Source organism: Pectobacterium zantedeschiae (genome assembly GCF_004137795.1).
Lineage (GTDB): Bacteria > Pseudomonadota > Gammaproteobacteria > Enterobacterales > Enterobacteriaceae > Pectobacterium > Pectobacterium zantedeschiae.
Genome location: NZ_NWTM01000001.1, coordinates 1,149,914 through 1,380,599, shown reverse-complemented (window position 1 = coordinate 1,380,599; position 230,686 = coordinate 1,149,914). Strand labels below are relative to the sequence as shown.

Below are 230,686 nucleotides of genomic sequence, written 5' to 3'. Positions count from 1 at the left end.
ACGTCGCCAAAATAATGCAGGATTGGGATTTATAGCCGCTGCGCCTCGGAAAAGTTATCTGGGGCGTTTTACTTCATTAACCAACGTCCAGTCTGGCTGGATAAAATCATTACTTACCACATGGGGCGAGGGGGTAAGGGGTGAAGCAGGCCCCCGAATGCCGCGGGGACATGCATGCTGGAATGGCCTGAGAGGTAGTCGATGGTCGGATAAGGCGCTGGAGCGCTTTACGGCTGCATTGAATCAGGCGCGGTGCGAGGGCTACAAAGGGCAGCAGATAATGAATCGCGCTCACGCCATTCTATGGCCACAGACCACCAGCGTTATCGATCAGGCTATGCGCAATGATGATGCTGATTTTGTCGAGCAGTGCGTATTACTGGCATTAGATGTTAATGATCCGGTCTATCTGGTGGGTGTTCAGTATTACACCACGCGCAAAAAAATCTCAGATATTACTCGCGAGTTGCAGGCAATCGCGCCGTGGCTAACCGACAGTGAAGCGAGAAGGCGCGTTCGCTGGTGTCTGGATATATTCAGGGCAAAGGTTTTCTTGACGTCCCGAAAGCTATTAACTGAGCAGGTATGAATTATTTTTTGATTATTTGTGCTATTTATCTATTCGTATATTGAAATTGAGCCAAAAAATTGTTTAATGTATTCATGATTGGCAGAGCTACGCCACGATGGCAGCAATGGGAAGCGACAATCTGACAAATTCGAAAACCTCGCACTAGCGGGGTTTTTGCTTTCCGGCGATACGACAGGGGTATTCGCGAGATGCATTGCATCAGTACCCCTGTCATAGCGTCGAATTGCAAAAAAAAGACAAACACCGAAACCCGTCATCAGTGCGGGTTTTTTTGTTATGATTCTCCTTTCACAAGGAGGGCATCATGACTTGGCAGGGCGTACCTTTTCCATTTGGACAATATCAAACCGAGTTGCTTGAACGCGGAGTTTTAACCGTAGATAAGATTCCTACTATAGTGGTTGATTCTGGGTTCGCTTGGGATACTATTATAGCGACCCTACTGGGTTCTCTTATTGCTGGCTGGATTCCTGGTTTTATCGCGTTAAAGAGCATTAGAAGTAATGAGCGGAATACAAGAATAACAATTGCGATTACTCATCATCAAAAAAGAATTGATGAAATAAAGAGCACTGCATCAGAATATATGTCAAATATTTTAGTTTTTGGTGTTTATGTTTCTGCAAGAAATATTGATGAAATTAAAGAAGATAATGAGTATGAAGAAAAAATGCTTGAGTTTTTGCGAAAGGAAAATTTATTAAGGAATAAGTTTTTATTGATTTTTGAAAATAACAGTCAAGAGTCACAGAAGATGGTATTGAAACTGGATAGCCTAATTAGGCTAAATGGTCGCCTAATTCAGGAACGAGAACTAAGTAAATCAATATTTGATGATATAAAATCTGCAACTAGTGACCTATTGGTTTTGGTTAAAGATTATTGTTATTCTGAAGATAGTAGGTTTTACAGCAAGGTCTAAGCATTGGATTAAAGGATTATCCTGTAAGGGCTGCGCTAAGGCGTGGCCTTTTTTATGTGCGCCGTGTAAGAAAGAAGTAAACTAGTTTAATAAGACGTGATAATCCCTTTATGTACATTGAACGTGTCCTAGTGACTCATACTGTACATACATCAAAGAGGGATACATCGCATGAAACTGAACGTCATCAAGTTACTGCCAGCTTTACTTCTGGGCGCATGCTCAACGTACCAACCGCAAGAGACAGCCGAACAACCTCGGGAGCAAGCTGAAATCGCTGCGCCTGCACCGGCACGGCAAGCCGCTGTTGCAGCGGTCGCGGCAGTGTCGAAAGATAACTGTCTCGTGGGATGCCCAACCGGTGGCAGTGCGCAGACATTAATCCGTGACGCATACACGCTGAACAACAACGCCTCTACTCGTTTCGCGAACTGGGTAGCGTATAAAATGACATCATCAAGCCAAGCAAGTGGCCGATCGCGCACATGGCGTCAAGACCCTGATTTGCCTGCTGCTGATACGTTGGCACCAGCAGCATATACTGGCGCGAATGCGGCGTTAGCTGTTGACCGTGGACACCAGGCTCCATTGGCTGGGCTCGGGGGTTCGTCAGACTGGCAATCTTTGAATTATTTATCGAACATCACGCCGCAAAAAGCCGACCTAAATCAGGGCGCCTGGGTGCGGCTGGAAGATAAAGAGCGTGCGTTATCCAATACCACAGCTGTCTATACAGTGACTGGCCCACTGTTTGAGCGCAATATTGCTACATTACCTAATGCTCCATCGGTTCAAATCCCGAGCGGCTACTGGAAGATTCTGTTCACAGGTTCTAGCCCGGCTGATGGCAAATTCGCGGCGTTCATTATGAATCAAGACACCCCGCGTGCGGCTAACTTCTGTAATTTCCAAGTGACAGTAAGTCAGATTGAACAGAAGACCGGTTTAAACATTTGGTCATCGCTTCCTGCGAATGTAGCCAACACAATCAAGTCACAAAAGGGTGCTCTTGTGAGTGACCTCGGCTGCCCCTGATACAACTCCGCAGTAATTAATAAATTACGTAGCCCGCTGTAAGTTCGCGGCGGGCTTTCTTTGCCCTTAAATCACACTGTGCCCCGTAACTCGGAGGTGGAGATATGAAAATGCCAGATAAAAATCCCGACGCGTGGGCGCAACTGATCGCGTGGTTTACACAGAAAGAAGTCGGTTACTCAGTTGCCGCGGCAGTAATGGCGCTTTTGCGTGCCGCGTATGTTGGTCGTGATAGCTGGTCACGACGATTGCTCGATGCTGCTATGTGTTCGCTGGTTGCCTACTACATCAATGACGGGTTGTCAGCATTGGGATGGGATTCGAATTTTGCGTCGATGGGCAGCGTATTCATCGGCTTCCTCGGCATTGACTATATCAGTTCCATTCTTCGCCGCGTTGTTGGAAGTAAGACTGGCGACACTAATTCGCAGGTATAAATATGAATCAGTCACAATTTCAAATGGCGGCTAATATCAGCGCCGAGCTGGCTGCGCGTTGGTATCCGGTTATTAAGGACACATTCGATGTATACGGCATCACTCTGCCGGTGGCACAAGCGATGTTTATTGCTCAAGTGGGCCACGAGTCAGCCGGATTTTCTCATATCGTTGAGTCGTTTAACTACAGCCAGAATGGTTTGAAAGCGACATTCGGCCATCGTCTGAGTGCTGACCAGATTTCGATGCTGGGGCGTCAGCCCGGTGAAAAATCTGTTCCTATGAACCGACAGGCGGCAATAGCTAATCTGGTTTATGGCGGGAGAATGGGAAACAAGGCTGCGGGTGACGGCTGGAACTTCCGTGGGCGCGGGCTGATTCAAGTCACAGGTGCAACGAACTACATGAATTGTGGTGCGGTATTGGGCGTGGATTTGATTGCTAAACCTGAGCTATTAGAGCAGGACATTTATGCTATGCGTTCTGCGGCGTGGTTCTGGAATTCACGTAAATGCGGCGCTGTAGCTGATGACGTCGTTGCAGTAACGCGATTGATAAACGGCGGAAGTAACGGATTGGCCGAGCGGCGTGAACGTTTTGAACGAGCTCGACAGGTTCTGGTATGAGCATTATCCCTAATTGGAAAATAGCAGCTGTTTCGCTGGTGGCTGGAATCATCGCTGGCGGATCATTCTGCTGGTGGATCGTATCAACGAATTATGACGCTGATATAGCGACACTGAAAACTGAACACGCTCTGGTGCTGAAATCCGTATCAGACAAAGCGACAGCGGATAGCGAAGCGGCTCGTAATCGTGAGCACAACTTCCAACAACAAATAGCAGCGTTAGATGCCAAATCCACAAAGGAGCGGAAAGATGCAAAACGTGAAGCGGATCGTCTGCGTAATGATATTGTCAGCGGCAAGCGTCGCGTGCAGTTCGCCAGCGCAGCCCTTGCAACCTGTGAGCAATCAGCGGGCGCAGTACGCAGCGCCAGCAGCATGGGCAATGCAACCGCCCTCCGACTCTCTCCGGTTGCTGGACGAAACATTCTCGATATCAGAGCCGGAATAAAGGACGACCAGTCGAAACTGCTTTACCTTCACGGGTATATTCGAGGGCTGCAACAGCAGGGCATCATCGCCCACTAATCGGCATCAGACCTACTGATTCCGCTCAACGGGGTTATTTCACCCTCCGAGAGCGAATCGAAACCGTCACCAACCAATTAACGGGCTTGCAAGCGTACGTGCGGGAACAATGCCTTGGATAAAATTATTAATAATCATAGTCCTGTAGCAAGTGAGCATTGTTTGACGACCCACCAGTCACGGGCTACAAGCACCCAAGAACTTGACGCTAGGGGAAGCACGCGCTTGTTAATCTGCTGAAACATCTCGTCTTCAGTGTTAGATACTTTCTGCTGGAAGAAAAGCGCATAGTCAATGGCGAGGTCACTTGGGGTAGGGTTATAGTCATCAGGACTCATCTTGGAGGCCATTGAAACATAACGGCTCAGCGCAAGCTTCATAACCTGAGCTGTATTGTCAGCCATCATTGTGTTGGCGATATATGCACATTGGTTGATTGACTGCACTTGCTGATACTCAGCCATACTCATACCTTCAGCATTCACTGTGCCAGAAGAAGCGATGATAAGTGGCACGGCGGTTAAAAAATTAGTTTTCACAAAAGAGATCTCAGCATTAGGAAGGGTTAAGTTAGCATTCGTTTCATGATCGTGGAAGTGTGCATGACGGATGGAGGTTGTGCCTTGATCTGAGTCGTTATGTTTAGGCCACTGCGAGAGTATGGCTTGAATTTTTAGGAATAGACCCCATTAATAAAATAATCTAGCACCGACAAACAATGCATGGGGTTATGTATGGCTCTTAAAGAAACGAAGTTTACTGTTTTAATTACTTTCGACATTACAGTTGATGGGCGTACGGAAGTTTACTCTAAGGTAACAAAGCAACTTGCTGACAATGGATTCACCAAGGAAAGCCCATCGGGAGTCGAGTTACCTGAAAACGTTTATTATGGCGTCATTGCAAGGCCTGTAGAGTTTGATGATGAAGGTCATGTATCGGTTGGTGAATTAAAGTCTGCATCGGACTCTATTAGTGCGCGAGTGATTGAACTTCTGGAACAGATTTTTGATATCAATGATGTCCAGAACAAGATGCTTGTTCATGTTGGACGTAAATCAACTTCCACCACGGTAATTAAATAACACTGTCACACATCCTAGCGTTTTTTATTGCCGCCACAAAGGCCACTTTCGAGTGGCTTTTTTAATGGCTCAAAACAGGAAAACAACCATGGCAAAACCGGACTGGGGAGCCATCGAATCGGCATACCAGGCCGGAGTGATGTCTCTCCGTGAAATAGTGGCATAGTACGACAACGGTATGATCAAGCCATTAGCAGATGGCTGAGGCCAGCAGTAAGGCATCTAATCTGGCGCACGTGATAATGCTTGAAAAGTGCGCAATCGACCCAATTATCATTTTGCTGTCATCTACTGGGGATGGCTTAGAAAAGGAAAATATAATGTTAGAGAACTATTTTGCTGGAGCTAGCAAAACAGAAGAAGAGGCAATCCAGAAAGCACAACGATTACTAGCTGTGCAGGCGGCGCTTGAAGTTGCGAAAGCCTCAGTAGGGAGTTCGGACGTTTGCGCTACTTGCAAAACGGATGTTGAGCTTAAGGCTGTTGCTCAACATATATCCACGCTAGCTGATGCTATTCAAGAAGCATTAAAAGTAAAGTAAATCGGCTTATCGGAACCATATAAGGGCGATTTTATATCGCCAGCACAAAGGCCACCTTCGGGTGGTTTTTTTATTGCCATCACACCATTCATTTCCAAGCGAGTGAATAGCGTAATGGTTTTATAAAATGCTAAAAACATCCACGGTACCGCACAGAAAGCAGAATATCGTATAGGTTTTCGTTGTCGCCGGTATCCGGTACCGTGGGGTTTATAGTTTCCAATGTAGAGGAATATTCTGTTATGTCTGATAAAGACATTACGCGGCCATACCCGCCAAATGATTTCATGACGCCTCACATCCCGTGCCCATATACCAGGTTAATACCTGCGGACGAGATTTATGATTGGGTAGACAAGCAGATCATCAGCGAAAGCGGAAACCTGTATAACCCGGATCATTTTCATCTGCATACAGCTGATATTGCGTTTATGTGGGCGTCATCAGCATTCGAGAAAAAAGGCCGTACTGTTCTTGGTCAATGCGAAGAAGTGATGATGCGTGCGGGTGGATGGCAAAAAGCGAGAATGGAACAGCAGATGCACGAATGGTTCGGGAGAATCCCAACATTCATTATCACGCTGGCCGCTGACTATTGCGCTCAATGTAGCGATCTGGATTTCTGCGCACTCATTGAGCATGAGCTTTACCACATTTGCCACGCGACTGATGAATTTGGCGCTCCGAAATTTAAACGAGATACCGGATTGCCGGTGCTGAAAGTGCGCGGTCACGATGTTGAGGAATTCGTTGGCGTCGTTCGTCGCTACGGTGCAAGCCGTGACGTGCAGGAAATGGTTGATGCGGCAAACAACAGGCCGGAAGTGGCTCACGTCGATGTGGCGAGGGCATGCGGAACGTGCTTATTAAAATTGGCGTAAATTTTGGACAGGGTTGGACGGATGGTGAACTATGGCGGTGTTAAAATCAGAGGTAAAAGCCTTCATCATCCAATCACTTGCATGCTTTGATACCCCCTCTCAGGTAGTTGAGTCCGTCCAAAAAGAATTTGGCATCAAAGTTAGCCGTCAGCAGATTGAATCACACGACCCCACGAAAGTTAGCGGCAAAAAGCTCGCGAAAAAATGGGTTGATATGTTCAATGAATCCCGCAAGCGCTTCCAGAATGAAATCTCAGATATCCCGATCGCCAACAAAGCGTATCGACTCCGCGCGCTCAATCGCATGGCTGTTAAGGCTGAGGAAATGAAAAACTTCGGGATGACCGCTCAATTGCTCGAGCAGGCAGCCAAAGATGTTGGTGACGTTTACACCAATAAGCAGAAGGTGGAGCAAAGCGTGGTTGCCACTCATAACGTTATGCCTGTTCCGAGTTGCGATAGCGTTGAAGGTTGGGAGGCGGCAGCACAGAAACAGCAGAGCGAGGTTCTTGGTGGATGAATTACAAAGCCGTCTGGAAACCTTTGCCGGGATCGCAATCACTCTCCCTTAGCTGTCCTTGTAACGAGATACTCTACGAGGGAACTCGCGGGCCGGGTAAAACCGCCGCCCAGTTGGCGCGCTTTCGTCGCCTGGTTGGTCTGGGCTATGGTTCGTTCTGGCGCGGCGTCATTTTCGATACCGAGTATAAAAACCTCACCGACATTATCACCCAGTCAAAGCGTATGTACCGCCTGTTTAACGACGGCGCACGCTATCTGGCATCGGCCAGTGAATTGCGTTGGGTTTGGCCTACCGGCGAAGAGCTGCTGTTCCGATTCGGGAAGGAAGAGGGTGATTACTGGGACTACCACGGGCAGGAGTTCCCGTTCATCGGGTTCAACGAGCTGACAAAGCAGCAGTCTGCTGAATTCTACGAAATGATGTTTTCGTGTCGTCGTAGCTCGTTCCGGCCCGAGAACTACCCGCTGGCGGACGGCAGTCTGCTGAAGCCGATCCCCCTGGAAACGTTCAGCACGACCAACCCGTTCGGCATCGGCCATACCTGGGTGAAGAAGCGCTTCATCGAGCCTGCGCCGCGCGGCACCATCATTCGCGAAACGCAGAAGGTGTTTAACCCGCAGACTGAGCGCGAAGAGGATGTGACGCTTACACGCGTTGCAATTCACGGCTCGTTCAAAGAAAACCCGTATCTGGATCCGCAGTACATCGCGACGCTGATGGCTATCAAAGACCCGAACCGGCGCAAAGCATGGGTAGAAGGTTCATGGGATGTGACCAGTGGCGGGCGCTTTGACCACCTGTGGAATGCGCTGTTGCACGTTATCAAGCCGTTCCGTATCCCGGATAGCTGGACGGTTGACCGCTCCCACGACTGGGGCGAATCAAAGCCGTTCTCTAACCTCTGGTGGGCGCGCGCCGACGGCACAGCCGCTGAGTTGCCCGACGGCCGCCAGTTCTGCCCGCCAGCCGGGTCGCTGATTCTGATTGGTGAGTGGTACGGCTGCCCGCCGGACGAACTCAACAAAGGCCTCAATATGTCCTCGACGAACGTCGCAAAGGGCGTTGCATGGGTTGATAAACGTCTGTTGGGTGAGGAAGTAGACGAGCCGGAGGAAGTTCAGGGCAAAGGCCAGATGCACATTGTGCCAGGCATATGCCGCGAAGTTATCCCCGGCCCTGCCGACGGCGCAATTTTCAACACTGGCGACAACGAGCTTTCCATTGCACAGAAAATGGAAGCTCAGGGCGTCAAATGGATACCGGCGGACAAGACGCCGGGATCGCGTATCAACGGTGCATCGCTTTTCGCGGACATGCTTGAGGCGGTTGTTGAAGCCAAAAAGATGGAGTCAGGAATACCCGAGAAGCCAGCTTTTTATGTAATGGAGCACTGCCGGGGCTGGATAAGCCGCATCCCTGTTTTAGTCCGTGACGACAAGAAGTCTGACGATGTCGACACCACCCAGGAAGATCACGACTGGGATGCTACTCGTTACCGCGTACTGCACTCACCGGCGAAGGTGGGGGCAATCTTCTTCTAAGGAGCTCATCAGTGAGTGAACAACAAGGCGAGGTTTCATTCCTCGTAAACGCCCTTACTGATGCTATCGGGCGGCAGCGAATGCTGTACGCAGGGCGCAATGGCAACGTGAAGCGCACGAAGTTGTGGGACGAGTTCGGCTACCCGGACACGCTCAGCTTCGATAATTTCTACCGGCAGTACCGGCGCGGTTCGACCGGCTTCTCGGCCGTGCACAAGCTTCTCGATGGCTGCTGGGTCGACCGGCCAACCATCATCGACGGCGACGAAGACAAGGAGTCGACGACCACAACGCAGTGGGAGAAAGCTGTCACGAAGCTGATGAAAAAACACTGGGCGAAAATCAAAGACGCTGATCGACGCAACATGGTCGGCCGCTATTCCGCATTACTGATACAGGTGCGCGATAGCCGGGACTGGAGCCAGCCTATTGATACCGACGTGGTAAAAAAACTCGGCAGCAAAGCACTGGTGAAACTTATCCCGGCGTGGGAGCCACAGATCACACCGGGCAATCTGGATATCGATACCTGGTCTGAAACTTACGGCCAGCCAGTCAGCTATCAGTTCAATGAGCAACCTATCGGCGATGAGGGAACTTACAGCAGTCCGCGTTCAGTCCAGGTTCATCCCGATCGTATTATCCTGCTGTGTGAGGGTTCTGAGGATGACAATATTCTGTCAGGAATCCCGCTCCTTGAGGCCGGTTACAACGACCTGCTGGATATTGAGAAGACGAAAGGCGGCAGTGCGGAAGGGTTCCTGAAGAATGCCAGCCGTCAGCTCGCCACTGAGTTCGGCGAACAGGTCAGCATTGATGCGCTGATCAAACAGGCAAAAGAAGCCGGTTATGACAAGCTCGGCGACGCGATGAACGACAAGGTAACGAAGCTGAATAGCGGTACCGACGCGGCGCTAGTGACGCAGGGTGGTAAAACCTCCGTGCTCTCGGTGGCTGCTGCTGACCCGACGCCAAGTTGGACTGTGTCGGCTAACTCGTTCTCTTCCACAATTCAGTGCCCGTTCAACATTATGTTCGGCAAGCAGACGGGCAACCTCGCGTCTGAGGAAGATAAGGCAGCCTGGGCAAACCGCTGTAACGAGCGCCGCTGGGGCTTTCTTTCTGACGTTATTACCCGTGTGATTGAGCGTTTCTGGACTGTCGGCATTATTGATCCGCCGGCATCCGGTGAGGTGACGCTGACCTGGTCTGATTTATTGGCCCCGAGTGAGAAAGAAAAGCTCGCGAACATGGCAACGATGGCGGACGTGGCGGCGAAGACCCAGCAGGCCTTTGGCACTCCCGCGGTAGATGAGAACGAGGTCCGCGCTGTCGGTGAGCTGGAACCACGAAAAGAGCCCAGAACACCAGACCCCAATGCAAAACCACCTGGTAAGGATCCGCTGACAGATGATGATGACAGTGCAGACCCGAATCGGGACGCCAATCGTTCCACGCAATAAAGCGGACCCTACGCAGTCAGCGCGGCAGGTTGGCAGGATGTTTCGTGACATCGATGAGCGCTATCTGACGATAAAGCGCCGCCTGAAAGCGATGTTTGACCAGCGGCTGACCGGGCAGCAGCGTGAAGCCAACGGCGAGAAGTCCTGGCTGATGTGCAACAACGATGGCGCAGAGCCTTCGCTGTACCAGGTTAATGCCGGTCGCTACATCTACGATATGACGGCGGCGCAGTTGGCCGACCTGCTTCAGATAGTCCAGACCATCCTGGATGATGCACTGCTCGACGGTGGAAGCCAAAATCTCTGGGCGCTGGATTATGTCGCCGCTGAGTATGAGCGAGGTACGCGAAACGCCTTCACCAACTTGTCGGTGCAGTCTCAGGCGTACGCCAGTCAGACAACGCTGCAGCAATTGCTCTCCAGCTCGGCATACCAGAATCAGATAGCCAGCGCATATATCAGTACTTACAGCGACTGGAAGCTCGAGAGTGACCGGGCGCGCGGTGACCTCGCGAACGTCATTGCCGACGCTATTGGCAGAGGCGTTAACCCTCGCGAGACTGCGAAGGTAATCAGCAAGCGCCTTGATGTCTCGATGACACGCGCCAAAACGATGGCCCAGACCGAGCAGGTTGGCGCGCTACGTCAGGCACAGTGGAACGAAACGAACTGGGTTGCTGATAGGTTGGGACTGAATACCGGTCTTCTGTGGCTGTCAGCGCTCAAACCTACGACGCGCCCGTGGCATGCCAGTCGACACGGCAACGTGTACACCACTGAACAGGTAAGGGCGTTTTATGCTGAGAGAGGCAACCAGTACAACTGCTACTGCAGCCAGATTCCGGTGCTGCTTAACGAAGACGACAGCATATTTAATGAAGGGCTGGCGGAAAAGTTGAAGAAAGAGCGTCAGCAGTGGAGTGAATCCTAAAAAAGTTATATGGTGCTATTTTCCATTAGGAGATAGCTCATGCAGCAAGGCGTTGGTTTCTTTGTGAAAATATTCTCTTCAGAAGAATATAGAAATGAATTTATTAAAGGGAATTTGTACATGAATCCCCTAAAGTATTTCATTGACCTTGAAGAAGAACACTCTGGAAATATTGGTGATAAACATGAAGCTCTAAGCGCATGGTTACAGCCTTCAGGGATGAGGATGATCTTCAAATTTGGAGATCAAGAGTTTGAAATACCAAGTTCAGACATTGCAGCCCCAATCGCGATCAAGAGAACCCACTTCGACTCTGTAAATGTTCTCTGTTTAATGGCCCTTCATTCACATGATATTTCTTTGGATGGAAGAATCAGCGCTGAACAAGTTGAGCTTCTAAAAGACTACTTCGCAGTACCAGAAGATGTGGTTAATCTGGGAGAATATGCGGTGGTTATCCCAAATACAGGTTTATTCTTGGAGAAGGTTCAGGCAGCCTCGCAGCATCTTGTCGATAATGGCGAGGCGTCAGAAATGATAGCTAAAACAGTTAAATACTACGACCAAAGCCAGACGCTTTCTTTGACCAACGAAGAAGAGGCTATCTTTCACAAACAAAAGTCCTATGAACACCAAAAAGAGTTCAGGATAAGCCTCGACAGAGGTAAAGGTGAAGTAAGCCCTTATGTTTTGAAGGTTGGAGATCTGACTGGTGTCGCCCACCCAATAATGACAAGGGATATAAATAGCACGTTTCAATTAGTAATTACTCCTGATTCTGAATAACCCGCTCCGGCGGGTTTTTTATTGCCTGAAATTCACCAATGAGGATCCAGCATGAAACGCAATCGCGTTAACGTGCTGACCGTCGTCAACTCCGCTTCAAACATCACTACTGAAACCATCGACGGCAAGCCACATATCGTGGTTCGCGGCATCACGCCCGTTGTTGACGATATTGTGATGAACCGGAAGTTGTACCCGGCAGCCGAAATAGAAAAGGCCTACAACACGCTTGAGCGTAATCCGATGCCTCTGGGTCACCCGAAGGTGGACGGCAAGCATGTATCTGCGCGCGATGTCCGGGCGGTGAACGAGTACCACGTCGGGGCATGGTTGCAAAACGTCAGCCACAAAGACGGGAAGGTGACGGGCGACATGTACGTTAACCGCCAGTACGCCGAATCCAGTGAGAAGGGCAAGCGCCTGATTAACCGCCTGGATGAGATGCTGGCCGGTACCAACTCCGACCCGATCCACATTTCCACCGGCCTGCTGTATTCCGGTATCGCCGCAAATGGCGAGTCGAAGGGCAAGAAGTACAACGAGATCGCCACCAACATGATGTTTGACCATGTTGCTGTGCTGCTTGATGAGCTTGGTGCCGGCACGCCGGAGGAGGGCGTAGGAATCTTCGTTAACTCGGACGGCGAAGAGCAGCAGATCGAATTGGTTCGCCTTGCTGACGGAATCGACTGCACCCGCGATGGCCTGCTCAACAAGACCCGATTCTTCTTCACCAACGCTTCGAACTTTTCCTTCGACGATATCCAGCGCGCCATCAGCGACAAACTTCGCGAAGGGCGCGGCACCGATTCATACCTCTGGCCCGAGTCTGTCTGGCCGGACACCTTCATCTATCGCGATGACGCGAAATATTTCAAACAGAAGTACCTCATCGATGAAGCCGGCAAGGCCGTTTTCGTCGGCGAACCTGTAGAAGTCGTGCGCAAACCCACTGAGTACGAGATTAAAACCAACGGAGAGAATGATCCGATGAAAGAACTGATTATCAATGCGCTGAAAGCCGCTGGTAAGCCGACTGATGGTAAGTCTGATGACGAGCTGATGGACGCCTACAACCAGCTGGCAGCCGATAAGGCAGCAGCGAAAAGCGAAACGCCGGAAGAAAAAGTCGCCCGCGAAAAGAAAGAAGCGGATGAGAAAAAGGCCAAAGAGCAGGCCACCAACAGCGATCAGGCGCCCGCCTGGTTCGCGCCGTTTGCCGACAAACTCAACGCCATCGAAAGCGGTCTTGCGGTGAACGCCGACAAAGAGAAAGGCGAAAAGCGCGCTGCGGTGAAAGCTAAATTCCAGCTCGACGATCTGGCAGTCAACGCTCTCGACGGTGCTGCGCTTGATGGTCTTTACGCGCAGTGCCAAACCTCCACGGGCCTGAGTGGTGCATTCCGCCAGGCGAACAACAACCAATCTTTCAGCGAAATGCCGGAGTAAGAAATGGCTAAAGACGGGAAACACGTGATTCACGCGGGCGGCATCTTTGCCAACCCGCAGCTTCATCGCGAGGGGGCCGCTGCCGCAGCAACCCCGCCAGGTACGATCGGCTTCTTCGATAACACCACCAAGAAGTTTACTGCCTCCGTGGACGGCGACGAAGACGCGATCCTCTATGTCGCCAACTACGACTATCTGCGCTGCAAAACTGTCGACGACATCATTGCGGCCGGTGATTGGGTGGTTGCTATGCATCCGACCCCAGGCGTTTTTTTCAACGTGCCAGCTGTGGCCGGTACCTACACCAAAGGTCAGCCGCTTTCCATCGTCAATGGTCGCGTAAAAGTTGCCGCCGCTGATGAGTCGGTCCGCGCCTTCGTGGAAGAAGACCGTTCATACACCATTGCGACCGCCGGCGATTTGCTGCGCGTAGTCATCAAGTAAGGAGCAACGAATGTTTGCATTCTCCACCCAACAGGCTACGGCCACCCGGAACCTTGAGGCGAACACCGCTCAGTTTCGTGAGTTGCAGTTTGCTCGTAACGCCAGCGCTCAGGCTGTAGCTGATTTCATCGCACGTACCCGCGCGCGCGGTGACGCCGCTAACGCCCCGGCGCTGGATGCAGTGAATGCGGTCGACGATATCCGTCGTCTGTACCGCGCCTACGATCAAACCGTTTTGGCTGAATTCGAGCCGAACACCGAGTTCACTCTACTGAATGACCTGATGCCGCTGTCGCGCTCGGTTCGCCTCGAAGAATCCGTGTACGAGTACGCCCGCAAAGGCGGTCGCGGCTGGGCGCATACGTCTATGTCTGGCCAGATTGGTGCGGCGCTGGACGCGAAATCCTACACCTTCGACGGCACGATGGTCCCGATCCACGATTCCGGCTTCAAGTTCAACTGGCGTGACCCGGTATTCAACAAAGGCTCTGCGCTGGCTTCCCTGGCTGATGCCCAGTCCGGATCTGTCGATGATGTTCGTCGTCAGTACGTGGACTACATCTGGAGCGGTTTCCGCGACAAAGCAGGCAACTTTATCAAGTTCGACGATAAAACCTGGAAAGGCCTGCGTGCTGATGAGCGTGTCGCTCAGATTACGCTGACCTTCAACTTCGCGACCAGTACCGATCCTAAGGCCATTCGTGCACAGGCAATATTGCTGCGCGATGTGCTGAAGCTGCAGAACTATCAGTACGGCGAGCAGACCTGGTACGTCTCCAGCGAAATCATGTCGAACTGGGAACAGTATTTCGACGTGAATTCCCTGCGCACGGTGCTGGAAGAGATTAAAAAGCTCTCTGGCATTAAAGACATCAAAGAAGATGCGGAACTGGCCGGTAACCAGATCACGATTCTGCCGCTGGGGGCTGGCGTTATCGCTCCTATTGTCGGCCAGGCGTTCGGTACCGTTGCTGACCCACGCCAGTTCTACAACAGCGATTACGTGTGGCGCACATGGGGGGCTGCTGGCCTGATGGTCAAGCAGGATATCGCTGGTCACTTCTCTGTAGTTTACGCTTCGAGCTAAGGATAAAACATGGCACTCGTAAAGGTATTGGTAGCAAACCTCTTTGCCGGTGCCAGCTTCCAGAAACTGGAGGTTGGCGTGGTTTATGAAGTTGACGACGTGGTCGCTGAAAAATGGGTTGCGGCTGGCAAGGCAGAGCCGACGAAAGAGAAGGGCGAGAAACTGGTGTTTGAAGTGGCAACGCTGTCAGCCCCTGTCAGTAATGACAATGTGCTGCAGAGCCAACTAAATGACGCGCTGGAGCAACTGAACACTGCTCATTCCGCTCTCGAAGCGAAAGACAAAGCGCACGCTGAGGTGCTGGAGCAGTTGAACATTGCTCACGCTGCTGAGTTGACAGCGGCGAATGCTCGTGCTGAAACCGCAGAAGCGGCTCTGACCGAAGCAACCAAAAAGGCGAAGTAACCATGGCAGCCCAAATCACGCTTGATGACGTTAAGCCGCTGATGACTGACTTGGGCTTCGCGGTCCCGGATGCTGTGCTTCAGTTGCTTATTGACCAGGTTAGCGCCGCGTCTGGGTGTATGGATGGGGCGGGCTATTCCGAAAGCCTGCAAAAGCTACTTCTCATATATGCAGCCGCGCGACTGGCAGCCTTGTCCGGTGCCCGTAAAATAGCTTCTCAATCAGCACCGTCCGGCGCATCTCGCTCGTTCACCTACGACAGTGCCGGAACGGATCACCTCTACTCACAAATCCTGTCCTGGGACAAGAACGGATGCCTGGGCGACTTGCCTCTATCTGGCTCGTCAGTCGGATTCTTTGATGTCGTTGGAGGCTGCTGATGGAGTGGACCTCTGTCGCTGAACGTCAACCCAAGGCCTTCGCCCGCGTCTGGGTGCTGACCGATACCAACCGGCAGACTACCGGATTCGTTGAGCCGAATGTCGAGTGGCACATCAACTGTCAGCGCATTCGCGCGACTGGTGCGGCCGTGCTGAGCTGGAAGGAGTGAGCAATGTCAGAAATTGGCCGCTGGTCATATACGGGCAAGGCGACGTTCTGGAAGCGGCTCGATGGTGGTAATGAATACGGCGACCCGGCGGGCTTCGCCGAACCGTTGGTCATCGACTGCGGATACCAGGGCGGCCTGAGTAAGCGCTTAGGCGATATCGGCTCTGAGCGCGTGGTGAAAAACACGTTCTGGACAGAATTCGCTGATGCTGACACCGGCGATTACATCATGATCGGTGTTTCATCTGATGCAGACCCGCTGGCTGCCGGTGCTGACGAAGTGATGCAATCTGTCTGCTTCGAAGACACCTTTGACCGCCTTGTTGACGACTGGGCCATTATCACGGGAGTTTAGCCATGGCTGGAAAAGTAAGAGGCATCGGCCAGGCCAAGGCCAGAATGAAACATCTCATTGAGGACATATCTGGCCGGAAGGTGGCTCGGGCCATTCAGTCAGCGCTAATTATCGGTAGTTCACAGGCTGCGCTGTACACGCCTATCGACACATCGTTACTGATAAACAGCCAGTACCGAGAGCTAGTCATTAACGGCATGCGTGTTACTGGGCGTGTCGGCTATTCAGCAAATTACGCGCTGTCAGTTCATGACCCTAATGTGAAGCAGAATTTCCGGCGTTCTACAGCTGAGAAAGAGTTTTTACGCAAAGGCTTTGACGATATGCGCAGTCAGATTGATGCTGTGGTGCATAAGGAATTATCGGTATGACCCCATCGATGTATGAACGGGTTAAAAACGTGTTTGTGACTGCCGGTCTTACCGAGGGACGCATTGTCCAGTTGCTATTTTTTGAAGACACGAAGAAGGCGACAGACGCATTTATAGTCTTCCGTCCCAATGGCGGCACTCCAATTCGCAAAGACCTCGGCGCAGAACATTACGTGTTGGTGGATGTTATCGGTCCGAAGGATAAGCGTGCAGCCACTGCACAGGCAGTTCAAAACATTATCGACTACGTGCAGGAAAATCCGATTAGTGACAGTTGCGTAGGGCAAATTGAAAACATGGGCGGTATACCACCTCCGATACCCACCGATGAAGGAAGGATTGTCTTCCGACTCCAATTCGCTTGCCTCTACGGGGAGTAAGCAACATTAACAATCTGCCACCCGGCGGATTTTTTACTTATAACGAGGTAATACTATGGCTAATTGCCAAACCAACAATTCGAAATTGTTTGGTCGTGCGATCGTGTTGGAAGTTGCTGATGGCTGCGCCGATGCGCTTCCGCAGGAATCCGAATGGAAAGCTCTGGCCGCCGGTACTAGCAAGGGTTTCGACTTTTCGCCGAACAGCGTTACTTCGGATGCCGACGACACCAAAGGCTATGTCGAGAGCATCGTTACCAACGCTGACTTCACCATTTCTTTTGAGGGCGAGGTGCGGAAGAACGACAAACTCGACCAGTACGGCGTAGGTCGACTGATCAAATATTTCAACAACGAGATTCAGGCCGCTCGGCAGCCGACATTGTGGGTGCGAATGGAGTTCGGTCCGATCACCTTCGTCGGCTACATGCTGATTAACGCTCTAAGTTCTGATGGTGGAACCAACGACATCATCACATTCTCTACCGAGTTTAAGGTGGCGGCAGCCGACACTATTCAGGTTCTTGATACCGACGCTGATATTCCGGTCACTGGAGTAACCATTACACCAACCAGTGCATCTGTAGCTGCTGGTGCTTCGACAACCTTCGCCGTCAATGTTACGCCGACCGATGCAACTGAGAAAACCTTTGCGGTAGCCTCGTCTGTACCAGCACGCGCCACAGCGACGATCAGCGGTAACACGGTAACGGTCAGCGCCCCATCGGGTGCAACGGCAGGCGGCGCGAATATCACCGTCAAAACTGATGATGGCGAATTCACTGCCGTTTTCGCTGTCACGGTGACTGTGTAGTCATCATTCCCGGGGCTTCCAGTAGAGGCCCATATAATGCTGGCTAAGGATTAAGAACATGACACTCATGAAAGAGATAGGTGAACTCCTAATCACCTACGGCGAACGGGACTACTTTTTCAGACCCTCCTTCGCCAACATGACAAGGATCGGTGAACCGGAGGAAATTGTTTCGGCGTTCTATGACCTGCACCACGACGAGGTTTCAGGCCTAATGCAGAGAGCTATGGCGGCTTACGGATGTATCCCCGAGTGGATCGTTCAGCACATCAAAAGCTCAACATATGGAAGGAAAGCCCTGTCTGCGGCGGTGAGCGTCCTTGATGCCTGCTGCGATGATGAAATCTGTGAACTCACTGGAGATGTTCGACCTGCCAGGACGCGCGGACGTACATTCAAAATCCGGCGCGGAGCAATGGACGAGTTCGATATGGTGGTTCTCGCTCAGTCTCTGATAGTGCATGGCATTATTGGCAAAGCGAAGGTACGTAAGCTCCAGCGTCATGAAGGCGGCGAAGCCACCAAGGAATTTAACGCCTTCGACTACATCAATGCGGCGCGTAATCACTTCGGCATGAGCCGTACGGAAGCCGAATTGCTGACGATGACCGAGTTTCAAATGCTGTTGGCGGCAAAATATCCCGAACAGAAGGGCTTTACGCGGGAAGAGTATGACGCGGTCGCAGATGACTATATGGCGAAGAAGGCGCGGCGGCTGAAGATGGCATAAGGCAGAAAATATAACACGTGGAGCATTGACTTGATAAGTTAACTGTATTAATTTGCACACTCTATAGTGAAAATTAATACAGGTGTGTCATGGAAAAAACAGTTCCAGAACTAAAAGAGTTTACTCCGGGGAATACCCGTCGCTATGAGCAAGCCAATATGATTTGGTACATCTTGTCTGGATATGCTCATGCCAACAAAGAATCAGGTAAGTTGATTACATATGGGGAACTAGCTGAGCTAATGGGGTATGGGCGACGAGCTGGGCGTGGGTTGAAAGAGGCTTTGGCATTGGTTTCTCTTTACAGTCTTTACAATAATCTAGCCCCGATGAGCGTTATCGTTGTGAATCAAGTCACTGAAGAGCCAGGCTTCTTAGAGATGTTACGCGAAGGCCGAACGTTAGCTCAGGAGCAAAATGCGGTATTTGATACCAACTGGTACAAATACCGAGTGCCGAGTCCAGGCACTTTCCGCAAGGTTGCAGAGAACCTTAGTTGGGATGATGTGCGTTGAGATTCAATTTTTCTGTATTTATAGCTGATGCCCACTTCGGTGGGTTTTTTATGACGCGTTCGGCAAGGTCGGCCACTTTTTGAAGGCAAAGAAATACAGGCTGATGTAGTGGATCACTGGTATGGACAGGAAAATAGCCATTGGCCAGCCAAATCCAGCTTTTCGAGCCATTCTGTAACATGGGAAAAATGTGATAACCCATATAACTATGAAGAGTGTTTTGTTTGATTCTCCCACGATATTTCCTTGTGTGGTATTAATTTGGATCAGGTTGGTATGGCCCACTCAGGTGGGTTTTTCTTTTTGACTGTGATTAATTTTTTTGGCCTAGATTTGTACCGTTTGTTTCTTGTCGCTCGCCGATTTTGTATGGCAGAATTTTTGCTAACGCCACAACAAAGAGACGATTATGCGGTTACTCTTAACCAACCAGAACTACATAGCTTGCGTCATTGCAGCAGTCGTTTTCATCGCAACATCCGAACCCAGCCATCTGCGTGATAGCATTAACTACGGATTGCAGGCGGTTCTAGCAGCTAAGGCTGATTAATAATTTCAACCCGCTTAACTGCGGGTTTTTGCATTACCTCTATGCTAACCTGTGAGCATATGTTACCAGTGGGGTAAGCGGGAAATGTCAAATTCGGAAGATGAAAGGGATTTAGGCCGGGAGGTGCACGAACGCCTGTCTAAGGTGTCTCCAGAATTGCTGTCGGAATTCCTTTATAAGCGAGGCGTGCATGTTGTTAAGTGTTTGATGTGTGGTAGTGAGGATATTGGTATCCCTCAAACACAGGAGCTTATTGTTTATCCCGCCGGTAGCGGTACTAAGGTTTATGTCGATTATGTTCGAGTTGAATCTGCTGGGCCGAATTATTCTATTATGAAATACCAATATCGCCTTATTTGCAGAAATTGTGGGTTTATCAGTAATCTGGCTGTATGGCCTGTACTTACATGGATTGAAGAAGAAAAGGAAAGCAGGGATGGCAAGTAGCGCGAGCGATGATAATGTTGTTATCGGTGATTTTCCCAGATATGGCGGCGGCAATGGTGGAGGTGATTCCATGTTAGAGAAGCGAGTAGATAAGCTGGAAAGCACAGTATCGACTATTCGTGAGGATGTCGCGGTCATCAAGTCCAACTATGCGACAAAAGAGGACATCTCGTCTGTCAGGATCGATATTCATCAGACGATTTCCGCGCAAACAAAGTGGATTGCAGCCACCATTATTGGCACTGCTGGCCTAATTATGGCTGTAGCTAAACTGATTTTCTGACGTTTACCAATGGGTAGGAATGTGAAAAAAGTACTATTGGCACTATTTATTGGATTTTCATCAATGGTGGTTACAGGCTGCGCACCTAAATTAGATACTGTTGATTACAATCAAAGATCACTTCAGCTTGCATTAGGCATGTCAAAACCTGACGTAATGCAGATAATGGGTGCGCCGCGCAGGACAGACGTTAACCAAGAAAGAGAGCGTTGGATATATTGGAATAAAATTGCATATGGCTACGCTATCGTCGATAACGAACAGATGGCAACCGATCGGCTAACCGTTACGTTTGTTGGTGGAAAAGTCACCAAGTGGGGACAGCAAACCTTGACGGATGACATAATGGAATCAACCCAAAAAACAGCTAAGGCATATGCAGATGCTGCGAAAAAGTAAGCTATCAAAATATGAGATAGCATGAATTTAACAACCTCGCTCCGGCGGGGTTTTTTATTGCCCGGAGAAAATCATGGCTGAAGAAGTTGTCGGTAGAATTGTATATCAGGTTGAAGCGGAAGTTGGTCGTCTGCTAGATGCTCAGCGTCAGGTTAATGCGCGATTGGATCAGATGGAAGACCGGTTTGACCGTAGCGCAAGAGCTGTTACAAACCTTGAATCAGGCATGAGTAAGTTGGCCTCCGCCATTAAACTGGTTATGGCTGCTACCGCGTTACGCGGATTGGCGGACATGGTTCAGAAATACCAAGAGATGTCAGACCGCGTACAGATGGCGACATCTAGCCAGACGGAATTCGAGCACGTACAGCAGCGACTACTGAAAACCGCCAACGGCACTTACCGATCGTTAGCTGAGGCGCAGGAGTTGTACATTACCACCGCTGCCAGCCTGCGCAGTATGAATTACACCACGGATCAGGCGATCGACATTCAGGACTCGATGTCCTACGCATTCGTGAAGAACGCCACCAGCGTAGACCGGGCTAATGGGGCGATTAGCGCCTTCTCCAAATCCATGAATAAGGGCAAGGTTGAGGCCGATTCATGGGAAACCATAATCGCAGCTATTCCCTCTGTGATTGACGATATTGCCACGGCAAGCGGTAAAACATCAGCGCAAATACGCTCTCTTGGCTCTTCCGGGAAGATCACCGCGCAGCAACTTTCCGAAGGATTACGCCAGTCACTAGAGGCCAACTCGACCGCTGCCGCTGGCATGGCGAATAACCTCACCGACGCCAGCGTGCGCATGAAAACGGCGATCACCGCCATTCTGGTGGAGACCGAGAAGGGGACGGGGGCGTTGCAGTCGTTCACTAACGGCATTATCTCTGCTGCCGATGCGCTGCTTAATTTCGGCAACGATTCACAAAACATGCCGAAGTTTATCGATGCCGTCACCATCTCAGCCACCGCCTTGGCTGCCGTGATGAGTACAAAATTGGTAACTGCGCTTTCTTCGGTGGTCATAGGAAAGGTGAAGCTAACAGCAGCATCTCTTCAGCAATCAGCAGCAGATCGACAACTAGCAAAAGATGAACTGGGTGCAGCTACCGCTATTCAGCGCCGCGCTGTAGTTGAGAAAGAAGCTGCAATCATTGAGCGCCAACGCGCAGTTGAATCGCTTGCTAGCTTAAAGGCAACGAATGCATCAACAGTCGCAACGGTTGCGCATGCTGACGCAGAGCTAGCCAGCATTAAAGTGAATTTGCAGCAAATACAGGCGGAAAAGGCGTTAGAAATCCAGCGTGCAAGATCACAAATTACCGAACAGGGTCGGATCGCAACCGCAACCCGCATGGCTCAACTTCGACAAGCAGAAACGGCACTTACTCAGCAGGTCGCTAGAGCGGAGTCCGTTGCGCAAAATGCTAGGGCTGTAGCATATGAAAGCGCTAGCGCCAGAATAGCGGCAGCAAATGCGAACGTAATTACAACAACGGCGGCGGCAAGGACAGCGAACGGAGCTTTAGCCGCATCCCAAGCAAGGGTTGCGGCAACTAGTATTAGTATGATGGGGGCGCTCAGGGCAGTAAATACCTTCCTGATGCCTCTGGGGGGTACGGCTGGTGTGGTAATGATGGTGGCTGCCGGATGGTACTTATATGCCCAGAGACAAGCTGAGGCCAGAAAAGAGAGTATCGCTTTTGCCGACTCATTGCCTGATGTAATTAGCAAACTAAAGGAAATGAACCTGGTTCAAGCCCAAGGTGTTAGGGCGCATACAGAAGATTCAATAAAAAACCAAGAAAAATCGATAAGTAGCTTAAGGGAAGAAATTGAACTTTTAAATAGACAACTCTGGGAAAGGGTTACGCTGGCAACGCGCAATGGCAATAGTGATATTGATACCACTGGTATAACGAATAAATTAGCGAAGGCCAACGCCAATCTTTACGCCGAAGAGCAGAAATTAGCCAGCACGAAAGATGCGCGGCGGCAGATGGATATTCGCATTAATCAAGGCATTCTCGACCAAATGAAGGCCGCCCGTGATAACGCGCAGGCATTGGCGGAAGCCGAAAGGAAAACAACCATCCTCGGCGGATCTCAGGCGTTTCTTGCTCAGAAGCTGAACACGTCAACCGAAGCGCTGAAAAGCTTTAACGCCGAAAGCCTGAAAATAAATTGGGGCGGGGAGGCTGGTGAAAAGCTGATCAAGCAGGCTGAAAGGCGATTGGCACTCAGTGAAAAAGAGGGTGCAGCAAGGGCCAGACTGCAAGCGCAATATGACGCCGAGGATGCCGGAATAACAGACCCCAAAGCGATTGCTGTTTTGCAGGATAAATACGCCGCGACTGAGAGTAATACCAAGGCATTAAAGGAAAGCAATGCTGAGAGCAAAAAGGCTGAATCACAGGCACAGAGAAATGTGCAAGTATTAAAAGAATATCGCCAAAAGGCGGCATTGTCGGCTGATTCAATAAGCGATCTCTCACGCGAGCAGGCGATATTTGCAGCAAAGCAGAAGTTAACCAACGCCACTCCACAGCAGATCGCGCAGGTTGAGCGGGATGCGGAAGCTGCGTGGGATAAAGCGGCAGCGCTGAAAGCACAGAATGCTATTCCGGTGCTGAAAGAAAACGCCAATTACGCCCAGCAAAAATCCCAACTTGAAATTCTGAAAGATGCGAAGGATTCCAACGGCGTATTGCTGATCAATCAGGAGCAGTACAACCAGCAATCCGAGCAACTGGAAGCGAATCATCAGGCCAACCTCGCCAAGATTCGGGCGGACGCCGCGGTAACCCCAACACAGCAATCAGCGGCATTAGTTGATCCGGTGCAGGCGCTGGCAAACGAAAATACCCGTAAATTGGCGCTCATTCAGCAGTTTGAGACACAGAAGGGAGAAATTACTCAGCGCGGTCTTGAATTGATGAACGCCGCTAACACTCAATACGAGCAACAACGTATCGAAGCTCAGTGGGAACTGTACCGCAACCAGAATATGACTAATGAGCTACTGGCTTCATCAGTCGATGCCTTGCAAGGGGGTGCTACCAACGCCATTACGGGGTTGCTCAATGGCACACAAAACCTAAGTGAGGCATTAGCGAATATCGGCACAACTATTCTTAACAGTGTGGTGGGGGCGCTGGTTGAGATGGGGATGCAGCAGGTAAAAAACGCACTGATGGGTCAAGTAGCTGCTACGGCAGCACTTGCTGCCACAACAGCGCAGGCAACAGCGGCAGCGGCTGCATGGGCTCCAGCGGCGGTAAGCGCCTCCATTGCCACAATGGGTTCAGCGTCTACTGTCGGAACGACTGCATATAGTACCGCCCTCGTTGCATCAAAAGGGATGGCCTTGGCAGGTGCACGCGAGCACGGTGGCCCTGTATCTGCTGGTTCAATGTATCGGGTAGGCGAGGGCGGTAAGCCGGAAATCTACCGAGCCAGCACCGGTAAGCAGTATATGATCCCCGGCGATAACGGCAAGGTGATCAGCAACAAGGACATGATGGGCGGTGGTGGTGTAACGTCGTTAAATCAGGTGATGAATTTGACGGTCAACACCACTAATGGTTTAGATGATGCGACTATTAAGCAGCTAAGGCAGGCATGGAAGACAGACACAATGCTGATAATCAGAGACCAGAGCACCAGACCTAAAGGTATGCTTCAGGGGCGAAAATAATCAGAGTTTCGGTATTACGGTTGATCAATCTACGCACAGGAGAAATCAAAATGGTTATGGAAGTTGAAGTAAGCAGAATCACTGCCTTTGATAACGTGAACGGCCAGGGAGTGTTGGCTACGGTTGAATTCAAGGATTATGAAGCCCGCCACGAAGACATTCTGTAGAGGTAATTCTTCCTCTCGATAAAGACGCTTCACTGGCAGAAACTGAGAATCGCGCCGTCGAAAAAGCCAAGCAGCAATTGCGTGATTTAATTGCCACCTTCTGATTTAACATTAAGAAAGCAAACTCGCCGAGGCGGGTTTTTTTATTGGAGTTTTCCATGCCTGAAACATTCACATGGAGCCCACAAAAAGGCTTCACGGTTAGCCGTGCACCGAATGTGGCTGTCGTGAAACTCGGCGACGGTTACGAACAGCGGCAGGTTAAAGGCATCAACCCGTTGATGGATAGTTATTCGCTGACGTTTATTGGCGTTGATGGTCTGTGCGGCAGGCCGAACTACGCGAAGCAGGCAGAGGCGTTCCTGAAAGCAAGAATGGCGGTCGAGTCGTTTTACTGGACACCATCTGATACTGATGTGCAGACGCTGTTTGTGTGTCGGTCATGGTCGATAAAAAAGACAGGCGGACAGTACGATTTGACAGCTACATTTGAGCAAGTAACTCGTTGAACTTGATTTTTAATTTAAAAATAAGGAACATACAGGAACGTATTTATGTCAATGGAATAGGTTATGGATATTCTTCAGCTTATTGACGTTTTTGTGTCAAAATATAAAGATTTGATTGGCGTTTTTTTCTCGTTAATTTCTATTATTGTTGCCTTGTTAACATTTTTGATAGCATTTCTAGTTTATCGAAACGCTAAGGGTTGGATAGGTGTTCATTTTGATAAAAATAAGGTATCATCTGCGCTATCAATTAGAAGTGAACTATTTAAAATAAAATCACTGCGTAATGAGGTTGAAGGTTTTAAATCTTTGTCACATAAGATAATTCATGTTACTAATGGTCAGCTTGATGCTATTCGTTACCAGACTTCCCATGCAAAACTGAACGAAGATAAAATTGCTATTTTTAATTGTTTTAATCCAACGATAGGGTTGCTAGCTGAATTAATTAGAATTTTGCGTGATGCTTCAGCCTCTGTTAATTATGGAATTCTTGGGGTTAAGGATGGAGTGGTAAATTCTAATGATTATATTAATTTGGTGAGGAATGTTGAACGTGTGAATATTCAATTGAATGAGGTTAATAAAAAACTTTCTGAAGCATTGACTGAATTGATGATAGCTCAATCTAACGTGCTGACCTATGATGGGGCTAGTTCACTTAATGATATTAAACGCCAAAATTCAGATGGTTTAATGAGAATAAATGAGTGCCTTCATAATGTATTAAATATATATTCAGATGGTATGGAGAATGCCATAGAGGAAACTCTAGATATAAAAATCATTAATATTCTATAATATATCCATTTGACAATTCAAAGGCCGCCGCGCGCGGCCTTTTTTATTGGAGAAATCTGTGCGAGACATACCAGCAGAACTCATCATAGAGAGCGTTGATGCCGGAGTCGGCGCAATGCTTGACCTGTTTGAAGTAGACCTTCAGTCGTTTGGGGGAGATGTGATCCGGTTTCACAGTGGCTCAAATGGCTACTACGGAAACGTTATCTGGAAAGGTTCGATTTACTCGGCATACCCAATAGCCGTGGAAGGTTTTGAGGTGAAATCAGAGGGAACATACTCGCGTCCGACGATGAAGGTGGCGAATATCACCGGGCTGATTACTGGCATCAATAGCGATTTTGATGATGCTCTCGGTGCGGTGGTGACTCGGCGGCAAGTGCCTGTTAAATACCTCGATGTCGTTAATTTCCCCGGCGGTAACCCGGATGCAGATCCCACAATGGAAGCTGTTTCTCGATACGTCATTGAAGAGATGACAGAGGAGACATTCGAAACCGTTACGTACAGCCTGGCAACTCCGGTTGACTGCGATAATGCCATTATCCCGGCGAGAACAATCCTGGCTGATGTTTGCCAGTGGATTTATCGGGGGGAGGGTTGTGGATACTCAGGACCTCCAGTAGCTGATGAAAAAGATTTTCCCACGACTGACCCGACAAAGGACAAGTGCTCAAAACACACGTCAGGCTGCCGGAAGCGACACCCGAAGCCGTCAGCAATGCCATATGGCGGTTTTCCTGGCTCTGCGAAGGTTTCATGATGATAGAGGATGAATGCCTGGTTTATGCCGCCACTTCATCATCTGAAGCGTGTGGGTTGATCGTCGATAGCAGTACGCTGTTTCGCTGTCGCAACATTCACCCGAATCCGGTGCTGCACTTTCGAATAAGTGACGATGACTGGTTATCAGCAGAAGCGGCGGGGGAAATCACCGCCGTTTTTCATTCTCACCCAATACCAAAGTTAGTGCTGTCCAGCGCTGACCGTCAGGCGCAGTTGGCTACCGGGATTGAATGGTGGCTAGCCAGTGGTGGTGAACTGCGAAAATTCCGGCCAGTGCCGTATCTGCTGGGGCGCACATTCATCCATGGCTCTATGGACTGTTACACGCTGTTCCGCGACGCCTATCACTTGTGCGGTATCGACCTTCCGGACTTTGAGCGCACTAACGGCTGGTGGTTGCGTGGCGAGAATCTGTATTTGAAAAACATGGCCGATAATGGCTTCAAAGAAGTCAGCATGAGTAAAATTCAGCCCGGCGACGTCATGATCCGCCGCGCGTTTGCTGAAACTGATCCGTGCCATGCCATGATTTACCTCGGCGATAACACAATCCTACATCATGAATTACATGGCCGGCTAAGTCGCCGCGAATTCCTGCGACCCGCTTACCTGCGCCTTACTCACTCAATCTGGAGGCATGAAGAATGCTTATCTTTAGATTTGCGGGGAATCTCAGACGACATTTCCGCCAGATCGCTTTAAACGTAGAAACCCCGGCGCAAGGGCTTCGGCTGCTGCTTGCTCAGGTTCCCGCGTTCAAGCGCGACTTCTACAGATCCCGTATCCGCATGCGCATTGATGGCACTGATGTGTCGAAAGACACGCTTGGCTTCCACATGGACAGACACCTAAAAGACGGCTCAACGGTCCTATTTGTGCCGATTGTCGAAGGAGCTGCGCTATCAGCCGCAGCTGTAATGTGGGTGATGGTGGCGGTTACCGTCGCCTCGGTCGCTTATTCGCTCTACATGACATCGAATATGAAGACCAAAAGCTCAGCCGATGCTGCTCAATCCAACTCAATTACGAACAACTCATTCACCAGTGCAGAGAACCGCGTAGGGCAGGGTCGCCCTGTCCCATTACTGCTGGGTGAAATGGTGGTTGGTTCAAACGTTGGTTCACTCGGCATTGATACCAGCAACAACAAAGACTGGAACATCTCTATTAGCTAAGGCGGAAATATGAGTTCAGGCGGCGGTGGCGGAAGTACCCCAACACTAGTTAATGACAACCTCACATCAAAACAGTTTTACCGCGTTCTCGACATCGTTTCGGACGGGCCAATTTATGGACCTATAGATCAAGAACACCTCTCGTCATTCAGAGTCAATAAAACCCCAGTAACCAGTGCGTCCGGTATTGTAAATATCCCCGGCGTGAGCGTCGCATGGCGTCCCGGTTCTGCTGATCAGTCACCGATTAACGGATTTGATGCGATTGAAGCGACAGTTATCATCAATACAGATGTGACGCAGGCAACGCCACTTGTGCGCACCGTTACAGATAATGATGTTACCCGTGTGCGTTTAAACCTCGGTGTTAATGCTCTCGTACAGCAGGACACTAAGGGGAATCAGCAGAACACCGGTGTGACGATGGTTATCGAAACCCGCACAGGAAACAATGCATACCAGATAGCAAAAACAGTGACTATCACAGGGAAGATTTCAGGTGAGTACCTTGAGGCGCATGTTATTAATGCGCCGGAAATAAAGCCCTTCGATATCCGCGTTCGTCGCATAACTCCAGACAGCACCAGTGACCTGTTGAATAACGGGACTGTGTGGAATAGTTACACGGAAATCACTGATGACAACCTGTCATACCCATTCACAGCAGTATGTGGCGCAGTCATCGACCGTGACCAGTATACCGATACCCCTAATCGCACGTATTACTTGCGCGGAGTAATTGTTGACGTGCCTGATAACTACGACCCACAGACCCGAACCTATTCTGGCATTTGGACTGGCGGATTTAAATCAGCATGGACAAACAACCCCGCCTGGATTTTTCGCGCGCTGGTGAAAAATACACGATACGGATTGGCTCGCAGGGCTGGCTATATCGATGTTGATGATGGCAGCCTCTATGTGCTCTCGCAGTTCTGCGATCAGAAATTAGATGACGGGTACGGTGGTAAGGAGCCTCGATTCACTCTGAACGCCTATATCACCGAGCAGAAGAGTGCGCGCGAGTTGCTCGATGATATCGCAGGCATGTTCCGTGGTATCGCGCTGTGGGATGGAATGCGCTTCTCTATCATGATTGATCGCCCGCAAGACCCGGTCTCTGCTGTGACAAATGCCAATGTTATTGATGGCCTGTTTACATACAGCTCAATGAAGCGTTCAGAACGATTTAATGCCGTGGTTGTATCTTGGACTGACCCGAACAACGGCTGGGAACAAGTGAAAGAGTATTACTCCGATGACGCGATGATCGGTCGATATGAGTATAACGAAACCACGATTGAGGCATTTGGCTGTACATCACGGGGTCAGGCGCTTCGCACCGCCAAATGGTTGGTAGAGAGCGCCAAGCTTGAGGATAAAAAGGTCACATTTAAGATGGCACGGGATGCTATAGCATTTCTGCCTGGCGACATCATTGAAGTGATGGATAACAACCATGGCGCCACCCGTCTCGGCGGCCGGATAATCTCTCACGCTGGTGCTGTTATCACTGTTGATGCAGATGTGTCTGAGCTTGTTGGAACAGGTGACAAGATGTCGATCATGGGGGTCGACGGTAAGTTTGCGAAGCATGAGATTGTCACTGTATCCGGCGCAGTTATCACATTGAGATCAGCGCCTGCATGGGTGAAGGACGGCACAGTGTTCGTCATCTCAACTGGAGAGGTCAGTACTCGCCTGTGGCGTATCATGGCAGTGTCGGAAGATGACAACAGCTCACTCTATAGCATATCCGCGACACTGCACGACCCGAACAAGCAGGCTATCGTAGACGAGGGCGCTGTGTTCGAAACCCCGTCAGACACGCTGAATGGCTATCGGGTTCCTAATATTGAGGACCTGAAAATCATCAACACCAACAGTGGAACTGTGCAGGTCACGGCCACATGGGAGACTGCGACCACCACTAAAAAACTGATGTTTGAGTTATACGTTTATAACGAAAATGGGGCGGTTGTGGCTCAGTTCGAAACTGACCAGTTTCGTTATGAATTTTACGGGATCGATGCTGACAATTACACGCTAGGTGTTAGAGGCCGCAACGATAACGGCATGAAGGGGGCAGAGGCTCAGGTCAGCATGATCATCGGTGCTCCGCAGGCTCCATCATTTGTTCAGTGGGTACCCGGCGTTCTTCAGGCAACAATGATTCCGGTGATGCCTGTTAGCGCAACAACAGATACGACATTTGAATTCTGGTGGTCTGGCGAGCAAAAAATCACTGATGCATCAAAAATAGAAACTGAGGCTCAGTTTCTCGGACGAGGCTCACAGTGGGTCGCCTCTCAACTGAAATTTGGCGCCACATATCATGCATACATCAGGACACGATCGGCATTTGGTGTGTCTGGATTCATAACTGTCAGTGGTCAGCCAGATGATGATATTGAGGAGTTATCAAATCACATTGCAGAAAAAGTGATGGAAACAGATGCATGGAAATCGCTGACTGGCGACATTGAAAACAACACTCAGCAAATAGCTGACGGTATGCGTGACAGCATTGAACAGGCCAAAGCGATTATCCGCAATAGCCTAGCTAACGACTCAGAAACCCGCCGCTGGCGGGCACAGAACGGCGAGCGAGTTGCGGAAATCACTGAAACCCGTGCCATTGTCGCCAGTGAGGTTGAGGCTCGGACGATTGCTATGTTGGAAATGCAATCCCAGATCGGCACAACTAACAGTAATCTTAATGCGCTACAGCAGACAGTTACGACGCTTGAACAGACAACAGCGCAGGATATTACGAATCTGAACAGTAAAATGACAGATGCGGAATCCGGTATTTCTGCTAATTCATCTGCTGTGAGTGGGCTGCAAACGTCAGTGTCGAATATGGACGGAAAATTAACGGCACAGGCAACAGAAATCAATACGCTGACTGCAACTGTCAACGGCGTCTCAACTGAAATCAGCGACGTTAGCAGTATCGTAAATGGCATGGATGCGAAAATGTCAGCGTATCGATCAATTAAAGTTGCTGTCGATTCGAATGGCCATCAATACATTGCAGGTATTGGTCTTGATGTTTCAAATTCTCAGGATGGGATGCAGGCAAATATTATTATGCTAGCTGACCGATTTACGATGATGACTAATGCCGGAGGGGTGCCAACACCGATATTCACCAATCAGGGAACGCAAGTTATTTTGCGTAGTGCGGTGATTGGTGACGCAACAATCACTAGTGCAAAAATTGCCGACTCAGCTATAAATAACGCTAAAATTGGAAACGCTATATATTCATCTGGCTATAAAGAATCAGGCGGTATCGGCGGTTGGTTGATCAGCAAACCAGAAAACAATTTATCGTTCGTTGACTCAGGAAAGAGATTGCGCATACAAATCGGAGTAATTACGGGGGAGGCTCCTGATGTCTGAAATAATTGACATAATGGTGACGCCAGACATGCTCAACAACAAACAAGTTCTTATTAGTGGGTGCGTGTCGGTTAGGTATTTGCAAACCATCACTCTTCCAGTACCTACGAACCAACAAATATCTTACTTTGCATGGGATTATCAGATAACGAATAAAACACCAGGCTCGATTCTCCTGCCTGTCATTGTTACAGCCGGTAATTGGTGGTTTCTGAGTGGTAGCGGTACACTGAACGGATATAGAGTTAACAATGTAGCAAAGGTGGCGGTCAGCGGTGATATTGTGCGAGTTGAGGTTAACTCTCTGTCATGGACGAACACGCAAGAAATCCCTAATTCGGGCGTCATTGATGTTTATGAAATTCTCACTCCTGATACTCAAGAGCGTTCAGATTTTGGATTATTAATAACAGACGGTGTTGATTGGACGCAATTCAATAGCACGTCAGAAATCTGCGCCATGGTACACAAGGAGACAGTGGTAATAAATGGGGCAGGATGGATAGTCCCTGAATCTGTTGGGGATAGGCGACGATGCATAGTGTTTGGCGACTGGAGTTCCGCTGATTCTGCTATACAGTATGACGCATCAAATTACAAAATCAGCAGGGTTGGTGCTGATGTTGAAGTCGATATTTATGTGTTCTCAGTTGGTGCTACTCTTACCGTTCCAACAGTGGGTATTGCAGTATATAACGAGATGGGGGATATAACGTTTTCATCAGAGAACGTTCCTATAATTTACCCCAATACAGGGTTCACCCCAACACGGAACGCGCAACCCTTACCGTACGCAAAAAATCTCGTCCAGATCAGGGATTATGGGTACAAAGTGGATACAACGCTGCAAAATATGCAGATACGGACCACCGCACTCATGAAAATTGGTAACCAAGCACATCTTGTACGGGGCGACCTGCTGGTCAGCAGGGTCACTAGAGTTGGAGTGAGAGATATAGAGTTCGTATCCTCGCACCTGATGGTGTTGGACGGAAAGAATTACGGTAATTAAAGTCTCGCATTAGTTCCTAATAGCATAAAACCGCTTCGGCGGTTTTTTTTTACGTCTGGAGAAAATATGTCTTGGTATAAAACAGGCTCTGTTACTGCAACTAACGGTAGCAAAATCATTACGGGTAACGGAACTCAGTTCTCCAACCCATTAAATGGTGTCTCAACTGGCCGGATGTTATTATTACCCGGTGCTGGCACTGTTCAGATTTATGAAATTGAGTCCGTGCAATCTGACACCCAATTAACTCTGGTATCTGCATTTTCCGGTATAACTGGCGGCGATAAACTATACGCTGTACCCACATCACCAACCGTTTCTATTGAGCAATTCGCACATGAGTTCGCCTCAACGCTTGCCTATTACCAACAGCAATTACAGGGTTGGCAATCGATATTGACGGGTAGCGGAAACATTACGCTCACAACGCCGGATGGTCAGTCTGTAACTATTCGAAGCCAGTCTGAGTGGGATCGGTTGCTCAACACGAAAATGGGCGCTGGTCAATTTGGCTGGGGCGGAAAGGCTGTTGCAATACCTCCAAATACCAACTTATTTGATTATTTTACTGTCAATACGCCATCGGGCTTATATTGGGCTGACTCAACGGCAATTAACAAACCGCCAGGTTTTGCCGATACGGTGCTTTATTGGAGTCCTATTTTTCACCCTGAATTTTATGCCTCGCTGGTAGCCGTCAACTTTACAACAGGTGGGGCAAAAACGGCATCAATAAGCGTTCAGAGGGGCAATTGGGAAACTTCTTGGTCTGTTGATTGGAACAGTAGGAATCTAATTTCGCTCAATGGATTTGTTAAAAATGCGCTAGCCACAGACTACCCAACTGGTGGTGACTACGCCGCCGCTTTACAAAGCGAGCAAGCCGCAGGGTCTTGTACTGTTGGTGGAATATGGAAGGCGTATTTAAGCGTTAGACATAGAGGAGGTAAACCAGATACCGACTCAACACAATGGGGCTGGGGTTTAGTGGATGGCAATATGACACAAGGTAACTTCAATGAGTTTGTCTTGGAGAAGACCGTCAACGGAAACTTTTTGCCAGCTGTACACCTCAAACACACCGGCAATACGATGACCGATTCAAATGGATTTCTGAAAACAGCATCTCCGGTTGTTAAGCTGTTTTCTGATGGTTCGTCTGAATTGAATACGGAGTCTGAGGGGATTGTCACGGAACGCAGTGGTACTGGTCAATACCGTATCTCTGGTTGTCTTGGCCTGAATGCTGATCTTGCTTGGGGTGGGATGGATGGGGGTATTGCTGGGCCACGCTGCCGGAACGGTCTTGAGCGTCTTTGGATTGATTATGACGTTGAACAAGATGGTTCTATTATTATCCGCACGTATCACCGCACGCATCCCAGCGCGATGAATTTTGCACGTAACGAGATTGATAGTTACGTAGAAGGAGATCTGATTGATATCCCGACCGACACATTCCTGAGCGTCCGCGTGCAAATGCCAGATCGCGAAGAAACACCCTACGAGTCGATCATTAAACCTGCCTGATTACGCAAAAAATGACAGACGCCCGGCTATGATGTCGAGAGCGTCTTCAAGCGTCGGAACCGGATCGATATGAATCGCTGGCGCGTCAGTTTCGCCGACGCGTACAGCGACATAGTGACCCGAATCCTCGATAACCGCATAGGCTCCGATTGGGCAATCAGTCAGCATGTCGCTGTCATCAAGTACGCAGATTGTTGTTCCGTTATAGTTAATAGTTTCCATTGTTTACACCCGAAATTTTCCCATCCATGTTCTAAAAAGATAGCATGTGTTTGATTTCAAAGGATAGTAAAGGACGGTTTTTTCGATGTTTTTTTAGCCTAACCTATGGTTAAAATTGTTATTTTTCAATAGATTAATTGTTTTTTGACGAGTAAAGGAATCGTATTCAGTCTTTTTTTAACTATTTATCAATACGATAGTGGTTAAACGCCGTAATCAACAACTGTCTTCTCAATATCTGAAAAACTTTTCCTCTGTTTGATTAGCGCGGGTATTTGGGCTAAAAATCTGTGACTCGTTTGCAGGTTTTTCCATAAAATATCTAAGCAATAAAAATGTGCAAGCTGTTGTCTTGTCTCGATTTGATAATTTTTGAATTTTTCTAAATTTACAACTGATTCAAAAAATATTTGTATTAATTGTGGGGCGAAGTCTCTTTTTACAATATATCCAGATGCGGTTTGTGAATTCACTACTCTGTAGCAATCATTAATTGTTGTCGCTTCGATTGCAATGGCTGTGTTATGAGATAATAAAAATACATCCCATGAATTACTATTTTCTATAATAATATTAATGTTTGATAGGAAGTTTACTTTATCAACTATTTCAAAATCGTCCTCTAAAATTAGCGCGTAGGGTGCCGACGTTGTTGATAAATATTTCGCTAAAATGTTAGCATGACTAATACTTGCCCCCAAAGCACCAAAACGCTCAATGTACGTCGCTTTGAAAAATACATCGTCGTTTGTATTAATAGATGCTTTTTGTAGTTCATCAAGTGATTCTCTTCTCCTGTCATCTCGATGTTCTAGATTTATTATTCCTACAAATAATTCACCATCATTTGACATACTAAAACTCCACTCTCAATAATAACGTAGATCTTAACTTGTGAGTACACTAAGCAATCAGACAAACAGCGATAACTTTTGTGCGATGATGTCGAGCGTGTCTTCTAAGGTTGGAACTGGGCATCATGAGTCGCTGGCGTGTCAGTTTCGTCGATGCGTACCGCGGCATAACACCCGGAATCTTCGATCATCGCTGGGGTAACCAGTTCGCATGTCGCTGTCTCCCTGTACGCAGATTATCGTTCCGTTATAGTTGACCGTTTCCATTTTTACGCCCAAATTTTCCCGATGATGTCCGAAAAATATAGCATGCGTTTGATTTCAGAGGATAGCAAAGGGCGGTGTTTTTGATGGTTTTTTAGCCGAAGAATTGATTTAAATTTTTATATTTCAATTTTTTGGATTTTTATTGGGATTAAATGAATTGCATCCGGTGTTTTTTATCTATATTTTTCTCCACAGATGGCACACTCCACATCCCAGAGATACCTATATTGATAATTGATATCTATGTATATCGAAGTTTCAATGCAAGAGCTAACATCAATTTTTTAATTTTCACAAGAGAGCATGGTTCGTGACATTTTAAATCTAGAACAAGCTATGAACTTGCGCCAAAGCTATTGTGTTTAAGTGATTAATTAAAAGACTTGATGAAAGTATGGCTGATTAATTATTGTCATGCTTGCAGTTACGGGCTGCCAAAGAAGTACGTTGCTATTCAATAAAATAATCGAATAGCAAAACTTTACTTTTAACTCGTTTTTCTAGGTGTCTATATTTTAAGAAAAATAAATCAATTTTGGTTATGGCTAAAGAGAGATGACTTTTTCCCTTGTCAGCATGTGTTCATTTATCTACTGGAGTAAAATTGTTGATTCCCAGATTAATTGTTTACCATTCATCACCATGGTCACTTGGCTTGTCATCAGCTAACGTATTTTTACGACAAATTTTGACGCGTGAGGTTCAGGCAGACGGCTCTTGGATGTGATAGCTTGCAGCTCTTGTCAATCTACAATGCACGATAGTCTGATCGCTATCGAATGTACCGATAGAGATTTCCTCTTGAAGAGATGAATCGCGTCTATTTCTTCTCTATCCGGCTATTAAAAGGTTTTTAAGAATAAATGCTTGCTAAAGATTGTTATACATGCGTTAATAGCTCGTCGGTTTGATTCGCAGACCTAAAAAGCAGTTTAGTAAAGCAGTTCTCATTTCAAAGTGTTATCCATAGATATCCCTTCTTTTGAGCCTCCTTATTGTTGCTGATTAAATTCTGTGCACAGGCCCTATTTGCCGGAAGGCGCTATAAAATTAAGGTAATTTCTATGTCTAATAAAATGACTGGTTTAGTAAAATGGTTTGACGCTGGTAAAGGTTTTGGTTTCATTACTCCTGACAACGGTAGCAAAGATGTATTCGTACATTTCTCTGCTATCCAGAGCAACGATTTCAAAACTCTGGACGAAGGCCAAAAGGTTGAGTTCACCATTGAAAATGGTCAGAAAGGCCCATCAGCTGGCAACGTTGTTGCACTGTAATCAAGTTGCGCTGTAATAAAGCCAAATTGAATTAATGTTTCTCTTGCGATAGCGATGATGGTGTAAACCGGAGCAGTTAAGAGAACACACAAAACCCCTAGCGTAAAGCTGGGGGTTTTTGTTTATGCATCATACGGATTTTCTATACTCGGATGTCACCAGAATCACTGGATTATCATCTCAATTATTCATGATTTCTTAACGCCATGATGCGCTAGTGCCTATGAGCTAGTTAATATCGCTTGGATCTAAGTGGAGGAAAGCGGGAATCGTTTTCGCAAGGAATCCCATCATGGTCGCCATCCATTTTGGTATTAGGGCAGTTTTGAATGAAAAAATATGCCTCTTCTCTAGAGCTCATCTGAGAGCAATATTGCCTACCGTCACAAACAAAACTATTTTCTTCTTCTTCTTCTTCTTCTTCTTCTTCTTGTCGATCTTCTGTCTTTATTTTTTCCGCTCTCCGACTATCACCATCGTTACGGTATTGATGAGGCGATGCTGCCTGAACAGTAGAAAAGAATACTGTAGATAAGAGAATAAAAGAGAGTTTTCGTTTCATTGATATATCCATGAAGGAATTGTATAAGAGAAGCCTATCATTCTTGATAGGGGGATGATTATTAATAATTCTTCATTATCAGTGGAGAGATCGTGATGACGACCATATTGATGCTGTTTGAACATCAAGATTTTTTATTCGATGTTACTCATCACATGGTAATTTTTTTACTGATTTATCCCTTGCTCTAAAGGTTATCGACTAAATTAATAGAACACGAAGTAACGGGAGGAAGCGATGACTGATAAAAATACGGGCACCCAACATAAGGGTGAAGATGACCATCCAGCAAAAGATGCACCGAAGGATCAGGGTGAAATACCGCGCAAACGTGATGATAGCAAGGATGATGTCGAAGATCCGTTTGGTGCCAATAAGGCGTAATATATTGGCGACAGGTCCCTGTCGCCAATGTTTTGTGAAAAAATTAATGTGTTTTGGCTACCGTAGTAACCGATGAACTGGGGGTGAAATAATCATTATCTTCCACAATTGGAATATAAATTCTGACCCACTCACTGCCTTCAACCATCTCCCAGCTATGTCCCTCACCCTGCGTATCATCGGCGATCAAGACCGTTCCCGGTGAAAGTAGGAAGGTGGAACCATCACTCACTCGGAATTTTAGCGTACCCTTCAGCGTGATGACATATTGCTTGCGCGGTGCGGGGTGAACGTTCATCTCCCACGCTTCAGTGGAGTTACTGAGCCAGAACTTCTGTGCCGTGATTTTTTCCAGAGCGGGAACACTGCCTGTGACGAAGGACGAGTGGTTGTCTGGCGTATTGATCAGCTTGATAGCCGGTATGCGGGTTTCCTCAGCGTGAGGTGAGGAAGGCGTCGCTGAATAGACAGTAACGGAAACCAATAATCCAGCGAGCGCCAGAAGAAAACGCGATGTCTTTTTCATTTAAATAAAATCCATATTATTTATGCCTGATAAACAGGCAACCCTATATATGTCAGCCGTCTCTGTGTACGTCTTACAACGTCGGGATGGTACTGCTGAGGGGGATCCTTCACCAGATGGTTAAAGCAATCGCACTGATTGGTATTGCACTTAATTTGTCTATATTTCCATCACAATAGGATGAGGGACAGAAACGTCAGGCGGAACAAAGGCGGGAACATTGTCGAAGGTAATACGACAGAGGAGCCCTGGGGCTCCCTGACGTCTGACGCGATTTATTTGTACAGGATCGCGGTGCCGTGTAATTGATTATTACCGGTAGCGGAAACGATACGATATGACGATGCGCCCGCTTTTTTAGCTTTCTGAGCGACCTGAGCTTCGAAAGCATCTAGCGTTTTTGCACCACTCACGGAGACCGTTGCGATTTCCTGCGCAGCAAAAGCGCCGAAAGACAAAGTAGAAAGAGCAATAACTGCGATAAAATTTTTGATGGTTTTCATGATTTATTCCTTCACGTTTTATTGTGTCAATTAGGCGGTTTGCCTCGATGTGAAAAATGATAGCGCTGCGGCCTTGTAATGAATATCAGATAGATTTGTTATTCTTTTTCAAAAATACTGTTCTTTATTGACTATGCCATTCAGACCTGTTCCGCAGTAGGATGAATCATTGTGAATAATGATTCAGTGGATGAAGGAAAAAGATATGCAGATTTCAGTCAGTCGTTTGGCGACGGCGATGCAAGCCGTATTGCAAAAAGCAGGATGTGAAGAAAGTGAAGCCCGCATCGTCACTGAACATCTCGTGACCGCTAACCTGAAAGGGCATGACAGTCACGGCGTGGGGATGTTGCCGCATTATGTGGAATTTATCGGGAAAGGCATTATGCACCCGAATACTCCGGCGCGTTTACTGCGCGATAGCGGAGCAGTACTGCAATTTACGGGCGATCGTGGTTTTGGTCAGCGCACGGGAAAAGAAGCGATGCAGACGGCCATTGAACGCGTGAAAACGACGGGAGTATGTTTAATGACGCTGTCGTCTACCTGCCATTTGGGGCGCATTGGCACTTATGGGGAAATGGCCGCGGATGCCGGGCTCGTTTCGATACACTTTGTGAACGTTAACGATCTCGATCCGATAGTCGCTCCCTGGTGCGGTAGTGAGGCACGCTTCGGGACTAATCCCATCTGCATTGCGTTCCCGCCGACGGATCGTAATGCAGCCTTTGTTCTGGATTTTGCTACCAGCGTCGTGGCGTTGGGGAAAACTCGCGTTGCGTATTTGGCTGGCAAAACGTTTGATGAAGACGTGATGTTGGATTGCAATGGCGTTTCCACTAATGATCCTAAAGTGATGTGGGAAGGAGAGAAACACGGCGCGTTAAAACCGATAGCTAAGCATAAAGGCGGCGGGTTGATTTTAGCCGCTGAAATGCTGGCAGGATTACTCTCTGGTGGCGGAACTATCCAGCCTGAGAACACGCGTCAGGGCGCGATAGTGAATAATATGACAACGATTATCATCGATCCCGCCAGCATGGTTTCCATGACATGGCTGCAAAAAGAATATGATGCGATGCTGGACTATGTTCGTTCTTCAACGGCTCCCGATCCGGCACAGCCTATTTTAATCGCTGGTGAACCAGAGCGTCTTTCTCAGATAGAACGTAACGCCAGCGGTATTTCTCTGTCCGATCAGGAGTGGCAAAAAATCGTGGAGGCGGGGGTATCACTGGGAATGAATCCGACCGAGTTTGCGTTAATAGCATAATATTACTCAGGAGAAGACAATAACCGGGGGACGATGCTGATGCGGGGATGGTTGATATTTGTGGTGATAATGGGGGCATTAGTTGCTTTGGCTCCCTGGATCCAACGTCAACTCCCCCCCGGTTACGATCCTTTCTCTCCTTTGTCCGTCGATGACCCGCCTACGTTTATTACCCGACTGAAAATGAAGTCTGTCGCCAACGATCCTGAAGCCTGTCTGGCGGTGTTAAAGCAGGCGCAGGAAAATGGTCGGCTACGATTCGCCGAGGCTAATGACATCAGCGGGCAGTGCCCAGTGGCGTTACCTATTCGAGTACAAGGTTTTGGTTCGGTCACGCTGAGTTCCAGTTTCCTTGCTAGTTGCCCGTTGGCGCTGAGTAGCACCATGTTTGTGGCGCAGGTTGCGGCGCCGCAGGCACAATCGCTCGGTTCGTCGCTGGCGCGTATCGATCATATGGGCAGCTACGCCTGTCGCAATGTCTATCATCGGCCAGAAGGGCGTTTGAGTGAGCATGCAACGGCAGATGCGTGGGACATCGCCGCTTTTCGCCTGTCTGACGGGCGGCAGATTAGCGTTTTGAATCAGTGGTCGGAAATGGACGATCGTGGCAGTTATTTACGTACCACGTTCAGTGAAAGCTGTCGCTTTTTCGGTAATTCGCTAGGGCCGGAATATAACGCTGCCCATGCCAATCATTTTCACTTTGGCATGCGAGGTTTTGGCGTATGTCGATGAAAAGATGGCGCTAAGATGAAGCAGAGGGGCTCTGCTGCTCAGAAAAGAGCGTCTTGCCATACATTGAACAGCTTGTGCGTTGGTGATAATCGACGTAATTTGAGCCATGTTCTTGAGTAGGGGTCCAGACGGTGTTCATACCTGTGGCACTGATTTGTCTGGTCCCCTAATCACTGACTTAGGTTGGTTACAGGGGATGATGAGTCTCACAAGCGAGGCCCATCCTTCGGTCTTATTACCCAACGTCAGGTTTTACTACCGGTATCGACATTTCCCTTGAACCCACCAGTATTAGACCAATTCGTTTTATGTTGCTCTTTTCCTCCAACCAGCTCACCTTGCAGTTGTTCAGAGAATTTTTCTTTAATTGTCACATTATTACTTGCCAGAATAGGTTTCTCTTTCATATTCCAGGTGTTTTGTTGATAGGCATCACTTTTTATATAGGGATCATCAGCCGATACGGCATGAATGGCTGTTGCTTCTCCAGACACATTGTTGGCGTAACGCATTGACATCATATCCCACAGAATATGGGGAACGGAGTCTTGGGGGGTTGGAATAAGCGCTTTTGCTCCGGTTTTGGCTAATCCCGTTTCAGCTAGCATGTCAACGCCACTGCTATTAATCCCTTTTTCGATCAGTTCTTTTCTGGGAGCATAATTTTCAGGGCTTGATTCCGTTCCTGATGTATATTTGAACCTTTCCTTAAGATAAGAAAAACTGTCTGCCTCGCCACTATAATTGTGCAATGCATGGCCACCTTGAGTCATTTCTAAAGTGGTGCCAGAATTTTTTTCCGCCATAGATTGTGCTGTGAGCATTGCAGAATGTATAACCTCCCCATTTTTTATTGTACTTCCACTCCAGAAGTAAGCTCCATTATGAGGGGAATTCATGTCTGCTTTTGCAGTAAATTCACCTATCTTTTCTAATTCTTTATTGCGGTTAAGGACAATGCTAATCGCGTCTTTAAGCAGCATTTTTTCTGAGTTATCTGGGGGGCCTTTCTGCTTATTTCTTAGCGTAGACTGCGCTTCATCTGCTTTGTTACCATAATGTTTTGCGATAGTAAGGTCATTATCTTTTTTATGTTCATTATTGGTACTAAATATCTCCTTATTTAGGCCTTTTGATAATGAGGATAATGCCTTGCCCCTGATTTCCTCGGGCGTTGCTTCTTTGATATTTGGATTGCGATTTTTTACAGTATCGCTTTCTTTGTTTTGTTCATTACTTTCAGCTTTTGGTTTTTCTTCGCTTTTCTTCTCTTGCGTAGAGGCAGGTGCTGTCTCTGCCCGATTGTAATTTGTATGTGATATTGACGTATTTAATGATACAGGCATAAATTTTCCCCTTTAAATATGAGTTTCAATGGTAAAAAAGAGTAAAGGTAATGGTGAGTCTTCATCATTTTCCATATTGCTACGGGTATCAATCACCGAATAGAAATGCTTCCAACGTGATTGATGCAAATTGAGTGGCAGGAATTAAAAAAATGTTCCCGATATGAAGAAATATTTTCTGATTGAGAGAAATTCAATTTTCGTACGGAAATGTGCAGTCTAAATGAGAAACACTAGGTATGTTAGTGCTGGTATTGGATGATTGGCCCAACCAGAGTTGTACTGCGAAAACGGGCTCAAATGGACATGTTAAAAATCAGCGTATTCCTGTGCGGGAATCCAGAAACCATCAATATAGTCTTCGATAGGGAAGCAGCCAGCACGACGCAGGCGTTGTTCATCCATCGCTTGCAGACATTGCGCTTCGGTGTTGTAGGCGCCGACGACCACATCGTCACAGCCATGCCCGAGATAACAAACAAATATCACTAACGCAACCATGCTGTTCTCCAGACATTACTGATTTTCTCTCTAGAGATGATAGATGAAAATCCGTGAGGAAAGAGAGAACGCGCGGTTCATCAGGCGGTTTTATCGCCACCTGATGCAGAAATCGCATTTATTCTTTAGAAACAGGCTGTGCTGCGAATGCGCCATCCCGGACTAAATCGCGTGGCAGGCTGTTTTTTATCCGGCTATTGATGCGTTTTGCCAGACCAACGGGGGTGTTCTGATAGGTTAGAATTAACTCGTCCGCAGCAGGAGGTGGTTCCGGGTAACTGTCTTTGCCCTGAAACCACTCGCAGGCGATGCGGTCGTTCAATGCATAGGCGTTATCTGAGTGTGGATCGGCCAGCGCGATAATCGCTTCATGCTGCCAGCGGAAACCTTTGGGGAAGCGTTCGGCGAGTTTAATGCCAATACGTGAGAATTTGATATTACCGAAAGCAGAGGCCAGTGCCACAGGGAAGAGCCAAATCTCACTATCGCGCTGCCACAGTTGGAGTAACGCCTCATCCCAGTGAATACCCTGTTTATTCGCTGCTTGCGTGAGCAACATGCCGTCTTTAGGCGCGACGGGAGAGAACGGGAATTTACCGACTTTATAACCAGGGCGCGGCAGTGGCGGCACGCTGGCCGTTTTACGCAAACGGGCAACAAAGAAGCCTTCGCTGTCATAAATCTGTGGGAAGACGTGCAAGAAGCCTTCTTCCGTTGTCGCGCGTCCAGCGTCGGCGAAGAGATCGTCTAACGATTCAAATTCGCATGCATCAGGGAACTGCGCCTGTAGCCAACGGCAGACCTGCTGGTTTTCCTGCATATTCAGCGTACAGGTGGAATAAATCATGACGCCGCCGGGTTTTAAAGCATGGAACGCGCTCAGAATAAGGTCGCGCTGCGTAGCGGCAATTTCGATAATGCTCTCTTGCGACCAGTGGCTCATCGCCGCAGGATCTTTGCGCACTACGCCTTCGCCTGAGCACGGGGCATCCAGCAAAATCGCATCAAAATATTCCGGCAGTGCGGCACCGAAAACGCGTCCATCGAAGTGCGTAATCGCGGTATTGCTGACGCCACAGCGGCTGATATTGGCATGCAGCACTTTTACTCGGCTGGCTGAATACTCGTTGGCGACGATAGCACCTTCATTATTCAGACGTGCCGCGATCTGCGTCGTTTTGGAACCAGGTGCAGCGGCGACATCCAAAATCGTGTCCAGCGCCGCGTTACGATGGAACAGCGCGCTGACGGGCAACATGGAACTCGCTTCCTGAATGTAGAATAGCCCGCTTAGGTGCTCTAATGTATTGCCTAGCCGCGAGTTTTCCTCTTCCGCATTAAGCAACCAGAAACCTTCCTGACACCAGGGAATTGGCTCAAGCTGCCAGCCATAAGGCTGCACCAACTGTAGAAAAGCATCGACGCTGATTTTTAACGTATTGACGCGGATGCTTCGCCGCAGCGGGCGCCGGCAGGCGGCAATAAAATCTTCCATTGAAAGTGATGAAGGCATGATGTCCCGCATCGTGTCGAGAAATTCAGCAGGCAGGCTGGCTGGGGTAAATTTTGCCACGGTGTAGTTCCGTACAGGTTATTCAGTAAAACGAGGGGAAGAAGCGGCGAAGTGTAGCACGGATCTTTCATGCATCATGCGAAAACGACAAGACGGCGCATGAAAACGACAGGGCGGCAATAGCCGCCCTGTTAGGTGATGAGTGTTAATTATTGGGGAGGATTGGGAATCGCCGTACCCCATTGCCGCCACTCTTTTGGCTCTTCGTTTCTCAGCAGGAAATGTTTTCCTTCCTGTGCTTTAGGCGCGAGTGGCGTGCTGGGTGGAGTGGCAAAAGCGATTCCACCGCGAATGAACTGCTGGAAGGTTCCGCTCTTAATAACACCACCAACCAGACCGAATTCCAGGTTATAACCCGAAGCCTGCCAGAAGACGGAATTATCGCGTACCAGATGCTGATAGCGTTTGCTGATGCGCAGTGACACGGCAATGCGATCCGACAAGGTGCCTAACGACAGCCCAGTAACGGTACCTACTTCAATACCGCGGAACAGAACCGGCGTACCTACCTGCAATGCACCTGCTTCTGGCGCATCAACGCTGATATTCAGGCCGTCCTGATAGCGGGAGTCAGAGATAGTAGCCTGTTGCAGTTCAAAATTGCGCGTTACGCTGCCGTTACCCGGCTCGACGTTGATATAAGGCTGGAATAGCGTCTCCAGATGGTTTACCCCAGCGGCAGAAATTTCTGGAGTAACGACAGAAAAACGTGTCCCGGAACGGGCGAAATTACGTACGTATTCAGGATAGAGCACGGCTTGCACCAGTACTTCGCTGCGTTGTTCGGACAGTTTCAGCGAATCCAATTGACCGATATCGATACCTAAATAGCGGATCGGCATACCCGGTGCGAGTTTGCTGGCATCGTAGGTGCGCAGAATGATACGGCTCCCCACGGCACGCGCCGCCGTTTCGTTGTTGTACAGAACGCGTTTACCGCCTTTAATTTCCGGCGCGCCTTCCAGATTATCAAAACTGATCGCGCCTTTAAGCGCACGATTCAACGGAGAGGCCTGCACGGTCAGGCCTGACGTGTTCAACTGCACTCGGGCACCGCCTTCTGCCCAGAACACGCTGTTTTCTGTTAACAATTTGCGGTGTTCAGGACGGATATACACCTCAACCTCAAAGGTATCTGCTTTGGGGCGAACCCGCATGATTTCACCCACCTGGAATTTACGGTACAGCACGATGGAACCGTCCTGAATATCCGGCAGGCTATCGGTCACCAGAGTAAGCGTGGGGGTAGGGGTGGAACCGCGAATACCCTCTTCCGCTTTTTCGAGATCGCTAAACAGCGGGTAACGTGCTTGAATCTCGCCCTTGCTACCAGGTAAAACCTGAATACCGCCGCTAACCCATTCTTGTGCGCTGGCACCCAGTACTTGAATCCCATCTAGCCCCATCTTCACGTTTACACGGCTGTTAACGATGAATTTACTGTCGCGGTGTAATAGCTGACGATAGCGTGGCTCGATCACCAAAATGAAACTGACACCTTGTTCATCCAGCGAACGCTTCACTACCTGACCGATTTGTACGCCGTGCAGCAGTACGGGTTGACCGCTATCAATACCATAGCTTTGTGCTGCCGTGAGTTGAATGGAAAGCGCACCGGGTTGAGTAAGCTGCTGTTGTCCGCTATCCAATACCTCAAAATGCTGGCGCGGTTCGCCTTCGCCGGGGAGTAATGTCAGCGTTGGCCCGCTTAGAAGGCGTGACACATTCAGGTCGCTGAGCGAAAACTGGGGCTTGCTGAGTTCGATACGCGTGCCTTCCCGCATCAGCGAAACGACGGAAGGATCGATGATTAACTCTCCACTGACCTTACCATCGTCTGAGTTCAACGTGATTTTATTCAGCGTCCCGACTTCTAACCCTTGATACATCAGCGGAGTACGGCCTTCGGATAGACTGTCGCCGGAAGGTAAATCCAGCGTGATTTTCACCCCGCGTTGGCTTTGTGCCAGATCGGGATAGAGGCGATAAGATTGTTCTGCACTCGCGTCCTCGCTCTCTTCCGGTGAATCGAACGCGATTGCACCGTTAACCAGCGCCGCCAGATTCTCCATCTCAATTTTTGCACCACTGACGCTGATGTCCGCATTGAAGCCGGATACATTCCAGAAACGACTATTTTTCTTTACCAGATGAGTGAAACGGCGTTCAACCAGTACGTCAATAGACACTCCGCGACGATCCTGAGATACCGTGTAATCGTAGACTTTTCCTACTGGGATCTTTCGGTAGTAAACCAGCGAACCCGTATTCAGTGAACCGAGGTCGTCAGCATGGAGATGAATCAGCAATTCTCCGGTATTCACGCGATATTTGGGCTGCGTATCCAGCGCGGAGAAGTGCTCTTGCGCCTCGCCGGAACCGGGCATCATACCGATATAGTTACCGCCGACCAACGCATCCAGCCCTGAAACCCCAGCAAGAGAGGCTTTAGGCGTAACCAGCCAGAACTGCGTGCCGCTGCGTAACGCTTCCTTCATATCGCTTTTGATACTGGCTTCGACCTGTATGGTGCGTAGGTCTTCACTGAGCTTAATATTTTGCACCGTGCCGACTTCGACCCCTTGGTAGCGCACAGGCGTACGCCCGGCGACAATACCGTCAGCGGAGACGAAATCAATCGTAACCGTTGCACCACGCTCTTGCTGGTTGGTGTAAATCAGCCAGCCTGCAATCATCAACGCAATCAGCGGCAGCAGCCAAAATGGCGATAGGCGACGCTTATTCTTCACGGTAGCTTCAGTTGGTGTCCCAGACGTATTATCTTGCATTGTTATTCCACATCAGTGTTATCCCACATCAGTCGGCTATCCAGCCATTCAACGGCAAGGATAGTGAGAATCACCGCTGCACCAAAATAAAAGGCCGCTGGCCCCATGGTGAAAGCGAGTAATTGATCGCGGTTAACGAGCGACATCGTCAGCGCAATCACAAATAAATCGAGCATGGACCAGCGACCGATCCAACGGATAATGCGCAGCATTTTCATACGCATCATTATGTTACCTTCTGACCGGATATGGATACTCACCAATAGCCCGAACAGCACAATAACTTTAGTAAACGGCACAAGAATACTCGCAATAAAGACCACCAGCGCGACCGGAACATTGCCTGACGCGAGTGACAGAATGCCGGAAAAAATCGTGTCTTCCGTGCGGGCTCCGTTGACATAAATAATTGATATGGGCAACAGATTCGCCGGGAACAGTAAAATTATAGAAGCGATGAGCGCAGCCCAGGATTTTTGCAGACTTTGTCGCTGACGCAAGCGAAGCGGAATATGGCAGCGGGGGCAGCGTCCTCGGTTGTCAGGCGAACTGGTGAAATGACAGGAAAGGCAGATTCGATAGCGATCTGGTGAAATCAATGGCCTCATGCGCGGATAAAACCGCTGCCAAAGCTGGTCGGTATTTAAGTGAATCAGCGTTAACAGACTTAAGGTCATCAGTGCCAGAAAGGCGACCAGCCCGATACCCGCCTGAACATCCGCGAATTCACGGACTTTGATCGCGGCGACGGCCATGCCGACCAGATAGATATCCAGCATCATCCACTCTTTTAGCCGTTGTAACATGAGTAAGATGGGCCGCAGATTCATACCTATTTTCGGAGCAAAAAACAGGTACAACAGAGAGAAAACCAGCGTGAGTGGTGCGCCAACGGTACAGAAAGCGACCATGCTTGCCGTGAGAGGGTGTCCCTGACGGGTTATTTGCCAAATACCTTCGAACAGGCTGGCATTGATAGTGACACCCAGTAGACGAATGCTGATCAGTGGTTCGGTGAAGGCAAATGGCATGAGTACCAGCATGGCGACAGCCATCGCTGCAAGCCGTGAAATGGTCCAGTCTCTGCCTGAACTGACTTTGGCATCACAACGCGGGCAGTTGGCTGTCTGGGTCCGCTTCAACTGCGGCAGGGCAAAAAAGGCATCACATTCCGGGCATCGATGATAACGGTCTATTGTGGATACGGTGCTCTCTGCACCGCCCGTTAGCGGGGGGCGGGGAGAGGAAAATGGCGCAGGGCTGACTATATTGTGTATTTTCATCTTTCCTGCGATCCGGTAAAAGTGTCGAGTCCCGTTATCCTCGATAGATAACATATTCACAGCGAGTCAGTGTAACTGAATGATAAATTCATAAAAGGATATGATCTCTGACCGATGTTATTTTGCTGGTGGAAATAGCACGATATGCACGATAACGATACAGTAAAGCGGATGATTCTTCGCGCGAAGGCGCTAATCTTATGGCATTCTGTAATAGATGCTTATGCAGTCTGTGTGGGCTCTTTCCGCACTGTTTTGAAAAGACAACGATATACTTTATGAATAAACAAGCATGAATAAACAAGAATTTTATCAGGATCTCATCCGCGACATGTCATCGCTTATCGCGGATGAAAACCGTTTTATTACGATTTTATCAAACAGTAGTGCGTTGCTGTTTGAGCGTTTAGATGGGGTTAACTGGGCAGGGTTTTACCTGTTGGATAACGACACGCTTTTTCTCGGACCGTTTCAGGGCAAGGTCGCCTGTGTACGTATTCCGGTTGGCAAAGGCGTATGCGGTGCGGCAATAGCTGAAAATCGCATTCAGCGCGTGGATGATGTTCATGCGTTCCCTGGTCATATCGCCTGTGATGCCGCGAGTAATGCTGAAATTGTGCTGCCGCTTGTCGTTAACGGGCAATCGATTGGCGTTCTGGATATTGACAGTACTCTTTATCAACGCTTTGACGCAGCTGATGAGGAAGGACTGAAGGCCGTGGTGAGCGTACTTTGTGCTCAACTGGAAGCGAGTGATGTGATGACATTCATCAATTCTCTCACGTTGAGACAAGGTTAACGTGGCAATTGCCGATGGCGTCATTATAATGACGCCTGTTCATGCCTGCGCCGGTTGGCAAACCCGTTGTAATCAGGAAATTTCATGGAAAATCAACCTAAGTTGAACAGTAGTAAAGAAGTCATTGCCTTTTTGGCAGAGCGGTTCCCGCTTTGTTTCACCACTGAAGGTGAAACTCGTCCGTTAAAAATCGGTATTTTTCAAGATCTTGTTGAGCGAGTACCGGAGTCCGATAACGTCAGTAAGACGCAATTGCGCTCTGCGCTGCGCCTTTACACCTCAAGCTGGCGGTATCTGTACGGTGTAAAATTGGGTGCTCAACGCGTGGATCTGGACGGTAACCCGTGCGGCGAGTTGGAACAGCAGCATGTCGATCATGCCCGTAAGCAGTTGGAAGAAGCAAAAGCGCGAGTTCAGGCTCAGCGTGCTGAGCAACAGGCGAAAAAACGTGAAGCAGCCGGAGAAACGGCAGAAGCCGCACGTACTCCTCGTCCTGCTCAGAAACGTGCGCCACGCCGTGATGGTTCAAATAATCCATCTCGAAGCAACGCGTCTCAAAGCCATGCATCGCGCAAACCTCGTCAGCCTTCTTCCGGCCAATCGCAGTCCTCTTCTCAGCAATCAGCCAATGCTCAATCGCGTCAGGACAAGCCTGTTAGCAATGAGCGTCAGCGGGTTGCGGTTACGGATGTTTCCAAACTGCAAATCGGTCAGGAAATCAAAGTCAGAGCTGGCAAAGATGCCATGGATGCTACCGTGCTTGAAATTGCCAAAGGCGAAGTCAGAGTGCAATTGGCTTCTGGGCTGGCAATGATTGTACGCGCAGAACACTTGCAGTTCTGATACGGAGGCCAACCTGGGCATGAACAACTTAGTCAGAATAACCGCCATTGCAGGCTTACTGCTGGCGGGCTCTAGTTTTGCAAATGAAAACATCACGCGTGTTGAACAGATTCCTCAATTGCATCAGGAACCTCAACATGCAACCGTTAGCGACAGGGTGGCCTCACGTTTCCTGCGTTCGCACTACCGCCAGTTTATGCTGGATGCGCAGTTCTCTGAGAAAATTTTTAATCGCTATCTCAACATGCTGGACTACAGCCACAACGTGCTGCTGGCCTCTGATGTAGCGCAATTTTCCGGGCAAAAAGCCCAGTTGGGCGATGCGCTGAAATCCGGTCAACTGGATGTTCCGTACGCATTGTACAATCTGGCGCAGAAGCGTCGGTTTGAGCGTTTCCAATATGCGCTGTCGCTGCTGGATAAACCGGTAGATCTGACGGGCAATGATACGTTTGAGCTCGATCGCACCAAAGCCCCTTGGCCGCAGAACGCGGGTGAACTTAATCGCCTGTGGGATGCCAAGGTAAAATATGACTGGCTCAGCCTCAAGCTGACCGGTAAAAATGATAAAGACATCAAAGAGACGCTGACCAAGCGTTACCAGTTTGCGATTCGCCGTTTGGCGCAGAGCAACAGTGAAGATGTTTTCCAGCTCATCATGAACGCCTTTGCGCGTGAAATTGATCCGCATACCAGCTACCTGTCACCGCGTAACACCGAGCAATTCAATACCGAAATGAGCCTGTCGCTCGAAGGGATTGGTGCGGTGCTGCAAATGGATGATGACTACACCATGATTAACTCCATGGTGCCTGGCGGCCCGGCAGCGAAGAGTAAAAACATTACCGTCGGTGACCGTGTGGTTGGCGTAGGCCAAAACGGCAAACCGATGGTGGATGTTATCGGCTGGCGTCTGGACGATGTGGTCGCGCTGATCAAAGGACCGAAAGGCAGTAAGGTGCGTTTGGAAATTCTGCCCGCAGGTAAAGGGACGAAAACCCGCATTGTTACGCTGACGCGTGAACGTATTCGTCTTGAAGACCGCGCGGTTAAGATGTCCGTCAAGACGGTCGGCAAAGATAAAGTCGGCGTGCTGGATATCCCAGGTTTCTATGTTGGGTTGACGGATGACGTCAAAGTACAACTCCAGAAACTGGAAAAACAGAACGTCAGCAGCATTGTGATTGACCTGCGAACTAACGGCGGTGGTGCGCTGACGGAAGCGGTAGGGCTTTCCGGTCTGTTTATCCCTAGCGGTCCAGTGGTGCAGGTACGCGATAATAATGGCAAAGTGCGCGAAGACAGCGACACAGACGGCATTGTGTATTACAAAGGCCCGCTGGTGGTGCTGGTAGACCGCTTCAGTGCTTCTGCTTCCGAGATCTTCGCGGCGGCGATGCAGGATTATGGTCGTGCACTGATCGTGGGTGAACCGACGTTTGGTAAAGGCACCGTACAGCAGTATCGCTCGTTGAATCGAATTTACGATCAGATGCTGCGTCCTGACTGGCCTGCGCTGGGTTCTGTACAATACACGATTCAGAAGTTCTACCGCATTGACGGCGGCAGTACTCAGATGAAAGGCGTGACGCCTGACGTGATGATGCCAACGGGCACCGAGACGGTAGATACCGGTGAGAAGTTCGAAGATAACGCGTTACCGTGGGACAGCATCAAAGCGGCCAACTACATAAAGAGCGGCGATCTGAAAGCGCTGATTGGCAAACTGAATGAACACCATCAGGAGCGTATCGCTAAAGATCCTGAATTCCAGTTTGTTGCGCAGGATATTGCCCGCTACAACGCGATGAAGGATAAGCGTAACCTCGTGTCACTCAATCTTGCTCAACGTGAGAAAGAGAATGACGATGATGAAGCGATGCGTCTGAATCGAATTAACGATCGACTGGCGAGAGAAGGTAAAAAACCACTCAAATCGCTGGAAGATTTGCCGAAAGATTATCAGGCTCCCGATCCTTATCTGGATGAAACGGTAAAAATCGCTAACGACCTGGCGCAAGAACAGAAAGAGTAATACGCCAACGTTGTTCTGATCGTCTTTTGACTCGCACTCAAGCGCCCTGTTGGTTTCTCTGACAGGGCGCTTTGTTTTAGATAGTGCAGGAGGGTGGCGCTATTCCGCCAAATGGTGAATTAACGAATTTTGGTTGGCGAACAACCAAAACGGGTTTTAAACCGTTCGGAAAAACGAGCCGAGGATTTATACCCACAAGCCTCTGCCAGACGTTGCACACTCCATGACGTCGTCTGCACCAACATCATCGCGTGCTGCATCCGCACCTCCAGCAACAGGGTTTCAAAACGCGTCTGTTCGGCAGACAACCTCCTACGCAGCGTGACTTCGCTCATTGCCAGCAAACGACCCGCAGACTGTGCGGTCCAGTGGCGTTCCGGTTCCTCACTGATAAGTGCACGTAGTTGGGTGGAAACACCAGGCTGTGGTGGTGCACCAAAGCGATATCCTCGTTCTGATAGCGCCAGCAGTATATCCATCAGTCGGAGTTCGAGACGTGATTCATTGAGCTCGCCGCCTGTAATCCCTTCGAGCAGATACAACAATGTGCCGGTGAGATCGTCATCCAGGGGGATAGTGGTGAAGGGATGAGGAGGATGTACATGGGCGCCATCATCAGGATAGCGGAGATAAAATTGCGCCAGCAGCGTAGGTGAAAACGTCAGAAAGATAGACCGGAAAACGGAGTCATGACCGCCGGGCGTTTTCGTCAAATCAGCACTCGCATCAGGTGTAACCAGGCAAAGCTGGGACGGCGTATCGACAACCGTTGTTTTATTCTGTTCAAGAATGGTCAACTGACCAGAGATAACCAGCAGAAGCGTGGCCTCATAAAAATGAAAACGCGTTGTTTGCTGTGGTGTCCGCAGATGAGGTTGCGCTAATGCACACAGGCCATACCGCTGTAGTGGCTGGCCTGATGGCAATCGCCAGTCCACCTTTGCAATGAAAGGCGGAGAGGCGGAGCGTAAAGCCGTTATAGTCATAGTAATTGAGGATTCAGCGTATACAGTCCGGTTAATTTCGCCTCCGCCAATACGGGCGCGTTAGCGAGCGCAGCACGGACATTCGCCCCGTTAAGCTCACCCTCCAGCGTTAAAGACGGTGTCGCGAGAGCATAAAGTGTGAAAATGTAGTGATGGACGATCGCATCATTCCACGGTGGGCAAGGGCCATCATAGCCATAGTAGGTGCCTTTCATCTGTTCGTCGCTGGCGAACCAGGCGGTGTAGTCATTGATGCCGTGTCGGAGTCCCGCTGGTGCATCTGGACCTGCTTTTCCGCGCTGAGTAATGCTATCGGAATGCGAAGCGGCAGCGATTTCACTGATGCTGGCTGGGATATCCAACAATAGCCAATGGTAGAAATCAACACGCGGCAGAGAAGCACTAACCTCGCGATCTTCCTGATTTACATCGTCACCGCGGCTGGGTACATCCGGGTCGTGACAGATTAACACGAAAGACCGTGTTCCTTCGGGTGCGCCGTGCCAGGCAAGGTGGGGATTGTGGTTAGAAGACAGTGCAATGTGGTTGTTTGAATTTGGAACGGCAAAGGCAAACTCGCCTGGGATATTTTCGCCGTCCTGAAAACTGTGGCTGGAGAGTTGTAGCATGGTGGTGCTCCTATCGTGTTCCTTATGAGTGTTGAATCATTATAGAAGAAGCTGTGCGTGATTATTTTCCTAATGCCATCAGGATAATGCTTTTAGCTATCAATTTGATGGTATTAGGCGCTGTCAGTCGTTAAATGATGTTAAAAATGGCTTCCGACAGGGATATGGGAAGGGCTGACAACGTCCATACCGTTGTGTAAACCAAATTCGTATCGTAAGGAAGGGCTCCATGGGGCAGTCAAATCAATACTGTATCGGTATTGCTGTTTCGACTGCCGCTGGATATCGCTGGCACTGGCGAGTTCTCACGACTGACTTTTACTCTTCATGAATGTCAGACAGCCCTGAAAAACATGAAGGAGTCTGGCCTGTCACTGTGCGAAATGCGGCAACGAAGGAAGAGGGGCATGAAAACCCCAGTTTATAGGCCACATGTTTGACTGGCATACCGTTAGAAAGCAGATCCATGGACACAAAAATCCGCGCCCGTTGTTTCCAGGTTCGAAAACTGCACCCGGTATCCTCGGTGAAATAGCGTGAAAAAGTGCGTTCAGACATTGCCACCAGCCCCGCAAATTCACTCAAGGAAACGTTCCATCTATTGTTGACGAGTATGTCTTGAGCCACCTTGTGCAGCTTATCGTCACATGGCATCGCCAGATCTACAGGAAGTGCTTCGGTTTCATTCACGATCCTGAGCAATAATTGGGCGATTAACTTTTGTGTCAAGTGGTTGAAAGATTGCTCAAACAAACTGGATATCAGGTGTTGTGCGAAAGGCGTCATGCCGATGACATGAATGTGATCCAGTGTTTTCATACCACAGGCTTCCGCCACAAACGCAGGCGTGAAGTACAGCGTTCTTAATTCAGTATGAGAAAGCAGGGTGAAGGAATGCCACTGTCCTGCTGGCAGCCAAAGCGATCGTTGAGGGGGGACGACCCACTGACGACTATCTGTTTGAACCAACATCACACCTTTTACAGCATAAAGCAGTTGCCCCCGTTTATGTTTGTGTGCTGGATTCAATGTGCCCCGATCGTACGATCGGGCGAGACATCCCCAGTCGGAATTGTTCATTTCTATTGTCATTTCATCTATATCGATTGGCGTATCAAATTCAGTGGATGTCGTTATGATAGTTTTTTTCCGCAAGAATGTACGAATTGAACGACATTTTTTCTGTGAAATATTCGATGTCAGGAACCGGCCAGCAAGAGGATATGGTGAGAACTGGCATGCAGATAATGTTGTTTTTCACCTGCCAATGAGAAACCAGGATATGTCTTCTACTGAAGTAAGCGAACCAATACCAACACAATCACATGTTGAGAATGATACGGGAAAATTTTTGGTTAACATCGTCGGTGCGGTTGCGTTAACTCACGCGTGCAATGATGTTATTCAGGCGACGCTGCCATCAATTTACCCCATGTTGAAAGAAAATTTCATGCTGTCGTACGCACAAATTGGCATGATTGCGCTGGTTTACCAAATCACAGCCTCCCTTCTTCAACCCTGGGTCGGTTTGTATACCGACAAACGCCCTAAACCCTATCTTTTACCCGCAGGGATGGGCGTTACGTTTCTGGGTATCGGTTTGTTGGCAATGGCTGACAGCTTTACTATGTTGCTCATCTCTGCGGCGTTAGTGGGCGTGGGGTCGTCCACATTTCACCCTGAGGCCTCACGGGTTGCCCGAATGGCTTCCGGTGGGAAGTTTGGCACAGCCCAATCAGTTTTTCAGGTCGGGGGAAATGCTGGCACCGCATTCGGTCCTTTGATCGCCGCACTTTTGATACTTCCCCACGGGCAAATGTCAGTAGCGTGGTTGATGATCATCGCGTTCATTGCCATTGTTATTTTGACCCGCATAAGTCGTTGGACTATCGCTCACGGGCATGCGCGGAGCAAAAAACACGACAGTATCAGTGGTGAAAAATTACCCCGCAAAAAAGTTATTCTTGCCGTTGCCATTGTCAGTGTTTTGATGCTGACGAAATTCACGTACATAGCCTCCATCAGCAATTACTATACATTTTACTTGATCCAACGCTTTGATATTACCTTACGCGACGCACAATTCTGTCTGTTTGCTTTCCTTGCCGCAGTAGCGATTGGAACGTTTGCAGGTGGGCCTGTTGGCGATCGTATTGGTCGCAAGGCGGTGATCTGGATATCATTTTTAGGCGTTATACCTTTCGCTCCGATCCTGCCGCATGCAAATTTTTTCTGGACCGTAACATTAACACTCATCATTGGCTTTGTACTGTCTTCTGCGTTTGCTGCACTCGTGGTATATGCACAAGAAGTTGTGCCAGGACGAACGGGTATGGTTGCCGGAATTATGTTCGGCACCATGTTTGGTGTGGGCGGAATTGCCGCCGCCAGTTTAGGTAAGTTGGCAGATATCTATGGAATTGTGTCGGTCTATGATGCCTGCGGTTATCTTCCGTTGCTTGGGCTCGCCACATTGCTAATGCCGGATACGCGCAAAAAATCAAAATAGCTGTCGCTGAACAATCTGTCCTGATATTGATAGTCATTTATTGTAATCGTGATCCGCTTTTACATGATTGGTGAGTGCATAAGAGTGGGTAGAGCTGTCACCGTTTCATCGCGGCAAGTCTTTGTGTTGTTTCTACCTAAAGCAACACATAGCAACTATTTCAGATGTTTGTTAATGCATTTCACCCAAGATAAAGGGACACAATATGTTTTTCAGCCAGTATGATTCTCCAATGGGGGAAATTACGATAGCCGCCGATGGGAAAAACCTGACCGGACTCTGGTTTGTAGGTCAAAAATATTATGCACAGTCCCTTCAGGTAGAACCGTCGATAAGCCCCGAGCTTCCGCTTTTTTCTGTCACTAAACGGTGGTTAGATGCTTATTTCTCTGGCCATAATCCCTCCCTCGATGCGCTGCCGTTGGCGCCAAACGGCAGTGATTTTAGACTGGCTGTTTGGCAACGATTATGTCAGATCCCGTATGGTGAATATGTCACATACGGAACCGTAGCGAGAGATGTTGCGGCTGTTATGGGTAAAACCAGCATGTCGGCCCAGGCTACCGGTGGAGCGGTTGGTCACAACCCAATATCTATTATCATTCCCTGCCACCGGGTAATCGGTTCCAATAACAGTTTGACCGGGTATGCTGGCGGTATCGCAAAAAAAATCCAGTTACTTGAACTGGAAGGTGTTAACACCGCTAATATGAGTGTTCCTATCAAAGGAACGGCTTTGTAATCATTACCGTATCAACCCGATGGGATAAAGAAACAACATTCCCACCGCGTGATACGGTGTCTTGCTATTAACGACCGGCCTTTAGCTGCTGAAAATAGGTTTCATACAGTGTGCTGGCGCTGCCAACGTCGTTTTGCCATTCGCCTTTAGCGATAGTTTCATCATCTGGGTACAGCGTTTTGTCTCCTGAAACTTCAGGTGGCAGTAATTTTTTCGCCGCCAGATTTGGCGTTGGATAGCCAATAGTTTCTGCAACCTGCGCCGCTACTTCTGGGCGAAGCAGGAAGTCGATCAGCTTCATCGCACCGTCAACGTTTTTGGCGTTGGCCGGAATAGCTAGGCTATCCATCCAGAAGATGCCACCTTCTTTTGGCCAGATGACATCAAGCGGTGTGCCTGCCTGGCGTGCCACATAGGCAGAGCCGTTCCATACCATGCCCAGATTAACCTCACCCTCAATGAATGGGTTACCGGGGTTATCTGAATTAAACGTCAGCACGTTCGGCATCAGGGTTTGTAGCGCTTTGTAGGCCGCCTCAATCTCTTTAGGATCGGTGGTGTTTGCGGAGTAACCCAGCTTACGTAGGGCGATTTGGAACACTTCCCGTGCATCGTCCGTCAACAGCAGGCTATTTTTGTACTTCGTATCCCACAGATCGGCCCAACGGGTGACCCTTGCAGGGTCAATGACTTCATGATTAATGCCAATTGCCGTTGCACCCCAGATATAAGGAATAGAGTAGTCGTTGTTGGGATCGAAAGATTTGTGCAGCAGGTTTGGATCGAGATTATGGAAGTTGCTGAGCTTGCTGGTATCGATCTTTTGCAGCATGCCTTCTTTGCTCATCTTGGAGATGAAATAGGTCGATGGCACGACCAAATCGTAGGCACTGTCTTTATAGGTTTTCAGCTTGGCGTACATGCTCTCGTTGGATTCATAGGTGGAGTAAATCACCTTGATGCCCGTTTCTTTAGTGAACTGTTCCAACAGGCCCGGCGGCACGTATTCGGTCCAGTTATAGAAATAGAGCGTTTTGCCATCGTTGGCATTGGCGGCGCTGATACCAAACGCTATCGCGCAGGCTGCCAGTAGGTGTGGCCACTTTTTCATTATGTTTACCTCCTTATAAGTCCCAAAGAAAATACCTGCTGGTACCTATCCCATTAGGCTATTTTGTTTGCCATTTTGAACCTAGGCAGTGCTCGAAATCCTCACGTACTATGTGTACGCTCCGGTTTTTGCGCGCTGTCCGTGTCCAAGCTGGCTGCACCAATAACGCCTACTGGAATATGCCCCTATATACAGATATGAAATAACGGTATATATCGTGCGAGCTGCAATCTTACTTTCCGGTGCGGTCGCGTAAAATCAGCTGGCTACTGAGTACCAGTATGAGTGATAGAATCAGCAGGATCGTCGCCAACGCGTTGACTTCCGGGGATACGCCAACCTTCACCATTGAGTAAATCTTCAAGGGTAGAATTTCATACGCAGGCCCAGTAACAAACGAAGAAACAACGACGTCATCCATCGACAGCGTAAAGCTGAGCAACCAACTGGCCGCTACTGCTGGCATCGCCAGAGGCAGAATGATCTTGCGCAGAATAATCACTTCACTGGCACCCAAATCGCGCGCGGCTTCCAGCATCCGTACATCAAACCCTTTCAGACGTGAGTAGACGGTCACCACCACGAATGGCAGACAGAAAGTGATATGGGAAAACAGCAGCGACCAGAACCCGAGCGATATGCCCAACAGCATGAAGAGTACCAGCAGCGAAATGGCCATCACGATATCCGGTGACATCATCACCACGAACAGCATGCCACCGACAAAAGGCTTGCCGCGAAAGCGGTAGCGATACAGTGCGACGGCCGTCAGGGAACCAATCAACGTAGCGAAAGTTGCGGAGAAAATGGCCATTGTCAGAGAATGCTGTGCGGCCTGGAGCAAGCTGTCGTTATTCATCAACAGCCGATACCAATCCAGCGTAAATCCCTGCCAGTTGATGCCGAAACGCGCCTGATTAAAAGAATTCACAATCAGAATAATGATCGGAATGTACAGGTAAGCGTAAATGATGGACATAAATCCACCGCGAATTAAGCGTCCTGTCATTCCAGCTCTCCCTTTTTATTCAGTAGTCGAGCTGTGCGATAGTAGATAAACAGCAGCACGCCCATGACTAGTGTCAGGCAGATGCTGGTCGCGGCACCAAACGGCCAATCGCGGATATTGAGGAACTGGCTTTTAATGACGTTGCCGATCAGCAGGTTCTTGGCTCCGCCCATCAGGTCGGCCACGAAGAATAGTCCCATGGCCGGTAGCAGTACCAGCAAGCACCCCGCTATAATTCCCGGCATGGTCAGTGGGATCACCACGCGAATAAAGGTTTGCCATTTATTTGCGCCCAGATCGCGGGCGGCTTCAAGATAGGATTTATCGAGTTTTTCAATGCTGGAGTAGAGCGGTAGCACCATGAAAGGCAGCAGGATGTAAATCAGGCCGAGAATCACTGCTTCGGAAGTGTACATAATCCGTAGCGGCGTATCGATAATGCCCGTCCAGAGCAAAAATTCATTCAGATGTCCGCGCGTGCTGAGGAAAATTTTCAGCCCATAAATGCGGATCAGCGAGTTGGTCCAAAACGGCACAATCAGCAGAAACAGCATCAGAGGCTGAATTTTTTTCGGTAAGTGCGCCAGAATAAAGGCAAACGGATAGCCTAGCAGCAGACAGCAGAGCGTAGCGATAACGGCCATGTTCAGCGAATGCAGTAGGACTGAAGCATAAAGCGGATCGACCAGTCGTGTATAGTTTTCGAGCGTAAAGACCAGACTGACGAAATGGGTGTCATCGCGTGTCAGAAAACTGGTTCCGATGATCATCAGGTTGGGCAGGAAAACAAATAGCACCAACCAGGCAACGATGAGTGTGATAATGGTATTTTGAAAGCGTTTACGCGACGTCTTCATCGTGCAGAACTACCTCCCAACTTTCCACCCAGGTAACGTCCACTTTCTGGTTGAGTGAATGATCGAAGTCGGGATCGTCTTCGTTAAAGAACTCACTGACCATGACCATTTTGCCGTTTTCCAACTCAATGTTGGATTCTAGCGTCATGCCTTTATAGTTGCGTTCGCGGACATAGCCAACCATGCCTTCTGCTTGCATGCCGTCGCCAAGCTCTTCGACGCGTAGATCTTCTGGTCGCAGTAGCACGTTGAGATGTTGGCCTACACTGACCGGAATGCTGACGGTGATAACGCATTCGTGGCCTTCAACCTGAGCACGCACGCGCTGTTCGTCCAATTGTTCCAGTACGATGGCATCAAAAATATTGATTTCACCGATAAAACTGGCGACGAATAGATTTTTTGGCTCTTCGTAGATTTCACGCGGTGTGCCGTCTTGCTCGATACGACCATCACGCATCACCACGATGCGGTCGGACATGGTCAGCGCTTCTTCCTGATCGTGCGTGACGAAAATAAAGGTGATACCCAGCTTACGTTGCAGCGCCTTAAGCTCGTTCTGCATCTGCTTGCGTAATTTATAATCGAGTGCGGACAGAGATTCATCCAGCAGCAGAACCTTCGGTTGGTTGACGACGGCACGCGCGATAGCGACGCGCTGTTGCTGTCCGCCGGATAATTGGTGCGGACGACGCTGTGCCAATTCATCCAACTGTACCATCTTCAATGCTTCAATCACGCGTGGCGTAATTTCTGCGGCAGGTGTTTTCTGCATACGCAGGCCAAATGCTACGTTCTCAAATACGCTGAGATGAGGAAACAATGCGTAGCTTTGGAATACGGTATTCACATGCCGTTGTTCGGCGGGCTGGTGGGTAATATCTTGCTTTTGCAGCATGATGTTGCCGCTATCGACCGTTTCCAGACCAGCAATCAGACGCAGTACGGTGGTTTTCCCGCAGCCGGATGGCCCGAGGATCGTCAGGAACTCACCGTTATTAATGGTGAGATTAAAATGCGAAATGATGTCTTTGCCATCAAAGCCTTTGTGGACGTTGAGCAGTTCAACGACCGGCGCAGTCAGGGAGTTTTCTTTCATTAAGGTATAGCTCTATTTCCTGATTTGGCAGATCAACGGTATCTCCGTTGCGATCGTGCCAAGGGTTATCACCTTTCAGCTAGCGTGCGCGGTTAAGGGCTGCATTTTACGGGAAACCCGAGTCTCACGCCAACTTGTGTGGCTCGGCTTCCTGCCAATGAATACGTAAATGGCGGAGATTCAGCCAATGAATTAACGCGTATGTTTCTTGATTGTTACCTGATTTAGGAACGCTTCGTGACGCTACCACCACTTTTTGCTCTGAATTCTGGTCCTATGGTTTGTTAAATCAGAAAAAAACTGACCTGACGCAATATCTGCTGTGGTAGCCCTATCCATAATGCTTTTCAGGGTTCAGGGGGCATAAGATGGATAAATTACTCGACAGATTTTTAAACTACGTTTCGTTTGATACACAGTCTAAATCCGGTGTCCGGCAAGTGCCGAGTACCGATGGTCAGCTGAAGCTGGCGCGTGCGTTGCAGCAGGAACTACTTGAACTAGGATTTGAACAGATTGTACTCAGCAAGCAGGGTTGTCTGATGGCGACGCTTCCAGCAAACGTTGCCTGGCCGGTGCCCGCCATCGGCTTTATTTCACATATGGATACGTCGCCGGACTTTAGCGGAAAAAATGTTAATCCGCAGATTCTGGAAAATTATCGCGGCGGCGATATTGCCTTAGGCGTGGGGGATGAGGTGCTGTCACCCGTGATGTTCCCGGTACTACACCAGTTACTGGGGCACACGCTGATTACGACAGACGGCAAAACGCTGCTGGGGGCTGATGATAAAGCGGGGATCGCGGAAATTATTACCGCGATGGTACGCCTGAAAAAAAGCCAGCTACCGCACGGCGATATTCGGATTGCCTTTACGCCCGATGAAGAAATTGGCAAGGGCGCGCAGTTTTTTGATGTCAAAGCATTTAACGCGCAGTGGGCCTATACCGTAGACGGCGGTGGTGTCGGTGAATTGGAATATGAGAACTTTAATGCTGCGTCGGTTCAGGTGAAAATCGTGGGCAACAATGTGCATCCTGGTAGCGCCAAAGGCGTGATGGTGAACGCGCTGACGCTGGCCTCTCGTTATCATCAACATGTGCCGGGGAGTGAATCACCGGAACAGACGGAAGGCTATCAGGGTTTTTACCATCTTCACAGCATGAAAGGATCTGTGGAGCGGGCGGATCTGCACTATATCGTCCGCGACTTTGACCGTAACGGCTTTGAACAGCGTAAACAGACAATGCTGGATATTGCAGAAAAGGTCGGCGCGGGGCTGCACCCGGATTGCTATATTGAAGTCACGATTACCGATACCTACTACAACATGCGTGAGCAGGTTGAGCGGCATCCGCACATTATCGCGCTGGCACAGCAGGCGATGCGAGATTGTGATATTGAGCCGAACATGAAGCCGATTCGCGGTGGTACTGACGGCGCACACCTGTCATTTCAGGGACTGCCGTGCCCGAATCTATTTACCGGTGGCTACAACTATCATGGTAAACATGAATTTGTCACGCTGGAAGGAATGGAAAAGGCGGTGTCTGTGATTATGCGCATTGCAGAGCTGACGGCGCTGCGTGCGAAACCGTAAGCATTAGCATTTTGCAGAGACGAATAAGGCGGGAAATTCCCGCCTTATTTTTGTGCGAACTATGATCTCGATTTGGCTTTAATCTGCGAAATACCAGTAACCGCTGTTAATCAGGACTGTGAGCTGTGCGAGGAAAGAAGGATCTTCCAGTGCGTCACCCAGCCGCTCTGCATCAATGGCTGGGTGTTCCGCCAGCGCAAATAGCGCCGCTTTGTGCGTGCTGTTCACTTTCTCCCCGTTGACGAAGCAGCTATCCCCAACGCAGATGACACGCAGGCCACCTAAGCGGCGTAGTGGTTCCCCCTGTTGCAGATATTCGTACACTTCGCCAGCCTGGTAAGGTGGTTCCGGTGGAGAAAGGTCAAGCTCATGGCGAGACTGGGAAATAAATTCACCAAACCAGTTCTGGAAATGTTCCGGCTGCTTCACCAGCTCCAGCATCATTTTTTGCAGCGCATCCAGCTCTTGCGGCAGCACGCTGGCGATATGCTCACGGGATGGGATATTGGGATCGCTGTAGCGATAACTGCCCAGCTCGCGTGAAAGTACATAATCGGCAAAACCGCTTACCAGTTCACGTGCGTTTGGCGCACGGAAACCGACCGAGTAGTTCAGCGAATTCTCCAGCGAATAGCCTTCGTGCGGGAAGCCCGGTGGAATATATACGATATCACCCGGTTCCAGCTCTTCATCGATAATGGCTTCAAACGGTTCGACCTGAAGTAGATCCGGGTGCGGGCAGTGCTGCTTCATCGGTATTTTTTCGCCGATACGCCAACGGCGGCGTCCCGTTCCCTGAATGATGAAAACATCATACTGATCCAGATGCGGCCCTACACCACCACCGGGAACGGAAAACGAAATCATCAAATCATCAGTACGCCAGTCTGGCAGTTGTCGAAACGGCTGCATCAAGGCAGAAGACGGTTCATGCCAGTGATCGACAGCCTGCACTAGCAGCGACCAGTTGCTTTCTCCCAGATGATCGTAGCTCTCGAAAGGACCGTGGCTCACTTGCCAACGTCCACCCTGATGGCTGACTAGTCGGCTATCAACCTCATTTTCCAATGCCAGACCCGCAAGTTCGTCGGGTGAAATTGGGTCGATAAAATTAGTGAAGCCGCCTTTAATCAGAAGCGGACGCTTTTGCCAGTAGTTTGCTAAAAAATCCTGCCAGTCGAGATTAAGCTGATAGTCCATACCGTTTTCCAGAAATTCGTTTTTTGAGGAAATGACTGTTCTTGAAGACATGATTTTTCTTGAAGTAATCCGTATTTAAAACAATCCGCATTTTGGCCCTAAGTATAGCGGAAGCATCGCTCGCTGTACTGTCTTTCAGCCTTCGTTCTGGCTCAGATTCTGGCGGGAGAAAATAGCTTCGACTCGGGCACCACCCAGTGCGCTATCGCTGATGAGGATCTCACCCTGATACTGCTCGATAATTTCGACGGCAACGGCGAGGCCGATACCTTGTCCGGGGCGCATGCGGTCGGCACGCTGCCCACGCAGGAAGATCATTTCACGCTTGCTTTCGTGGATGCCGGGGCCGTCGTCATCGATAATCAGATGCAGTTTGTGATCGGAATATTGCACGCTGATTTCGACAAATTCCAGGCAGTACTTACAGGCGTTATCTAGGATATTGCCCATGACTTCCATGAAATCATTCTTCTCGCCCACGAAGGTCAGCTCGGGCGGAATATCGAGCGTCAATACCACGCCTTTGCGCTGATAGACTTTATTTAATGCAGAGCACAGGCCATCCAATAGTGCTGGCACCGAGTGTACCTCACGTATCAGCAGATTATGTTCAGAGCGTACGCTGGCGCGATGTAGGTAGTAACCAATCTGCTGCGAGATACGGCTGATCTGCGACAGCATGATCGGCTCAGCCTGATCGATGGTGATTTCTTTGCCGGTACGCAACGCGCGTAACGTAGTCTGCAAGACCGCCAGCGGCGTTTTCAGGCTGTGGGTGAGGTCAGTGAGCGTAGTACGGTACTTATGGTAGCGCTGTCGTTCGTTATTCAGCAGGATATTCAGGTTTTTCACCAAACTGAATAACTCACGCGGTGGATTTTCGTCCAACTGTTCGCGCGTGCCTTTTTCCAGTTCAGCGATCTGTTTTACCAGATGCTGAATAGGGCGCAGGCTCCAGTGAGCGCCCAGCCAAAGCAGGGGAAGCACCAGCAGAAGGTTGGCGATCAAAACATAGTTGAACCATTCCCACACGACGTCTTCCTGTTGCAATTCCTGTGGGATACGGTCAACGACAACAATGGTAATGGAGGGGAGGTGGTCGGTCTTCGGATAAACGTTCACGGCAATGGAGTGCGTTAGCGCATTGCTATGCGCCCCGTTCAGCGCACGCAGGCTGCTCAACAGCAAGGTGTTACCGGTTAGTACCGGACTGCTGGATACCGCACTGCTGGTATCGGTGTCGGTATCCAATTCATGGTAGGCCGTCTTGTTCAGCCATTCTGGTTTTATCAGCGCTTCCAGTTCGGGAACATGCTTTTCGCGCCAGAGTACGTTGCCATTCTCATCATATATCAACACCAGCGTGGGGAAATTGATATCAACATCGGGGGGCATGACGATATTCAGATGATTATCACGCCACTGTGCAAGACTGTAGTAGAGGTTACTTTCGCCACGCAGCAGGCGGAATGAGGTTTTATCAAAGTTAACGCTGTAACCGATAATCGCGACGACGCCATAGGCCAACGACAGTGCCAGTACGATAGCCGCTGTCGCCAGTAAAAAGCGAATGCGCAGTGAGAAGGGGTGCTTCTTATCACTCATGCAGGGCCTGAAGGTGTATCAATATCAAAGCGATATCCTTGTCCACGTACGGTAGTAATTACATCTGGCGCATCGGCCTGCTGAATCTTCTTGCGCAACCGCCCCATCAGCACATCGATAGTATGACTCTCCCGTAGCTCTGCATCGGGATACAGCTGTAACATCAGCGACTCTTTGCTGACGACTTTACCTTTATTACGAACCAACGTCTCGATAATGGTGTATTCAAACGCGGTCAGCTTGAGCGGAACGCTGTGGATCATCAGCTCACGGCGCGATAAATCGATCTCGAAGGGCGATAGGCTGATGATTTGCGATGCCAAACCACTGTTGCGCCGCATCAGTGCCTGCAAGCGTGCCACAACTTCTTCCATATGGAACGGTTTGGTTACGTAATCGTCCGCACCGGCTTCCAGTACCGCCACTTTGTCCTGCCAGCCTTCACGGGCGGTCAGCACCAGGATAGGGAGTTTGACCTGATGTGCGCGCCAGCGACGAATCATGCTCATCCCGTCTTCATCGGGTAGCCCGAGATCGACAATGGCGATATCCGGCATATTCTCATGCAGAAAATAATCCGCTTCTTTAGCGTCAGACGCCGAGTCAACCTGATGCCCCATTTCGTTCATCTGAACGGTTAAATGGTGGCGTAGTAATACATTATCTTCAACGACCAGAATCCGCATCGTTATATCCTCTGTCGAATAGATAGCATCATATTTATCAAAATAGCTTTTATGTAGCCTATCTTTCACGTATGCCTCTCCTGCATATCAACATTATACGCAGAGAAAGTAATTTATTTTATTTGCTAAATTATCCACAGGAAGGGTAAACCGGGTATAAACAGGCTGGAAATGGTCATACTCGTTATACTTCGAGTTGCATGTGTATTGGCTACGATACTCGGCAGATTGGCGTACACCTTGCCCGACGGGCCAACGCTTTGCGTTGTTCAGAACGCTAACGTTTTGTCCTGAAACTCGAATTATCTAGAGAGAGAGTATGGTGAGCGAGAAAACTGGCGGGCAGGGTGCCCACCAGAGAGAGTACGACAGCGGTTTGATAACGCTTATTTCAGGTCATCAACCATGGCGATCGCGCGGCCGATATAGTTAGCTGGCGTCATCGCTTTCAGACGTGTTTTTTCCGCTTCAGGTAATTCCAGACTATCGATGAATGCCTGAATACCCGCCGCGTCAACGCGTTTGCCGCGCGTCAGCTCTTTCAGTTTCTCGTACGGTTTTTCAATCCCGTAGCGGCGCATCACGGTCTGGATCGGCTCAGCCAACACTTCCCAGTTATGATCCAGTTCGTCAGCCAGACGATCGCGGTTCACTTCCAGTTTGCTGATACCTTTCATTGTGGCCTGATAGGCAATCAGTGCGTAGCCTACGCCCACGCCCAGATTACGCAGCACAGTGGAGTCGGTGAGGTCACGTTGCCAGCGAGAAACCGGCAGTTTGCTGGCCAGATGCGCCAGCACGGCGTTCGCCAGCCCCAGATTGCCTTCCGAGTTTTCGAAGTCGATCGGGTTAACTTTATGTGGCATGGTGGATGAACCGATTTCGCCCGCAATGGTTTTTTGTTTGAAGTGATTCAGTGCGATATAGCCCCAGATATCACGGTCAAAGTCGATCAAAATGGTGTTGAAACGCGCGATGCAGTCGAACAGTTCGGCGATGTAATCGTGCGGTTCGATCTGTGTCGTGTATGGGTTCCAGTTGATGCCCAGTGAGGTGACAAAACTTTCGCTGAATTGGTGCCAGTCTACTTCAGGGTAGGCGGCCAGATGGGCGTTATAGTTGCCGACGGCACCATTAATTTTACCCAGAATCTCAACCTGTTGCAGTTGACGATATTGGCGTTCCATACGGTAAGCCACGTTAGCGAATTCTTTACCGATGGTAGATGGCGTCGCTGGTTGACCGTGTGTACGAGAAAGCAGCGGGATATCGCGGTATTCCTGTGCCAGCGTTTTCAGTGCATCAATAATTTGACGCCAGTGTGGCAGGATAACGTCGCGGCGAGCAGTATCCAGCATCAACGCATGAGACAGGTTGTTAATGTCTTCTGAAGTACAGGCAAAGTGGATGAATTCGTTGACGGCATGCAGTGCCGGAACAGCGGCGACTTTCTCTTTCAGAAAGTACTCAACAGCTTTCACATCGTGGTTGGTCGTACGCTCAATCGTTTTAATGCGTGCCGCATCTTCTTCACTGAATTCGGCAACAATTTTATCAAGGAAAGCGTTTGCGTCAGCGTCAAATGCAGGAACTTCCTGGATCTCTGCACAGGCTGCCAGTTTTTGCAGCCAACGTACTTCAACCTGCACACGGAATTTCAGCAAACCAAATTCGCTGAAAATGGTGCGCAACGTGCTGACTTTATCGCCGTAGCGTCCATCAATAGGGGAAACGGCGGTCAGTGAGGATAATTCCATTGCAAGCAACTCCTGAGATTGGTTTCAATAACAATTGGTTTCAGTAACAATTGGTTTTAAGAACACTAGTTTCGACAATAACGAGTTTCAATAACTGACCGATTTCAATACAGCCAGTTTTAATACAAAACCGATTATCGCAACGCTGGCGTGGATCACACCAGCGTCAGCCATAACGGCAAGAATATCATCAAACAGATGGGCAACGCGCCAATATCTGTTTCGCTTCTTTGACCAGTTTGCTGCGTGAGAACATCAGCTGCAAGCGCCCACCACCGATCTGTTGCCAGAGCACCGTAGAACGGATACCGGCCAGCAGTGCGGCGCGTACTTTAGCCTGCACCTGACTATTCTTTAGCACTTCCGGTGAGCCGGTAACCTGAATACGTGGCCCCAACGTACTGATGACATCCACATAAATCGCGGCCAGCGCGCTAACAATCGTTTCGGAAAGCAGCTCAAAATGCTCCAGTTGGCGTTCCAATTGCCCGATGCGTTTGCCCAATTCGTCAAGCGCAGCAGACTTTGCATTCAGCTTGCGTTCTAACGCGATCAGACTGAAGGCGTAGCGTGATAATTCTGCACCAGCGCCTTTACTGCTGCTGGTATTCAGAATACCCAGCAGTGTTTCCAGACCCACTTTCAGATTTTGCTCGTCATTGCCGTAAACGGCCAGTGTGGATACCGGATTGAGGTTCAACACGCTGTTCAGCGAAGTATGCAGCACATCATTATTGCAGTTTCCCGTGTGGGCCAACTGCTGGACTAAATGCGCCGATTGGCAAATGCCTGCTAGCGCCAGCGTGATTTCATAATAATTTTTAGCCACGGTTACTCCTGTAAGCGTTCTTCGATGATGCCGCCACCAAGGCAAACGTCGTCCAGATAAAAGACAGCGGATTGGCCCGGAGTTACGGCGGCGACAGATTCATCAAAACGCACGGTAATGCGATCGTCACCAAGTGGGGTGACGGTGCAGGGGATATCCGCCTGGCGGTAGCGGGTTTTCACCGTACAGCGTAATTCCGCAGTAAGCGGCTGGCGATCGACCCAGTGTAATTGCTGTGCGATTAAGCCGTACGACATCAGGCGAGGGTGTTCGTGACCCTGTGCGACATACAGAATATTGTTGGCGACATCTTTATCTACTACGTACCAAGGATCTTCGCCGCCGTCTTTGACGCCGCCAATACCCAGTCCTTTGCGTTGCCCCAGCGTGTGGTACATCAGCCCCTGATGTTGTCCCATCGGTTTATTGTCGTCGACGGACAGAATCGGGCCGGGTTGTGCGGGTAGATAGCGCGCCAGAAAATCGGTAAATTTACGCTCGCCAATGAAACAAATACCCGTAGAATCCTTCTTTTTCGCCGTGGCAAGTTCAAGCTCTTCGGCGATTTTACGCACCTGCGGTTTTTCCAGTTCACCGACGGGGAACAGGCTCTGTGCGATCTGTTCATGGCTCAGCGTATAAAGAAAATAGCTCTGGTCTTTGTTGCCGTCCATGCCGCGCAGTAAACGGCTTTTGCCGTCAACGTCGTGACGGCGGACATAGTGGCCTGTCGCGATATAATCCGCCCCGAGGTCCTCAGCGGCGAACTCCAGAAAGGCTTTGAATTTGATTTCTTTATTACACAGGATATCGGGATTGGGGGTTCGACCCGCTTTATATTCTTCAAGGAAGAGTTCAAAAACGTTGTCCCAATATTCAGCGGCAAAGTTGACGGTATGTAACTCGATACCCAACTTGTCGCAAACGGCCTGCGCATCGGCAAGGTCAGTGGCTGCTGAGCAATATTCTGTGTCGTCGTCCTCTTCCCAGTTCTTCATGAACAGGCCTTCAACATGATAGCCCTGTTGCTGTAACAGGTAAGCGGAAACGGAGGAATCAACACCGCCGGACATACCGACAATCACTTTTTTCTGGCTGTTATCTGACATGGGAGTCTCACGAACTGAAATTTACTGACGCATTGATGCGAAAAACAAGCGGCATATTTTAGCATGTTGAGCTGAGGGCTGCATCGCTATTCCTGCCGTGTGGTGATTAGCCTTCCATGGCAAGAACAGTTAAATGTCTAAAAAGGCCAGTTGAACGCGCCCAATAGGGCTAATGGATAGCGTTCTGACTGCTGATAGCAGCGAATACTTTCGGCCACCAGCGGTGAACGAAGCTGACGAGAATGCAGAATCTCCTCAGCGGTCACCCAGCGGCAGCATTCGATGTCGCTGTCGTGCGGCTGGGTATCGACTCGTTGAGGTAGATCGAGCGCGAAGCAAAAACGTAAAAATGGTGTGTTATCTGGGGCAATCCATTGATGCAGACGCAAGAAACTCTGCGGTGCGGCCTGAATGCCGGTTTCTTCCCATAACTCACGGCTCGCCGCTTGAATCAGCGTCTCGTCGGCTTCCAAATGACCTGCGGGTTGGTTCCATAATAATTTGCCGTTAATTAACTCTTCAACGACCAGAAAATGGTTATCCGCCTGTACCACACAGGCAACCGTCACATGGGGTTTAAACATCCGCTATCTCCTTCCATTCTCCGGGTAACAGGTTTTCTACGGTTTGATTGGCCATGCCGTATCGAATCAGACGCAGGGTAGGATACCCGATATTTGCCGTCATACGGCGGACTTGCCGATTACGGCCTTCATGTAGCGTAATTTTCAGCCAGCAATCAGGGATGCTTTTACGTTCACGTATTGGCGGATTGCGCAGCCACAGCCAGTCAGGTTCAGGCACGATCTCCGCGCCTGCGGGCAGCGTTTTGCCGTCATTCAATTCTAGGCCGGAACGAAAACGCGCCAATGCGGCCTCAGCAGGAATGCCTTCAACCTGAACGTAGTAAATTTTGGCTGTTTTTTTCGTTGGCTGAGTTAGTTGCGCCTGAAGCTTGCCGTCATTGGTGAGAATCATCAGGCCTTCGCTGTCGCGATCCAGACGCCCGGCGGCATAAATACCGCTAATCGGAATGTAATCTTTTAGCGTGTGGCGTCCAGCTTCGTCAGTGAATTGTGGCAGGACATCGAAGGGTTTATTGAACAGAACGATTCGGCGCGGCGTGTTGTCAGGCTGACGTTTTCTTGCCGGCTGTGAGCTGAATCGTTTAACTTTGTGATTTTTAACAGGGAATTTATTCATCATCTTTATAGTCGCGGATAACAAAAGCATTATACTCGAAATGGTTTGCGATTGGCGCGGGCTAAATATTCAAGTAGTATTGACACGCATCTTACAAGTCATTAACAAAATTGCGCTCGAAGGAGAGGTTAATGGAAAGCAAAGTAGTTGTACCGACAGAAGGTCAGAAAATCACGGTTGATGCTCAAGGCAAGCTGGTTGTTCCGAACAATCCGGTTATCCCGTTTATCGAAGGTGACGGCATTGGTATCGATGTAACGCCTGCTATGATCAACGTAGTGGACGCCGCCGTGAAAAAAGCCTATCAGGGCAAGCGCGCGATTTCCTGGATGGAGATCTACACGGGTGAGAAATCCACGCAAGTTTACGGTAAAGATGTCTGGCTGCCGGACGAGACGTTGGATCTGATTCGTGAATACCGTGTGGCGATTAAAGGCCCACTGACAACGCCAGTCGGCGGTGGTATTCGTTCTCTGAACGTTGCACTGCGCCAACAGCTGGATCTGTATGTTTGCCTGCGTCCGGTACGCTACTATGAAGGTACACCTAGCCCGGTTAAACAGCCTGAGCTGACTGATATGGTAATCTTCCGCGAAAACGCCGAAGACATCTATGCCGGTATTGAGTGGAAAGCGGGTTCTGCCGAAGCAGACAAAGTGATCAAATTCCTGCGTGAAGAAATGGGTGTTAGCAAAATCCGTTTCCCTGAGCAGTGTGGTATCGGCGTGAAGCCGTGTTCAGAAGAAGGTACCAAACGTCTGGTTCGCGCTGCGATCGAATACGCGATTACCAACGACCGTGATTCCCTCACGCTGGTACACAAAGGCAACATCATGAAATTCACCGAAGGCGCGTTTAAAGACTGGGGCTACCAGTTGGCGCGTGAAGAATTCGGCGGTGAGCTGATCGATGGCGGTCCGTGGGTGAAAATCAAGAACCCGAACACAGGTAAAGAGATCGTTGTAAAAGACGTCATCGCTGATGCATTCCTGCAACAAATCCTGTTGCGTCCTGCTGAATATGACGTCATCGCCTGTATGAACCTGAACGGTGACTACATTTCTGATGCGCTGGCAGCACAGGTTGGCGGTATCGGTATTGCTCCGGGCGCAAATATCGGTGACGAATGTGCACTGTTTGAAGCCACGCACGGCACTGCACCTAAATATGCTGGTCAGGATAAAGTGAACCCAGGTTCCGTTATTCTGTCTGCTGAAATGATGCTGCGTCACCTGCACTGGTTCGAAGCAGCTGACCTGATTGTTAAAGGCGTTGAAGGCGCGATCAAGAACAAGACCGTGACTTACGATTTCGAACGTTTGATGGAAGGCGCTACGCTGCGGAAATGTAGCGAGTTTGCGCAAGACATCATCGATAACATGTAATCTGCTGTTATCACATTGATCGGCGGGGGCGCTTTGCTCTCGCTGATTTTTAACATCTAAAAAGCCATTCAGTAAAATCCCTCAGTAAAATAGAGTGAAAAACAACCACTTTGGTTTGGCAGAGCGCCACGACACTAGTGGAAATCAACGATAACTATCAGTTTGCCTGCCAGCAAGTTGGGCAATTGCTGCTGTCGTATTTGGTGGAAGATCTGACGCGCCGGCGGAATTATTCCGTTGTGGTGAACCGTGACGATCTGCGGCGTCATAAGTCCTTTACCATCAATGACGAATCCGAAGGCGATGGTGGCATGACTAACGATATTTCCCATCTACGTGCTCACATTGCGCTTGCGCCGATCCAACAAACCCCAGCTTATAAATCACAACTGGCCGAGCGCATGTCGCAGGTTATCACCGGTTTGCCACCGCAGGTGCAAGCTACAGTATTGGATATGTGGGTAGAACTGCTGGGTGTGCCGAAGAAGGCGGAGTTTATCGAGCGGATCCGCAGTGCGCTGGGTACGCCGAAAGCGCCGGATGAAATGACACCTGAAGAGCAGCAGGTGGCTTAGCGTGAGCAAACCTTAGCAAACAGCCAGCGCTTTGATGATGCTAAAACGCAGGCAGAAACGGGTCGTATTCTTCAGGATATGGAGAACATGACGCGGGAGATTGAGGCGTTGAACGCGCAGATGACACAGAGTATTCAGGGGGGAATTGATAAAATAGATTTTTAAAATCAGTTTATTAACTGTGTTTATGAAATTAGGCGAATGCTTTAGCTAGATCAGAGAAGCCTCTATAATTGCCGGGCTGTATAAAAATACAGTATTGGCATTTTGTGATGGAGAATTTCAATGATTAAGTACCGTTTATATGCTTCAAACGATGGAGACACAATGACCGTTGATGGCGGCGGCGGTTGGGTATCAAATGATGACCGCAAGGGGGGGAGTGACAGGAACAATGATAAGTCTGATCCACAGGTTGATTATGGTAAAAACCCTGAAAAACAAACGGTGATAAATCCTTATCTGTTCCTTGCTATACCACCTGCTGTTTACCTTATTGATGATGTATGGGGTTTTACGTTTAATACGGCAGCTATTGAAGTTGGATTAAAGAAAGTTGCTGATTTTGCGCTTAAAGCGGCTCCTGTTGCAGGAAGACTGGTTGGTATTCTCGGTGCTATCATGCCATCAGATATTGCTCCTGATAGCATTGATCCTGTGTTTAACGGGATGCAGCAGACAAAGATGGCTCAGCTAGCAGCGCAGTTAGCCGCTCAGAAAGGCGTACCAAATACGGGTTACAGTGTTACAGCAATGCCTGCAGATTTAGTAAGCAGCCTGCCTGTTGGCGAAATTCGCTCGTTGCCAACCGCTCCAGCCAGTTTGCTGGCTCAGAGTGTCGTTAATACTGAGCTTTCACGTCGCCAACTTACCCTCACTCAGCCAGCGGTTAATTCACCTGTCGCGAATATTCCTGTGGTTAAAGCTGAGAAAACGGCTGTACCTGGTGTGTACTCGGTGAAGATCATTGCTGATAAACCCGCGCTTCAAATCAAACTGGATAAAACTCAGCCTGCTTTGGCAAAGAATCCACCGAAAGTAAAAGACGATATCCAGGTATCTTCTTTCCTTTCCACGCCAGTGGCTGATACGCACCATGCATTTATTGATTTTGGCAGCGATCATGAACCTGTGTACGTGTCTCTTTCAAAAATTGTTACCGCCGAGGAAGAGAAAAAGCAGGTTGAAGAGGCTAAACGCCGTGAACAGGAGTGGTTGTTGCGACATCCTGTTGCAGCGGCAGAGCGTAAAGTTCAGGATGCGATAAATGCAGAAGCGGAGGCTGAGCGAGGAGTTAAGCACGCTGAGTTAGCACTTAATAATCTTAAAACTTCACCTAATGGGTTGACGTTAGCTGATCCAGTGAAATACCCGGCTAAAGTCGAATGGCCCGAAATATATAATGTCCCTGAATATGGGGATTATGCGCAGATAAAGTTTAACTTCTCTGTTCTGGTCGATTCAGTTGCAAAACTTAACGCTCTTCTTGCACTGGGGGCAGATGCTTTGCTTACTGACGAAATCAGTTGGCATGATGTCATTACAAAATATTCTGTGAACAATCTTTCACAAGATATGCTGAATGATCCCAGCGAAACGATGTTTGTCTTAGGTGACGTATACAAAGAGCAGGCTCTGGAATATTACGGTTATCTCCGCAGTGAATTGCTAAAAAGCAAAGAGCTCATCAGTAACGCTGAAAAATCCCTGATTATTGCGATTGAAAGTAGGAAAAAAGCTGAGCAGGATAAAAAAACGGCAGATCAAAAGCTGAAGGATGAGCAAGAAAAAAATAAAGGAAAAACTCCTGATATAAAATTTGATGATAAAATCAGAGATCAACTTGGAACTCGCGGGTGGACGGAAAAAGATGTTCGAGATGCCGTTTCAAAAGGAGCAAAAGGTAGTGCTGAAGACAAACGTAGTCCCAAAAAAACACCTCCTGATTTTTTAGGTAGAAATGATCCTGCCTCTGTCTATGGCGAATCAGGGAAATATGTTGTGGTTAATGATAGGACTGGTGAAGTTGTTCAGGTTAGCGATAAAAACGATCCCGAATGGGTGGATGATTCTCGTATTATTTGGGGAAAATAAGAATGACACAAAATAATAGAGGCTTCTTTAGCGAAGGTAAATTCTTCTTTGAATTGTCTGGTAACGCTGTCATGAAGTTGTCACCAAAAGCAGCCATTGAAGTATGCCAGGAAGCGGCGAAACGTAATCTACCAATCGGAATGATAGAAGGTGGTCACTGGTTGAATCCAGGCTTCAGACCTGATGTGAATACTCGGTGGGATGGCCTAGATAAGCTAACGGATGAAGGTGAAATTAAAAAGAACAATGATAGGGCCATCGAAAATATCAATGACGACGTTTCTCAAGGATATAACGCCTTTATCATCACAATCGTGGGGTTTTCTAAGTAGTCAGAATTTTAATAAATTCAGTCTCTTGAACTTGTACTAATGATTAATACGCGCTAAATTCGCGCAAGATACCGGAGTATGCCTTAAAAAGCTGCTCCGGTTTTTTATACCACAAATTTGGTATAGGCCCTCTTCGGAAGGTTTTTTTATTTGTGCCGATAAGCGTTTTTGTTAGAGCGCTTATTCGTATGGGCAACGATACGCCTTTTCCCTTTCGGATCTATCAGACAAATAGACATGCAGGAGTAATAACGTGAGTGTTGATATTGATAATTGACAGGTGAAGAAACTGTGTAGGGTCTGGGAGCTCTGCTGAACAATCTGAGGAATGTGGATGTTTCCGATGCGACGGTGGGCGCGGTAATCAATGCCGGATAGATGATGTAAGCAATAACCCAAGACCAGATTCAGTGCTTGCAGAACGGAGGTAGTCCATAGATATAGTACGAAATCTCAGATATCCCTGCTTCGCAGCAGACATCTTTGACGGTCCGTCCAGCTTCGACAGACTTCAAAACGGCAATGATCTGGTGTTCAGTGAATCGGGTTTTACGCATACCGAGCTCCTCAATGGGACACAATCGGTATGCCGGAAAATCTCTAAAAGTGAATGGTTCGGTTTAGCGGGATGCTTACAGTTGACCTAGCCATTATTCACGGGTGACCAATGCTCTGTGAGCCGGGGATGAGTCGGAAGTATATATGTTCGGGAATCGGACTGTCCCAGCCGCCGATGTACATTGCAAAGCCGATCATGCCGAAAAGGATACCGAGCACCAACACTGTCATTGCAATACCAGACAGCGCAGTTTGTCGCCATAGCGGTTTGGCTGCCTTGTTGTCTTTTAGCTGTGATCCTGAAGGCGTCACTAGTGAGAAATGAAGTGTTGATGCCACTGGGCAGGATTCGACACAAGTCATGCAGGCTGTGCATTCGGCTGTTCTCACCTGAATCAGCTTATCCACCGGGATATTAGACGGACAGGCCTTCGAACACTTGCCACAGTCGATACAACTGGTGGTATTTCGGCGGATCTTGAAAGGGGAGAGCAGCGAAAATACTCCCAGGAGCGCACCGTAAGGGCATAGATAGCGGCACCAGAAATGGCGGACAAACAGGCTGGCAAACGTAAACAGAAAAACAAAGGCTAGTGTGATGTTTCCTATATTACGGAAAAAGCCGAGCATTTTAACATCGGCGATTAACCCATAGGGTGACATCAGGAACATATAAATGCTCTGTGCTGGCATTGATAAGGCGATATAGAGGAAAAAACTTAATAACAGATATTTCAGACAGCGCAGCGTAATATCAAGCCACTTAGGAAGAATGAAGTGGCGCCCGAATATTTTTCCCCCCAATATACCTATCCACTCAGAAATTGTACCGATAGGGCACAGCCAGGAGCAGAACGATTTCTTCAGTAACAGGCTGGTGAGAATAAATGCGAGAAGTAATAGCATTGACGCAAGATGGATAGGAGGAAAATTGCTGGTTTCCCACATGAACTTAACGTTCATCAATCCGGCAATAGGTAGCCAACCCTCAATACCGCCAGGCCTCGACATATAGAGGCTCGTACCACCGGTTTCAAAATAGCGTACCCAAAAATAGAAGGTGACGCCGATATAGACGTTGATCGTCAGTAGCAGAATCTGTGTTGCTCTGCGCCAGGTCAGAGCGTTACGCCAGTCGTTCCAGGGAAGTTTACCGCCAGTGGTTCCGTATCGGCGTTGCCACCGTTTTCTCACTTTCTCACTCATTGAACTCATTGCTCCCATTTATTTTTTCATTTGGTGCTTTCAACGCATCGACGGGATTGTGGGGCAACGTTATCATGCCTTTAACGGTTAAAAATTGATTTGTGCATTGAAAATGCATGTTTGTGGGTTTCTTAGCGGATTGGTTTGTATTAGAAGGTGGGGGATAGTGCACTCTTCATTATATGGCTCGATAATATTTTTCTTCTAAAAGTAAATCGACAGAAATATAAAAATAATGGGTACGCAATCGTACCCATTCTATTAATTACCTGGAAATATTATATTTAATATATCAGGCATACGTTAAACATCGTATGCTGGCAGGCATTAGTGTATAAAAACTCTTTGTAGAATTATTCGTAACTGGGGTTATTTAGGTCGTTTTTTATTAAAGTTAGAAATTGTTATCTTTATTAATATTTTTTTATTATTACTTTTTAATTATGCTTGGTTCTTTTGTTTTGCTTGTACCTCATCTTTTCTCATGGTTCTGACAATTTTATAAATCCATTGTAGTGAGACATTATATTTTTTAGCCAGGGCACTATGATTACGGCCATCGAATTCTTCATAGATTTGCAGATCGCGCTGGGAAGCTCGCCAGGATATTCCCATTGGGAAATACACGTTTTGTCCGCCCCATACGGTCATCATGTGTTTGGCAACGGCATTGCCGACCAGCTCGGCTGTTTGTGGGTCCAACTCTGTGACATTTTTGACCGTATCGGCAACGTGTTGAGAAAGTTCGACCAGAAGCTCAGGACCTTTACTGCGAAATTGTGGCTCAGTCATAAATTACCTTATCCTTAAAGAAAATAATTACAGCTATGTGAGGATTCGAGCATTGCTATCTCAAGGGATAACAACCGCGTTATGTGTTCATTTAAAACTATAGTTGTTTTAATGTCAACATCTTTAGTTTTAATTTGGGTTGTTTTTGGTTGTTATGCCTGAGGGCAGCTGCAAAGCGGCATGTAGGGGAAGTCACAGAGAAGCAAAAAAAATCCCGCCGTAAGGCGGGAAAGAAACACATAGACAGGAGGAATAACACAACATCAACAAGGGTTGATGAAACAATAGCACGGTGATTGTATAAAACTGTTACGCGTGGGTAAGGTTATCTGAGCGAGGGTAAACGTTTTTGAAGTATGAAACAAAGCCAGTGCTCGAATTGGCTCACTGGCTTTTGAGAGGAAAACCGATAGCACCTAAGCGAAAACTCACCTATAACGAGCTATAGGAGTACCGAATACCAGAACACTCGGCCGATGATCTCGACCTCCGATTCGTAGGCTTCTTCGTCAGCATCGCGGTTAAAGCTATGGATGACGAGGAGACCGCCAGGTTTGCGGTAAAGTTGTTTGATTCGCTTGAGCTTATCGTTGCCGCTGCCCTCCTGAGCAATGGCGTAGAGCTTTCCATCAATGATGCGTTTGTTGTTGGTATCAACTGCGACGGTGGTGCCATCCGGGATGATGGGTTCCATACTGTCACCCGCTGCCGGGAAACAAAGAACGCCTGAACCGTCAGTATTTGCACCGACCTTACGCAGCGTGGCTTTGGAGAAACGGAGCTTAAAGTCGTTGTAATCCTCACTTTGAATGCGTCCGTCGCCGCAGGCAAACTCAATATCCTTTAAAAAAGGCACTTCCACCTCGTCCTCTGATAATTCTGTCGTGCTGTCCCAAGCTGATACGGTGCCCCATTTTGATGCTGGCGGAATACTTGATTCCTGGAGTGATCGAACCACACTGTCGCTATGCATTGGGCCTTCGCCATTTGCCAACCATTCAGGGCGAATGTGGAGGGCATTGGAAAGCTCAACAATTTTGGTTGTCTGCGACGCTTTCCCCCCCTCAATCTTCTGTATGGCGGCCTGAGATACACCAATCATGTCGCCAAGTGCTTTTTGGCTAAGCCCTTGTGCAGTCCTGGCGGTCTTTAATCGTTCTGCAAGTGTCGTTTTCATTCGTTCAATTTACAACCTAGGTTGTAATTTATCAAGTGGATATTAATCTTGTTTAAAAAAACCAAAGCTATGTATTGTCGGTGTGCAAAGAACATCATAAATACAACCATTAAAACAATTTAAGTTGTTATTCCGCGCGAGGGAACCCGCGTGGATGTATGAGATAACGTCAAAATAAACACTATCGCCTGACTATCAAAAATCCTAATAAATGTCAGGCTGTCATAGTATCGTCTTATTCCATCACCTGATTTGACTTAAACATGTGTGTCACTTGATCTAAATCACAATCCGACAGTATGCATTTTGCTCTTATGGAAATCCCGTTGTGGGAAATATAACCAATAAATTCGTTTCATTAAGTATACGCATGACTGCGTGTCGCGGAGGATGTATGTCTGTAATTCGCACGTGTTTAAGTCTGTTTGGTGGTGATACGGTAATTGTCCGGTGTGCTAATACATTTGAAGTGCAAATGAGCAATGGTGAACAGGAAACCATGACTGAAGAGAATAGTGCTACTCAGGACTCTATTTGCCGTTATGCGGAAGGTGAAGTGTATTTAACCGTACCTTATACAGGAATTTGGGATGTCGTGATCCGAGCGAAAAATGACACGCCTGAACACTCAATAACCTATTTTCCTGCCTGATGATTCTTTGGTTGGTTATATTCTGTTAATAACTTGATAATACATTGTCGTTATCCGGTAGTGAGTCTTTGAATATACCAACCTTCTCCTTTCTTTTTTGTCTTCATCGCTCAACGTTGTGAGTGCATCGGTATCTTTCTATTTCGCTTTTCATCTATCATCTTAATTGATACTTCTACTTGTTATTATTAATGATTCGAAGGGGTGATAGAGTCTGGATCTTTTGCCATACTCAACACTTAGCCATCATGCGTCGTGACTCCTGGCAAGAGAAGGGGCTTTGGTTTGCTAACGCTGGCCCGCTGTTCTTATCGTGCTCATTGCTGCTACATTTTGGATTTATAGCTAAATTTTTGTCTAATCTGAACATTAATACGATGGGAGGGGGGAACCCATGAGCCGTGCCCCAATAAGCAAAGATGAAGACAAACGTCTTGCTGCTCTTCGTGAGTATGGCATTAAGAACGTATTATTTGACCCGAGTCTGAGTAACCTGATTAGCCTGGCCGCTAACATTTTTAGTGCGCCTATTGTTTTGGTGTCATTGGTAGAGGCTGAGCGCCAACTGTTTGCCGCCAGCGTAGGGGTTCCTTTTTGTGAAACATCTCGCGATGTCTCTTTTTGTGCCCACACGATCCTAAAGAAAAAGATCATGGTGGTGCCCGATGCGCTCAAGGATGCGCGTTTCAAAAATAACCCACTGGTTGTGGGCATTCCTTACATTCGTTTTTATGCAGGTATTCCATTAATTACGCCATCTGGACATGCCATTGGTACGCTGTGCATTATCGATTTGAAACCCAGAGCGACATTCACCAAGCGTGATGAGCATAATATGCAGGATCTGGCTTCATTGGTCATGGACAAGCTGGAAATGCGCCGTCTGGAACTGGCGCGTAAAGCCAGTCAGATACGTTTTGAAAATATAGCCAATACCTCGCCAGATACGATTTTGTGCGTTAACGAGAAGGGAATGATTACCTTCTGGAATACCGCTGCGGAGAATATGCTGGGGTACAGTGACGAGGACATTATTGGCCGCAATATTAATACCATCGTGCCTGATGCCTTTATTGTGCAGCTCAACCATTTAGTCACTGACCGGGATTCGCTAATGAAAGGGGTGACGCTGGAACTGAATGTGCAAGCCAAAAGCGGCAGCCTGGTACCGGTTGAATTGTCGGTTTCTATGTGGGAAGACAACGACAATATTAGCTATGGTGCGATATTGCGTGACATTACAGAACGCCGACGTAATGAAGAACGGCTGTTTTTGTTAGCGCATATGGATCCACTCACGGGATTGGCAAACCGGACGTTATTAACATCCAATCTCGAAACCGCGCTAAAGAATGAACCTGCGGTTTGTATCATGATGGTCGATCTAGACGGGTTTAAAGATGTCAATGACAGCCTGGGGCATTCCAGCGGCGATGATATTTTGGTGCATGTTGCTAAAAAAATAAAAGCGACGGTCCGCTCTGGTGATGTCGTGGCGCGAATGGGGGGAGATGAATTTGCACTGCTGTTTCCCGGCCTGAATGATAAACGGGTCGCGGGTAAAATTGCCGAGCAAATTATTCATGAAATTTCGCAGGCAATGATTATTGACGATCACCAAATCAATATCAGTGCCAGTATTGGAGCGGTGTTGTATCCCGACTATGGGCTGACCGTACAAGACCTCTTGACCAGCGCCGATTTAGCGCTGTACCAAGCGAAGTCAGAAGGTCGAAATTGTTACCGTTTTTTCACGCGTGAACTGCTTGAGGTCTTTCAGGCCAAGCATGCTTTTCAGCTCGAGTTTGTGCGTGCCTACGAACAGCATGAATTTGAAATGTTCTATCAACCGCAGGTAAAACTGGCGACCAATGAGATTGTTGGTGCAGAGGCTTTGCTGCGCTGGCGTCACCCAGAAAGAGGATTGCTTGGTCCAGCCGCATTCCTCACTGCACTGGAAAATGGCCCATGGGCGGAGCGAGTCGGTGATTGGATCGTAGAAACGGCATGTAGGCAGGCCGCGGAATGGTGTCAGTCTGGCAACAGATATTTTCGTATCAGCATTAACCTTTTCAGTGCGCAGTTTCGTACCGGTATGCTGGCGCAGAAAATTATGGATACTCTCGCTCGAACAGGGTTGGAACCAAGTTCCCTCGAATTGGAGATCACGGAAAACATTATCCTCCGTTACGATGAGAATATGTTGCAGCCATTAAAGACGTTGCGGGAAGCGGGTATCGGCATTGCATTTGACGACTATGGGACGGGCTATGCATCGCTCAGCATGCTTAAGAACTACCCGGTAACTCGATTAAAGATCGATCAAACCTTTGTCAGGACCATGTGTGAATCTCCGCCAGATGCGGCGATTGTCAGGGCGATTTTATATCTTGGAAAAAGTTTCGGCTTGGGTGTGATTGCAGAAGGTGTAGAAACATTAGAGCAGAGTGAGAGGCTGCGGGGGAAAGGGTGTGAGGAAGCACAGGGATATTTGTTTGGGCATCCTATGCCTGCGGAGGAGTTCACCCAGTTGCTAAAATTGAATAAACCGATAGACGTATAAATGGTTGCGCTATGCCAGTTTTCTCTGAAAGCCAGCGTCTGCTGGCTTTTATGCTTTGGGCTTCCCATTTGCTGAACAGACTAAAAAGTGGAATCAGGATCACATTTTTTCTATAGTGCAGGCTTGTAACCCAGTACCGGATGTCCTGTGCACGAAATATTTGAGATGCTCCTTGCGGTCTTTGACCGCGCCGCCTTGATGCTGATTTGCCTGTTCTTCCTGACAAGGACGCGCCAGTTCCGGCAATTGCTGCAAAAAGAGCAACATTCGCCGAGAGAGCGGGTGACGGTGACGGCCATCTTTTCACTGTTTGCTCTGTTCGGTACGTATTCCGGTATTAATGTTGAGGGCTCACTCGTCAACGTGCGTGTGATTGCCGTGATGTCCGGCGGTATTCTCTTTGGCCCTTGGGTTGGTATCGCGACGGGTATCATTGCGGGAGTGCACCGTTATTTAATTGATATTGATGGCATCACCTCTGTACCTTGTCTGATTACCAGCATCATTGCTGGTATCACTTCGGGCTATATCAATAAGAAAGTCAAAAAAGAGCAGCAGTGGAGCATCGGGATTCTTGGCGGGATGCTGTGTGAATCATTAACTATGCTGCTGGTTGTGGCATGGGCGACGCCCATCGAGTTAGGGCTGGATATTGTTTCAAAAATTGCAGTGCCGATGATTCTTGGTTCCATTTGTATTGGCCTGATCGTATTGCTGGTGCAGAGTGTGGCGAATGAAAAAGAGGTGATTGCCGCCAGACAAGCCAAACTGGCGCTGGATATCGCACATAAAACACTGCCCTATTTTCGCAATATCAACAGTGATTCACTCACGGCCATTTGTAGAATCATTCGTACTGAAATTAATGCGGACGCCGTGGCAATAACAAACACGCAGCACATTCAGGCTTACGTGGGGATTGGGGAAGAGAAATATAATATTGGCCACGATATTATCAGCCCTATGACGCAGCAGGCGATGCATGACGGGAAAATCATCATTAAAAATAATGATGAACAGCATCTGACACCGGAAATCCATTCAATGATCGTCATCCCGCTGTGGGAGCACGGGCAGGTGACCGGCACGCTGAAGATCTATTATCGTCATGCACATAAAATTACCTATTCATTACGCGTGATGGCTGTCGGTCTATCACAAATTATGTCAACGCAAATTGAAGTGTCCCGCACAGAACAACTGCGTGATATGGCAAATAAAGCGGAACTGAGAGCGCTGCAAAGTAAAATCAATCCGCACTTTCTTTTTAATGCACTCAATGCGATCTCCTCATCTATTCGTATTAATCCCGATACAGCGCGCCAGCTGGTGATCAATCTGTCCCGCTATTTGCGCTATAACCTCGAACTCAACGATGATGCGCTGATCGATATAAAAAAAGAGCTGTACCAAATTCAGGATTATATCGCGATTGAGCAGGCGCGGTTTGGCGCTAAGTTGACAGTGATTTACGATATTGACGACGATTTGGCGTACAAAATTCCTAGCTTATTAATTCAGCCGCTGGTGGAAAATGCGATAGTGCACGGCATCCAGCCTTTCAGAGGCAAAGGAACCGTGGTGCTGTCTGTGAAAGAGCAGGGTGATAAGCTGCTGGTGGCAGTAAAAGATACGGGGCACGGCATTAGTCAGGAAACGATGGATCGCGTCGCACGGAATGAATTACCGGGGAATAAAATTGGTCTGCTGAATGTCCATCATCGTGTCCGTTTGCTCTATGGTGATGGTTTGCATATTCGTCGTTTGGAGCCGGGAACCGAGATTTATTTCTACATTCCACGAGAAGATAAAACCCCGTCAGCGTTGCCGGATAGCATTCAAGTGCCGTTATCAAGAGATACTGCTGAGCAAACAGGAGGCAACCCATGAAAGCTATTATTGTTGAAGATGAATTCCTTGCGCAGCAGGAACTGAGTTACCTCATCAAACAGCACAGTGATATTACGATTGAAGCGACATTTGATGACGGGCTGGATGTCCTGAAATATCTGCAACATAACGAAGTTGATGCGATCTTTTTGGATATTAATATTCCGTCGTTAGACGGTGTCTGGCTGGCACAAAATATCAGCAAATTCGCGCATAAGCCTTACATCATTTTTATTACGGCGTACAAAGAACATGCGGTCGAGGCGTTTGAAGTCGAAGCCTTTGATTACATTCTTAAGCCGTACCATGAATCTCGCATTGTCACGATGCTGCGCAAACTGGAAGCAACCTGGCAGCAGCGGCAAGTTGCACCTGCTGCTGAAACAGGCACGCATGCGGGGGCGCCAAGAGGGGCACAGCAAACGATTAACCTGATGAAAGATGAGCGGATTATCGTCACGGATATTAATAATATCTATTATGCGGCTGCGCAGGAAAAGGTCACGCTGGTTTATACCCGACGTGAGGAATTCATCATGCCGATGAATATTACAGAGTTTTGCAGTCGTTTGCCTGAAGACTATTTCTTCCGTTGCCACCGCTCTTACTGCGTCAATCTGACAAAAATCCGTGAAATTGTGCCGTGGTTTAACAACACCTATATCCTGCGACTAAACGATCTGGATTTTGAAGTCCCGGTAAGCCGGAGCAAGATAAAGGCATTCAGGTCATTGATGCGTCTTTAAAGGCATTTCATTCCGCGTTTCAGGCATCTCATTCCCCATTCGATCAACCACTGTCAGCCCGCTTGTATACTGGCCTCAGCCCATAAGCTGACAGTGTTTTGATGGATTTTTTCTTCTCCACATCAGCTTATATTTTTTAGCGTGCCGAGTGAATCGGACCAATTTTTGATGTAGGGGAAAACCCATGAATACCAAATCTGTTAATCGGGGGTTGATTGTCCTCGGTACCATTATCACCCAAATGGGACTTGGCACGATTTATACCTGGAGTTTGTTCAACCAGCCGCTGGTGGACAAATTTGGCTGGACGCTGAGCTCCGTTGCGACGACGTTTTCAATTACCAGTTTCTGTCTGGCATTTGCAACGCTATTTGCCGGTAAGTTTCAGGAACGTATTGGTCTGCGCCGCTTGACCATGATCGCTGGCATCGCGCTGGGTGCTGGTCTGATGGCGAGTGCGGTAAGCCCGTCACTGACGCTGATTTATCTGTTGATGGGGGTGGTTGTCGGTTTTGCTGACGGCACGGCTTACATCACCACGCTGTCCAATTTGATCAAATGGTTCCCTAACCGTAAAGGGTTGATAGCGGGTATTTCGGTTGGTGCATTTGGTACCGGAAGCCTGCTGTTCAAATACGTCAACAGCTTTTTGATTGCAGAAGTCGGTGTGTCAGAAGCCTTTTTCTACTGGGGCGTTATCGTCATGGCGATGATTCTGGTCGGGAGTTCACTGCTAAAAGAACCTGCTGCTGTGCCAACAACACAACAGACTGTAGCTCAGGGACAGACGCGTGATTTTTCGCTAGCCGAGATGTTGGCGACCAAAGAGTCGTATTTGCTGTTTATTATCTTCTTCACTGCATGCATGAGCGGTCTGTATCTGATCGGTATTGTAAAAGATATCGGTGTGCAAATGGCGGGAATGGATATGGCGACGGCGGCAAATGCCGTGTCTGCGATTGCTATTTTTAATACCGTTGGGCGTATTGTTCTTGGCGCACTTTCCGATAACGTTGGACGCATGCGAGTCATCACCTTTACGCTGTTTGTGACGATTGTGGCGGTGTCCGTGATGACGTTCCTGCCGCTGAATCCGATCCTGTTCTTTGCCTGTGTCAGTGCTATTGCCTTCTGCTTTGGTGGTAATATCACGGTGTTCCCTGCAATTGTTGGTGACTTCTTCGGCCTGAAAAATCACAGCAAAAACTACGGCGTGATTTATCAGGGATTCGGCATTGGCGCGCTATCTGGCTCGTTTATCGCTGCACAACTCGGGGGATTCCAGGCGACATTTATGGCAATCATCATTATGTCTGTCATCTCGCTGCTGATTACCCTGTGGGTCAAACCACCTAAGCATCAGCCTGTTGCTGACTCAATGCGTGCGGATATGGCACACGCACAGAGCTAATAGCACGCCACGCTAACAGAACATCGCGCTGGTCTCCATGCCGTCCAGCGCGAGATTTTTCCTCTTCTCTGCCCCAAAACTCCTTCTCCTCATCTGCTGAAATATCGCGATACAGTTCATCACTTTCCTAGTCATCTACGTGTCACAGGTGAACCCTAGCGTCGTTATCGGCACGTCTTTTTCCTAAAACGTGTCTCCCTTAAAAATGATGCCCTTTGAAAATGAATAGTAACCGGAGAAAACACCATGATGATTCGGTTTAGGTTCACATCTGTTTTTTTGATGCTGTTGAGTATGGTTTTGTTTGTCCCGCGGTTTGCCAGAGCAGCCGTTGAACTGACGTTTTGGCATGGCATGGACAGCAACCTGAATACGGAATTGATACGGTTGGTCAATCGGTTTAACGAATCTCAGACGACGTATCATGTTGAACCGATCTATAAGGGCAGCTATGAACAGACGCTGGCCGCCGGTATTGCCGCTTATCGCACGGGTAACGCGCCGGATATTTTGCAGGTTTATGACGTCGGTACACCGAATATGATGCACAGCGGTGCGATTATCCCGGTGTTCGATTTGTTCAAACAGGTTGGTATCGATAACGATGAAAAATCCTTTCTGCCTGCTGTGGCGCTGTTTTATAGCGATAGCCAGACTGGGCATCTGATTTCCCAGCCGTTTAATAGTTCAACGCCTGTCCTCTACTACAACAAAGATGCATTTATCAAAGCGGGACTCGATCCCGATAAACCACCACGGACCTGGAATGAGCTGGCGTACGATGCAGCGCGGTTGCGCCAGAGTGGGATGACATGTGGATATACGAACGCCGGGCAGCAGGGGTGGATATTATTAGAAGCCTTTAGCGTGTGGAACGGGCTACCGATTGCAACGAAAAATAATGGCTTTGATGGTGTCGATGCTCACTTGCTGGTGAACGGTCCGTTGCAGGTTGCGCACATCACTCAGCTTGCAGAGATGATGAAGAAGAAAGAGTTCAGCTATTTCGGTCGCAATGATGAGGGTACTACGCGTTTTTATAACGGCGATTGCGGCATATTGACCACCTCATCGGGCGGGTTACGCAAGATTCAGAACTATGCCAAGTTTCACTACGGCGTAGGGATGCTGCCCTACAGCGAAGAGGTTAAAGGTGCGCCGCAGAATACGTTCATTGGAGGTGCGAGCCTCTGGGTCATGAAAGGGAAAACAGCAGCGCATTATCAAGGTATCGCTGAATTCCTGCATTTCCTGACGCTGCCAGAAAATGCCGCCGAATGGCATCAGATGACAGGCTATCTGCCAGTGACACAGCCCGCTTACGAACTGACGCGCGAGCAGGGATTTTATGCCAGATACCCCGGTAGCGATGTTGCCATGAAACAGCTCACCAATAAGCCACCATTGCCTTATACGCGTGGGTTCCGATTGGGCAATATGCCGCAAATTCGCACCATCATGGATGAAGAGTTGGAGAAAGTCTGGGCAGAACAGGAAACGCCACAGCAGGCGTTGGATAATGTGGTTTCTCGCGGTGATCTTCTGTTGCAGCATTTTGCGCAGTCGGTTTCCCGTCATTCGTGATATTCCCCGTTTATTTGGAGTTTTTGACTGATGACAAAGCAAAGTAAGGGCATAACTCAGGAATTGATTGCGGCGCAAAACACGACGGTTCTGACGGTAGCGCATCGCGGCATTTGGGCATCGGCACCGGAAAATTCGCTGGCGGCGCTGCGTGAAGCTATTCGCCAGGGTGTGGATATCGTGGAAATCGATGCGCAATTAACGGCAGATAGCCACGTTGTCGTGATTCATGACGATACGCTCGATCGCACGAGTGATATGAGCGGTAGCGTTGGCAAGATGACGCTGGCGGAGATTCGGCAGGCGCGTCTACGCGGAAGTGACGGTGGTTCAGCATGGCCGTTGAGTCACGAAAAGGTTCCGCTGTTGTATGAAGTTCTCGAAGAGGCGCGAGGGAGAATTGTGATTAATGTGGATGTGAAACATGAGCATGAGTTTGGTGTTATCGCCCGCGATATTCGGGATAAAGGCCTCAGCGCAGGCGTGATCATGAAAAGCCCGGTTAATCTTGATACTGCCTGTTTTCCTATTACATCACCGGCTCAGGATACTCAGATACCGTACATGCCGTTAATCCACCTCCAACGGGGGAAAACCATCGATATTCTGCGACAGGTTGATGACTTTGGGGTTGCCATTGTGGAAGCCAACTTTGACCATATCGACACAGTGCTTGAGACCTACGCAGAGTTTCAACGGCTTGGCGTACGAATTTGGGTGAATACGCTAGATTGTTCGCACTCGCTCAACTACAGCGATACGCGGGCTTTAGCCGATCCTGACGCGGTATGGGGAGCATTAATTCGCGCTGGCGTGGGCGCGATTCAGGTGGACCACGCGGCAGCGTTGATTGATTTTCGGTCAACGATGTCGCGCTGATGTATCGGGATTGACAGCAGGCAGGACGCCGCTTTCCTTTTGAAAAGTGTAAAGTTATGTGGATTTAGTAACTGAAAAGTTAAGAATGCTTGAAAATGCCACGGCAACCCATACGATGTAGGTGTTGCAAACTTTATCTTTCTGCGAGAGGAAATCAGACTTTTATGATGCGTATTGCGCTTTTCCTGATCACCAACCTGGCGGTGATGTTGGTTTTCGGGCTGGTACTCAGCCTGACGGGAATTCAGTCCAGCAGTGTCCAGGGCTTAATGATTATGGCTGGGCTGTTTGGCTTTGGCGGTGCGTTTGTTTCACTGCTGATGTCTAAATGGATGGCGTTACGGTCCGTTGGCGGTGAAGTTATTGAACAACCACGCAACGAAACCGAACGTTGGTTAGTGGAAACCGTTCGTTCACAGTCACAGCAGGCTGGGATCGCGATGCCACAAGTGGCAATCTACCATGCACCGGATATCAATGCGTTCGCAACAGGAGCGCGTCGCGATGCGTCGTTGGTGGCCGTGAGCACCGGCTTGCTGCAAAACATGAGCCGTGATGAGGCTGAAGCGGTTATCGCGCATGAAATCAGCCACGTCGCGAATGGCGACATGGTGACGATGACGTTGGTTCAGGGGATAGTGAATACCTTCGTTATCTTTGTCTCTCGCCTGATCGCTCAGGTCGTTTCCGGTTTCCTGTCCGGCAACCGTGATGAAGGCGAAAGCAGCAACGGCAATCCGTTAGTTTACTTCGCCGTCGCGACGGTGCTGGAACTGGTGTTTGGTATTCTTGCCAGTATCATCACCATGTGGTTCTCACGCTACCGTGAATTCCATGCGGATGCCGGTTCAGCCAAGCTGGTGGGGCGTGAGAAAATGATCGCTGCACTACAGCGCTTGAAGACCAGCTATGAGCCACAGGAAGAGAGCAGCATGATGGCTTTCTGCATTAACGGCAAATCGAAGTCCTTCAGCGAGCTGTTCATGTCACACCCACCGTTGGATAAGCGAATCGAAGCGCTGCGTTCCGGCGAATACCTGAAGTAATTTACGGTAGTCTCTTCCCAAAGGCCCATTCGGGCCTTTGTTATTTCTGCGTTATTCATTCATCGAACCTGTGCTTTCTTCGTCCGACTGTTTTCATTAGATCTGAAACAGGTGGTGAAAACATGAAGAATGTTTTATAAAATAAAACCACGATCACGGAAAAATGAAACATTGTTTCTATAATGCCGATATAACAGGCGTCTCGCGTGAGATTGGTGGCCTGATTTTTGAACAACCGGTGTCGGGGTGACCGATTCGTCGGGCGATCAGAAATGTCAGGTTATCGAAGAGTATGCGCGTGTGGCGTCAAATTCTTCATGATAAGTTCTAAGGATTTACGGATGGCCAAAGGTAACAAGATCCCCCTAACGTTTCATACCTACCAGGACTCAGCAACCGGCACCGAAGTTGTGCGTTTAACCCCGCCCGATGTTATCTGCCACCGCAACTATTTCTACCAGAAGTGCTTCTTCAATGATGGTAGCAAGCTGCTGTTTGGCGCTGCATTCGATGGCCCATGGAACTACTATCTGCTGGATTTAAAAGAGCAGAATGCCACGCAGTTGACGGAAGGCAAAGGCGACAACACCTTTGGTGGTTTCCTGTCCCCGAACGACGATGCGCTGTATTACGTTAAAAATACCCGTAATCTGATGCGTGTTGATTTGGCTACGTTGGAAGAGAAAACAATTTATCAGGTACCTGACGACTGGGTCGGCTACGGTACTTGGGTTGCCAATTCTGATTGCACCAAAATGGTTGGTATTGAGATCAAGAAAGAAGACTGGAAACCACTGACCGATTGGAAAAAATTCCAGGAGTTCTACTTCACTAATCCTTGTTGTCGTCTGATTCGCGTCGATTTGGTAACGGGCGAAGCAGAGACTATTCTTCAGGAAAACCAGTGGCTGGGTCACCCAATCTATCGTCCTGGTGATGACAACACCGTTGCTTTCTGCCACGAAGGTCCACACGATCTGGTTGATGCCCGTATGTGGTTCATCAACGAAGATGGTACCAACATGCGCAAAGTGAAAGAGCATGCTGAAGGCGAAAGCTGCACTCATGAATTCTGGGTGCCAGATGGTTCTGCGATGATTTACGTCTCTTACCTAAAAGACGATACCAACCGCTATATCCGCAGCATTGATCCCGTTACGCTGGAAGACCGCCAACTGCGCGTCATGCCGCCGTGTTCTCATCTGATGAGTAACTATGACGGTACTCTGTTGGTCGGTGATGGTTCCGATGCACCGGTCGACGTGCAGGATGATGGCGGCTACAAAATTGAGAACGATCCGTTCCTGTATGTTTTCAACCTGAAAACAGGCAAAGAACATCGTATTGCACAGCACAATACATCCTGGGACGTGTTGGAAGGGGACCGTCAGGTCACTCACCCGCACCCATCTTTCACGCCGGATAATAAACAAGTCCTGTTTACTTCTGACGTAGATGGAAAACCTGCGCTGTATCTGGCGAAGGTTCCTGATTCAGTCTGGAACTAATAATACTAATAAATCCGCGTCACATTTTATGGCGCGGATTATTTTAAAATATTTACTTACATATTATTTTATTAAGACTCTGACGCGGTTATTTCTCAAACTTAACTTGATTATCGTTGTTGCTCCATTGCCATAAACAAAGCGTTCCCTTTATACTAAAACCATTGTTCTATTTTTTTTAAAACAAAAAAACCTGAGTAGGGTAACCACAAAAATGGCTATTGCAGATTTAGATAAACAACCCGATTCCGTGTCGTCCGTTTTAAAGGTCTTTGGTATTTTACAGGCATTAGGTGAAGAGAGAGAAATTGGTATTACCGAACTTTCTCAGCGAGTCATGATGTCTAAGAGTACCGTTTACCGTTTCTTGCAGACGATGAAATCCCTGGGCTATGTTGCACAGGAAGGTGAATCAGAGAAATATTCGCTGACGCTCAAGTTATTTGAACTTGGTGCAAAAGCATTGCAGAACGTAGATTTAATCCGTAGTGCGGATATACAGATGCGCGAGTTGTCTGCGCTGACGCGAGAAACGATCCACCTTGGCGCGTTAGATGAAGACGGCATCGTTTATATCCACAAGATTGATTCTATGTATAACCTGCGCATGTATTCGCGCATCGGTCGCCGTAATCCATTGCACAGTACCGCAATTGGTAAAGTGCTGTTGGCGTGGCGCGATCGCGGTGAAGTAGAAGAGGTTCTGTCAACTGTCGAATTCACGCGTAGCACGCCACATACTCTGTGTACTGCTGAAGATCTTCTCAATCAATTGGATGTCGTGCGTGAGCAAGGCTATGGGGAAGATAAAGAGGAACAGGAAGAAGGGCTGCGTTGTATCGCCGTGCCAGTATTTGACCGTTTTGGCGTGGTGATTGCTGGCCTCAGTATTTCTTTCCCAACGATTCGTTTTTCAGAAGAAAACAAACACGAATATGTAGCCATGCTGCACACTGCGGCCAGAAATATCTCTGAGCAAATGGGTTACCACGATTACCCTTTCTGATATTCCCTAGCGATTCTCGAGCCTGTCTTTATCGACAGGCTTTTTTATGGTGTGCCATCCTTGGCCGCTACCCTGCGGGCCGTCGCAAGCAACGTTGAAAAACGTTCCCCACGTTTTTTTTATTTTTATACCAATACGATAGCGATGTGTATTAACACGATGTGGTTAACGGATAGGGTTGGGTATCGAACTTGGCTATGCCACGGTGTTAAGATAGCCCACAGGTACCTGTCATAAGTGGTTATAGGTGGAGTCGTTGTGAACATATTAGAAGTGGTTTTTGTCTTGTTGGTTGTGCTACTGGCTGCACTGGTCTGGTTTTTTGTCAATCGGGCGAGTGTCAGAGCGAATGAGCAAGTGAAATTGCTGCAAGAGATCGTAGAGCAGCAACGTCAGCAGTTAACATTATTGAAAAAATTGTTGCCCCAGAATGTAGAGAAAAGTGAGCCTGAAACGCTCGCCGCCGAGCTTGATAGTGATGATGTGGAGCTAACGTTTAAAAGTGTCATCCCTGAACGTTAATGGCTCAGCCACGGTGTAGCGCCTTTGCTTATTGACGTCATCTTTCATACTGATGGCGTAAACAGGCATTGAGATAAAAATGAAGAAGGCTTTACAGGAAGCACAAAAATAATATGGCAAATGCTCAAAACAACATAGCAAGCGATCAACAGGAATTGGTTTTAAAACGAGGATTAAAAAACCGACATATTCAGCTGATTGCGTTAGGTGGTGCGATTGGTACTGGATTGTTTTTAGGGATATCGCAAACTATCCAAATGGCAGGGCCGTCCGTTTTATTGGGTTACGCTATCGCCGGAATGATTGCGTTTCTGATTATGCGCCAGTTGGGTGAGATGGTGGTGGAAGAGCCCGTTGCGGGGTCGTTCAGCCATTTTGCCTTTAAGTATTGGGGTGACTTTGCCGGTTTTCTGGCCGGTTGGAACTACTGGGCGATGTTTATCCTGGTTGGGATGGCTGAGCTGACGGCGGTAGGCATTTACATCCAATACTGGTGGCCTGAGACACCAACCTGGCTGTCTGCGGCGATATTCTTCGTGCTGATTAACCTTATCAATTTGGTTAATGTTCGGATGTTTGGGGAAACGGAATTCTGGTTCGCTATTATCAAAGTACTCGCGATTGTCGGAATGATTGTTTTCGGCGGTTGGCTGCTGTTGAGTGGTAACGGCGGTGAAACGGCAACGGTACGTAATTTATGGATCCATGGCGGATTCATGCCAAATGGCGCAAGCGGCTTGATCATGGCGATGGCTGTGATCATGTTTTCGTTCGGTGGTTTGGAGTTAGTTGGAATTACGGCCGCAGAGGCTGCCGATCCGAAGCGTTCTATTCCTCAGGCAACTAATCAGGTGGTATACCGTATCCTGATTTTTTATATTGGCGCGCTATCTATTTTGTTGTCGCTTTATCCATGGGGGAATGTGGTCGGCGGCGGCAGTCCGTTTGTCCTGATTTTCCATGCGCTTAACAGCAACATTGTGGCAAACGTCCTCAACGTCGTAGTGCTGACGGCGGCGCTGTCGGTGTATAACAGTGGCGTGTACTGCAATAGTCGGATGCTGTACGGTTTGGCAAAGCAGGGAAATGCGCCGAAGTCTCTCGCCAAGGTCAATGCTCGCGGTGTGCCCGTCCGTTCTATCGCGCTATCGGCGTTGGCGACCTCACTGGGTGTGGCAATTAACTATCTAATGCCAGGTAAAGCCTTTGAATTGTTGATGGCGCTGGTGGTTTCAACGCTGGTGATTAACTGGATCATGATCTGCTTTGCGCACCTCCGTTTTCGTCAGGCAATGATAGAGAGGGGGATTGTGCCCGCGTTTAAAGCCTTCTGGTATCCGTGGGGAAACTATCTGTGTCTGGCGTTTCTGGCGGGAATTCTGGTGATTATGCTGTTGTCGCCGGGGATTCGCATTTCAGTCATCTTAATTCCGTTCTGGATTGCCGTTATTTGGCTGGGCTTCCTCTTCTCCCGCAAAAATAGCGCCGGGCTGAAGTCGACTCAAACGCTGTAAACGCTTTTGTAGCCTACTCATCACGATGTAAAGATGAGCAGGCTACCCATCCGGCTTTAACACACAACTTATAAGGTGTATTATTGCCTCGACGTTATCTATGTCACGCTAATGCGCACCTTCAGTCGTGTGCATCATGTGTATATATTTCACAGAGTACAGAGAAATAGCATAGTTAACACTTTTGATTTTCAATTGATATGCGATTTTTTGCATGTGAGCTTTCGTGTGGCTCACCACTGTAAATAAGGGAATTATAATGCCAGTTATCACCCTTCCTGATGGAAGTCAGCGTCATTACGACCACGCCGTTTCTCCCCTGGATGTTGCACTTGATATCGGTCCCGGTCTGGCTAAAGCCTGTATCGCGGGACGCGTCAATGGCGAGTTGGTTGACGCCAGCGATAAGATTGACACCGATGCGCAACTAGCCATCATCACAGCTAAAGATGATGCAGGTCTGGAAATTATTCGCCACTCCTGTGCGCACTTGCTGGGCCATGCGATCAAGCAACTGTGGCCCGATACCAAAATGGCGATTGGTCCGGTTATCGACAACGGTTTTTACTATGACGTTGATATTGATCGTACCCTGACTCAGGAAGACATTGAACTGCTCGAAAAGCGTATGCACGAGCTTGCTGACACCGACTATGACGTAATCAAGAAAAAAGTCAGCTGGCAGGAAGCGCGCGATGCGTTCGCTGCACGCGGTGAGACCTACAAAATGGCGATTCTGGATGAGAACATCAGCCACGACGATCGTCCGGGTCTGTATCACCATGAAGAATACATCGATATGTGCCGTGGTCCGCACGTACCGAATATGCGTTTCTGCCATCATTTCAAATTGCAGAAAACCTCCGGTGCCTACTGGCGCGGTGATAGCAAAAACAAAATGCTGCAACGTATCTACGGAACAGCATGGGCGGATAAAAAGCAGTTGGCTTCTTACCTGCAACGTCTTGAAGAGGCGGCTAAGCGCGATCACCGCAAGATCGGTAAACAGCTTGACCTGTACCACATGCAGGAAGAAGCGCCAGGTATGGTGTTCTGGCACAACGACGGTTGGACGATCTTCCGCGAGTTGGAAGCGTTTGTGCGTATGAAGCTGAAGTCTTACCAGTATCAGGAAGTGAAAGGTCCATTCATGATGGATCGCGTGATGTGGGAAAAAACCGGCCATTGGGATAACTACAAAGAAGCGATGTTCACGACTTCATCAGAGAACCGTGAATACTGCATTAAGCCGATGAACTGCCCAGGTCACGTACAGATTTTCAATCAGGGATTGAAATCTTATCGCGATCTGCCACTGCGTATGGCTGAGTTCGGTAGCTGTCACCGTAATGAACCGTCAGGCTCTCTGCACGGTTTAATGCGTGTGCGCGGTTTCACTCAGGACGATGCTCACATCTTCTGTACGGAAGAGCAGGTTCGTGATGAAGTGAACAGCTGCATCAAGATGGTGTATGACATGTACAGCACCTTCGGTTTTGAAAAAATCGTGGTGAAACTGTCTACGCGTCCTGAAAAACGCATTGGTAGCGATGAGATGTGGGATCGCGCTGAAGCCGATTTGGCAGCAGCGTTGACTGAAAATAACATTGAGTTCGACTATCAGCCAGGTGAAGGGGCGTTCTACGGCCCAAAAATTGAATTTACCTTGCATGACTGTTTGGATCGCGCGTGGCAGTGTGGTACGGTGCAGCTCGACTTTTCATTACCGGGTCGTCTGAATGCATCTTACGTTGGTGAAAGTAACGAGCGCCAGGTACCAGTTATGATTCACCGTGCTATTTTGGGATCAATGGAGCGTTTCATCGGTATTCTGACCGAAGAATTCGCTGGCTTCTTCCCAACCTGGTTAGCCCCGGTTCAAGTGGTGATTATTAATATCACCGATAGCCAGTCTGATTATGTCAACGAATTGACCCGAAAACTGCAAGAAGCGGGCATTCGTGTAAAAGCAGACTTGAGAAATGAGAAAATAGGCTTTAAAATCCGCGAACACACTTTACGGCGGGTTCCCTATATGCTGGTTTGTGGCGACAAAGAGGTCGAGGCAGGAAAAGTTGCTGTCCGCACTCGTCGTGGTAAAGACCTTGGGAGTCTGGATGTCAGTGAAGTCATCAGTAAGCTGCAGCAAGAGATTCGCAGCCGTAGTCTTCATCAATTGGAGGTATAGGTATTAAAGGCGGAAAACGAGTTCAACCGGCGCGTCCTAATCGCATCAACAGAGAGATTCGCGCACATGAGGTACGCCTGACAGGCGTCGAAGGCGAACAGCTGGGCATCGTAAGTCTAAATGAAGCATTAGAAAAAGCCGAAGAAGCAGGTGTTGATTTAGTTGAAATCAGTCCGAACGCCGAGCCGCCGGTTTGCCGAATTATGGATTACGGCAAGTTCCTTTATGAGAAGAGTAAGGCTACAAAGGAACAGAAGAAAAAACAAAAAGTTATTCAGGTCAAGGAAATCAAATTCCGACCTGGTACCGATGATGGCGACTATCAGGTCAAACTACGCAACCTGGTTCGCTTTCTGGAAGATGGTGACAAAGCTAAAATCACACTGCGTTTCCGCGGTCGTGAAATGGCGCACCAACAGATTGGTATCGAAGTGCTTAACCGCGTTCGTGACGATCTGAGTGAACTGGCAGTCGTCGAATCCTTCCCATCGAAGATCGAAGGCCGTCAGATGATCATGGTGCTAGCACCGAAGAAGAAACAGTAAGGCATTCAAGTAGCAAGACCGTGCGATCTCAGTGTTGTACGGTTTTGTTCGCCTTATCTGATTCGTTTTATTAACAATGCGAAGTGGAAATAACAATGCCAAAGATTAAAACAGTACGTGGCGCCGCTAAACGCTTTAAAAAAACCGCAAGCGGTGGTTTTAAGCGTAAGCATGCTAACCTGCGTCATATTCTGACCAAAAAAGCGACTAAACGTAAACGTCATCTGCGTCCGAAAGGTATGGTCTCCAAAGGGGATCTGGGCCTTGTCATCGCATGTCTGCCGTACGCATAAGTAACCTTTTTTTAATTCAGAATAAGACTTTAGGAGAGAGCATATGGCTCGCGTAAAACGTGGTGTAGTTGCCCGTGCACGTCACAAGAAAATATTGAAACAAGCGAAAGGTTACTACGGTGCCCGTTCGCGCGTTTATCGTGTTGCCTTCCAGGCAGTAATCAAAGCTGGTCAGTACGCTTACCGCGACCGTCGTCAACGTAAACGTCAATTCCGCCAGCTGTGGATTGCACGTATCAATGCAGCAGCCCGTCAAAACGGCCTGTCTTACAGCAAATTCATCAACGGCCTGAAAAAAGCCTCTGTTGAAATTGACCGTAAGATTTTGGCTGATATCGCAGTATTCGACAAATTAGCGTTCAGCGCTCTGGTCGAAAAAGCGAAAGCGGCACTGGCGTAAGTCAGTTGAGAGAGGGAGCTTTGGCTCCCTCTTTTCGTCAAGCATCACAGTTTTTGTTGTTTATAAGATTTTTTATTATTCACTTCATTAAGGTAACGCAAGTATGAACGCTGCTATTTTCCGTTTCTTTTTTTACTTTAGCGCCTGAACTCAGGGGGCTTTGCGCGTAAGAAAAGAAACGAAAAGTAGCGCTTAAGCCTCCCTCAGGGAGGCTTTTTTGTTTATAATTATCGGTTTTTACTATCGTTTTAGTAAAACGACATTCTTCAATCATGACCGTTGGCCGCATAGGCAGAAAAAGAGGAACACAATGCCACATCTCGCAGAGCTGGTTGCCAAAGCCAGAACAGCTATAGAAGAGGCTCAGGATGTTGCCGCACTAGAAAATGTGCGTGTCGAATACCTGGGTAAAAAAGGTCACTTAACCCTTCAGATGACCTCGCTGCGCGAGTTGCCGGCTGAAGAACGCCCTGCCGCTGGCGCTGTTATTAATCAGGCTAAGCAAGACGTTCAGGACGCGCTGAATGCCCGTAAGCAAACCCTGGAATCCGCAGAGTTAAATGCGCGTCTAGCGCAGGAAACCATTGATGTTTCTCTGCCAGGGCGCACCATTGAAAATGGTGGCTTGCATCCGGTGACTCGCACCATCGATCGTATCGAGACCTTTTTCGGCGAGTTGGGCTTTTCCGTAGTAACCGGACCAGAAATAGAAGATGACTATCACAATTTTGATGCGCTGAATATTCCAGGGCACCACCCTGCGCGTGCTGACCATGACACATTCTGGTTCGATGCTAAACGTCTGCTGCGTACGCAGACTTCTGGCGTTCAGATCCGCACCATGGAAAAGCAGCAACCGCCTATTCGTATCATCGCTCCGGGCCGTGTTTATCGTAATGATTACGATCAGACTCACACGCCGATGTTTCATCAGATGGAAGGGTTGATCGTCGATAAAGGCATCAGCTTCACCAATCTGAAAGGTACGCTGCATGATTTCCTGCGTAATTTCTTTGAGGAAGATTTACAGGTTCGCTTCCGTCCGTCTTATTTCCCGTTTACCGAACCGTCCGCAGAAGTGGATGTCATGGGTAAAAACGGTAAATGGCTGGAAGTGTTGGGCTGCGGCATGGTGCATCCAAACGTCCTGCGTAATGTCGGTATCGATCCTGAAGTGTATTCGGGTTTCGCGTTCGGGATGGGCATGGAGCGCCTGACGATGTTGCGCTATGGCGTGACCGATCTGCGTGCATTTTTCGAAAACGATCTGCGTTTCCTCAAACAGTTTAAGTAAGGCGGGTATACATCATGAAATTCAGTGAACTCTGGTTACGCGAGTGGGTAAACCCGGCAGTTGACAGCGAAACGCTATCCGAACAAATCACGATGGCCGGTCTGGAAGTGGATGACGTTGAGCCTGTGGCTGGTGCATTCCACGGTGTGGTTGTCGGTGAAGTGGTTGAATGTGGGCAACACCCGAATGCAGATAAACTGCGTGTGACGAAAGTTAATGTAGGCGGTGAACGCCTGCTGGACATCGTTTGCGGTGCTCCGAACTGCCGTCAAGGCCTGAAAGTAGCCGTAGCGACAGTCGGTGCCGTGTTACCGGGTGATTTTAAAATCAAAGCCGCCAAACTGCGCGGTGAACCGTCTGAAGGCATGCTGTGCTCATTTTCCGAATTGGGCATTTCCGACGATCACGATGGCATCATTGAACTGCCAGCAGATGCACCGATTGGTACGGATATTCGTGACTACCTGAAGCTTGATGACAACGCGATTGAAATCAGCGTGACGCCAAACCGTGCGGATTGCCTGGGTATCATCGGGGTGGCGCGTGATGTCGCTGTATTGAATCAACAGGCGCTGAATGAACCGACTATTGAGCCGGTTGCCGCGACGATTCAGGATACCTTCCCGATTCAGGTCGAGGCACCGCAGGCATGCCCACGTTATTTAGGCCGAGTGGTGAAAGGCATCAACGTTAAGGCGGCAACGCCGCTGTGGATGCGTGAAAAACTGCGTCGTTGCGGTATTCGTTCTATCGATCCGGTCGTTGACGTGACTAACTACGTTTTACTGGAGCTCGGTCAGCCGATGCATGCGTTCGATCTTGACCGTCTCAACGGCGGCATTATCGTGCGTATGGCAGAAGAGGGAGAAACGCTGACGCTGCTGGATGGCAACGAAGCGAAACTGAACGCGGATACGCTGGTTATCGCTGACCAAAAGAATGCGTTGGCTATGGGGGGCATCTTTGGCGGCGAGCATTCTGGCGTCAATGAAGAAACGCAAAACGTTCTGTTGGAATGTGCCTACTTTAACCCGCTGTCGATTACTGGTCGTGCGCGCCGTCACGGTTTGCACACCGATGCTTCACATCGCTACGAGCGTGGCGTCGATCCGGCGTTACAACACAAAGCCATTGAACGTGCGACTCGTCTACTGATCGAGATCTGTGGTGGTGACGCTGGTCCGGTGGTTGATGTGACCAGCGAGGCAAATTTGCCAACGCGAGCAACGATTACATTACTCCGTGAGAAGTTGGATCGTCTGATTGGCCATGTGATTGCCGATGAGCAGGTTAGCGATATTCTGCAACGTCTGGGCTGCAACGTAGCGAAAATCGATGCTGGTTGGCAGGCTACTGCACCGAGCTGGCGTTTCGACATGGAAATTGAAGAGGATTTAGTTGAAGAAGTCGCACGTATTTACGGCTACAACAACATTCCGAATATTCCTACTCAGGCTCCGTTGATCATGACCTCGCATCGCGAAGCGTCACTGTCATTGAAGCGCGTGAAGACATTATTAGTCGACCACGGCTATCAGGAAGCAATTACTTACAGTTTTGTTGACCCGAAAATTCAGGGCCTAATCCACCCTGATGAAGCGTCACTGAGCCTGCCGAGCCCGATTTCCGCAGAGATGTCGGTGATGCGTTTATCGCTGTGGAGCGGCTTGCTGAGCGCGGCAGTGTATAACCAGAATCGTCAACAAAGCCGCCTGCGTCTGTTTGAAAGTGGTCTGCGTTTTGTACCGGATACGAGCGCTGATCTGGGCATTCGTCAGGATTTGATGCTAGCGGGTGTGATTACTGGCACGCGTTATGAAGAGCATTGGGATCTGGCGCGTCAGGCTGTTGACTTCTATGATTTAAAAGGCGATTTGGAAGCGGTACTGGCATTGACGGGTAAGTTGCCAGAGATCGAATTCAAGGCCGAAAATAATCCGGCATTGCATCCAGGGCAAAGTGCTGCTATTTATCTGTGCGGAGAACGCATTGGATTTATTGGCGTTATTCACCCAGAACTGGAACGCAAGTTGGATCTTAACGGGCGAACCGTGGTGTTCGAATTGTTGTGGGATAAGGTCGCAGACCGCGTATTGCCTGATGCGAACGAGATTTCCCGCTTCCCTGCGAACCGTCGCGATATTGCCGTTGTGGTAGCTGAAAATGTCCCTGCGGGCGATATTTTGGCTGAGTGTAAGAAAGTTGGCGCAAATCAGTTAGTTGGCGTAAACTTATTCGACGTGTACCGAGGGAAGGGCGTAGCGGAAGGTTATAAGAGTCTGGCTATCAGTCTGACCTTGCAAGATACCACGCGTACACTGGCAGAAGAGGAAATTGCCGCTACCGTTGCAGAATGCGTAGCAGCATTAAAACAGCGATTCCAAGCATCCTTGAGGGATTGAACCTATGGCGCTTACTAAAGCTGAAATGTCAGAATACCTGTTTGAGAAGCTCGGGCTGAGCAAACGGGATGCCAAAGAGCTAGTCGAGCTGTTTTTTGAAGAAGTTCGTCGCGCTTTGGAAAATGGCGAACAGGTCAAGTTGTCAGGTTTTGGCAATTTTGATTTGCGAGACAAGAACCAACGTCCGGGGCGTAACCCAAAAACTGGCGAAGATATTCCGATTACGGCGCGCCGTGTGGTCACGTTCCGTCCGGGGCAAAAGCTAAAAAGCAGGGTAGAGAACGCCTCTCCCAAAGAGTAACTGTGTCACCCAAAAAGGCCGCGCAAGCGGCCTTTTCCTATCTTATTTGCCTTCATTTTATCTATTTCAACGTAATCTACTTTAACGTCAGGTCGGCGTCTGTTGGCGCAGTCTGCTGCGAAGCTAAGCGAGTTTCCCGTCCGGTTGATGCTTTTGGTGATGTTTCTTTGTTTGGATAATCCGGCACGGGTCGATGATCGTCAATTAAGTGGCGTATCGCCAGAATGGGGTGACGCAGCAGCATCCGTGGCCCCGACCAGCGCATAATCGTTTTGATCGCTTCGCGTCTTGCTGGCTGATAGCAGTGGATAGGGCAATGTTTGCACGCGGGTTTATCTTCACCAAACTGACAGCGTTCCAGACGCTTGATAGCGTAGCTGAACAAGTCTTTATACTGCGCGTTAGCGTCGGTTTCTGGATGGTGATTCTCATACAACTCGATCATCAATCCAACGGTACGGATCTCCCGCTGTCGGTATTTTCCCAGGGGGGTTCTCGCCATGTGCGTCCTGTCCTGATGAAATCATAATAGATGCATTTTAAATGCAATTTATTGCAAGGGGAACCTCTGAAGTCACATCTGTGTGCAAAAGGGGGAAGGAAAAGGCGAGGAGAATCCTCGCCGAAGAAAGAAGGCAATCAGGCCTGACCGAACTGCGCCTGATGTAATCTGGCATAAATGCCACTTTGTTCCAGCAGCGTCTGATGGCTGCCTTGCTCAATAATGCTGCCGTTATCCACCACCACAATGCGCCCTGCGTTCTGTATGGTTGCTAATCTGTGGGCGATGACCAACGTAGTGCGACCAGTGGAAAGCTCGCTGAGCGACTGCTGTATTGCCTGTTCCGTTGCGGTATCCAGTGCGGACGTCGCCTCATCCAGAATCAGGATAGGTGGGTTTTTCAGGAAAATTCGTGCAATAGACAAACGCTGTTTTTGTCCACCTGACAGCTTAACGCCGCGCTCTCCGACCACAGTATCCAGCCCTTCAGGCAGATTCTCGATCAACTCATCTAATCGGGCTCGTCGTGCGGCTTCCATGATTTCGCCGTCGCTGGCGCCAAGTTTGCCGTAAGCGATGTTTTCTCGAATAGTACCGCCAAACAGGAAGACATCCTGTTGTACGATGCCGATTTGGTTGCGCAACGATGCCTGCGTCATTTGGCGGATATCCATGCCGTCAATGGTGATGGTACCATGGGTTAAATCGTAGAAGCGGGGCAGCAGGGAACAAAGCGTGGTTTTTCCTGCGCCGGACGGGCCAACAAATGCCACGGTTTCCCCTGCGCGAATCGACAGGTCGATATTACGCAAGATCGGGCGATCGGCAGAATAGCCAAAGCTCACCTGATTAAACTGGATGTCGCCTTTTAGCGGACCAGCATCGCGCGCATCGGGGGCATCGGCAATCTCGGGAACGGTATCAATCAATTGAGTAAAGCGTTTGAATCCCGCAATGCCCTTGGGATAGCTCTCCAGTACCGAGGTAATTTTGGCAACTGGACGGAAGAAAACTTCGATCAGTAGCAGAAAGCCGATAAAACCGCCGTAGGAGAGCTCGCCCTGAATGACATACCAGATTCCCGCTAGCATCACGATAAGTTGAATCAAGCGCGTGCTGAGGTAACTGAGCGTCATGCTGGCGGTCATGATGCGATAGGCCTGCAATTTGGTACGGCGGTAGTTCTCGTTATCGTGAGAAAATAAATTCTTCTCATGAGTTTCATTGGCAAAAGCTTTGACGACACGGATACCGCCCACGCTTTCTTCGATCCGGGCGTTGAAGTTGCCCACCTGACCGAATAGCTGACGCCAAGTCTCCGTCATGCGTGCGCCATAACGGCTGACGAGATATCCCATGAAAGGCACGATAATAATCGTCAGCAGCGCCAGGTTCAGGTGAACTGTCGCCATCAGAATGAACGCGCCAATAAACGTCATGATGGCGAGAAAGAGGTCTTCCGGGCCATGATGGGCGATTTCACCGACTTCTTCCAGGTCTTTGGTAACATGGGTGATGATATGCCCGGTCTTCATATTGTCGTAGTAACGGAACGGCAAATTTTGCAGGTGCTCAAATGCCTGTCGACGCATGTCGGTTTCAATCCCCACGCCCAGCGCATGCCCCCAATAGTTGACGATAGCCATCAGCGCAGTATTCAGCAGATACACCGCCAATAGCGCTACCGACGCCAACAGGATCAAAGACCAGTCCTGAGCGGGCAATAGTTTGTCGATGAACGCTTTAATCGCCATCGGAAACCCTAGTTCAAGCAGTCCAGCGATAATGGCACAGCCAAAATCGAGGACGAATAACCCTTTGTAAGGGGAATAGTACGAAAAGAAACGCCTTAACATGTCTGACTTTTTTAGGTAACGAAATGTGAAGTGACTATAACAGGTTAGCGAGAAGAATGTGACCGCGAGCAAATTAAGGTTTTTATTGGCCGGGAACTCCGGCCAAAAACAGTTTTTCGAAAACGGGTCAGCTCGTGGGCGAGCGTGTTGCATACCAGCAGAGCAGAGAACCTGTCGTGACCATTGCGACGCCTTGCCAGAACGAAATGGCAGGCGTGATGTTGAGCCAGATCGCAGCCAGTAGAGTGGAAAGCACGGGCGTAAAATAAGAGGCGGTTGCCAACAGCGTCAAATTGCCCTGCTGAATACCCGCATTCCATGCGGAATAGGCTAGCGCGGTTGAGGCCCCCATAAAGAGCAGTTCCAGCGAACTCGGTAACGTTAATGAAAGGGCATCTTCGGCACTGAAAGCGTACTGAATCCATAGCACAAGTGAAGCGATAAAAAAGAACAGCGATACGCCACTTTTTCCCTGTCCATAACGCTTGGTGATATTGCAGTATAGTGCCCAGGTCAGTGCCGCAGAAAATGCCAGGCTGTAGGCCAGCGGGTTAGCAAGAATGTTGTTCCACAGTAGCTCTGGCGTCCAGTCACTTTCTCCTTTCATAATCCATACAATGCCGCCCAGAGCGAGTGCGAGGCCGGGCCAGAGCAGAAAACGACTTTTCTGCTGATTGATAAAAAGAGAAAAGAGTATGGTCAAACTGGGCCACAAATAGTTAATCATACCGATTTCCATCGCCTGCATGCGGCTATCGGCTAATCCGATGGACAGAGACAGAAATATTTCATAGCAGACAAATAGTGCGCCGCCCGCGAACAAATAGATTCTGGGTAACGTTTTAATCCGTGGGAAACCATAAAAGGCCAGTAGACACAGCGTGCTGGTGGAGTAAATCATCGCTGCACCACCAATCGGGCCGAGCACTTCGGTCAGGCTGCGAATAAGCCCAACCGATGTGCTCCATAGAATGATAGCCAGTAGACCCGTGAGCGTGGCGCGCTGTGGCGTCATGTTTATACCCGTCATACTTCGCGCTGCCTGTGCGTTGTGCTTCCTGCCACTCGAATTATTGAGGGAATCGATGAGAGTGTTCAGAAGGAATCAATAGCAAGCCGGACGCTGTTGTATGCGTCCGGTGATGTTCATCGCGATAGTTTACTTCCAGAAGTCATCAAAAACGGTGATAGGTGGGCGACGTTTGTGCTCGGTTTTGCGATACCAATTTTCGATAGTGGTCGCATCATTAGCATCGATTTGCTTGCCTTCCAGATAGTCGTCTATCTTCTCATAGGTAACGCCCAGCGCGACTTCATCAGGGAGAGAAGGGCGATCTTCTTCCAGATCGGCGGTTGGGGCTTTCGTATAAAGATGAGAAGGGCAACCAAGTTCGCGCAGCAGCGCTTTACCCTGGCGCTTGTTCAGTCGGAAAATCGGGTTGATATCGGTACCACCGTCGCCGTACTTGGTGAAAAATCCCGTTACCGCTTCTGCCGCATGGTCGGTACCAACGACGAGGCCAGCATTCATGCCCGCGATGCTGTACTGTGCTTTCATTCGTTCTCTGGCTTTCTCATTGCCTTTTACAAAATCGGAAAGCTCCACGCCAATAGCCCGTAAGGTGGCTTCGCTGGCCTCGATCGCGGGCTTAATGTTTACGGTTAATACGCGGTCAGGTTGGATAAAGGCGATGGCATCCTGGCAGTCAGCTTCATCAGCCTGCACGCCGTAAGGCAGTCGAACAGCGATGAATTGATAGCGAGAGTTTCCTGTTTCATTGCGTAATTCTGTGATAGCCGTCTGGCACAGTTTACCTGTCAACGTAGAATCCTGACCGCCGCTGATGCCCAAAACTAACGACGTAACGAATGGGTGAGCATTCAGATAATTCTTTAAAAAATCAACGCTAACACGGATTTCCTGTGCTGGTTCGATGCTACTTTTCACGCCCAACGCAGTGATAATGTCGTTTTGTAATGACATGCCATCTCCCTCCTGAACTTATTGATACTGCAAAAGAATTATTACGATTGCCTGAGTGTAAAACGAATCGACGTGAAGAAAAAGAGCAAGCTGTCAGGTAGTTGTTTTCCCTATAGATAGCTCGTTTTAGACTATCTGCCAATATGTTACATCTTCACGTTATGATTTGAAAAAGTGGTCGCCGCCGACTAGCCTTAGTGTGACCCATAATAATGAGGTGATGAGATGAAGAATAATAGATTATTAGTGTGTATTGCGGCAGCGGGTGCTGTCATGCTTGCGGGATGTACGGCTTATAACAAGGCAGAAAGCTATGTCAATGAGCCTGTGGTGAAAGATGTGAAAGTGGGAATGACGAAGCAGCAGGTTCACCAGATTGCAGGAACGGGCGGCACCGAGAAACGTTTGGTGAATGCCAAGGGCACCTGTAGTGATTATCTGCTGAAAAACCGCGATGGCACTGCGCAGAACTATTTCGTGAGTTATAACGACACGGGCCATGTTCTTAATAAAGGTTTCCAGAGCTGTCAGGCTTACGATACTAACCCGCAGCGCTAAGTCACCTGATATCTCGATATTTTTATCAGAAAAGAGTCATAAAAAAACGTAGGGAACGTTTTTCAACGTTGTGCAGCAACGGCCCGAAGGGTGACGGGCAAGGATGTCCGTCATAAAAAAACGCCGACAGCTTCAGCCGTCGGCGTTTTCTTTTGCATGGCAAACGTGGCTTAGCGGTGTGTCAACTCAGCATCATCCTGCGCGTTGAAAACCGTTTTGTCCGTCTGCTTCATCAACTGGCTGGTGACCGTCCCCGCCGTCATCGATCCGCTAACGTTAAGCGCAGTACGACCCATATCGATAAGTGGTTCAATGGAGATCAGCAATGCGACGAGGGTTACCGGCAGCCCCATTGCAGGCAGGACGATTAATGCTGCAAAGGTGGCTCCACCGCCCACACCGGCTACACCGGCAGAACTGATGGTAACGATACCTACCAGCGTCGCGATCCAGACGGGATCCAATGGGTTGATTCCCACCGTTGGTGCGACCATCACGGCCAGCATCGCTGGATAGAGCCCCGCACAGCCGTTCTGACCAATGGTGGTCCCGAAAGATGCGGCAAAGCTGGCGATCGATTGCGGTACGCCAATGCGGCGCGTTTGCGCTTCAATGCTGAGAGGGATGGTTGCGGCACTGGAGCGGCTGGTAAACGCGAACGTCAGCACTGGCCAGACTTTGCGATAAAAACGCGCCGGATTTATACCCGTGAAAGACAGGATTAGCGCATGGACGCCGAACATAATTGCCAGTCCCAGATAGGACGCGACAACGAAGCTGCCTAGTTTGAGGATGTCTTGCAGGTTAGAGCTAGCAACCATTTTGGTCATTAGCGCCATGACGCCGTAAGGGGTTAGTTTCATCACCAGACGAACAAGTTTCATCACCCAGGATTGCAGCGTGTCAATCGCGGTTAATACACGTTCACCTTTCACCGCGTCATCTTTCAGCAGTTGCAGTGCAGCAACACCAAGGAAGGCGGCGAAGACGACGATGCTGATGATAGAAGTTGGGTTAGCACCGGTCAGCTCAGCAAACGGATTTTTAGGGATGAATGACAGGATAAGCTGAGGGACGTTAAGGTCAGCAACTTTACCTGCATAGTTGCTTTCAATCGCTGTTAATCTCGCGGTTTCTTGCGCACCTTGCACCAGTCCGGTTGCCGTCAGGCCAAACAGATTGGTGACAAAAACGCCGACTAATGCAGAAATCAACGTGGTGATCAGCAGGGTGGACAGCGTCAAGACGCTGATTTTCCCTAATGACGAGGCATTATGCAGTTTGGCAACGGAATTGAGAATGGAGATAAAGACCAATGGCATCACGATCATTTGTAACAGCTGCACATAGCCATTACCTACGATGTTAAACCATGAGATGGACTGCTTAACAACGGGGTTGTCACCGCCATAAATCAGATGCAGCGCCAGACCAAATAACACGCCTACGACCAAACCCAGTAACACTTTCTTTGCCAGACTCCAGGATGGGTTGCGGCTGGCATAACCTAATCCGAGTAGTAAGACGACAAATAGCAGAATATTTATGAGTAGCGGAAAATTCATCCGGCTTTGCTCCCTATCAGTGAATCGCTTTGCGCCACACTATCCACGGATATGCAATAACGCACAGTGCCGTAAGCGACAGCCCGATCTTTCGCGATAAAAAATAACAAAGACGCACAGGATAACAGTTCTTTTGCCATCATGTTACAGAGATATGTCTATACCCGTCATACTTCAAGCCGCATGTGCGTTGGCTACGTTCACTCACCCGAATCACTTACCTGAGTAAGCTCATCGGGATTCCTTCTCTTGCCGCCTTCCTGCAACTCGAATTATTTAGGGTATTACGCCAGGTAACGCGCTTATTTCACGTATTGGAAGAGGTATGTTTGTGCTGATTGCAAGAAGCGAAATGACTGTTCATAGGTGCAGCAATCCAAGTTCTTTTGCGGTTGATACAGTGAAAAGCCGATACAGGCAATGCACAGGAAGCGTTCTAATTGATTACCTTTTTGGCTGTTTAAAATTGGCAAACGGAAACGCCAGCGGCAGGGCCAGAGCAGGGGGACGCCCGAGGGAGTCAACATATCAGCGAGTATGTGGCTTAGATAACCGACGATCATAGCATGATAGGCATCTGTCGGAATCGGCCAATCTGGTGGCAGACGTGTCTGAATAAAGAAAATCCCCGCTGCAATAGCGAGGAGGCTGTGGGTAAATCCTCGGTGCCCAAAGAGGCGAGCAATTGGCGCGGAAACCCATTTCAGGCGTTGTCCGAGAACAGACTTGGGGTGATCGATATCGGGCAACAGCGCGGTAAGGAGAGCACCGGGAATGATGTGCCACCAGTCTCCGGCAGCCAGCGCTGGCGATAGCTCAACCTTTTTAGCCAGAATTGCGCAGGCAACAGAAAACAGCAGGTGTCCTTCCGCAGTCATGAAGCTTCTCAAATAAAACTGTTATTTTATACAGTATAAGAGATTATCCCTGTCTGCGGAAGCGGTGACGGCGTAACGATTTATTTCGGAACGGTATCCGCTATGCCTTTTATGGCGCGGCTTTCGGCGATTCGCTGCTTGCTGGCAACGCGCGGAGCCAGTTGTCCAACAGTTGAGGCCAGGCTGCTGCGGGAAGCCCTTTGGTGCCGCGTATACCGAACCCGTGTTTGCCCTTCTCAAAGAGATGCATTTCGACCGGTATATGATGCTCTCTCAGTGCATTGAACATCGCCAGACTGTTTTCCACTGAAACCGATGGATCGTCCACGGCATGTACTAAAAACGTAGGTGGCGTCTGTGCGGTAACCTGGTTCTCCATGGAATAACGCAGGATCTGTTCTTGTGTTGGATGCTCGCCGATGAGTTGTTTGCGCGAACCGGTATGTCCAAAATCTGCTCGCATTGAAATAACGGGGTACATCAGCACCATGAAGTCAGGGCGTGCGCTTACGCTATCAACGGCATCCATCGCGGGGTAAACGGATTGTGCGAAGCGGGTTCCAAGGCTGGCGGCAACATGACCACCGGCAGAGAACCCCATAATGCCGATGCGCTGCGGGTTAATGTGCCATTTCTCTGCGTTGGCTCTCAGGGTTCTGATTGCACGTTGGGCATCGGCTAATGGGGCGTCAGCGCCTTCTTTATGGCCTTCACCAGGCATGCGATAGGTCATCACGAAAAGCGTGTAGCCTTGCTGATTAAAGAAAGGAGCTAGGTCGCTGCCTTCTTTATCCAGCACGACGCGCTGATAAGAACCGCCTGGCGTAATGAGTAATGCCATACCATTGGGTTTCTCTGCCTGATAAACGGTAATTTCTGGGCTGCGAATACCCGTCGCAGCTCGATCGGGAAGAGAAGGGTCTTTACTCCGTTCGACCACTTGTGGCTGTGCTGTTGAAGAAGAGGCTCCGGGAGCTTCACCGTGTGGCCAGACAGGAAAAACAGGTTGGGCGTAACTTAATCCATTTACAGACATCATAATGGCCCCGACAAGCAGAGAACGAACAATCATGATAGATCACCTGACAAAGGGAATGAGGGGGGAAATCGTTGGGCGATGATAAAAAATAGGGTAGCCATCACATCGGAGAAAAAATGACCACCCTGAACCGCAAATTTTAATAAAGAAATAACATTCATACACGAAGAGGGTAAATCAGACACAGCAATTACAACAGCTAAAACGTATATAACTAAATCATGTACAACAAAGAAACGTAACTAACCTGCTTAATCTACGACGGATATCATAACTAAGGGATGTTAATGGTAAAAATGAAACTGAGTAAATCAATTAACAATAACATCCCTTTTGCCAACTAATAACGCTTATTTAAATAATAAAGTCATTATTAGAAGCTGTATTGCACACCAACACGGTAACGGGTTTGACGCTCATCGGTGCTTTTATCACCGACAACGTTACCAACTGCCATATAAGGCTTCCAGTTTTTATCTAACTTATAAGCCAGTTTGACATCGTGTTCGATTTTCCAATTTTCTTTATCTGCTTGCCAGCCAACGGAACCTGCTTTGTTGGTTTTTTTGTAGTCCAGTTCGTAATCAATTTGGTAATCTTTCAGGAATTTATAGCTAACAACGGCGGTGAGGTTATAACCCGTTTCTTGAGTATAGTTGCTGGCACCTGTTTTATTCGTATTCCCGCTTTTTCTTAAATAGTAAGGACGATAGCGAAGAGAGGTTGACAGATCGTCAGTAATATTTACTTTACCACGTAGGTAAGGACGGTAGTTGTTGGAGTCAGAGCTTGAATCTAAAGAGAATCCTGGCTCCAGAGAAAAGGTTTTATTGAAGTTGTAAACATAGCTTGCTACTACTTCAGTACCGTTGCTGACGGTTTCATTAAAGGGTTTATTTGGTGTGGTATCTGAACCGGATTGTTTCCATTTAGCTTCAGCAGATAACCCAAAACCATTAGCGAAACGATGAGACATTGAAAGACGATCTTTATGGTCGTTTTTGACAGTATCTTGCATTTCATGACGGTAGTCGATAGTTACAGCCATTGCATTTACACTGATTAATGAGGTAACAGCCAGAGCTAGTAATTTAAATTTCATTGTTATATTCCCTATTGGTTAGGAAGTCGCTTAATAAAGAACACGCATTATGTTTTTTGGGACAAGTTCTATTCTATTTATTATTAAGTTACGTTCTGTGATCGAGATCGTCTTGGGTAACAAAAAGTAAAATAGGGTTTCAAATTGTGAGGGAGATCGAATTGAATATAACGGATGTTTTAATTTAAATGAAAAATCCCTGCCGGCAGTGCGGCAGGGATGAATTACAAGGTAAATCGAGTACTACATTATTTCATTGCACGTTTCAGAATACGTTCTGATTGGCGTTGGAAGTATTTCGCTGCGTCTTCAACAGACTTCTGACCGTAATCGATAGACTGGATGGTATCACCAAACAGAGAAACGATTTGTGGATCGTCGAAATAAGGAGAAACGGCAACGTCATGTGGCAGAGCCAGAGCCAGTTTCAACCCGGCAACGGCTGGTGCATCATCTTTGATAACGCCATCAGCAGTCAACTGAGCTACAGCAGCTTTACTCAACGGCACGCCACGTTCCAGACCCAGAGCCTGTGCACCTTCTTTGCTGTTCAGCAGGAAGTTGATCAACTGAGCAGACTCTTTAGGGTACTTGGTGGATTTACCAATGGACAGCATCTGTGCAGGTTTGAAGAACAAGCCGGCATCTTTCGCACCTGGCAGCATTGGGTAGTTACCTAACGCCAGTTTTGCTGGTGGTTGCAGGTTGTCAGAGTACTTAGTAATGGTGGAGTTCCACATGTAAGTACCTGACCACTCGCCATTGATCCATGGTTTCATTTCATACATGTTGCTCTTACCGAAAGAAGCATAGTATTTCGCATCAGGCATGACATGGCTGTCGATCAGTTTCTTATACATGCCAAAGAATTCAACCCATTGCGCATCGGTATAGGCGAATTTCTGACTTTTTACATCAATAGCTGGAATGTTGTACTTCTGAACCATATAAGAGTTCAGCAGTGCCAGAGAATCCTGGTGTTCCAACACGATAGGGTAGTATTGGTCGCCCAGTTTTTCTTTGAACACTTTACCGGCGTTCAGCAACTCGTCCCACGTTTTCGGATATTCCAGACCCGCTTTTGCCCAACTTTCGGTGTTGAAGTAGAACACGCGAGCGGTCACAGAAATCGGAATACCGTTCAGTTTGCCGTTGACGGTGGTGTTTTGCAGTTCTTTTGATTCGAACTGAGTCAGATCCAGAGAATCTTTAACTTTGTTCAGATCGTAAAAACCGTCACCGTTTTTGGAGAAAATAGGCAGCCAGTTCCAGTTGGTCTGCATCACATCTGGCTCAGTGTTACCGGCAATCTGAGTAGTCAGACGAGACAGGTGACCATCCCATCCGGTGTATTCCGCTTTCACGGTGATGTTTGGATGCTGCTTATGGAATTCTTCAATGGCTTTGAGCGTCTGCTGGTGACGGCTGTTGCCGCCCCACCAGGACATTCTCAATTCCACATTGTCAGCGGCTAAAGAAGGCATTGCCACTAACGCCAGAGATGAAGCTATTAACGTGTGTAGGATCGCTTTTTTCATCGGTTACTACTCCTGTTAAAGAGAGATATTTTTTTCTGTTTTTGCATCAAAAATATGGCATTTGTCCATGTCGAACTGGAAATATACCGGACGATGCAGTCCCTTCTCGATAATCAGCCGACCTTCGTCATAAGGAATGCGGCTGGTTAATTCAAAGCCATCGACTTTAATGTACATAAAGAATTCGTGACCCATGTTTTCTACGCGAACCAGCTCACCCTGTGAGTGGCTGCCTTCAAATGGCGTATCTGACACGGAAACATAGTCTGGGCGAACACCGAAGAATACGTCTTGTCCGATATAGCTGCGCACTTTGTCTTGTTTTTCAGCATTTAACACCAGCGCGTTATTACCCACAACAACGCCAATCTGACCGTCTTTCTCAACCAGTTTGCACGGCTTAATGTTCATTTCTGGTGAGCCAATGAAGCCAGCAACGAACATGTTGACAGGGAAGTGGTACAGGTTATCCGGCGTATCGACCTGCATGATGTGACCGAGTTTCATCACGCAGATACGGTCACCCATGGTCATTGCTTCAGTCTGATCGTGGGTAACATATACGCTTGTCGCCGCTTTACCGCTTTTCTTCAGCTGCTTATGCAGGTCGGAAATACGGATACGCATGGAAGCACGCAGTTTGGCATCCAGGTTTGACAACGGTTCGTCAAACAGGAACACATCTGGTTTTTTAACGATGGCGCGGCCTACGGCTACACGCTGTGCCTGACCACCAGACAGCTGGCGCGGCAGACGATCCATCAGTTCTTCCAGTTCCAGAATTTTGGCCGCTTCTGCTACCTGCGCTTCAATTTGCTCTTTAGGCAGTTTGCTCAGTTTCAGACCAAACGCCAGGTTCTCTTTTACCGTCATGTGAGGGTAGAGGGCGTAGTTCTGGAACACCATGGCAATCCCGCGATCTTTCGGCGCCAGATTGTTAACAACGCGCTCACCGATACGTACTTCACCGCCGCTGATGGTTTCCAGACCCGCCAGCATACGCAGCGTGGTTGATTTCGCACAACCAGACGGACCGACGATAACCATGAATTCACCGTCTTTAATCGTCAGGTCGATGCCGTGAACGGCTTTGAAACCGTTGGAGTATACTTTTTCCAGTTTATTGAAAATAACTTCAGCCATGATAAATCCTCTATTAACCTTTAATTCCGCTGCTGGTCACGCCTTGTACGAAGTAACGCTGTGCCAGGAAGAAAACAATAATGGATGGCAGAATGGAGATGCTGGACATGGCCAGGATTTCATTCCACGGAGCGCCTTCAGTAACGTCGATAGACATTTTCAGCGCCAGCGCAATCGGATATTTATCCACGCTATAGACATAAATCAGCGGACCGATGAAGTCGTTCATTGACCACATGAACTGGAACAGCGCAACAGAGATGATGGCTGGTTTCAAAATCGGTACGACCACATACCACAGAACCTGGAAGGAGTTACAGCCATCGATCTGAGCTGCTTCTTCCATATCACGCGGTACACCACGCAGGAACTGGATCAGCATGAACACAAAGAATCCTTGTGTTGCAAACGCCAGCGGTAAGTACAGTGGCAGATAGCTGTTCAACATGCCCATTTCGCGGAACATGAGGTACTGCGGAATCAACAGTACGGTGCTTGGCAATAGCATGGTGGTGATCAGCGTCGCGAACCAGAAGCCTTTCCACGGAATGTCAAAGCGAGCGAAGCCATAAGCCACAATCACCGAGGAAATAACGGTCAGAGCCACTTTCGGAATCACGTACTGGAAAGTGTTAATCATGTAGTGACCGAAATTGTATTCCGTACCGGTTTTCCAACCGTTAACGAAACCGTCCCATGTGGCGTGTTCTGGCCACAGGCCCAGTGTCGTGAAGATCTCATGGTTCGGTTTGAACGAGGCTGAGAACATCCATGCCAGTGGGTAAAGCATCAGTAAACCAACGAACAGCAGTATCACGTAACGGATAACGGCACTGAGTTTTTCTTTACGCAGCGTGCGGCGTACTTCTGCAGCAGCAATTTCTTGCGCTGTAGTCAGGTTTGAATGCATGTCAGCCATTTTTTCCTCCTTTATCAGCGGAGTAGAACACCCAGTATTTCGACGACTTAAAGGAGATAGACGCAAATACTGCAACAACCAGGAACAGAACCCATGCCAACGCAGCACCATAGCCCATATCGAAATACTTGAACGCCGTATCATAGATATAGAGCGAGAAGAGGTAGGTGTAGTGCGTTGGACCGCCGCCAGTAATGACGTAAGGTGCCGTAAACTCCTGGAATGCCTGAGTGGTCTGCATGATGAAGTTAAAGAAAATAACCGGTGTAATCAGCGGTACCGTTACCTTCAGGAACATTTGCCATTTGGAGGCACCGTCGATCATTGCCGCTTCATACTGTGATTGCGGAACGTTCTGCAATGCAGCCAAGAAGATAACCATCGCGGAACCGAACTGCCATACGCGCAGCAGGGTTACCGACATCAGTGCCAGTGACGGTTCGCCCAGCCAGTTGATGGCGTCAAAGCCAAACACGCCAAGGAAGCTGTTTAACAAACCATCGATAGCGAACAGTGCACGCCACAGAACGGCAATCGCCACACTGCTGCCCAGAATAGAAGGCACATAATAAGCAGTACGGAAGAAACCGATACCACGTAATTTGAAATTAAGTACAAACGCAATTAACAGCGCGAAGATTAATTTCAATGGAATGGTCAGAAATACATAGGCAAAGGTGACGCCCATTGATTTCCAAAAAAGGTCATCCTCCAGGAACATGCGGTGATAGTTTTCTAGTCCCGTAAATTCAGGCGGATTTATCAAATCATACTCAGTAAAACTGAGTATAAATGACGAAACAAAGGGGAAAGCGGTAAAAACTATCAGCCCTATAATATAGGGGGAGATATAGGCTAACCCCAGCATTCTGTTTTCATTCATAATGCTTACCTATTGATTAATTGTGAATCATTAAAAAAATATAAAATTAAGCTGTTAATAACTCTGGATAAATTAATTCCACGTCATAAACAATTCTATTTTCCCCGTTAACGTGAAAATCACCGTGAACATATCCACCTTGTGTCAGATACGGCGGGATATCGTTTAATTTGTTGCGACAGGCGGCAACGAAAGTCAGTAAAGCCAGTGGATAGGTATCATCCAGACGAACATAACGATGCTGTGCTGAGCGAACAAACAGGCCACGATGGAAATGTTGTTCAAACAGAACGCCAGCAAGCTGTGCGGCGTAATGTGCCCAGGATTCTGATTGTTTGTGATCGGCCAATTCGATAACGGTCAACAAAAGTACCGGACTAGCGATGTGCTGAATGTCTTCTTTATTCAACCGTGTCAGCATGGTATTAACCAGTGCATACAGGTCTTCATCGCCGCTCAGACGATAAGCACGAACCAGTGGTAATAAATAATCACCTTCTAATACGAACGGTTTTAATTCCGTACCTGCTTTGCCGTAATAGCCATCACGTTTAAAACGGTAGCCTGTCATGTCCTGGCCGTTGTTCCACATTGGGCGCAACGTATTGCTAGTGACATCGTAGGCGTATTGATAATAATTTTTTAATCCAGAGATTACCCAATTCAGCATTTCTGCATCCGGCTGTGTGCGCAGGATATCCAGCATCGCCAATGGGTTATCAATCAGTAGAGGGCGCATATCGCGGAACAGCACATTGGCTTCACGCGCGATTTCACCGAACTCCGGGCCAAACTGGCGTTGAGCGCGATCGCCAAACCAGGATTGTGTCTGGTTATCATCTTCCGGCACAGGTTGGCGCTGCTGTGGTGAACTGAACTGATATACAGGCATACCGGTTTCTGGGTTGCGCGCCAGAACGTATTGGCGATAAAGGTGCTTACCCCAGGCTGCCGCATGGCTATCACCCGTGTATTCTGCATATTTGAAGGCTGCGTAAATCAGATCCGTACCAGCATTAACAAACGTCAGGCCTTTTGTTAATGGCAGAACTGGCCACTGCGCCGGATTAACGACATCATGACGGTTATGTAAGAAAACATTCGGATCGCGTTTTTTGCTGTAATCGCCATGACGCCCCAGGTCCAGTGAATCCCAGTCTTCAACGTGTGCGTTCCAGAATCCCTGAAAGAAGTTCAGCGTCTTTTCCGCATTAACACGATGCAACAGCGCGTAATAGGGGAGATGATGTTTTAATTCATGCACCTGAGCTTTGGATTCAGGCCCTTCGCCTGTCAGCGTATCCAGATTAATAAAACGGTGGCCACCCCAGTAGAATAGGCCGCTATTATCATCAACGAAATGATCCAGGAAATATTCGCTTTGTGTGATGGCGTGCTGTTGGTAACTCTCATTACCTGTAACGACGCTCATGGCGCACAGCGTTCTTAACCAATTCTGCTGGCTGGCAAAATTAGAAATAGGTGCACTGTGCCCATCGGGGAATTGCCACACCGCAGGCGTATAATTTTCCACATCAAAGCCATCTGCCAGTAATGGCGTCGGTTTGCTTTGGCTGCGGCCTTTTTCCTGAACGCAGGCTATGTGGCTATCAAGTGCTGCAACCCATTCGTCGAGCTGCGATTTCCTGCTGGTGTATAAGTTTTCAAAAATACTCATGGAGTACCTTCTTATGGAACCGCGTGAACAGTTCCTTATAAATAGAAACACTGTTTTGATTGATTATATTGCGCTATTAACCTTGTCGTCATGCACGCAATATCGAAAGTGTGATCAAAGTCGGAACGTTGTTTTGATTTTTTTTAAGAAAGGATTTGGGCAGGAAAGAGAATTATAAAAAACTAAATAACAAGTTGAAAAATAAATAAAAAGCACAACCGAAATTGTGCTTTTTATCGTGGGTTAGCGAAATTCTGCTAAGAAAAATTGCGCTTAGCGAGCCAACCAGCCACCATCAACGGCAATTGTGTAGCCATTGATGTAGTCAGATGCGCTGGATGCCAGGAAGACGGATGGACCCATCAGATCCTGTGGTAAACCCCAACGACCAGCCGGGATACGATCAAGAATCTCTTTGCTGCGGTCTTCGTCGGCGCGCAGTTGCTGGGTATTGTTGGTTGCCATGTATCCTGGAGCAATCGCGTTCACGTTGATACCGTGTTTTGCCCACTCGTTAGCCAGCAGACGGGTTACGCCCATAACGGCGCTTTTCGATGCGGTATAAGAAGGTACGCGGATACCGCCTTGGAAGGACAGCATAGAAGCGATGTTGATGATCTTGCCGCCTTTACCTTGCTTGATGAACTGGCGCGCAACGGTCTGAGACATAAAGAAAACGCTCTTAATGTTCAGGTTCATAACGTCATCCCAGTTTTTCTCGCTGAAATCGATAGCATCTTCACGACGGATGATACCGGCGTTGTTGACCAGAATGTCAACGTGGCCAAATTCAGCAACGGCTTTCTCTACCAGCTCTGCATGACCAGAGACGTTGCTCATGTCAGCGGTCAGGCTGAGGAAACGGCGTCCCAGTGCAGTGACTTTTTCGATGGTGTCTTTCGGTTCAACGATGTTGACGCCGACGATATCACAGCCGGCTTGCGCCAGACCGATAGCCATACCCTGACCCAAACCCGTATCACAACCTGTGATAAGAGCAACTTTACCTTGCAAATCAAAAGAATTTAAAATCATAGCTGTAATCTCTCTGTAAGCGACAATACTTAGTCGTTAGCTGTTACTGTAGGGAACACCGGTAATTCCGGTTGAAAGCGATTAACGTAACTCGCTAACCTTGACGTGATCCATGTCACCGAAAACCTGATTCTCGCCAACCATGCCCCAGATAAAGGTGTAGCGTCTGGTGCCAACACCGGAATGAATCGACCAGCTCGGTGAAATCACCGCCTGCTCATTTTTTATAACTATGTGACGGGTTTCCTGCGGTTGACCCATCATGTGGAAAACGGCCGTTTCCTCATCCATATCAAAATAGAAATAGACTTCCATCCGGCGCTCATGCGTATGACATGGCATGGTGTTCCACAGGCTGCCTTCAGCCAGCTTGGTTAATCCCATCGTGAGCTGGCAGGTCGGCAATACATCAGGAACAATGTATTTATTAATTGTGCGACGATTACAACTGGCATCTTCTCCCACTGTTTGTGGCGAAGCGTCAGCTTGGGTAATCTTGCGGGTAGGGTACGTTGTATGTGCAGGTGCGCTGTTATAGTAGAACTTGGCTGGGTTAGCTGTATCGGCGCTGGTAAACTGTACGTCTTTCACGCCCATACCAACATAGATTGCTTCTTCATTACCCACGTCATAGCGTTCACCATCGATAGTCACAATACCCGCGCCCCCAATGTTGATGGCTCCGAGTTCGCGACGCTCTAGGAAATAGCTGACGCCAAGTTGTTTACCCACTTCACCGCCAATCGTTACGGCGTTGTGTACAGGCATAATGCCACCGACGATGATTCGGTCAATGTGGCTATAGGTCATAGTGTAGGCATCGGCAGAAAAAATCTGCTCGATCAGGAATTCACGACGCAAGCCTGCGGTATCCAGCTGCTTCGCGTGATCACTGTGAATGCTTTGACGAACTTGCATTTCTTAGCCTCTCTTTCAGAGAAAAACAAAAATCAGGAGCTATTCCTAAAACAGGAATCATTCCTGGTGAAAGCGCCGGGCGAAACAGGTGATGTTGCGTGGCAGTGACAATGTCACCTATTCCTCAACTTGCCCGGTTCTTTCTTGTTATGCGGGATGATAGTTTGGATGGGATGTGAATTCAATAAAAATGAAATAATGTTTTATTTATTTCTTGAGGGCCGTCATGGTTTTGCTTATTTTATGTTTCTTCTGGTACTGATGTGGCTAAAATGTCGCAATCCATAGTCATACACTCGTTGTCGTGCACGGTTTGTTGACGCAATAGAAGGTATGGGCAATAAGAGCGTTATAGGAGAGATGATGATGAGAAGATACTTTATTGATGATGAAACGCCATGGGAAGAGCTGGGCGGTGGAATTAAACGTAAAATCATGACCTGGAGCGATGAGCTGATGATGGTTTACGTGCACTTTGATAAAGGTGCGATTGGTACGCCACACTTCCATGAGATTCACGATCAGATTGCTTATGTTGCTGCTGGCAGCTTTGAAGTCGTAATTGAAGGTGAGAAACGTATCCTGAAAACGGGCGATGCTTATCTGGCGGTGAAACACGAGATGCATGGTGTGGTTTCGCTGGAAGACGGTAGCGTACTGATCGATGCTTTCTCGCCTAAGCGCGCTGACTTCCTGTAATTCCTCAAAGCGTGGCCGATTACTATAGCGGCCACGCTTTCGTCATATCACGCGACGTCTGTTTTTGTATTCTTCTGCTTCTTCATTCTTACACCAAATGCTCTGCAGCGAGTTGAGTTAGTGAGTCCAACTTATAGTCGGCCAACGCCCAGCGTGCATCAGTGCGAAACTCAGCCTGTGGAATAACGATGGATCGCATGCGTGCTGCCTTGGTTGCGATCATGCCATTCACCGAATCTTCCAGCGTAACGCACTGTGCAGGAGAAACACCAAGTCCGTTTGCTGCATTCAAGTACACTTCGGGATGAGGTTTACTGTACGGCAGCGTTTCGGCTGACATCAGTACATCAAAATAGTGTTCCAGATTAAACATACGCAGCACTTGCTGCTGCATATGGAGCGGTGAGGCGGAGGCTAGCCCAATCTTGAGATTCTGTTCACGACACAGTTGCAGTGCATGCTCGACGCCAGGCAGAAGAGGGCGCTGTTCGGCAACGAGTTCGATGGCACGGTCGATAATACGGTGGACAACCTCATCACGTTCTGGAGTAGCCCAAGGAGAATGTTGATACCAGAGATCGACAACCATATCGATGCGTAAACCCAGGGTATCTTTCATTGCGTGTCGTAGCGAAATGTCAACGCCCAGTGAGGCGATAACCTCCAGCTCGGCCTTATCCCACAACGGTTCTGAGTCAATCAGCAGGCCATCCATATCGAAAATCGCCGCGCGTATAGAAGAATCAAAGGACATACCACTGGCTCCGTCAGCAAAGAAAAAGAAAATTTAATGTAAACTATACCCTAAATAAGTCGAGTTGCAGCCAACACCCGTAGGTGAAGTATGACGGTATAACGTTGCTATTATGGCTTATCAGGCAGTGTGGGTGATAAAGTGTTGACTGCGCGTAAACTTACAGTAGGCTACCCGTCGTACTAAAACGATACATTACCAATGTTGCGTCGCTAAGAAGGGGTTCTCATGACGTATCAACAGGCTGGCCGTATTGCCGTAGTTAAACGCATTGCTGGATGGATTCTTTTTATTCCTGCGCTGCTTTCAACTTTCGTCTCGCTGGCTAACTATCTCTACGCCTATACTCAGAAAAAGCAGGGCATTGATGCCGTTCTTCTGGATTTTTTGCATCTGATGGTCGATATGGTGCGCTTTAATACGTCTTTCCTGAACATTTTTTGGTACAACTCGCCAGTACCGAATTTTACGCATTTTTTCAGTGCGGCGACGCTGATGTTTTGGCTGATCTACATCCTGATTTTTATTGGTCTGGCGTTGCAGGTTTCGGGGGCTCGGATGTCTCGTCAGGCGAAATCCATTCGGGAAGGTATTGAAGATCAACTGATTTTGGAAAAGATGAAAGGTGACGCAGGGAACACCCGTGAGACACTGGAGTCACGAGTTGTTGTTCCTGGACACACGATTTTTGTGCAATTTTTTCCGCTTTACATCCTGCCTGTGATTATCGCAGGTGCTGGCTACATGGTATTACGCCTATTGGGGTTACCAGTCTGAGTGATCGTCTGGCGCAACCTCTGCGCCAGACGCAGAAACACCTTTCTTACCGCAGGTTAAACGTCTTCCCTTAGAGTAAACTTCCTTATTGAGAGAAAACGTCTCTCCTTACATCAAAAGCTGCCGCTCGATGAGTTGTTGCGCCTCAACAATATGTTTGCCGCCGAAAAGATTAGCGCGGTTAAGCAGATAGTAAATCTGATAAATGGGTTGGCGATCGATAAAGCCTTTATCCAGCGGCCATACGCTTTGGTAGCCATCATAAATCTGCGCGGGTAGGGACGGATAGCGCGGCAGCATAGCCAAATCACACTCTCTATCCCCCCAATAGCAGGCCGGATCGAACAGATAACTCCCATCCTGATTATTCGCACAATTATCTGGCCACAGGTCACCGTGCAAGAGTGATGGCTGCGGCTGATGCCCGGCGAGACGCTCATCGACGCGGGCGATGAGCGTTTCAATGTGGCCAAAATGCATTCCTTTTTCTGCTGCTAGCTGTAATTGCCAGCCGATTCGCTGTTCGGCAAAAAAGGTCGCCCAGCGTCGCTGCCAGCTATTTGGCTGCGGCGTTGTCGAGAGGTCGTTATCGAAATCCAGCCCAAATTGTGGCTGATCGCTCCACTGGTGCAGACGTGCTAATTGCTCGCCCAGACACCATGCACTGTGGGCATCCAACGGTTTAACGGGGAGATATTGCAGAAGCAGGAAGCTGTAATCGCGTGAACTACCGACACCATAAACCTTAGGTACGCGAACCGTATTACTGCGGCTCAGTAAGTGAAGCTGATCGGCTTCAGCAGTGAATTTAGCCAGCATTTCACGACTATCGCATTTTACGAAGACGTCATGCTCGCCGTAGCGGACGTACCAGGCTGGGTGTATTTCACCGCCGGACAGTTCGCGGTGTTCCTGAATATCCGCAGTACCGTGATGCTCTTCCAAAAGTCGGCTGATAGCTTGCCACATAAGGTCATCCTCCCGTTGATATTGCCCGATACGATGCTGTTCACTGGGGTGATTCGTTTACGGTAACCCATTGAGCATAATAAAAATGGAATCTATACCTCAAATAATTCGAGTTGCAGGAAGGCGGCAAGCGAAGGAACCCCGATGAGCTTACCTATGTAAGTGATTCGGGTGAGTGAACGGAACGCAGCCAACGCACATGCAGCTTGAAGTATTACAGGTATACAGCACAGTGATAACCGATAGGTTGAGATAGCGAGAAACAAGTATAGCCGCAATTAAAACGAACGGAGTTAGGATGATGCTCAATCCGTTAGATAAGGCAATGAAATAGCGCATTAATGACGTAACCGACGGCTGTTTTCCGGTTACGTCATGCTAAAAGGCCGAGGCGGGGGGATTACAGCGCGTCGGTGATTATTTGAGAGGCTGCCTGACGACGCTGTTTAAGCTGGTGGTAAATCAACGCCAGCGTGAAGAACAGCGCCTGAACGATGACAATACATGGGCCGGTTGCGCCATCGATATAGAAACTGATCATGGTGCCTGCAATACAGGAAGTGACGGAAACCAGTGTGGCGACAAGGACCATGCGCTCGAAACGTTTGCAGACCATGAAGGCAATAATACCCGGCGCAATCAACATCGCGATCACTAAAATAACGCCGACGGCCTGTAAAGAGGCGACGATGGTCATTGCCAGTAGGCTTAGCAATCCGTAGTGCAGCAACTTAACGGGCAGGCCAATGACGCGAGCATGATTGGGATCGAAGCAGTACAGCATGAAGTCTCGACGCTTTAACAAGATAATGGCAAGCGTCACGCCAGCAATCAGCAATATTTGCGTCAGCTCTTGCTGAGTGATGCCCAGCACGTTACCAAACAGAATATGGTTTAGATGCTGATCGGTGTCGATGCGTGCAAACATGACGAGACCCAGCGCAAACATGCCGGAAAAGATGATCCCCATTACGGTATCTTCTTTGACTCTGCTGTGCTCTTTCACGTACCCCGTCGCTACCGCGCAAAAAATACCGGAAACGAAAGCCCCGATTACCAATGGGATCCCCAGTAAGAACGCGACAACGATACCGGGCAATACGGCATGAGAAATGGCATCGCCCATCAGCGACCAGCCTTTCAGCACTAGATAGCATGAGAGCACCGCACAAACCGTACCTGTTACTACGGCGGCCAGTAGCGCACGCTGCATGAATGGATAAGACAGAGGATCAATTAGCCAGCTAATGAGCGTCATAATGCATCTCCTGATTGATCGCGTAACCGCAGGCGGCGCGATGCTAGTAATCCATGTTTGGGCGCAAAGACAAATGCCAACAGGAAGACGATGGTTTGCAATGTGACAATCACACCGCCAGTTGCACCATCAAGGAAGAAGCTCAAATAGGCCCCGACCGCGCTAGTCATTGCGCCGAGTGCAATAGAAATAACAATCAAACGACCAAAGCGATCGGTAAGTAGGTATGCCGTGGCACCCGGCGTAATCACCATCGCTATTACCAAAATTGCTCCGACGGTTTGCAGCGCCGCGACAGTACAGGCACTCAACAACGTAAAGAACAGAATTTTCAGCTTCAGCGGGGAAAGGCCAATCGAACGAGCGTGGTTCTCATCAAAGAACACGGCCAGCAGATCCTTCCACAGCAGACAGAGAATCACGAATGTCACGCCGATAATGATTTCAACCTGAAGGACATCTTCGTCGGCGATACCTAAAATATTGCCAAAAATGATGGACTGCACGTTAACCGAGGTCGGATTGAGCGAAATAATCAGTAGACCGACAGCGAAAAACGTTGAGAAAATAAAGCCGATAATCGCATCTTCGCGTAATCGAGTAATGTGACGAATTAAGGTCATTGCCAAAGCAGCGAGCATACCGGTAAAGAACGCACCAGCCGCGTAGGGCAGGCCCAATGCATAGGCCCCTGCAACGCCGGGTACGACCGAGTGGGAGAGTGCATCTCCCATCAGCGACCACCCCTTCAACATCAGGTAGGCAGAAAGAAAGGCGCACACGCCGCCAACTATCGCACTGACCCAGATTGCTTTGACCATGTAGTTATAGCTGAACGGCTGCAACAGGATATCGATCATCAGGGCTGTTTCTCCTCCGGTATCACGCGTGACGCTGGAGGATCGCTCTTGGTCGAACCATAGAACACGGCTGGACGTTCATCATCTGTCAACACCGTCACCGAGCGAACATCGTCATCATCGTGAAGATGAGAGCCCCCGAGATTGATGTGTCGCAGAACGCCACCGAACGTCTTCTCCAAATTGCTTTGGGTAAAGGTGCTGTGCGTCGGTCCCGCGGCTAAAACAGTGCGATTGACCAAAATTACGTTGTCACAAAATTCAGGCACGCTTCCGAGGTTATGCGTTGCGACCAGAATCAAATGCCCTTCATCGCGCAAGGTGCGAAGCAAATCGATAATGGCATTCTCTGTTTTGACGTCTACGCCAGTAAAAGGCTCATCCAGCAGTAAAACGCTGCCCTGTTGAGCCAGCGCTCGTGCCAGAAAAACGCGCTTTTTCTGACCGCCGGACAGTTCACCGATCTGACGATGTTGTAGCGTCGAAAGGCCAACACGCTCCAGCGATTCCGCCACAATCGCGCGATCTTGTTTACTGGGGATGCGTAGGAAGTTCATCCTCCCGTAGCGTCCCATCATGACGACGTCGGAAACCAGAACGGGGAAATTCCAGTCTACGTCTTCTGTTTGGGGGACATAGGCAACCAGATTCTGTTTCAGAGCCTGATAGATCGGTTGCTGATTGAGCAGTACCTGCCCTAAAGTTGGTTTAACCAACCCCATGATGCTTTTGAACAACGTTGATTTTCCGCTGCCGTTTACGCCAACCAAGGCGCAAATCGTACCGCCAGTCAGAGAAAATGAGGCGTGACGAATGGCCTGATGCCCGTTGCTGTAAGTAACCGAAACATCATTGACTTCTAATGACTGTACTGCTCGATCACTGCTCATTGATTAAATCCTTTAGCGATGGTTTCCACCGTCACTTGTAACAGATCAATATAGGTCGGCACGGGGCCTTTTTCTGTAGAAAGCGAATCAACATACAGCACGCCACCATATTTCGCCCCCGTCTCTTTACTGACCTGTTTTGCTGGTTTATCGGAAATAGTGCTCTCACTGAATACCACAGGGATTGCCTTTTCACGTACGGTATCGATCACCCGGCGAACCTGTTGCGGCGAACCTTGCTCATCGGCATTAATTGGCCAGAGGTAAACTTCGTTGAATTGATAATCTTTCGCCAGATAGCTAAATGCGCCTTCACTGGTGACTAACCAACGCTGCTGTTCTGGGATGCGGGCGAGACGTTGACGCAGTGGTGCGTCGAGAGCCTTAATTTTTTCCGCATAGGCTTTCGCATTACGGTTGTACGTCTCTGCATTGGTGGGATCGGCTTGAACCAGACCTTTACGAATATTTTCGATATAAATTAATGCATTGGAGGGGGACATCCATGCATGCGGGTTCGGGTTGCCATTATAGGCACCTTCACGGATAGGAAGCGGTGTGATGCCTTCCGTTACCACGACAGCGGGTACATTTTTCACGTTCTCGAAAAAGCGCGTAAACCAGCGTTCGAGATTCATACCGTTCCACAGCACCAGCTGTGCAGACTGCGTCTTCACAATATCACGCGGTGTCGGTTGATAGTCATGAATCTCTGCGCCCGGTTTAGTGATGGACTCGACCGTTGCTGCATCGCCTGCAATATTCTGTGCGATATCTTGAATAATGGTAAAGGTAGTGATGACTTTAAGCTTTTCAGCCGCGTGAGCGGGTGTACTGGCTAAAAGCAGTAAGGCGCACGGCAGCGCAAGACGACGGAACAGGGTAGGCAAACGGGCGTGAAAACCAATCATGCGGATATCCTTACAAACCGTGAAAGTGTTACTTGAGAATAATTATCAATATCATTTAAGTCAAGAGGCAGAGAAGGGCGAGGGGTTAATATTGGAGGGTGTCTCATGACACAAGGAATCACTGTTCGCAGGCCCGTAGCACGCGCTTGCGCAGGTAAGGAACGCATCATGCTCCCTTTGGTAACAGAAATGTTGCTTTAATTTAATGAATCGTACTTAAGGTTACAACGAAAGTCTAACGGTAACGGTGTTGAACTGTCGCGCAACTATACATAGCTATACACATGGTGAAATTTACGCCAAAAAACGGGAAAAATCTGATGTAACCTTAAAAAAATTGTGACGGCTGCCGATAAACCATAAAGAATGTGAGAGATGTCTCTATTTTATACAAAAGGATTGTGAGTGATATGAGCACAAAATCAGAACGACGTTGGAAGTTGGCAAGTTTGGTCTTATTGACTTTTTTGGTGGCACTGTTAGTTCTACTGGTTCAAACAAGTTAATTCCCAGTGTAATGAAAGGTTAGGTCATAAATAATTTCTATTATGTAATGTATTAATGCAAAAGATATAGATAGCATAAAAATGACAATCTATTTTAAACATTGATATAAGCGTGACCGATTTCGGGCACGCTTTTCGTTAATGGTCAATATCTCTTCATATATGAGCATCAATTATAGCTTTTTGTTATGATTGCATCGGTATTTTTGCTTGAATTGCGACAATTATCGCGTATTTTTTTACACAATAGGATCCGCCATCCGTTTATTGCCCAGTGTCGGAAGGCGCTTGTGAATATAGGTGTAGGCTGCATTATCGTGTATTAATGAATCAGTGACGATGTGAATTTGTGCGGCACGTCCACGACTGATAAAAAAGGCCTTGCCATCGTATTCAGAGTGTGTAATAACGCTTCTGGGTAAAACGAGGTACAGTTCTGTATATGAATGGCATTTTCAGTAAAGAAGACTTAAGTACAACCTTTAGCGTTGCATGTTGCTTCTCTGCCGATCTTTATCTTAGTGCCTCAAGCAGTAACGACTTTGGTTTGTCTGTATAACGCCTTTTTGGCGGTTTAAACAATTAAAGGAAATATTTGAAATGGCAAAGATTAAAGGTCAGGTTAAGTGGTTCAACGAGTCTAAAGGCTTTGGTTTCATCACTCCTGCTGACGGCAGCAAAGATGTATTCGTACACTTCTCTGCAATTCAAGGCAATGGCTTCAAAACTCTGGCTGAAGGCCAGAACGTAGAATTCGAAATTCAGGATGGCCAGAAAGGTCCTTCTGCAGTAAACGTCACTGCGCTGTAATTTTACAGCTCTGTTGCAAAACCCGCCATGGTGCGGGTTTTTTGTTGTCTGCGTTTTATCTGCACCCGTGATGCTTTTATCTACACTCGTAATGCAATGAAGACGTTTTTAATGAGGAAAATGTGCCGATGAGTTATCAGTGTCCGCTATGCCAGTTACCTCTGGAGCGACACCCGCGGCAATGGACGTGTGGTAAACATAGTTTTGACTGTGCGAAGGAAGGGTATGTCAACCTGTTGCCGGTACAGTTTAAGCGTTCGAAACAACCCGGCGATAGTGCGGAAATGATGCAAGCACGGCGAAGCTTTTTGGAGGCCGGGCATTATCAACCGCTACGCGATGTTATCGCACAACATATTGATAATATTGTAGCGGATAACGCCACTGCGTTGCTGGATATTGGCTGTGGGGAAGGGTATTACACCGCAGAGTTTGCACATCGCCTTACATCGCGCAGGGCGATGACGATATACGGATTGGATGTTTCCAAAGCCGCTATTCAACGTGCGGCGAAGCGGTATGACAACGTTGAATTCTGTGTTGCTTCCAGTCAGCGATTGCCTTTTCAGGACCAATCCCTTGATGCTGTCGTGAAAATTTATGCGCCATGTAATGACGCGGAGTTGCAGCGTACTATTAAGATTGGCGGCTGGGTGGTGACGGTATCTCCGGGTCCACGACATCTTTATCAGTTGAAGTCGGAAGTCTACGATGAGGTGTCATTGCACCCAAGCAAAGATGAAGTGCTCACGGGTTTCCAGGTTATGGACCTACACACGCTCGCGTATACCATGCAGTTATCCGGGAGTGAGGCTGCTGCGCTCTTGCAAATGACGCCTTTCGCCTGGCGGGCAACACCTGACGTCAGCGAACGATTGCAGGCAACTACGCAGTTTAGTTGTGAAACGGATTTTATTATCCGTCTGCATCAGCGTGTGGATAGCGACGCTGGTAGGTGATAGGGAATAATAAAAACGGGCAGCGTGATAACAGGCTGCCCGTTGATGTAGATGTGTTTTATACCCTAAATAATTCGAGTTGCGTGCGTTTTGAACAACGATGACATTGTAACGCTGCTTGCTGCGGCCCTTCAGGGCTAGGCCTACGTTAAGGGTAACCAACGCACAAACAACGTGAAGTATGACGGTATATCAGGCGGCGTAGCCGAGATGTTCGTACAGGATATTACAGCCGATACCAATCAGAACCACCCCACCTATAATCTCTGCTTTTTTACCGAGAATCGGGCCGATATAGCGGCCGATCATCATCCCAAGCGTAACCATAATCATGGTGGCGCAGCCAATAACCATCGCAGTGTGGAGAATATTGACCTGAAGGAAAGCCAAACCAACGCCAATCGCCATAGCATCCAGGCTGGTGGCAATAGCCGTGCAGACTAACAGTGCCAGACTATGATTTTTGACGGGTTCGCAGCGGCAGTCTGAGGAACCTTTAAGTCCTTCAACGACCATACGTCCGCCCAGGAGCAATAAGAGCGTAAACGCAACCCAGTGATCCCATTTGATAATATATTGGCTGGCAAAGAAACCAAATGCCCAGCCGATGAGAGGAGTAATCGCTTCAATAACACCGAAAATGAGGCCTGTACGAATGGCATCACGGAAACGAGGGTTATGCAGGACGGCACCTTTACCGATTGACGCGGCGAAGGCATCCATAGACATACCAAATGCTAGGATGAGTGTTGCTGACATGTTCATTATAAAATAGCCTCGGCTGGACGATTAACCATATACACGCAGATCATCTCCAACCCTACGACGATGCTACGTGTCTATGGTCTCGCCTGCCAATCACGCTTGGCCGCCCGCACCACGTTTATACCCCGATAATATGGATATAGAACGAGTATGTTGATACGAGCATTTCTGACAAGTTACATGAATAATTACTAATCAGAAATCGGCTACTCCCCAATGACGGCGCAACCTTACCATATTATTTATGCTGCAAACAACACTAAAAGTTTTAGGTGTTAATAATGCAATTGATAATTATTTTCATTTGGTTGGTGGTGGCGAGGGATCGTATAAAATAACGTCAATGTTATTGGGGTTAAAATACCATCAAAACATGGTTTCTATATTCGAGGGTATTTTGAATAATTTGAATGTAAAAATTACCTCATTGATTCTCAATCATAAATTTATATATTTTTTCTAAATCATCGAGTTGAGTTACCTGTATCAATAAACGACGATTCTCAAGGTCAATAACTAATATTCCATCCTCGGATAAATTCATATTCTTAATTCTGGTATAAGGAATGAATATATTTGCATAAAAGAAACCGGTTGATTTAAAAACCAGTTTAGGTCGACGAATATAGGCCAGGTAGCACGCCATGAAGGCCAGAGAAATCAATAAATAGGTTGTGATGATGGCACCATTATTCATCACATTCTGATAAATAAGAATACCGACTAAACCGATGAAAATCAGCGTGTCAAGCCGGTTCATCCGCTTTAGAGGAACGAGCAGTTGTGTTTTCCCTTTAAGTTTATCCATGATGAACTCGTCATAGATGGCATACGCCAGTGCTAAAGCAATCAGTACCACCAGTGCGATATCCGTCATCGTCATCCGTATTACCTTTGTCCGTTGCGTGTCAGTGAATAAAAAAGCCGGACGATTTACGCCCGGCTATTGGGTATTACACGCCCAGCAGGCCGATCCAGTATCCGAAGATACCAATGGCAAAGAAGCCCATAATCAGCCACAGCGCGTTCACCTTGCGCCGTAACAGCCACATACAACCGAACGTCAGTAGGAGAGGAACGAGCCCCGGCATAAGCTGATCAAGGATAGATTGAACGGTGGTTACCGTAGTTTCCCCGTTCTGGTTCGTCACTGTCGATACCACCATCGGAATGTTGACGTGAGTCCATTTATTAACCAATGCCCCCATGACAAACAAGCCGAGGATTGACGCCGCTTCGGTCATTTTTTGCAGGAAACCACCGCCCATATCACTGACAATGTCGATCCCTTTACGGTAACCGTAGGCGACGCCATAGTAACGCACCAGTAGGCGAACCAGGTTAAACAGGACAAAGAAAAGGACTGGCCCCAGTAGGCTACCGCTCATGGCAATCCCCGCACCCAGTGCGGCAAATACCGGACGGGCGGTGCCCCAGAATATCGGGTCGCCGACGCCAGCCAATGGCCCCATCAGCCCGACCTTCAGACCGTTTATTGCTGCGTCATCAATGGGCGCGCCATTAGCACGTTGCTCTTCCATTGCCATGGTTACGCCGAGTACCGGAGCGGCAACAAAAGGTTGAGTATTGAAGAACTCCAGGTGGCGCTTGATCGCTTGTTTACGCTCTTCCGAATTTTCAGGATAAAGGCGACGAATCACTGGCACCATAGAAAAACAGAAGCCGAGTGCCTGCATACGTTCGAAGTTCCAGGAGCCTTGAAATAAGTTGGAACGGATAAACACCGCGCGGATGTCGCTGTCAGTGAGTTTTTTGACATTCGTATTTTCGACCATTTTTCTCACTCCTGTTAATCCAGTTCGTTATCAAGACCGTTATTGCCGGATGCAACCGACTGGCCTTGAACCTTGTTATATTTCGGGCTGAGTTGGATATACAGCACCGCCATCACAATACCGATTACGCCCAGAGCCACCAGGTTGAACTCAGTAAACGCGGCGGTAACGAAGCCAAGGTAGAAGAAAGGCATCAGATAGCCTGCACGCATCATGTTGATGACCATCGCGTAACCCACGACGACGATCATCCCACCGGCGATATTCAGACCGTTGGTGACCACATCCGGGATGGAGTTCAGCAGAGCGTGAACGGCGTCAGTGCCGACAGAGACCGCGACAATAACCGCAGGAATCGCGATACGCATCGCCTGAAGCAGCAGGGCGGAGACGTGAATCCAACTGATGGCCGTCAGGTTACCTCGCTCTGCCGCGCTGTCCGCTGCATGCTGGAAGGCGACCGTGATGGTACGAACAATAATGGTTAATACTTGTCCGGCCGCCGCGAGCGGGATCGCCAGAGCAATCCCTGCACCGATCCCCTGACCACCTGCAATAACCAGAATGGTTGAGATAATGGAAGCTAGCGCTGCATCCGGTGCGACTGCCGCACCGATGTTCATCCAGCCTAATGCGATCATTTCCAGCGTACCGCCAATAATGATCCCGGTTTTTAAATCACCTAATACTGCGCCAATCAACGTACAAGCGACGAGTGGACGGTGGAACTGGAATTCATCGAGAATTGAACCCATCCCCGAAACACATGCGACGAGAAATATCAGCACAATTTGAAGTGTGGTAATCTCCATCGTACTTCTCCTATAAAATGTGTCTGAGTAAAAATAAATCGCCATCCCCATTGATTTTCTATATCGACATAAAGTTTTTCAATATCGACATAAATGCATATTTTGAAAATCGTCAGGTCTATAAAACTATTATTGATGGTGATGTTAGCGTTAATAATCTTCGCATCGCGACAGGTATTAACGCGGCATTTTGTTAATCAAATCCATCATTTTAATCCGGGAATCGGTTGATACTTTCCGAACTTCCAACTCAATACCGCGTTTATCTAATTCACGAAACGCCGCAATATCTTTCTCATCGATAGAGACAGCATTATTCACCTGAGTTTTCCCCTGTTTGAATGCCATACCACCAATATTGACCGACGTAATTTTTACGCCATTTTCGATCAGCGTTAATACGTCCGTTGGATTGGTAAACAGTAACATCACGCGATCGGCGGCATATTTCGGGTTGTCATAAACACGAACCGCTTTTGCCACATCCACCACGTGCGCGGTAACGCCCGGCGGTGCAACCTGAGTCAACAACGTTTTGCGCACGTGATCGGCAGCGACTTCATCGCTGACAACAATAATGCGCGAAACATTGGTTTCTTTCGTCCAACGGGTAGCAACCTGGCCATGAATCAGCCGGTCATCTATACGTGCCAACCCAATTTTCATGTGTTCACCGGGGCCAGCCGGTATGGGGACGGAGTTGGCTTTTGGGGACGGCGGAGGAGAAGGCGGTACTGCTTTGGGTTTTTCCTGATGCTTCAGTGCTTTTACACCATCTCTGCCAGCTTCCAGAGCGATAGAAACCAGAGCGGAGAAGGAGGGGTCATCATCCCGAGCCATAAAGGTTTCTGCCAGCATGGGGATATTCACGCCAGCAATAACATCATGGTTTTCTTTGTCGGTGACGAGGCGGCTGGCGGCATTAAATGGGCTGCCGCCCCAGGTATCAACGAGAAACAGCACGCCTTGCGATGTGTCTAACTGCGCGAGTTTTTCCTGATATTTTTCTATCAGTGTTTCGGCGTTTTCTCCAGGAACGAAATCTATCCAGGCAACATTACTTTGTTCGCCAAGGATCATTTCTGCTGTCTTCAACAGCGGTCCCGCAGTGGCGCCGTGAGTGCATAACATTATGGCAATACTCACTTGCTACCTCCTCACGTTCACGATCAAAAAGAGTCAATGTGTCAGGAAACAGGGTTAACGCTGAGCTACTGAATGTTAACCGTCGCGGTATTAGTATGGCTGCAAGAAAAAATTTTACCGTGGATTCATGACATTCACTGTGTTCCTCCAGGTTGTCAGGCGAGAAATCGTGACTGACAGATTTATTTTACTTATCGAAAAAATAAATAGTGTGATGATGCTCTAATGCTGACCAGTTAAACAGGTGGCGAAAAGGGCGAGAAATAGGAAAATTTGAACGCGTTATCAATGCGAAGCAGGTCTAAGAAATTCTTTGTGAAAAATGGTAACAACCTGTTAGAGTAAACATCCCTTAAATTGCTTAGGAGCACCGGGCATCAGCCCTTCCCATGGACTGTCACCGACAAAACGTTCTTTGTTTCCCCGCTAATGCTGGCGGTTTTCTGTACTCTGCTGGTCACTCAGACCACATTAAGAATCTCTCTGATTCACACCAACTCTTTTTATTACCATTCAATGCTGTTCATGCATTGATGTCATCTGCTCGTTCATTTTCTGGAGTCTGACATGGAATTTTTGCTAGATCCTTCAATCTGGGCAGGCCTATTGACGCTGGTGGTACTTGAAATTGTTCTGGGTATCGACAATTTGGTGTTTATCGCCATTTTGGCGGATAAATTACCCCCCAAGCAGCGAGATAAAGCCCGCATTATCGGTTTAAGCCTGGCGTTATTCATGCGTCTGGGCCTGTTGTCTTTGATTTCTTGGATGGTCACACTGACGCGTCCACTGTTTAGCGTTGGCGATTTTAGCTTCTCGGGTCGAGACCTGATTCTGCTATTTGGCGGTATGTTCCTCTTGTTCAAAGCCACGATGGAGTTGCATGAACGGCTAGAGAATAAAACGCACGACGGTAATGGCAATCGCGCTCATGCCAGCTTCTGGGCTGTGGTTGCGCAGATTGTCGTGCTGGATGCCGTGTTCTCTCTGGATGCCGTGATTACTGCGGTGGGGATGGTCGATCACCTGGGTGTCATGATGACGGCGGTGATTATTGCGATGGGCGTCATGCTGATTGCCTCTAAGCCGCTGACCAACTTCGTCAACGAGCACCCAACGGTGGTAGTACTGTGCCTCAGCTTCTTGCTGATGATTGGTCTGAGCCTGATGGCGGAAGGTTTCGGCTTCCACATTCCGAAGGGCTACCTCTATGCAGCGATTGGCTTCTCCATTCTGATCGAACTGTTTAACCAAATTGCCCGTCATAACTTTATGAAGCATCAGTCGCACCGTCCTTTGCGTGAACGCACCGCAGAGGCCATTCTGCGTCTGATGGGCTCACGGAAAAACACGGACGATGTGGATACGGATGAACCGCAGAAGAAACTGACGACAGAGGAATTTGCTGAGGAAGAGCGCAATATGATCAGCGGTGTGCTGACATTAGCCTCGCGTTCGCTGCGTAGCGTGATGACGCCGCGTACTGAAATCTCCTGGGTGGATAGCGCCAGCTCTGTCGAACAGATCCGTATGCAATTGCTGGATACGCCTCATAGCCTGTTCCCAATATGTCGTGGCTCTCTGGATGAGATTATCGGAGTGGTCCGCGCCAAGGATCTGCTGGTGGCGTTGGAAACACCGACCGATGTGGAAAGCTTTGCCGCAGCTAACCCGCCAATCGTGGTGCCGGAAACGCTGGATGTGATAAACCTGCTGCCCGTTCTGCGTCGTGCAAAAGGTAGTCTGGTTATCATCGCCAACGAATTTGGTGTGGTGCAAGGGTTGGTTACGCCGCTGGACGTGTTGGAAGCGATTGCAGGTGAGTTCCCGGATGAAGACGAAACGTTGGATATCATCCCCGACGGCGAAGGCTGGCTGGTGAAAGGTGGAACGGATCTGCATGCTCTGCAACAGGTAGTAGATAGCAGCGATCTGGTTGATCCAAAGGAAGATTATGCTTCACTGGCTGGGATGCTGTTAGCGCATAGCGATGAGTTCCCGAAAGTCGGTGCCATTATCGAGTTGTACAACCTGCGCTTCCATATCATTGAGGTTTCCGAATACCGTATTGAACTGGTGCGTGTAGAACGTATCATCGATCGGGAAGAGGATGAAGACGCGTAATTAGCGTTTCGTTAGCCGATTGCAAAAAAGCCCCGCCAATTTGGCGGGGCTTTTTTATGATGGAACTGAAGTCGGGTGAAAACGGATTAATCACCCTGTACTTTTAATCACACTGAACTTTAATCGCCAGTCCGCCTCGTGAGGTTTCGCGGTATTTGGCGTTCATGTCTTTCCCCGTCTCGTACATGGTCTCAATCACCTTATCCAGTGATACACGGGCTTCACTGGTGCGGCGCGTGGCCATGCGAGCGGCGTTAATCGCCTTAACAGAAGCAATCGCGTTGCGCTCGATGCATGGAACCTGTACCTGACCGGCAACCGGGTCGCAGGTTAAACCCAGATTGTGTTCCATACCGATCTCGGCAGCGACGCAAACCTGCTCCGGGCTTGCGCCCATCAGTTCTGCCAGTCCCGCAGCAGCCATGGAACAGGCTACGCCCACTTCACCCTGACAGCCCACTTCAGCACCGGAGATCGAGGCGTTCATTTTGTACAGAATGCCGACTGCGCCCGCAGCAAGGAAATAACGAACATAAATAGTCGGGCTAACGGGCTCGATGAAGTGGTCGTAATAGGCGAGGACGGCTGGGACGATACCGCACGCGCCGTTTGTTGGTGCGGTAACCACGCGGCCCCCTGCGGCATTTTCTTCATTTACCGCTAGCGCGAACATATTCACCCAGTCCACCACGTTCATCGGGTCATTGGAGTGCTTATCGGAAGACACCAGCATACGACGCAGCGCGGAAGCGCGACGTGGTACGCGCAGCGGGCCGGGTAAAACGCCTTCGGTATTCATGCCGCGATCGATACAGGCACGCATCGTCTGCCAAATGTCGGCAAAGTAGGCATCAATCTCCTGACGGCTGTGCAACGCCAGTTCGTTACGCATCACCATTCCAGAAAGCGACAGGCCACTCTGTTTACAGTGATCCAGCATTTCTTTAGCGGAATTGAACGTATAAGGAACAGAGACGTCGGTAGCGGCATCTTTGCCAAAATTCTCTGCATCAACGATGAAGCCACCGCCGATGGAGTAGTAGGTTTTGCTATAAATCTCTTTATTACTGGCAAAGGCGGTGATGGTCATGCCGTTTTCGTGCAACGGCAGATTTTCACTGCGGAAAACCATACCGCCTTCGCGTGGGAAATCGACCTCGTGCTGTCCATTAGCCAACAGCAGGCGTTCGCGTTGCTCAACATCGCGGATAAAGCCGGGAATCGAATCGATATCAACGGTATCCGGCATGTTGCCTGCAAGACCCATGATGATGGCGATATCCGTATGGTGGCCTTTACCTGTTAGCGACAGCGAGCCATACACATCGACAGCAATACGCGTGGTTGCAGCCAGTAAATTCTGGTTGATTAATTCATCGACAAATTGCTTACCGGCTTTCATCGGTCCAACCGTATGAGAGCTAGAGGGGCCAATACCGATCTTAAACATGTCGAAAACGCTTATCACGCGAAACTCCTTAAAGACTCAGGATCGTACCCGCTACTTTCTGGCTATCAGCTTCCAGCGCCTTCATCATCAGATAGTGATACTCGTTGCATTTCAATATGAGTCTCGTCCTAAAGGGCAAACGCTTTACGTTGTTCAAAACGCTAACATGTTGTCCTGAAACTCGAATTATTTAGAGTGTATGTTGCAAACTATCTGGCGATTCCGGTTTTGGCGATACATGACCTGAATTGTAGTGGATATATACCCAAAGATTAGAATAAAACTCGTCAAATCGCGCTATTGTAGTGTGGAATATGTTGTTAGGCTTTCTTTTTCGCATGAAATAAACTTATGCCAATGCACAATTTAACTTATCTCAAATACGACCTAAATCATTGTAAATTATCTACATGAGTGATTTTTGCTCGACAAGACCGCTTTGAAAGTGAGGATAATTGGCGGGGTAAAAGAAGTGCCGAACCGAAAGCCGCAGAGTGCGCATTGTACTTAGGGTTTGTCGGAAGTCTGTAAAGCGAGCTGGTGGATGATTGCTGCGGTCAATCCCCAGACAAACTGCTGCTGATACCAGGAGAGATAGACCCGGTGGCGTTGCTGTTTACGCTCAATGTCCAGCGGGTAATAGCGGGTCAACGCAAAAGCCTCGTTTAGCGGCATTTCAAACAATTCGGCGACTTCATCTTCATTAGGGTGAAATCGAGTCTGTGCAGCAATCAGCCCGACGACGGGCGTGACCTGAAAGCCGCTAACGCTGTCCAACGGCGGTAGAACGCCTAACACCTGAACATTCTCCGGTGGGATAGCCACTTCCTCCTGTGCTTCACGCAGCGCCGTTTCGATGATTGAACGATCCGTTTTGTCTGCTGCCCCGCCAGGGAACGCGACTTGTCCTGCATGTTTACGGAGATCGGCAGAACGTCGGGTCAATAATAATGTGGGCGTAGGGTGACAAATAATTGGTACCAGAACCGCTGCCTGACGCTGCTGATGCACCGGCCGTAGTGATGGCGGAAGCTGTAGCTGAAAGCGCGTAATAAAGTCATTCAGTGCAAAAGCCGTTGATGGCAAGACGATCTCACTCATTTGCTTAGTCCCTGAATTGTCTGGGAGCCGTCCAGTAGGGGAAGAATGCGGCCTACTTTATCAAACGTTTCCTGATATTCAGCCTGTTCCTGACTATCGGCGACGATGCCACCGCCTGCCCAACAATAGATTCTGCCGCGTTCGGTTAATAACGTCCTGATTGTGATGTTGGTGTCCATGGTTCCACAGAGGCTAATGTAACCGACGCTGCCACAGTAAGCATTGCGACGCTGAGGCTCTAGTTCTTCAATAATCTGCATAGCGCGGATTTTTGGCGCGCCGGTAATCGATCCACCGGGAAAACAGGCGCGTAGCAGCGTAGTGGCAGGGCAATTTTCTGGTAATTGTGCTTCAATCGTGCTGACCAGGTGGTGTACCGCAGGAAAAGGCTCGACGATGAATAATTCCGGTACGCGAACGCTGCCCGGAACGGCCACTCGGCCAATATCGTTGCGTAGAAGATCGACAATCATCAGATTCTCAGAGCGATCTTTCTCGGAGTTAGCGAGCCGCACCGCCTGCTGTTTATCGTCATCTGGGTCTGCGAGGCGCGGTAATGTGCCCTTAATTGGCCGTGTTTGAATGTGATTGTTTTCCAGCCAGAGAAAGCGTTCCGGCGATACGCTGATTACCGTATTTTCCGGCAGGCGCAGGAAGGCTGAAAAGGGGGCTTTATTTCCTGCGGACAACCGTAAAAATGCTTGCCATTCATCACCAGCGTAAGTTGCAGAGAAACGCTGCGCCAGATTGACCTGATAGCAATCGCCTGCCAGAAGGTAGTCCTGTATTTTGCGGAATTTCTCGCCGTATGCGTCACGTGACATATTCGGCTGCCAGTCGCTGGTGAGGCTGAAATCGGCTTTCGTCGTGTTAACAGGCAGGGTGGCTAACCAGTCGAGCCGCGCTTGAAGGGAATGATGTACGATCAGCGTTAACGTCTGCCTATGATGGTCGGCGACCAGCGCCCAGTCGTATAAACCAATCGCCATATCCGGCAGGTTGATATCCTGCTCGGCCTGTGTAGGTAGCGTTTCAATCTGACGCCCTAAATCGTAGCCGAACAGACCAAGTGCTCCTCCCTGAAAAGGAAAATCAGGATGGGTTTCGGTGGGCAGCGCCAATGCATCCAACTGCTGTTGAAGAAGATCGAACGGATCACCGTCTGTGAAATTCGTTACGCCGTCACGTGTGATTTCTATCTTACCTTCACGCGTACACAGCGTGACTCGTGGATCGGCGACCATGACATCGAAACGATTGTGAGGATGATTGGCAAACCCAGAATGCAGCAGCATAGTCCATGGCTGTTGGGAAAAAGGCGCAAAGCGATCGAGCAACACGTTCGGGTAGTAAGGCAGCGTGTGATAGAGAACGGCAGGGCCCGTCCCAGTGGTCGAATCGCTCATGGAATCTCTTGTATGAGTGACGTGAGTCGTATTGGCGGCAGTCATGTTTTTCGTGTTGTGTTTACTATTATGGTGTCTATTTTACTGACCACAGCGTACCACAAAGCAGAAATGCTGGTGTATGCCAAAGCGGGCATGCGATGATACGTGCGAATTTATCAACCAGGAAATAATCATGATTGCAGGTATGCCCGCGCTGACGCATAAGCAGCAGCAAGATGCCGTAGAGCGTATTCAGGAACTGATGTCTGAGGGCATGAGCAGCGGCCAGGCGATCGCGCTCGTCGCGGCTGAAATCCGTGAAAATCATAACGGTGATAACGTCGCGATGATGTTTGACGAAGACGATGATGACACGGTTAATGAGAGCGATGATGAACAGCATTTTGACGATGGTGAAGAAGAGGAAGAACAGTAAGCGCACTTCCCCCTATACCTGTCATCCTTCACGTTGCGTGTGTGTTGGCTGCGCTTAAATACTCGGCCCGTTGTGGGCCTCGCTCTGAAGGGCCGCTGCAAGCAGCGTTCAAATCTGCTTCCGGCAGATTTGTCACCCGAATCACTTACCGGAGTAAGCTCATCGGGATGAAATGAGAGGCATCCTGTCTCTCACCGGAGGACAGCCGTTCGCTGATCAAATTCGTTCCCGACGAATTTGTCCCTCACTTACCACATTATTCAGCCTTATGGCTTATACCGCCGCGATTGCTTTTATTTCGACTTTAAATTTCGGATGCATCAACTTCGCCTGCACGGTGCAGCGTACTGGCGCGCTGCCCGCCACGACCCAGGCATCCCACGCGGCGTTCATCGCGGCAAAATCACCGGCATCGGCGAGAAAAATCGTAACGTCCAGCAGCTTGCTCTTATCCGTTCCCGCCTGTTTCAGGATCGCATCTATCGCGCCCAGCGCGTTTTCCGTTTGTGCCTGCGCCCCGTCGTCCAAATTTTCTGGCACGCTGGTGTAATAGAGTGTGTTGTTGTGGATGACCGCGTCTGACCAGCGTGCTTCAGGATTAATTCGTATGATCGCCATGATGAAGTTTCTCCTACGTAATAAAAGCGAATCGCCAAGCCTAACACAGTCGATGTCGGCACGCGTTCCTGATTTAGGGTGGTAGCGGCGAGTGACTCTTGGCATAATCAGCGCGGTATTTTTGCCGTGACCTGAAACGGTTAGGGGCTTATAGGCCTTACTAGATAGGGTATTCCTTTGAAAAGAGAGCGGGCGTGACGAAAGATCCGGTAATCGATGATTTTGCTAATGATGGCGCGCTGGCAAAAGCGATCACGGGCTTCAAGCCTCGTGAACCACAGCGGCAGATGGCGCAGGCAGTCATGCAGGCCATTGACGACAAAACGGCGCTGGTGGTGGAAGCAGGAACCGGAACGGGTAAAACCTATGCTTACCTTGCGCCAGCCTTGCGTTCAGATAAAAAAGTCATCATTTCGACCGGATCGAAAGCGCTACAGGATCAGCTCTATAGTCGTGATTTGCCGACCATTGCGCAGGCGCTGAAGTACAAAGGCAAATTAGCGCTGTTGAAAGGCCGCTCGAATTATCTCTGTCTGGAACGGCTTGAACAGCAATCGCTTGGGGGCGGTGATTTGCCCGGTGAAACGCTGAGCGAACTGGTCAGGCTGCGCGGCTGGTCGTCAGAAACAACGGAAGGTGATGTCACAACCTGCTCAGGCGTGGCGGAAGATAGCGCGATCTGGCCATTAGTGACCAGCACCAACGATAACTGTCTGGGCAGCGACTGTCCGCATTATAAAGAATGTTTCGTGGTGAAGGCGCGGCGCAAAGCGATGGATGCCGATATTGTGGTGGTTAACCATCATCTTTATCTGGCGGACATGGTGGTGAAGGAAACGGGATTCGCGGAGCTGATCCCGGAAAGTGATGTCGTGATTTTCGATGAAGCCCATCAGATACCCGATATTGCCAGCCAATATTTTGGCCAACAGCTTTCCAGCCGCCAATTGCTGGATCTGGCAAAAGACATCATCATTGCCTACCGCACTGAGGTGCGTGATGCTTCTCAACTACAGAAAAGCGCCGATCGCCTGACGCAGAGTACGCAGGATTTCCGGTTGGCGCTGGGCGATCCGGGGTTTCGCGGCAATCTACGGGATGTGCTTGAACAACCATCGCTTCAGCGTGCGCTGTTGTTGTTGGATGACGCACTGGAGCTGTGTTACGACGTCGCGAAACTGTCGCTCGGCCGTTCTGCGCTGCTGGATGTGGCCTTTGAACGCGCCACGCTTTACCGCAACCGACTGAAACGACTGAAAGACGTCCAGTTGCCGGGTTACAGCTACTGGTATGAATGCAATTCGCGTCATTTTGTGTTGGCGCTGACGCCATTGTCGGTCGCCGATCGCTTTCGCGAACTGCTCAAGGAGAAGCCCGCAGCCTGGGTGTTTACCTCTGCGACGCTGTCTGTTAACGATCAACTCTTCCACTTCACTGATAGGCTGGGGTTGGATAACGCCAAGACGCTCCTGTTACCCAGCCCGTTTGATTATGCGAATCAGGCGTTGCTCTGCGTCCCTCGTAACCTGCCTGAAACGAATCGCCCCGGTGCGGCGAAAAGGTTAGCAGCGATGTTGCGGCCGTTGATTGAAGCGAATCAGGGACGTTGTTTTATGTTGTGTACCTCGCATCAGATGATGCGCGACTTAGCCGCAGAGTTCCGCGCTACGCTGACGCTACCGGTACTGTTGCAGGGGGAAACCGGCAAAGCACAACTGCTGTCGCAGTTTGTGTCGGCGGGGAATGCTTTATTGGTAGCGACCAGCAGCTTCTGGGAAGGCGTGGATGTGCGCGGAGATACGCTCTCCTGCGTCATTATCGATAAATTGCCGTTTACCTCACCGGACGATCCGCTGCTGAAAGCACGCATAGAGGATTGCCGTCTGCGCGGCGGTGAACCGTTCGACGATGTGCAGGTTCCCGATGCGGTGATTACTCTGAAACAAGGCGTGGGTCGTCTCATCCGTGATGTTGAGGATCGCGGTGTGATTGTGATTTGCGATAATCGATTAGTGATGCGGCCGTACGGTGCCGTGTTCCTTAACAGCTTGCCGCCAACGCCGCGCACTCGCGATATTCGGCAGGCAATTAATTTCCTGACGCGTAACACATAATCCTCTGTTATTGATTGCCGCATGGCTTGACCGATGGTGGGAAGGGCTGCGGCGCGACAGGCGCTTATGCTATGATGTGGGTTGTTAAGATTTATTTATCCTGCCTGAGGTTGGCATGTCTACGCGAATTCTAGCGCTTGATACCGCAACGGAAGCCTGTTCCGTCGCACTCTGGAATGAAGGTGAAATTCATTCTCTGTTCGAAATTTGTCCCCGTGAGCACACGCAACGTATCCTGCCGATGGTTCAGCAGGTGCTGGCCGACAGCGGCCTGACGCTCAAAGATCTTGATGCGTTGGCCTTTGGTCAGGGGCCGGGAAGTTTTACCGGTGTGCGGATTGGTATTGGTATTGCACAAGGGTTGGCGCTGGGGGCGGATTTACCGTTGCTTGGCGTATCGTCACTGGCGACGATGGCGCAGGGCGCTTTCCGCCTGACGCAGGCAACGCAAGTATTGGCTGCTATTGATGCGCGAATGGGGGAAGTGTACTGGGGCTGTTATCAGCGTGATGCTGGCGGTGGCTGGCTGGGCGAATCTGAGGAAGCGGTATTGAAGCCTGAGCAGGTGCAGGCCTTAACTGCCGAGCTGTCAGGTGAATGGGCCACGGTAGGAACTGGATGGGAAACCTATCCTGAGCTGGTAAACCATGCTTCGCTGGTGTTAGCGAAGGGGGACGTTCTACTGCCGCAGGCAGAGGACATGTTGCCGCTGGCCTGTCAGCTATGGCAATCAGGAAGAGCAGTCAGTGTCGAGAATGCGCAACCGCGTTACCTGCGCAATGAAGTAACCTGGAAAAAATTGCCCGGTCGCGAGTAGCCAGAACACATATTTTTCATACGTATAACGGGAATAAACAGCAACTTATTCGATGCTGAGCAGTCTAACGATCAGATATCTGAAGAGGGGTTGTGCCATGCGTGTACAGATAAAAAGTATACAAATGAAATGTCTGCATCTGAGTCAGAAAAGAGCACGCTTTTGTATGCTAGCTGCGGTAGCGCTGTTGCTTTCAGGCTGTGTCACGGTGCCGGATGCCATCAAAGGTACGTCGCCAACGCCGCAGGACGATCTCGTTCGTGTGATGAATGCGCCGCAAATTTATGTCGGTCAGGAATCACGCTTTGGTGGACGAGTGGTCAGCATCCGCAATGAAGCGAATAAAACGCGTCTGGAGATCGCCAGCATGCCGCTAGATAGCGGCGCGAAACCTCTGTTGGATATGCCGTCAGAAGGGCGTTTCATTGCCTATGTGAATCGCTTCCTGGAGCCTGTCGATTTTAAAGACCAATTGGTCACCGTTGTGGGGCCGATTGTTGGCACCGAACAGGGCGCTATCGGTGATAAACCTTATCGCTATGTCGTTGTTAATGCGCAAGGCTACAAACGCTGGAATGTCGTGCAGCGTCTGATGGTGCCGCCAGGCGGTTATGGTCCATGGGGATGGCGCGCGGGTTACGGCTACGGCTGGGGCCCCGGATGGGGATTTGACGGCGGGTGGCCTGGTCCGGCGCGGATTGAGAATGTCGTGACAGAATAAGAATAGGGCTATTTTACTTGTCATTTTTCCGCGCTGTCCGTGTCCAAAGTGACTGCGCCAATAACGTCCTATCGGATAAGCTCTAAAATTATTTCGTTCGACGTAAAGAGATCAGGCGACGCAGGTTGCCTGATTTTTTTTGAATAAAGAATAAATTAGTGATCGTTCTCGCAACCTTAACATTGTTTGTTAGCTAACTGGTAGGCTGAGTTAAAATAATGTTAATAACAATATGCCTCTGAGGGCGACGACGATGCCACTAAAAAAATATCTCGGGAGTGACGTCTTGGAAAAAATTTGGTTATCACGCTACCCAGCGGACGTACCGGCGGAAATCGATCCGGATCGCTATTCGTCGTTGATTGAAATGTTTGAAAATAACGTCAGGCGTTATGCCGATCGACCTGCATTTATCAACATGGGTGAGGTGATGACGTTTCGCAAGTTGGAAGAGCGGAGCCGGGCATTTGCGGCTTATCTGCAAAACCAGCTTAAATTGCAGAAAGGCGATCGCGTAGCATTGATGATGCCTAATTTGCTGCAATACCCCGTTGCACTGTTTGGTGTGTTGCGTGCAGGTATGGTGGTTGTCAACGTTAACCCGCTGTATACACCGCGTGAACTGGAGCATCAGCTAAAAGACAGCGGAGCCAGCACGATTGTTATTGTGTCTAACTTTGCGCATACGCTGGAAAAAGTCGTCCATAACACCGCAGTGAAGCACGTCATCCTGACCCGCATGGGTGACCAACTATCTACGGCAAAAGGCACGTTGGTTAATTTCGTCGTGAAATACATTAAGCGGCTGGTGCCTAAATACCATCTTCCTGATGCGATATCCTTCCGTCGCGTGTTACAGGAAGGGCGGCGCCAACAGTACGTTCGACCTGAGATCATCAATAGCGATCTCGCGTTTCTACAATATACCGGCGGCACGACGGGCGTGGCGAAAGGCGCTATGCTCACGCACCGCAATATGCAGGCGAATGTAGCACAGTGTCTTGCTGCTTATGGCCCGGTATTGAGAGAAGGAAATGAATGGGTGGTCACGGCGTTGCCGCTTTACCATATTTTTGCTTTAACGGCTAACTGTCTGCTGTTTTTTGAGTTGGGTGGGCAGAATCTGTTGATCACCAATCCCCGAGATATTCCAGCAGTGGTAAAAGAACTGAAAGCGTATCCTTTTACAGCGATTACGGGCGTCAATACGCTGTTTAATGCACTGTTAAATAATAAAGAATTCCATGAGCTTGATTTCTCAACGTTGCGTCTAGCGGTTGGCGGCGGCGCATCGGTGCAACGGGCGGTAGCGGAACGCTGGGAGAAACTAACGGGTAAACATCTGCTTGAAGGGTATGGGTTAACAGAAAGCTCCCCTCTGGTAGCAGTAAATCCTTACGATCTAAAACAATACAGCGGCAGTATTGGGCTACCTGTGGCATCAACGGATGTCAGAATCATTGACGATAACGGTAACGACGCAGGCCCGGGTGAATCAGGTGAGCTGTGGGTGCGTGGGCCACAGGTGATGTTAGGGTACTGGCAGCAGCCAGCCGCAACGGATGAGGTGTTAAAAGACGGCTGGCTGGCAACAGGTGACATCGTCACTTCTGACGACGAAGGGTTCCTGCGAGTCATCGATCGTAAGAAAGATATGATTCTGGTTTCCGGTTTTAATGTCTATCCGACAGAAATTGAAGATGTTATCAGCCGTCATCCTAAAGTATCCGAGTCGGCGGTGATTGGGGTGGAGAATGAGGTATCCGGTGAGGCAGTGAAAGCCTTTGTAGTCAGACGTGATAACTCGTTAACGAAAGAGGAACTCATCACCCACTGCCGTCGTAACCTAACCGGCTATAAAGTGCCGAAAGAGATCGAATTCTGCGATGATTTACCGAAATCTAACGTTGGGAAAATCCTGCGCCGCGAATTGCGCGATGATAAGAAGGCGAAGAAAGACGCTGCCGCCTGACGATTTTACGCGAAAAACGACTGCCAGAGAGAGGCAGGACGCGATATGATGTTTTCACGCCGGTTTATCCGGCGTTCTTTTTTATAGCGATACGGATTTGCCCCAGAACCGTAAAGTAAAAACAACCAAGAGAATGACGTTTTGAATTATCAGTTGATCACTTCCGACATCGGGTTACAACAGGTTTGCTCTCAGGCGCGACGCTTTCCGCAGGTGGCATTGGACACAGAGTTCGTCAGAACCCGCACGTACTACCCACAATTAGGGTTGATTCAATTGTATGACGGCGAACAGCTTTCACTTATTGACCCGTTAACGATTACAGACTGGGCACCCTTTCAGGCGTTATTACGTGACGAGCAGGTCACTAAATTCCTGCATGCAGGCAGCGAAGATCTAGAAGTGTTTCTCAATACGTTTGGGACATTGCCGACGCCTTTCATTGACACACAGATTCTGGCTGCATTTTTAGGCAAACCGCTTTCTTATGGATTCGCTGCGCTGGTGGCCGACTACATGAACGTGTCGCTGGATAAAAGCGAATCGAGAACAGATTGGCTCGCCCGGCCGCTGAGCGAAAAGCAGTGTGACTACGCCGCCGCCGATGTGTTCTACCTGCTGCCGATGGCGATTCAACTGGTGGCTGATACGGAAGAGGCTGGGTGGATGAATGCCGCGCTGGACGAGTGCCTTCTGCTTTGTCAGCGTAAACAGGATATCTTGGCACCAGCGCTGGCCTATCGTGAATTTGGTAACGCCTGGCAACTGCGTGGACGGAATCTGGCGTGCCTTCAGCGTCTGGCTGAGTGGCGCTTGCGCAAAGCGCGTGAGCGGGACAGCGCGGTGAATTTTGTCGTACGTGAAGAGAATCTCTTACAGGTGGCGCGTTGTCTGCCTACTTCTCTGGGTGAGCTGAGCTCACTGGGGCTGAGTGGGCCTGAGATTCGCTACCACGGGAAAACATTGTTGGATTGTGTTGCGCAGACTGAAGGTATCTCTGACGCGGATTGTCCTCCGCCAGTGATAAATTTGATCGACTATCCCGGCTATAAAAAAGCATTTAAAGATATCAAGGCGTTGGTGCAGCGCGCGAGCGAACAGAGTGGATTATCCGCAGAGTTATTGGCGTCACGTCGCCAAATTAATCGTCTGCTAAACTGGCACTGGAAATTAACTGGGCAGGAGACGAGTATGTCGGAAATGTTGTCCGGCTGGCGCGGCCAGTTATATGGCGATGAACTGCGTGAAATTTTGCAGAGCTATTAATCACTGACAAACGATTATTCTCAATACGCCTTATTTGTTGCGATGATTCAAACATGAAAAGTAGCAAATAGGGTGAGGCGAGAGCGGTAAAAAACAGAATGAGAAATAAAGGACTGTGTAAATATACAGCTTATTCTGAGTGATTCGAGTTTTAGAAAAACGACAAAAGAAAGAATTTCGACGAACTTACTTAAGTCAGTCATTTGGATGACAGATGAGTATATATCCCCTGCCTAAAAGCAGGGGATACTACAGCAGAAAAATCATTTAGGCGTTTCTTCCGCTTCCGGTAATGTAACGTTCAACTCAAGCACGGAAATATCATCTCCTTTTTGCTCAAGTTGAACAGTCACCATCTCAGGATCAATCTGTACATATCGACAGATAACCTCAAGAATGTCTCGCTTTAATTGCGGCAGATAATGGGGTTCACTATCACCCCGGCGTCGCTCCGCGACAATAATTTGCAGCCGTTCCTTGGCAATATTGGCTGTCGTTTTTTTGCGGGACAGAAAGAAGTCCAGTAAAGCCATAATTTATCCCCCAAAAAGTCGTTTAAGGAAACCCTTCTTCTCTTCTTCAATAAAACGGAAAGGACGATCTTCGCCAAGCAAACGCTCAACGGTATCCGCGTAGGCTTTGCCTGCATCGGCTTCAGCATCCAGAATAACGGGTTCGCCCTGGTTAGAGGCGCGGAGTACGGATTGATCTTCAGGAATCACGCCAACCAGTGGAATACGTAGGATTTCAAGAACGTCTTCCATACTCAGCATGTCGCCACGGCTCACCCGACCTGGGTTGTAACGCGTCAGCAGCAAATGTTCTTTGATTGGATCTTCAGAACGTTCCGCACGACGTGATTTCGAAGACAGAATGCCCAGAATACGGTCAGAGTCACGAACGGAAGAAACTTCCGGGTTGGTAGTGATAATCGCTTCGTCGGCGAAATAGAGCGCCATTAGCGCACCCGTTTCAATCCCTGCTGGCGAATCACATACGATAAAATCGAACTCCATATCGCCCAGATCGTTGAGTATTTTTTCAACGCCTTCATGCGTTAACGCATCTTTATCACGTGTTTGTGATGCTGGCAGAATGTAGAGATTGTCCGTTCTCTTATCTTTGATCAACGCCTGATTCAGCGTGGCATCACCCTGAATAACGTTCACGAAGTCATATACTACGCGACGCTCACATCCCATGATCAGGTCGAGGTTACGCAGACCAATGTCAAAATCGATGACAACGGTCTTTTTTCCTTTCTGGGCTAAACCGGTAGCAATGGCCGCGCTTGATGTGGTCTTGCCAACGCCCCCTTTACCCGATGTAACAACAATGATGCGTGCCATAAATGTTTCCTTGGGAGATTCTAGTCTAGAGGTTTTATCGTTAACACATTGTCCAGCTGGTTCAGGTTGATCCGTGCTGGCTGCCCAAAATACGCTTCCGGTATCTGGTCGCTAAGCCAGTAACGACCCGCGATAGAGACCAGTTCTGCGGCCAGATGCGTACAGAATATCTGGCTCTGAACATCACCAGAAACGCCTGCGAGGGCTCGGCCACGCATCATGCCGTAAATATGAATATTGCCGTCGGCAATCACCTCTGCCCCTGCGCTGACGCTGCTTGTGACGATTAAGTCACAGTTCCGGGCGTAAATCTGTTGGCCGGAGCGAACAGGGGTGTTGATGACTTTCGTTTTCACTGCCGCAGGAACGGCGGCGACGGGTTCGACTACCCGGCGTTGTGCTTTACCTTCGCTCAGAAGGGGAAGCCCCGCCTGTGCAATGATTTTCTTTAACGCATCGTCGTTGCATCCACTGACGCCAACGACATGCAGGCCAGTTGACGAAATAGCCTGCTGCAATTTTATCCAGTCGGTTTCCGCTGTTAATGCAGCAACATTAATGACAACGGGGGCATTTTTCAGGAAAGCAGGCGCTTGCTCTATTTTTTCCTGTAGTGCCTGGTAAATTACCTCGGGTTGGGAATCATGCAAATGAACAACCGATAAGGTAAAGCTGCTGCCTTTTAGCTCTATTGGCGTTTGTGACATCTATCCTGACTCAGTTTCAGCATCTTTTAATCCCTAGAGTAACATTTAAGGCATGATATTCCAGAGCGCTGTAAGCATGTTATAGTTACAATTATATACAGGCAAGATGGCATTCCCATCAAATAGAGTAAAAAAAATGTTTTGTGTGATCTATCGAAGTGCGAAACGCGATCAGACCTATCTTTATGTTGAAAAAAAAGACGATTTCTCACGTGTCCCGGAAGAATTAATGAAAAGTTTCGGTGCGCCGCAGTTAGCCATGGTTTTACCGCTGGATGGGCGTAAAAAACTGGCGAATGCCGATATAGAAAAAGTGAAACTTGCGCTACAGGAACAAGGTTTTTATCTGCAAGTACCTCCTCCGGTTGAGAGCTTATTAAACACGCCTGTGTAAGTGTAAAAAAATAATACCAAGGCATACTTTCAGATAAAGCCGCAAACATAATTTGGTGTGGAATATCTCGGCCGTTTGCATGATATTCCGCGCGATAAATATTCACCTTTCGAGTTTTACTCTGTCATAATTTAATAGTTTCCATTTTTGATAGGTTATGACGCCTTCTTCAGACCACGCAATCGCTGGCCTCGCTCTCCTGAAATCTGTTGGGGTAACCCCCGTTGCGATGATATAACGATGGTTTTGCACCATCGTGTTTTTAATATGGCTGTTTTCTTTTTGGGCATGTTTTACGCCACGAAGGCAGCGATAATCCAACAGACAGGGCAGGAGAATACCCATGTATCAACACAGAGACTGGCAGGGCGCGTTGCTTGATTTCCCCGTAAATAAAGTCGTTTGCGTCGGAAGCAACTACTCAGAACACATCAAAGAGATGGGAAATGCGACCCCGAGCGAGCCAGTGTTATTCATTAAACCTGAAACCGCACTGTGTGATTTACGTCAGCCAGTCGCGATTCCTAAAAATCTGGGATCGGTTCACCACGAAGTCGAACTGGCGGTGCTGATCGGGACCCCGTTAAAGCAGGCGAATGAAGAACGCGTCGCCAGAGCCATTGCGGGTTATGGCGTGGCGTTGGATTTGACGCTGCGTGATTTACAGTCCGAATTTAAGAAAGTAGGCCAGCCGTGGGAAAAAGCTAAAGCCTTTGATGGTTCCTGCCCGATCTCCGGTTTTATTCCGGTTGCTGAGTTTGGCGATCCACAGCAAACCGATCTGGGTGTAAAAGTGAATGATGAAGTGCGCCAGCAGGGCAACACGCGTGATATGATTACGCCGATTCTGCCGCTGATTGCCTATATGAGCCGTTTCTTTACGCTACGCGCGGGCGATATTATTTTGACGGGTACGCCAAAAGGGGTCGGACCGATTCTGTCAGGCGATATGCTGACGATTACGGTAAATGACCGGACGCTGAGCACACGTATTATCTAACGCTCTGGCTGCCCGTGTTGAACGACGGGCAGCAACACTTCCCCGCAGTGCCTGCCAGAATCACGCATCTTTTTTACAACGCTATAGATTTACAACAGGAAGAAACATGACTGAACGCCCTTTTTGGCAGCAAAAAACGTTGTCTGAGATGTCTGACGATGAATGGGAGTCGCTGTGCGATGGCTGCGGTCAGTGCTGTTTGCATAAACTGATTGATGAGGATACGGAGGAGATCTACTTTACCAACGTCGCCTGTAATCAACTTAATATTAAAAGCTGCCAGTGCCGTAACTATGAGAAACGTTTCGAGTATGAGCCGGACTGCATCAAGCTGACGCGAGAAAATCTGCTGACGTTTAACTGGCTACCGGCGACTTGTGCCTATCGTCTGGTCCATGAGCGTGAGGATTTACCGCAGTGGCATCCGCTGGTCTGTGGTACCAAGACGGCAATGCATCGTGAGCGTATCTCTGTCCGTCATATTGCCGTGCGCGAAAGTGAGGTGGTGGATTGGCAGGATCATATACTGAATAAACCTGAGTGGGCGCGGTGAGGTGTTGAATTAAAAGAACTTTTGTATCACTTGAATGATGCTTGGGGCATGGATGGGGTATCGTCAGTAACAGTGGTGTTCAAAATGCTCAACTGATCACCGTTGTTGTCACTCATCCATTTTTCGTAAACGTTGTATATCATCCATTCCCATCTACGCCACCTCCTGCGTGGTTAATGCCGCCAGCGTCCGACTTACTGACTCCGCTATCCGAGATTATTTTACTCTCAGAGAGAGACGTGAAACCATCATAAAGCAAGTACTGGGCTACAAGCGTATGTCCGTAAGCAGTGCTTGAATTGCCAAGGGGAAACTATGAGCGTAGCCAAACCGTAGGACGGCAGTACTATTAAAGGCTATCTTAATGGCTGTGATGACAGCATGTGCGGTCTTTTTTATTGCTGCTGGATTATCCCTAGAGCGACTACTCACGTTTGGAGAAATATACATGTCAGCAACATCAGAAGATCGGCTGTTTGGGTTAACTACTTCCGTAGCAGTAAAACCAGCCGTTGCCATTTCAGCAGACTATCACATCACCACATATGGGGAGCAGACAATTGAGTCATCTACCATGACGGGTGATCGCACTATAACAACACAAGCAGGCATGCGAATATTATTAATCAATCAAGACAATCCTATCGATAATGGTATCTGGTTGGCCGGCCCCGCAGCATGGACAAGAGCGCCGGACTTTGGCTGCGCGCGTGATGTTGTGAATGGGACGTTGGTTTTTAATATTTATGGTGACTGCTGGCAAGTCGAGGCAGAAGACCCGATTCAGATCGGCTATAACGCCATCGCATTCAGATCAACGTATCCTTTCTCTGGAGATTTGAATGCGCTGCGTATATCAGGGACATCAATCCCGGGGATGCCTAACCTTTCACTGATGGAAGGGAAGCTTGTTGCTAATGCTAGTGGCCGCCCGGTGAGTGTACTTCCTGAATTTGGCTCTGCCGCTGATGTCATGATTGCGTTTGCTAATCCGATAGGGGCGCAATTAAGTGTCACATCTTCTGGTGACACGGTTCAGGATGAGATCGATACATTAAATAAAATCGTCACTCTGCGTAGTTGTGGCGGCATAGTTGATGGTGTGAGCGATGACAAACTTGCGTTTATTGCGGCCATTGAAAGGTTAAAAGCTATTGGCGGTGGGCAACTGATTATCGGTGGTGTCACCTATCTGAGCGCTGGGTCTTATGACTTGTCAGGCTGCGATAATATTGATATTACTGGTGGGGAAATTTTAGGACCAGAAACACCAGCAAACGGAACTCCATCACTTATTTTTAATGTATTCGGTGAGGAGTCGGATGTTATCAGTACATTCTCTAAAACATACCCCAACCCCTCTGTGAGTGAGTTTACCGAACCTAATGCATTCAACTCAGGTGATATCATTGTCATCTCTAATTATCCCACTGACGTCAGTGACGCATACACACAAGAAACGCCAACATCGCCTCGCGTATACAGCAACGTAAGTGAGTCAAATCTTCGCCAGTATCGCCGGATGGAAATTCTTCAAGTAAGAAAGGCCGATAGCGCTTCATTTAATACGGTACAGAAAACGGTGTACGGCTATGGTTACATCCAAGAGCTGAAGGCAGTTAAAATAAATCCTGTAAAAAATTTCAAAATAAGCTGCTCATTGACGAATGTTTCCGTTTACTTTAAACACTGCGAGGCCCCATCCATTTCAGGAAACGCGCAGTGTGTAAATGCTGCATTTGATACCTGCATTTACTGGAAGTCAGATATTATATCTCGCTCTATAAACTCAGATTGTAGAATTGACACCTTTAATGGTTCTAGAGCAGGGATAGTTTCTGGCATATACACTGGAATGAATGGGCCTGCTGATAACTCTCTGATTAAGATACTTGGTAGTAATGATGTGTCTATATCCAACCCGGCCTGCGTGGGGTCTGACTCTGATACTTCATATACTCATGGGATAATGATTGATACCGAGTTTCCAGAGAACCCTAACGGATACCCTTCACTTCCTTCGGTTAACTGTAGCGGATCATTCATATCTAGCGGGCTAAAGGGAGATTCTCTCTTCCTTACATGTGACCCCTTTGCATCAAAAGTTGTTGGATGCAACATCATGATGTCTGACAAAGACGGTTCACTTCACGTCAAGGGTGCTGATAATTGTCGAGTAAGTGGAATTGGTAAGTCTGTGGCTTTTGAGGCCGGTAGTAACGTTGATATTTCTGGTATGCACAGAGATTACGGTAGTTCTGGAAATTATATGCAACCAATGACCAATCCGAGAAATACATCACAAGTCGTCTCGAGTGACAAAATAATCGGGTTAGATATGGGATTTGAACCCACCATAACGGGTACTACAACAACGGGTTCTATCCATTATGTTAATCGGACCGGTGTTTATAAAATATTAAACAACCGAGTTAACTTCCGCCTGGCATTAGCTTGGAGTGATGCGAGTGGATTTGATGGTGCAATCAGGATTTCACTACCTCCATTTAGCACATCATCTGGAGTTAGAGGAGGGTTTAACATAGGTGAATGGATAGGGTTTGATGTGACCAATGGCATAACCGCTTATGCAGAGCCAGGAACGCAATCCATAGTTATCTCTTCCAACGGTTCAACGCAACTTGGAACGCCAGAAGCTGGCAGGATCGATATTACTGGTGAGTATGAAATTTTCACATCTTGACTTGTGGCAGAAATTCACCGCGTTTAGTCATTTTGTGTCTTACTGCGTCGTATTGATAATTTTTATTTGGTACGGGTTGTTGCCTGGCTGAAACAAGAAGCCCCTCAGTCTGAATCTCTCAGAAGAGGGGCTTTTTATCGGGGGGAGAGTCAGAGCTCATTAGTCATCCCACTTGGGGCTCAGATACGCCGCCAGAAAGCTAAGAAAAAGTATGCCGCCCAATACGGCGATGAAAATATTGATATTACCTAACATCGTTGTTTCTCCTGAATAAATCAATTGCGATAGAAATACCTCATCGGGTGAAAAGTCATTGTTGACCTGCGTATGTACTATAGGCATAAGGGACGTTCTAATGAAGAAAAAACGCTCAGAAAGGGGGTGATGGTTTACATATGGTTGAGGGAGGAAACGCCGTATCACATGCCCCGAACTGAAAAGTTCATCTGCTTTTTGCCCACTACGTCACATTTTCCTTGTGCGAATCATGCTGCCGTTTCCGGCATAAATCGTGACGTGTTGTATAATTTTAGAGCAGTGTAACCAGCAGGAGGGCGAGCATGTGATTAACTTTGAGAAAATCATTCTTGAGTACAGCGAGCAGTACACCGACTTTGCTGCCTCCACGATTGCTTTTATGGAAAGTCAGGAAAAAAAGATCGACGCTGATGAAATATCACGAAGAATCCCGCAGGAAAAGAGGCCTTTTTTTAATGAACGATTAGGCCATTATCGCGATATCTACCGACCACAGCAGTGAGGGTTGGACAGCGTGGAAACAGTTACCAGAAGCCCGACATATCGTCGGGCTTTTCGGTCTATTCCCGTCATACTTCAAGTTGCATGTGCGTTGGCTGCGTTCAAATACTCGGCCCATCGTGGGTCTCGCCCTGAAGGGCCAACGCTTTGCGTTGTTCAAAACGTTAACGTTTTGTCCTGAAACTCGAATTATTTAGGGTATATAATTAACGTTAACGGCTGAAGAGGTCGCGACGTTTGGGACGAAAAGGCTGAGCGATCAATACCAGCGCGGCAATCAACAGATAAGCGACGAAGATGCCAAGCAGCCATTGTGGCATTTCCAGAGAGAGAAATTCCCACTGACGCACTGAGCAATCCCCTGTCGCATTGAAAATGGCCGGGAGCCATTTGTCTAAAGGCAACCATGATGGGAAGCTGACAAAGAAATCACAGGTGGTAAACGGCGACGGATTTAACAAAATATCCGTGTGTTTCCAGGCCAGCTGAACGCCTTCGTAAGAACTGTATATCCATAACGCGATGGCCGGGTAGCGCAACGCTGTTGTTGGTGCGATGGCACCAACAATACCTGCTGCGAAAACGCCCCACAGCGCGCAACGCTGATAAATACACAGCACGCACGGTTTTAATAACATAACATGCTGAAAATAGAGTGCAGTCAATTCCAATGCTAAAGCAGTAAACGCCAGCAGCAGCCACGCACCACGTCCGCGTGAGCAACGATTAAGAAATCGCAACATAAAAATATTCCATGCTAAACATGATTAAAGCAGCAGTGTAAACCGTTCTGGCTTCACTGCCATCATTTCACTGTGCAAAACGTAACGATATGTTTATTTGATGCTTTTCTATCATTTTATGGCGGCGAAAATAGTATTGATAACATCATCAAGACGGAAATTGTCGCCACCGTGATTACTATACACGATCGTGATTATGAGTGGCTGCCTGATATGGTCAAATTTGGCAAAGAAATCCAGTGATTATTCAGCAAAAAGTCAGTAAACGGCACTAGCGTAAACTCAACGCAAAGCAACCCGACCAGCGTCATCACGATGGTATAAGGCAGCGCCATGATCACCATGCGCCCGTAAGACAGTCGGATAAGCGGAGCCAGCGCGGATGTCAGCAGAAATAGAAACGCAGCTTGCCCATTCGGTGTGGCGACAGAAGGCAGGTTGGTGCCGGTATTGATCGCCACGGCGAGTAGCTCAAACTGGGGTAACGAGATTTTGCCGCTCTCAAACGCATTGCGCGCCTCATTGATATAAACCGATCCCACAAAGACGTTATCCGATATCGACGATAGCAGGCCATTGAACAGATAAAACTGCGTCAACTGGGCGCTATCAGAAGATTGCAGGACGTAGTGAATAATTGGTGAGAACAGTTGCTGATCGATAATGACGGCGACGATGGCAAAGAAAACCGTCAGCAACGCGGTAAACGGCATGGCATCCTGAAAGGCTTTACCGATAGCGTGTTCTTCGGTCACGCCGCAGAACGTGGTGGCCAGAATAATCACGGAAAGGCCAATCAGCCCGACCTCGGCCAGATGAAACGCCAGTGCGATGATGAGCCAAACGCCAATTACCGCCTGCACGAACAAACGTACTTTATCCTGCGGTGTACGCTTTTCTGTCATGCCCTTATCGTAATCCTCGAGCACGCGGCGCACGTTGTCCGGCAGATTTACCCCATAGCCGAAGAGCTTGAAGCGTTCGACCAGCACGCAGGTCAAGATGCCGCATATAAAGACGGGCACGGTCACTGGTGACATGCGCAGGAAAAAACTGACGAAATCCCAGCCTGCGCTTTTCGCAATAATCAGGTTCTGCGGTTCGCCGACCATCGTCATCACTCCGCCCAGCGCCGTACCGACGCCTGCGTGCATCATCAAACTACGTAGAAATGCACGGAATTGGTCCAGCGTACGATGATGTTCCTCGTTGCTTAATGCACTGTCATCACTGATATCGGCTTCATCTTCACCCTGTTGAGAGGCGAAACGGTGATAAATACCATAAAACCCGATAGCAACACTGATAATGACGGCAATCACCGTCAACGCATCTAAAAAGGCGGAGAGGAACGCCGCAGCCATACAGAAAGCGAGAGAGAGCAGGGTTTTGGAATGGATGCGCAGCAGCAGTTTGGTAAACACAAATAGCAGCAGTTGCTTCATGAAATAGATGCCTGCCACCATAAACACTAACAGCATGAGAACTTCAATGTTCCCAGTGACTTCATGCCATACCTGCTGCGGACTGGTCATACCGATGAGTATCGCCTGTAGTGCCAGCAGACCACCAGGCTGTAGCGGATAACATTTCAGCGCCATGCCGAGCGTAAAAATAAACTCCACGACCAATAACCAACCGGCCCAAAACGGGCTAACAAAATAAAACAGCAATGGATTAATCAGTAAGAAACCAAAAATAGTCAGTTTGTACCAGTCTGGCGCGTATCCCAGGAAGTTTTTTAGCAGCGCACGGTGGAAGGGCATGGCGATCATAATGGGAGTGGAATCCTTATTCGTTATAATAGCTTGATGGTTTTTATCATATAGTAAAAACTTTACAAACGGTCACAAGTCTACCGCTCTACGCTGTGAAAGGGCGGTTTGCAGTCACAATTTTTCATTGAAATGGTCCGGTGCCTGAGTACGGCGCTATATCATGATTCTTTCGTCTGGTATTATGATTCGGCTTTTTTCGGCAATCACCGCTACGGATTATCAAACACATGGTTATAAAGGCGCAAAGTCCGGCTGGATTCGCGGAAGAATACATTATCGAAAGTATATGGAATAACCGTTTTCCTCCTGGCACTATTTTGCCCGCGGAAAGAGAGCTTTCCGAACTGATCGGCGTGACCCGTACTACCCTGCGTGAAGTGCTGCAGCGCTTAGCCCGTGATGGCTGGCTGACGATACAGCACGGGAAACCGACAAAGATTAACAATTTTTGGGAAACCTCCGGTCTCAATATTCTGGAAACGTTGGCTCGACTCGATCACGATAGCGTGCCGCAACTGATCGACAACTTGCTTGCTGTGCGAACTAACATTGCCGCAATCTTTATTCGGACGGCATTACGCCAGCACCCGGAAAAGGTGCGTGATGTGTTGACTCAGGCAAACGCGGTGGACGACAGTGCAGAAGCTTTTGCGCAACTTGACTACAATGTGTTCCGTGGTTTGGCTTTTGCCTCCGGCAACCCGATCTATGGTCTGATTCTGAATGGCCTGAAAGGGTTGTATATTCGCGTAGGGCGATACTATTTTTCCAACCCGGAAGCCCGCAAACTGGCCGTGAATTTTTATGGTCGGTTGGAAACATTACGTAGCGAAGAGCTATACGATCAAGTCATGGATGTCGTCAGACATTATGGCAAAGAAAGTGGGGCGATCTGGCACAGTATGCAGAGCGCCATCCCGCGAGATATCGCGGAAGTGCGCCGCTAAGTCGTTATTCGCTTCATGGTGAAAACATGAAAAGGGGATTCAGGTATTCTGAATCCCCTTTGTCTTTTATCGGCGAGACTGTTCACCTGTGTAACTGCATTCTGCTATGTAGATGCAGCCCCGTTACGCGGTGGGCAGCGCTCAATGAGTTCAATGCTCCCATCTGAGTTAGCCTGCTCCAGATAAACGTCAAACCCCCACAGGCGATGCACGTGTTTCAACACTTCCTGACTACTTTTATCCAATGGTGCGCGGTTATGTGGAACATAGCGTAGCGTCAGCGCTCGATTGCCGCGCAAATCCACGTTCCAGACCTGAATATTCGGCTCCAGATGACTCAGGTTGTACTGTGCGGATAGCTCCTGACGAATCAAACGATAGCCTTCCTCGTCATGAATCGCGGCAATTTCCAGATAGTTGTTTCGGTCATCGTCCAGCACGGTAAAGAGCCGGAAGTCACGCATCAATTTAGGCGACAAGAACTGGCTGATGAAGCTCTCGTCTTTAAAATTCTGCATCGCGAAATGCAGTGTATCGAGCCAGTCTTTACCTGCAATGTCGGGGAACCAGTAGCGATCTTCATCCGTCGGCGACTGACAAATACGTTTAATGTCCTGAAACATCGCGAAACCCAGCGCATACGGGTTGATGCCGCTGTAATACGGGCTGTTATACGGCGGCTGATAGATCACATTGGTATGGCTGTGCAGGAACTCCAGCATGAAGCGCTCAGATACACGGCCTTCATCATAGAGATGGTTCAGGATGGTGTAGTGCCAGAAGGTGGCCCAACCTTCATTCATCACCTGAGTTTGCTTCTGCGGATAAAAATACTGGCTGACTTTCCGCACAATGCGTAAAACCTCTCGCTGCCAAGGTTCCAGCAGCGGTGCATTTTTCTCCATAAAGTAGAGTAGGTTTTCCTGCGGCTCTTGCGGAAAGCGTCTCGCTTGTTCCGGTGCGGCACCTTGTTCGCGGCGCGGTAAGGTTTTCCAGAGATCGTTTACCTGACTTTGTAGATAAGCCTCACGACTTTTCTGGCGAGATTTTTCCTCTTCGAGCGAGATTTTCTGCGGACGCTTGTAGCGGTCAACGCCATAGTTCATCAGTGCGTGGCAGGAATCTAGCAGTCGTTCTACTTCGTCCACGCCATAACGCTCTTCACATTGCGCGATATATTGTCGCGCAAAGAGAAGGTAATCGACGATGGAGCTGGCATCAGTCCAACTGCGGAACAGATAGTTGCCTTTGAAGAAGGAATTGTGTCCGTAGCAGGCGTGAGCCATGACGAGTGCCTGCATCGGCAGCGTGTTCTCTTCCATCAGGTACGCGATACAGGGATCGGAGTTAATAACGATTTCGTATGCTAACCCCTGCTGCCCATGTTTGTAACGTTGCTCGGTTTCAATAAATTTCTTCCCGAACGACCAGTGGGAATAGTTGATCGGCATACCTATGCTGGAATAGGCGTCCATCATTTGTTCTGAGGTGATTACTTCAATCTGGTGAGGATAGGTTGCCAGACGATATAACTTGGCTACCCGATCAATCTCATCGAGATAAACCTGCAATAACTCAAATGTCCAGTCCGGTCCATCACTCAGGCGAAGTGTTTTTTTTACCTGATTATCCGTTGATATAGCCATCAGCGCGCCCCCTAACATAACAAGCCTGTACGTGAGATCCCGTTTACTGCCTTCCCGCTGGCTCCTGTCAAAAAATCATCGTGGTTCATTTAGTTATAGCTGAGCTTTGGACACGCGGCAATTGACGAATTGACCGTATTCGATGGATAAGACGTGCTGATGGGATAAAAAAGAAGTGTCTATCAATAGGGAAGTGCGCTCCCCTGAGAGAGCGCAACATACCCTCTGAACTAGGGGCGTTGATACCGTTTTAACAGCGCCTGAATATCGTTGAGACGAGAGACGGCAACCGTGGATAGCTTCTCTTTCGAAACGTTGCGATCGAGCGAGATACAATCCTTCCACAGAGAGCGTCCTGCAATCACGCCAGAGGCACCATTTTTCAACGCGCTCTCTACCTGAGGGAGAAAGGTGGTGTGATCGACGCCCGCAGACAAAACGGCCCAGGGTATTTCACCGCAGAGTGTGGTCACACGCGCACAGGCTTCATCCGATCCTGGATAAGGTATCTTCAAGACTTTTGCGCCTTGATCGATACAGGCCTGACAGCCCGCTGGAATGAGTTCGGGCAAGAGGCGGGTATAGGCTTCGCGAGATTCATTTTCCAGAGAATAGGTCAGAAATTCGACGACGAGCAGTAAATCCTCCTGCGCAAAGTCCTGAATCACGGTACGCAGTGTTGCAAGGTTACGCGTATTGGCCTCTGGGATATCCGGGCGAAGGTAGATCATGATTTTCCCACCAGTAGCACCCCATTCGCGTACTTTACGTGCTGTTACACCTTCAACCATTGTGGAGATCCGGTAGCCTTCCGGGCTCGTTTCCCAGCCTGAAGCATCAAGGCCGATAAGCAGGCCGGTATCGCGAGGCAAGATATTTTCGTCTATCAGACCCGGTATGGCGCAGATCGGATCGACCAATACACAGCCCGCCTCAGCCGCCAGATAGCGAGTGATGTCATATTTTGTTTTTCCTAATGTTTCATTGGTAATCGCAGCCTGCGCATCAGATGTCGGTGCTAATAACGTTCGCATACCACCACGTTGATCGCAGGCAATAACCATCATGGCGCCCGTCGCGTTACAAATTAATTGATATCCCCGGTGCTCAGCTGTTGTCATGGTGTTCATGATAATTACCTCATAAAAATTAATGTAAATAAGCGATTAATCCAGGTGTGTTTTGATCCATTGAATTAATTCCTGATGATTAATTTCCTTATCCTGATCAACCGTGTAACACTCTCCAATACGCATTGGCTGTGCCTGATGTGCGAGTGAAATTAATTCCGGTAGATACTCATCACCGGGATGACCCTTTATTCTTTCATTCATTCTGGCTTGATAGCGTTCTGCCACTCGCTCAGAGGAGATGGCATTCCATATTTCAATCGGTTTCTTGATATCACATGATGTCAGATATTCCTGTAATACTGTTTTTTCGCGAAAGCCAAACCAGGCATCAAGAATAAGAATGCTATTATTAGGTGCCTGTCTAACGATGTTAAACATAGCCTGATACGCGGCGTACCCCAGTTTTCTATTTAACGCTCTATCGATGATGTCGCAGAACTGCACCATGAACGGTTCTTTTATTTCATCCAAACTTAACTGTGTGAGATTCAACTCGTCAGCGATAATACGCGCTACCGTGCTTTTCCCTGATGCGGGAATACCATTTACCAAAATAATTTTTTTCATAATACCCCGACAATATCATCTGACGTGGTGGCACATCGAATACGAGAGAGTATGTCGTCCTGTTCTAATAGATTGACGATTGAGGCGATGCCTTCTGTAATATGTGCATCACTGTTAACACCACCGAACATAATGATAATATCCACGGGTTCACTTCCCTGAATAGAGAGCGGCGTGTGTAACGTCAGTAAACTGAAACAATTCTCAATAACGCCGCACTCAGGGCGTGCATGTGGAATAGCGATACCTTCATCAAAGACATAATAAGGGCCGTACTCCTTCGTGCTTCCTATCACCGCAATCGGATAGTCCTCCGTAATACACCCCGCGCTGATTAATGGTTGCGCGGCACAATAAATAGCCTCTTCCCATGTCTTGCATATCACGCCGAGCTGAATGCAATTGTGCTGTAAAAGGAAATTTTTTATGCTCATAAAACCTCATATATTTTTCCGAATGGTGTTTCTGAGTTCATCGATCTGAATGAAAATTGTATCAACACGATCCCGATAATCAGGATGGGAAGAAAATAATTGAATGGCCTGATTGTATTTAATCATTAACGTTTTTTGCGTTTCACTGTGGGTTGGATCTTGTGCTAAACGAGATTCAAGTTCCGCTAATTCTTCCTCAATTTCCCTAACGCGATTGTCATCCGTATTATCACTGCGGCCGGAAGAGGGACCCGGAAATAAAAAACGTTTGATTAGAGAAAACATAGTGGCTCCTTAGCAATTTACCCCATGACATTAATGACGACAGGCCATACGATAGGTTTATGCGCTATTGCGATAGTTTACGATTCGCAATAAAAGCAATGAATGCAACGAACGCGACAAATGCGGCGACAAATAACCAGTCTTGCTGGAAGGCATGTCCTAATATCAGGCCTGTACCGATGACATCAGAATCACTGAAGGTGACACCGGTAAATCCGAAGACTTCCAGTAATGGCACCAGAATGGCGGGCAATAAGGTAATGAAAAGACCATGGACCACACCGCCGATGACAGCGCCACGCCGTCCTCCCATTGCATTACCGAAAATACCCGCTGTTCCGCCTGCAAAGAAGTTGGTCAGTAAACCTGGCAAAATCATCGCCAATCCAAACATTGGGAAAATCAGCATTCCCAGAATGGAGCCGACTGTGGTGGCGAGGAAACCCACAATCACGGCGTTGGGCGCATAAGGGAAGAGCACCGGGCAATCCAACGCAGGTTTAGCGTTAGGCACCAGACGCATGGCGATACCTCTAAATGCGGGAACCAACTCATTAAGCAGCAGACGCACCCCGCTGTAGAGAACGAAAACGCCCGCCACAAACTGCATAGATTGCATGAAGGAATACATTAGATAGTTAACGCCGTTGGCATATTGCGCGATATATGCCGGTCCCGCAGCCACGGCGGGGATGAGGTACATCGGCACCATAACGACGGCCATCGAGAGGTAGGTATCCTGCAAGAATTTGAAGTTATCGGGCAGCGTTAAATCTTCTGTGGATTTAGAGTTTTTACCGACTAGCCGTGCGACGGCGGCCTGCACGAGATACCCGATGGTACAAAAATGCCCCAGCGCAACATCATCGGAATTTGTGATTTTGCGGACAATCGGCTGCGCTAGCGCAGGCATCAGCACGGCCATAATGCCGCCAAAGATACCCCCGGTTAGGATCAACGTCGCACCGGTCAAGCCCGATTTATAACCGATCACGGTACCGATTGTTGCCATCCACAGCAGAGCCTGCCCGGTCAGGAAGATATATTTAAAGGGGGTAATTCGCGCAATCAGGATGTTGACGGCAAAGATCACCATGAGCGTCAACGCGACTTCAGATCCGAGTTCACGATTCGCCAGTCCGGCAATAGCGGCGACATCGGTGATGTAGCCTTTCATGCCAAAACCTTGGGTAAAGATACTGTTCAAATACGTCAGGGTATCGACGATGATGTTAATCCCCGCCATCATGATGAGGAAACCAAGCAGTGTCTTGAACGTCCCCTCTGCAATTTTTCCTACCGATTTCTTCTGCAAAATCAATCCGATCATGGCGATCAGCGCGATTAATATGGATGCCTGGCCTAATAAATCTTTCACAATGAAATTGATAACGGTGTTCATTTTTCACCTCATGCTATTTATGAGCCTGGATATAGGCTAAAATTTTTTCTTCTATTTCATCTTTGTCGGTAAGTTTATTAAGAATGATGACCCTTTTTTTCTCATCTTCACTGGCATCACTATTCAGGATGTCAGCAAATATTTTCTGGGTTAGGATGACGTCATAATTAAATGCAGAGGCTTCTGAAATCGTGGTGTGATTGATTTCTGCATCGATGCCCAATTTTTTTAGTACGGATTTGGCGCTCATTTCGATAGCGAAACTGGAACCTAATCCACAGCCGCAAACGCAAAGTACTTTCAACATGATAATGGCCTCATATAAGATGATGAGTTTTCGCGAGCTTATAAAAATGACTTTCGACATCAACCAAACGTCGTTCAGAATCCTCCAGGTCGATAGGAATAGCTTTGTTGTTATTATTGATAATGATAATTTTATTAGTCAGGCCAGTGTTAATACACCGAACCACTTCTTCAGCTAACATGGTGCCCTGAATAATTTCTTCCCCGGTGGGCGCGCCATTTCGTAATCCGTATCCTAAAATAGTTTTTCGGATACGGATTCCAATCTTATGTTCGAGTTTTTTGATAATAGTATCGATAGCGCCCTGAAAGCCTGGAGTATATTCATGGGTGTAGCCTTCAGAGCATAAAATGATCACGCTATTTTGTTTCGCGATTTTCTCAAAAATACGTTGTGATAATATATTAATATCCCACGGGGATTCAGGAATGAGCGCGATATCTGCATTGCTTTTTAATGCGGCCTGTAATGTTAATTCACCGCAATAACCACCGAGTAATTCAACCATAAATACCCGACCTTGCAGTCCACGACCCGTGTTACGCAATTTTTCCACCTCACTCATTACCTGCTCACAGGCGGTAGAAAAACCAATCGTATAGCTATTCCCTGAAATATCATTATCAATCGTCATTCCTACGCCATAGCAATGAATACCGTAGTGACTTAGTTTTTTTAGAAATTGGAATGAACCATCGCCTCCCGCCATAATGAGCGCATCGAGTTTTTGTTTTTGGAGATTTTTAACGATTTGCTCGTAGTCTGTTTTTCTACACTTTCCAGTTTTTCTCCCGGATGCAATCAAAGGCATGGATGAAAGTGAATAATCCACCAGATCGCGACGGGTGAGAACCTTACAGCAGTTATCGATAAGGCCATTAATTCCACCATCGTAAATGACAATGTCAGAGTCAGTCATTCTATTCACCTGAAAGATGAAGTTATTTATTCCGCTAACGTCGCCGCCGCTAATGACTAATCCAATTTTCATCGTCGTCCTCTAAAAATATGAATAACCATCGTGTGAACACAATGTTATTAAACTGATAAGGCGTTTTTTTGATGAATGTCGCAAATTTGTATTTAACTATGAGCAGGAGTGCCTTGACAGTGATGTTATTGATTTTAACGCTGTGATAGTTATCACAACTTTAAAATAGGGTTCTTAACTAACTTATTAATTATTTTGATATTTAACATTTCCCTATTTTTTATTTTCACTGACCTTTTCTGCTAAAAAACGAATACGTATTTTGTGAATGGTTTCACAGTTATTTCGTTACGATCTCAATGATGAATCGACGAGACGAAAAGAGAACAATAGATAAATGTTATCGTTGATACGAGTGACAATTTCCGCCCAAATGCTAGAGTAGTCTTCAGTTTTAGCTTTTAACTAGTGTTTTATTCCATCAAATAAGTATTTTTCCAGCAGATTAGACGGTCTTTAACGGAGAGAAAGGGAGAGCGGGAGCATGCGGGTTGTCATTCTGGGAAGTGGTGTAGTTGGCGTAAGTACCGCCTGGTATCTTGCGCAAGCAGGGCATGATGTCACCGTTATCGACAGGCAACCGGAGCCTGCGTTAGAAACCAGCGCAGGGAATGCCGGGCAGATTTCCCCCGGCTATGCCGCGCCTTGGGCCGCACCGGGAATACCGTTGAAAGCGATAAAATGGATGTTTCAGCGCCATGCGCCACTGGCCATTCGGCCAGACTTCACGGCGGCACAGCTGTGCTGGATGTGGCAAATGTTACTCAACTGCGATGCGCGCCACTATAAAACCAATAAAGCACGGATGGTGCGTCTGGCTGAATACAGCCGTGACTGCCTGCAACAGCTGCGTCGAGATACGGGTATCCAGTATGAAGGTCGACAAGGCGGAACGTTGCAACTGTTCCGCACCGAACAGCAATATGAAAATGCGACACGAGATATCGCCGTGCTGGAAGAAGCTGGCGTACCGTATCAATTGCTAACTCGTCATGAGCTTGCCTCCGTTGAACCCGCGTTGGCGAATGTAGTCGAGAAGCTGACTGGCGGGCTGCGTTTACCGCACGATGAAACGGGTGATTGCCAGTTGTTCACTCGCCAACTGGCTACGATGGCCGCCGAAGCTGGCGTCACCTTTAAACTGGGGCGTAACGTCCGCCAACTGCGGGTGGAAGGGCTGAATGTCACGGGCGTGCAGTGTGACGACGACATGATCGTGGCAGATGCCTATGTGATGGCCTGCGGTTCCTATTCAACAGGGCTACTGCGCCAGTGGTTCGATATTCCTGTTTATCCGCTGAAAGGCTATTCCCTGACGATTCCACTGTCCGATGACGCCTCCGCACCGGCTTCTACTGTGTTGGATGAAACGTATAAAGTGGCAATTACACGTTTTGACAATCGTATTCGCGTTGGTGGAATGGCTGAGGTCGTCGGCTTTAACACTGACTTGAACCCCAAGCGCCGGGAAACGTTGGAGATGGTGGTACGCGATCTGTATCCCCATTGTGGGCCGATTGAGCAAGCGACATTCTGGACGGGATTGCGCCCGATGACGCCGGACGGTACGCCGCTGGTAGGGCGTTCACCGCTGAAAAACCTATACCTGAATACCGGACACGGCACATTAGGCTGGACGATGGCCTGCGGGTCGGGGAAATTGCTGGCAGATATTCTGTCGGATAAATCACCGGAGATTGAGGCCGATGATTTATCCGTGTCTCGCTATACTCGTTAGCGTATCTGGATAGTGTATTTTAAATTAAGCGCGGGGCAGCGATGTAACGCTGCCTTTGTGTTGCCGCGTGAGCAGGCGGGCGCGTATCGCCAGCAGCGTGGCGCAGAGCATAACCAGCGCCAGTGATATTTTTGACGGCAGAGGAATTGCCATCGCCATCAGTCCTAGCGCTGCACCACCTGCCATCTGCACAAATCCTACCATCGCCGATGCAATACCCGCTTCATTGGAATAAGGTTCCAGCGCATAGCTGGTGGACGGCCCGATCAAAAATGCCAGACCTGCACAGGCCAGTGCAACGGGCAACATATAGGTTGGCCAGATATCTTGCATTGTTTCGGGTAAGAGAGCGACAGCGCCAAGCAGCGAAAGAAAACCTGCGCCCATCAGCAGGCTACCGATAGCCAGACAACGCGGCCGACCGACTTTGCGGATAATACGATTCGCGAAGAAGCTGACCAGCATGATCCAAAAACCGTTTGCGCCGAAGGCAATCGAAAACTCAAGCGGCGTGAGTTGTGCCTGATTCATTAACACCACTGGGGAAAAGGTGACGTAGGTTAACGCCATCCCCATTGCGCCCGCATTGACTGCCGCGAATCCCAAAAAGTGGCGATCGGATAGCAGACGAGCATATTGGCGCAGCGGCAAGCCGCGTACGGGCAACGTTGAATCTGGACGCGTTTCGGGCAGGAAGCGAATGACGAGTGTCAGCACCAAAATGCTGTAACCCGCGAGGAACCAGAAGGGGGCTCGCCAGCCGAAAGCTTCGGCCAAAAGCCCGCCTAATAGCGGTGCCAGTGCGGGCACAATGTTCAGCGTGCCGTTAAGAAAGCCATAGGTTCTGGCGGCATCATCGCCGTTTAGTTTGTCACGCACGCTGCTGAAAATGGCAACAGCGGTACAACAGACGGCCATGCCTTGAAAAAGGCGTGAGAGAATGAATAGTGCAGCGCTGGTCGCCAGTGCCGCCATGATCGCACCGATGATGTAGATAACTACGCCTGCTAGCGCCATTGGACGCCGACCATACTTATCAACTAGCGGTCCAGCCAGAAGCTGACCTAATCCCATGACGAGAATAAAGAGGGCGACAGTGGACTGAATCAGCGATTCCGGGCTGTTCAGCGCCACGGCGATGGCGGGGATAAGCGGCAAATAGATGTCAATACCCAGAGGGCCGAGTAGAACCAGAGTCAATAAAATCAGAACAAATCGTTGCATAACAAAACAGAAATCTATGTTTTATGGGGTCGATAGGGTAATGCGCTCACTGGAGGAAAGGAAGCGTTATCTTTGTGACGGTGTCACGCTAAGATCCTTGAAAAGGAAATCGGCCAGTGAACTGGCCGATTGAGATGTGCTTAATGCCCTACGGTTTGTTTACGGAAGAGCTCACGGAAGACAGGGTAGATATCATCCTGATCGCGGATATGCTGCATGGCGAAATTGTCGAACGTATCGCGCAGCGTTTCATATTCGCGCCAGAGCGTCTGGTGTGAACGCCGGGTGATTTCAATGTAGCTGTAGTAACGCACCATCGGCAGGAGCTGATTTGCCAGAATTTGGTGACACAGTGGTGAATCATCGGCCCAGTTATCGCCATCCGATGCTTGCGCCGCGTAGATATTCCACTGTGACGGATCGTAACGCTCGCGTACAACTTCCTCCATCAGCTTTAACGCACTGGAGACAATGGTGCCGCCGGTTTCCTGAGAATAGAAAAACTCCTGCTCATCGACCTCTTTAGCCTGCGTGTGGTGGCGAATATAGACAACGTCGACGTTTTTGTAATTTCTGCTGAGGAACAGATACAGCAGAATATAAAAGCGTTTCGCCATGTCTTTCGTCGCCTGATCCATTGAGCCGGACACGTCCATCAAACAGAACATCACGGCCTGGCTTGACGGTTCCGCCCGGCGCTCGTAGTTCTTGTAGCGCAGGTCAAACGTATCAATAAAAGGCACACGTGCGATTTTCTGGCGCAGTTCGGCGATCTCCTGACGTAGCCGTTCCTCTTCCAGCAATTGCGCCGGTTCGGTATGCGCCAACTCTTCCAGCGACTCTTCCAACTCATGCAGCGTGCGACGTTTCCCCGCTGTCATCGCCATACGGCGCGCCAGCGAGTTTTGCAGCGAACGCACCACGCTGATATTGGCAGGAACACCGTTAGCGGTGTAACCAGCACGGTGCGTTTTGTACTCGGTCATCTGCCGATGCTGGGTCTTCTTCAGATTCGGCAGCGCCAGATCTTCAAACAGCAGGTCCAGATATTCGTCTTTGGAGATCTGAAAGACAAACTCATCCTCGCCTTCGCCGTCTTTGCTGGCGTCCCCCTGACCGGAACCACCGCCGCCACCTCCTTGTGGCCGCTCGATTTTGTCGTTCTGTACGAAGTGATCGTTGCCGGGGTGGACGCGGTGGCGGCGTCCCCCACGACCCTGATGGAACATCGGTTCGTTAATGTCTGCATTGGGGATCGATACCGACTCCCCGCTTTCGATGTCGGTCACCGAACGCTTATTAATGGCCTCGGAAATCGACTGTTTTATTTGCGACTTATAGCGGCGCAAAAAGCGTTGGCGATTCACCGTGCTTTTGTTTTTGCCGTTCAGTCGTCGGTCAATAAAATAGGCCATGTTTCCCCCAAACGCTGTTGCCAGCATCGTGCATCATTATGATGACTTCCTCACCCGCAGATACCATTCGCACAGCAAACGAACCTGTTTCCGGGTGTAGCCTTTCTCCATCATACGATCGACGAAGTCATCATGTTTTTTCTGTTCATCCGTTGAGGTTTTGGTGTTAAACGAAATCACAGGCAGCAGCTCTTCCGTGTTGGAGAACATCTTCTTCTCGATAACCGTGCGCAGTTTCTCGTAACTGGTCCAGTTGGGGTTCCGGCCACTATTGCTGGCGCGGGCGCGCAGGACAAAGTTGACGATTTCGTTACGGAAGTCTTTAGGGTTACTGATACCCGCAGGCTTCTCGATTTTTTCTAGCTCAGCGTTCAATGATTCACGGTCAAATAGCTGGCCCGTATCTGGGTCACGGTACTCCTGATCCTGAATCCAGAAATCCGCATAGGTAACATAACGGTCAAAAATATTCTGCCCGTATTCGGAATAGGATTCGAGATAGGCGGTCTGGATCTCTTTACCGATAAATTCAGCATACTTCGGCGTCAGATAACCTTTCAGGTGTTCCAGATATTTTTCGGCAAGTTCCTGTGGGAACTGCTCGCGTTCGATCTGCTGTTCCAGCACGTAGAACAGATGTACCGGGTTGGCGGCGACTTCGCTGTGATCAAAGTTAAAGACGCGTGACAGAATCTTGAACGCGAAGCGGGTCGACAGGCCGTTCATCCCTTCATCCACGCCCGCGTAGTCGCGATACTCCTGATAAGATTTCGCCTTCGGATCGGTATCTTTCAGGCTTTCACCGTCGTAAACCCGCATTTTGGAGTAGATGCTGGAATTTTCGGGATCTTTCAGGCGCGAAAGAATGGAGAAGCGTGCCAGTGTTTCCAGCGTACCAGGGGCGCAAGGTGCATGCGTCAATTCGCTGTGATCCAGCAGTTTGTCGTAGATTTTGACCTCTTCGGACACACGCAGGCAGTACGGCACCTTCACGATATACACGCGGTCAAGGAATGCTTCATTGTTCTTGTTGTTGCGGAACTGCACCCACTCGGATTCGTTGGAGTGCGCCAGAATAATCCCGTTGAACGGCAGGGCTGCAATGCCTTCTGTCCCGTTATAGTTGCCTTCCTGTGTGGCGGTCAGCAGCGGATGGAGCACCTTGATGGGGGCTTTGAACATCTCGACGAACTCCATGATGCCCTGGTTCGCGCGGCATAATGCACCGGAGTAGCCGTAGGCATCGGGATCGTTCTGGGCAAAATGTTCCAGCTTACGGATATCGACTTTACCGACTAGCGCTGAAATATCCTGATTGTTCTCATCGCCGGGCTCGGTTTTCGCGATCCCGATTTGCGCCAGAATTGATGGCCACACTTTGACGACTCTAAATTTAGAAATATCGCCGCCGAATTCCTGAAGGCGCTTGGCCGCCCACGGCGACATGATGGTGCCGAGGTAGCGCCGCGGAATCGCATACTCTTTTTCGAGTATTGCGGCATCTTCCTGCGGGTTGAACAGGCAGAGCGGATGGTCATTTACCGGGCTGCGCTCACCGTTGGCGCTGAGGATGTAAATGGGTACGCGCTGCATCAGCGCTTTCAGGCGTTCGGCCAAAGAAGATTTCCCGCCGCCGACAGGCCCCAACAGATACAGAATCTGTTTCTTCTCTTCCAATCCCTGCGCGGCATGTTTCAGATAAGAGACGATCTGTTCGATAGCCTCTTCCATACCGTAAAACTCTTCAAAAGCAGGGTAGCGGGCAATCACCCGGTTCGAGAATAGGCGTGACATTCGTGATTCTTGGGCGGTATCCACCATTACAGGCTCACCGATAGCCGTTAACAATCGTTCAGCTGCGTTCGCATAAGCATTGCGATCCTGCTGACAGATGGCAAGGAATTCCTGCAGAGTGAACTCTTCATCCTTGGCAGCGTCGTAGCGCTGGCGGTAGTGATCAAATATGTTCATAGCGATGCCCGTCCTTCGTCGATTAGCACAGATTAAGAGAGCGTGTGAAATATATGCCTATTAATGTATTGCCCTCCGAAAGAAGAAGTCTTTTGAGTCCAGCAACCCTTATGCCAACTTGTAGCGTCAGGGCTCGTGATTTTATTCATACCAGCTGGTCAGGAAGACGTCACCTTCTGTATTAAAGCGTAGTTTGCATCCGTAAAATTTCCTCTAGTCCACGGACGTATTTTTAAGATATTTCAAGGACTCACTTTCAGGAAAATCCGTGTAACATTGTCGTTAATAGGCTCTCAGCCTTAAGAACACTGCCTATTACCGACGTTCGCGCACGTAAAATCTATCGAATATATAGGTTATTCGTTAATGTTATTTTTATATAACCTGAACGCGAACGTGTGTAATTGGCTATCATGTTTCATGATATTTATCTGTAATAGGAAATAGAAAACTGTGAAAAAACCTCAACTATGTGTGCTGGCCGCGCTGATTTCTGGTGCTGTGGTCCTGCCTTCAGCCTATGCCGCGGATGTCTCCCTAGGCCTTGGTGCTGCAGGCTCAACGTCCGTGTACCGTGGTGTTGATAATGACGTTTATCCGCTTCCTGTACTGAATTATGAAAGTGAAAGTTTTTATTTCCGCGGGTTGGGTGGTGGATACTACCTGTGGAATGACGGCACAAATCGTTTCTCTTTAACGGCTTACTATCTGCCTTTAGGTTTTAAACCGGGAGATAGCGACGATTTGCGTATGAAACAGTTGGATAAACGCCGCGGCACGCTAATGGCCGGTGCGGCTTATCGTCATACTGCCGACTGGGGGGAAATTCGTACCGTGCTGGCAGGCGATACGCTGGATTATAGCAACGGCTTTGCGTGGGACACCGCTTATCTTTACCGTTTCTCCATGGGCGATCTGAGTATCACTCCAGGTATCGGTGCAACCTGGTTCAGTGAAAACATGAACCAGTATTACTATGGCGTGAGCGCGCAAGAATCTTCGCGTTCTGGCTTTAATCAGTACAGCCCAGGTGATGGTTGGGCTCCATACCTTGAACTGAGCGCGGGCTATCAGATTAATGACAGCTGGAGCGCCTGGGCCGTTGGTCGTTACACGCGTTTGTCTGACGAAATGAAAGATAGCCCTATCGTTGATAGTAACCACAGCATCTTAATGAGCGCAGGCGTCAGCTATCGCTTCTGATGCTTTTCGTAAGCATGGTGCATCTGCCGTACAATAATGGGGTGATATCACCCCATTTGCATATTTATGGTGCACCAAACGCCATGTTACGTTGACGGCAAACAAGGGAGAATTCATGACAAGAATGATTTGTTTTCCAGATGATACCCGCGTGCCGGCAATCGGTCAGGGAACGTGGTACATGGGCGAAGATGCCCGAATGAAAGTCCAGGAAGTGACTGCTCTGCAAGCGGGTATCGACCTTGGGTTAACGTTGATTGATACCGCTGAAATGTATGCAGAAGGCAGGGCGGAGGACGTCGTCGGGGAAGCGATACGTGGTCGCCGTGATAGCGTTTATCTGGTATCAAAAGTCTACCCGCATAATGCGGGAGGTGAAAAAGCGATACAGGCGTGTGAACGCAGCTTGAGGCGACTAAAAACCGAGCGTATTGATTTGTATTTGCTGCACTGGCGCGGTGGTATCCCGTTAGTTGATACCATTGCGGCGATGGAACGGTTGCAGAAGGCTGGTAAAATTGGTCAGTGGGGCGTATCCAATCTCGATCTTGAGGATATGCAGGATCTGTGGTCGTTGAGCGGCGGGCAGCGCTGCATGACCAATCAGGTGCTCTACCATGTGGCATCTCGAGGCATTGAATTTGATTTGTTGCCGTGGTGCCAGCAACAGCAACTTCCCGTGATGGCGTATTGCCCACTGGCACAGGCAGGGCGCTTGCGTGATGGATTATTCTCACATCCAGTGGTGAATCGCATTGCACGCGAGCGCAATATTACGGCAGCCCAGCTTTTATTGGCATGGGCAATTCGTCAGCCGGGTGTGATCGCGATTCCGAAAGCAAGTTCTGTAAAGCATGTTCAGGAAAATGCGAAAGCGTTGGACGTGCGGTTGTCTGCGGTGGATATCGCGCAGTTAGATCAGGTATTCCCGCCACCGACGCGCAAACAGCATCTGGATGTGGTGTAGTGAAGTGCACGGATTTGCAGAAGAGGGTGTATGGCGAACGATGTTCGCCATACATGGTATAGCTGTGGTTATTTCTTGAGGCGGATAACCGTTGTCAGACGAGCCGGCGCTTTAGCGGACGCTACAAACGGTTGATTAATTCGCGCTGTTTCCACGCACACGAATGTTTTATATCCCTCATCTGGCATATCGCCGATCGTACGAGAAAGCTCTGCACCGGGGTTCCATGATACGACATCACTATGGTGCGTATGGTGAACTTCAATAGTACGTTTCAGGGCTGCGTCATGTACCACGCTGGTATCCTGCGGCTGGGTATAGATACGATCTGTACGATCGGTAAAGACCAGATCGCCTTGCTGCGTTGCCAGTTTGCCCTGATCCACCTTATCAATAAATGACTCACCCAGACCGGCAATGCGAATATCGCTGATGTCGCCGATATTGAAATAGGTGTGTAGTGCACTGGTAATGCTGTAATCGCCATGCGCTTCCAACTCAATACCGCATTCCTTGCCCAACTTGAAGCGGGCGATGAGTGTGAACTCATGCGGCCAACTTTTACGCGTTTCTTCATTATCGCGCAGTGTGAACGTGAGCTGTACGCCGTGCTCATCTTCGCTGTGGGCGGTAAATTCCCACGGCAGCAGGCGGGCAAAACCATGGTTAGGTTCAGCGAAGGGGCCAAACCAAGGGAAACAGATAGGTACACCGCCGCGAATAGCAACGTGATGAGCAAAAGGTGTATTGTCGCTTAGCCAGAGAACGGGCTCTTCGTTTGTCGGCTGCCAACTGAGCAGGTGTGCCCCTTGTAATGCTACGGCTGCACGAACTTCAGGATGATCAACAACGATGATGGGTAATTGATCCAACTGACGCTGGCTGAGAGTTGCGCTAATTTGTTTAGTGACGGGGAGTGAGAAAATTGTGTTATGCATGATAGTGCCTTTTTTGATTGTTTTTCGTTGTAAAAGAAATCTGCAATAAACAATAAAAAAGGGCGACATTACGTCGCCCTTTTTTCACAGAATCATCGCTGACGCTTATTTAGAAATGTGAGCGATCAGATCCAGAACCTTGTTTGAGTAACCTGTTTCGTTGTCGTACCAGGAAACCAGTTTCACAAAGTTGTCGTTCAGTGCGATACCCGCTTTGGCATCGAACACAGAAGTCAGTTTTTCACCGTTGAAATCGGTAGAAACAACGTCATCTTCGGTGTAGCCCAGAACGCCTTTCAGTTCGCCTTCAGCAGCGGCTTTAATTGCTGCACAAACTTCTTTGTAAGAAGCTGGTTTTTCCAGACGAGCAGTCAGGTCAACAACAGAAACGTTAGGGGTAGGAACGCGGAACGCCATACCAGTCAGTTTGCCGTTCAGCTCAGGGATAACTTTACCTACTGCTTTAGCAGCACCGGTAGAAGATGGGATGATGTTCTGTGCTGCACCGCGGCCGCCGCGCCAGTCTTTGTGAGACGGGCCATCAACGGTTTTTTGCGTTGCGGTCGTTGCGTGAACGGTGGTCATCAGTGCTTCAACGATACCGAAGTTGTCGTTGATAACTTTTGCCAGCGGAGCCAGACAGTTAGTGGTGCAAGATGCGTTAGAAACGATGTCCTGGCCAGCGTAAGTTTTGTGGTTTACGCCCATAACGAACATTGGGGTGTCATCTTTAGATGGACCAGTCAGAACGACTTTCTTCGCGCCAGCAGCGATGTGCTTACGTGCAGTGTCGTCAGTCAGGAACAGGCCAGTTGCTTCAGCAACGATATCAACGTTGACTTCGTTCCACTTCAGGTTTGCAGGATCGCGCTCTGCGGTAACACGAATGGTTTTGCCGTTAACAACCAGGTGGCCATCTTTAACTTCAACGGTGCCGTTGAAACGACCATGAGTTGAGTCGTACTTCAGCATATACGCCATGTACTCAGCGTCTAACAAGTCGTTGATTGCAACGATTTCGATGTCAGAACGCTCTTGTGCAGCGCGGAAAACAATACGGCCGATACGGCCAAAACCGTTGATACCTACTTTGATAGTCATATATTCCACCAGCTATTGGTTTGTGAATAAAAGGTTGGTTGTAAAATTACAAAAACCTTGCTGAGCGTCAAGCGGAATCGTGTCAATAGTTGCTGTAAGTCAAACCTATGACCAAACTTTGTGCGAAAACCGCTCGACCCTGTAACTAAGTAACATCTAAGACTGATATGAGGGCGGAATGCATCATATAAAGCCTGTGTTATCTCAATATGTGATGCGTGTCACAATTAAATATTCATGCTAATAACATTCCTAATATTAGGTCAGAACAGTCTGTCAGGTTGTTAATTTTTTGTTATAATCAATGATTAATTGAATTAATAACACCCGCTGTGAGACTTCCATGACTAACGACTCTGCTTCGCGTACCCCGGCCGACAATACTGAATTGACAGAGATGCAGCGCTATGTCACCCAGCAACGCGGTACGGAGCCTGCGTTTTCAGGCAAACTGCTGCATAACAAGCGCACTGGCGCTTATCACTGCCTGTGCTGTCAGGCTCCGCTGTTTTATTCTGACAGCAAATATGATTCCGGCTGTGGCTGGCCGAGCTTCGATCAGCCTGTTTCCTCAGAGGCGATTCGCTATTTGGAAGATGATTCACACAATATGCGCCGTATTGAGATCCGCTGCGGGCAGTGCGATGCGCATCTGGGACACGTTTTCCCTGATGGCCCGAAAACCACTGGCGAACGCTATTGCGTGAATTCAGCTTCGCTGAGCTTTATCGACGATGTTGATGGCGAACGCGTTGACGGGTAATCTGTCTGCGGTAGATATGCCAGTGACAGGCTGATGATATCTAGCTTTAAACGATTCAGCTAATGTGCGCGCTGTCAGCAACAGAAATCCAGTAATAATAAATCTGACCTTTCTCGGAGCAGAAACCGGATATGGAACTCAATGATCTGATTGACGTCATGACGCCAGAAATCTACCAGCGGCTAGTCACTGCGGTAGAGTTGGGAAAATGGCCAGACGGTGTCGCATTGACGACAGAACAGAAAGAAAACTGTCTGCAAATGGTGATGATGTGGCAGGCTCGCCATAACGAACAGGCTGAGCACATGACGATTGGCACCAATGGCGAAATCGTGATGAAGAGCAAGCAGGAGCTGAAGCGCCAGTTTAACGGTTCTGATGCGATTATTACTCTTAAACCCTAGTTGTCCTCTCGTTACATTCAAACCTGATGTGCAATCTGTGAGCTGGCAGCCTTAATCGGCTGCCGCTATTTTCGGCTATGAGTGAGGTTAGCGGATAGACGACAGCGTGGTAAGAAATTGCGCCATATCCGTAAGCGTTGCTCCACGCTGTGCCATCTCCCGTAATGCGGATTCGCCGTCATCGGGCGAAAGATTCAGGCCGCGGCAGCCGTCCACCAATACTTCGGTGTGATAACCCAGAGCAATAGCATCCCACACGCTGAACTTGACGCAATAATCTGTCGCCAGTCCCAGAATAGTCAAATGGGTGATGTGATTGGCGTGTAGCCAGTCATCCAATTCGGTTTTAACCCGATGCCCATTATCGAAAAAAGCGCTATAGCTATCGATCTCCGGCTGAGTCCCTTTTTGTACGATCCACTGAATAGCTGACTGATTAAGCGCCGGATGAAAATCAGCGCCTGTCGTTCCCTGCACGCAGTGAATCGGCCACCAGATCTGCGGCCATCCGTTTAGTTCGCCGATTTCTCCGACCTTGGTATTCGCATTTATAGCAAAGCAGCCGTGATTTTCGGGATGCCAATCCTGACTGGCGATCACGGTAACACCCGCGTCCATGCAGGCTTCAATAGCACGGTTGGCAACCGCAATGACGCGGTCACCTTCGTTAACGGCCAAGGCACCGCCGGGACAAAAATCATTTTGCAGATCAACTAATAGCAAGGCTTTTTTCATTATCTACCCCGTGATTGACTCAATCTTTATCGCTCAATTCCCCATGCAGGTTCTGCTGCATCAAATGGCGAATTTCATCGGCGCTTAAGTCTTGCTGGCTCAATAAGTAATGCAGTTTGGTCAATGCTGCCTCAACGGTCATGTCAAAACCGCTAATAACCCCTGCATGCGCCAGCGCATTGCCTGTCGCATAGCCGCCCATATTCACACGCCCTGAAATACACTGGGTCAGGTTGACGACCACAATGCCGCGCGCGGAGGCTTCACGTAGTTCGTGCAGCAGACCTGGGCTTTGCGGCGCGTTACCAACGCCGTAGGAACGCAAGATAAGCGCCTTCACTGGCTGCCGGAGGAAATTGCTGATGACATCGGCAGAAATGCCGGGATAAATCGTTATCACCCCAATAGGCTGCGGCGTAATGTGATGGACTTTCAGTAGCGGACAGTTGCTGCATTCTACGGTAGGTGCCAGCCGACGAATATGAATACCTGCTTCTAGCAGCGGCGGATAGTTGGGGGACGCAAAAGCATCAAAACCATCTGCATGAGCTTTGGTGGTGCGGTTGCCGCGTAACAGTTTGTTATTAAAGAAGAGGGCGACTTCGTTAATCGGATGATTAGCGGCGACGTATAGCGCGTTCAGCAGATTTGTTTGGCCGTCCGAACGTAATTCCGCTAGCGGAATTTGTGACCCAGTCACGATAACGGGCTTGGCAAGATTTTCCAGCATAAACGAGAGCGCAGATGCGGTGAATGCCATTGTGTCAGTGCCATGCAGAATCACGAAGCCGTCGTAATCATCGTAGTGAGTTTGAATATCGTCTGCGATGGATTGCCAATCCGCTGGCGTCATGTCAGACGAATCGATCAGCGGGTCATATTCATGAATCGTGAACGAAGGCATCTCTTCACGGTGGAACTCGGGCATTTTTGCCAATTGCTGCTGTAAATGGCCGGATACCGGTACATAGCCATTGGCAGAACGCTGCATGCCGATAGTGCCACCCGTATAGGCGACGTAAATGGATTTCTTTTGCATGGTGGTGTGAGTCAGGATTAAACCGAGAATTATAGAGGGAAAAACAGCCCGATAATATCATCATAAGCAATGGCTATTACCGGGCTATCCTCGACATACTTCAAGTTGCTTGTGCGTTGGCAATACTCGGCCCACTCTGAGCCTCGCCCTGAAGGTCCGCCGCCAGCGGCGGTCAAATTGGTTAAACCAATTTGTCCTTACTCACCCAGTTTCTTACTTGTGTAAACTCCTGGGGAGCCGCTCGGTTGCCGCGTTACAAGGCCCATAAACGGGCCTTTCCCTAAAGGTCAATGCTTTGGCGTTGTTCAAAACGCTAGCGTTTTGTCACGCAACTCGAATTATTTAGGGTACATATGAACAGCCTATACGAATCTTACCGGACGTCTCCGCAGTTGAGACAAAATGCGTATCGGTTCTGCGGGTCGTTCAGGTTATTCATGATGGACGGCTGTGAGCGCACAACTTCTGCCAACTGTGCGACCGGTGCTGGCAGCATGGACTGAACGGCAACGGGCAGCAGGGCGTAAACAGAAGCGTTCACCTGATTCAGCATCGTATCGAGCAGGCCAGGCTGTTCGGCATACCAGTTCAATTGATATTGCCCCAGTTTAGCCAGTTCAGCGGCTTTCTTCACAGCATCATCAAAATCACCAATCTGATCGACCAGACCATTTTCTTTCGCATCACTACCGACCCAGACGTGCCCTTGCGCGATCTGATCGATTTGTTCCGGAGTTTTCTTACGTGCCTGTGCCACGATATCGATGAAGTTCTTATAACCGCGTTCGATACTCAACTGCATCATCTGTGAGAATTCAGGTGGCAGTGATTTCGTGATCGACAGATCGGCCAGCGGAGAGGTGGCTACGCCATCCGTATGGACGCCAAGGCTTTCCAGCGAATCTTCGAACGTGGTAATCACGCCGAAAATACCGATAGAGCCTGTTAACGTACTGGCGCTGGAGATGATCGCGTTCGCTGGCGTTGAGATCCAATAGCCACCCGATGCCGCCATACCGCCCATGGAGACCACGATCGGTTTACCTGCCAGACGGAGCGCCATCAGTTCTGAGCGAATCAGTTCCGATGCCGTAACGCTACCGCCTGGACTATTAACGCGCAGCACCAGCGCTTTGACTTTAGGATCGAGGCGTGCGGCACGAATTTGTGCCGCCGTGGTATCACCACCGACCATTCCCGGCGTTTCAGGCCCGTCAATGATGGCGCCATTGGCAAAGACAACCGCGATCTGGTTGTTATTTTGCACCGGTGGTTTGACGACATAGTCGTAGATGCTAATGAAATTAAAGTTGTTCTTCTGGCTATTCCAGCCGAACGTTTTCACCAGCGATTGTTCGGTCACAGAACGTGATGCCACTTCATCGACCAGCTTATTATCCAACGCATAGCGTGCGGTATCACCCTGAACAGCTTGTAAGCCCGTAATAATACTGGCTGCGCCAGGGAAAAGTTGCTGAGGTGTAATCTGACGATTGGCGGAAACCGTATTTAAATATTGCTGCCACAGGGCGTTGATCCAGCGGCCATCGGCATCACGCGCAGCAGGTGACATATCGTCACGCAGATACGGCTCAACGGCTGATTTATAGGTTCCCACACGGAAGATATTGGTGGTCACTTTCAGCTTGTCGAGCATGGATTTGAAGTAGAGGTTGTTGGTCGCGAAACCGTGCAGATCAACACTGCCTTGTGGCGTCAATGACACCGTATTGGCGAAACTTGCCAAATAGTATTGAGACTGGTTGTAGCTGTCACCAACGGCATAAATGGGTTTACCACTATCGCGAAATTCGCGCAGCGCCTTGCCAATATATTGTAGAGACGGCTGATCGGCACCGGTAAAATCGCTGAGATCCAGTACCATTCCGGTAATATTGTCGTCGCCTTTTGCCTGACGAATGGTATCGACGATATCAAACAGTGAATTTTCCTGACGGCGGTTATTCGATGCGCCGAAGAATTCTCGCCCTAATTGACGAAGCTTATTGTTGACGGTCGGTTGATCAACCACCACACCCGTCAGATCGACCAGCAGTGCCCCTTTCGTGGCCTCTTCTGGCGTTGTTTTTACCTGTGAGTAGATCCCAATGCCAGCTAAAATCAGTGCAATAAGGAAAATATTGAGAATAAATTCTCTGACAAAATTAAGCAGACGCCATGTCCACTTAAAAAATCCGCTAAAAATTCGCCACAATGTGCGCATGATATCTCCATGAACGGGTAAACAGCGTGTGCCCTACGTCCTTCAACCCGCCCTCTGGCAAGTGGTGAAGCACAAGGAGTGATAGTATCCTAATGAGCGGATAGTAAAAAGTCAGCATTAAATCACCGTGGTAGCGTGCGCTGTCGGGGTTATCTTGTAACAAAACTTCTACTTGTGCTAACGTGGCGCGCAACGTTGCCGTACCACGGTTTCTTCCAGAGAAATCGGTGGTATCGCAGAAATTATATTGCCAGACAGGAGATGTGCGATGGATGCTCTTGAATTGCTATTGAATCGTCGTTCGGCCTCGCGCCTGACCGCGCCAGCACCGACAGGTGACGCATTGAATAACATTATCCACGCCGGTATGCGTGCGCCGGATCATGGTGCGATGCAACCGTGGCGCTTTTTTATGATCGAAAATGAGGGTCTGGATCGTTTTAGTTCATTGCTTACCCGTGCTGCACAGCAAGAAGGGCTGGACGACTCTGGCATCGATAAAGCACGCCAGGCTCCTTACCGTGCGCCGCTGATTATCACCGTTGTTGCGCATTGTGAAGACAGCCCGAAAGTCCCGCTCTGGGAGCAAATTGTCTCCGCAGGCTGTGCGGTTCAGGCGATGCAGATGGCGGCATTGGCGCAGGGCTTTAATGGCATTTGGCGCAGTGGTGCCTGGACGCATAACGCCCTGGTTCGTGAAGCGTTCAACTGTCGTGAACAGGATGAAATTGTCGGTTTCCTCTATCTTGGGACACCGCAACTGAAAGCATCAACCACGGTTACGCCGCTTGATACTGACGCGTTTGTTCACTACTTCTGATCGTCATCTTTTGAATAATATCGATTTTCTACCCGTTTTACAGTGTGCTTTCCCGCGAGTTATGCGGGAAATGCCCAGTCTGCTTGATGGTGAATAATGCGACTTTTTATTGCCGAAAAGCCCAGTCTTGCACGGGCGATTGCAGACGTATTACCCAAACCACATCGACGCGGTGATGGCTTTATTGCCTGCGGTCAACATGATGTCGTGACGTGGTGCGTTGGGCACTTATTGGAGCAGGCACAGCCGGATGTTTATGATGCGCGCTACGCCCGCTGGTCTCTCGCCGACCTACCTATCATTCCTCAAAAATGGTTGTTACAACCGCGCCCCTCTGTCAGCAAGCAGTTGAATGCGATAAAAAAACTCCTGAATGATGCCAGCGAAGTCATTCATGCGGGAGACCCCGATCGTGAAGGACAGCTGCTGGTCGATGAAGTACTGGAATATCTTTCCCTGTCGGAAGAGAAACGCCAGCAGGTACGTCGTTGCTTGATCAACGATCTCAATCCGCAGGCGGTAGAGCGTGCTGTTTCTCGTCTGCGAGAGAACAGAGAGTTCATTCCTTTATGTGTTTCGGCTTTGGCACGTTCTCGTGCCGATTGGCTCTATGGCATTAACATGACCCGTGCCTATACGATATTAGGGCGTAATGCCGGTTATGACGGCGTGCTGTCGGTTGGCCGTGTGCAAACGCCAGTGCTGGGGCTAGTGGTGCGACGAGATGAAGAGATAGAAAATTTCGTTTCCAAAGATTACTTTGAAGTTAAAGCTCATATCGTGACGCCAGCCGATGAACGCTTCGTCGCTATTTGGCAGCCCAGCGAGTCATGCGAACCTTATCAGGATGAAGAAGGGCGCTTACTGCACCGTTCTCTAGCAGATCATGTCGTCAAACGGATCGAAGGTCAGCCTGCGTTCGTCACCAGCTATAATGATAAGCGGGAATCTGAAACCGCGCCGCTGCCTTATTCGCTCTCGACGCTACAGATTGAAGCCGCGAAGCGTTTCGGGCTTAGCGCGCAGCAGGTACTGGACGTGTGTCAGAAACTGTATGAAACCCACAAACTGATTACGTACCCGCGTTCTGACAGCCGCTATCTGCCAGAAGAACATTTTGCCGGACGTCATGCCGTCTTGAATGCGATCTCAGTACACCAGCCAGACCTCTTGCCACAGCCGGTTATGGATATCGATCGGCGCAACCGTTGTTGGGACGATGGCAAGGTTGATGCTCACCACGCGATTATTCCCACTGCGCGTAGTGCCAGTGCCTCGCTGACGGAGAATGAACGCAAGGTATATGGTTTAGTCGCGCGACAGTACATCATGCAGTTCTGCCCGGACGCCGTGTTTCGCAAATGTGTTATTGAATTGGATATTGCGGGCGGTAAATTTATTGCCAAAGCGCGATTCTTGGCCGAGGCGGGTTGGCGAACGTTGCTTGGCGGCAAAGAACGGGACGAAGAAGACGAAGGTATGCCATTGCCCGTGGTAGCAAAGGGTGATGAGTTACTGTGTGAACGTGGTGAGGTTGTTGAGCGTCAAACTCAGCCGCCCCGGCCTTTTACCGATGCGACGCTGTTATCGGCGATGACGGGTATTGCACGTTTTGTGCAGGATAAAGAGTTAAAGAAAATCCTGCGAGCGACCGATGGTTTAGGCACTGAAGCGACGCGTGCGGGTATCATCGAGTTATTGTTTAAGCGGACATTTCTGTTTAAGAAAGCACGCTATATTCACGCGAGCGAAGCAGGGAGAGCATTAATTCACTCACTGCCTGCTAGCGCGGCGCACCCTGATATGACCGCACATTGGGAAGCCACGTTGACGCAGATTAGCGAGAAAAAATGTCGCTATCAGGATTTTATGCAACCGCTGACGAACTCCTTACAAGAACTGATTCAGCAAGCGAAACAAAACGGTGCGGTAAGGGCATTCAAAGGACTTTCTGCACCGCCGTCGGGTGCCGCAAAGCGGCGGAAGCCGCAGGCTAAAAAAGCGAAGGAGCAGGATCAATGAAATCGTTAGTGTCTTTGTGTTTCGCCAGTGTGATGCTGGTGCTACCCGCGCTGGCGCAGGCTAATCGCGGCGGAACCGATATTGTTGTTCCCGTTCCACCGGAAGTCTGGGGAGCAGGGACGACGGTTCGTGAGCAAAACAATAATTGCCTGCGCTGCTGTGTGTATGAAAACCGTAATTATTCTGAAGGCGCGGTGGTAAAGGTTGAAGGGGTGATTCTGCAATGTGTGCGAGATAAGCAAACGCTGGGAACAAACAACCTGATATGGCAATTGATTAAGCAGTAATTGTGAATTAAGAAAACATGACTGTTAATTTTAATCACCGCTGTGTTTTGCCGCACAGCGGTGATGTTATTTTTACAGCACACTCTTTTTAAAGTGTAAATTCCGCCCAGATTGGCGCATGGTCAGACGGTTTCTCCATTCCTCGGATATCGTAATCAATACCCGTGGCGACACAGCGTTCGGCCAGGAAGGTACTGGCGAGAATGAGATCAATACGCAGACCGCGGTTATCATCAAATCCAGAAGAGCGATAGTCAAACCACGAGAAACGATCATTGTTCTCTGGGTTGGCTGCCCGGAAGGTGTCGATGAGCCCCCAACCTTGCAAACGCGCCATCCATTCACGCTCTTCGGGTAAGAAAGAGCATTTACCGGTGCGTAGCCAGCGCTTGCGGTTCTCTTCACCGATCCCGATATCCAGATCGGTAGGGCTGATATTGACATCGCCCATCACAATCAGCGGCTGTGTCGCGCTGTGGTGTTGTTCCAGATAAGTTTGCAAATCTTGATAGAAGCGTGTCTTCGCGGGGAATTTCACTGGATGGTCGCGGCTTTCTCCCTGCGGAAAATACCCGTTTACTACCGTAAGCGTACCGTGCTCGGTGGCGAAGTCGGCCATGATAATCCGACGTTGCGCGTCCTCTTCATCCGTTGGGAAACCGCGACGGACAGCAATAGGCTGCTCTTTACACAGTAGCGCAACGCCGTAGTGGCCCTTCTGTCCGTGATAATAAACGTGGTAGCCATACTGGCTAACATCCTCTAACGGAAACATGTCATCGTGGACTTTCGTTTCCTGCAATCCGATCACATCCGGCTGGTGTTGTTCGATAATGGCGGCCAACTGATGAGGGCGCGCCCGCAGGCCATTGATATTAAAAGATACAACTTTCATGTTCGCTGCCATTCGCTAAAAAATGTGACCAGATGGTAGCAGAAAATGGCATGTGGCGTCACGGCGACGCGGTGCTTTCTGACTGGGAAGATGGACGACTTTAGGAACGGTGCGTGCAGATGAAAACTGCTGAGAATAAGATTCACTTATATTCAGTTGAATACGAGGCTTATCGACCGTTATACTCCGCACCTCGCAGGAGAGAGGGCGTATTATAACGCTCCGCCGAAGGCGCAAACTCCCATAATCGCTCAGGCTACCCTAACTGCGAATTCCATTGAAGCCAACTGGAGAGAGGTTGCTATGCAACCCACCGAAGGGGCAAGCAGCTCTGCTGCGTAAACTCTCAGGTAAAGCGGACAGAGGGAGTGGCACATTTCACAGGATAACTTGTGTGCTGACTTACATCTATCTGATCGCGATTACGGCAGAAGGGATGTCCGGGGCGCTGGCCGCCGGACGTCGCAATATGGATATTTTTGGCGTAGGCATGATTGCCTTCATTACCGCGCTTGGCGGTGGCACCGTTCGCGATATTCTCCTCGGTAATTACCCCATCGGCTGGACGCAGCATCCCGGCTATATCTACCTCACCATTGGTGCGGGTCTTTTCACGATTATCATTGCGCGCTTTATGCACCATTTACATCGCCTCTTCCTGGTGCTGGATGCGATGGGGCTCATTGCTTTTACCATTATTGGCTGTAATGTGGCGCTGAAGCTGAATTATTCGACGACTGTAGTGGTCATGGCGGGTATTGTGACCGGGATTTTCGGCGGCATATTGCGTGATATTTTCTGTAACCGTACGCCAATGGTGTTGAAGAAAGAGCTGTATGCCAGTGTCTCACTTTTAGTCGCACTTTTATATCTGGGTCTGAAGTCGCTTAATATCAATCATGATATTAACCTGCTGGCGTCATTCTCTATCGGTCTGGCTGTGCGATTGGCAGCAATCCGCTGGTCATGGCAGCTACCCGTCTTCTCTTATGTCCCAGGCCGCTGGAAAGGGAAGGCGTAAGATTATTTCCCCCATTGCATACTATTGTGCTGATTATTGGTGCAAGTGGCGGTGGGGGAAGGATAATTCGGCGCTTCGCACCTCACCCTGCGGGTCAACGCTGCGCGTTGCTCAAAACCGTATCGGTTTTGTCGAACCTTGGTCAAAGGTTCTCACCTTCCCCTTATGGGAATCTAATGCTTTAGTGTTGGAATATAATTCAGAAGTGCTGCTTTGAAATGGTGGTGGGGGAAGGATAATTCGGCGCTTCGCACCTCACCCTGCGGGTCAACGCTGCGCGTTGCTCAAAACCGTATCGGTTTTGTCGAACCTTAGTCGAAGGTTCTCACCTTCCCCTGCTGGGAATCTGATGCTTTAGTGTTGGAATGTAATTCAGAGGTGCTGCTTTGAAATGGTGGTGGGGGAAGGATTCGAACCTTCGAAGTCTGTGACGGCAGATTTACAGTCTGCTCCCTTTGGCCGCTCGGGAACCCCACCACTGGCCTTGCTGCAAGACGCTTTCGCTTCAAGCGGGGCGCATCATATCAAATGCCACGCCCCTGTAAAGCGGTATATATCAAAAATAAATGCGTCTGTCGTTTTTTTATTCCGTTCGGCGCATCCTTATACAAAAAGGTGTCCGATCAACCAATTACAGAATAATGGTGCGGTTACCGTAGACAAAAACACGCTGCGCCAGCACGCGGTAAAGCGCACGACTCAGAACATTCTTCTCAACGTCGCGGCCCGCACGCATCATGTCATCACCCGTGTACGTATGGTCGACGTGAATGACGTCCTGCATGATGATCGGGCCTTCATCCAGATTATCGTTGACGTAGTGAGCTGTCGCGCCAATGATTTTCACGCCGCGTTCGTATGCCTGATGATACGGTCGGGCACCGATAAAGGCGGGTAAGAACGAATGGTGGATGTTGATCACCTGGTTTGGATAGTGCTGAACAAACGCCGGTGTCAGTACTCGCATGTATTTTGCCAGCACGACGTAATCGGGTTTGTATTGATCGATCTGCGCGATCATCTGTTGGTCGTGTTCTTCGCGAGTCAGTCCTTCGTGGCTGACCAAATGGAAAGGAATATCAAACCGCTCGACCAACGTCTGTAACGTATCGTGGTTGCCGATGACGGCAGAGATTTCAACATCCAGACCGCCATACGCGCTTTTCATCAACAAATCGCCCAGGCAGTGAGCTTCTTTTGTCACCAAAACGACGATACGACGACGGCCTGCCGCGGTTAATTCGCGAGAAGATCCTTCGGGAAGTGCACCATCTAAATCGGCTAATAGCGTGGTGTCGTTGAAAATCCCTTCCAACTCGGTCCGCATGAAAAAGCGTCCAGTGCGATGATCGACAAACTCATTGTTCTGCACGATGTTCAGTTCGTGCTTATAACAAATATTCGTAATTTTCGCGATGAGCCCTTTTGCGTCGGGACAAATGGTTCGTAATACTTTTCTTTGTATATTTTGGGATTGCATGAGCGTGTGGATCCTGTCCAAAAACTAAAATAACGATCTTATGGTAACGCAGCAATAAGGCCGCGTGGGCGACTGCCTGTGTTCTATTGTCCGCAACACTTTTTGTATTTTTTACCGGAACCACACGGGCAAGGTTCATTTCTGCCTGTCTGCAAATGAACGCCGTCTATATAGTACCAGCGATTATGCTGGCGAAGGAAGCGTGAGCGTTCTCGCATTACTTCTGTGCGCTGCTTGTCGGTTTCCGATATATAACGCGCGGCAAATTCCACATAGCCTTCATCGGGCGTTTTTCCTGGAGACGTTGCCAGTATAGTGAGACCAAGCCACTGTGAATTCTCGCAGCTTTCAGTGAGTGACTCTCGCCATTTCTCGGGGTGGAGATCGGGATGCCAGGTAGCGATAAGGTAATCGACATCGTGCTTGACGTAGGCGGTATAGCGCGATCTCATTAAGATTGCGGGCTCGGCCGCTGTGGCGGCATGCGTGAGGTAGGGCTGGCAGCATGCGTTATACTGCAATCCACTGCAACAGGGGCAAGATTCTGACACAACGTCTCCTGAAGAAAATTTAAGATAAAAACTGATAGATAATAAACAGATCCCTATGCAGGATGCCGATATGTTACCTAAGAAACTCTACGTGTAGCAATGTGCGCTAAAATGAAGACGGGTGGATCAATCATGCAACGGAAAAAGATTGGAGTAGCCTTGGGGTCCGGGGCCGCGAAAGGATGGGCGCATATTGGTGTATTTAATGCGTTAACAGAAATGGGGATAGCCGTTGATATCGTCGCGGGCTGTTCTATCGGAGCCTTGGTTGGTGCGGCGTATGCCACAAACAATTTATCCTCAATGGATCGCTGGGTAAGAAGCTTCGGCTACTGGGATGTTATTCGCCTGATGGATCTCTCCTGGCAGCGCGGTAGTTTGTTACGTGGCGATCGCGTCTTTAACAGTGTGAAGCATTTGTTACATACAACACAGATCGAAGACTGTGATATCAAATATGGCGTGGTGACGACGAACCTTAGTACAGGGCGCGAGCTCTGGCTGACAGAAGGCGATTTACACCAGGCTATGCGGGCTTCTTGCAGCATGCCAGGCCTGCTATCCCCCGTTAGATTTAATGATTACTGGCTGGTGGATGGTGCGGTGGTTAACCCTGTTCCCGTTTCTCTGGCGCGAGCAATGGGTGCTGACATCGTGATTGCGGTTGATCTCCAGCACGACGCGAGCCTTAATCATCAGGACTTGCTGTCGATTAAGCCTACGGCATCGGACATTGATACGGGGAATATTCCACAAGATTGGCGTAGCCGGATTCGGGAACGTTTGCTGCGAGGTCGCCGTCAGCAAACAGAAAGTTCGCCAACGGCGATGGAGATAATGAGCACATCGATACAGATTCTGGAGAATCGGTTGAAGATGACGCGGATGGCGGGTGATCCTCCTGACGTGCTGTTGCAACCGCATTGTCCCCAAATTGCTACGTTAGATTTTCATCGTGCTCAGGAGGCGATAGATGCGGGCTATAAGGCGGTGGACAAGATGCGTGATGAACTGTTGCCACTAGCGAAAGAAGCATAGTGAAGAGCGTACACATGTAGTTTAGAACACATGTAGTTAAGAAAAATGTAGGTAAGAATACAGGGTGTGCCGTCTATCTGGCGCATTGACGTTAAAGCAGATGTGATTATTCGGTGTTTGAAGTAAGGGGTACTGATGGAACAACCACTAGCGGGTAAGCATATTTTAGTCATTGATGACGAGGCCGTTTTTCGATCTGTGCTCGCTGGTTATCTGACTTCTCTTGGCGCTTTAGTTCAGGAGGCGGTTAATGGATTAGATGCACTGAGTATTCTTGAGCATTACCAACCCGATTTAATGATTTGCGATCTAAAGATGCCAACAATGGGAGGCATTGAATTTCTTGAACATCTGCGCTTGAAGGATAACGACACACCAATACTGGTCATTTCTGCAACCAGCCAGATGGCAGACATCGCCAAAGTCTTGCGTCTTGGTGTTCAGGATGTGTTGCTAAAACCGATTCGTGATTACACGCGTTTGCGTGAGGCCGTGATGTCCTGCCTCTATCCTGACATGTTCACCTCACAGCTGAACGAGATGGATCAACTGATGCAGGATATGGACTCACTTAATCAATCGCCAGAAGCCGTCGCTAAACTGCTTGCTCAGTTACAGCCGCCCGTTCAGCAAACGCTAGCTAACTGTCGTGTTAACTACCGTCAGTTGACGACAGCGGAACAACTGGGGCTCGTGTTGGATATTGCCGCGCTTTCGGAGACAGAACTTGCATTCTATTGCCTTGATGTCACTCAGGGTGTCAATAATAATGGGACGCTTGCCGCCTTACTGCTTCGAACGTTGTTCAATGGACTGCTTCAGGAACATTTGGCCGATCAGCAACATCGTTTACCGTATTTGCCGACTTTATTAAAGCAGGTAAACCAGTTGCTACGACAGGCGAGCCTGAACGGTCGTTTTCCTTTGCTTGTTGGGTATTACCACCGGCAGTTAAAACAGTTGATACTGATCTCTGCTGGCCTAAATGCGACGCTGAATGTTAATGAACAGCAGATAGCACTGAATAGCGGTGTTCCGTTAGGAACGCTTGAAGGTGCTTACCTCAACCAGCTAAATTATCAGTGCGAAGCATGGCAGTGTCAGATATGGGGTGGTGGCGGTCGTTTACGACTCATGTTGTCTACAGAATAGTCTGATAGAACAAATCGGGGGCGGGGTTCGGGTAATATCTCTCTTTCGGCACTATTTTTATTTCCCACGATGTAGGGAGTTATCTTATTTTTATTGGACGCTAACGTTGGGACAAGCGCGCCCTTGTTAAAGTAGTTATACTCTTTCGGTTATCTTGATTAGATAAATAAAGTTCATTATTTGAACGGTATATAAGAGGCTGTTTATGTCTATTGTGAATAAAAAAGTAAAAAAAGCGGTCATACCGGTTGCGGGATTAGGTACGCGTATGTTGCCTGCCACCAAAGCCATTCCTAAAGAAATGCTGCCCTTGGTAGATAAACCGCTGATCCAATATGTCGTTAATGAGTGTATCGCCGCAGGGATTAATGAAATCATTCTGGTTACGCACTCTTCTAAGAATTCCATCGAAAACCATTTCGATACCAGTTTTGAACTGGAAGCCATACTGGAAAAGCGTGTTAAACGCCAGTTGTTGGAAGAAGTGCAATCCATCTGCCCTAAACACGTCACCATTATGCAAGTTCGTCAGGGATTAGCGAAAGGGCTGGGTCATGCCGTATTATGCGCGCATCCATTAGTCGGGGATGAACCCGTCGCGGTTATTTTGCCGGATGTGATTATTGATGAATATGAATCCGATCTGAAGAAAGATAACCTGAGCGAAATGCTGCAACGTTTTTCTACTACAGGCCACAGCCAGATTATGGTTGAACCGGTTGAAAATGTAAGTAGCTACGGCGTAGTTGATTGCAAAGGCGTGGAATTAAAAGCAGGGGATAGCGCACCTATGGTTGGTGTGGTTGAGAAACCTAAAGCTTCCGAAGCTCCATCTAATTTAGCTGTCGTTGGCCGTTATGTTCTCTCTGCTGATATTTGGTCTCTGTTGGAGAAAACACCACCAGGTGCGGGTAATGAAATTCAGTTAACTGATGCTATCGCGATGCTGATGGAAAAAGAAACGGTAGAAGCGTATCACCTGAAAGGTGTGAGCCATGACTGTGGTAACAAATTAGGTTATATGCAGGCATTCGTGGAATATGGCTTGCGTCATGACGGTTTAGGCGAAGAGTTCGCGCAATGGTTGGAAGAAACGATTGACGCAGAAGAAAAATAACAAAATGTAATAATTGCTCTCTGTTTACAAAAACAGAGAGCATCGTAAAACAGCGACGTATCTGTTTTTTCTTTGCGAAATGCGTATAAAGAAAAACCCCCGATAGCTATCGGGGGTTTTTTAGTCTTCAGGACTTATAAACAATTACAGCAGGAAATCGTCTAAAGATTTACCTTGCTCTTCGATTGCTTTCTTGATTACTGCCGGAGTACGACCCTGGCCAGTCCAGGTTTTAGCTTCGCCGTTTTCGTCAGTGTATTGATATTTTGCCGGGCGGGCTGCGCGTTTGCTTTTGCCTGCAACTTTCACTGAACCTAAAGATTGCAATAATTCGTTAGGGTCAATACCATCGGCAATCAGCATATCGCGATATTGTTGCAATTTACGCGCACGTTCTTCAACTTCAGCCTGAACCTGGCTATCTTCTTCGCGGCGTTCATTAACCACGACTTCCAGTTTTTCCAGCATTTCTTCTAAAGTATCCAGGGTGCATTCTCTTGCCTGGGCACGCAGAGTACGGATGTTGTTAAGAATCTTTAGTGCTTCGCTCATTGTGATAATCTCAAATTAATATTATTGGTGGCGTGTAGTGTGATAATAGAGTGCTATTTTCCTTTCTGCAATAGTCAAATTTGTAAGTTTGTTAAAAAACATCATTTTTAAAACAGATCTCACATCGTATGTTACATAAATATAAATACTTTCTTGTTATCAAAAAAATACATTTGGTATGCCGTTTTTTTACCTCAAACGGATAGTGAGTGGCTTATTGATGCCGCGCCGTTGTTATAAGGAATGTTTATATCTTTTATCATAATGAGCGACTAGTGGGGGCAGTGTGGGCAAGATGTGGTTGAGGAATAGCCCATTGCGCAGCGTGAAGACGAGTTGTTACAATAAGTTTTTACGACACGAAGATCATATAGCCTGTGTGTGGAGTAGCTGAGTGGCCCAACTTTATTTTTATTATTCTGCAATGAATGCAGGAAAATCGACGGCGCTATTGCAGTCGTCATATAACTACCAGGAACGTGGGATGCGCACGCTGGTGTTCACTGCAGAAATAGATAATCGGCATGGTGTGGGGATAGTAAGTTCAAGAATAGGCCTCTCTTCTCCGGCATTATTGTTTAATCCGCAGACATCTTTATTTGAACTGCTGGAGAAAGAGCACCGTGCTCAGCCCGTAGATTGTGTATTAATTGACGAATGTCAATTTTTAACCCGCGAGCAGGTGAACGAGCTTTCTGATGTCGTGGACCAATTAGATATACCGGTATTGTGTTACGGGTTGCGTACTGATTTCCGTGGCGATTTGTTTTCCGGGAGTCACTATTTATTAGCGTGGGCAGATAAGTTAATTGAGTTAAAAACGGTCTGTCATTGCGGTCGTAAAGCCAACTGCGTATTGCGGTTAGATGAGAAGGGTAATGCCGTCCATGAAGGGGAACAGGTCGTTATTGGTGGCAATGAGAGTTATGTTTCCGTGTGTCGTAAGCATTATAAAATTGCGCTGGGATTAACCCGTAAGGAAAGTGTGTAAGACGGTTAAATATCCGGCTAGCGGGATGATTAATAAACGGTACATTGATTTGTGCGCGTGTAATAAAAATGCCCAATCTTGAAAGGATTGGGCATTGTCGTGAACTAACCTATAAGGCAAGTAACGGTTGACGTGTTAATGTGCGGCTTTCTTGCCGGTTTTGGCGGCTTTTGCTACAGGTTCAACGGCTTCCGTTTTTACTTCTTCAGAGAACTTACGACCATAGTAAGTATCCAGCAGAATCTGTTTTAGCTCGGAAATCAGCGGATAGCGTGGGTTAGCGCCAGTACACTGATCGTCGAATGCATCTTCTGACAGTTTATCGACCTTGGCCAGGAAATCGGCTTCTTGGACGCCTGCTTCACGAATGGACGTTGGGATCCCTAGTTCGGTCTTCATTTCTTCCAACCAGTTCAGTAACTTCTCTATTTTCTGTGCCGTACGGTCACTAGGCGCAGTTAGACGCAGGTGATCGGCTATCTCTGCGTAACGACGGCGTGCCTGCGGACGGTCATACTGGCTGAACGTCGTCTGCTTGGTCGGGTTATCGTTCGCGTTATAGCGAATTACGTTAGAGATCAGCAGGGCGTTAGCCAGACCGTGCGGAATATGGAACTCAGAGCCCAGTTTATGCGCCATTGAGTGACACACGCCGAGGAAGGCGTTGGCAAACGCGATACCTGCAATTGTCGCAGCGTTATGCACGCGTTCGCGGGCAACCGGGTTTTTCGCACCGTCACGATAGCTGTCTGGCAGGTTCTCCTTCAGAAGTTTCAGCGCTTGTAACGCTTGTCCGTCTGAATATTCGTTTGCCAGCACGGAAACATAGGCTTCCAAGGAATGTGTTACGGCATCGAGCCCACCAAATGCACACAGCGATTTTGGCATATTCATCACCAGATTGGCGTCAACAATCGCCATATCTGGGGTCAGCGCATAGTCCGCCAACGGATACTTCTGTCCGGTTGCGTCGTCGGTCACCACGGCAAATGGCGTGACTTCAGAACCGGTACCGGATGTGGTGGTAATCGCCACCATCTTGGCTTTGACGCCCATTTTCGGGAACTTGTAGATACGTTTACGGATATCCATAAAGCGCAGCGCCAGCTCTTCGAAATGCGTTGTAGGGTGCTCATACATTACCCACATGATTTTTGCCGCATCCATTGGAGAACCGCCACCCAGTGCAATAATCACATCAGGTTTGAAGGAGTGCATTTGCTCCGCGCCTTTACGCACGATGCTCAGTGTTGGGTCAGCTTCAACTTCAAAGAAAACTTCGGTTTCCAGTCCGTGTTGTTTCAGTACGGAAGTCACTTGGTCAACATAACCGTTATTGAACAGGAAGCGGTCAGTGACGATAAATGCACGTTTTGCACCATCAGATGCGACCTCTTCCAGTGCGATAGGCAGTGAGCCACGACGGAAATAAATGGATTTGGGAAGTTTATGCCACAACATATTCTCTGCTCGCTTGGCTACCGTTTTCTTATTGATCAAGTGTTTCGGACCGACGTTTTCGGAGATGGAGTTTCCGCCCCAGGAGCCACAACCCAGTGTCAGAGATGGAGCGAGTTTGAAGTTGTAGAGATCGCCGATCCCCCCCTGAGAAGCGGGTGTGTTAATCAGGATACGCGCGGTTTTCATCATATTACCGAAATGATTCACGCGCTCTGGCTGATTGTCCTGATCGGTATAGAGACAGGATGTGTGACCGATGCCACCCATTGCGACCAGTTTTTCCGCTTTAATGACCGCGTCGTTGAAGTCTTTCGCACGGTACATCGCCAGCGTTGGAGACAGTTTTTCATGCGCAAAAGGTTCGGACTCATCGACCTCGGTGACTTCACCGATCAGCACTTTGGTGTTGGCAGGAACGGTGATGCCAGCCATTTCAGCGATCTTCGGTGCTGGCTGGCCCACAATGTCGGCATTCAGTGAACCGTTTTTCAGCAATATACCCTGGACGGCATGAAGCTCTTTACCTTTCAGCATGTAGCCGCCGTGGGTTGCAAAACGCTCACGCACGGCATCATAGACGCTGTCTACCACGATAACTGACTGTTCTGACGCACAAATTACGCCGTTATCGAAGGTCTTCGACATCAGAATAGAGGCAACGGCACGTTTGATATCTGCGGTTTCGTCAACGACAACAGGCGTGTTACCTGCACCTACGCCGATTGCTGGTTTACCGGAGCTGTATGCCGCTTTCACCATACCCGGGCCACCGGTAGCCAGAATCAGGTTGATATCTGGATGGTGCATAAGCTGGTTGGACAGCTCAACGGAAGGCTGATCGATCCAGCCGATGATATCTTTCGGGGCACCTGCGGCGATTGCCGCTTGCAGAACAATATCTGCGGCTTTGTTGGTTGCATTTTTTGCACGCGGATGCGGAGAGAAGATAATCCCGTTACGCGTCTTCAGACTGATCAGCGCTTTAAAAATCGCAGTAGAAGTGGGGTTGGTGGTGGGAACAATACCGCAAATCAGGCCAATAGGCTCTGCAATGGTAATAGTACCAAAAGTGTCATCAGTTGAGAGGACGCCACAGGTTTTTTCATCCTGGTAGGCGTTATAAATGTATTCGGATGCGAAGTGATTTTTGATGACTTTATCTTCCACGATCCCCATGCCGGATTCGGTCACCGCCATTTTTGCCAGCGGGATACGGGCATCTGATGCAGCGAGCGCGGCTGCACGGAAGATCTTGTCCACTTGTTCCTGACTGTAAGTGGCAAATTCCTGCTGTGCCTTTCTCACTCTTTCGACCAGTGCGTTAAGTTCAGCAACGTTGGTTACGGCCATAATGCTCTCCTGATAAATGTTAAACTCTTTCAGTCAATTGTTCGCCGAATAGAACAGTATAGATAAACGAACGGGGGGCGTTTCCGTTACCAGGCTATTCTTTTTTGCCTATCTCGCATTAATTGACTCAAAGAGCTTGTCATCCGCCGTTGTGGCGCGATTGTTACTTTTAAAAATACTGTAACCGCCGATATCATAAATTTTTGAAATATTGTTTTGAAAACAAGGCAAAATTAAGATGATTTACGCGTTCGCTACGGTATGGAATGAGCATACCTATTTGTGGGTGTCTTTTTTGTGATCAATATCGACTTTCCTTTAAGCTGACACCATTCAGCATGATGGTGTTGATAACCAATATCATTAACTCGGTGGGCTCAGGAGCTTTTCTACCTAAAATTGATCGGTAGGAGATAATCGGTGGCAGTGGTGCAGACAATTGCCGGGGGCAATTCCGGGAGTTACCTGTTCGTATAAAACGTGTTCGTATAAATATTGCTTATATCTTAATCGGGTTAGTTATTTTACACGCCAGCAATAGTTTGGAAATAGTGTGCTGTTGCCGTGCAAGGTGAGTAATCAAATTGTTAAAATAATCACATTTCAGTCAGGTAATGACGCGGATAGGTAAGCATACGTCATCATTTTTGTGCTGTGAAAATGATGAAACCCATTACGATGTTTTTTTGCTCAAAATCTATAAATTGCTGAATATTTAAAAAATACTTGCAAATAAAAAGAAAAAACATTGTATATCATGGGGTTAATTGCGGTGTCACTCTATTGCAATAAAACATTTATCGGGCAGTAGTAAAGAAAATTAAGCAACATCAATGTAAAAATATTGGCGAATGTGTCCGCTTTTGATAGCTTCGAGTTTCGACCTATTATCCGTTATTAACCCATAAATTAATTTTATGATTTATTTGGATAATAGGCGTTCTTTTCTGCTCTATGTGACAGCAATCTTTATGCATAGAGTCCGGTATGGCGTTGTATCAAGACAGGGGCGTTTATAAAGTGAAAATTCGCAAAACAAAACGATGCTTTGTTACCAGTATGATTGCCGCCGCAGTGATGGCGTCATGTGTGAATGTTCAGGCTGCTAATGTACCTGCCGGCGTTGAGCTGGCGAAAGAACAGGTTCTGGTGAGAAACAATGGCGCTGAGGTATCATCACTGGATCCGCATAAAATAGAGGGTGTACCGGAATCCAACGTTGCGCGCGATTTATATGAAGGGTTGGTGATTTCCGATCCTGATGGACACCCGATCCCCGGCGTGGCTGAGCGTTGGGAAAGCAGTGATTTTAAAGTCTGGACGTTCCATTTACGTAAAGATGCCAAGTGGTCAAATGGCGAACCGGTTACCGCTCAGGATTTTGTTTATAGCTGGCAACGTCTGGCCGATCCGAAAACCGTTTCGCCTTATGCTAGCTATTTACAATATGGTCATCTGCTGAATATCGATGACATTATTGCCAGCAAGAAATCACCTGATGCACTGGGTGTAAAAGCACTCGACGACCATACGCTGGAAGTGACATTAAGTGAGCCGATCCCTTACTTTTATAAATTACTGAATCACTCATCCATGTCTCCGGTAAATAAAACGGCAGTGGAGAAATTTGGTGATAAATGGACCCAGCCGGAAAACTGGGTGGGGAATGGCGCCTACCGTCTTAAGTCCTGGGTCGTGAATGAACGGCTTGTGCTAGAGCGCAATACCCAATATTGGGATAACGCCAAGACCGTGATTAATCAGGTCACCTATCTGCCGATTGCTTCCGAAGTGACGGATGTTAACCGCTATCGTGCAGGTGAAATTGATGTCACCAATAATAAATTACCTATTGAGCTATTTCAGAAGCTAAAAAAAGAAATCCCACAAGAAGTTAACATCAATCCCTACCTCTGCACCTATTATTACGAAATCAATAATCAGAAACCGCCATTTAACGATGTGCGAGTGCGCACCGCTCTGCGTATGGGGCTTGATCAAGACATATTGACCAATAAAGTTAAAAATCAGGGCGATATTCCTGCGTATGGCTATATTCCTCCCTTCACGGATGGCCTGAAAGCGCATACGCCAGAGTGGTTTACCTGGCCACAGGCTAAACGTAATGAAGAAGCGAAAAAACTACTGGCGGAAGCGGGTTATACCGCAGATAAGCCGCTAACGTTTAATTTGCTTTATAACTCGTCTGATTTGCATAAAAAGATGGCGATCGCGGCTGCATCGATCTGGAAACAGAATCTGGGCGTTGACGCGAAGTTGGAAAACCAAGAGTGGAAAACCTATCTCAGTACACGCCATCAAGGCAATTATGATGTCGCGCGTGCAGGATGGTGTGCGGACTATAACGAACCAACATCGTTCCTGAATAGCATGCTGTCAGACAGCAGCAATAACACCGCGCATTACAAGAGCGCCGCGTTCGACAAGCTGATGGAGCAGGCTGTTCAGGCAAAAACGGACGATGAACGAGCACAAGTTTATCAGCAGGCAGAATCGCAGTTGGATAAAGATGCGGCCATCGTACCGGTCTATTACTACGCGAACGCCAGACTGATAAAACCGTATGTCGGTGGCATTACCGGCAAGGACCCGTTGGATAATCTACGGGTGAAAGATCTCTATATCATTAAGCATTAATCCGCTGCTGTTTACGGTTTGATGCAAATGAAATGAGCGAGTAGCGATTAATTTGGTGTTTAATCTCTGGTTACCCATTCCTGCCATGTGGGAATGGGTCGGGAGTCGAATCGATTAACCGTTTTCTCACAGGGCGTTAATTCAGGAATCGTGCTGGGATAACTAACACGACAACATTACAGGAGAAAATAATGACACACATCACAACTAAAAAAAGAATAGCTGCCGCTATTATCGCGGCATTAAGTAGCACGATGGCTGTTTCTGCCTTCGCCGCGACCGTTCCCGCCGGCGTTCAGTTAGCAGAAAAACAGGAATTGGTGCGTAACAACGGCGCTGAGGTTTCATCCCTTGACCCGCATAAAATCGAAGGCGTGCCAGAATCCAACGTGTCGCGCGACCTGCTGGAAGGGCTGGTCATTTCTGACGTTAACGGCAAAACCAGCCCAGGCGTAGCGGAAAGCTGGGATAACAAAGATTTTAAAGTGTGGACATTCCACCTGCGTAAAGATGCCAAATGGTCCAATGGTGAGCCAGTTACCGCACAGGATTTCGTCTACAGCTGGCAGCGTTTGGCCGATCCAAAAACGGCATCGCCTTACGCTAGCTATCTGCAATATGGTCATTTGCTGAATATCGATGACATCATCGCTGGTAAAAAATCCCCTGATACGCTGGGCGTGAAAGCGATCGACGATCATACGTTTGAAGTCACGCTTTCCGAAGCCGTACCATACTTCTATAAACTGCCTGTTTACGTCGCAATGTCGCCAATCAATAAAGCCGTTGTCGAAAAATTCGGTGAAAAATGGACGCAGCCGCAAAACTGGGTTGGTAATGGTGCCTACAAGCTGAAAAGCTGGGTAGTGAACGAAAAAATGGTACTTGAGCGTAACCCGCAATATTGGGACAACGCCCATACTGTGATTAATCAGGTGACATATTTGCCGATTGCGTCTGAAGTGACGGACGTCAACCGCTACCGCAGCGGTGAAATCGACATGACGTACAACAACCTGCCAATCGAACTCTTCCAAAAGCTGAAGAAAGAAATCCCGGATGAAGTGAAGGTTAACCCGTACCTGTGTACTTACTACTACGAAGTTAACAACCAGAAGCCGCCATTTAACGATGTACGCGTACGTACCGCGCTGCGTCTGGGCCTGAGCCAGGATATTCTGACTAACAAAGTGAAGAATCAGGGCGATATTCCTGCTTATGGTTTTGTACCACCGTATATCGATGGTCTGAAAGCGTCAGTACCGGAGTGGTTCACCTGGTCACAGGCGAAACGTAATGAAGAAGCGAAAAAACTGTTGGCAGAAGCGGGTTATACCGCAGAGAAACCGTTGACGCTGAGCCTACTGTACAACACCTCCGATCTGCATAAGAAGATGGCGATCGCGGCTGCCTCTATCTGGAAACAGAATATCGGTGTGGACGTTAAGCTGGAAAACCAGGAATGGAAAACCTTCCTCAGCACTCGTCATCAGGGGACTTATGATGTTGCACGTGCCGGATGGTGTGCGGACTATAACGAACCTTCAACCTTCCTGAACAGCATGCTGTCGGACAGCAGCAGTAACACCTCGCACTATAAGAGCAAAGAGTTTGATGCACTGGTGGCGAAATCCTTGCAGGTGAAAACTGATGAGGAGCGCGCTGCGGTTTACCAGCAGGCGGAATCGCAACTGGATAAAGACGCCGTCACCATACCGGTCTATTACTATGCGAATACCCGACTGGTGAAACCTTATGTTGGTGGATTAACGGGCAACGATCCCCAGGATAATGTTTACGTGAAAGATCTTTATATCATCAAGCACTAATAATAATGGCTGGCAGCACGCCGTTGTGATGCCAGCCTTTTATAGGTACGAGCAATGTTAAAATTTATTCTTCGCCGCTGTTTAGAGGCGATTCCAACACTATTTATCCTGATCACCATCTCGTTCTTTATGATGCGATTGGCGCCCGGCAGTCCTTTTACCGGCGAGCGTAATTTACCGCCAGAAGTGATGGCGAATATTGAAGCCAAATATCATTTGAACGACCCAATAATGACGCAGTACGGTAACTACTTGCTGCAATTGGTACAGGGTGATTTCGGTCCTTCTTTTAAATACAAAGACTATTCCGTGAACGATCTGGTCGCGACGTCTTTCCCGGTTTCAGCGAAATTAGGGTTCGCTGCATTTATTCTGGCCATTGTTTTTGGTGTCAGTGCGGGAGTGATCGCGGCGCTGAATCAAAATACGAAATGGGATTATACCGTGATGGGCTTTGCCATGACGGGGGTGGTTATTCCCAGTTTTGTCGTCGCACCCTTATTGGTGCTGATTTTCGCCATTACGCTGCGTTGGCTGCCCGGTGGTGGCTGGAACGGTGGGGCACCCAAATACATGATTTTACCGATGGTGGCGCTGTCTTTGTCTTATATCGCCAGCATCGCGCGTATTACGCGAGGATCTATGATCGAGGTTTTGCACTCTAACTTTATCCGCACCGCGCGCGCCAAAGGGTTGCCGATGCGTCGCATCGTTCTGCGCCATGCGTTAAAGCCCGCGTTGTTGCCTGTGCTCTCTTACATGGGGCCTGCGTTTGTAGGGATTATTACTGGCTCAATGGTCATTGAAACCATTTTTGGTTTACCCGGTATTGGACAACTGTTCGTGAACGGTGCACTGAACCGCGACTATTCACTGGTACTGAGCTTGACGATTCTGGTCGGCGGCTTAACTATTTTATTTAATGCGATCATTGACGTGCTCTACGCTGTTATCGATCCGAAAATTCGCTATTAATTGGGGGCGTTATGTTTTGGAATCGAAAAAACGTTGAAGCGTTAGAGAACTTCACCGAGCAAGCTGAAATTGAAGGACGCAGCCTGTGGCAGGATGCGCGTCTGCGCTTTATCCATAACCGCGCTGCGTTGGCCAGTCTGTTCGTTTTGGCTGTGATTACCGTATTTGTGATTTTTGCCCCCATGCTGTCGGCATTTGACTATGCCGATACCGACTGGGGAATGATGTCAGCCGCGCCGGATATGACATCTGGGCACTATTTTGGCACGGACTCATCCGGCCGTGATCTGCTGGTTCGCGTTGCCATCGGTGGGCGCGTCTCGCTGATGGTTGGTGTGGCGGCGGCGCTGGTGGCCGTGATCGTCGGAACGCTGTATGGCGCGATGTCCGGTTATCTGGGCGGGAAAGTGGACTCGGTAATGATGCGTCTGCTGGAGATCCTCAACTCGTTCCCATTCATGTTCTTCGTCATTCTGCTGGTGACGTTCTTTGGGCAGAACATGCTGCTGATCTTCGTGGCCATCGGCATGGTGTCCTGGCTGGATATGGCGCGTATCGTGCGCGGCCAGACCTTGAGCCTGAAACGTAAAGAGTTCATTGAAGCGGCGATGGTTTCCGGTGTTTCCACGCGCGGTATTGTGCTGCGTCACGTTGTGCCTAACGTATTGGGCGTAGTGGTGGTTTATGCCTCATTGCTGGTGCCAAGCATGATTCTGTTTGAGTCCTTCCTGAGCTTCCTGGGGCTGGGGACGCAGGAACCGTTAAGTAGCTGGGGCGCTTTGCTGAATGATGGTGCTAACTCAATGGAAGTGTCGCCATGGTTACTGTTTTATCCGGCGGCGTTTCTGGTTGTCACGCTGTTTTGTTTTAACTTTATCGGCGATGGCCTGCGTGATGCCCTCGACCCGAAAGATCGCTGAGGAGCATTCACATGAGCAAGATTGATTTAACTGGCGCGCACGATGCGCTGCTACATGTTCAGGATCTCCGGGTAACGTTCAAGACGCAGGATGGTGATGTGACGGCGGTTAACGACCTGAACTTCACGCTCAATGCGGGTGAAACGCTGGGAATTGTCGGTGAATCTGGATCGGGTAAATCACAGACCGCTTTTGCGTTGATGGGGCTGTTGGCTCGTAATGGCCGTATTGGTGGTTCGGCGCGTTTTCGTGGTAGAGAAATCCTCAATTTACCTGAAAACCAACTGAATAAGCTGCGTGCTGAAGAAATCAGTATGATCTTCCAGGATCCGATGACTTCGCTGAACCCTTACATGCGCGTCGGTGAACAGCTGATGGAAGTGCTGATGCTGCACAAACGCCTGAGCAAAAGCGAAGCGTTTGAAGAATCGGTCAAAATGCTGGACGCGGTCAAAATGCCCGAAGCGCGTAAGCGCATGAAGATGTATCCGCACGAGTTTTCGGGCGGGATGCGTCAGCGCGTGATGATCGCAATGGCGCTGCTGTGTCGGCCGAAACTGCTGATTGCCGATGAACCGACAACGGCACTGGATGTAACGGTTCAGGCGCAGATTATGACGTTGCTGAACGAGCTGAAACGCGAGTTTAATACTGCCATTATTATGATCACTCATGATCTAGGCGTAGTTGCCGGTATTTGTGACAAAGTTCTGGTCATGTACGCCGGGCGGACCATGGAATATGGCGTCGCCCGCGATGTCTTTTATCATCCGAGTCACCCATATTCCGTTGGCCTGCTTAATGCTGTGCCGCGTCTGGATGCAGAGGATGACGTGTTGGCAACCATTCCAGGTAATCCACCGAACTTATTACGCTTGCCAAAAGGGTGCCCGTTCCAACCGCGCTGCCCGTATTCAATGGATGTCTGCCACAGCGCACCTGCGCTGGAGTCTTTTGGTGATGGCCGCTTGCGCGCCTGCTTTAGAGCGATTGAGGAGGTGGTATGAACAACGCGGACGAGAAAAAGGTGTTGTTAGAAGTGGACGATCTGAAAGTTCACTTTGATGTCAGAGATGATAAACAGTGGTTCTGGCAGCCGCCGAAAAAACTGAAAGCGGTCGATGGTGTGACGCTGCGTTTGTACGAAGGTGAAACGCTGGGCGTAGTGGGGGAATCCGGCTGCGGCAAGTCTACGCTGGCACGTGCCATTATTGGGCTGGTAAAAGCGACTGACGGACGCGTCACCTGGTTGGGGAAAGACCTGCTGGGCATGAGCGCCGATGAATGGCGCGCAGCGCGTAGCGATATTCAGATGATATTTCAGGATCCGCTGGCGTCGTTGAACCCGCGTATGACGATTGGCGAGATTATTGCCGAGCCGTTGAAAGTTTATCATCCCGAGTTGGATCGACAAACGGTGAAAGATCGTGTGAAAGCGATGATGCTGAAGGTGGGTCTGCTGCCTAACCTGATTAACCGTTACCCGCATGAATTCTCTGGTGGGCAGTGTCAGCGTATCGGGATCGCACGTGCGCTGATTCTGGAACCGAAGCTGATTATTTGTGATGAACCAGTTTCCGCGCTGGACGTATCGATTCAGGCACAGGTTGTTAACCTGCTGCGTCAACTACAGCGTGAAATGCGTCTGTCGTTGATTTTCATCGCTCATGACTTATCGGTCGTGAAACACATTTCTGACCGCGTGTTGGTGATGTATCTGGGTCATGCCGTAGAACTGGGAACATACGATCAGGTCTATCAAAACCCACAGCATCCGTATACCCGCGCGCTGATGTCTGCGGTGCCAATTCCCGATCCCGATCAGGAACGCAACAAGAAGATACAATTGCTGGAAGGGGATTTGCCGTCACCGATCAATCCGCCATCGGGCTGTGTATTCTGTACTCGCTGCCCGGTTGTCGGCCCTGAGTGCACGAAAACTCGCCCCTTGTTGGAAGGGAGCTTTACGCACGCCGTTTCGTGCCTGAAAGTTGATCCGCAGGCGTTGTTACCCGTGGCAGAAGTAGAACCACAGTAACCTGCTTTATCGGTAACTGATGTAAAAAAGGCGTCTCCTGCGGGAGACGCCTTGCGTTTAGGCGAGATAACTTATTCTTTCCACAGAATGTGGCAAAGTTTGTGGTCTTTTTCCCGGCAAATCAGCACGCGGGCGAAAATATCGGTAATTTCTTCACCATCATTCTCAGCCAGCCCAATCACGACTTCGGCGAAGAAGTCTGGATTCAGGTCGAAATCAACATGCTCAGCCCAGTCTTCCGCGGGGTCAAATAACTCAGCACCGCCGCGCTCTTCGAATTGCAGATTGAACAGCAGAATATCTGCCGGGTCGAGGTTGTCAGCAGCAAGTTCCAAAAAAATATCGTAGGCCTGTTCCAATGCTTCGTCTTCGGTCAGGCGATTATTCAAATCCATAAAGCGATTCCTGTTAAGTCCCAATGGTCTTATTAGAACACGGGAAAACGCGTATTTATAGCAGAGGGCTGAAAAAGTAGAACAGCCGCTCGACGATGCGTTGCCAATAAGGACGGTTTTGCCACTGCGCCGCGTTTAACAGGCGTGAACGGGCGATATAATCTTCCTGCACGCAGGCCAAATCGCTACCGAATCCGGCATCGTCAATCACCAGCGTGATTTCAAAATTCAGCCACAGGCTGCGCATATCAAGATTCACCGTACCGACCAGGCTAAGTTGTCCATCAACTAGCACGCTTTTAGTGTGCAGTAGCCCGTCCTTGAATTGGTAAATCTTTACGCCTGCGGCCAGCAGTTCCGTGAAGAACGCACGGCTGGCCCAGCCGACCAGTACCGAGTCATTCTTGTGCGGAACAATAATGCTGACATCAACACCGCGTTGGGCGGCGGTACAGATGGCGTGCAGAAGGTCATCGCTGGGCACGAAGTAGGGCGTCGTCATGATCAACTGCTTACGAGCCGAATAGACGGAGGTCAGCAGCGCCTGATGAATCATTTCTTCCGGGTAGCCGGGGCCGGAGGCAATAACCTGAATGGTGTGGCCGCTCTCCTGTTCGAATGGCATGACATTCACATCAGGTGGCGGCGGGAGCAGGCGCTTGCCCGTTTCCATTTCCCAGTCGCAGCAGTAAATGATGCCTAGCGTGGTCGCTACCGGGCCTTCAATGCGCGCCATCAGATCAATCCATTGCCCAACTCCTGCATCTTGCTTGAAGAAGCGTGGATCGACCATATTCATGCTGCCGGTATAAGCAATACGGCTGTCGATCAGGATAATTTTACGATGCTGTCGCAAATCCATGCGACGCAGGAATGCACGGAATAGATTCACTTTCAGGGCTTCGACCACTTCTATCCCGGCGGTACGCATGAGCTCGGGATGGTGTTGGCGGAAAAACTGAACGCTGCCAGCCGAGTCCAACAGGATACGGCAATGTACACCACGTCGTGCAGCCGAAATAAGAGAAGAGGTGACTTGCTCGACCAGACCACCGGGTTGCCAGATATAGAACACCATTTCGATGTTGTTACGCGCGAGTTCAATATCACGTAATAACGCTTTAATGGTGTCATCAAATGTGGTCATCAATTGCAACTGATTGCCTTTGACGCCACCAACTCCTTGTCGGCGTTCACAGAGCTGGAATAACGCACTGGCGACTTCACTGTTTTCCGTCGCGAAAATACGGCGATATTCCTTTAATTCACGCAGCCATTTTGCCGTTGATGGCCACATTTTGCTGGCGCGTTCAGCCCGACGTTTGCCGAGATGGAGTTCGCCAAATGAAAGATAAGCGACAATACCGACAAGTGGCAGGATATAAATCACCAGTAGCCAGGCCATCGCAGAAGGTACTGCCCGACGTTTCATCAGAATACGCAAGGTCACACCTGCGATCAGCAACCAGTAGCTAAAAACCAGTAACCAACTTATTACGGTATAAAATGTCGACATAAAAGCAGCATAGTTCCCTTCTGCAAAGAATTAACAAAGTGTACGCATAGATTTATAAAAGAGGAAATGCCTTTCCTCTGAATATCCCCGTCATACTTCAAGCTGCATACGCGTTGACTGTGTTACTCGGTACACTTGCATGTGCCTCACCCTGGCGGGCCAACGCTTTGCGTTGTTCAAAACGTTGACGTTTGTCCCGCAACTCGAATTATTTCGGTTATAAAAGCTATGAATAAGAAGATAATGGCGGAGAGGATGATTCACCGATTGTCGTCACGTATGAGGGGTATATAATGCTCCGCGCGAGTGGATAAACAAGAGTCGCATAATGAAACGCAGTCGGAATGAAGTGGGCCGCTGGCGGATGTTACGTCAGGTCCAACGTAGAAGAAGTCGCTGGTTGGAGGCGCAATCTCGTACTTATCGCCATATTCGCTCTGCCCGTTATTTGCAACAAAAGCACCAACGGCGAGCATTGCTGTATGCGGTAACCTACGACTGGTAAGCCAGTGAGAAAATAGCGACCTGAGGTATGGTCGCTATTTTTTATCGCATAGCGAGTCTCATTTCCTTATCTGCTTATCCCATCACGGGAATGCGCTGTGTCATGTCTTTCTGAGTCCCTATCGGATTCACATCAGCCTCTGTCGAGGGCAGGATAAACAGCGACACCGAGGTATTTAAGCGTTCCGTTTGCTCCAGCAGTGAGGAGAAGGTGTGCGCGGAAGCTTCAACCTGTCCTGCATTTTCTCTCACTGTGTCGTTCAGCGTACTCAGTCGGGCAGTTACTTCATGAATGCTTTCGTTCTGCTGGTGCGATATCTCCGAGATCTCGCTCAGGAACGTGCCAGTGCCTTTCGCCGTTTGAATGATATTCTGTAGGCTGTCATTCAGTTTGTTCACCAGCCGTGTTCCTGCGGTTACGCTGTTGTCCGAATCACGAATCAGCACATTAATATTTTGTGCTGAATGGCTGCTTTGCGAAGCCAGTGTGCCGACTTCGCGTGCGACAACGGCAAAGCCTCGTCCCATCGTTCCTGCTCGTGCTGCTTCAATCGCCGCGTTCAATGACAAGATGTGTGTCTGGAACGCGACGTTCTCAATCATGCCAATGGCTTCTGTCATTTCGCGTGTTCTGCCTGCAATATCTGACATTGCTGCTTTGACGTCATTCATCATTGTTTCACCCTGCGCGGCGATTTTGCTGGTGTCCTCCGCGTGCAAATTAGCCTGTTGGGTATGTTGCGTGTTTTGCTCCAGGTGTTGGCTAAGTTGAATCACGTGTTCAGTCGTGACTTTGAGTTCATGGGATTGGCGATTCGCCTGTTCGGAAAGTCGATGGTTATCTTCAGCCACGCGATCGACCTGCGTAACCATATGATCAACGCCCTGACGAACCTGATTAACCAATGTCACTAAACCTTCCTGCATTTGGAAGACGCTGGTGTTGAGCTGTTCAACTTCGCGTGTACCACGTGTTTCTGTGTTGACTGAATGAGAAAGATCGCCCGCCGCGATCAGCTTTAAATGGGCAATGATGTGCGTCAACGGGCGAATAATGACCCGACTAACGCCAACCCAAACGGCAATGGCAATCGTCAGTAAGAGCCCTAACACCGTGATGAAAATGGTTTTCGCCCGATCGAGTGAGGATAAAAATTGTTGTCCATGCTGCTTTTGCAGCGCATCGGTATCTTGCAGATAGTGTGAATACTTCTGGGTAAAATCGCTTTGATAAGCCTGAACCGGAACAGCAAAGAAAATATCAATCTGATTGGTAGTTTTTATTCCCATGGCTAGCTCGACAAGCCCTGAATAAAGCTGGTTGTAGCTCTTTTTCAGATCGACAAATGCCGCGGTATCAGCTTCTGCCGTCGTGGTCGTTTCCAGTAATTGATAATGTTCTCTTGCCTGTTTTAGAGACACTTCCGCCTCATCCATCAGACTGTGCCAGCTGCCTTCAGACCCGGTTTCTTTGTCTACCAACAGATAAATGCCTGCGCGATTAAGTTTGTCGCTGGCATTCATGACTTCCATCCGCGCTTTATCCATTAACGCTTGTTGCTGACGAAGGCTCTCGTTAGCAGAAATATCCTGCCGAACCTGAGTCATGGTTTGAGAAATGACGCCGATGGAAACCAATTGTAATAAAGAAAATAGCCCAATGATCAATAACAATCCGGAGAGAATACTGAGGCGATGACGGCGGCGGATGGTAGCAACTCCGTTTCGTAAAATCGCAGGCATTAACATGATTGTTGACCCTCTATAGATGAATAGCGGTCAAACTATCACTGTTAAATGACTAAAATATTTCAGCTTTTGGCGGGGAGGTAAGAGGCCATGATTTTGCCCTCTAATCATGACCTGAATCAATATACTCGTCATACTTCAAGTTACATGTGCGTTGGCTTTGCTACTCGGCCCACTCACGTGGACCTCGCCCCGTTGGGGCCAGCGCAAGCGCGGTTCAAAAGCGCCTTGCCGTTCTTGTCCTGAAACTCGAATTATTTAGAGTGTGACCCTTAAAATACTTTTTTATAGGGGTTCACGCTGACATGTTGATAGACACCAGCTGCGATGTAGGGGTCGGCGTCAGCCCATGCCTTTGCTTCATCCAGCGATGCGAACTCAGCGATAATAACTGAGCCGCTAAAGCCAGCCTGACCGGGATCTTCGCTATCAATAGCCGGTAATGGGCCTGCGGTAATCAGCCGCCCTTGATCGCGCAATACCTGTAAACGGGCAAGATGGCCTGGTCTTACCGACAGGCGTTTTGCTAATGAATCAGCATTATCTTCAGCATAAATGACATAGAGCATAGCGACCTCACTGGTAGGAAGGTACCCTCTCTCGTTTGGGATGCCGGGTAGGGATCCCCCGGTGGACAAACGTTATTGGGTAAGAGAAACGTGTTTCCACCATCATACGTGATGTTGTTCGAGGACAATAGGTTGATTTGCCAGACTAATCCCCCCACGATTTCTGTTTTTTTTACAATTCCACGCGTTGTTATTGAATATGATTGCTATTTGCATTTAAACTTGGGCGGCATAAGAGGATAAAGACAGACTATGCCGCAAAAAAAGTTTTTTTTGACCCGCCGTTATTCATGGCCATTCATACTTTCAGTTGGTTTTCACGGTTCACTGATTGCAGGTTTGCTGTACGCATCGTTTAATAATTCAATCGAATTACCGCAGGAATCTAAGCCCATCAGCGTTGTGATGGTTAACCCTGCGGCCTATGAAGCGGCACCTGCTGCCAAATCTGCCCCGGAACCGGAGCCGGTTAAGCAGCCAGAACCTGAACCAGAGCCAATTCCTGAACCGGAACCATTGCCGCAGCCGGTTCCTATGCCATTACCAGAGCCGAAGCCAAAGCCGCCGAAACCTAAACCCGAACCTAAGCCCGTGAAGAAGGTTGAGCAGCCTAAGCCGGTTAAACGTGAGCCGACCGTTGAAAAACAGCCTCCGTCACCGTTTACCAGCGAAGAGCCGACGCGCAATGTGAATAATGCGCCGGTGAAGCAGGCTCCTGCGCCCGCAGCAAGTTCGCAGTCGAGTGGGCCGCGCCCGTTGAGTCGCGCACAGCCTCAGTATCCGGCGCGTGCATTCTCTCTGCGTGTTGAGGGGAGAGTGAAAATGCAGTTTGATGTGGATGAATCTGGACGCGTTGACAACGTTCGAGTGCTTTCTGCCGAACCGCGCAATATGTTCGAGCGTGACATCAAACAGGCGATGCGTAAATGGCGTTACGAAGCGAGCAAGCCGGGCAAAGATCTCGTTGTGACCATCGTCTTTAAAATTGACGGCGGGGCAGCAGTCGAATAATTCACTTCAGTAAAAAAGAAACGGGGTGTCATCTTTGTTTGATGACACCCCGTTTTCGTTAGTTCTATATCTGTTAATTATTCAGGATAGATGATGTCGCCTCTACGCAAAAATAGTGACAGATATTGTTACTCGCTTGGCGTGAAATTGCTTTTACCTGCTGGCAGCTCGCGCGGATGGCCTTCTTCATCGACTGCGACGTAGGTGAATAACGCTTCGGTGGCCCGATAGCGCTGTCCAATCGGCTCAGACGAGACTTTCTTGACCCATACTTCAACGTTGACGTTGATAGAACTACGGCCAGTGCGTAAGCAACGTGCATAGCAACAAACCACATCGCCGACGGCGACAGGTTTTAAGAACGACATTCCATCAACCCGTACGGTAACGACTCGTCCCTCTGCGATTTCTTTTGCCAAAATCGCACCACCAATATCCATTTGCGACATCAACCAGCCGCCAAAAATATCGCCGTTTGCATTCGTATCAGCTGGCATTGCCAGTGTGCGGAGAACCAGTTCGCCCTGTGGTAACACGTTTTGTGTGCTCATTTTGCAATCAGTCAAGTTGGTTAAATTGAATATACCCAGCAGTAGAAACGATCTTGCTGCCGGGCATAGTGTATTTATCAAACAATTTGTATTGCTTCAGCGATTACTGTTGCTCGCTTTTTTCTTCTTCTGATTTCTCTTGGTCGTTAGGTAAATGGCGATAAATATAAACGCCGCAAATCAGCGTAAACAACAGCGTCACACCAGTCAGGCCAAAGACTTTGAAATTAACCCAAACGCTTTGCGGTAGCCAAAAAGCAATATAGATGTTAACTAATCCACACACCAGAAAGAATATGGCCCAGGCGAAATTCAGTTTCCCCCAGACCGGTTGCGGTAAGGTTAACTCTTTCCCCAGCATCTTCTGAATCAGTGTCTGTTTCATGACAAACTGGCTAACCAGCAGGGCAACGGCAAACAAAGCGTAAATGATGGTGACTTTCCACTTGATGAACAGATCATTATGGAATACCAGCGTTAGCGAACCGAAAACGACGACCATCGCAAAGGTGACCAGCGTCATTTTCTCTATTTTGCGATACATCATCCAGGTGACAGCGAGTGACAGCGCCGTTGCCGCAATCAGCGCACCTGATGCGATATAGATGTCATAAAGTTTATAGGCCGCAAAAAAAACGACCAACGGTATAAAATCAAGAAGTTGCTTCATTATGTCAATCCATCACTTAACAGTGTCGTAATCATAACCCGCGAGAGTTATCCGATAGCTCATGCCATTATCCTTTATTGTGGAACTCCATTCCCGAGATATTGCAATAATTTGCAGAAAATTACGATTGGGTAGATAGCGAACGGGGAACTGGCGGAACCTATGCCACCAGAACGGTGACATAGGCAAGGAGCGGCATTTAAGCGCGCAGCAGCATATAAAGGCGGAACAGGTAAATGAGCAGAATTGCGGAGATCAGGTTGCTCAAACCGTTCAGAACCACGGCTAACACGGTGGGTGAGGAGATCGGCAACTTTGAGACGATCAGCAAAATAGCGATTTTAGCCAGCAGCCACATCACGATGGCAGGCGCGGTTGCACGCAGGTTACCGTAGGCGAGTTTCGTGCTTGTTTTAATGGCGCTGAAAATCCCGCTTTTTTCAGTGACCACAATCACGGGTGACAGACTCAATGCAATTGCTAGCAGCACGCCAGGAATGATCAACAGCATCATGCCAAGTTGGATGAGCAGGGTGCACAGCAGAATCAGGAAAAGCAACCGCAATAGAAAAGGCGCGGATGCGCCAATGGCGCGCAGGGCGCTGGTGCGATGTCCATCAGAAACCAACTGGATCAACATCAGAATCCCGCCCGTCAGTAGAACGTTTCCCACTAGCGCAGCAAAGGTGCCTGCCGCCGACATTTTTAGCAACACGGTTTGTTGTTCCGGTGTCATCTGCTGAATCAAGTCCATTAAGCCAGATTCGACAGAAGATGACAGATCGCTACTGGAACTGCTCAGAATCTGTAACTCGTCTCCAGAAGGCGATAGTGCATGATTCAGTATGACAGTAATGAATGCCGTCAACAGTGACATCATTAAAATGCTGATGAACTGGTTGCGGGTAAAATTCATTGTGTCACGGTACAACGTGTTAGCCGTGATAGGCATGCAGGCTCCTTGAAAAAGATAAATCGACAGAAAGAACTTAACTCACGATTGTAACCTGTTAATCCACGCTGTGGCACCCCGTCGACGATGCAATGCTGCTTTTCCCTTCATACAGGATCAATGTGGCATGACTACCACTAGTGATTCACTTTGCCACAGGTGATGCATTTTATGGCTTTATGTCGTTTTTGATCTGGATCAATTCTATTAAATTTAATTGGTTACTGATAAATGATTCGGTTCAATTTGAGCGTAAAATCTTTAAAAGATGTGATCTGGCTTAAAACAAGAATACCTACTTAGGGGTATATTTCGCTCGAAATTTAAACCCTGTAAATGGAGTGGGTAATGAAAAAGGCATCTTTCTTATTATTGGCGGCAGCGTTAATGCCTGCATTCGCGCAGGCTCATCAAGCAGGTGATTTCATCGTTAGGGCGGGATCGGCAACAGTGCGTCCTGCAGAAAGCTCGGATAACGTACTGGGGCTGGGGGAGTTTCAGGTTAGCAACAATACTCAACTGGGCCTGACTTTCAGCTATATGGTGACGGACAATATTGGTGTTGAATTACTCGCCGCAACGCCGTTCAAACACAAAGTTGGTACACCAGGTACTGGCACTATTGCGGAAGTTAAACACCTGCCACCATCACTGGTTGCACAGTACTATTTTGGTGATGCTCAGGATAAATTACGTCCCTATTTGGGCGTTGGTTTGAACTACACCCTGTTCTTCGATGAGAAATTTAATGAAACGGGAACAAATGCTGGGTTGAGCGACCTCAGCCTTAAAAATTCCTGGGGTCTTGCTGCGCAGGCTGGGTTGGATTACAACCTGGATAAAAATTGGCTGCTCAATATGTCTGTCTGGTGGATGGATATAGATACCGATGTGAAATTTAAAGCCGGTAACGATCAGCAAAGTATTCATACTAAACTTGATCCGTGGGCCTTTATGTTTGGTGTGGGCTATCGCTTCTGATTTGATTGTTAAATATGAAGAATAAAAAACGGCGAAGTTATTCACTTCGCCGTTTTTATAGACAGGAAATAACAAACCAATAAAGAAACGCTATTTACTATTGAATCTATTTTCTAAATGGTGTTAGCCATTAGAAATTGTATTGTACACCAACGCGGTAGCGAGTTTGACGTTCGTCAGTTGTTGTACTGCCTTTGACGTTACCGACCTGAGCGTAAGGTGTCCAGTTTTTGTCCACTTTGTAAGCCAGTTTAATGTCATGGCTAATTTCATAATTTTCGTTGTCAGCCAAATACCAAGTCGCGCCTGCTTTGTTGTTTTTGTTGTATTCGAGTTCGTATTCAATAGTGAAGTTGGCTGGCAGTTTATAACCCAGCGTACTGGTAATGGTATAGCCCGTGATATCGGTAGGGTTTGTCACGCTTGACTTGCCAATGTCACCACTGACGCGAAGGTAGGATGCACGATAGCGCAGGCCATAGTACAGCGAATCAGTAATATTCGCGGTTCCTTTAATGTAAGGACGATAGTTATTGCTAGTGGAATTGGAAACCATATTCAGGCCGCCTTCCAGACCAAAAGTTTTATCAAACTTATACAGGTAGCTAGCAGTAACTTCTGTACCATTGCTCACTGTTTCGTTATACGGTTTATTTGGCGTCTTATCAGCGCTAGATTGCGCCCATTTGGCTTCCATGGACAGGCCAAAACCGTTGTCAAAACGGTGGGACATCAGCAGGCGATCTTTATGATCGTTTTTTGCCGTATCCTGCATTTCATGACGATAGTCAATCGTAACAGCCATGGAGCTTAAGCTGATTAAGGAAGTTACCATCATCGTCAATATTTTAGCTTTCATTTTATTATCCCAAGTCAAAGAGAATTATTATTTAAAAACGCGCTGCCACTTTTGTTCAGCGACTCCATTCTATTTATTCTATCTTACAGTAATGTGAACAAGATCTTCAAAAAGAGAAAATTTTAAATGATCTCAATTATGTGATTTTCTTCGTGTTTTATTCGCGGGATTTATGCGGTTTAAAAATTAATGATTATTTGATTTATTTCTGTAAGACGGGATTAAATAATTATTTCAATTTGAAAATATTTCTTACAATTATAATGAGTTAGACATGAAATAATAATTGAAGATATTTTATTTTGATTAATTTTGAAATGATTTGAAACATTATTCGGCGCGCGACATCGCTTGTATTAAGCATAAATCGCGCGCCTGAAAAGTGTTATGAACGCGTAGCCGCTTTCATTTCACTCACAAAGGCGTGTAACTCTGACAGCATTACATCGGGCTGGTTCAGGTTTTTTTCGATAATCCGTACGATCGCAGAGCCAGAAATGGCCCCCGCGGCACCTGATGCTAATGTTTCTCGCACTTGGGAAGGGTCAGAAATGCCAAATCCCTGTAGCGGTGGTGCGGCATGATACTCATTCAGTTTGGCAACCAGATGATTCAGCGGCAACTGAGCACGCTTTTCTGCCCCGGTCACACCTGCGCGCGAAACCAGATAGGTATAGCCACGACCATAAGAGGCGATCTCGCGCAGCAACTCATCGTCAGCATTGGGTGGGCAGATAAAGATAGGTGCAATACCGTGTCGTAGCGCTGCTGTACGGAAAGCGGCTGACTCTACCACCGGAACATCCGCCACTAAAACCGAATCGACGCCAACCTCGGCACAACGCTGATAAAATTCATCAATACCGTTGCTGAAGACCAGATTGGCATACATCAGCAGGCCAATCGGGATTTCTGGGTATTTCTGACGTATGGTCGCCAACATTTCGAAGCATTGTCCCGGCGTAACGCCTGCGGCAAAGGCACGTAAGTTGGCGTCCTGAATCGTTGGGCCATCGGCTAGCGGATCAGAGAAGGGCACACCTAGCTCGAGTGCGTCGGCACCTGCGGCGATCAGCGTATCGATAATCTTCAGTGACTGCTCAGGGGATGGATCGCCCAGCGTGACAAAGGGGACGAACGCGCCTTCTTTATTTTCTGACAGGCGTGTAAACAGCTGTTGATAGCGTTCCATTAGATTTCTCCCCGATCTTTCAAAATATCATGCACGGTAAAGATGTCTTTATCACCACGACCGGACAGGTTGACCACCAGCAGTTGCTCTTTCTCCGGCTCCGCTTTGATCATCTTCAAGGCGTGTGCCAACGCGTGGGATGATTCCAGCGCAGGTATAATGCCTTCACCACGGCAGAGTGCTTTGAAAGCATCCAGCGCTTCATCATCGGTAATCGAGACATAGTCGGCACGACCGATGCTGTTCAGGTAGGCGTGCTGCGGGCCGACGGATGGGAAATCCAGTCCGGCGGAAATAGAGTAGGACTCTTCAATTTGTCCGTCTGACGTTTGCATCATCGGCGACTTCATGCCGAAATAGATACCGACGCGGCCATGTTTTAACGGCGCACCGTGCTGCCCGGATTCAATGCCTAAGCCGCCAGGTTCAATGCCGATCAGACGGACGTCAGTATCGTCGATGAAATCAGCGAACATCCCAATGGCATTAGATCCACCGCCGACACAGGCCAGCACCGCATCTGGCAAGCGACCTTCTTTTTCCAGAATCTGCGCTTTCGTCTCTTCGCCAATCATGCGTTGGAATTCGCGTACGATAGTCGGGTAAGGGTGCGGGCCTGCCGCCGTTCCCAGTAGGTAGTGTGCCGTTTCATAGCTGCCAGACCAGTCACGCAGCGCTTCGTTACAAGCATCTTTCAGCGTGGAGGAACCGCTATGAACTGGAATCACTTCGGCGCCCATAAGACGCATGCGGAATACGTTTGGCGACTGACGCTCAACGTCTTTTGCTCCCATATAAACGCGGCATTTCAGACCGAGCAGTGCACAAGCCAGCGCCGTCGCGACGCCATGTTGGCCCGCACCGGTTTCAGCAATGATTTCGCTTTTACCCATGCGCTTAGCTAGCAATGCCTGTCCAAGCACCTGATTGGTTTTGTGCGCACCGCCGTGCAGCAGATCTTCGCGTTTCAGGTACAGCTTGGTTTTCGTCCCTGCCGTCAGGTTTTGGCACAGGGTTAATGCTGTTGGGCGACCCGCATAATTTTTTAGCAGATCGGTAAATTCGGCCTGAAACTCAGGATCTTTTTGTGCGCTGACGAAAGCCTCTTCCAACTGACGTAACGCTGGGATGAGGATCTGCGGAACAAATTGTCCGCCGAATTCACCGAAGTAAGGGTTGAGTAATGTCATGATTTTCCCGTCTGTTTTAGTGTTGCGGCTGATGTAACGTTGCAAAAACCGCAGCAATTTTATGTGAATCTTTTTTTCCCGGTTCGCTTTCTACCCCGGAATTGAAATCAAGCCCTGCGCAACCTTGCTGTGCCGCCAGGGCGCAGTTATCGCTATTCAGGCCACCGGCTAACAACACGTTATCCAGTGGCTGATGGGTCAGCAACGACCAGTTGAACGTTTTACCGCTGCCGCCCTGAGCGTTGTCAAATACGTAGCGATCGACATTAGTGAGATTACGTTCAGGCAGTACATCTGCGATGCTCAGCGCTTTCCAAATCTGGCACGCCGCCGGTAATTGCAGGCGTAACTGGTTGATTGTCTGCTGATCTTCATCGCCGTGTAGCTGAACGGCCGCTAACCCTAACTGCGTTGTGATAGCAACGATGTGTTCGACGGGCGCATTGCGGAAAACACCGACATAGCGCAGTGGAGCACCTGTGATAACGTTGGCGGCTTGTTTGGCATCAACATAGCGTGGAGAACTGGCGACGAAGATTAATCCGCCATAGAGTGCTCCGGCTTGATAGGCCGCCAGCGCATCTGTCGCGCGCGTCAGGCCGCAGACTTTGTTCTCACCAAGAATGACGCGGCGTACCGCCCCGTTCAGGTCCGGCTCGGACATTAGCGAGCTACCGATCAAGAACCCATGAGCAAATGCGCTGAGTTCACGAATCTGTGCATGGCGGTTGATGCCGGATTCACTGATCACGGTTACGCCAGCAGGCAGACGCGGTGCAAGCGTTCTGGTACGGTTGAGATCAATGGAGAGATCGCGCAGGTCGCGGTTGTTGATCCCGACGACGCGAGCTTCGAGCTGAATGGCACGCTGTAGCTCTTCTTCATTACTGACTTCCGTCAACACACCCAGTTTCAGACTGTGCGCCACCTCGGCCAGTTGCTGATACTGCTCATCGTCCAGCACGGACAGCATCAGCAGAATGGCATCGGCCTGATAGTAACGTGCCAGATAGATCTGGTAGGGCGAAATAATAAAGTCTTTGCACAACACCGGCTGATGTACTGCTGCACTGACCTGTGGCAGAAAGGCAAAGTCGCCCTGAAAATATTTCTCGTCGGTCAACACAGAAATAGCAGACGCATAATCCTTATAGACCTGAGCAATGGCTACCGGGTCAAAATCGTCGCGAATTAATCCCTTCGATGGCGACGCCTTTTTGCATTCCAGAATAAAAGCGGGTTTATCCTGCTTCAGCGCCTGATAAAAGTCACGCTGACTGGGGACGATCTCATGTTGAAAAGAGGCCAGCGGCTGTGCTTTCTCGCGTTCCGCAACCCAGAGCGCTTTATCACGCACAATTTTATGTAATACGGTTTCCTGCATGGTTCCATTATCCTCTGGCGGACAGGGCGATAACGCGCTGATAAGCCTGACCGCTATGAATGACTTCAAGTGCCTGTTGCGCATTCTGGCGCAGATCTTCTTGTCCGAACAATCTCAGAAGCAACGCAACATTGGCGGCAACCGCAGCGGCGTGCGCGCGTTCACCTTTACCTTGTAGCAGCGACGCGAGAATGTCACGATTTTCTTCCGGCGTACCGCCTTGTAATGCCGACAGCGGATATGCCTCCAGACCGAAATCGCGATGTGTCAGTTCGTAGGTTTCGATCTTGCCGTTATTTAATTCTGCAACCTGTGTTGGTGCATGAATGGCGACTTCATCCATCCCGCCGCCGTGTACGACAGCCGCACGCTGGTAGCCCAGCACTTTCAACGTTTCGGCGATAGGACGGACTAGCTCGGGGCTATACACGCCAATCAGCGCCAGCGGTGGACGTGCCGGGTTAACCAACGGTCCCAGCACGTTGAAGACGGTGCGCGTTTTAAGCTGCTGACGCACCGGCATGGCATGGCGGAAACCTAAATGATATTGCGGAGCAAAGAGGAAACATACACCCAAATCGTCCAGCGCCTGACGTGAATCCTGCGCGCTCATATCCAGTTTAATGCCGAAAGCAGAAAGCAGGTCGGACGAACCGGAACGGCTGGAGACGCTACGGTTGCCGTGCTTGGCGATTTTCAGACCACAACTGGCGGCAACGAATGCACTGGCGGTTGATATGTTGATGCTGTTCGTGCCGTCACCGCCTGTGCCGACGATATCGGCAAATAAATAGTCAGGGCGTGGAAACGGCTGCGCATCGGCCAGTAATGCCGTGGCGGCACCCGCAATTTCATCGGGATGCTCGCCGCGTACTTTCATGCTAATCAACGCCGCTGCCAGTTGGCTGGCTTCCAGTTCACCGCGGATAATTGCGCCAAACAGCGCCTGGCTTTCCTGACGGCTGATACTTTCCGCGCGATATAATTTTTCCAGTATATTTTGCATGACAAATACATCCTGAGCAGTAGACGGTTCCCGGGTCTTAGAAGATTGTTGCGTAGAAGACAGTTGCATCATCGTATCCCTCGTTAAGCCAGCGCCCAATCCAGCGTTTGTTCCAGTAGTCGAGCGCCATGTGTGGTCAGGATCGACTCAGGATGGAATTGAAAACCGCAGACGCGATCCGCATCGTTACGCACGGCCATCACCATCGTGTTGAAGTGTGCGTTAATGGTCAGCGTAGAAGGAATGTTGCTGCCAACCAATGAGTGGTAACGGGCAACCGGTAATGGGTGCGGCAAGCCGCTAAACATGCCGCTTGCATCATGGTCAATGGCTGAGGCTTTACCATGCAGGATTTCACCCGCTTGACCGACATGCCCACCGTAGGCTTCCACGATGGCCTGATGGCCGAGACAAATACCAATAATCGGCAACTGACCGCGCAGGCGTTGTAGCAGTTCCGGCATACAGCCTGCTTCTGCTGGTGTTCCAGGGCCAGGAGAGAGCATTAGAATCGGTTTTTCCATCTGCTGTAACCGCGCGATGATGACATTGGCAGGCAAATGGTTACGGTAAATCACGACCTGATGGCCGCTGGCACGCAGTTGATCCACTAGGTTGTAGGTGAATGAGTCGATATTATCGAGCAGCAGGATGTCGGCCATCAGAAGATCTCCTTTGCATGATGTGCACTGGCAATGGCTCGCAGCACTGCGCGGGCTTTATTGCGTGTTTCGTCGGCTTCGGCCTGAGGATTAGAATCCAGAACAACCCCTGCACCTGCCTGAACGGTGGCAATACCGTCCTCGACATAGGCGGAGCGAATGACGATGCAGGTATCCAGATCGCCGTGGGCGGTGAAATAACCCACTGCGCCGCCGTAGCTGCCGCGCCGGGTTTTCTCACTTTCTGCAATCAACTGCATTGCCCGGACTTTCGGTGCGCCGCTCAGCGTGCCCATATTCATGCAGGCTCGGTAGGCGTGCAGGACATCCAGATCTTCACGCAAGGTGCCAACGACGCGGGAAACCAGATGCATGACAAAGGAATAGCGATCAACTTTGGTCAGATCAGCAACGTAACGGCTGCCTGGCTGACAGATGCGCGCCAGATCGTTACGGGCTAAATCCACCAACATCAGATGCTCAGCCAGCTCTTTATGGTCGGTACGCATTTCCAGCTCAATACGGCTATCAAGATCGCGATCCAGTGAGCCATCAGCCTTGCGTCCGCGTGGACGGGTGCCGGCAATGGGATAGATTTCGATTTGGCGGCTGTCGGCATCGTATTTCAGCGAACTTTCCGGTGAGGCCCCGAACAGCGTGAAATCCTGATCCTGCATGTAAAACATGTAAGGGCTTGGATTGTTATCTTTCAACGTTTGGTAGGCCGCAAGCGGAGAAGGGCATGGCAGAGAGAAACGACGCGACGGCACGACCTGAAAAATTTCACCGATGCGGATGGCTTCCTGCATTTGACTGACAACTTCACCGAAGGCCTCATCGCTCTGGTTACAGTTCAGCGTCATATCTTCGATGGACTGACGCGGCAGCGCGGGAGCTGGTTGGGTGAGCTGAGATTGTAATTGCTCCAGACGCTGTTGCAGACGCTGCTTTTCGCTGTTCTTTGGCGTAAACAGGCTGGCTTGCAGGGCGGTCACACGTTTTTGGTGGTCAAGCACCAGCAGGGTTTCGGCCAGATAGAAGCAAAAATCCGGGCAACGCTGCTGCTGGCTCAGCTCGGGCAATTCTTCAAATCCAGCGACCAGATCGTAAGCAAACAGGCCACCGAGGAACATGGCTTCACGCTCGTCTGTCGGGCAGATAACCAGCGTCAGAATTTGGCGTAAAGCATCAAACACGGACAGTGAACGCAGGCGAGCATCTTCATCCTGCATGGCATCTGCCAGTGGAAAGGTGAGTTCACGACCGTTCGGACGCGGTTGATTGATAATCTCCGCAGGTAGGGCGGCATCCAGGAGCGGCAGCAGGCTGGCACCGTTTGCCGTTAATGCCTGAATAGAAACCTGTTGGCCGAGTGCGGTGATGCGCAGTGCGCTATCAATGATTAACAGGCTTTTCAGGTTTTCCTTGCTGTCGATTTCAGCTGACTCTAGCAGCAACGTGGCAGGTCTTGCACCGCAGAGCTGATGGAAGATGGCGCTAGGGTCGTTACGGTAAACGGCCTCAATACGCAGCAGTTCCAGTGTTGGTCGTGTTGTTTGCATTCTTGCTACCCGTTTAATGTTGTGCCCATCAAATAAAAAACCCGCTTAGTTAAGCGGGTCTGGGAATATCTGCATGTGTGATAACAGCGATGCGTGATTAGTCCACCCGCGATAGGGAAGAGCGCCACCAACCATGCTTCATCATTTTCTGCGTTGCCATTATCATCATCTCGCTGTTTGTGTACTGAGCAATGTCTGCGTGCTGAGCTTGTGTACTAGTTAACTGGTTCGGTGATGAAATGTCAACACCTTCAATAGGATTATTTTATTACTCTGGCAAACGGCAGGCATTACCATTTGCGTCCTATTAATGGCATCATGCGGCCTTCGCATGATTCTTGTTAATGGATAGGCTTGTGCCAGAAGATTCCCAACCGATATCGTCATTCCCACTTTATGATTTACATAGCCATACCACGGCGTCTGATGGCCTTTTAACGCCGACAGCGCTGGTTAGTCGGGCGGTAGATATGCGGGTGAGCGTGCTGGCCATTACCGATCACGACACAACCGCTGGGCTTGAAGAAGCACAGAGTGCGATAGCACAACAGAAGCTGCCGTTGAGGTTGATTCCCGGTGTAGAGATCTCCACGCTGTGGGAAAACCATGAGATCCATATTGTCGGATTGGGGATGGATATTACACACCCTGCGTTAAGTGGGTTGCTACAACAACAGGCTAATAACCGGCAGAGTCGGGCGGAACAGATCGCCGCTCGGTTGGAAAAATCCCGCATTCCCGATGCATTGGCTGGGGCACAGCGTTTGGCGACCGGAGGGCAGATTACACGAGCACATTTTGCGCGTTATCTGATCGAACTGGGCATCGCAGCGAATATGAATCAGGTATTTAAAAAATATCTGGCGAAAGGCAAAACCGGCTACGTGCCACCGCAGTGGTGCTCCATCCCGCAAGCGATCGCGGCGATTCATCAATCTGGCGGAGTGTCGGTACTGGCTCATCCAGGTCGCTACGATTTGACAGCCAAATGGTTAAAGCGTCTGTTAGCCATGTTCGCAGAAAGTGGTGGGATCGCAATGGAAGTCGCACAATGCCAACAGGCACCGGATGAGCGAACGCAGCTCGCTCGCTATGCGCGTGATTTCAACCTGATGGCGTCGCAAGGGTCGGATTTTCACCTGCCTTGCGCTTGGATTGAACTAGGCCGCAAGCTGTGGCTGCCTGCCGATGTCGAACCCGTTTGGCATCATCCCGTGTTGGTAAATTAGCGCAGGACGCAGATTCGGCGTAGATCTGTTCTCTGAATAACCGTGTGCGTTATTCTGCCATATATCTGAAAATAACGTTGCTGTCGGACATTCTTTCAACCGCATTGTTATGCATGTTAATGCCCTGAGGCTGGCTGATAAACGCCCATCCGCCTTGTCTATTATCAAAATGCATGATGTTAGCCGCGACAGGCATTAATAACGCGTTATTGTGCTGAAAGTATTCACTTTCAGTAAAGGCGTCGACTTTACTGCCTGCGATTTCGTCAATAAGATCCGTCTGTACCTGGCTGGTTGGATGCTGATTATGAAAAATTCGATAATAATTATCTCGAGTGGGATGTTCTCTCACTTCTAACGCGCATCCATTCATGCCGGGCGTAAAGGCAAAAATCGCATTATCGTCACGCGGCGCGTGATGTGGAATTTTCGGAACATCTGTATATCCAGGCGTGACATTACCGCTCTTGAAAGGGATCCAGTGTGCATAAATGACATTTTCTGCCTCTGTCGTAGTGGAAACATTGACGGGTTTGAGATGAAATTTATTATTTCCATTTTCGGATGGAATGAGGGCGAAATACCCTTTTTTAAGAACATCATTGAGCATGTGGGTGGTACTCGTTCGATCATTACTCTTCATTACACCTGATATATCCACGATATTTTGCGCCAAAAACCTCTCCGGATTTGACTTGAAGTCTTTCATCGCCTGAAGCGAACCCCTTGATAAATCAGAGGTGCGTATAATATTAGCAATATCTGAAGGTGCACTTGTTTGTGCTGGGGAGGAGGTACGGATAAACATGGTATGTCCTTTTTAACGCCAGTTAATGGTTTTATGCGTTACCAATATCTATGGGTAGCAAAACCGGGAGGGTGAGTTCCGATTGCATAAAATAAAATTATTTTGCAGTAAACACGTTCTACAATAGTCAGTTAGAAGATGGGACATTCGGACTTTGTCACAGACGTGAGTGTATTGCACAATGCGCTACTGTTGAGGTTCGGGAGTATCGTAACGATGTTGTATGATGCGTGGCTTGGGTGCACAACGCCGCGAAATGTCAGACGCACGAGGTAGGGCCATGAGTCAGTTTTTCTATATTCATCCGCAGAATCCGCAACCACGATTAATCAGTCAATCGGTGGAGTTTTTGCATAAAGGCGGGGTGATTGTTTATCCAACGGATTCCGGTTATGCGCTGGGTTGCATGTTGGGCGAAAAGAACGCGTTGGAACGCATCTGTCGGATTCGCGATTTGGGTAGCGATCATAACTTCACGCTGATGTGTCGCGATCTGTCCGAACTATCGACGTACGCCCATGTTGATAACTCTGCTTTCCGGTTGATTAAAAATAATACGCCAGGTAATTACACCTTTATTCTGAAAGCGACGAAAGAGGTTCCTCGCCGCCTAATGAATGAAAAACGCAAAACTATCGGCCTGCGTGTGCCGTCTAATCCAATTGCACTGGATCTGCTGGCTGCGCTAAATGAACCGCTGATGTCGACAACGCTGATGCTGCCGGGAAATGATTTTGCTGAATCCGATCCAGAAGAAATTCAGGAAAGATTGGGAAAATTGGTGGATTTGATTATTCACGGTGGTTCGCTTGGTCAGCAGCCTACGACAGTTATCGACTTGACCGAATCTGTGCCGCGCGTCGCCCGCGAAGGCACTGGCGATGTCACGCCGTTCTTATAAGCGCGGCGGCTGTAACAATGGGAATACAAATGGCGCGAAGATCGGTATAATCGCGCCAGCATTGAATATGACGAACGATTTTTACGTAACCTGCTGAATTTTATCGGCAGTTATGACTCCCCCCGACGCCTGGGAAGGCGACACTAGAGGTTGCTCAATGAGCGAAAAGTTACAAAAAGTTCTGGCGCGCGCCGGACATGGCTCACGCCGCGAAATTGAAGGTATCATTCAGGCTGGACGCGTCAGCGTTGACGGTAAGGTTGCCACTCTGGGCGATCGCGTTGAAGTGACGAAAGCCACCAAAATCCGTATTGATGGCCATGTGGTTACCGTTAAGGAAACCGAAGAAACCGTGTGCCGCGTGCTGGTGTATTACAAACCAGAAGGCGAACTCTGTACCCGCAACGATCCTGATGGGCGTCCAACGGTATTTGACCGTCTGCCGAGAATTCAGGGCTCTCGTTGGGTTGCTGTAGGGCGTCTGGATGTGAACACCTCCGGCCTGCTGCTGTTCACGACAGACGGTGAGCTGGCCAATCGCCTGATGCATCCGAGTCGTGAAGTTGAGCGTGAATATGCCGTGCGGGTCTTCGGTGAAGTTGACGACGAAAAGATCAAACAGCTGAGTAAAGGCGTACAGCTCGAAGATGGTCCGGCCTCGTTCCGTACTATCCGCTATCAGGGTGGTGAAGGTCTTAACCAGTGGTATAGCGTGACGCTGACAGAAGGGCGTAACCGTGAAGTTCGCCGTCTGTGGGAAGCCGTCGGTGTACAGGTTAGCCGCCTGATTCGCGTGCGCTATGGCGACATTACGTTACCGAAAGGTATTCCTCGCGGTGGTTGGGCAGAAATGCCGCTGGAACAGCTGAACTATCTGCGTGAATTAGTGCAGCTTCCGGCAGAAACCGTATCGAAACTGCCAGTTGAGCGTGAACGCCGTCGGGTGAAAGCGAACCAGATCCGCCGTGCGGTAAAACGTCACAGCCAGATCAACAGCGCCCCGGCACGCCGCACGTCTCCAAAGCCGAAACGCAACGGCTAATATTTATCTCCAAACGCTTTACGGGCAGCTTTTGCTGCCCGTTTTCATTTAGCCTCATTACAGCTAAAGATTACCAGTCAATACCTTGCTGTGCCTGAATACCGTTATCAAATGCATGCTTTACCGGACGCATTTCCGTCACGGTATCGGCCATGTCCAGCAAATCCCGGTGGCAACCACGGCCGGTGATGATCACCGTTTGTCCTGCAGGACGCTGCTTCAATGCAGTGACAACGTCACTTAAATCCAGATAGTCGTAACTAATCATATATGTCAGTTCATCTAATACGACGAGGTCAAGTTGTGGATCGGCCAGCATCCGTTTTCCCGCTTGCCAGACATTCTGCGCTGCTTCGGTATCCGTCTGACGATTCTGCGTCTCCCAGGTAAAACCGGTTGCCATCACCTGAAATTCTACGCCATGCTGTTGCAACAGGTTCTTTTCTCCGTTTGGCCATTCACCTTTAATAAACTGGATCACGCCAGCCTGTAAACCGTGGCCGATCGCCCGCGTGACGGTGCCAAACGCGGCTGTCGTTTTTCCTTTCCCATTCCCAGTGAATACAATCAGGATACCGCGCGTTTCATTCGCGGCGGCAATGCGGGCATCGACTTTTTCTTTCAGACGCTGTTGGCGCTGCTGGTGGCGTTCATCGCTCATACTTAGTGCCCTTGTCTATTATTCTGCTGGACCCGCTTTTCTACCCGGCTGTGCATCAAAACTCATCCCCGTTTTACGGCGGCTATCATCGCCCATCAGATAGAGATACAGCGGCATGATATCTGCCGGCGTTTTCAGCTTCATCGGATCTTCGTTGGGGAACGCTGAGGCGCGCATTCCCGTACGCGTTCCACCGGGATTAATGCAGTTTACCCGCAGATTGTGTGAACGATATTCATCAGCCAGCACTTGCATCAGGCCTTCTGTCGCGAACTTGGATACAGAATAGGCTCCCCAGTTAGCACGACCTTCGCGGCCGACGCTGGAACTGGTGAAAACCAGAGAAGGGCAAGGCGATTTCAATAACAGTGGCAGCAGAGCCTGCGTCAGCATAAAGGTTGCATTGACGTTGACTTGCATAACCTGATGCCAAATCTCAGGCGTTTGCTGTACGACAGGGACAATTTCCCCGAGTAATCCGGCATTGTGCAGGACGCCATCCAGATGCGGTACAACCTGCGCCAGCTCGTCAGCCAACTGAAAACACTGTGCGGAGGATATGGCCAACATATCGCAGACAACAACGTGTGCCGCCGTACCGTGTTCCTGTTCGATCTGTTTTTTAACCGCCTGTAGTTTGCTTTCCGTTCGTCCTAATAAGATAACGTGTGCGCCGTAGCGAGCGTAGATCAGAGCGGCTTCACGACCAATGCCATCTCCAGCGCCGGTGACAAGAATAATGCGGTTTTGCAGTAAATCGATTTTAGGCTGGTAATGCACAATGAATTCCTCTTGCTGTGGCGCAGAACGTCCACACTTCAGATAATAGATCTGCCATTGCGTATCGGCACGACGAGGTTGCAGGGTTGTGTCGATCGAAGCGTCAGATGAGGCGCATCCGGGCAGGCGAATGGGGGTGTTATGCCTCAAATGCCACACGTTTTCAATGAGACTGCCTCTATTTATCCCTGTGCTGTTGTAAAAAGCAGCATTAGGCATAAAAACCACAGGAATAACATCGCCATATTGCGTGCCATCAGTTAGGTTATAGGAAGGCAATGGTGTGCGACGTCAACGCCATGGTTGGTCAGTAAGCCAACATTAATTAATACTCAGTCAATGAGGACGGTGTTTGTGGAATTACTTTCTCTGTACGGTTTATTCCTGGCTAAGGTGCTCACCATCGTGGTGGCTATCGGTGCGTTAGTCGTTCTGGCATTCGGGATGACGCAACGCAAGCGCCAACATAAAGGTGAGCTGCAGGTCACGAATCTGGGCGAGCAATATCAGGAAATGCAGCGTGAAATGCAGACTGCCTGTATGAGCGACACCGAACTTAAGCTGTTATCTAAACAAGAAAAGAAAAAAGAAAAAGAAACCGCGAAGCAAGATAAACAGCGAGCCAAACGTGGTGAAGAGAAAAATGTAAAACCGTGCCTGTACGTCCTTGATTTCAATGGCAGCATGGATGCAGGAGAAGTGAGTTCGCTGCGTGAAGAGATCTCTGCTGTGCTTGCCGTAGCGAAACCAAAAGATGAAGTATTGCTGCGTCTCGAAAGCCCCGGCGGCGTGGTACACGGCTATGGTCTGGCTGCTTCGCAATTACAACGTCTGCGCCAAGGTGGCGTACGCTTGACGGTCTCCGTAGATAAAGTTGCAGCCAGCGGCGGATATATGATGGCCTGCGTAGCCGACCGTATCGTAGCGGCGCCTTTTGCTATTGTGGGTTCTATTGGCGTCGTGGCACAAATCCCCAATTTCCATCGTTTGCTGAAAAACAAAGACATTGATGTTGAACTGCATACCGCGGGTGAATTTAAACGCACGTTGACGCTGTTTGGTGAGAATACCGAACAAGGTCGTGAGAAGTTCCGCGAAGATTTGAATGTCACGCATACGCTGTTTAAGGACTTTGTACAGCAGATGCGTCCATCGCTGGATATTGACTCGGTTGCGACAGGAGAGCACTGGTTTGGTACTCAGGCGAAAGAGTTGGGATTGATAGATGCTATCGGCACCAGTGACGATCTGTTAATTGCCGAAATGGCTAGCCATGAGGTATTAAGCGTTCGCTATACGCGGCGTAAACGTCTGCTGGATCGTCTGACCGGCAGCGCGGGAGATACCGCAGAACGCCTGATGCTGCGTTGGTGGCAGCGTGGTTCAAAACCCCTGCTGTAATCGATATTATTCAGTTATACCAAGTCAAATGCCCGCAAACTGCGGGCATTTGCGTCTAATCGACCAAATAATATTTTTCGGATAAAACATGCGCAAGATGTTTGAACATGTTAAATACAGCGGTGCTTTTTAAGGTCGGGATTCCGTTTTCATCGAGAAAAAACTCACCGCGAAAAACCAGCACGTCGTTTTTTTGTTCTACGCTATCAGCGACCATACCGTGCAAATAATCATCGTGATGTTTAATGATGTCATTGGCTTCAGCTAATAAACTCTGACGATCAATAGGGCGTTTTTCTTCATTAACCTGATGTTCAGGTGACATGATTGCTACTCCTGTACTCACCCTTGAAAAAGGGGGTAGTTGCACTATATCAACAATGCTATTTCGAAAACCAATGCGGCTATTTCAAAAATCAACACCGTTATTTCAAAAACTGCATCAAGAGAAAGGGTACTGCGATACGGTTTCAGCGTAAAGGGCAGATTATGATGCAAATGGGCTACATTTTAGGGGCTTACCTGCCGATATTCAATTTGGCAGGAAGCGGATAAAACAGGTTTTCCATGCTAATTAGGTTGCGTGGCAGTATTTATCAGGTAGAGTGTGGGATTTTGCGCAGTCAGTAGAATCCGCTCTGGATGCCCCGAAAAATATCTGATTTTCAGAAGAATTCAGCAGGTAATAGTACATATGGGTAAAGCTCTCGTTATCGTCGAGTCCCCGGCAAAAGCCAAAACGATCAATAAGTATTTAGGCAATGACTACGTGGTGAAATCCAGCGTCGGTCATGTGCGCGATTTGCCGACGAGTGGCTCAGTCAGTAAAAAGAGCGCGGACTCAACGACTAAAGATAAAACGAAAAAGAAAGTCAAAAAGGATGAAAAATCCGCGCTGGTTAATCGTATGGGCGTCGATCCTTACCATGGTTGGAAAGCCAACTACGAAATACTGCCGGGTAAGGAGAAGGTTGTCTCCGAATTAAAAACGCTGGCGGAAAATGCCGACCACATCTATCTCGCAACCGACCTTGACCGCGAAGGGGAAGCCATTGCCTGGCACCTGCGGGAAATCATTGGCGGTGACGATCAGCGTTTCAGCCGCGTAGTGTTTAACGAAATCACGAAGAATGCCATCAAACAGGCGTTTGAAAAACCCGACACCTTGAATATTGACCGCGTTAATGCACAGCAGGCGCGTCGGTTTATGGATCGCGTGGTGGGTTACATGGTTTCCCCGCTGCTGTGGAAAAAAATTGCCCGTGGCCTGTCCGCTGGGCGCGTGCAGTCGGTAGCGGTACGCCTGATTGTCGATCGTGAGCGTGAAATCAAAGCGTTCGTACCAGAAGAATATTGGGAATTGCACGCCGATTTGCTGGCGGGCAGCGATATTCAACTGCAAATGCAGGTAACGCACCACAACGGCAAACCGTTTAAGCCGGTTAATAAAGAGCAAACGCATGCGGCAGTCAGTCTGCTGGAAAACGCACGCTATGTGGTTGCTGACCGTGAAGATAAGCCTACCAGCAGCAAACCGGGTGCGCCGTTCATTACATCCACGCTGCAACAGGCTGCCAGCACGCGTCTTGGCTTTGGTGTGAAAAAGACCATGATGATGGCGCAGCGTCTGTACGAAGCTGGCTACATTACCTATATGCGTACTGACTCAACAAACCTCAGTCAGGATGCTCTGACGATGGTGCGTGGCTATATCGGCGAAGAGTTCGGTAAGCGCTATCTGCCAGAGGCGGCGACCGTCTACAGCAGCAAAGAAAATTCGCAGGAAGCGCATGAAGCTATTCGTCCTTCCGATGTGGGTGTACTGGCTGACAGCCTGAAAGATATGGAAGCCGATGCACAGAAGTTGTATCAGCTGATTTGGCGTCAGTTCGTTGCCTGTCAAATGACGCCTGCGCAATACGATTCCACCACCTTGATTGTGGAAGCCGCAGATTATCAACTGCGTGCGAAAGGCCGTACGCTGCGTTTTGATGGCTGGACGAAGGTCATGCCAGCGCTACGTAAAAATGATGAAGATCGCACGTTGCCAACCGTGGACGTGGGTGAGGCGCTGTCGCTACAGAAACTGCTGCCGGGGCAACACTTCACTAAACCACCAGCACGTTATAGCGATGCTTCTCTGGTTAAAGAGTTGGAAAAACGCGGTATTGGTCGTCCATCTACCTATGCCTCTATTATTTCGACCATCCAGGATCGTGGTTATGTGCGTGTGGAAAATCGCCGTTTCTACGCCGAAAAAATGGGTGAAATCGTTACCGACCGACTGGAAGAAAACTTCCGCGAATTGATGAATTACGATTTCACCGCGCGGATGGAAAGCCGACTCGACCAGGTCGCCAATAATCAGGCGGAATGGAAAGCTGTGCTGGATGAGTTCTTCAACGAATTTAGCCAGCAGTTGGAAAAGGCAGAGCAGGATCCTGAAGAAGGCGGTATGCGCCCCAATGCGATGGTGCTGACCAGCATTGACTGTCCAACCTGTTCTCGTCAAATGGGTATTCGTACCGCCAGTACCGGTGTGTTCCTGGGCTGTTCCGGCTATGCACTGTCGCCGAAAGAGCGCTGTAAAACCACGATTAATCTGATCCCAGAAGCCGAAGTGTTGAACGTGTTAGAAGGTGATGAAGCCGAAACTAACGCGTTGCGTGCTCGCCGTCGCTGTGAAAAATGCGGTACGGCGATGGACAGCTATCTGATTGATAATCAGCGTAAGCTGCACGTTTGCGGTAATAATCCAGCCTGTGACGGATATGAAATCGAAGCTGGCGAGTTCCGCATCAAGGGCTATGATGGTCCGATTGTAGAGTGCGAAAAATGTGGTTCCGAAATGCACCTTAAAATGGGGCGCTTCGGTAAATACATGGCCTGCACCAGCGAGACTTGTACTAACACGCGTAAGATTCTGCGTAATGGTGATGTTGCGCCACCGAAAGAAGATCCGGTGCCGTTGCCTGAGTTGCCTTGCGAGAAGTCTGATGCCTATTTCGTATTGCGTGACGGTGCTGCAGGGGTATTCCTTGCGGCGAATACGTTCCCGAAATCTCGCGAAACGAGAGCGCCGTTGGTAGAGGAACTGGTGCGATTCAAAGATCGTTTACCAGAAAAACTGCGCTATCTGGCTGATGCACCGGTGGTCGATAAAGACGGTAATAAAACGCAGGTGCGTTTCAGCCGCAAGACCAAACAGCAATATGTCTCGTCAGAGAAGGACGGCAAGGCAACGGGCTGGTCCGCATTTTATATTGACGGAAAATGGGTTGAAGGGAAGAAGTGATACCTTTTAGCCATTCTCTGCTCAACTGTGGTTGTATGTAGAAAATAGTCAAATCAAGCCAGCCGTCAGGCTGGCTTTTTTGATCGCAGAAAATTTCCTGATAAAACAGATGTATGAAAGTTGTCTTGCGATAGCATGAGGATTGTTGATCCGGGATAGAGAATCATGCGGTTTACCTCGGTGATAATCGCACGCACTGCGTTCTTTAATCACCGCCTCATGTAAAAATGGTTATATAAAAATAATTTTTATGATTAAATGACATTAATTGATGGAAATATGCGCCGGACGGTGAAGGTGCAATCAAGAACAGATCAATAAAATGGAACGTCGTCAGAACGTCGTGAGATGCCATGTGCACACTTCAATTGGGAATGGGATAAATTATGAAACT

221 protein-coding genes, 1 tRNA gene, 2 other RNA genes, 7 pseudogenes, 2 riboswitches and 2 other annotated features (2 of these 235 cut by a window edge) are annotated in these 230,686 nt (G+C 48.8%); of the genes and pseudogenes, 123 read left to right on the top strand and 108 right to left on the bottom strand.

What is annotated here, in order from left to right; all coding sequences use genetic code 11:
- From CLR69_RS06300 to CLR69_RS06270, 7 genes and pseudogenes are all read left to right on the top strand, one after another.
- Positions 1-589: the 3' portion of a hypothetical protein gene (locus tag CLR69_RS06300; RefSeq protein WP_129711380.1), read on the top strand. The gene continues 14 nt to the left of window position 1, outside the view; 589 of the gene's 603 nt are visible here — the last part of the coding sequence; the start codon falls outside the window, past its left edge; its stop codon occupies positions 587-589.
- A 307-nt stretch (positions 590-896) separates the two neighbouring features.
- A complete protein-coding gene (locus tag CLR69_RS06295; RefSeq protein ID WP_129711379.1) occupies positions 897-1,514 on the top strand; it encodes a hypothetical protein in 618 nt (205 codons plus the stop codon).
- A gap of 171 nt (positions 1,515-1,685) precedes the next feature.
- Positions 1,686-2,549 carry a DNA/RNA non-specific endonuclease gene (locus CLR69_RS06290; RefSeq protein ID WP_129711378.1) on the top strand — a complete coding sequence of 288 codons (864 nt, stop codon included), beginning with the start codon at positions 1,686-1,688 and terminating at the stop codon, positions 2,547-2,549.
- 104 nt (positions 2,550-2,653) lie between these two features.
- A complete protein-coding gene (locus CLR69_RS06285) occupies positions 2,654-2,986 on the top strand; it encodes a phage holin, lambda family (RefSeq protein WP_129711377.1) in 333 nt (110 codons plus the stop codon).
- Between the two features lie 2 nt (positions 2,987-2,988).
- Positions 2,989-3,612, top strand: a complete 624-nt coding sequence (locus tag CLR69_RS06280) for a glycoside hydrolase family 19 protein (RefSeq protein WP_131534986.1) — start codon at positions 2,989-2,991, stop codon at positions 3,610-3,612.
- Positions 3,609-4,139, top strand: coding sequence for a lysis protein (locus CLR69_RS06275; RefSeq protein WP_129711376.1), 531 nt, complete (start codon positions 3,609-3,611; stop codon positions 4,137-4,139). The genes CLR69_RS06280 and CLR69_RS06275 overlap by 4 nt, the downstream gene beginning before the upstream one ends.
- Before the next feature lie 8 nt (positions 4,140-4,147).
- A pseudogene (locus CLR69_RS06270) lies at positions 4,148-4,261 on the top strand (lysis system i-spanin subunit Rz); the annotation flags it as partial.
- Positions 4,262-4,273: 12 nt separating this feature from the next.
- On the opposite strand, the gene CLR69_RS06265 reads toward CLR69_RS06270, so the two are convergent.
- Entirely contained in the window at positions 4,274-4,678 is a 405-nt protein-coding gene (locus CLR69_RS06265) for a hypothetical protein (protein WP_129711375.1), read from the bottom strand.
- A 195-nt stretch (positions 4,679-4,873) separates the two neighbouring features.
- Between CLR69_RS06265 and CLR69_RS06260 the strand changes: the two genes are divergently transcribed.
- From CLR69_RS06260 to CLR69_RS06095, 32 genes are all read left to right on the top strand, one after another.
- Complete coding sequence (locus CLR69_RS06260; RefSeq protein ID WP_129711374.1) at positions 4,874-5,224, top strand: hypothetical protein; 351 nt, start codon at positions 4,874-4,876, stop codon at positions 5,222-5,224.
- A 320-nt stretch (positions 5,225-5,544) separates the two neighbouring features.
- Positions 5,545-5,766: a hypothetical protein gene (locus CLR69_RS06255; RefSeq protein ID WP_129711373.1), complete on the top strand. Its 222-nt coding sequence runs from the start codon at positions 5,545-5,547 to the stop codon at positions 5,764-5,766.
- A gap of 242 nt (positions 5,767-6,008) precedes the next feature.
- Complete coding sequence (locus CLR69_RS06250) at positions 6,009-6,647, top strand: putative metallopeptidase (RefSeq protein ID WP_129711372.1); 639 nt, start codon at positions 6,009-6,011, stop codon at positions 6,645-6,647.
- Positions 6,648-6,678: 31 nt separating this feature from the next.
- Positions 6,679-7,167, top strand: coding sequence for a DUF2280 domain-containing protein (locus CLR69_RS06245; protein WP_129711371.1), 489 nt, complete (start codon positions 6,679-6,681; stop codon positions 7,165-7,167).
- Complete coding sequence (locus CLR69_RS06240; RefSeq protein ID WP_129711370.1) at positions 7,164-8,711, top strand: terminase; 1,548 nt, start codon at positions 7,164-7,166, stop codon at positions 8,709-8,711. The genes CLR69_RS06245 and CLR69_RS06240 overlap by 4 nt, the downstream gene beginning before the upstream one ends.
- An 11-nt stretch (positions 8,712-8,722) precedes the next feature.
- Positions 8,723-10,174 carry a DUF1073 domain-containing protein gene (locus CLR69_RS06235; protein ID WP_129711369.1) on the top strand — a complete coding sequence of 484 codons (1,452 nt, stop codon included), beginning with the start codon at positions 8,723-8,725 and terminating at the stop codon, positions 10,172-10,174.
- Positions 10,128-11,105, top strand: coding sequence for a phage minor head protein (locus CLR69_RS06230; RefSeq protein ID WP_165345956.1), 978 nt, complete (start codon positions 10,128-10,130; stop codon positions 11,103-11,105). The genes CLR69_RS06235 and CLR69_RS06230 overlap by 47 nt, the downstream gene beginning before the upstream one ends.
- 39 nt (positions 11,106-11,144) lie before the next feature.
- Positions 11,145-11,891, top strand: coding sequence for a hypothetical protein (locus CLR69_RS06225; RefSeq protein ID WP_129711368.1), 747 nt, complete (start codon positions 11,145-11,147; stop codon positions 11,889-11,891).
- Positions 11,892-11,942: 51 nt separating this feature from the next.
- Positions 11,943-13,340, top strand: a complete 1,398-nt coding sequence (locus tag CLR69_RS06220; protein ID WP_129711367.1) for a DUF2213 domain-containing protein — start codon at positions 11,943-11,945, stop codon at positions 13,338-13,340.
- 3 nt (positions 13,341-13,343) lie between these two features.
- Complete coding sequence (locus tag CLR69_RS06215; RefSeq protein ID WP_129711366.1) at positions 13,344-13,784, top strand: hypothetical protein; 441 nt, start codon at positions 13,344-13,346, stop codon at positions 13,782-13,784.
- Between the two features lie 10 nt (positions 13,785-13,794).
- A complete protein-coding gene (locus CLR69_RS06210) occupies positions 13,795-14,871 on the top strand; it encodes a major capsid protein (RefSeq protein WP_129711365.1) in 1,077 nt (358 codons plus the stop codon).
- A gap of 9 nt (positions 14,872-14,880) precedes the next feature.
- Positions 14,881-15,276 (top strand): hypothetical protein, encoded by a 396-nt coding sequence (locus CLR69_RS06205; protein WP_129711364.1) that lies wholly within the window; start codon positions 14,881-14,883, stop codon positions 15,274-15,276.
- 2 nt (positions 15,277-15,278) lie between these two features.
- The gene (locus CLR69_RS06200; RefSeq protein WP_129711363.1) at positions 15,279-15,656 is read left to right on the top strand and encodes a DUF7370 family protein; all 378 of its coding nucleotides are present in this window, start codon (positions 15,279-15,281) and stop codon (positions 15,654-15,656) included.
- Positions 15,656-15,826 carry a 50S ribosomal protein L13 gene (locus CLR69_RS06195; protein ID WP_129711362.1) on the top strand — a complete coding sequence of 57 codons (171 nt, stop codon included), beginning with the start codon at positions 15,656-15,658 and terminating at the stop codon, positions 15,824-15,826. The genes CLR69_RS06200 and CLR69_RS06195 overlap by 1 nt, the downstream gene beginning before the upstream one ends.
- Before the next feature lie 3 nt (positions 15,827-15,829).
- Positions 15,830-16,180: a hypothetical protein gene (locus CLR69_RS06190; RefSeq protein ID WP_129711361.1), complete on the top strand. Its 351-nt coding sequence runs from the start codon at positions 15,830-15,832 to the stop codon at positions 16,178-16,180.
- Positions 16,181-16,182: 2 nt separating this feature from the next.
- Positions 16,183-16,551, top strand: a complete 369-nt coding sequence (locus CLR69_RS06185; protein ID WP_129711360.1) for an HK97 gp10 family phage protein — start codon at positions 16,183-16,185, stop codon at positions 16,549-16,551.
- Positions 16,548-16,931 (top strand): phage tail termination protein, encoded by a 384-nt coding sequence (locus CLR69_RS06180; RefSeq protein WP_129711359.1) that lies wholly within the window; start codon positions 16,548-16,550, stop codon positions 16,929-16,931. The genes CLR69_RS06185 and CLR69_RS06180 overlap by 4 nt, the downstream gene beginning before the upstream one ends.
- Positions 16,932-16,986: 55 nt before the next feature.
- A complete protein-coding gene (locus tag CLR69_RS06175) occupies positions 16,987-17,745 on the top strand; it encodes an Ig-like domain-containing protein (protein ID WP_129711358.1) in 759 nt (252 codons plus the stop codon).
- A 58-nt stretch (positions 17,746-17,803) separates the two neighbouring features.
- The gene (locus CLR69_RS06170) at positions 17,804-18,475 is read left to right on the top strand and encodes a DUF6246 family protein (RefSeq protein WP_129711357.1); all 672 of its coding nucleotides are present in this window, start codon (positions 17,804-17,806) and stop codon (positions 18,473-18,475) included.
- A gap of 89 nt (positions 18,476-18,564) precedes the next feature.
- Positions 18,565-18,990 carry a hypothetical protein gene (locus CLR69_RS06165; protein WP_129711356.1) on the top strand — a complete coding sequence of 142 codons (426 nt, stop codon included), beginning with the start codon at positions 18,565-18,567 and terminating at the stop codon, positions 18,988-18,990.
- Between the two features lie 634 nt (positions 18,991-19,624).
- A complete protein-coding gene (locus CLR69_RS06155; RefSeq protein ID WP_129711354.1) occupies positions 19,625-19,987 on the top strand; it encodes a hypothetical protein in 363 nt (120 codons plus the stop codon).
- Complete coding sequence (locus tag CLR69_RS06150; RefSeq protein ID WP_242451565.1) at positions 19,977-20,270, top strand: hemolysin XhlA; 294 nt, start codon at positions 19,977-19,979, stop codon at positions 20,268-20,270. Before CLR69_RS06155 ends, CLR69_RS06150 begins: the two co-directional genes overlap by 11 nt.
- A gap of 21 nt (positions 20,271-20,291) precedes the next feature.
- Positions 20,292-20,669, top strand: a complete 378-nt coding sequence (gene bamE, locus CLR69_RS06145; protein WP_242451564.1) for an outer membrane protein assembly factor BamE domain-containing protein — start codon at positions 20,292-20,294, stop codon at positions 20,667-20,669.
- Positions 20,670-20,742: 73 nt separating this feature from the next.
- Positions 20,743-24,372, top strand: a complete 3,630-nt coding sequence (locus CLR69_RS06140; RefSeq protein ID WP_129711353.1) for a tape measure protein — start codon at positions 20,743-20,745, stop codon at positions 24,370-24,372.
- A gap of 325 nt (positions 24,373-24,697) precedes the next feature.
- Positions 24,698-25,048 carry a phage tail protein gene (locus CLR69_RS06130; protein ID WP_129711352.1) on the top strand — a complete coding sequence of 117 codons (351 nt, stop codon included), beginning with the start codon at positions 24,698-24,700 and terminating at the stop codon, positions 25,046-25,048.
- Positions 25,049-25,111: 63 nt separating this feature from the next.
- Positions 25,112-25,849: a hypothetical protein gene (locus CLR69_RS06125; protein ID WP_129711351.1), complete on the top strand. Its 738-nt coding sequence runs from the start codon at positions 25,112-25,114 to the stop codon at positions 25,847-25,849.
- Between the two features lie 58 nt (positions 25,850-25,907).
- Positions 25,908-26,612, top strand: coding sequence for a phage minor tail protein L (locus CLR69_RS06120; RefSeq protein WP_129711350.1), 705 nt, complete (start codon positions 25,908-25,910; stop codon positions 26,610-26,612).
- Positions 26,609-27,337, top strand: a complete 729-nt coding sequence (locus tag CLR69_RS06115) for a C40 family peptidase (RefSeq protein ID WP_165345946.1) — start codon at positions 26,609-26,611, stop codon at positions 27,335-27,337. Before CLR69_RS06120 ends, CLR69_RS06115 begins: the two co-directional genes overlap by 4 nt.
- Positions 27,280-27,810: a tail assembly protein gene (locus CLR69_RS06110; protein ID WP_129711348.1), complete on the top strand. Its 531-nt coding sequence runs from the start codon at positions 27,280-27,282 to the stop codon at positions 27,808-27,810. Before CLR69_RS06115 ends, CLR69_RS06110 begins: the two co-directional genes overlap by 58 nt.
- A gap of 9 nt (positions 27,811-27,819) precedes the next feature.
- The gene (locus CLR69_RS06105; RefSeq protein ID WP_129711347.1) at positions 27,820-31,218 is read left to right on the top strand and encodes a TipJ family phage tail tip protein; all 3,399 of its coding nucleotides are present in this window, start codon (positions 27,820-27,822) and stop codon (positions 31,216-31,218) included.
- Positions 31,211-32,230 carry a DUF6453 family protein gene (locus CLR69_RS06100; RefSeq protein WP_129711346.1) on the top strand — a complete coding sequence of 340 codons (1,020 nt, stop codon included), beginning with the start codon at positions 31,211-31,213 and terminating at the stop codon, positions 32,228-32,230. The genes CLR69_RS06105 and CLR69_RS06100 overlap by 8 nt, the downstream gene beginning before the upstream one ends.
- Positions 32,231-32,296: 66 nt before the next feature.
- A complete protein-coding gene (locus CLR69_RS06095; RefSeq protein ID WP_129711345.1) occupies positions 32,297-33,760 on the top strand; it encodes a phage tail fiber protein in 1,464 nt (487 codons plus the stop codon).
- Here CLR69_RS06095 and CLR69_RS06090 read toward each other — a convergent pair whose 3' ends face one another.
- Complete coding sequence (locus CLR69_RS06090; RefSeq protein WP_129711344.1) at positions 33,761-33,982, bottom strand: hypothetical protein; 222 nt, start codon at positions 33,980-33,982, stop codon at positions 33,761-33,763.
- Between the two features lie 203 nt (positions 33,983-34,185).
- Entirely contained in the window at positions 34,186-34,836 is a 651-nt protein-coding gene (locus CLR69_RS06085; RefSeq protein WP_129711343.1) for a glycosyltransferase family 25 protein, read from the bottom strand.
- A 1,331-nt stretch (positions 34,837-36,167) separates the two neighbouring features.
- On the opposite strand from CLR69_RS06085, the gene cspE (CLR69_RS06075) reads away from it, so the two are divergent.
- Complete coding sequence (gene cspE, locus CLR69_RS06075; protein ID WP_005967874.1) at positions 36,168-36,380, top strand: transcription antiterminator/RNA stability regulator CspE; 213 nt, start codon at positions 36,168-36,170, stop codon at positions 36,378-36,380.
- A gap of 232 nt (positions 36,381-36,612) precedes the next feature.
- On the opposite strand, the gene CLR69_RS06070 is transcribed toward cspE (CLR69_RS06075), so the two are convergent.
- Complete coding sequence (locus tag CLR69_RS06070; protein WP_129711342.1) at positions 36,613-36,942, bottom strand: excalibur calcium-binding domain-containing protein; 330 nt, start codon at positions 36,940-36,942, stop codon at positions 36,613-36,615.
- 237 nt (positions 36,943-37,179) lie between these two features.
- Here CLR69_RS06070 and CLR69_RS22845 point away from each other — a divergent pair, with 237 nt between their 5' ends.
- Positions 37,180-37,326, top strand: coding sequence for a hypothetical protein (locus CLR69_RS22845; protein ID WP_165345945.1), 147 nt, complete (start codon positions 37,180-37,182; stop codon positions 37,324-37,326).
- A 43-nt stretch (positions 37,327-37,369) separates the two neighbouring features.
- On the opposite strand, the gene CLR69_RS06065 is transcribed toward CLR69_RS22845, so the two are convergent.
- The gene (locus CLR69_RS06065) at positions 37,370-37,852 is read right to left on the bottom strand and encodes a cupin domain-containing protein (RefSeq protein ID WP_131534985.1); all 483 of its coding nucleotides are present in this window, start codon (positions 37,850-37,852) and stop codon (positions 37,370-37,372) included.
- A gap of 275 nt (positions 37,853-38,127) precedes the next feature.
- The gene (locus CLR69_RS06060; RefSeq protein WP_129704650.1) at positions 38,128-38,355 is read right to left on the bottom strand and encodes a YdgH/BhsA/McbA-like domain containing protein; all 228 of its coding nucleotides are present in this window, start codon (positions 38,353-38,355) and stop codon (positions 38,128-38,130) included.
- A gap of 205 nt (positions 38,356-38,560) precedes the next feature.
- Here CLR69_RS06060 and CLR69_RS06055 point away from each other — a divergent pair, with 205 nt between their 5' ends.
- Together CLR69_RS06055 and CLR69_RS06050 are read left to right on the top strand one after the other, a co-directional pair.
- Positions 38,561-39,628: a malate/lactate/ureidoglycolate dehydrogenase gene (locus tag CLR69_RS06055; RefSeq protein ID WP_129711340.1), complete on the top strand. Its 1,068-nt coding sequence runs from the start codon at positions 38,561-38,563 to the stop codon at positions 39,626-39,628.
- A 39-nt stretch (positions 39,629-39,667) separates the two neighbouring features.
- Positions 39,668-40,363 carry an extensin-like domain-containing protein gene (locus CLR69_RS06050; protein ID WP_129704962.1) on the top strand — a complete coding sequence of 232 codons (696 nt, stop codon included), beginning with the start codon at positions 39,668-39,670 and terminating at the stop codon, positions 40,361-40,363.
- A gap of 245 nt (positions 40,364-40,608) precedes the next feature.
- Here CLR69_RS06050 and CLR69_RS06045 read toward each other — a convergent pair whose 3' ends face one another.
- The 5 genes from CLR69_RS06045 to yebS form a co-directional block, all read right to left on the bottom strand.
- A complete protein-coding gene (locus tag CLR69_RS06045) occupies positions 40,609-41,709 on the bottom strand; it encodes a hypothetical protein (RefSeq protein WP_129704654.1) in 1,101 nt (366 codons plus the stop codon).
- Between the two features lie 309 nt (positions 41,710-42,018).
- Positions 42,019-42,210: a YdfD/YebW family protein gene (locus CLR69_RS06040; RefSeq protein ID WP_129704656.1), complete on the bottom strand. Its 192-nt coding sequence runs from the start codon at positions 42,208-42,210 to the stop codon at positions 42,019-42,021.
- A gap of 118 nt (positions 42,211-42,328) precedes the next feature.
- Positions 42,329-43,783 carry a 16S rRNA (cytosine(1407)-C(5))-methyltransferase RsmF gene (rsmF, locus tag CLR69_RS06035; protein ID WP_129711339.1) on the bottom strand — a complete coding sequence of 485 codons (1,455 nt, stop codon included), beginning with the start codon at positions 43,781-43,783 and terminating at the stop codon, positions 42,329-42,331.
- 149 nt (positions 43,784-43,932) lie between these two features.
- On the bottom strand, positions 43,933-46,572 hold the full coding sequence (locus CLR69_RS06030) for a PqiB family protein (protein ID WP_129711338.1): 2,640 nt from the start codon (positions 46,570-46,572) through the stop codon (positions 43,933-43,935).
- A 2-nt stretch (positions 46,573-46,574) separates the two neighbouring features.
- Complete coding sequence (gene yebS, locus CLR69_RS06025) at positions 46,575-47,855, bottom strand: membrane integrity lipid transport subunit YebS (protein WP_129711337.1); 1,281 nt, start codon at positions 47,853-47,855, stop codon at positions 46,575-46,577.
- A 292-nt stretch (positions 47,856-48,147) separates the two neighbouring features.
- Between yebS and CLR69_RS06020 the strand changes: the two genes are divergently transcribed.
- From CLR69_RS06020 to prc, 3 genes are all read left to right on the top strand, one after another.
- The gene (locus CLR69_RS06020; protein ID WP_129711336.1) at positions 48,148-48,654 is read left to right on the top strand and encodes a GAF domain-containing protein; all 507 of its coding nucleotides are present in this window, start codon (positions 48,148-48,150) and stop codon (positions 48,652-48,654) included.
- Between the two features lie 84 nt (positions 48,655-48,738).
- The gene (gene proQ, locus CLR69_RS06015) at positions 48,739-49,497 is read left to right on the top strand and encodes an RNA chaperone ProQ (protein WP_129711335.1); all 759 of its coding nucleotides are present in this window, start codon (positions 48,739-48,741) and stop codon (positions 49,495-49,497) included.
- A gap of 19 nt (positions 49,498-49,516) precedes the next feature.
- Complete coding sequence (prc, locus tag CLR69_RS06010; protein WP_129704668.1) at positions 49,517-51,532, top strand: carboxy terminal-processing peptidase; 2,016 nt, start codon at positions 49,517-49,519, stop codon at positions 51,530-51,532.
- Positions 51,533-51,651: 119 nt separating this feature from the next.
- On the opposite strand, the gene CLR69_RS06005 is transcribed toward prc, so the two are convergent.
- From CLR69_RS06005 to CLR69_RS05995, 3 genes are all read right to left on the bottom strand, one after another.
- A complete protein-coding gene (locus CLR69_RS06005) occupies positions 51,652-52,518 on the bottom strand; it encodes a helix-turn-helix transcriptional regulator (protein WP_129711334.1) in 867 nt (288 codons plus the stop codon).
- Entirely contained in the window at positions 52,515-53,147 is a 633-nt protein-coding gene (locus CLR69_RS06000; RefSeq protein WP_129711333.1) for a YbhB/YbcL family Raf kinase inhibitor-like protein, read from the bottom strand. Before CLR69_RS06000 ends, CLR69_RS06005 begins: the two co-directional genes overlap by 4 nt.
- Before the next feature lie 318 nt (positions 53,148-53,465).
- The gene (locus tag CLR69_RS05995; protein ID WP_129711527.1) at positions 53,466-54,287 is read right to left on the bottom strand and encodes an AraC family transcriptional regulator; all 822 of its coding nucleotides are present in this window, start codon (positions 54,285-54,287) and stop codon (positions 53,466-53,468) included.
- Positions 54,288-54,429: 142 nt separating this feature from the next.
- On the opposite strand from CLR69_RS05995, the gene CLR69_RS05990 reads away from it, so the two are divergent.
- Together CLR69_RS05990 and CLR69_RS05985 are read left to right on the top strand one after the other, a co-directional pair.
- Positions 54,430-55,656 carry an MFS transporter gene (locus tag CLR69_RS05990; protein WP_129711526.1) on the top strand — a complete coding sequence of 409 codons (1,227 nt, stop codon included), beginning with the start codon at positions 54,430-54,432 and terminating at the stop codon, positions 55,654-55,656.
- A gap of 205 nt (positions 55,657-55,861) precedes the next feature.
- Positions 55,862-56,398 (top strand): methylated-DNA--[protein]-cysteine S-methyltransferase, encoded by a 537-nt coding sequence (locus CLR69_RS05985; protein WP_129704674.1) that lies wholly within the window; start codon positions 55,862-55,864, stop codon positions 56,396-56,398.
- 67 nt (positions 56,399-56,465) lie between these two features.
- On the opposite strand, the gene potD is transcribed toward CLR69_RS05985, so the two are convergent.
- The 4 genes from potD to potA all read right to left on the bottom strand — a co-directional run bounded on the left by potD (position 56,466) and on the right by potA (position 60,474).
- The gene (gene potD / locus CLR69_RS05980) at positions 56,466-57,509 is read right to left on the bottom strand and encodes a spermidine/putrescine ABC transporter substrate-binding protein PotD (RefSeq protein WP_129711332.1); all 1,044 of its coding nucleotides are present in this window, start codon (positions 57,507-57,509) and stop codon (positions 56,466-56,468) included.
- 232 nt (positions 57,510-57,741) lie between these two features.
- Positions 57,742-58,518, bottom strand: coding sequence for a spermidine/putrescine ABC transporter permease PotC (gene potC / locus CLR69_RS05975; RefSeq protein ID WP_129711331.1), 777 nt, complete (start codon positions 58,516-58,518; stop codon positions 57,742-57,744).
- Positions 58,515-59,375 (bottom strand): spermidine/putrescine ABC transporter permease PotB, encoded by an 861-nt coding sequence (potB, locus tag CLR69_RS05970; RefSeq protein WP_129711330.1) that lies wholly within the window; start codon positions 59,373-59,375, stop codon positions 58,515-58,517. Before potB ends, potC begins: the two co-directional genes overlap by 4 nt.
- Positions 59,359-60,474 (bottom strand): spermidine/putrescine ABC transporter ATP-binding protein PotA, encoded by a 1,116-nt coding sequence (gene potA / locus CLR69_RS05965; RefSeq protein WP_129711329.1) that lies wholly within the window; start codon positions 60,472-60,474, stop codon positions 59,359-59,361. The genes potB and potA overlap by 17 nt, the downstream gene beginning before the upstream one ends.
- Positions 60,475-60,842: 368 nt before the next feature.
- Between potA and pepT the strand changes: the two genes are divergently transcribed.
- Positions 60,843-62,075, top strand: coding sequence for a peptidase T (pepT, locus tag CLR69_RS05960; protein WP_129711328.1), 1,233 nt, complete (start codon positions 60,843-60,845; stop codon positions 62,073-62,075).
- 78 nt (positions 62,076-62,153) lie between these two features.
- On the opposite strand, the gene CLR69_RS05955 is transcribed toward pepT, so the two are convergent.
- The 8 genes from CLR69_RS05955 to rluE form a co-directional block, all read right to left on the bottom strand.
- Complete coding sequence (locus CLR69_RS05955) at positions 62,154-63,275, bottom strand: ribosomal protein uL16 3-hydroxylase (RefSeq protein WP_129711525.1); 1,122 nt, start codon at positions 63,273-63,275, stop codon at positions 62,154-62,156.
- Positions 63,276-63,410: 135 nt separating this feature from the next.
- On the bottom strand, positions 63,411-64,880 hold the full coding sequence (gene phoQ, locus CLR69_RS05950) for a two-component system sensor histidine kinase PhoQ (RefSeq protein WP_129711327.1): 1,470 nt from the start codon (positions 64,878-64,880) through the stop codon (positions 63,411-63,413).
- Positions 64,877-65,566 carry a two-component system response regulator PhoP gene (gene phoP, locus CLR69_RS05945; RefSeq protein ID WP_129704970.1) on the bottom strand — a complete coding sequence of 230 codons (690 nt, stop codon included), beginning with the start codon at positions 65,564-65,566 and terminating at the stop codon, positions 64,877-64,879. Before phoP ends, phoQ begins: the two co-directional genes overlap by 4 nt.
- Before the next feature lie 386 nt (positions 65,567-65,952).
- Positions 65,953-67,323 carry an adenylosuccinate lyase gene (gene purB / locus CLR69_RS05940; protein WP_129711326.1) on the bottom strand — a complete coding sequence of 457 codons (1,371 nt, stop codon included), beginning with the start codon at positions 67,321-67,323 and terminating at the stop codon, positions 65,953-65,955.
- A 190-nt stretch (positions 67,324-67,513) separates the two neighbouring features.
- Positions 67,514-68,152: a high frequency lysogenization protein HflD gene (hflD, locus tag CLR69_RS05935; RefSeq protein ID WP_129704689.1), complete on the bottom strand. Its 639-nt coding sequence runs from the start codon at positions 68,150-68,152 to the stop codon at positions 67,514-67,516.
- A 2-nt stretch (positions 68,153-68,154) separates the two neighbouring features.
- Positions 68,155-69,261: a tRNA 2-thiouridine(34) synthase MnmA gene (gene mnmA, locus CLR69_RS05930; protein WP_129711325.1), complete on the bottom strand. Its 1,107-nt coding sequence runs from the start codon at positions 69,259-69,261 to the stop codon at positions 68,155-68,157.
- Between the two features lie 137 nt (positions 69,262-69,398).
- Positions 69,399-69,845 (bottom strand): NUDIX hydrolase, encoded by a 447-nt coding sequence (locus CLR69_RS05925; protein ID WP_129711324.1) that lies wholly within the window; start codon positions 69,843-69,845, stop codon positions 69,399-69,401.
- On the bottom strand, positions 69,838-70,464 hold the full coding sequence (rluE, locus tag CLR69_RS05920; RefSeq protein ID WP_242451632.1) for a 23S rRNA pseudouridine(2457) synthase RluE: 627 nt from the start codon (positions 70,462-70,464) through the stop codon (positions 69,838-69,840). The genes CLR69_RS05925 and rluE overlap by 8 nt, the downstream gene beginning before the upstream one ends.
- Before the next feature lie 131 nt (positions 70,465-70,595).
- Between rluE and icd the strand changes: the two genes are divergently transcribed.
- From icd to CLR69_RS05895, 4 genes and pseudogenes are all read left to right on the top strand, one after another.
- Entirely contained in the window at positions 70,596-71,849 is a 1,254-nt protein-coding gene (gene icd / locus CLR69_RS05915; protein WP_129711322.1) for an NADP-dependent isocitrate dehydrogenase, read from the top strand.
- 104 nt (positions 71,850-71,953) lie between these two features.
- Positions 71,954-72,589, top strand: a pseudogene (locus CLR69_RS05910) (portal protein); the annotation flags it as partial.
- 120 nt (positions 72,590-72,709) lie between these two features.
- Positions 72,710-74,518, top strand: coding sequence for a colicin E5-related ribonuclease (locus tag CLR69_RS23125; protein WP_242451561.1), 1,809 nt, complete (start codon positions 72,710-72,712; stop codon positions 74,516-74,518).
- A gap of 2 nt (positions 74,519-74,520) precedes the next feature.
- Positions 74,521-74,850, top strand: coding sequence for a colicin transporter (locus CLR69_RS05895; protein WP_242451560.1), 330 nt, complete (start codon positions 74,521-74,523; stop codon positions 74,848-74,850).
- A 440-nt stretch (positions 74,851-75,290) separates the two neighbouring features.
- On the opposite strand, the pseudogene CLR69_RS05890 reads toward CLR69_RS05895, so the two are convergent.
- From CLR69_RS05890 to CLR69_RS05875, 4 genes and pseudogenes are all read right to left on the bottom strand, one after another.
- Positions 75,291-75,407: pseudogene (locus tag CLR69_RS05890) on the bottom strand (transposase); the annotation flags it as partial.
- Between the two features lie 97 nt (positions 75,408-75,504).
- Entirely contained in the window at positions 75,505-76,614 is a 1,110-nt protein-coding gene (locus CLR69_RS05885) for a 4Fe-4S binding protein (RefSeq protein WP_129711320.1), read from the bottom strand.
- A 441-nt stretch (positions 76,615-77,055) separates the two neighbouring features.
- A complete protein-coding gene (locus CLR69_RS05880; RefSeq protein ID WP_129711319.1) occupies positions 77,056-77,406 on the bottom strand; it encodes a Mor transcription activator family protein in 351 nt (116 codons plus the stop codon).
- 442 nt (positions 77,407-77,848) lie between these two features.
- The gene (locus CLR69_RS05875; RefSeq protein ID WP_129711318.1) at positions 77,849-78,583 is read right to left on the bottom strand and encodes an XRE family transcriptional regulator; all 735 of its coding nucleotides are present in this window, start codon (positions 78,581-78,583) and stop codon (positions 77,849-77,851) included.
- A 394-nt stretch (positions 78,584-78,977) separates the two neighbouring features.
- On the opposite strand from CLR69_RS05875, the gene CLR69_RS05870 reads away from it, so the two are divergent.
- From CLR69_RS05870 to ihfA, 21 genes and pseudogenes are all read left to right on the top strand, one after another.
- Positions 78,978-79,235: a hypothetical protein gene (locus CLR69_RS05870; RefSeq protein WP_129704707.1), complete on the top strand. Its 258-nt coding sequence runs from the start codon at positions 78,978-78,980 to the stop codon at positions 79,233-79,235.
- Positions 79,236-79,629: 394 nt separating this feature from the next.
- Positions 79,630-81,798 (top strand): sensor domain-containing phosphodiesterase, encoded by a 2,169-nt coding sequence (locus CLR69_RS05865; protein ID WP_129711317.1) that lies wholly within the window; start codon positions 79,630-79,632, stop codon positions 81,796-81,798.
- Between the two features lie 147 nt (positions 81,799-81,945).
- A complete protein-coding gene (locus CLR69_RS05860) occupies positions 81,946-83,688 on the top strand; it encodes a sensor histidine kinase (protein WP_129704711.1) in 1,743 nt (580 codons plus the stop codon).
- A pseudogene (locus CLR69_RS23400) lies at positions 83,685-84,039 on the top strand (response regulator); the annotation flags it as partial. The gene CLR69_RS05860 and the pseudogene CLR69_RS23400, both read left to right, overlap by 4 nt.
- Positions 84,015-84,434, top strand: a complete 420-nt coding sequence (locus tag CLR69_RS23395) for a LytTR family DNA-binding domain-containing protein (protein WP_422762870.1) — start codon at positions 84,015-84,017, stop codon at positions 84,432-84,434. The pseudogene CLR69_RS23400 and the gene CLR69_RS23395, both read left to right, overlap by 25 nt.
- Before the next feature lie 184 nt (positions 84,435-84,618).
- Positions 84,619-85,845 carry an L-lactate MFS transporter gene (locus CLR69_RS05850; protein ID WP_129704715.1) on the top strand — a complete coding sequence of 409 codons (1,227 nt, stop codon included), beginning with the start codon at positions 84,619-84,621 and terminating at the stop codon, positions 85,843-85,845.
- A gap of 249 nt (positions 85,846-86,094) precedes the next feature.
- The gene (ugpB, locus tag CLR69_RS05845) at positions 86,095-87,429 is read left to right on the top strand and encodes a sn-glycerol-3-phosphate ABC transporter substrate-binding protein UgpB (RefSeq protein WP_242451631.1); all 1,335 of its coding nucleotides are present in this window, start codon (positions 86,095-86,097) and stop codon (positions 87,427-87,429) included.
- Positions 87,430-87,459: 30 nt separating this feature from the next.
- Positions 87,460-88,308, top strand: a complete 849-nt coding sequence (locus CLR69_RS05840) for a glycerophosphodiester phosphodiesterase family protein (protein ID WP_129711314.1) — start codon at positions 87,460-87,462, stop codon at positions 88,306-88,308.
- Between the two features lie 164 nt (positions 88,309-88,472).
- Positions 88,473-89,354 (top strand): protease HtpX, encoded by an 882-nt coding sequence (gene htpX, locus CLR69_RS05835; protein WP_129704721.1) that lies wholly within the window; start codon positions 88,473-88,475, stop codon positions 89,352-89,354.
- A 341-nt stretch (positions 89,355-89,695) separates the two neighbouring features.
- Entirely contained in the window at positions 89,696-90,862 is a 1,167-nt protein-coding gene (gene ogl / locus CLR69_RS05830; RefSeq protein WP_129704723.1) for an oligogalacturonate lyase, read from the top strand.
- Positions 90,863-91,076: 214 nt separating this feature from the next.
- Complete coding sequence (gene kdgR / locus CLR69_RS05825; protein ID WP_129704724.1) at positions 91,077-91,868, top strand: DNA-binding transcriptional regulator KdgR; 792 nt, start codon at positions 91,077-91,079, stop codon at positions 91,866-91,868.
- Positions 91,869-92,126: 258 nt separating this feature from the next.
- Positions 92,127-92,390 carry a YebO family protein gene (locus tag CLR69_RS05820; RefSeq protein WP_129704726.1) on the top strand — a complete coding sequence of 88 codons (264 nt, stop codon included), beginning with the start codon at positions 92,127-92,129 and terminating at the stop codon, positions 92,388-92,390.
- A 113-nt stretch (positions 92,391-92,503) separates the two neighbouring features.
- Complete coding sequence (locus CLR69_RS05815; protein ID WP_129711313.1) at positions 92,504-93,904, top strand: amino acid permease; 1,401 nt, start codon at positions 92,504-92,506, stop codon at positions 93,902-93,904.
- Between the two features lie 259 nt (positions 93,905-94,163).
- Entirely contained in the window at positions 94,164-96,092 is a 1,929-nt protein-coding gene (thrS, locus tag CLR69_RS05810; protein ID WP_129704730.1) for a threonine--tRNA ligase, read from the top strand.
- A 2-nt stretch (positions 96,093-96,094) separates the two neighbouring features.
- Positions 96,095-96,637, top strand: coding sequence for a translation initiation factor IF-3 (gene infC / locus CLR69_RS05805; protein ID WP_107170606.1), 543 nt, complete (start codon positions 96,095-96,097; stop codon positions 96,635-96,637).
- Positions 96,638-96,732: 95 nt separating this feature from the next.
- The gene (gene rpmI / locus CLR69_RS05800; protein ID WP_039300291.1) at positions 96,733-96,930 is read left to right on the top strand and encodes a 50S ribosomal protein L35; all 198 of its coding nucleotides are present in this window, start codon (positions 96,733-96,735) and stop codon (positions 96,928-96,930) included.
- Positions 96,931-96,973: 43 nt separating this feature from the next.
- Positions 96,974-97,330, top strand: a complete 357-nt coding sequence (gene rplT, locus CLR69_RS05795) for a 50S ribosomal protein L20 (protein ID WP_005968887.1) — start codon at positions 96,974-96,976, stop codon at positions 97,328-97,330.
- 98 nt (positions 97,331-97,428) lie between these two features.
- Positions 97,429-97,552: a sequence feature (Phe leader region), on the top strand.
- Positions 97,434-97,478: a pheST operon leader peptide PheM gene (pheM, locus tag CLR69_RS05790; RefSeq protein ID WP_106120997.1), complete on the top strand. Its 45-nt coding sequence runs from the start codon at positions 97,434-97,436 to the stop codon at positions 97,476-97,478. (Overlaps the previous feature by 45 nt.)
- Before the next feature lie 88 nt (positions 97,553-97,640).
- Positions 97,641-98,624: a phenylalanine--tRNA ligase subunit alpha gene (gene pheS, locus CLR69_RS05785; RefSeq protein ID WP_129704732.1), complete on the top strand. Its 984-nt coding sequence runs from the start codon at positions 97,641-97,643 to the stop codon at positions 98,622-98,624.
- A gap of 14 nt (positions 98,625-98,638) precedes the next feature.
- Positions 98,639-101,026: a phenylalanine--tRNA ligase subunit beta gene (gene pheT, locus CLR69_RS05780; protein WP_129711312.1), complete on the top strand. Its 2,388-nt coding sequence runs from the start codon at positions 98,639-98,641 to the stop codon at positions 101,024-101,026.
- Between the two features lie 4 nt (positions 101,027-101,030).
- A complete protein-coding gene (gene ihfA, locus CLR69_RS05775) occupies positions 101,031-101,327 on the top strand; it encodes an integration host factor subunit alpha (protein ID WP_009112984.1) in 297 nt (98 codons plus the stop codon).
- A 76-nt stretch (positions 101,328-101,403) separates the two neighbouring features.
- Here ihfA and CLR69_RS05770 read toward each other — a convergent pair whose 3' ends face one another.
- From CLR69_RS05770 to nadE, 4 genes are all read right to left on the bottom strand, one after another.
- Positions 101,404-101,829 carry a nitrous oxide-stimulated promoter family protein gene (locus CLR69_RS05770; RefSeq protein WP_129704736.1) on the bottom strand — a complete coding sequence of 142 codons (426 nt, stop codon included), beginning with the start codon at positions 101,827-101,829 and terminating at the stop codon, positions 101,404-101,406.
- A 137-nt stretch (positions 101,830-101,966) separates the two neighbouring features.
- Positions 101,967-103,685, bottom strand: coding sequence for an ABC transporter ATP-binding protein (locus CLR69_RS05765; RefSeq protein WP_129711311.1), 1,719 nt, complete (start codon positions 103,683-103,685; stop codon positions 101,967-101,969).
- 127 nt (positions 103,686-103,812) lie between these two features.
- Positions 103,813-104,700: an aromatic amino acid DMT transporter YddG gene (gene yddG, locus CLR69_RS05760; RefSeq protein WP_129711523.1), complete on the bottom strand. Its 888-nt coding sequence runs from the start codon at positions 104,698-104,700 to the stop codon at positions 103,813-103,815.
- A gap of 144 nt (positions 104,701-104,844) precedes the next feature.
- A complete protein-coding gene (gene nadE / locus CLR69_RS05755) occupies positions 104,845-105,669 on the bottom strand; it encodes an ammonia-dependent NAD(+) synthetase (RefSeq protein WP_129711310.1) in 825 nt (274 codons plus the stop codon).
- Positions 105,670-105,894: 225 nt separating this feature from the next.
- Here nadE and osmE point away from each other — a divergent pair, with 225 nt between their 5' ends.
- Positions 105,895-106,227, top strand: a complete 333-nt coding sequence (osmE, locus tag CLR69_RS05750; RefSeq protein WP_129704741.1) for an osmotically-inducible lipoprotein OsmE — start codon at positions 105,895-105,897, stop codon at positions 106,225-106,227.
- 170 nt (positions 106,228-106,397) lie between these two features.
- On the opposite strand, the gene CLR69_RS05745 is transcribed toward osmE, so the two are convergent.
- The 11 genes and pseudogenes from CLR69_RS05745 to kduI form a co-directional block, all read right to left on the bottom strand.
- Positions 106,398-107,792, bottom strand: coding sequence for an L-cystine transporter (locus CLR69_RS05745; RefSeq protein ID WP_129711309.1), 1,395 nt, complete (start codon positions 107,790-107,792; stop codon positions 106,398-106,400).
- Between the two features lie 371 nt (positions 107,793-108,163).
- Positions 108,164-108,670, bottom strand: a pseudogene (locus CLR69_RS05740) (metal-dependent hydrolase); the annotation flags it as partial.
- A gap of 109 nt (positions 108,671-108,779) precedes the next feature.
- The gene (gene paeX, locus CLR69_RS05735) at positions 108,780-109,742 is read right to left on the bottom strand and encodes a pectin acetylesterase PaeX (RefSeq protein ID WP_129704747.1); all 963 of its coding nucleotides are present in this window, start codon (positions 109,740-109,742) and stop codon (positions 108,780-108,782) included.
- A gap of 340 nt (positions 109,743-110,082) precedes the next feature.
- Positions 110,083-110,811, bottom strand: coding sequence for an oligogalacturonate-specific porin KdgM family protein (locus CLR69_RS05730; RefSeq protein ID WP_129711308.1), 729 nt, complete (start codon positions 110,809-110,811; stop codon positions 110,083-110,085).
- A gap of 248 nt (positions 110,812-111,059) precedes the next feature.
- Complete coding sequence (locus CLR69_RS05725) at positions 111,060-112,349, bottom strand: ABC transporter substrate-binding protein (RefSeq protein ID WP_129704751.1); 1,290 nt, start codon at positions 112,347-112,349, stop codon at positions 111,060-111,062.
- A gap of 15 nt (positions 112,350-112,364) precedes the next feature.
- Positions 112,365-113,492 (bottom strand): ABC transporter ATP-binding protein, encoded by a 1,128-nt coding sequence (locus CLR69_RS05720; protein WP_129704753.1) that lies wholly within the window; start codon positions 113,490-113,492, stop codon positions 112,365-112,367.
- A gap of 13 nt (positions 113,493-113,505) precedes the next feature.
- Complete coding sequence (locus CLR69_RS05715; protein ID WP_005968856.1) at positions 113,506-114,411, bottom strand: carbohydrate ABC transporter permease; 906 nt, start codon at positions 114,409-114,411, stop codon at positions 113,506-113,508.
- Positions 114,404-115,294 carry a carbohydrate ABC transporter permease gene (locus tag CLR69_RS05710; RefSeq protein WP_005968854.1) on the bottom strand — a complete coding sequence of 297 codons (891 nt, stop codon included), beginning with the start codon at positions 115,292-115,294 and terminating at the stop codon, positions 114,404-114,406. Before CLR69_RS05710 ends, CLR69_RS05715 begins: the two co-directional genes overlap by 8 nt.
- A gap of 46 nt (positions 115,295-115,340) precedes the next feature.
- Positions 115,341-116,972, bottom strand: coding sequence for a pectate disaccharide-lyase PelW (gene pelW / locus CLR69_RS05705; RefSeq protein ID WP_129711307.1), 1,632 nt, complete (start codon positions 116,970-116,972; stop codon positions 115,341-115,343).
- 273 nt (positions 116,973-117,245) lie between these two features.
- Positions 117,246-118,007: a 2-dehydro-3-deoxy-D-gluconate 5-dehydrogenase KduD gene (gene kduD / locus CLR69_RS05700; RefSeq protein WP_048260318.1), complete on the bottom strand. Its 762-nt coding sequence runs from the start codon at positions 118,005-118,007 to the stop codon at positions 117,246-117,248.
- An 81-nt stretch (positions 118,008-118,088) separates the two neighbouring features.
- Positions 118,089-118,925: a 5-dehydro-4-deoxy-D-glucuronate isomerase gene (kduI, locus tag CLR69_RS05695; RefSeq protein ID WP_129711306.1), complete on the bottom strand. Its 837-nt coding sequence runs from the start codon at positions 118,923-118,925 to the stop codon at positions 118,089-118,091.
- A 366-nt stretch (positions 118,926-119,291) separates the two neighbouring features.
- On the opposite strand from kduI, the gene CLR69_RS05690 reads away from it, so the two are divergent.
- The gene (locus tag CLR69_RS05690; protein ID WP_048260592.1) at positions 119,292-119,624 is read left to right on the top strand and encodes a cupin domain-containing protein; all 333 of its coding nucleotides are present in this window, start codon (positions 119,292-119,294) and stop codon (positions 119,622-119,624) included.
- An 88-nt stretch (positions 119,625-119,712) separates the two neighbouring features.
- Here the strand turns inward: CLR69_RS05690 and hxpB are convergent, their stop codons facing one another.
- Positions 119,713-120,378: a hexitol phosphatase HxpB gene (hxpB, locus tag CLR69_RS05685; RefSeq protein ID WP_129711305.1), complete on the bottom strand. Its 666-nt coding sequence runs from the start codon at positions 120,376-120,378 to the stop codon at positions 119,713-119,715.
- 228 nt (positions 120,379-120,606) lie between these two features.
- Between hxpB and CLR69_RS05680 the strand changes: the two genes are divergently transcribed.
- Positions 120,607-121,155: a YniB family protein gene (locus CLR69_RS05680; RefSeq protein WP_129711304.1), complete on the top strand. Its 549-nt coding sequence runs from the start codon at positions 120,607-120,609 to the stop codon at positions 121,153-121,155.
- A gap of 108 nt (positions 121,156-121,263) precedes the next feature.
- Here CLR69_RS05680 and CLR69_RS05675 read toward each other — a convergent pair whose 3' ends face one another.
- The 5 genes from CLR69_RS05675 to CLR69_RS05655 form a co-directional block, all read right to left on the bottom strand.
- Positions 121,264-122,124, bottom strand: a complete 861-nt coding sequence (locus tag CLR69_RS05675) for a fructosamine kinase family protein (RefSeq protein WP_129704764.1) — start codon at positions 122,122-122,124, stop codon at positions 121,264-121,266.
- 400 nt (positions 122,125-122,524) lie between these two features.
- Complete coding sequence (locus CLR69_RS05670) at positions 122,525-123,382, bottom strand: metal ABC transporter permease (protein WP_129711303.1); 858 nt, start codon at positions 123,380-123,382, stop codon at positions 122,525-122,527.
- Positions 123,379-124,242 carry a metal ABC transporter permease gene (locus CLR69_RS05665; RefSeq protein WP_129704768.1) on the bottom strand — a complete coding sequence of 288 codons (864 nt, stop codon included), beginning with the start codon at positions 124,240-124,242 and terminating at the stop codon, positions 123,379-123,381. The genes CLR69_RS05670 and CLR69_RS05665 overlap by 4 nt, the downstream gene beginning before the upstream one ends.
- The gene (locus CLR69_RS05660; RefSeq protein ID WP_129711302.1) at positions 124,242-125,132 is read right to left on the bottom strand and encodes a manganese/iron ABC transporter ATP-binding protein; all 891 of its coding nucleotides are present in this window, start codon (positions 125,130-125,132) and stop codon (positions 124,242-124,244) included. Before CLR69_RS05660 ends, CLR69_RS05665 begins: the two co-directional genes overlap by 1 nt.
- Positions 125,129-126,043, bottom strand: a complete 915-nt coding sequence (locus CLR69_RS05655) for a metal ABC transporter substrate-binding protein (RefSeq protein WP_129711301.1) — start codon at positions 126,041-126,043, stop codon at positions 125,129-125,131. The genes CLR69_RS05660 and CLR69_RS05655 overlap by 4 nt, the downstream gene beginning before the upstream one ends.
- A gap of 948 nt (positions 126,044-126,991) precedes the next feature.
- On the opposite strand from CLR69_RS05655, the gene CLR69_RS05650 reads away from it, so the two are divergent.
- The 3 genes from CLR69_RS05650 to rlmA all read left to right on the top strand — a co-directional run bounded on the left by CLR69_RS05650 (position 126,992) and on the right by rlmA (position 128,318).
- Positions 126,992-127,108, top strand: coding sequence for a DUF2627 domain-containing protein (locus CLR69_RS05650; protein ID WP_106389030.1), 117 nt, complete (start codon positions 126,992-126,994; stop codon positions 127,106-127,108).
- A gap of 41 nt (positions 127,109-127,149) precedes the next feature.
- Positions 127,150-127,359, top strand: a complete 210-nt coding sequence (cspE, locus tag CLR69_RS05645; protein ID WP_005968829.1) for a transcription antiterminator/RNA stability regulator CspE — start codon at positions 127,150-127,152, stop codon at positions 127,357-127,359.
- 128 nt (positions 127,360-127,487) lie between these two features.
- Positions 127,488-128,318, top strand: coding sequence for a 23S rRNA (guanine(745)-N(1))-methyltransferase (gene rlmA, locus CLR69_RS05640; protein ID WP_129711300.1), 831 nt, complete (start codon positions 127,488-127,490; stop codon positions 128,316-128,318).
- A gap of 192 nt (positions 128,319-128,510) precedes the next feature.
- On the opposite strand, the gene mntP is transcribed toward rlmA, so the two are convergent.
- From mntP to manX, 5 genes are all read right to left on the bottom strand, one after another.
- Positions 128,511-129,083 (bottom strand): manganese efflux pump MntP, encoded by a 573-nt coding sequence (mntP, locus tag CLR69_RS05635; protein ID WP_129711299.1) that lies wholly within the window; start codon positions 129,081-129,083, stop codon positions 128,511-128,513.
- Between the two features lie 8 nt (positions 129,084-129,091).
- A riboswitch (yybP-ykoY riboswitch) is annotated at positions 129,092-129,310 on the bottom strand.
- Positions 129,311-129,507: 197 nt separating this feature from the next.
- Entirely contained in the window at positions 129,508-129,966 is a 459-nt protein-coding gene (locus CLR69_RS05630) for a DUF986 family protein (protein ID WP_129711298.1), read from the bottom strand.
- 70 nt (positions 129,967-130,036) lie between these two features.
- Positions 130,037-130,879 (bottom strand): PTS mannose transporter subunit IID, encoded by an 843-nt coding sequence (locus CLR69_RS05625; RefSeq protein ID WP_014699846.1) that lies wholly within the window; start codon positions 130,877-130,879, stop codon positions 130,037-130,039.
- Positions 130,880-130,893: 14 nt separating this feature from the next.
- Complete coding sequence (locus CLR69_RS05620) at positions 130,894-131,691, bottom strand: PTS mannose/fructose/sorbose transporter subunit IIC (protein ID WP_039300201.1); 798 nt, start codon at positions 131,689-131,691, stop codon at positions 130,894-130,896.
- A gap of 177 nt (positions 131,692-131,868) precedes the next feature.
- Entirely contained in the window at positions 131,869-132,837 is a 969-nt protein-coding gene (gene manX, locus CLR69_RS05615) for a PTS mannose transporter subunit IIAB (RefSeq protein ID WP_129711297.1), read from the bottom strand.
- A gap of 567 nt (positions 132,838-133,404) precedes the next feature.
- Between manX and CLR69_RS05610 the strand changes: the two genes are divergently transcribed.
- The gene (locus tag CLR69_RS05610) at positions 133,405-134,961 is read left to right on the top strand and encodes a TerC family protein (protein WP_129704782.1); all 1,557 of its coding nucleotides are present in this window, start codon (positions 133,405-133,407) and stop codon (positions 134,959-134,961) included.
- A gap of 103 nt (positions 134,962-135,064) precedes the next feature.
- Here the strand turns inward: CLR69_RS05610 and sdaA are convergent, their stop codons facing one another.
- The 3 genes from sdaA to pabB form a co-directional block, all read right to left on the bottom strand.
- Complete coding sequence (gene sdaA / locus CLR69_RS05605; RefSeq protein WP_129711296.1) at positions 135,065-136,429, bottom strand: L-serine ammonia-lyase; 1,365 nt, start codon at positions 136,427-136,429, stop codon at positions 135,065-135,067.
- 489 nt (positions 136,430-136,918) lie between these two features.
- Positions 136,919-137,512, bottom strand: a complete 594-nt coding sequence (locus CLR69_RS05600; protein ID WP_129707696.1) for a CoA pyrophosphatase — start codon at positions 137,510-137,512, stop codon at positions 136,919-136,921.
- Entirely contained in the window at positions 137,509-138,963 is a 1,455-nt protein-coding gene (gene pabB / locus CLR69_RS05595; protein ID WP_129711295.1) for an aminodeoxychorismate synthase component 1, read from the bottom strand. The genes CLR69_RS05600 and pabB overlap by 4 nt, the downstream gene beginning before the upstream one ends.
- Between pabB and CLR69_RS23295 the strand changes: the two genes are divergently transcribed.
- Positions 138,931-139,062 carry a hypothetical protein gene (locus tag CLR69_RS23295; protein WP_277950130.1) on the top strand — a complete coding sequence of 44 codons (132 nt, stop codon included), beginning with the start codon at positions 138,931-138,933 and terminating at the stop codon, positions 139,060-139,062. The two genes, pabB and CLR69_RS23295, sit on opposite strands and share 33 nt — an antisense overlap.
- Before the next feature lie 31 nt (positions 139,063-139,093).
- On the top strand, positions 139,094-139,336 hold the full coding sequence (locus CLR69_RS05590; RefSeq protein WP_129711294.1) for a YoaH family protein: 243 nt from the start codon (positions 139,094-139,096) through the stop codon (positions 139,334-139,336).
- Between the two features lie 273 nt (positions 139,337-139,609).
- Here CLR69_RS05590 and CLR69_RS05585 read toward each other — a convergent pair whose 3' ends face one another.
- Positions 139,610-139,954: a RidA family protein gene (locus CLR69_RS05585; protein WP_129707702.1), complete on the bottom strand. Its 345-nt coding sequence runs from the start codon at positions 139,952-139,954 to the stop codon at positions 139,610-139,612.
- Between the two features lie 194 nt (positions 139,955-140,148).
- Here CLR69_RS05585 and CLR69_RS05580 point away from each other — a divergent pair, with 194 nt between their 5' ends.
- From CLR69_RS05580 to rnd, 5 genes are all read left to right on the top strand, one after another.
- Positions 140,149-142,068, top strand: a complete 1,920-nt coding sequence (locus tag CLR69_RS05580) for a DNA repair helicase YoaA (protein ID WP_129707704.1) — start codon at positions 140,149-140,151, stop codon at positions 142,066-142,068.
- Between the two features lie 115 nt (positions 142,069-142,183).
- Positions 142,184-142,885: a tRNA (adenosine(37)-N6)-threonylcarbamoyltransferase complex dimerization subunit type 1 TsaB gene (tsaB, locus tag CLR69_RS05575; RefSeq protein ID WP_129711293.1), complete on the top strand. Its 702-nt coding sequence runs from the start codon at positions 142,184-142,186 to the stop codon at positions 142,883-142,885.
- Positions 142,886-142,982: 97 nt separating this feature from the next.
- Positions 142,983-143,606: a Slp family lipoprotein gene (locus CLR69_RS05570; RefSeq protein ID WP_129711292.1), complete on the top strand. Its 624-nt coding sequence runs from the start codon at positions 142,983-142,985 to the stop codon at positions 143,604-143,606.
- Between the two features lie 286 nt (positions 143,607-143,892).
- Entirely contained in the window at positions 143,893-145,578 is a 1,686-nt protein-coding gene (fadD, locus tag CLR69_RS05565) for a long-chain-fatty-acid--CoA ligase FadD (protein WP_129711291.1), read from the top strand.
- A gap of 141 nt (positions 145,579-145,719) precedes the next feature.
- Positions 145,720-146,844, top strand: coding sequence for a ribonuclease D (gene rnd / locus CLR69_RS05560; RefSeq protein WP_129707712.1), 1,125 nt, complete (start codon positions 145,720-145,722; stop codon positions 146,842-146,844).
- 263 nt (positions 146,845-147,107) lie between these two features.
- On the opposite strand, the gene minE is transcribed toward rnd, so the two are convergent.
- From minE to minC, 3 genes are read right to left on the bottom strand one after another with little or no spacing between them, the layout of a single operon-like run.
- Positions 147,108-147,377, bottom strand: coding sequence for a cell division topological specificity factor MinE (gene minE / locus CLR69_RS05555; RefSeq protein WP_005968801.1), 270 nt, complete (start codon positions 147,375-147,377; stop codon positions 147,108-147,110).
- A 3-nt stretch (positions 147,378-147,380) separates the two neighbouring features.
- Positions 147,381-148,193 carry a septum site-determining protein MinD gene (minD, locus tag CLR69_RS05550; protein WP_129707714.1) on the bottom strand — a complete coding sequence of 271 codons (813 nt, stop codon included), beginning with the start codon at positions 148,191-148,193 and terminating at the stop codon, positions 147,381-147,383.
- A gap of 20 nt (positions 148,194-148,213) precedes the next feature.
- Positions 148,214-148,900 carry a septum site-determining protein MinC gene (minC, locus tag CLR69_RS05545; RefSeq protein ID WP_129711290.1) on the bottom strand — a complete coding sequence of 229 codons (687 nt, stop codon included), beginning with the start codon at positions 148,898-148,900 and terminating at the stop codon, positions 148,214-148,216.
- Positions 148,901-149,036: 136 nt separating this feature from the next.
- Between minC and CLR69_RS05540 the strand changes: the two genes are divergently transcribed.
- The 5 genes from CLR69_RS05540 to CLR69_RS05515 all read left to right on the top strand — a co-directional run bounded on the left by CLR69_RS05540 (position 149,037) and on the right by CLR69_RS05515 (position 153,551).
- Complete coding sequence (locus CLR69_RS05540) at positions 149,037-149,294, top strand: YcgL domain-containing protein (RefSeq protein ID WP_039275085.1); 258 nt, start codon at positions 149,037-149,039, stop codon at positions 149,292-149,294.
- 343 nt (positions 149,295-149,637) lie between these two features.
- Positions 149,638-150,294 carry a fumarylacetoacetate hydrolase family protein gene (locus CLR69_RS05535; RefSeq protein ID WP_129707717.1) on the top strand — a complete coding sequence of 219 codons (657 nt, stop codon included), beginning with the start codon at positions 149,638-149,640 and terminating at the stop codon, positions 150,292-150,294.
- Between the two features lie 106 nt (positions 150,295-150,400).
- Positions 150,401-150,847 carry a YcgN family cysteine cluster protein gene (locus CLR69_RS05530; protein WP_014699866.1) on the top strand — a complete coding sequence of 149 codons (447 nt, stop codon included), beginning with the start codon at positions 150,401-150,403 and terminating at the stop codon, positions 150,845-150,847.
- Positions 150,848-151,055: 208 nt separating this feature from the next.
- Positions 151,056-151,145 carry a hypothetical protein gene (locus CLR69_RS23390; protein WP_395303118.1) on the top strand — a complete coding sequence of 30 codons (90 nt, stop codon included), beginning with the start codon at positions 151,056-151,058 and terminating at the stop codon, positions 151,143-151,145.
- Between the two features lie 66 nt (positions 151,146-151,211).
- Entirely contained in the window at positions 151,212-153,551 is a 2,340-nt protein-coding gene (locus CLR69_RS05515; RefSeq protein WP_129707723.1) for a hypothetical protein, read from the top strand.
- Between the two features lie 159 nt (positions 153,552-153,710).
- Here CLR69_RS05515 and mgtS read toward each other — a convergent pair whose 3' ends face one another.
- Positions 153,711-153,806, bottom strand: a complete 96-nt coding sequence (mgtS, locus tag CLR69_RS22840) for a protein MgtS (protein ID WP_005968788.1) — start codon at positions 153,804-153,806, stop codon at positions 153,711-153,713.
- Between the two features lie 307 nt (positions 153,807-154,113).
- Here mgtS and CLR69_RS05510 point away from each other — a divergent pair, with 307 nt between their 5' ends.
- Positions 154,114-154,311: a DNA polymerase III subunit theta gene (locus CLR69_RS05510; protein ID WP_010275471.1), complete on the top strand. Its 198-nt coding sequence runs from the start codon at positions 154,114-154,116 to the stop codon at positions 154,309-154,311.
- 211 nt (positions 154,312-154,522) lie between these two features.
- Here the strand turns inward: CLR69_RS05510 and dsbB are convergent, their stop codons facing one another.
- Together dsbB and nhaB are read right to left on the bottom strand one after the other, a co-directional pair.
- Positions 154,523-155,053 (bottom strand): disulfide bond formation protein DsbB, encoded by a 531-nt coding sequence (gene dsbB / locus CLR69_RS05505; protein ID WP_129707725.1) that lies wholly within the window; start codon positions 155,051-155,053, stop codon positions 154,523-154,525.
- A gap of 194 nt (positions 155,054-155,247) precedes the next feature.
- Complete coding sequence (nhaB, locus tag CLR69_RS05500; RefSeq protein ID WP_129711289.1) at positions 155,248-156,828, bottom strand: sodium/proton antiporter NhaB; 1,581 nt, start codon at positions 156,826-156,828, stop codon at positions 155,248-155,250.
- A gap of 230 nt (positions 156,829-157,058) precedes the next feature.
- Between nhaB and fadR the strand changes: the two genes are divergently transcribed.
- Positions 157,059-157,778 (top strand): fatty acid metabolism transcriptional regulator FadR, encoded by a 720-nt coding sequence (gene fadR, locus CLR69_RS05495; RefSeq protein ID WP_129707728.1) that lies wholly within the window; start codon positions 157,059-157,061, stop codon positions 157,776-157,778.
- A 104-nt stretch (positions 157,779-157,882) separates the two neighbouring features.
- On the opposite strand, the gene CLR69_RS05490 is transcribed toward fadR, so the two are convergent.
- The 8 genes from CLR69_RS05490 to CLR69_RS05455 all read right to left on the bottom strand — a co-directional run bounded on the left by CLR69_RS05490 (position 157,883) and on the right by CLR69_RS05455 (position 164,543).
- Entirely contained in the window at positions 157,883-159,424 is a 1,542-nt protein-coding gene (locus CLR69_RS05490; RefSeq protein ID WP_129707739.1) for a SpoVR family protein, read from the bottom strand.
- A 230-nt stretch (positions 159,425-159,654) separates the two neighbouring features.
- Positions 159,655-160,554: a tagatose-bisphosphate aldolase gene (locus tag CLR69_RS05485; protein WP_129711288.1), complete on the bottom strand. Its 900-nt coding sequence runs from the start codon at positions 160,552-160,554 to the stop codon at positions 159,655-159,657.
- Between the two features lie 36 nt (positions 160,555-160,590).
- Entirely contained in the window at positions 160,591-161,124 is a 534-nt protein-coding gene (locus CLR69_RS05480) for an AAA family ATPase (RefSeq protein WP_129707742.1), read from the bottom strand.
- The gene (locus CLR69_RS05475) at positions 161,121-161,558 is read right to left on the bottom strand and encodes a PTS sugar transporter subunit IIA (protein WP_129707744.1); all 438 of its coding nucleotides are present in this window, start codon (positions 161,556-161,558) and stop codon (positions 161,121-161,123) included. Before CLR69_RS05475 ends, CLR69_RS05480 begins: the two co-directional genes overlap by 4 nt.
- A 6-nt stretch (positions 161,559-161,564) precedes the next feature.
- Positions 161,565-161,843: a hypothetical protein gene (locus CLR69_RS05470; protein WP_129707746.1), complete on the bottom strand. Its 279-nt coding sequence runs from the start codon at positions 161,841-161,843 to the stop codon at positions 161,565-161,567.
- Positions 161,844-161,907: 64 nt separating this feature from the next.
- A complete protein-coding gene (locus tag CLR69_RS05465; RefSeq protein ID WP_129707748.1) occupies positions 161,908-163,245 on the bottom strand; it encodes a PTS sugar transporter subunit IIC in 1,338 nt (445 codons plus the stop codon).
- Positions 163,246-163,258: 13 nt separating this feature from the next.
- Positions 163,259-163,552 carry a PTS sugar transporter subunit IIB gene (locus CLR69_RS05460; protein ID WP_011093910.1) on the bottom strand — a complete coding sequence of 98 codons (294 nt, stop codon included), beginning with the start codon at positions 163,550-163,552 and terminating at the stop codon, positions 163,259-163,261.
- Positions 163,553-163,562: 10 nt separating this feature from the next.
- Positions 163,563-164,543, bottom strand: a complete 981-nt coding sequence (locus CLR69_RS05455; RefSeq protein WP_129707750.1) for a 6-phosphofructokinase — start codon at positions 164,541-164,543, stop codon at positions 163,563-163,565.
- A gap of 484 nt (positions 164,544-165,027) precedes the next feature.
- Here CLR69_RS05455 and CLR69_RS05450 point away from each other — a divergent pair, with 484 nt between their 5' ends.
- Positions 165,028-166,281, top strand: coding sequence for a D-amino acid dehydrogenase (locus CLR69_RS05450; protein WP_129711287.1), 1,254 nt, complete (start codon positions 165,028-165,030; stop codon positions 166,279-166,281).
- 24 nt (positions 166,282-166,305) lie between these two features.
- Here the strand turns inward: CLR69_RS05450 and CLR69_RS05445 are convergent, their stop codons facing one another.
- The 3 genes from CLR69_RS05445 to yeaG all read right to left on the bottom strand — a co-directional run bounded on the left by CLR69_RS05445 (position 166,306) and on the right by yeaG (position 170,891).
- A complete protein-coding gene (locus CLR69_RS05445; protein ID WP_129711286.1) occupies positions 166,306-167,505 on the bottom strand; it encodes a multidrug effflux MFS transporter in 1,200 nt (399 codons plus the stop codon).
- Positions 167,506-167,645: 140 nt separating this feature from the next.
- Positions 167,646-168,920, bottom strand: coding sequence for a YeaH/YhbH family protein (locus CLR69_RS05440; RefSeq protein ID WP_129707757.1), 1,275 nt, complete (start codon positions 168,918-168,920; stop codon positions 167,646-167,648).
- 36 nt (positions 168,921-168,956) lie between these two features.
- Positions 168,957-170,891, bottom strand: a complete 1,935-nt coding sequence (gene yeaG, locus CLR69_RS05435) for a protein kinase YeaG (RefSeq protein ID WP_129707761.1) — start codon at positions 170,889-170,891, stop codon at positions 168,957-168,959.
- Positions 170,892-171,344: 453 nt separating this feature from the next.
- Between yeaG and CLR69_RS05430 the strand changes: the two genes are divergently transcribed.
- A complete protein-coding gene (locus CLR69_RS05430; protein ID WP_129707764.1) occupies positions 171,345-172,094 on the top strand; it encodes a MipA/OmpV family protein in 750 nt (249 codons plus the stop codon).
- A 115-nt stretch (positions 172,095-172,209) separates the two neighbouring features.
- Positions 172,210-173,061 (top strand): aldo/keto reductase, encoded by an 852-nt coding sequence (locus CLR69_RS05425; protein WP_129711285.1) that lies wholly within the window; start codon positions 172,210-172,212, stop codon positions 173,059-173,061.
- Positions 173,062-173,129: 68 nt separating this feature from the next.
- Here the strand turns inward: CLR69_RS05425 and CLR69_RS05420 are convergent, their stop codons facing one another.
- Together CLR69_RS05420 and gapA are read right to left on the bottom strand one after the other, a co-directional pair.
- The gene (locus CLR69_RS05420; protein ID WP_129711284.1) at positions 173,130-173,999 is read right to left on the bottom strand and encodes a D-hexose-6-phosphate mutarotase; all 870 of its coding nucleotides are present in this window, start codon (positions 173,997-173,999) and stop codon (positions 173,130-173,132) included.
- Between the two features lie 105 nt (positions 174,000-174,104).
- A complete protein-coding gene (gene gapA / locus CLR69_RS05415; RefSeq protein ID WP_165325068.1) occupies positions 174,105-175,100 on the bottom strand; it encodes a glyceraldehyde-3-phosphate dehydrogenase in 996 nt (331 codons plus the stop codon).
- A gap of 343 nt (positions 175,101-175,443) precedes the next feature.
- Between gapA and msrB the strand changes: the two genes are divergently transcribed.
- Both msrB and CLR69_RS05405 read left to right on the top strand, forming a co-directional pair.
- A complete protein-coding gene (gene msrB / locus CLR69_RS05410) occupies positions 175,444-175,863 on the top strand; it encodes a peptide-methionine (R)-S-oxide reductase MsrB (protein WP_129711283.1) in 420 nt (139 codons plus the stop codon).
- Positions 175,864-175,994: 131 nt separating this feature from the next.
- Positions 175,995-176,267 (top strand): YeaC family protein, encoded by a 273-nt coding sequence (locus tag CLR69_RS05405; protein WP_129707779.1) that lies wholly within the window; start codon positions 175,995-175,997, stop codon positions 176,265-176,267.
- Between the two features lie 87 nt (positions 176,268-176,354).
- On the opposite strand, the gene pncA is transcribed toward CLR69_RS05405, so the two are convergent.
- The 3 genes from pncA to sppA form a co-directional block, all read right to left on the bottom strand.
- Positions 176,355-177,002 carry a bifunctional nicotinamidase/pyrazinamidase gene (gene pncA / locus CLR69_RS05400; protein ID WP_129711282.1) on the bottom strand — a complete coding sequence of 216 codons (648 nt, stop codon included), beginning with the start codon at positions 177,000-177,002 and terminating at the stop codon, positions 176,355-176,357.
- Positions 177,003-177,021: 19 nt separating this feature from the next.
- Positions 177,022-178,041, bottom strand: a complete 1,020-nt coding sequence (ansA, locus tag CLR69_RS05395; RefSeq protein WP_129711281.1) for an asparaginase — start codon at positions 178,039-178,041, stop codon at positions 177,022-177,024.
- Between the two features lie 373 nt (positions 178,042-178,414).
- Positions 178,415-180,265, bottom strand: coding sequence for a signal peptide peptidase SppA (gene sppA / locus CLR69_RS05390; protein ID WP_129711280.1), 1,851 nt, complete (start codon positions 180,263-180,265; stop codon positions 178,415-178,417).
- 268 nt (positions 180,266-180,533) lie between these two features.
- Between sppA and CLR69_RS05385 the strand changes: the two genes are divergently transcribed.
- From CLR69_RS05385 to CLR69_RS05375, 3 genes are all read left to right on the top strand, one after another.
- Positions 180,534-181,085, top strand: coding sequence for an NAD(P)H nitroreductase (locus CLR69_RS05385; RefSeq protein WP_129711279.1), 552 nt, complete (start codon positions 180,534-180,536; stop codon positions 181,083-181,085).
- 96 nt (positions 181,086-181,181) lie between these two features.
- Positions 181,182-183,107, top strand: a complete 1,926-nt coding sequence (locus CLR69_RS05380; RefSeq protein WP_129707794.1) for a DNA topoisomerase III — start codon at positions 181,182-181,184, stop codon at positions 183,105-183,107.
- The gene (locus CLR69_RS05375; protein WP_129707797.1) at positions 183,104-183,394 is read left to right on the top strand and encodes a YnjH family protein; all 291 of its coding nucleotides are present in this window, start codon (positions 183,104-183,106) and stop codon (positions 183,392-183,394) included. Before CLR69_RS05380 ends, CLR69_RS05375 begins: the two co-directional genes overlap by 4 nt.
- An 88-nt stretch (positions 183,395-183,482) precedes the next feature.
- Here CLR69_RS05375 and xthA read toward each other — a convergent pair whose 3' ends face one another.
- Positions 183,483-184,289, bottom strand: a complete 807-nt coding sequence (gene xthA / locus CLR69_RS05370; protein ID WP_129707800.1) for an exodeoxyribonuclease III — start codon at positions 184,287-184,289, stop codon at positions 183,483-183,485.
- Positions 184,290-184,566: 277 nt separating this feature from the next.
- A riboswitch (glycine riboswitch) is annotated at positions 184,567-184,662 on the top strand.
- 21 nt (positions 184,663-184,683) lie between these two features.
- Between xthA and CLR69_RS05365 the strand changes: the two genes are divergently transcribed.
- Entirely contained in the window at positions 184,684-185,310 is a 627-nt protein-coding gene (locus tag CLR69_RS05365) for a trimeric intracellular cation channel family protein (RefSeq protein ID WP_129707803.1), read from the top strand.
- 46 nt (positions 185,311-185,356) lie between these two features.
- On the opposite strand, the gene CLR69_RS05360 is transcribed toward CLR69_RS05365, so the two are convergent.
- The 5 genes from CLR69_RS05360 to CLR69_RS05340 form a co-directional block, all read right to left on the bottom strand.
- Positions 185,357-185,486, bottom strand: a non-coding RNA gene (locus tag CLR69_RS05360) — RtT sRNA.
- A 43-nt stretch (positions 185,487-185,529) separates the two neighbouring features.
- Positions 185,530-185,659, bottom strand: a non-coding RNA gene (locus CLR69_RS05355) — RtT sRNA.
- Between the two features lie 43 nt (positions 185,660-185,702).
- Positions 185,703-185,787: transfer RNA gene (locus tag CLR69_RS05350), tRNA-Tyr, on the bottom strand.
- A gap of 154 nt (positions 185,788-185,941) precedes the next feature.
- Positions 185,942-186,790, bottom strand: a complete 849-nt coding sequence (gene purU, locus CLR69_RS05345; protein ID WP_129707806.1) for a formyltetrahydrofolate deformylase — start codon at positions 186,788-186,790, stop codon at positions 185,942-185,944.
- An 83-nt stretch (positions 186,791-186,873) separates the two neighbouring features.
- Positions 186,874-187,341, bottom strand: coding sequence for a YchJ family protein (locus CLR69_RS05340; RefSeq protein WP_129707809.1), 468 nt, complete (start codon positions 187,339-187,341; stop codon positions 186,874-186,876).
- 132 nt (positions 187,342-187,473) lie between these two features.
- On the opposite strand from CLR69_RS05340, the gene rssA reads away from it, so the two are divergent.
- The 3 genes from rssA (at position 187,474) to galU (ending at position 190,648) form a co-directional block, all read left to right on the top strand.
- Complete coding sequence (gene rssA, locus CLR69_RS05335; RefSeq protein WP_129707812.1) at positions 187,474-188,379, top strand: patatin-like phospholipase RssA; 906 nt, start codon at positions 187,474-187,476, stop codon at positions 188,377-188,379.
- 135 nt (positions 188,380-188,514) lie between these two features.
- Positions 188,515-189,531 (top strand): two-component system response regulator RssB, encoded by a 1,017-nt coding sequence (gene rssB / locus CLR69_RS05330; RefSeq protein WP_129711278.1) that lies wholly within the window; start codon positions 188,515-188,517, stop codon positions 189,529-189,531.
- A gap of 205 nt (positions 189,532-189,736) precedes the next feature.
- Positions 189,737-190,648 carry a UTP--glucose-1-phosphate uridylyltransferase GalU gene (galU, locus tag CLR69_RS05325; protein ID WP_129707818.1) on the top strand — a complete coding sequence of 304 codons (912 nt, stop codon included), beginning with the start codon at positions 189,737-189,739 and terminating at the stop codon, positions 190,646-190,648.
- A gap of 144 nt (positions 190,649-190,792) precedes the next feature.
- On the opposite strand, the gene hns is transcribed toward galU, so the two are convergent.
- A complete protein-coding gene (gene hns / locus CLR69_RS05320; protein WP_129707821.1) occupies positions 190,793-191,200 on the bottom strand; it encodes a histone-like nucleoid-structuring protein H-NS in 408 nt (135 codons plus the stop codon).
- A gap of 394 nt (positions 191,201-191,594) precedes the next feature.
- Here hns and CLR69_RS05315 point away from each other — a divergent pair, with 394 nt between their 5' ends.
- Positions 191,595-192,191, top strand: a complete 597-nt coding sequence (locus tag CLR69_RS05315) for a thymidine kinase (protein ID WP_129711277.1) — start codon at positions 191,595-191,597, stop codon at positions 192,189-192,191.
- A gap of 135 nt (positions 192,192-192,326) precedes the next feature.
- Here CLR69_RS05315 and adhE read toward each other — a convergent pair whose 3' ends face one another.
- Positions 192,327-195,002, bottom strand: coding sequence for a bifunctional acetaldehyde-CoA/alcohol dehydrogenase (gene adhE, locus CLR69_RS05310; protein ID WP_129707827.1), 2,676 nt, complete (start codon positions 195,000-195,002; stop codon positions 192,327-192,329).
- Between the two features lie 987 nt (positions 195,003-195,989).
- On the opposite strand from adhE, the gene oppA (CLR69_RS05305) reads away from it, so the two are divergent.
- The 6 genes from oppA (CLR69_RS05305) to oppF all read left to right on the top strand — a co-directional run bounded on the left by oppA (CLR69_RS05305) (position 195,990) and on the right by oppF (position 203,422).
- The gene (gene oppA, locus CLR69_RS05305) at positions 195,990-197,660 is read left to right on the top strand and encodes an oligopeptide ABC transporter substrate-binding protein OppA (RefSeq protein WP_131534984.1); all 1,671 of its coding nucleotides are present in this window, start codon (positions 195,990-195,992) and stop codon (positions 197,658-197,660) included.
- Between the two features lie 191 nt (positions 197,661-197,851).
- Positions 197,852-199,489: an oligopeptide ABC transporter substrate-binding protein OppA gene (gene oppA / locus CLR69_RS05300; protein ID WP_129711276.1), complete on the top strand. Its 1,638-nt coding sequence runs from the start codon at positions 197,852-197,854 to the stop codon at positions 199,487-199,489.
- Between the two features lie 54 nt (positions 199,490-199,543).
- Complete coding sequence (oppB, locus tag CLR69_RS05295; protein ID WP_129707835.1) at positions 199,544-200,464, top strand: oligopeptide ABC transporter permease OppB; 921 nt, start codon at positions 199,544-199,546, stop codon at positions 200,462-200,464.
- Between the two features lie 11 nt (positions 200,465-200,475).
- Entirely contained in the window at positions 200,476-201,384 is a 909-nt protein-coding gene (gene oppC, locus CLR69_RS05290; protein WP_010295218.1) for an oligopeptide ABC transporter permease OppC, read from the top strand.
- An 11-nt stretch (positions 201,385-201,395) separates the two neighbouring features.
- Positions 201,396-202,391 carry an ABC transporter ATP-binding protein gene (gene oppD, locus CLR69_RS05285; RefSeq protein ID WP_129707838.1) on the top strand — a complete coding sequence of 332 codons (996 nt, stop codon included), beginning with the start codon at positions 201,396-201,398 and terminating at the stop codon, positions 202,389-202,391.
- Complete coding sequence (gene oppF, locus CLR69_RS05280) at positions 202,388-203,422, top strand: murein tripeptide/oligopeptide ABC transporter ATP binding protein OppF (RefSeq protein ID WP_129707841.1); 1,035 nt, start codon at positions 202,388-202,390, stop codon at positions 203,420-203,422. The genes oppD and oppF overlap by 4 nt, the downstream gene beginning before the upstream one ends.
- Before the next feature lie 71 nt (positions 203,423-203,493).
- On the opposite strand, the gene CLR69_RS05275 is transcribed toward oppF, so the two are convergent.
- Together CLR69_RS05275 and cls are read right to left on the bottom strand one after the other, a co-directional pair.
- The gene (locus tag CLR69_RS05275; protein WP_039300020.1) at positions 203,494-203,817 is read right to left on the bottom strand and encodes an HI1450 family dsDNA-mimic protein; all 324 of its coding nucleotides are present in this window, start codon (positions 203,815-203,817) and stop codon (positions 203,494-203,496) included.
- A 55-nt stretch (positions 203,818-203,872) separates the two neighbouring features.
- Positions 203,873-205,333, bottom strand: a complete 1,461-nt coding sequence (gene cls / locus CLR69_RS05270) for a cardiolipin synthase (protein ID WP_129707844.1) — start codon at positions 205,331-205,333, stop codon at positions 203,873-203,875.
- A gap of 328 nt (positions 205,334-205,661) precedes the next feature.
- Between cls and CLR69_RS05265 the strand changes: the two genes are divergently transcribed.
- Positions 205,662-205,838 carry a YciY family protein gene (locus tag CLR69_RS05265; RefSeq protein ID WP_129707847.1) on the top strand — a complete coding sequence of 59 codons (177 nt, stop codon included), beginning with the start codon at positions 205,662-205,664 and terminating at the stop codon, positions 205,836-205,838.
- Positions 205,839-205,912: 74 nt separating this feature from the next.
- Here the strand turns inward: CLR69_RS05265 and CLR69_RS05260 are convergent, their stop codons facing one another.
- Positions 205,913-207,586, bottom strand: a complete 1,674-nt coding sequence (locus CLR69_RS05260) for a Tar ligand binding domain-containing protein (protein ID WP_129711275.1) — start codon at positions 207,584-207,586, stop codon at positions 205,913-205,915.
- 272 nt (positions 207,587-207,858) lie between these two features.
- Positions 207,859-208,155, bottom strand: coding sequence for a YciI family protein (locus CLR69_RS05255; RefSeq protein WP_129711274.1), 297 nt, complete (start codon positions 208,153-208,155; stop codon positions 207,859-207,861).
- Between the two features lie 252 nt (positions 208,156-208,407).
- On the opposite strand from CLR69_RS05255, the gene tonB reads away from it, so the two are divergent.
- Positions 208,408-209,166 (top strand): TonB system transport protein TonB, encoded by a 759-nt coding sequence (gene tonB, locus CLR69_RS05250; protein ID WP_129707857.1) that lies wholly within the window; start codon positions 208,408-208,410, stop codon positions 209,164-209,166.
- A gap of 128 nt (positions 209,167-209,294) precedes the next feature.
- Here the strand turns inward: tonB and yciA are convergent, their stop codons facing one another.
- The 3 genes from yciA to CLR69_RS05235 form a co-directional block, all read right to left on the bottom strand.
- Positions 209,295-209,717: an acyl-CoA thioester hydrolase YciA gene (gene yciA / locus CLR69_RS05245; protein ID WP_010275288.1), complete on the bottom strand. Its 423-nt coding sequence runs from the start codon at positions 209,715-209,717 to the stop codon at positions 209,295-209,297.
- 103 nt (positions 209,718-209,820) lie between these two features.
- The gene (locus CLR69_RS05240) at positions 209,821-210,387 is read right to left on the bottom strand and encodes a septation protein A (protein WP_129707860.1); all 567 of its coding nucleotides are present in this window, start codon (positions 210,385-210,387) and stop codon (positions 209,821-209,823) included.
- 199 nt (positions 210,388-210,586) lie between these two features.
- Entirely contained in the window at positions 210,587-211,339 is a 753-nt protein-coding gene (locus CLR69_RS05235) for a YciC family protein (protein WP_129707863.1), read from the bottom strand.
- A 348-nt stretch (positions 211,340-211,687) separates the two neighbouring features.
- Between CLR69_RS05235 and ompW the strand changes: the two genes are divergently transcribed.
- Positions 211,688-212,320: an outer membrane protein OmpW gene (gene ompW, locus CLR69_RS05230; RefSeq protein WP_129711273.1), complete on the top strand. Its 633-nt coding sequence runs from the start codon at positions 211,688-211,690 to the stop codon at positions 212,318-212,320.
- Between the two features lie 130 nt (positions 212,321-212,450).
- On the opposite strand, the gene CLR69_RS05225 is transcribed toward ompW, so the two are convergent.
- From CLR69_RS05225 to CLR69_RS05195, 7 genes and pseudogenes are all read right to left on the bottom strand, one after another.
- Entirely contained in the window at positions 212,451-213,179 is a 729-nt protein-coding gene (locus CLR69_RS05225; RefSeq protein ID WP_129707869.1) for an oligogalacturonate-specific porin KdgM family protein, read from the bottom strand.
- A 385-nt stretch (positions 213,180-213,564) separates the two neighbouring features.
- Positions 213,565-214,371: a tryptophan synthase subunit alpha gene (trpA, locus tag CLR69_RS05220; RefSeq protein WP_129711272.1), complete on the bottom strand. Its 807-nt coding sequence runs from the start codon at positions 214,369-214,371 to the stop codon at positions 213,565-213,567.
- Entirely contained in the window at positions 214,371-215,564 is a 1,194-nt protein-coding gene (gene trpB, locus CLR69_RS05215) for a tryptophan synthase subunit beta (protein ID WP_025919071.1), read from the bottom strand. Before trpB ends, trpA begins: the two co-directional genes overlap by 1 nt.
- A 13-nt stretch (positions 215,565-215,577) precedes the next feature.
- Positions 215,578-216,945 carry a bifunctional indole-3-glycerol-phosphate synthase TrpC/phosphoribosylanthranilate isomerase TrpF gene (trpCF, locus tag CLR69_RS05210; protein WP_129711271.1) on the bottom strand — a complete coding sequence of 456 codons (1,368 nt, stop codon included), beginning with the start codon at positions 216,943-216,945 and terminating at the stop codon, positions 215,578-215,580.
- Positions 216,946-216,952: 7 nt separating this feature from the next.
- A pseudogene (gene trpD / locus CLR69_RS05205) lies at positions 216,953-217,948 on the bottom strand (anthranilate phosphoribosyltransferase); the annotation flags it as partial.
- A gap of 93 nt (positions 217,949-218,041) precedes the next feature.
- Positions 218,042-218,613: pseudogene (locus tag CLR69_RS05200) on the bottom strand (glutamine amidotransferase-related protein); the annotation flags it as partial.
- Positions 218,613-220,175 carry an anthranilate synthase component 1 gene (locus CLR69_RS05195; protein ID WP_129711269.1) on the bottom strand — a complete coding sequence of 521 codons (1,563 nt, stop codon included), beginning with the start codon at positions 220,173-220,175 and terminating at the stop codon, positions 218,613-218,615. The pseudogene CLR69_RS05200 and the gene CLR69_RS05195, both read right to left, overlap by 1 nt.
- Before the next feature lie 31 nt (positions 220,176-220,206).
- Positions 220,207-220,311, bottom strand: a sequence feature (Trp leader region).
- A gap of 208 nt (positions 220,312-220,519) precedes the next feature.
- Here CLR69_RS05195 and rnm point away from each other — a divergent pair.
- Complete coding sequence (gene rnm / locus CLR69_RS05190) at positions 220,520-221,404, top strand: RNase RNM (protein WP_165345943.1); 885 nt, start codon at positions 220,520-220,522, stop codon at positions 221,402-221,404.
- 49 nt (positions 221,405-221,453) lie between these two features.
- Here rnm and CLR69_RS05185 read toward each other — a convergent pair whose 3' ends face one another.
- Entirely contained in the window at positions 221,454-222,212 is a 759-nt protein-coding gene (locus CLR69_RS05185; RefSeq protein WP_129711267.1) for a hypothetical protein, read from the bottom strand.
- A gap of 280 nt (positions 222,213-222,492) precedes the next feature.
- Here CLR69_RS05185 and CLR69_RS05180 point away from each other — a divergent pair, with 280 nt between their 5' ends.
- Together CLR69_RS05180 and rluB are read left to right on the top strand one after the other, a co-directional pair.
- The gene (locus CLR69_RS05180) at positions 222,493-223,113 is read left to right on the top strand and encodes an L-threonylcarbamoyladenylate synthase (protein ID WP_113627521.1); all 621 of its coding nucleotides are present in this window, start codon (positions 222,493-222,495) and stop codon (positions 223,111-223,113) included.
- Positions 223,114-223,270: 157 nt separating this feature from the next.
- Positions 223,271-224,155 (top strand): 23S rRNA pseudouridine(2605) synthase RluB, encoded by an 885-nt coding sequence (gene rluB / locus CLR69_RS05175; RefSeq protein ID WP_129711266.1) that lies wholly within the window; start codon positions 223,271-223,273, stop codon positions 224,153-224,155.
- A 70-nt stretch (positions 224,156-224,225) separates the two neighbouring features.
- Here the strand turns inward: rluB and cobO are convergent, their stop codons facing one another.
- Positions 224,226-224,816, bottom strand: a complete 591-nt coding sequence (gene cobO, locus CLR69_RS05170; RefSeq protein WP_129711265.1) for a cob(I)yrinic acid a,c-diamide adenosyltransferase — start codon at positions 224,814-224,816, stop codon at positions 224,226-224,228.
- 18 nt (positions 224,817-224,834) lie between these two features.
- Positions 224,835-225,596 (bottom strand): YciK family oxidoreductase, encoded by a 762-nt coding sequence (locus tag CLR69_RS05165; RefSeq protein WP_129711522.1) that lies wholly within the window; start codon positions 225,594-225,596, stop codon positions 224,835-224,837.
- A 354-nt stretch (positions 225,597-225,950) separates the two neighbouring features.
- Here CLR69_RS05165 and sohB point away from each other — a divergent pair, with 354 nt between their 5' ends.
- Positions 225,951-226,997, top strand: a complete 1,047-nt coding sequence (sohB, locus tag CLR69_RS05160; RefSeq protein ID WP_129707893.1) for a protease SohB — start codon at positions 225,951-225,953, stop codon at positions 226,995-226,997.
- 55 nt (positions 226,998-227,052) lie between these two features.
- Here the strand turns inward: sohB and CLR69_RS05155 are convergent, their stop codons facing one another.
- Positions 227,053-227,322, bottom strand: a complete 270-nt coding sequence (locus CLR69_RS05155) for a YciN family protein (RefSeq protein ID WP_129711264.1) — start codon at positions 227,320-227,322, stop codon at positions 227,053-227,055.
- 369 nt (positions 227,323-227,691) lie between these two features.
- Here CLR69_RS05155 and topA point away from each other — a divergent pair, with 369 nt between their 5' ends.
- Together topA and cysB are read left to right on the top strand one after the other, a co-directional pair.
- On the top strand, positions 227,692-230,292 hold the full coding sequence (gene topA / locus CLR69_RS05150; RefSeq protein ID WP_129707899.1) for a type I DNA topoisomerase: 2,601 nt from the start codon (positions 227,692-227,694) through the stop codon (positions 230,290-230,292).
- A 386-nt stretch (positions 230,293-230,678) separates the two neighbouring features.
- Positions 230,679-230,686: the beginning of an HTH-type transcriptional regulator CysB gene (gene cysB / locus CLR69_RS05145; protein WP_129707902.1), read on the top strand. It continues 967 nt past the right edge of the window; the window shows 8 of its 975 coding nt (coding positions 1-8); the start codon lies at positions 230,679-230,681; the stop codon falls past the right edge of the window.

Coding starts and splice junctions, on each gene's coding strand:
- CLR69_RS05730 (WP_129711308.1), bottom strand. CDS start 110,811: ATGAAATTTAAATTACTAGCTCTGGCTGTTACCTCATTAATCAGTGTA.
- oppF (WP_129707841.1), top strand. CDS start 202,388: ATGAACAACGCGGACGAGAAAAAGGTGTTGTTAGAAGTGGACGATCTG.
- mgtS (WP_005968788.1), bottom strand. CDS start 153,806: ATGTTAGGTAATATCAATATTTTCATCGCCGTATTGGGCGGCATACTT.
- CLR69_RS05465 (WP_129707748.1), bottom strand. CDS start 163,245: ATGAACACCGTTATCAATTTCATTGTGAAAGATTTATTAGGCCAGGCA.
- prc (WP_129704668.1), top strand. CDS start 49,517: ATGAACAACTTAGTCAGAATAACCGCCATTGCAGGCTTACTGCTGGCG.
- CLR69_RS05620 (WP_039300201.1), bottom strand. CDS start 131,691: ATGGAGATTACCACACTTCAAATTGTGCTGATATTTCTCGTCGCATGT.
- CLR69_RS06095 (WP_129711345.1), top strand. CDS start 32,297: ATGTCTTGGTATAAAACAGGCTCTGTTACTGCAACTAACGGTAGCAAA.
- fadR (WP_129707728.1), top strand. CDS start 157,059: ATGGTTATAAAGGCGCAAAGTCCGGCTGGATTCGCGGAAGAATACATT.
- CLR69_RS06175 (WP_129711358.1), top strand. CDS start 16,987: ATGGCTAATTGCCAAACCAACAATTCGAAATTGTTTGGTCGTGCGATC.
- CLR69_RS05710 (WP_005968854.1), bottom strand. CDS start 115,294: ATGAATGAAAACAGAATGCTGGGGTTAGCCTATATCTCCCCCTATATT.
- potD (WP_129711332.1), bottom strand. CDS start 57,509: ATGAAAAAGTGGCCACACCTACTGGCAGCCTGCGCGATAGCGTTTGGT.
- proQ (WP_129711335.1), top strand. CDS start 48,739: ATGGAAAATCAACCTAAGTTGAACAGTAGTAAAGAAGTCATTGCCTTT.
- CLR69_RS05440 (WP_129707757.1), bottom strand. CDS start 168,920: ATGGCCTATTTTATTGACCGACGACTGAACGGCAAAAACAAAAGCACG.
- CLR69_RS06225 (WP_129711368.1), top strand. CDS start 11,145: ATGCAGCAAGGCGTTGGTTTCTTTGTGAAAATATTCTCTTCAGAAGAA.
- CLR69_RS05990 (WP_129711526.1), top strand. CDS start 54,430: ATGTCTTCTACTGAAGTAAGCGAACCAATACCAACACAATCACATGTT.
- CLR69_RS05630 (WP_129711298.1), bottom strand. CDS start 129,966: ATGACGATGACGGATATCGCACTGGTGGTACTGATTGCTTTAGCACTG.
- CLR69_RS06195 (WP_129711362.1), top strand. CDS start 15,656: ATGGAGTGGACCTCTGTCGCTGAACGTCAACCCAAGGCCTTCGCCCGC.
- CLR69_RS06085 (WP_129711343.1), bottom strand. CDS start 34,836: ATGTCAAATGATGGTGAATTATTTGTAGGAATAATAAATCTAGAACAT.
- CLR69_RS06130 (WP_129711352.1), top strand. CDS start 24,698: ATGCCTGAAACATTCACATGGAGCCCACAAAAAGGCTTCACGGTTAGC.
- CLR69_RS06000 (WP_129711333.1), bottom strand. CDS start 53,147: ATGCTACAACTCTCCAGCCACAGTTTTCAGGACGGCGAAAATATCCCA.
- CLR69_RS06065 (WP_131534985.1), bottom strand. CDS start 37,852: ATGAAAAAGACATCGCGTTTTCTTCTGGCGCTCGCTGGATTATTGGTT.
- CLR69_RS05600 (WP_129707696.1), bottom strand. CDS start 137,512: ATGAGTGAGATCGTCTTGCCATCAACGGCTTTTGCACTGAATGACTTT.
- CLR69_RS06275 (WP_129711376.1), top strand. CDS start 3,609: ATGAGCATTATCCCTAATTGGAAAATAGCAGCTGTTTCGCTGGTGGCT.
- dsbB (WP_129707725.1), bottom strand. CDS start 155,053: ATGTTGCGATTTCTTAATCGTTGCTCACGCGGACGTGGTGCGTGGCTG.
- nhaB (WP_129711289.1), bottom strand. CDS start 156,828: ATGATCGCCATGCCCTTCCACCGTGCGCTGCTAAAAAACTTCCTGGGA.
- CLR69_RS06245 (WP_129711371.1), top strand. CDS start 6,679: ATGGCGGTGTTAAAATCAGAGGTAAAAGCCTTCATCATCCAATCACTT.
- CLR69_RS06115 (WP_165345946.1), top strand. CDS start 26,609: ATGATGATAGAGGATGAATGCCTGGTTTATGCCGCCACTTCATCATCT.
- CLR69_RS06110 (WP_129711348.1), top strand. CDS start 27,280: ATGCTTATCTTTAGATTTGCGGGGAATCTCAGACGACATTTCCGCCAG.
- CLR69_RS06050 (WP_129704962.1), top strand. CDS start 39,668: ATGCGGGGATGGTTGATATTTGTGGTGATAATGGGGGCATTAGTTGCT.
- CLR69_RS05955 (WP_129711525.1), bottom strand. CDS start 63,275: ATGGACTATCAGCTTAATCTCGACTGGCAGGATTTTTTAGCAAACTAC.
- CLR69_RS06170 (WP_129711357.1), top strand. CDS start 17,804: ATGACACTCATGAAAGAGATAGGTGAACTCCTAATCACCTACGGCGAA.
- CLR69_RS06100 (WP_129711346.1), top strand. CDS start 31,211: ATGTCTGAAATAATTGACATAATGGTGACGCCAGACATGCTCAACAAC.
- xthA (WP_129707800.1), bottom strand. CDS start 184,289: ATGAAAGTTGTATCTTTTAATATCAATGGCCTGCGGGCGCGCCCTCAT.
- CLR69_RS05585 (WP_129707702.1), bottom strand. CDS start 139,954: ATGGCGATCATACGAATTAATCCTGAAGCACGCTGGTCAGACGCGGTC.
- icd (WP_129711322.1), top strand. CDS start 70,596: ATGGAAAGCAAAGTAGTTGTACCGACAGAAGGTCAGAAAATCACGGTT.
- CLR69_RS23395 (WP_422762870.1), top strand. CDS start 84,015: ATGCTGCGCAAACTGGAAGCAACCTGGCAGCAGCGGCAAGTTGCACCT.
- CLR69_RS05155 (WP_129711264.1), bottom strand. CDS start 227,322: ATGTCACCTGAACATCAGGTTAATGAAGAAAAACGCCCTATTGATCGT.
- CLR69_RS05420 (WP_129711284.1), bottom strand. CDS start 173,999: ATGCATAACACAATTTTCTCACTCCCCGTCACTAAACAAATTAGCGCA.
- pepT (WP_129711328.1), top strand. CDS start 60,843: ATGGATAAATTACTCGACAGATTTTTAAACTACGTTTCGTTTGATACA.
- CLR69_RS05765 (WP_129711311.1), bottom strand. CDS start 103,685: ATGTTAAGGCGTTTCTTTTCGTACTATTCCCCTTACAAAGGGTTATTC.
- yciA (WP_010275288.1), bottom strand. CDS start 209,717: ATGAGCACACAAAACGTGTTACCACAGGGCGAACTGGTTCTCCGCACA.
- hns (WP_129707821.1), bottom strand. CDS start 191,200: ATGAGCGAAGCACTAAAGATTCTTAACAACATCCGTACTCTGCGTGCC.
- yddG (WP_129711523.1), bottom strand. CDS start 104,700: ATGACGCCACAGCGCGCCACGCTCACGGGTCTACTGGCTATCATTCTA.
- CLR69_RS05660 (WP_129711302.1), bottom strand. CDS start 125,132: ATGAGCAGTGATCGAGCAGTACAGTCATTAGAAGTCAATGATGTTTCG.
- CLR69_RS05720 (WP_129704753.1), bottom strand. CDS start 113,492: ATGGCTGAAGTTATTTTCAATAAACTGGAAAAAGTATACTCCAACGGT.
- CLR69_RS05885 (WP_129711320.1), bottom strand. CDS start 76,614: ATGAGTGAGAAAGTGAGAAAACGGTGGCAACGCCGATACGGAACCACT.
- CLR69_RS05405 (WP_129707779.1), top strand. CDS start 175,995: ATGGAACTCAATGATCTGATTGACGTCATGACGCCAGAAATCTACCAG.
- CLR69_RS05590 (WP_129711294.1), top strand. CDS start 139,094: ATGATTGCAGGTATGCCCGCGCTGACGCATAAGCAGCAGCAAGATGCC.
- CLR69_RS23125 (WP_242451561.1), top strand. CDS start 72,710: ATGATTAAGTACCGTTTATATGCTTCAAACGATGGAGACACAATGACC.
- CLR69_RS05515 (WP_129707723.1), top strand. CDS start 151,212: ATGGCTGTGATGACAGCATGTGCGGTCTTTTTTATTGCTGCTGGATTA.
- rplT (WP_005968887.1), top strand. CDS start 96,974: ATGGCTCGCGTAAAACGTGGTGTAGTTGCCCGTGCACGTCACAAGAAA.
- CLR69_RS05380 (WP_129707794.1), top strand. CDS start 181,182: ATGCGACTTTTTATTGCCGAAAAGCCCAGTCTTGCACGGGCGATTGCA.
- CLR69_RS06220 (WP_129711367.1), top strand. CDS start 11,943: ATGAAACGCAATCGCGTTAACGTGCTGACCGTCGTCAACTCCGCTTCA.
- minD (WP_129707714.1), bottom strand. CDS start 148,193: ATGGCACGCATCATTGTTGTTACATCGGGTAAAGGGGGCGTTGGCAAG.
- CLR69_RS06140 (WP_129711353.1), top strand. CDS start 20,743: ATGGCTGAAGAAGTTGTCGGTAGAATTGTATATCAGGTTGAAGCGGAA.
- CLR69_RS05875 (WP_129711318.1), bottom strand. CDS start 78,583: ATGAAAACGACACTTGCAGAACGATTAAAGACCGCCAGGACTGCACAA.
- cls (WP_129707844.1), bottom strand. CDS start 205,333: ATGTCGACATTTTATACCGTAATAAGTTGGTTACTGGTTTTTAGCTAC.
- CLR69_RS05450 (WP_129711287.1), top strand. CDS start 165,028: ATGCGGGTTGTCATTCTGGGAAGTGGTGTAGTTGGCGTAAGTACCGCC.
- CLR69_RS05265 (WP_129707847.1), top strand. CDS start 205,662: ATGAAACGCAGTCGGAATGAAGTGGGCCGCTGGCGGATGTTACGTCAG.
- CLR69_RS05680 (WP_129711304.1), top strand. CDS start 120,607: ATGACGTATCAACAGGCTGGCCGTATTGCCGTAGTTAAACGCATTGCT.
- CLR69_RS06045 (WP_129704654.1), bottom strand. CDS start 41,709: ATGCCTGTATCATTAAATACGTCAATATCACATACAAATTACAATCGG.
- CLR69_RS05745 (WP_129711309.1), bottom strand. CDS start 107,792: ATGAATTTTCCGCTACTCATAAATATTCTGCTATTTGTCGTCTTACTA.
- oppA (WP_131534984.1), top strand. CDS start 195,990: ATGGCGTTGTATCAAGACAGGGGCGTTTATAAAGTGAAAATTCGCAAA.
- CLR69_RS05180 (WP_113627521.1), top strand. CDS start 222,493: ATGAGTCAGTTTTTCTATATTCATCCGCAGAATCCGCAACCACGATTA.
- nadE (WP_129711310.1), bottom strand. CDS start 105,669: ATGTCATTACAAAACGACATTATCACTGCGTTGGGCGTGAAAAGTAGC.
- CLR69_RS05530 (WP_014699866.1), top strand. CDS start 150,401: ATGACTGAACGCCCTTTTTGGCAGCAAAAAACGTTGTCTGAGATGTCT.
- CLR69_RS05610 (WP_129704782.1), top strand. CDS start 133,405: ATGGAATTTTTGCTAGATCCTTCAATCTGGGCAGGCCTATTGACGCTG.
- CLR69_RS05260 (WP_129711275.1), bottom strand. CDS start 207,586: ATGTTAATGCCTGCGATTTTACGAAACGGAGTTGCTACCATCCGCCGC.
- CLR69_RS05185 (WP_129711267.1), bottom strand. CDS start 222,212: ATGTTTATCCGTACCTCCTCCCCAGCACAAACAAGTGCACCTTCAGAT.
- CLR69_RS05665 (WP_129704768.1), bottom strand. CDS start 124,242: ATGATCGATATCCTGTTGCAGCCGTTCAGCTATAACTACATGGTCAAA.
- CLR69_RS06285 (WP_129711377.1), top strand. CDS start 2,654: ATGAAAATGCCAGATAAAAATCCCGACGCGTGGGCGCAACTGATCGCG.
- CLR69_RS05690 (WP_048260592.1), top strand. CDS start 119,292: ATGAGAAGATACTTTATTGATGATGAAACGCCATGGGAAGAGCTGGGC.
- pabB (WP_129711295.1), bottom strand. CDS start 138,963: ATGACTGCCGCCAATACGACTCACGTCACTCATACAAGAGATTCCATG.
- CLR69_RS05650 (WP_106389030.1), top strand. CDS start 126,992: ATGAATGGCATTTTCAGTAAAGAAGACTTAAGTACAACCTTTAGCGTT.
- tonB (WP_129707857.1), top strand. CDS start 208,408: ATGCCGCAAAAAAAGTTTTTTTTGACCCGCCGTTATTCATGGCCATTC.
- osmE (WP_129704741.1), top strand. CDS start 105,895: ATGAAGAATAATAGATTATTAGTGTGTATTGCGGCAGCGGGTGCTGTC.
- oppB (WP_129707835.1), top strand. CDS start 199,544: ATGTTAAAATTTATTCTTCGCCGCTGTTTAGAGGCGATTCCAACACTA.
- CLR69_RS05275 (WP_039300020.1), bottom strand. CDS start 203,817: ATGGATTTGAATAATCGCCTGACCGAAGACGAAGCATTGGAACAGGCC.
- CLR69_RS05240 (WP_129707860.1), bottom strand. CDS start 210,387: ATGAAGCAACTTCTTGATTTTATACCGTTGGTCGTTTTTTTTGCGGCC.
- minE (WP_005968801.1), bottom strand. CDS start 147,377: ATGGCTTTACTGGACTTCTTTCTGTCCCGCAAAAAAACGACAGCCAAT.
- rluE (WP_242451632.1), bottom strand. CDS start 70,464: ATGAATAAATTCCCTGTTAAAAATCACAAAGTTAAACGATTCAGCTCA.
- CLR69_RS06200 (WP_129711363.1), top strand. CDS start 15,279: ATGGCAGCCCAAATCACGCTTGATGACGTTAAGCCGCTGATGACTGAC.
- CLR69_RS06090 (WP_129711344.1), bottom strand. CDS start 33,982: ATGGAAACTATTAACTATAACGGAACAACAATCTGCGTACTTGATGAC.
- CLR69_RS05985 (WP_129704674.1), top strand. CDS start 55,862: ATGTTTTTCAGCCAGTATGATTCTCCAATGGGGGAAATTACGATAGCC.
- pelW (WP_129711307.1), bottom strand. CDS start 116,972: ATGAGTATTTTTGAAAACTTATACACCAGCAGGAAATCGCAGCTCGAC.
- potB (WP_129711330.1), bottom strand. CDS start 59,375: ATGAAGACGTCGCGTAAACGCTTTCAAAATACCATTATCACACTCATC.
- CLR69_RS06030 (WP_129711338.1), bottom strand. CDS start 46,572: ATGCAAGATAATACGTCTGGGACACCAACTGAAGCTACCGTGAAGAAT.
- CLR69_RS06205 (WP_129711364.1), top strand. CDS start 14,881: ATGGCACTCGTAAAGGTATTGGTAGCAAACCTCTTTGCCGGTGCCAGC.
- rlmA (WP_129711300.1), top strand. CDS start 127,488: ATGAGTTATCAGTGTCCGCTATGCCAGTTACCTCTGGAGCGACACCCG.
- CLR69_RS05375 (WP_129707797.1), top strand. CDS start 183,104: ATGAAATCGTTAGTGTCTTTGTGTTTCGCCAGTGTGATGCTGGTGCTA.
- rssA (WP_129707812.1), top strand. CDS start 187,474: ATGCAACGGAAAAAGATTGGAGTAGCCTTGGGGTCCGGGGCCGCGAAA.
- CLR69_RS05925 (WP_129711324.1), bottom strand. CDS start 69,845: ATGTTTAAACCCCATGTGACGGTTGCCTGTGTGGTACAGGCGGATAAC.
- pncA (WP_129711282.1), bottom strand. CDS start 177,002: ATGAAAAAAGCCTTGCTATTAGTTGATCTGCAAAATGATTTTTGTCCC.
- rpmI (WP_039300291.1), top strand. CDS start 96,733: ATGCCAAAGATTAAAACAGTACGTGGCGCCGCTAAACGCTTTAAAAAA.
- thrS (WP_129704730.1), top strand. CDS start 94,164: ATGCCAGTTATCACCCTTCCTGATGGAAGTCAGCGTCATTACGACCAC.
- CLR69_RS06150 (WP_242451565.1), top strand. CDS start 19,977: ATGGCAAGTAGCGCGAGCGATGATAATGTTGTTATCGGTGATTTTCCC.
- CLR69_RS23295 (WP_277950130.1), top strand. CDS start 138,931: ATGAGTGACGTGAGTCGTATTGGCGGCAGTCATGTTTTTCGTGTTGTG.
- topA (WP_129707899.1), top strand. CDS start 227,692: ATGGGTAAAGCTCTCGTTATCGTCGAGTCCCCGGCAAAAGCCAAAACG.
- msrB (WP_129711283.1), top strand. CDS start 175,444: ATGACTAACGACTCTGCTTCGCGTACCCCGGCCGACAATACTGAATTG.
- CLR69_RS05895 (WP_242451560.1), top strand. CDS start 74,521: ATGACACAAAATAATAGAGGCTTCTTTAGCGAAGGTAAATTCTTCTTT.
- CLR69_RS05670 (WP_129711303.1), bottom strand. CDS start 123,382: ATGACGCTCATTAGCTGGCTAATTGATCCTCTGTCTTATCCATTCATG.
- CLR69_RS06250 (WP_129711372.1), top strand. CDS start 6,009: ATGTCTGATAAAGACATTACGCGGCCATACCCGCCAAATGATTTCATG.
- ugpB (WP_242451631.1), top strand. CDS start 86,095: ATGATTCGGTTTAGGTTCACATCTGTTTTTTTGATGCTGTTGAGTATG.
- CLR69_RS06255 (WP_129711373.1), top strand. CDS start 5,545: ATGTTAGAGAACTATTTTGCTGGAGCTAGCAAAACAGAAGAAGAGGCA.
- CLR69_RS05255 (WP_129711274.1), bottom strand. CDS start 208,155: ATGCTCTATGTCATTTATGCTGAAGATAATGCTGATTCATTAGCAAAA.
- CLR69_RS05455 (WP_129707750.1), bottom strand. CDS start 164,543: ATGAAAATTGGATTAGTCATTAGCGGCGGCGACGTTAGCGGAATAAAT.
- ihfA (WP_009112984.1), top strand. CDS start 101,031: ATGGCGCTTACTAAAGCTGAAATGTCAGAATACCTGTTTGAGAAGCTC.
- CLR69_RS05815 (WP_129711313.1), top strand. CDS start 92,504: ATGGCAAATGCTCAAAACAACATAGCAAGCGATCAACAGGAATTGGTT.
- CLR69_RS06190 (WP_129711361.1), top strand. CDS start 15,830: ATGTCAGAAATTGGCCGCTGGTCATATACGGGCAAGGCGACGTTCTGG.
- ansA (WP_129711281.1), bottom strand. CDS start 178,041: ATGCAAAAGAAATCCATTTACGTCGCCTATACGGGTGGCACTATCGGC.
- CLR69_RS06055 (WP_129711340.1), top strand. CDS start 38,561: ATGCAGATTTCAGTCAGTCGTTTGGCGACGGCGATGCAAGCCGTATTG.
- CLR69_RS05540 (WP_039275085.1), top strand. CDS start 149,037: ATGTTTTGTGTGATCTATCGAAGTGCGAAACGCGATCAGACCTATCTT.
- rluB (WP_129711266.1), top strand. CDS start 223,271: ATGAGCGAAAAGTTACAAAAAGTTCTGGCGCGCGCCGGACATGGCTCA.
- mntP (WP_129711299.1), bottom strand. CDS start 129,083: ATGAACATGTCAGCAACACTCATCCTAGCATTTGGTATGTCTATGGAT.
- CLR69_RS05445 (WP_129711286.1), bottom strand. CDS start 167,505: ATGCAACGATTTGTTCTGATTTTATTGACTCTGGTTCTACTCGGCCCT.
- CLR69_RS05480 (WP_129707742.1), bottom strand. CDS start 161,124: ATGAAAAAAATTATTTTGGTAAATGGTATTCCCGCATCAGGGAAAAGC.
- purB (WP_129711326.1), bottom strand. CDS start 67,323: ATGGAATTATCCTCACTGACCGCCGTTTCCCCTATTGATGGACGCTAC.
- htpX (WP_129704721.1), top strand. CDS start 88,473: ATGATGCGTATTGCGCTTTTCCTGATCACCAACCTGGCGGTGATGTTG.
- CLR69_RS06165 (WP_129711356.1), top strand. CDS start 18,565: ATGGAAAAAACAGTTCCAGAACTAAAAGAGTTTACTCCGGGGAATACC.
- CLR69_RS05425 (WP_129711285.1), top strand. CDS start 172,210: ATGACAAGAATGATTTGTTTTCCAGATGATACCCGCGTGCCGGCAATC.
- phoQ (WP_129711327.1), bottom strand. CDS start 64,880: ATGAGTGATAAGAAGCACCCCTTCTCACTGCGCATTCGCTTTTTACTG.
- CLR69_RS06215 (WP_129711366.1), top strand. CDS start 13,344: ATGGCTAAAGACGGGAAACACGTGATTCACGCGGGCGGCATCTTTGCC.
- CLR69_RS05625 (WP_014699846.1), bottom strand. CDS start 130,879: ATGGTCGAAAATACGAATGTCAAAAAACTCACTGACAGCGACATCCGC.
- CLR69_RS05535 (WP_129707717.1), top strand. CDS start 149,638: ATGTATCAACACAGAGACTGGCAGGGCGCGTTGCTTGATTTCCCCGTA.
- CLR69_RS05715 (WP_005968856.1), bottom strand. CDS start 114,411: ATGGCTGACATGCATTCAAACCTGACTACAGCGCAAGAAATTGCTGCT.
- potA (WP_129711329.1), bottom strand. CDS start 60,474: ATGAAAGAAAACTCCCTGACTGCGCCGGTCGTTGAACTGCTCAACGTC.
- CLR69_RS05570 (WP_129711292.1), top strand. CDS start 142,983: ATGCGTGTACAGATAAAAAGTATACAAATGAAATGTCTGCATCTGAGT.
- cobO (WP_129711265.1), bottom strand. CDS start 224,816: ATGAGCGATGAACGCCACCAGCAGCGCCAACAGCGTCTGAAAGAAAAA.
- rnm (WP_165345943.1), top strand. CDS start 220,520: ATGGATAGGCTTGTGCCAGAAGATTCCCAACCGATATCGTCATTCCCA.
- CLR69_RS05485 (WP_129711288.1), bottom strand. CDS start 160,554: ATGAACACCATGACAACAGCTGAGCACCGGGGATATCAATTAATTTGT.
- CLR69_RS05655 (WP_129711301.1), bottom strand. CDS start 126,043: ATGATTGGTTTTCACGCCCGTTTGCCTACCCTGTTCCGTCGTCTTGCG.
- CLR69_RS06260 (WP_129711374.1), top strand. CDS start 4,874: ATGGCTCTTAAAGAAACGAAGTTTACTGTTTTAATTACTTTCGACATT.
- purU (WP_129707806.1), bottom strand. CDS start 186,790: ATGCAATCCCAAAATATACAAAGAAAAGTATTACGAACCATTTGTCCC.
- adhE (WP_129707827.1), bottom strand. CDS start 195,002: ATGGCCGTAACCAACGTTGCTGAACTTAACGCACTGGTCGAAAGAGTG.
- potC (WP_129711331.1), bottom strand. CDS start 58,518: ATGACAGGACGCTTAATTCGCGGTGGATTTATGTCCATCATTTACGCT.
- gapA (WP_165325068.1), bottom strand. CDS start 175,100: ATGACTATCAAAGTAGGTATCAACGGTTTTGGCCGTATCGGCCGTATT.
- sppA (WP_129711280.1), bottom strand. CDS start 180,265: ATGCGCACATTGTGGCGAATTTTTAGCGGATTTTTTAAGTGGACATGG.
- CLR69_RS06230 (WP_165345956.1), top strand. CDS start 10,128: ATGACAGTGCAGACCCGAATCGGGACGCCAATCGTTCCACGCAATAAA.
- pheS (WP_129704732.1), top strand. CDS start 97,641: ATGCCACATCTCGCAGAGCTGGTTGCCAAAGCCAGAACAGCTATAGAA.
- pheT (WP_129711312.1), top strand. CDS start 98,639: ATGAAATTCAGTGAACTCTGGTTACGCGAGTGGGTAAACCCGGCAGTT.
- CLR69_RS06240 (WP_129711370.1), top strand. CDS start 7,164: ATGAATTACAAAGCCGTCTGGAAACCTTTGCCGGGATCGCAATCACTC.
- CLR69_RS22845 (WP_165345945.1), top strand. CDS start 37,180: ATGACTGATAAAAATACGGGCACCCAACATAAGGGTGAAGATGACCAT.
- CLR69_RS05225 (WP_129707869.1), bottom strand. CDS start 213,179: ATGAAAGCTAAAATATTGACGATGATGGTAACTTCCTTAATCAGCTTA.
- CLR69_RS06280 (WP_131534986.1), top strand. CDS start 2,989: ATGAATCAGTCACAATTTCAAATGGCGGCTAATATCAGCGCCGAGCTG.
- CLR69_RS05870 (WP_129704707.1), top strand. CDS start 78,978: ATGTCTGTAATTCGCACGTGTTTAAGTCTGTTTGGTGGTGATACGGTA.
- yeaG (WP_129707761.1), bottom strand. CDS start 170,891: ATGAACATATTTGATCACTACCGCCAGCGCTACGACGCTGCCAAGGAT.
- CLR69_RS06210 (WP_129711365.1), top strand. CDS start 13,795: ATGTTTGCATTCTCCACCCAACAGGCTACGGCCACCCGGAACCTTGAG.
- trpA (WP_129711272.1), bottom strand. CDS start 214,371: ATGGAACGCTATCAACAGCTGTTTACACGCCTGTCAGAAAATAAAGAA.
- CLR69_RS06105 (WP_129711347.1), top strand. CDS start 27,820: ATGAGTTCAGGCGGCGGTGGCGGAAGTACCCCAACACTAGTTAATGAC.
- kduI (WP_129711306.1), bottom strand. CDS start 118,925: ATGCAAGTTCGTCAAAGCATTCACAGTGATCACGCGAAGCAGCTGGAT.
- CLR69_RS05470 (WP_129707746.1), bottom strand. CDS start 161,843: ATGTTTTCTCTAATCAAACGTTTTTTATTTCCGGGTCCCTCTTCCGGC.
- CLR69_RS06290 (WP_129711378.1), top strand. CDS start 1,686: ATGAAACTGAACGTCATCAAGTTACTGCCAGCTTTACTTCTGGGCGCA.
- CLR69_RS05385 (WP_129711279.1), top strand. CDS start 180,534: ATGGATGCTCTTGAATTGCTATTGAATCGTCGTTCGGCCTCGCGCCTG.
- CLR69_RS05675 (WP_129704764.1), bottom strand. CDS start 122,124: ATGTGGCAAGCTATCAGCCGACTTTTGGAAGAGCATCACGGTACTGCG.
- CLR69_RS06040 (WP_129704656.1), bottom strand. CDS start 42,210: ATGGTTGCGTTAGTGATATTTGTTTGTTATCTCGGGCATGGCTGTGAC.
- cspE (WP_005967874.1), top strand. CDS start 36,168: ATGTCTAATAAAATGACTGGTTTAGTAAAATGGTTTGACGCTGGTAAA.
- CLR69_RS06155 (WP_129711354.1), top strand. CDS start 19,625: ATGTCAAATTCGGAAGATGAAAGGGATTTAGGCCGGGAGGTGCACGAA.
- kduD (WP_048260318.1), bottom strand. CDS start 118,007: ATGATTTTAAATTCTTTTGATTTGCAAGGTAAAGTTGCTCTTATCACA.
- CLR69_RS05235 (WP_129707863.1), bottom strand. CDS start 211,339: ATGCCTATCACGGCTAACACGTTGTACCGTGACACAATGAATTTTACC.
- CLR69_RS05490 (WP_129707739.1), bottom strand. CDS start 159,424: ATGGCTATATCAACGGATAATCAGGTAAAAAAAACACTTCGCCTGAGT.
- rssB (WP_129711278.1), top strand. CDS start 188,515: ATGGAACAACCACTAGCGGGTAAGCATATTTTAGTCATTGATGACGAG.
- CLR69_RS06185 (WP_129711360.1), top strand. CDS start 16,183: ATGGCTGGAAAAGTAAGAGGCATCGGCCAGGCCAAGGCCAGAATGAAA.
- CLR69_RS06295 (WP_129711379.1), top strand. CDS start 897: ATGACTTGGCAGGGCGTACCTTTTCCATTTGGACAATATCAAACCGAG.
- yebS (WP_129711337.1), bottom strand. CDS start 47,855: ATGAAAATACACAATATAGTCAGCCCTGCGCCATTTTCCTCTCCCCGC.
- tsaB (WP_129711293.1), top strand. CDS start 142,184: ATGTCTACGCGAATTCTAGCGCTTGATACCGCAACGGAAGCCTGTTCC.
- CLR69_RS06005 (WP_129711334.1), bottom strand. CDS start 52,518: ATGACTATAACGGCTTTACGCTCCGCCTCTCCGCCTTTCATTGCAAAG.
- CLR69_RS06125 (WP_129711351.1), top strand. CDS start 25,112: ATGGATATTCTTCAGCTTATTGACGTTTTTGTGTCAAAATATAAAGAT.
- kdgR (WP_129704724.1), top strand. CDS start 91,077: ATGGCTATTGCAGATTTAGATAAACAACCCGATTCCGTGTCGTCCGTT.
- ogl (WP_129704723.1), top strand. CDS start 89,696: ATGGCCAAAGGTAACAAGATCCCCCTAACGTTTCATACCTACCAGGAC.
- CLR69_RS05850 (WP_129704715.1), top strand. CDS start 84,619: ATGAATACCAAATCTGTTAATCGGGGGTTGATTGTCCTCGGTACCATT.
- mnmA (WP_129711325.1), bottom strand. CDS start 69,261: ATGTCAGATAACAGCCAGAAAAAAGTGATTGTCGGTATGTCCGGCGGT.
- CLR69_RS05840 (WP_129711314.1), top strand. CDS start 87,460: ATGACAAAGCAAAGTAAGGGCATAACTCAGGAATTGATTGCGGCGCAA.
- CLR69_RS06020 (WP_129711336.1), top strand. CDS start 48,148: ATGAATAAACAAGAATTTTATCAGGATCTCATCCGCGACATGTCATCG.
- CLR69_RS05195 (WP_129711269.1), bottom strand. CDS start 220,175: ATGCAAACAACACGACCAACACTGGAACTGCTGCGTATTGAGGCCGTT.
- trpCF (WP_129711271.1), bottom strand. CDS start 216,945: ATGCAGGAAACCGTATTACATAAAATTGTGCGTGATAAAGCGCTCTGG.
- CLR69_RS05725 (WP_129704751.1), bottom strand. CDS start 112,349: ATGAAAAAAGCGATCCTACACACGTTAATAGCTTCATCTCTGGCGTTA.
- CLR69_RS06070 (WP_129711342.1), bottom strand. CDS start 36,942: ATGAAACGAAAACTCTCTTTTATTCTCTTATCTACAGTATTCTTTTCT.
- CLR69_RS05770 (WP_129704736.1), bottom strand. CDS start 101,829: ATGGCGAGAACCCCCCTGGGAAAATACCGACAGCGGGAGATCCGTACC.
- CLR69_RS05880 (WP_129711319.1), bottom strand. CDS start 77,406: ATGACTGAGCCACAATTTCGCAGTAAAGGTCCTGAGCTTCTGGTCGAA.
- CLR69_RS05460 (WP_011093910.1), bottom strand. CDS start 163,552: ATGTTGAAAGTACTTTGCGTTTGCGGCTGTGGATTAGGTTCCAGTTTC.
- CLR69_RS05475 (WP_129707744.1), bottom strand. CDS start 161,558: ATGAGCATAAAAAATTTCCTTTTACAGCACAATTGCATTCAGCTCGGC.
- ompW (WP_129711273.1), top strand. CDS start 211,688: ATGAAAAAGGCATCTTTCTTATTATTGGCGGCAGCGTTAATGCCTGCA.
- oppA (WP_129711276.1), top strand. CDS start 197,852: ATGACACACATCACAACTAAAAAAAGAATAGCTGCCGCTATTATCGCG.
- CLR69_RS06180 (WP_129711359.1), top strand. CDS start 16,548: ATGACCCCATCGATGTATGAACGGGTTAAAAACGTGTTTGTGACTGCC.
- phoP (WP_129704970.1), bottom strand. CDS start 65,566: ATGCGGATTCTGGTCGTTGAAGATAATGTATTACTACGCCACCATTTA.
- CLR69_RS06060 (WP_129704650.1), bottom strand. CDS start 38,355: ATGAAAACCATCAAAAATTTTATCGCAGTTATTGCTCTTTCTACTTTG.
- oppD (WP_129707838.1), top strand. CDS start 201,396: ATGAGCAAGATTGATTTAACTGGCGCGCACGATGCGCTGCTACATGTT.
- cspE (WP_005968829.1), top strand. CDS start 127,150: ATGGCAAAGATTAAAGGTCAGGTTAAGTGGTTCAACGAGTCTAAAGGC.
- oppC (WP_010295218.1), top strand. CDS start 200,476: ATGTTTTGGAATCGAAAAAACGTTGAAGCGTTAGAGAACTTCACCGAG.
- hxpB (WP_129711305.1), bottom strand. CDS start 120,378: ATGTCCTTTGATTCTTCTATACGCGCGGCGATTTTCGATATGGATGGC.
- paeX (WP_129704747.1), bottom strand. CDS start 109,742: ATGATTGTTCGTTCTCTGCTTGTCGGGGCCATTATGATGTCTGTAAAT.
- galU (WP_129707818.1), top strand. CDS start 189,737: ATGTCTATTGTGAATAAAAAAGTAAAAAAAGCGGTCATACCGGTTGCG.
- minC (WP_129711290.1), bottom strand. CDS start 148,900: ATGTCACAAACGCCAATAGAGCTAAAAGGCAGCAGCTTTACCTTATCG.
- CLR69_RS05865 (WP_129711317.1), top strand. CDS start 79,630: ATGAGCCGTGCCCCAATAAGCAAAGATGAAGACAAACGTCTTGCTGCT.